This is a genomic window from Shewanella sp. cp20 (assembly GCF_000832025.1).
GTDB lineage: Bacteria > Pseudomonadota > Gammaproteobacteria > Enterobacterales > Shewanellaceae > Shewanella.
In genome coordinates this window covers 1-211,794 of record NZ_JPII01000046.1, presented here as the reverse complement: position 1 = coordinate 211,794, position 211,794 = coordinate 1, and the positions used below count along the sequence as shown (strand labels likewise).

Annotated in this window: 157 protein-coding genes, 5 pseudogenes and 1 other annotated feature; of the genes and pseudogenes, 78 read left to right on the top strand and 84 right to left on the bottom strand. The window is 52.9% G+C overall.

The genetic code is table 11. The features are described 5' to 3' along the window. Positions 1–112 precede the first annotated feature (112 nt). A complete protein-coding gene (locus DB48_RS15440; RefSeq protein ID WP_052813816.1) occupies positions 113–1,441 on the top strand; it encodes a GGDEF domain-containing protein in 1,329 nt (442 codons plus the stop codon). 168 nt (positions 1,442–1,609) lie between these two features. Here DB48_RS15440 and msrQ read toward each other — a convergent pair whose 3' ends face one another. Both msrQ and msrP read right to left on the bottom strand, forming a co-directional pair. Beyond that, positions 1,610–2,227, bottom strand: coding sequence for a protein-methionine-sulfoxide reductase heme-binding subunit MsrQ (msrQ, locus tag DB48_RS15435; RefSeq protein WP_041511104.1), 618 nt, complete (start codon positions 2,225–2,227; stop codon positions 1,610–1,612). Between the two features lie 40 nt (positions 2,228–2,267). Then, positions 2,268–3,293: a protein-methionine-sulfoxide reductase catalytic subunit MsrP gene (msrP, locus tag DB48_RS15430; protein ID WP_041511126.1), complete on the bottom strand. Its 1,026-nt coding sequence runs from the start codon at positions 3,291–3,293 to the stop codon at positions 2,268–2,270. Positions 3,294–3,474: 181 nt separating this feature from the next. Here msrP and rmuC point away from each other — a divergent pair, with 181 nt between their 5' ends. The 10 genes and pseudogenes from rmuC to DB48_RS15380 all read left to right on the top strand — a co-directional run bounded on the left by rmuC (position 3,475) and on the right by DB48_RS15380 (position 22,626). Then, positions 3,475–4,950, top strand: coding sequence for a DNA recombination protein RmuC (rmuC, locus tag DB48_RS15425; protein ID WP_041511103.1), 1,476 nt, complete (start codon positions 3,475–3,477; stop codon positions 4,948–4,950). 77 nt (positions 4,951–5,027) lie between these two features. Then, complete coding sequence (locus DB48_RS15420; RefSeq protein WP_041511102.1) at positions 5,028–6,965, top strand: transglycosylase SLT domain-containing protein; 1,938 nt, start codon at positions 5,028–5,030, stop codon at positions 6,963–6,965. Positions 6,966–7,211: 246 nt separating this feature from the next. After that, positions 7,212–8,123, top strand: a complete 912-nt coding sequence (locus DB48_RS15415) for an AAA family ATPase (RefSeq protein WP_041511101.1) — start codon at positions 7,212–7,214, stop codon at positions 8,121–8,123. An 18-nt stretch (positions 8,124–8,141) separates the two neighbouring features. After that, positions 8,142–9,131: a DUF58 domain-containing protein gene (locus tag DB48_RS15410; protein WP_041511100.1), complete on the top strand. Its 990-nt coding sequence runs from the start codon at positions 8,142–8,144 to the stop codon at positions 9,129–9,131. Then, positions 9,121–11,151, top strand: coding sequence for a transglutaminase family protein (locus tag DB48_RS15405; RefSeq protein WP_041511099.1), 2,031 nt, complete (start codon positions 9,121–9,123; stop codon positions 11,149–11,151). The genes DB48_RS15410 and DB48_RS15405 overlap by 11 nt, the downstream gene beginning before the upstream one ends. Positions 11,152–11,413: 262 nt before the next feature. After that, on the top strand, positions 11,414–14,941 hold the full coding sequence (gene recC / locus DB48_RS15400) for an exodeoxyribonuclease V subunit gamma (RefSeq protein WP_041511098.1): 3,528 nt from the start codon (positions 11,414–11,416) through the stop codon (positions 14,939–14,941). Between the two features lies 1 nt (position 14,942). Further along, positions 14,943–18,598, top strand: a pseudogene (recB, locus tag DB48_RS15395) (exodeoxyribonuclease V subunit beta). Beyond that, the gene (recD, locus tag DB48_RS15390) at positions 18,595–20,559 is read left to right on the top strand and encodes an exodeoxyribonuclease V subunit alpha (RefSeq protein WP_041511097.1); all 1,965 of its coding nucleotides are present in this window, start codon (positions 18,595–18,597) and stop codon (positions 20,557–20,559) included. The pseudogene recB and the gene recD overlap by 4 nt, the downstream one beginning before the upstream one ends. Continuing rightward, positions 20,556–21,479, top strand: coding sequence for a hypothetical protein (locus tag DB48_RS15385; RefSeq protein WP_041511096.1), 924 nt, complete (start codon positions 20,556–20,558; stop codon positions 21,477–21,479). Before recD ends, DB48_RS15385 begins: the two co-directional genes overlap by 4 nt. Positions 21,480–21,621: 142 nt before the next feature. Continuing rightward, positions 21,622–22,626, top strand: a complete 1,005-nt coding sequence (locus DB48_RS15380) for a D-alanine--D-alanine ligase (protein ID WP_041511095.1) — start codon at positions 21,622–21,624, stop codon at positions 22,624–22,626. Between the two features lie 84 nt (positions 22,627–22,710). Here DB48_RS15380 and DB48_RS15375 read toward each other — a convergent pair whose 3' ends face one another. The 3 genes from DB48_RS15375 to DB48_RS15365 all read right to left on the bottom strand — a co-directional run bounded on the left by DB48_RS15375 (position 22,711) and on the right by DB48_RS15365 (position 26,487). Further along, complete coding sequence (locus tag DB48_RS15375; RefSeq protein WP_041511094.1) at positions 22,711–23,148, bottom strand: Hsp20 family protein; 438 nt, start codon at positions 23,146–23,148, stop codon at positions 22,711–22,713. Positions 23,149–23,509: 361 nt separating this feature from the next. Then, the gene (gene ushA, locus DB48_RS15370; protein ID WP_041511093.1) at positions 23,510–25,216 is read right to left on the bottom strand and encodes a bifunctional UDP-sugar hydrolase/5'-nucleotidase UshA; all 1,707 of its coding nucleotides are present in this window, start codon (positions 25,214–25,216) and stop codon (positions 23,510–23,512) included. A gap of 596 nt (positions 25,217–25,812) precedes the next feature. Continuing rightward, positions 25,813–26,487 carry an alpha/beta hydrolase gene (locus tag DB48_RS15365; RefSeq protein ID WP_041511092.1) on the bottom strand — a complete coding sequence of 225 codons (675 nt, stop codon included), beginning with the start codon at positions 26,485–26,487 and terminating at the stop codon, positions 25,813–25,815. 584 nt (positions 26,488–27,071) lie between these two features. Here DB48_RS15365 and DB48_RS15360 point away from each other — a divergent pair. Further along, positions 27,072–28,076 carry a glutathione S-transferase family protein gene (locus DB48_RS15360; RefSeq protein ID WP_041511091.1) on the top strand — a complete coding sequence of 335 codons (1,005 nt, stop codon included), beginning with the start codon at positions 27,072–27,074 and terminating at the stop codon, positions 28,074–28,076. A 45-nt stretch (positions 28,077–28,121) separates the two neighbouring features. On the opposite strand, the gene DB48_RS15355 is transcribed toward DB48_RS15360, so the two are convergent. From DB48_RS15355 to DB48_RS15340, 4 genes are all read right to left on the bottom strand, one after another. Next, positions 28,122–28,346 (bottom strand): DUF3389 family protein, encoded by a 225-nt coding sequence (locus DB48_RS15355; RefSeq protein WP_041511090.1) that lies wholly within the window; start codon positions 28,344–28,346, stop codon positions 28,122–28,124. Between the two features lie 97 nt (positions 28,347–28,443). After that, on the bottom strand, positions 28,444–28,926 hold the full coding sequence (locus DB48_RS15350; protein ID WP_041511089.1) for an FKBP-type peptidyl-prolyl cis-trans isomerase: 483 nt from the start codon (positions 28,924–28,926) through the stop codon (positions 28,444–28,446). 74 nt (positions 28,927–29,000) lie between these two features. Then, the gene (locus tag DB48_RS15345; protein ID WP_041511088.1) at positions 29,001–29,873 is read right to left on the bottom strand and encodes a WYL domain-containing protein; all 873 of its coding nucleotides are present in this window, start codon (positions 29,871–29,873) and stop codon (positions 29,001–29,003) included. Between the two features lie 277 nt (positions 29,874–30,150). Further along, on the bottom strand, positions 30,151–31,338 hold the full coding sequence (locus tag DB48_RS15340) for a lytic murein transglycosylase (RefSeq protein WP_041511087.1): 1,188 nt from the start codon (positions 31,336–31,338) through the stop codon (positions 30,151–30,153). Positions 31,339–31,593: 255 nt separating this feature from the next. Here DB48_RS15340 and DB48_RS15335 point away from each other — a divergent pair, with 255 nt between their 5' ends. Then, entirely contained in the window at positions 31,594–31,968 is a 375-nt protein-coding gene (locus DB48_RS15335; RefSeq protein WP_409928975.1) for a DUF2750 domain-containing protein, read from the top strand. A gap of 141 nt (positions 31,969–32,109) precedes the next feature. Beyond that, positions 32,110–32,763, top strand: coding sequence for a hypothetical protein (locus DB48_RS15330; protein WP_041511086.1), 654 nt, complete (start codon positions 32,110–32,112; stop codon positions 32,761–32,763). A gap of 301 nt (positions 32,764–33,064) precedes the next feature. Here the strand turns inward: DB48_RS15330 and DB48_RS15325 are convergent, their stop codons facing one another. From DB48_RS15325 to DB48_RS15315, 3 genes are all read right to left on the bottom strand, one after another. After that, complete coding sequence (locus DB48_RS15325) at positions 33,065–34,018, bottom strand: chemotaxis protein CheV (protein WP_041511085.1); 954 nt, start codon at positions 34,016–34,018, stop codon at positions 33,065–33,067. Positions 34,019–34,128: 110 nt separating this feature from the next. Further along, a complete protein-coding gene (locus DB48_RS15320) occupies positions 34,129–35,742 on the bottom strand; it encodes a mechanosensitive ion channel family protein (RefSeq protein ID WP_041511084.1) in 1,614 nt (537 codons plus the stop codon). 914 nt (positions 35,743–36,656) lie between these two features. Next, positions 36,657–37,586: a 1-aminocyclopropane-1-carboxylate deaminase gene (locus DB48_RS15315; protein WP_041511083.1), complete on the bottom strand. Its 930-nt coding sequence runs from the start codon at positions 37,584–37,586 to the stop codon at positions 36,657–36,659. Positions 37,587–37,815: 229 nt separating this feature from the next. Here DB48_RS15315 and DB48_RS15310 point away from each other — a divergent pair, with 229 nt between their 5' ends. Continuing rightward, positions 37,816–38,223, top strand: coding sequence for a YccF domain-containing protein (locus DB48_RS15310; protein WP_041511082.1), 408 nt, complete (start codon positions 37,816–37,818; stop codon positions 38,221–38,223). Positions 38,224–38,341: 118 nt separating this feature from the next. Here DB48_RS15310 and DB48_RS15305 read toward each other — a convergent pair whose 3' ends face one another. Next, positions 38,342–39,115 carry a substrate-binding periplasmic protein gene (locus DB48_RS15305; RefSeq protein WP_235375417.1) on the bottom strand — a complete coding sequence of 258 codons (774 nt, stop codon included), beginning with the start codon at positions 39,113–39,115 and terminating at the stop codon, positions 38,342–38,344. Positions 39,116–39,256: 141 nt separating this feature from the next. Between DB48_RS15305 and DB48_RS15300 the strand changes: the two genes are divergently transcribed. Beyond that, a complete protein-coding gene (locus DB48_RS15300; protein ID WP_052813815.1) occupies positions 39,257–39,484 on the top strand; it encodes a PGPGW domain-containing protein in 228 nt (75 codons plus the stop codon). A 21-nt stretch (positions 39,485–39,505) separates the two neighbouring features. Here the strand turns inward: DB48_RS15300 and DB48_RS15295 are convergent, their stop codons facing one another. Next, entirely contained in the window at positions 39,506–39,886 is a 381-nt protein-coding gene (locus DB48_RS15295) for a DUF6508 domain-containing protein (RefSeq protein WP_041511080.1), read from the bottom strand. A gap of 276 nt (positions 39,887–40,162) precedes the next feature. Here DB48_RS15295 and DB48_RS15290 point away from each other — a divergent pair, with 276 nt between their 5' ends. Continuing rightward, positions 40,163–40,522 carry a hypothetical protein gene (locus DB48_RS15290; RefSeq protein WP_041511079.1) on the top strand — a complete coding sequence of 120 codons (360 nt, stop codon included), beginning with the start codon at positions 40,163–40,165 and terminating at the stop codon, positions 40,520–40,522. A gap of 35 nt (positions 40,523–40,557) precedes the next feature. On the opposite strand, the gene DB48_RS15285 is transcribed toward DB48_RS15290, so the two are convergent. Then, entirely contained in the window at positions 40,558–41,463 is a 906-nt protein-coding gene (locus DB48_RS15285; protein ID WP_041511078.1) for a LysR family transcriptional regulator, read from the bottom strand. Between the two features lie 154 nt (positions 41,464–41,617). Here DB48_RS15285 and DB48_RS15280 point away from each other — a divergent pair, with 154 nt between their 5' ends. The 3 genes from DB48_RS15280 to DB48_RS15270 all read left to right on the top strand — a co-directional run bounded on the left by DB48_RS15280 (position 41,618) and on the right by DB48_RS15270 (position 44,660). Then, positions 41,618–42,778, top strand: a complete 1,161-nt coding sequence (locus DB48_RS15280; RefSeq protein ID WP_041511077.1) for a homogentisate 1,2-dioxygenase — start codon at positions 41,618–41,620, stop codon at positions 42,776–42,778. A gap of 91 nt (positions 42,779–42,869) precedes the next feature. Beyond that, a complete protein-coding gene (gene hppD / locus DB48_RS15275) occupies positions 42,870–43,910 on the top strand; it encodes a 4-hydroxyphenylpyruvate dioxygenase (RefSeq protein ID WP_041511076.1) in 1,041 nt (346 codons plus the stop codon). Positions 43,911–44,042: 132 nt separating this feature from the next. Continuing rightward, a complete protein-coding gene (locus DB48_RS15270; protein WP_041511075.1) occupies positions 44,043–44,660 on the top strand; it encodes a LysE family translocator in 618 nt (205 codons plus the stop codon). Between the two features lie 313 nt (positions 44,661–44,973). Here the strand turns inward: DB48_RS15270 and DB48_RS15265 are convergent, their stop codons facing one another. After that, complete coding sequence (locus DB48_RS15265) at positions 44,974–46,347, bottom strand: GNAT family N-acetyltransferase (RefSeq protein ID WP_052813814.1); 1,374 nt, start codon at positions 46,345–46,347, stop codon at positions 44,974–44,976. 151 nt (positions 46,348–46,498) lie between these two features. On the opposite strand from DB48_RS15265, the pseudogene ggt reads away from it, so the two are divergent. Next, positions 46,499–48,228 (top strand): annotated as a pseudogene (gene ggt, locus DB48_RS15260) (gamma-glutamyltransferase). Positions 48,229–48,487: 259 nt separating this feature from the next. Here the strand turns inward: ggt and DB48_RS15255 are convergent. Next, a complete protein-coding gene (locus DB48_RS15255; protein ID WP_052813813.1) occupies positions 48,488–50,059 on the bottom strand; it encodes a methyl-accepting chemotaxis protein in 1,572 nt (523 codons plus the stop codon). 131 nt (positions 50,060–50,190) lie between these two features. Then, complete coding sequence (locus DB48_RS15250) at positions 50,191–51,855, bottom strand: dipeptidase (protein WP_082035652.1); 1,665 nt, start codon at positions 51,853–51,855, stop codon at positions 50,191–50,193. 262 nt (positions 51,856–52,117) lie between these two features. On the opposite strand from DB48_RS15250, the gene DB48_RS15245 reads away from it, so the two are divergent. From DB48_RS15245 to DB48_RS15235, 3 genes are all read left to right on the top strand, one after another. Further along, positions 52,118–54,298, top strand: coding sequence for a M3 family metallopeptidase (locus tag DB48_RS15245; protein WP_041511074.1), 2,181 nt, complete (start codon positions 52,118–52,120; stop codon positions 54,296–54,298). Positions 54,299–54,631: 333 nt separating this feature from the next. Beyond that, positions 54,632–56,710: a bifunctional 2',3'-cyclic-nucleotide 2'-phosphodiesterase/3'-nucleotidase gene (locus DB48_RS15240; protein WP_041511120.1), complete on the top strand. Its 2,079-nt coding sequence runs from the start codon at positions 54,632–54,634 to the stop codon at positions 56,708–56,710. A 116-nt stretch (positions 56,711–56,826) separates the two neighbouring features. Next, on the top strand, positions 56,827–57,429 hold the full coding sequence (locus DB48_RS15235) for a DUF938 domain-containing protein (RefSeq protein ID WP_041511073.1): 603 nt from the start codon (positions 56,827–56,829) through the stop codon (positions 57,427–57,429). Between the two features lie 151 nt (positions 57,430–57,580). Here the strand turns inward: DB48_RS15235 and DB48_RS15230 are convergent, their stop codons facing one another. After that, the gene (locus tag DB48_RS15230; RefSeq protein WP_041511072.1) at positions 57,581–59,371 is read right to left on the bottom strand and encodes an acyl-CoA dehydrogenase C-terminal domain-containing protein; all 1,791 of its coding nucleotides are present in this window, start codon (positions 59,369–59,371) and stop codon (positions 57,581–57,583) included. 251 nt (positions 59,372–59,622) lie between these two features. On the opposite strand from DB48_RS15230, the gene DB48_RS15225 reads away from it, so the two are divergent. The 4 genes from DB48_RS15225 to DB48_RS15210 all read left to right on the top strand — a co-directional run bounded on the left by DB48_RS15225 (position 59,623) and on the right by DB48_RS15210 (position 65,538). Continuing rightward, the gene (locus DB48_RS15225; protein ID WP_041511071.1) at positions 59,623–60,483 is read left to right on the top strand and encodes a D-hexose-6-phosphate mutarotase; all 861 of its coding nucleotides are present in this window, start codon (positions 59,623–59,625) and stop codon (positions 60,481–60,483) included. A gap of 294 nt (positions 60,484–60,777) precedes the next feature. Next, the gene (locus DB48_RS15220; protein ID WP_041511070.1) at positions 60,778–64,905 is read left to right on the top strand and encodes a YdbH domain-containing protein; all 4,128 of its coding nucleotides are present in this window, start codon (positions 60,778–60,780) and stop codon (positions 64,903–64,905) included. Between the two features lie 147 nt (positions 64,906–65,052). Next, entirely contained in the window at positions 65,053–65,196 is a 144-nt protein-coding gene (locus DB48_RS15215) for a YnbE family lipoprotein (protein WP_160290154.1), read from the top strand. Between the two features lie 21 nt (positions 65,197–65,217). After that, entirely contained in the window at positions 65,218–65,538 is a 321-nt protein-coding gene (locus tag DB48_RS15210; protein ID WP_041511069.1) for a YdbL family protein, read from the top strand. 555 nt (positions 65,539–66,093) lie between these two features. Here DB48_RS15210 and DB48_RS15205 read toward each other — a convergent pair. From DB48_RS15205 to DB48_RS15195, 3 genes are all read right to left on the bottom strand, one after another. Further along, entirely contained in the window at positions 66,094–67,023 is a 930-nt protein-coding gene (locus DB48_RS15205) for a universal stress protein (RefSeq protein ID WP_041511068.1), read from the bottom strand. Between the two features lie 289 nt (positions 67,024–67,312). Beyond that, positions 67,313–70,141 carry an ExeM/NucH family extracellular endonuclease gene (locus tag DB48_RS15200; RefSeq protein WP_041511067.1) on the bottom strand — a complete coding sequence of 943 codons (2,829 nt, stop codon included), beginning with the start codon at positions 70,139–70,141 and terminating at the stop codon, positions 67,313–67,315. Positions 70,142–70,507: 366 nt separating this feature from the next. Beyond that, positions 70,508–71,503: an isoaspartyl peptidase/L-asparaginase family protein gene (locus DB48_RS15195; RefSeq protein WP_200890559.1), complete on the bottom strand. Its 996-nt coding sequence runs from the start codon at positions 71,501–71,503 to the stop codon at positions 70,508–70,510. Between the two features lie 241 nt (positions 71,504–71,744). Here DB48_RS15195 and DB48_RS15190 point away from each other — a divergent pair, with 241 nt between their 5' ends. Both DB48_RS15190 and tamB read left to right on the top strand, forming a co-directional pair. After that, positions 71,745–73,535 (top strand): autotransporter assembly complex protein TamA, encoded by a 1,791-nt coding sequence (locus DB48_RS15190; RefSeq protein ID WP_041511066.1) that lies wholly within the window; start codon positions 71,745–71,747, stop codon positions 73,533–73,535. Further along, positions 73,532–77,482 (top strand): autotransporter assembly complex protein TamB, encoded by a 3,951-nt coding sequence (gene tamB, locus DB48_RS15185; protein WP_052813811.1) that lies wholly within the window; start codon positions 73,532–73,534, stop codon positions 77,480–77,482. Before DB48_RS15190 ends, tamB begins: the two co-directional genes overlap by 4 nt. Before the next feature lie 104 nt (positions 77,483–77,586). On the opposite strand, the gene fadR is transcribed toward tamB, so the two are convergent. Beyond that, the gene (fadR, locus tag DB48_RS15180) at positions 77,587–78,348 is read right to left on the bottom strand and encodes a fatty acid metabolism transcriptional regulator FadR (RefSeq protein ID WP_052813810.1); all 762 of its coding nucleotides are present in this window, start codon (positions 78,346–78,348) and stop codon (positions 77,587–77,589) included. A 298-nt stretch (positions 78,349–78,646) separates the two neighbouring features. On the opposite strand from fadR, the gene nhaB reads away from it, so the two are divergent. Together nhaB and dsbB are read left to right on the top strand one after the other, a co-directional pair. Then, positions 78,647–80,242: a sodium/proton antiporter NhaB gene (gene nhaB, locus DB48_RS15175; protein WP_041511065.1), complete on the top strand. Its 1,596-nt coding sequence runs from the start codon at positions 78,647–78,649 to the stop codon at positions 80,240–80,242. A gap of 147 nt (positions 80,243–80,389) precedes the next feature. Further along, a pseudogene (gene dsbB / locus DB48_RS15170) lies at positions 80,390–80,904 on the top strand (disulfide bond formation protein DsbB). 850 nt (positions 80,905–81,754) lie between these two features. On the opposite strand, the gene DB48_RS15165 reads toward dsbB, so the two are convergent. The 6 genes from DB48_RS15165 to DB48_RS15140 form a co-directional block, all read right to left on the bottom strand. Next, complete coding sequence (locus DB48_RS15165; RefSeq protein ID WP_041511064.1) at positions 81,755–82,105, bottom strand: hypothetical protein; 351 nt, start codon at positions 82,103–82,105, stop codon at positions 81,755–81,757. A gap of 69 nt (positions 82,106–82,174) precedes the next feature. Beyond that, on the bottom strand, positions 82,175–83,767 hold the full coding sequence (locus tag DB48_RS15160; protein WP_041511063.1) for an ORC-CDC6 family AAA ATPase: 1,593 nt from the start codon (positions 83,765–83,767) through the stop codon (positions 82,175–82,177). A 13-nt stretch (positions 83,768–83,780) separates the two neighbouring features. After that, positions 83,781–84,491 carry a hypothetical protein gene (locus DB48_RS15155; protein ID WP_041511062.1) on the bottom strand — a complete coding sequence of 237 codons (711 nt, stop codon included), beginning with the start codon at positions 84,489–84,491 and terminating at the stop codon, positions 83,781–83,783. 740 nt (positions 84,492–85,231) lie between these two features. Beyond that, complete coding sequence (locus DB48_RS15150) at positions 85,232–85,672, bottom strand: YcgN family cysteine cluster protein (protein WP_041511061.1); 441 nt, start codon at positions 85,670–85,672, stop codon at positions 85,232–85,234. Between the two features lie 104 nt (positions 85,673–85,776). Then, on the bottom strand, positions 85,777–86,775 hold the full coding sequence (locus DB48_RS15145) for a lytic murein transglycosylase (protein ID WP_041511060.1): 999 nt from the start codon (positions 86,773–86,775) through the stop codon (positions 85,777–85,779). Between the two features lie 8 nt (positions 86,776–86,783). Further along, on the bottom strand, positions 86,784–87,065 hold the full coding sequence (locus DB48_RS15140) for a YcgL domain-containing protein (protein WP_011865981.1): 282 nt from the start codon (positions 87,063–87,065) through the stop codon (positions 86,784–86,786). A 126-nt stretch (positions 87,066–87,191) separates the two neighbouring features. Between DB48_RS15140 and minC the strand changes: the two genes are divergently transcribed. From minC to minE, 3 genes are read left to right on the top strand one after another with little or no spacing between them, the layout of a single operon-like run. Further along, positions 87,192–87,857, top strand: a complete 666-nt coding sequence (gene minC / locus DB48_RS15135) for a septum site-determining protein MinC (protein WP_041511059.1) — start codon at positions 87,192–87,194, stop codon at positions 87,855–87,857. A 24-nt stretch (positions 87,858–87,881) separates the two neighbouring features. Further along, positions 87,882–88,691 carry a septum site-determining protein MinD gene (gene minD, locus DB48_RS15130; protein WP_041511058.1) on the top strand — a complete coding sequence of 270 codons (810 nt, stop codon included), beginning with the start codon at positions 87,882–87,884 and terminating at the stop codon, positions 88,689–88,691. A gap of 2 nt (positions 88,692–88,693) precedes the next feature. Continuing rightward, a complete protein-coding gene (gene minE, locus DB48_RS15125) occupies positions 88,694–88,954 on the top strand; it encodes a cell division topological specificity factor MinE (RefSeq protein WP_041511057.1) in 261 nt (86 codons plus the stop codon). Positions 88,955–89,086: 132 nt separating this feature from the next. Here the strand turns inward: minE and rnd are convergent, their stop codons facing one another. The 7 genes from rnd to tsaB form a co-directional block, all read right to left on the bottom strand. Continuing rightward, complete coding sequence (rnd, locus tag DB48_RS15120) at positions 89,087–90,193, bottom strand: ribonuclease D (RefSeq protein WP_041511056.1); 1,107 nt, start codon at positions 90,191–90,193, stop codon at positions 89,087–89,089. Between the two features lie 90 nt (positions 90,194–90,283). Next, entirely contained in the window at positions 90,284–91,957 is a 1,674-nt protein-coding gene (fadD, locus tag DB48_RS15115; protein WP_041511055.1) for a long-chain-fatty-acid--CoA ligase FadD, read from the bottom strand. Positions 91,958–92,157: 200 nt separating this feature from the next. After that, a complete protein-coding gene (locus DB48_RS15110) occupies positions 92,158–93,114 on the bottom strand; it encodes an alpha/beta fold hydrolase (protein ID WP_052813809.1) in 957 nt (318 codons plus the stop codon). Further along, on the bottom strand, positions 93,111–93,965 hold the full coding sequence (locus tag DB48_RS15105) for a class I SAM-dependent methyltransferase (RefSeq protein ID WP_041511054.1): 855 nt from the start codon (positions 93,963–93,965) through the stop codon (positions 93,111–93,113). The genes DB48_RS15110 and DB48_RS15105 overlap by 4 nt, the downstream gene beginning before the upstream one ends. Before the next feature lie 82 nt (positions 93,966–94,047). Beyond that, complete coding sequence (locus DB48_RS15100) at positions 94,048–94,749, bottom strand: M50 family metallopeptidase (RefSeq protein WP_041511053.1); 702 nt, start codon at positions 94,747–94,749, stop codon at positions 94,048–94,050. Positions 94,750–94,870: 121 nt separating this feature from the next. Further along, on the bottom strand, positions 94,871–95,212 hold the full coding sequence (locus DB48_RS15095) for a hypothetical protein (RefSeq protein ID WP_041511052.1): 342 nt from the start codon (positions 95,210–95,212) through the stop codon (positions 94,871–94,873). Positions 95,213–95,277: 65 nt separating this feature from the next. After that, positions 95,278–95,991 carry a tRNA (adenosine(37)-N6)-threonylcarbamoyltransferase complex dimerization subunit type 1 TsaB gene (gene tsaB, locus DB48_RS15090; RefSeq protein WP_041511051.1) on the bottom strand — a complete coding sequence of 238 codons (714 nt, stop codon included), beginning with the start codon at positions 95,989–95,991 and terminating at the stop codon, positions 95,278–95,280. A 499-nt stretch (positions 95,992–96,490) separates the two neighbouring features. On the opposite strand from tsaB, the gene DB48_RS15085 reads away from it, so the two are divergent. Together DB48_RS15085 and DB48_RS15080 are read left to right on the top strand one after the other, a co-directional pair. Further along, positions 96,491–97,414 (top strand): DMT family transporter, encoded by a 924-nt coding sequence (locus DB48_RS15085; RefSeq protein ID WP_235375416.1) that lies wholly within the window; start codon positions 96,491–96,493, stop codon positions 97,412–97,414. Between the two features lie 12 nt (positions 97,415–97,426). Then, the gene (locus DB48_RS15080; protein ID WP_041511050.1) at positions 97,427–98,728 is read left to right on the top strand and encodes an NAD(P)/FAD-dependent oxidoreductase; all 1,302 of its coding nucleotides are present in this window, start codon (positions 97,427–97,429) and stop codon (positions 98,726–98,728) included. A 306-nt stretch (positions 98,729–99,034) separates the two neighbouring features. On the opposite strand, the gene DB48_RS15075 is transcribed toward DB48_RS15080, so the two are convergent. Beyond that, on the bottom strand, positions 99,035–101,077 hold the full coding sequence (locus tag DB48_RS15075) for an ATP-dependent DNA helicase (protein WP_052813807.1): 2,043 nt from the start codon (positions 101,075–101,077) through the stop codon (positions 99,035–99,037). Positions 101,078–101,370: 293 nt separating this feature from the next. After that, positions 101,371–101,491, top strand: a sequence feature (His leader region). A 68-nt stretch (positions 101,492–101,559) separates the two neighbouring features. Between DB48_RS15075 and hisG the strand changes: the two genes are divergently transcribed. The 17 genes from hisG to DB48_RS14990 all read left to right on the top strand — a co-directional run bounded on the left by hisG (position 101,560) and on the right by DB48_RS14990 (position 125,813). Then, positions 101,560–102,459, top strand: a complete 900-nt coding sequence (gene hisG, locus DB48_RS15070) for an ATP phosphoribosyltransferase (RefSeq protein WP_041511048.1) — start codon at positions 101,560–101,562, stop codon at positions 102,457–102,459. A 49-nt stretch (positions 102,460–102,508) separates the two neighbouring features. Beyond that, a complete protein-coding gene (gene hisD, locus DB48_RS15065) occupies positions 102,509–103,810 on the top strand; it encodes a histidinol dehydrogenase (protein ID WP_041511114.1) in 1,302 nt (433 codons plus the stop codon). A 1-nt stretch (position 103,811) separates the two neighbouring features. Next, positions 103,812–104,897, top strand: a complete 1,086-nt coding sequence (gene hisC / locus DB48_RS15060) for a histidinol-phosphate transaminase (RefSeq protein WP_041511047.1) — start codon at positions 103,812–103,814, stop codon at positions 104,895–104,897. Positions 104,898–104,959: 62 nt separating this feature from the next. Further along, positions 104,960–106,027 (top strand): bifunctional histidinol-phosphatase/imidazoleglycerol-phosphate dehydratase HisB, encoded by a 1,068-nt coding sequence (hisB, locus tag DB48_RS15055; RefSeq protein WP_041511113.1) that lies wholly within the window; start codon positions 104,960–104,962, stop codon positions 106,025–106,027. Then, the gene (hisH, locus tag DB48_RS15050) at positions 106,024–106,701 is read left to right on the top strand and encodes an imidazole glycerol phosphate synthase subunit HisH (protein ID WP_052813806.1); all 678 of its coding nucleotides are present in this window, start codon (positions 106,024–106,026) and stop codon (positions 106,699–106,701) included. Before hisB ends, hisH begins: the two co-directional genes overlap by 4 nt. Next, a complete protein-coding gene (gene hisA, locus DB48_RS15045; protein WP_041511046.1) occupies positions 106,698–107,435 on the top strand; it encodes a 1-(5-phosphoribosyl)-5-[(5-phosphoribosylamino)methylideneamino]imidazole-4-carboxamide isomerase in 738 nt (245 codons plus the stop codon). Before hisH ends, hisA begins: the two co-directional genes overlap by 4 nt. After that, the gene (gene hisF / locus DB48_RS15040; RefSeq protein WP_041511045.1) at positions 107,417–108,190 is read left to right on the top strand and encodes an imidazole glycerol phosphate synthase subunit HisF; all 774 of its coding nucleotides are present in this window, start codon (positions 107,417–107,419) and stop codon (positions 108,188–108,190) included. Before hisA ends, hisF begins: the two co-directional genes overlap by 19 nt. 28 nt (positions 108,191–108,218) lie before the next feature. Further along, positions 108,219–108,839 carry a bifunctional phosphoribosyl-AMP cyclohydrolase/phosphoribosyl-ATP diphosphatase HisIE gene (gene hisIE / locus DB48_RS15035; protein WP_041511044.1) on the top strand — a complete coding sequence of 207 codons (621 nt, stop codon included), beginning with the start codon at positions 108,219–108,221 and terminating at the stop codon, positions 108,837–108,839. 701 nt (positions 108,840–109,540) lie between these two features. Beyond that, positions 109,541–110,686 (top strand): GGDEF domain-containing protein, encoded by a 1,146-nt coding sequence (locus DB48_RS15030; RefSeq protein ID WP_082035651.1) that lies wholly within the window; start codon positions 109,541–109,543, stop codon positions 110,684–110,686. A gap of 306 nt (positions 110,687–110,992) precedes the next feature. Then, the gene (locus DB48_RS15025) at positions 110,993–111,733 is read left to right on the top strand and encodes a response regulator transcription factor (RefSeq protein ID WP_041511043.1); all 741 of its coding nucleotides are present in this window, start codon (positions 110,993–110,995) and stop codon (positions 111,731–111,733) included. Between the two features lie 6 nt (positions 111,734–111,739). Then, on the top strand, positions 111,740–113,638 hold the full coding sequence (locus DB48_RS15020) for a tetratricopeptide repeat protein (RefSeq protein WP_041511042.1): 1,899 nt from the start codon (positions 111,740–111,742) through the stop codon (positions 113,636–113,638). Beyond that, positions 113,635–113,994 carry an ATP-binding protein gene (locus tag DB48_RS15015; RefSeq protein ID WP_041511041.1) on the top strand — a complete coding sequence of 120 codons (360 nt, stop codon included), beginning with the start codon at positions 113,635–113,637 and terminating at the stop codon, positions 113,992–113,994. The genes DB48_RS15020 and DB48_RS15015 overlap by 4 nt, the downstream gene beginning before the upstream one ends. Positions 113,995–114,616: 622 nt before the next feature. Continuing rightward, positions 114,617–116,434 carry a S8 family serine peptidase gene (locus DB48_RS15010; protein ID WP_041511110.1) on the top strand — a complete coding sequence of 606 codons (1,818 nt, stop codon included), beginning with the start codon at positions 114,617–114,619 and terminating at the stop codon, positions 116,432–116,434. Between the two features lie 657 nt (positions 116,435–117,091). Continuing rightward, complete coding sequence (locus DB48_RS19725; protein WP_052813804.1) at positions 117,092–120,595, top strand: S8 family serine peptidase; 3,504 nt, start codon at positions 117,092–117,094, stop codon at positions 120,593–120,595. Between the two features lie 259 nt (positions 120,596–120,854). After that, on the top strand, positions 120,855–121,700 hold the full coding sequence (locus DB48_RS15000) for a proprotein convertase P-domain-containing protein (RefSeq protein WP_041511040.1): 846 nt from the start codon (positions 120,855–120,857) through the stop codon (positions 121,698–121,700). A gap of 229 nt (positions 121,701–121,929) precedes the next feature. Next, positions 121,930–123,036, top strand: coding sequence for a phosphoribosylaminoimidazolesuccinocarboxamide synthase (locus DB48_RS14995; RefSeq protein WP_041511039.1), 1,107 nt, complete (start codon positions 121,930–121,932; stop codon positions 123,034–123,036). Between the two features lie 584 nt (positions 123,037–123,620). After that, on the top strand, positions 123,621–125,813 hold the full coding sequence (locus DB48_RS14990) for a M3 family metallopeptidase (protein WP_041511038.1): 2,193 nt from the start codon (positions 123,621–123,623) through the stop codon (positions 125,811–125,813). A gap of 149 nt (positions 125,814–125,962) precedes the next feature. On the opposite strand, the gene lpxM is transcribed toward DB48_RS14990, so the two are convergent. The 4 genes from lpxM to pheS all read right to left on the bottom strand — a co-directional run bounded on the left by lpxM (position 125,963) and on the right by pheS (position 130,735). Next, positions 125,963–126,898 (bottom strand): lauroyl-Kdo(2)-lipid IV(A) myristoyltransferase, encoded by a 936-nt coding sequence (gene lpxM, locus DB48_RS14985; protein ID WP_041511037.1) that lies wholly within the window; start codon positions 126,896–126,898, stop codon positions 125,963–125,965. Positions 126,899–127,047: 149 nt separating this feature from the next. Further along, positions 127,048–127,344, bottom strand: a complete 297-nt coding sequence (gene ihfA / locus DB48_RS14980) for an integration host factor subunit alpha (protein WP_041511036.1) — start codon at positions 127,342–127,344, stop codon at positions 127,048–127,050. A 4-nt stretch (positions 127,345–127,348) separates the two neighbouring features. Next, positions 127,349–129,736 carry a phenylalanine--tRNA ligase subunit beta gene (gene pheT, locus DB48_RS14975; protein ID WP_041511035.1) on the bottom strand — a complete coding sequence of 796 codons (2,388 nt, stop codon included), beginning with the start codon at positions 129,734–129,736 and terminating at the stop codon, positions 127,349–127,351. Between the two features lie 15 nt (positions 129,737–129,751). After that, complete coding sequence (gene pheS / locus DB48_RS14970; protein WP_041407220.1) at positions 129,752–130,735, bottom strand: phenylalanine--tRNA ligase subunit alpha; 984 nt, start codon at positions 130,733–130,735, stop codon at positions 129,752–129,754. A 392-nt stretch (positions 130,736–131,127) separates the two neighbouring features. Between pheS and DB48_RS14965 the strand changes: the two genes are divergently transcribed. Together DB48_RS14965 and DB48_RS14960 are read left to right on the top strand one after the other, a co-directional pair. Further along, the gene (locus DB48_RS14965) at positions 131,128–132,630 is read left to right on the top strand and encodes a methyl-accepting chemotaxis protein (RefSeq protein ID WP_041511034.1); all 1,503 of its coding nucleotides are present in this window, start codon (positions 131,128–131,130) and stop codon (positions 132,628–132,630) included. A 100-nt stretch (positions 132,631–132,730) separates the two neighbouring features. Further along, the gene (locus DB48_RS14960) at positions 132,731–135,358 is read left to right on the top strand and encodes a PAS domain-containing protein (protein WP_082035649.1); all 2,628 of its coding nucleotides are present in this window, start codon (positions 132,731–132,733) and stop codon (positions 135,356–135,358) included. A 79-nt stretch (positions 135,359–135,437) separates the two neighbouring features. On the opposite strand, the gene DB48_RS14955 is transcribed toward DB48_RS14960, so the two are convergent. The 5 genes from DB48_RS14955 to topA all read right to left on the bottom strand — a co-directional run bounded on the left by DB48_RS14955 (position 135,438) and on the right by topA (position 141,227). Further along, on the bottom strand, positions 135,438–136,313 hold the full coding sequence (locus DB48_RS14955) for a putative ATP-dependent zinc protease (protein ID WP_052813803.1): 876 nt from the start codon (positions 136,311–136,313) through the stop codon (positions 135,438–135,440). Positions 136,314–136,380: 67 nt separating this feature from the next. Further along, the gene (locus DB48_RS14950) at positions 136,381–136,755 is read right to left on the bottom strand and encodes an STAS/SEC14 domain-containing protein (protein ID WP_041511031.1); all 375 of its coding nucleotides are present in this window, start codon (positions 136,753–136,755) and stop codon (positions 136,381–136,383) included. 566 nt (positions 136,756–137,321) lie between these two features. Next, positions 137,322–137,672 carry a DUF3802 family protein gene (locus tag DB48_RS14940; protein WP_041511029.1) on the bottom strand — a complete coding sequence of 117 codons (351 nt, stop codon included), beginning with the start codon at positions 137,670–137,672 and terminating at the stop codon, positions 137,322–137,324. Positions 137,673–137,791: 119 nt separating this feature from the next. Beyond that, complete coding sequence (locus DB48_RS14935; protein WP_041511028.1) at positions 137,792–138,367, bottom strand: YceI family protein; 576 nt, start codon at positions 138,365–138,367, stop codon at positions 137,792–137,794. 199 nt (positions 138,368–138,566) lie between these two features. Next, positions 138,567–141,227, bottom strand: a complete 2,661-nt coding sequence (gene topA, locus DB48_RS14930; protein ID WP_041511027.1) for a type I DNA topoisomerase — start codon at positions 141,225–141,227, stop codon at positions 138,567–138,569. Between the two features lie 357 nt (positions 141,228–141,584). Here topA and astB point away from each other — a divergent pair, with 357 nt between their 5' ends. Next, positions 141,585–142,922: an N-succinylarginine dihydrolase gene (gene astB / locus DB48_RS14925; RefSeq protein ID WP_041511026.1), complete on the top strand. Its 1,338-nt coding sequence runs from the start codon at positions 141,585–141,587 to the stop codon at positions 142,920–142,922. 144 nt (positions 142,923–143,066) lie between these two features. Here astB and DB48_RS14920 read toward each other — a convergent pair whose 3' ends face one another. Continuing rightward, positions 143,067–145,523, bottom strand: coding sequence for an Ig-like domain-containing protein (locus tag DB48_RS14920; protein ID WP_041511025.1), 2,457 nt, complete (start codon positions 145,521–145,523; stop codon positions 143,067–143,069). Positions 145,524–145,739: 216 nt separating this feature from the next. On the opposite strand from DB48_RS14920, the pseudogene DB48_RS14915 reads away from it, so the two are divergent. Next, positions 145,740–147,058: pseudogene (locus tag DB48_RS14915) on the top strand (dicarboxylate/amino acid:cation symporter). Positions 147,059–147,181: 123 nt separating this feature from the next. Here DB48_RS14915 and DB48_RS14910 read toward each other — a convergent pair. The 13 genes from DB48_RS14910 to DB48_RS14850 form a co-directional block, all read right to left on the bottom strand. Beyond that, positions 147,182–148,486, bottom strand: coding sequence for an inosine/guanosine kinase (locus DB48_RS14910; protein ID WP_041511024.1), 1,305 nt, complete (start codon positions 148,484–148,486; stop codon positions 147,182–147,184). A gap of 197 nt (positions 148,487–148,683) precedes the next feature. Continuing rightward, complete coding sequence (hemH, locus tag DB48_RS14905; protein WP_041511023.1) at positions 148,684–149,697, bottom strand: ferrochelatase; 1,014 nt, start codon at positions 149,695–149,697, stop codon at positions 148,684–148,686. Between the two features lie 122 nt (positions 149,698–149,819). After that, positions 149,820–150,464: an adenylate kinase gene (gene adk / locus DB48_RS14900; RefSeq protein WP_041511022.1), complete on the bottom strand. Its 645-nt coding sequence runs from the start codon at positions 150,462–150,464 to the stop codon at positions 149,820–149,822. A gap of 196 nt (positions 150,465–150,660) precedes the next feature. Beyond that, the gene (locus tag DB48_RS14895) at positions 150,661–151,500 is read right to left on the bottom strand and encodes a co-chaperone YbbN (RefSeq protein ID WP_041511021.1); all 840 of its coding nucleotides are present in this window, start codon (positions 151,498–151,500) and stop codon (positions 150,661–150,663) included. Positions 151,501–151,638: 138 nt separating this feature from the next. Then, positions 151,639–153,558: a molecular chaperone HtpG gene (gene htpG / locus DB48_RS14890; protein WP_041511020.1), complete on the bottom strand. Its 1,920-nt coding sequence runs from the start codon at positions 153,556–153,558 to the stop codon at positions 151,639–151,641. 155 nt (positions 153,559–153,713) lie between these two features. Continuing rightward, positions 153,714–154,313 (bottom strand): recombination mediator RecR, encoded by a 600-nt coding sequence (gene recR, locus DB48_RS14885; protein ID WP_041511019.1) that lies wholly within the window; start codon positions 154,311–154,313, stop codon positions 153,714–153,716. Between the two features lie 2 nt (positions 154,314–154,315). Beyond that, entirely contained in the window at positions 154,316–154,645 is a 330-nt protein-coding gene (locus tag DB48_RS14880; protein WP_011866032.1) for a YbaB/EbfC family nucleoid-associated protein, read from the bottom strand. A 292-nt stretch (positions 154,646–154,937) separates the two neighbouring features. Beyond that, positions 154,938–158,258, bottom strand: a complete 3,321-nt coding sequence (gene dnaX, locus DB48_RS14875; RefSeq protein WP_041511018.1) for a DNA polymerase III subunit gamma/tau — start codon at positions 158,256–158,258, stop codon at positions 154,938–154,940. A 599-nt stretch (positions 158,259–158,857) separates the two neighbouring features. Next, positions 158,858–159,412 (bottom strand): adenine phosphoribosyltransferase, encoded by a 555-nt coding sequence (gene apt, locus DB48_RS14870; RefSeq protein WP_041511017.1) that lies wholly within the window; start codon positions 159,410–159,412, stop codon positions 158,858–158,860. 146 nt (positions 159,413–159,558) lie between these two features. Continuing rightward, complete coding sequence (locus tag DB48_RS14865) at positions 159,559–159,927, bottom strand: YbaN family protein (protein WP_041511016.1); 369 nt, start codon at positions 159,925–159,927, stop codon at positions 159,559–159,561. A gap of 299 nt (positions 159,928–160,226) precedes the next feature. Further along, positions 160,227–160,970 carry an HvfC family RiPP maturation protein gene (locus DB48_RS14860; protein ID WP_041511015.1) on the bottom strand — a complete coding sequence of 248 codons (744 nt, stop codon included), beginning with the start codon at positions 160,968–160,970 and terminating at the stop codon, positions 160,227–160,229. Beyond that, positions 160,971–161,807: an HvfB family MNIO-type RiPP peptide maturase gene (locus tag DB48_RS14855; protein ID WP_041511014.1), complete on the bottom strand. Its 837-nt coding sequence runs from the start codon at positions 161,805–161,807 to the stop codon at positions 160,971–160,973. It lies immediately after the preceding gene. 103 nt (positions 161,808–161,910) lie between these two features. Continuing rightward, positions 161,911–162,321, bottom strand: a complete 411-nt coding sequence (locus DB48_RS14850; RefSeq protein WP_041511013.1) for an HvfA family oxazolone/thioamide-modified RiPP metallophore — start codon at positions 162,319–162,321, stop codon at positions 161,911–161,913. Positions 162,322–162,771: 450 nt separating this feature from the next. Between DB48_RS14850 and dusC the strand changes: the two genes are divergently transcribed. After that, positions 162,772–163,701, top strand: a complete 930-nt coding sequence (gene dusC / locus DB48_RS14845) for a tRNA dihydrouridine(16) synthase DusC (protein WP_041511012.1) — start codon at positions 162,772–162,774, stop codon at positions 163,699–163,701. Positions 163,702–163,911: 210 nt separating this feature from the next. Then, complete coding sequence (locus DB48_RS14840) at positions 163,912–164,268, top strand: TraR/DksA family transcriptional regulator (protein ID WP_041511011.1); 357 nt, start codon at positions 163,912–163,914, stop codon at positions 164,266–164,268. Positions 164,269–164,443: 175 nt separating this feature from the next. On the opposite strand, the gene DB48_RS14835 is transcribed toward DB48_RS14840, so the two are convergent. From DB48_RS14835 to rnm, 8 genes are all read right to left on the bottom strand, one after another. Then, positions 164,444–165,103, bottom strand: coding sequence for a hypothetical protein (locus DB48_RS14835; protein ID WP_041511010.1), 660 nt, complete (start codon positions 165,101–165,103; stop codon positions 164,444–164,446). Positions 165,104–165,176: 73 nt separating this feature from the next. After that, a complete protein-coding gene (locus tag DB48_RS14830; protein WP_041511009.1) occupies positions 165,177–167,795 on the bottom strand; it encodes a TonB-dependent receptor plug domain-containing protein in 2,619 nt (872 codons plus the stop codon). A 589-nt stretch (positions 167,796–168,384) separates the two neighbouring features. Then, positions 168,385–169,299 (bottom strand): hypothetical protein, encoded by a 915-nt coding sequence (locus DB48_RS14825; protein WP_041511008.1) that lies wholly within the window; start codon positions 169,297–169,299, stop codon positions 168,385–168,387. Positions 169,300–169,636: 337 nt separating this feature from the next. Then, positions 169,637–170,503, bottom strand: coding sequence for a 23S rRNA pseudouridine(2605) synthase RluB (gene rluB / locus DB48_RS14815; protein ID WP_041511006.1), 867 nt, complete (start codon positions 170,501–170,503; stop codon positions 169,637–169,639). Continuing rightward, positions 170,496–171,113, bottom strand: coding sequence for an SMC-Scp complex subunit ScpB (gene scpB / locus DB48_RS14810; protein WP_041511108.1), 618 nt, complete (start codon positions 171,111–171,113; stop codon positions 170,496–170,498). The genes rluB and scpB overlap by 8 nt, the downstream gene beginning before the upstream one ends. Positions 171,114–171,128: 15 nt before the next feature. Next, positions 171,129–171,917 carry a segregation and condensation protein A gene (locus DB48_RS14805; RefSeq protein WP_041511005.1) on the bottom strand — a complete coding sequence of 263 codons (789 nt, stop codon included), beginning with the start codon at positions 171,915–171,917 and terminating at the stop codon, positions 171,129–171,131. Between the two features lie 182 nt (positions 171,918–172,099). Beyond that, a complete protein-coding gene (locus DB48_RS14800; protein ID WP_041511004.1) occupies positions 172,100–172,720 on the bottom strand; it encodes an L-threonylcarbamoyladenylate synthase in 621 nt (206 codons plus the stop codon). Then, positions 172,717–173,577 (bottom strand): RNase RNM, encoded by an 861-nt coding sequence (gene rnm, locus DB48_RS14795; RefSeq protein ID WP_041511003.1) that lies wholly within the window; start codon positions 173,575–173,577, stop codon positions 172,717–172,719. Before rnm ends, DB48_RS14800 begins: the two co-directional genes overlap by 4 nt. Positions 173,578–174,022: 445 nt before the next feature. Here rnm and DB48_RS14790 point away from each other — a divergent pair, with 445 nt between their 5' ends. The 8 genes and pseudogenes from DB48_RS14790 to DB48_RS14755 all read left to right on the top strand — a co-directional run bounded on the left by DB48_RS14790 (position 174,023) and on the right by DB48_RS14755 (position 182,292). Further along, complete coding sequence (locus DB48_RS14790; protein WP_041511002.1) at positions 174,023–175,591, top strand: anthranilate synthase component 1; 1,569 nt, start codon at positions 174,023–174,025, stop codon at positions 175,589–175,591. After that, entirely contained in the window at positions 175,588–176,199 is a 612-nt protein-coding gene (locus tag DB48_RS14785) for an aminodeoxychorismate/anthranilate synthase component II (protein WP_041511001.1), read from the top strand. Before DB48_RS14790 ends, DB48_RS14785 begins: the two co-directional genes overlap by 4 nt. Beyond that, positions 176,199–177,248, top strand: a complete 1,050-nt coding sequence (trpD, locus tag DB48_RS14780; RefSeq protein ID WP_041511000.1) for an anthranilate phosphoribosyltransferase — start codon at positions 176,199–176,201, stop codon at positions 177,246–177,248. The genes DB48_RS14785 and trpD overlap by 1 nt, the downstream gene beginning before the upstream one ends. Continuing rightward, the gene (gene trpCF, locus DB48_RS14775; protein WP_041510999.1) at positions 177,248–178,699 is read left to right on the top strand and encodes a bifunctional indole-3-glycerol-phosphate synthase TrpC/phosphoribosylanthranilate isomerase TrpF; all 1,452 of its coding nucleotides are present in this window, start codon (positions 177,248–177,250) and stop codon (positions 178,697–178,699) included. Before trpD ends, trpCF begins: the two co-directional genes overlap by 1 nt. A 47-nt stretch (positions 178,700–178,746) precedes the next feature. Continuing rightward, positions 178,747–179,954, top strand: a pseudogene (trpB, locus tag DB48_RS14770) (tryptophan synthase subunit beta). Further along, entirely contained in the window at positions 179,947–180,750 is an 804-nt protein-coding gene (trpA, locus tag DB48_RS14765) for a tryptophan synthase subunit alpha (protein ID WP_041510998.1), read from the top strand. The pseudogene trpB and the gene trpA overlap by 8 nt, the downstream one beginning before the upstream one ends. Before the next feature lie 343 nt (positions 180,751–181,093). Further along, on the top strand, positions 181,094–181,699 hold the full coding sequence (locus DB48_RS14760; protein WP_041510997.1) for an HAD family hydrolase: 606 nt from the start codon (positions 181,094–181,096) through the stop codon (positions 181,697–181,699). A gap of 80 nt (positions 181,700–181,779) precedes the next feature. Then, positions 181,780–182,292 carry a CIA30 family protein gene (locus DB48_RS14755; RefSeq protein ID WP_160290153.1) on the top strand — a complete coding sequence of 171 codons (513 nt, stop codon included), beginning with the start codon at positions 181,780–181,782 and terminating at the stop codon, positions 182,290–182,292. A gap of 273 nt (positions 182,293–182,565) precedes the next feature. Here the strand turns inward: DB48_RS14755 and DB48_RS14750 are convergent, their stop codons facing one another. Next, entirely contained in the window at positions 182,566–183,768 is a 1,203-nt protein-coding gene (locus tag DB48_RS14750) for an HD-GYP domain-containing protein (protein ID WP_041510996.1), read from the bottom strand. A 374-nt stretch (positions 183,769–184,142) separates the two neighbouring features. Between DB48_RS14750 and DB48_RS14745 the strand changes: the two genes are divergently transcribed. The 3 genes from DB48_RS14745 to xthA are packed head-to-tail and all read left to right on the top strand — an operon-like array spanning position 184,143 to position 185,820. Then, a complete protein-coding gene (locus tag DB48_RS14745) occupies positions 184,143–184,688 on the top strand; it encodes a septation protein A (protein ID WP_041511106.1) in 546 nt (181 codons plus the stop codon). Continuing rightward, positions 184,688–184,987 carry a YciI family protein gene (locus DB48_RS14740; protein WP_041510995.1) on the top strand — a complete coding sequence of 100 codons (300 nt, stop codon included), beginning with the start codon at positions 184,688–184,690 and terminating at the stop codon, positions 184,985–184,987. Before DB48_RS14745 ends, DB48_RS14740 begins: the two co-directional genes overlap by 1 nt. 23 nt (positions 184,988–185,010) lie before the next feature. Continuing rightward, entirely contained in the window at positions 185,011–185,820 is an 810-nt protein-coding gene (gene xthA / locus DB48_RS14735) for an exodeoxyribonuclease III (RefSeq protein ID WP_041510994.1), read from the top strand. Positions 185,821–185,882: 62 nt separating this feature from the next. On the opposite strand, the gene DB48_RS14730 is transcribed toward xthA, so the two are convergent. From DB48_RS14730 to DB48_RS14700, 7 genes are all read right to left on the bottom strand, one after another. After that, the gene (locus DB48_RS14730; RefSeq protein WP_041510993.1) at positions 185,883–187,331 is read right to left on the bottom strand and encodes a methyl-accepting chemotaxis protein; all 1,449 of its coding nucleotides are present in this window, start codon (positions 187,329–187,331) and stop codon (positions 185,883–185,885) included. A gap of 71 nt (positions 187,332–187,402) precedes the next feature. Continuing rightward, positions 187,403–187,897: a DUF1097 domain-containing protein gene (locus DB48_RS14725; protein ID WP_041510992.1), complete on the bottom strand. Its 495-nt coding sequence runs from the start codon at positions 187,895–187,897 to the stop codon at positions 187,403–187,405. A 234-nt stretch (positions 187,898–188,131) separates the two neighbouring features. Beyond that, positions 188,132–190,375 (bottom strand): xanthine dehydrogenase family protein molybdopterin-binding subunit, encoded by a 2,244-nt coding sequence (locus DB48_RS14720; protein ID WP_041510991.1) that lies wholly within the window; start codon positions 190,373–190,375, stop codon positions 188,132–188,134. Continuing rightward, the gene (locus tag DB48_RS14715; protein ID WP_041510990.1) at positions 190,372–190,860 is read right to left on the bottom strand and encodes a (2Fe-2S)-binding protein; all 489 of its coding nucleotides are present in this window, start codon (positions 190,858–190,860) and stop codon (positions 190,372–190,374) included. Before DB48_RS14715 ends, DB48_RS14720 begins: the two co-directional genes overlap by 4 nt. Positions 190,861–191,085: 225 nt before the next feature. Further along, complete coding sequence (locus tag DB48_RS14710) at positions 191,086–191,790, bottom strand: NTP transferase domain-containing protein (protein ID WP_041510989.1); 705 nt, start codon at positions 191,788–191,790, stop codon at positions 191,086–191,088. Beyond that, positions 191,787–192,833, bottom strand: a complete 1,047-nt coding sequence (locus DB48_RS14705) for an XdhC family protein (protein ID WP_041510988.1) — start codon at positions 192,831–192,833, stop codon at positions 191,787–191,789. The genes DB48_RS14710 and DB48_RS14705 overlap by 4 nt, the downstream gene beginning before the upstream one ends. Positions 192,834–193,005: 172 nt before the next feature. Continuing rightward, complete coding sequence (locus tag DB48_RS14700) at positions 193,006–193,650, bottom strand: MBL fold metallo-hydrolase (protein ID WP_041510987.1); 645 nt, start codon at positions 193,648–193,650, stop codon at positions 193,006–193,008. Positions 193,651–193,810: 160 nt separating this feature from the next. Here DB48_RS14700 and DB48_RS14695 point away from each other — a divergent pair, with 160 nt between their 5' ends. The 5 genes from DB48_RS14695 to DB48_RS14675 all read left to right on the top strand — a co-directional run bounded on the left by DB48_RS14695 (position 193,811) and on the right by DB48_RS14675 (position 200,644). Beyond that, a complete protein-coding gene (locus tag DB48_RS14695; RefSeq protein WP_041510986.1) occupies positions 193,811–195,100 on the top strand; it encodes an alpha/beta fold hydrolase in 1,290 nt (429 codons plus the stop codon). 681 nt (positions 195,101–195,781) lie between these two features. Further along, positions 195,782–197,374, top strand: coding sequence for a choice-of-anchor X domain-containing protein (locus DB48_RS14690; RefSeq protein ID WP_052813801.1), 1,593 nt, complete (start codon positions 195,782–195,784; stop codon positions 197,372–197,374). 71 nt (positions 197,375–197,445) lie between these two features. Then, positions 197,446–198,015, top strand: a complete 570-nt coding sequence (locus DB48_RS14685) for a hypothetical protein (RefSeq protein WP_041510985.1) — start codon at positions 197,446–197,448, stop codon at positions 198,013–198,015. Positions 198,016–198,990: 975 nt separating this feature from the next. Beyond that, positions 198,991–199,842, top strand: coding sequence for a nucleotidyltransferase domain-containing protein (locus DB48_RS14680; protein WP_041510984.1), 852 nt, complete (start codon positions 198,991–198,993; stop codon positions 199,840–199,842). Further along, positions 199,835–200,644, top strand: coding sequence for a hypothetical protein (locus DB48_RS14675; protein WP_041510983.1), 810 nt, complete (start codon positions 199,835–199,837; stop codon positions 200,642–200,644). Before DB48_RS14680 ends, DB48_RS14675 begins: the two co-directional genes overlap by 8 nt. Before the next feature lie 169 nt (positions 200,645–200,813). Here DB48_RS14675 and DB48_RS14670 read toward each other — a convergent pair whose 3' ends face one another. The 7 genes from DB48_RS14670 to DB48_RS14640 form a co-directional block, all read right to left on the bottom strand. Then, a complete protein-coding gene (locus DB48_RS14670; RefSeq protein ID WP_235375415.1) occupies positions 200,814–201,677 on the bottom strand; it encodes a DODA-type extradiol aromatic ring-opening family dioxygenase in 864 nt (287 codons plus the stop codon). Next, complete coding sequence (locus DB48_RS14665; RefSeq protein WP_082035655.1) at positions 201,674–202,666, bottom strand: glutathione S-transferase family protein; 993 nt, start codon at positions 202,664–202,666, stop codon at positions 201,674–201,676. The genes DB48_RS14670 and DB48_RS14665 overlap by 4 nt, the downstream gene beginning before the upstream one ends. Positions 202,667–202,744: 78 nt before the next feature. Further along, on the bottom strand, positions 202,745–203,185 hold the full coding sequence (locus DB48_RS14660) for a DoxX family protein (RefSeq protein ID WP_041510981.1): 441 nt from the start codon (positions 203,183–203,185) through the stop codon (positions 202,745–202,747). A gap of 283 nt (positions 203,186–203,468) precedes the next feature. Continuing rightward, positions 203,469–204,377: a LysR family transcriptional regulator gene (locus DB48_RS14655; protein WP_041510980.1), complete on the bottom strand. Its 909-nt coding sequence runs from the start codon at positions 204,375–204,377 to the stop codon at positions 203,469–203,471. A 217-nt stretch (positions 204,378–204,594) separates the two neighbouring features. Next, a complete protein-coding gene (locus DB48_RS14650) occupies positions 204,595–204,975 on the bottom strand; it encodes a cytochrome c3 family protein (protein WP_041510979.1) in 381 nt (126 codons plus the stop codon). A 72-nt stretch (positions 204,976–205,047) separates the two neighbouring features. After that, positions 205,048–206,679, bottom strand: coding sequence for an HAL/PAL/TAL family ammonia-lyase (locus DB48_RS14645; protein WP_443018668.1), 1,632 nt, complete (start codon positions 206,677–206,679; stop codon positions 205,048–205,050). A 49-nt stretch (positions 206,680–206,728) separates the two neighbouring features. Beyond that, positions 206,729–208,288 carry a flavocytochrome c gene (locus DB48_RS14640; RefSeq protein ID WP_041510977.1) on the bottom strand — a complete coding sequence of 520 codons (1,560 nt, stop codon included), beginning with the start codon at positions 208,286–208,288 and terminating at the stop codon, positions 206,729–206,731. A 195-nt stretch (positions 208,289–208,483) separates the two neighbouring features. Between DB48_RS14640 and DB48_RS14635 the strand changes: the two genes are divergently transcribed. Then, positions 208,484–210,007 carry a sigma-54-dependent Fis family transcriptional regulator gene (locus tag DB48_RS14635; RefSeq protein WP_041510976.1) on the top strand — a complete coding sequence of 508 codons (1,524 nt, stop codon included), beginning with the start codon at positions 208,484–208,486 and terminating at the stop codon, positions 210,005–210,007. Positions 210,008–210,137: 130 nt separating this feature from the next. Here DB48_RS14635 and DB48_RS14630 read toward each other — a convergent pair whose 3' ends face one another. Beyond that, positions 210,138–211,295 carry a porin gene (locus tag DB48_RS14630; protein ID WP_041510975.1) on the bottom strand — a complete coding sequence of 386 codons (1,158 nt, stop codon included), beginning with the start codon at positions 211,293–211,295 and terminating at the stop codon, positions 210,138–210,140. Between the two features lie 314 nt (positions 211,296–211,609). On the opposite strand from DB48_RS14630, the gene DB48_RS14625 reads away from it, so the two are divergent. Further along, positions 211,610–211,794 (top strand): DUF4250 domain-containing protein (locus DB48_RS14625; protein WP_041510974.1); only part of this gene is annotated, 185 nt, incomplete at its 3' end.

Sequence of the window (211,794 nt, the reverse complement as noted above, 5' to 3'; positions counted from 1 at the left end):
GCTATTTACATAGAATAACTATGCCGCACAGCATGCGCCTTGAGCAAAACGCGTTTAGATCGAACAAAAATTAAACCTGAAAGATAAACAGACCCTAGGACGTTAACAGCAAATGATGATCAATACTCGCTTGAAGTTGCTGCTTTTTATCAGTCTGTTCCTGACGACCACCATATTATTGACCTTTGCCGGCCTGAAACACATACAGCAGGATAACCTGAGGCAACTGTCCAGCATCATGGAACTGGAAAGCAACATAGATATACTCAGGAGTCGGCTTTGGGCCTTGCAGGAGTTTCAAGACCCGGAAGTATTGATCCAGACGCTCAATGCCCATCAAGAGCTTAAACAAAAACTTGCCAAGGCCCAGTTTCTCGCGCCATCCACTAAGATATTGACCACCAACTTAAATCGTCAGGCGGATAGCCTCGCGGCGCTGCTCGAACTCACCCAGCAGCATATGAGTTCGACTCCACAGCGTGGCATCACTTCTGCCCGAGGCATGTTAACCACCCGATTTAACATCACGATACAGTCCATGAGTGAAGATCTCACCAGTCTGCAGCGCCAGGTGATCGACAGCTTAGCCGAGCAGCAATCACAGATCCTCTCCTCAACTATCTTGTTCCTGCTGGCGGGCTCCATCATCTCACTGCTGTTTACCATCTCGACCCTCAAGGCCTTCAGAGAGAGCCTGCATCCGATGAAACAGGGGATCAAACGGCTCAGCCAGGGCGATCTAGACAGCAATATTGAAGTTGTTCATCACAACGAGCTCGCCATACTCGCGCAGAAATTTAACGCCATGACCCAGAAACTCAAAGAGACCACAATACGCAAGGAGGCGCTGCAGAGCGAGGTTCAATCGCAGACCAAACAGCTCAAGCGTCAGACCCAGAAGCTAAAATATGTCGCGGAACACGACGATCTGACCGGCCTCTACTCTCGCAGCGCCTTCGAGCGGCAGATAGACACGGCCATCGCCCGCTGCCAGCGCACTCAGATGCACGCCGCCATGTTATTCATCGATCTGGATAAATTTAAACAGGTTAACGACAGCCTGGGCCATGATAACGGCGACAAGGTACTGTCGACGGCGGCGAGGCGAATACAGAGCGCCGTGCGCAGCTCCGATATCTGCGGTCGCCTGGGAGGCGATGAATTCGTGGTCTGGCTCGAGCCCATCAACGACATCACCGAAGTCTCGATAGTGATAGACAAGATCATCGCTCAGGTCTCGCCCCCTATCGTCTGTGGTCGCACCTCGGTATCACTCACCGTCAGCATAGGCGTTGCCATGTATCCGGGCGATGAGCTAACCCGCCTCAACCTCATCAAAATTGCCGACGACAACATGTATCAAGCCAAAAAGATCAGTGGTAACAGCCACCGCTTTAGCGAGACGATTGCCCAGCAGGTGGACAAGAGTGAGATCGATTAATACCAATCACAGTAGTAAGTATTTGATCAGAAATAGCGCAGGAAAAACGCTTGAGAACAAAGCAAGATTTTTAGATAAGTAGTTATTCTACAATTAAAAATATTAATGCAGTTATCGAGCGTTTTAACCAGTTAGAATGATCAATTATTTATTACGATTGGTATAACCCTAGCTCGTCCTCAGTGAAAAACGCCGCTGCAACTGCTTAAAATTAACTCTGATCAATAACAAACAGATCAAGCCAATCAGATAAAGGCTCGGCTCGATCACCTCAGATTTAACCGACCAATAAAAATGGATCGGTGCCAGTAAGGCCACCAGATAGACCCAGTTATGCAACTGCTGCCAGCGCCGCCCCATGGCACGTCTAACCCTGGCAAACGAGGTGATCGCCAGCAGCAACAAGATGAGATAGGCCGTCGCGCCCACCATAATATAGGGACGTTTAACGATCTCACTTAGCAGCAGTTGCCAGGCAAACAGCAGGTCGAGGCTCAAGAAAGCCAAGATGTGTAAACTGGCATAGGCAAACACATACAAGCCCACTAAGCGGCGGGTTTGCATCAAGAGCCCGAGCTTAAAATACTTTGCCACCGGCGAGATGAGTAGCACGGCGATCAGGGAATTGATCGCCCCCATCCCGGTATAGTGAATGATGTACTGCACCGGATCGCCCCCAAGCTGTTCGGTTAGCACTCGCCACACCAACACCCCGAGGGGAACGAGGGCGATAAGATGAAACACTAGCTTGAGCGGCAACAGATGCCTGGCTTGCAATCGAAACAAAGACTTCTCCTCTTTATGGCTCGCTTGTATTCAAATGAATCTAATAGTACTGACGCAGATCCATTCCCTTGTAGAGATGGGCTACCTGCTCGCCATAGCCGTTAAAGGGCAAGGTCGCGATGCGCTGCGCCGAGAAGATCCCGCCCTCACCTATGCGCCGCTCTGTCGCCTGAGACCACCTAGGGTGATCAACCTTAGGGTTCACATTGGCATAGAAACCATATTCGTGGGGTGCCAGTTGGTTCCAGCTAGTGGGTGGCTGCTTGTCCATCACCCGGATCCTGACCACAGACTTGATGCTCTTGAAGCCATACTTCCAAGGCACCACCAAGCGGATAGGCGCACCGTTTTGCGGCGGCAGCGTCTTGCCGTAGAGACCAACGGCCATGAAGGCCAGTTCATTGGTAGCCTCATCCAGTCGCAGCCCTTCCACATAGGGATAATGAATACCGCCTCCCATCAGTCGGCTCTTCTGCCCCGGCATCTGGTCGGGGTCGAACAGGGTCTCAAAGGCCACATGGGTCGCACCAGCCTTAACCCCTGCCTTGGCTAGCAGGGCTTTTAACGGAAAACCCACCCAAGGGATCACCATAGACCAGGCCTCGACACAGCGAAGGCGATAGATGCGCTCTTCCAGTGGCAGCAACTTAGTCAAGTCGTCCAGATCCAGTGTGAGCGGCTTGTCTACCATGCCCTCGACCCGCAGCACCCAGGGATCAACCTTGAAGCCTTGGGCATTCTCGACAGGATCTGTCTTGCTGGTACCAAACTCGTAGTAGTTGTTGTGGGTCGTCACCTTCTTTTCAGGCGTTAAGATCTCCTGCTGACCAAAGGCATTGTTGCGACTAAATGCCAGCGGATGGGTCACAAAGGGAGCGTGGGGCTCAGATTGACCAAACAGGTCAAACAGTCCCGCCTGCACCTGTCCGGGAATGCTGGCTCCCAGCGCACCCAGACCGAGTGCCTTGACGATATTGCGTCTATCGTTAAATACCGCCTCTGGCGTGACATGTGCACTCTTCTCCTGCCAAGCTTTTCTTCCCGTTCCTATGATGCCCTTCGCCATATCTGCTACCACCTTATATACCTTGCGTTTCAGCCCATGCTTAATTAGATAGTCAAAACCCTTAAAAAATTTCACCTAAATAATATTTAACGAACAAGTGTTCGTCATTTGCCCTATCCCCCCTTGAACCTGCATTGGCCTCATGAGAGGCTTAACGCCAAGCTTATAACGGGTATCGACTATGTTGACACAACTTCCTCTATCTCTCCCACAAATCATCGTCTTAGCCGCGGTGGCCATGTTAGCACTGCTGATCGGTGCCCTACTCAACCAGCGCCTCACCCGCAGCAAATGGCAGAGGGTAAGAGAGGAACTAGTCCAGGAGCACAGCACCGCCATCGCACTGCTGGAAGCATCGCTGGAAGAGAAGCGCAGCGATGTCGCCCAGCTCAACCAGAAGCTTGAACATCAGATTAATCTGCTCGGCATGAGCCAGGCCCAGGCCCAGCGCGCCGACGATCTCGAGCAACAACTGCAGCAGAGCCAGCGCAAACAGATGGAGACCCAACTGGCCCTGTCCAAGTCCAACGCCATTCAGCAGACGCTGACGGTCAAGTTTGAGACCGAGCAACAGGCACTGGAAGACAAGATTAAACATCTGCACGAATCAGAGTCGCGCCTGACCCAACAGTTCGAAAATCTCGCCAACAAAATTTTTGATGCTAAGGCGCAGCGTTTACAACATGAGAGCGAACAACAGCTCTCTAACGTGCTTTCTCCCTTTAAACAACAGCTTGAAGGTTTTAGAAAGCAGGTTCAGGAATCTTATACTGTCGAGCAGAATGAGCGCAGCGCCCTTAAGCATCAGCTGGAGTCACTCAAGGCGTTAAACCTACAAATGAGTCAGGACGCTATCAACCTCACCAAGGCGCTCAAGGGCGATAACAAGCAGCAAGGTAACTGGGGCGAAGTGATTCTGGAGCGCGTACTGCAAGAGAGCGGCCTGAGAGAGGGTCACGAGTATGAGACCCAGCAAGATCTCAAACACGACAATGGTAAACGCTTCAAGCCAGATGTGATCGTTCATCTGCCGGAAAACAAAGATGTGGTGATCGACGCCAAGATGTCCCTGGTGGCCTACGAGCGTTACTTCAACAGCGATGATGACAGTGTCAAGGCGGCCGCCATCAAGGAGCATTGTCTATCGATCCGCAATCACATCAAGGGCCTCAGTCAAAAGGATTATCAGGCGCTTCACGGCTTAACAAGCCTGGATTATGTGCTAATGTTTATTCCATTGGAGCCCGCGTTCCTGTTGGCGCTCGAGCATGAACCTAGCCTGATCAACTATGCGCTGGAAAACAACATCATGCTGGTGAGCCCGACTAACTTGCTGGTGGCACTGCGAACCATTAACAACATCTGGCGCTATGAATATCAAAACCAAAACGCCCAGCTCATCGCCAAGCAGGCGGGCAAGATTTACGACAAGCTATGTGGTTACCTCGAGGATATGGAGAAGATAGGTCGCGCGGTGGAATCTCTGGACAGACACTATCAGGCGGCCATGGGTAAGCTAAGCACAGGTAAAGGGAACTTGATCCGCCAGGCCCATCAGATGCAACAGATGGGTGTCACGACCAATAAGCAGCTGGATAGTCAGTTACTCGATCAGGCGCTCAGTGAACATATGGAGCATGACATAAAACTGAATTGATCAACCGTTACACTCCAGCAAATACAGATGCGTCACAGAGCGAATCGAGCAAAGCAGTAGACAAGGATAGGAAGACAATGCCAAAGCGGTTAGGCACACTTTTTCAGGCTAAACGTTATCTCCTCATAGGCTTAGGTGCGCTCATCCCCATGACGCTGTCGGCGGCTAGCCTAACCCAGAATCAGCAGCGCTACCTTGACGCCAGAGAGGCGCTGGATGATGGCAAACTGGAACGCTATCAGACCCTGAGAACCCAGCTCAATGGCTACCCGCTCACCCCCTATCTCGACTACCACGCGGAAATAAATAACATACTCGCTGCGCCAGGCAAGGATGCGCGTAAGGCGATGGTGCGATTCAATGGCACACCGCTCTATAATAGTGCTCGCCACCGCTATCTTGAAAGCGCCGGTAAAACAAAGCGTTGGCAAGACTTTCTCACCATCAGCCCAGAAGAGCCCCGCAGCATCAGCCTGCAATGCTATTACTACCGTGCCCAGCTAAGCCAAGGCGACAAGGCCAAGGCCTTCGAAGGCGCCAAGAAGCTCTGGCTTCACGGACATTCGCGCCCCAAGGAGTGCGATCCTCTGTTTACCGCTTGGGAGAAAGCCGGACACCGCAGTCAATCGCTGCTCTGGTCGCGCATGCTAATGGCTTTCAACGGAAGCGAATATAGTCTGCTCAAATATCTGGCCAGTAAGGTGACGGCTCATCAGAAAGAGGCCAAACAGCTCCTTGCCGTCTATCAAGACCCCCGCACCCTGAGACACACCAAACGCTTTAAGGTGAAGGCCGCCATCTATGGCGATATCGTCGATGCGGGTCTCAGGCGCCTGGCCCGAAAAGATCTCATCAAGGCGGTCAGCCTGTTTCAAAAATATGAGAAGGCCCACAGATTCAGCGACTATCAAGCACAAAAACTGGCGCGCTACCTGATGAAACGCGCCTTGATTGCCCAGGAGACAGAGCTCAAAGCCTTCGTCGATAACCGCCTGCCTAAGACAGACAGCGACGATCTTAAGGCGCTACGCCTGCGCTGGGCGATAAGAGAGGCCGACAATAAGAGTCTGGACAAATATCTGCCGCTATTAAGTGAATCCAAACGCCAGAAAGCCCGCTGGCAGTATTGGATAGCGAGGCGCCAGACGGAGACAGGTACTAAGGTGGCCGATACAGCCCTGCCCGCCCTGAGTAAGCAGCGAAACTTCTATGGCTTTACCGCCGCCGATCTGGTTTCGACCACCATCAACTTGGCACAGTTCGACACTCAGCTCGACGACAAGCTCACGCCCCTGCTCGCGCAGGATCTCGGGCTTGCCCGGGTTGAGCAGCTACTGGCACTGGATAAAAAAATTGATGCCCGCGCCGAATGGGTATTGCTACTTGGGCGCCACCCGCAGCAGAAACAGGCGCAGTATGCCCTGCTGGCGAGCCGCAACCAGTGGCACGACCTAACAGTACAGGCCAGCATACAGGGGCAGCTGTGGAACGACATGACGCTGCGCTTTCCCTATGCCGCCGACGAGGCCTTCAAGGCCGCCAGCAAAAATGCCGGGGTCGATATCGATGAGATCCGCGCCATCGCCCGCAGAGAATCTGCCTTTTATCCCTACGCCACCTCAGGCGTGGGTGCCCGCGGCCTGATGCAGTTGATGCCTGCCACGGCAAAAGAGACGGCGCGCAAACATGGCATCAAGTACCGCGGCAGCAAGAGCCTTTATGATGTCTCGCTCAATACCGGCCTTGGCAGCCGTTACTATAAGTCACTGCTCGACAGATTCGATGGTAACCGAGTGCTGGCCACCGCCGCCTATAATGCCGGCCCCCACAGGGTCACGCGTTGGCTGGAACGCAGCCAGGGCAAGCTGGATGTCTTTGCCTTTATCGAGTCGATCCCCTTTACCGAGACCCGCGAGTATGTGCAGGCGGTGCTGAGTTATCGCGCCATCTACCAGGCGAGACAGCAAAAGCCCGTCGCCCTCTTTTCCGCCCAGGAGTTGGCCTTTAAATATTAGGGCTCCTGTAAGCCTCTTTATCAAACGATTGCCCCGTCAAGAGGATGGCGCCGGCATCGTGCATACAACCAGCCTCGCCAATCGTGGCGAGCTTAGAGGCCATGTCAAAAATCTGGCAAATATCCCCTTGAAATTTCACTCGATAATTCGACTAAAAAAGCTGGCCAATCATAGACTTCTGCCTCATAGTTAAAGGTCATCATCAGGATTTATTTTGACTACCGAGTGCTCGCAATAAGGAGTTCCATGTCTCATTCAAGCATCACGGCGATCTTAAACCAGCTGCAACGTGTGTTGCTGGGCAAGCCCCATCAGATCAAGCTGGCCCTTACCTGTATCCTCGCCAAGGGACACCTGCTGATCGAAGATCTGCCGGGCATGGGCAAGACTAGCCTCTCTCAGGGGATGGCACAAAGCCTGGGGCTAAGCCATCAACGCATCCAATTTACCAGCGACATGCTGCCGGCGGATATTCTCGGCGTCTCCATCTTCGATAAGGAACAATCCCAATTTGTGTTCCATCCTGGTCCCATCTTTAAACAGATGATCCTGGCCGATGAGATCAACCGTGCCAGCCCCAAGACCCAGAGCGCGCTACTGGAAGCCATGGCTGAACAACAGATCTCGGTCGATGGCGTGACCCATGCCCTGCCGAGCCCCTTCTTCGTCATCGCCACCCAGAACCCCAGCGAACAGTCGGGTACCTTTCCCCTGCCGGAATCCCAGCTCGACCGTTTCATGATGCGGATCTCCATCGGCTATCCTGACGAGGCCGCCGAGATGGCCATGCTAAAGGGAGAAGATATCTCGCCCCAGTTACAGCACCTGCCCGCCTGTATCGATCCTCTCACCCTCATTGAGCTGCAATCTCAGGTGAGTAAGGTCAAGGCCTCCGAGGCGCTGCTCAACTATATCCTGGCGCTGGTGAAGGGTTCACGCCAGCTCAACGAAGGTTACGGACTTTCCCCTAGGGCAAGCAAGGCGCTACTCAGTGCCGCCAAGGCCTGGGCCTTCATTCAGGGACGTAATTATCTGGTTCCCGACGATGTACAGGCGGTATTTGCCGCCGTGGCCGAACACAGACTAAGACATACCAGCCAGCAGCAGGGCGAGGCCCTCTCTCAGCGTCTGCTCGCGAGCACTAACCCCATCTTATAAGCCCATATGATATAAGCCATGGCGAATACTAAGGTAAAGCAAAACCGACTCAGCCAATGGTGGCAGGCCTGGATCGCCAGACGCCTGCCCGCCAGCAATAAGGTGACCCTGGCCCACCGAAGTATCTTTATCCTGCCCACGGGTTTTGGCCTCTTCTGGCTGCTGTTCGTGGTCTTGCTGTTTCTCTTTGGCACCAACTACCAGAATAATTTGGTGATCGGACTCTCTATCTTACTGCTTAGCCTCTTCAACACCTGCATCATCTACAGCTATCGCAACCTGGCTGGCATGACACTCGAATCCAAGACAGGACCCGAAGCCTACGCGGGCGAGACCCTGCTCTATGGCGTCATCCTCCATGCCAAGCAGGTGCAACATCAGGTGGAGCTTAGCTATGAAAAACAGCGAGTACAGACCCTAAACCGAATCGACGATAAGCCCCAGGAGGCCCTGCTCCCCCTGAGTAACAGCCGACGAGGATGGGTAGCGCCCGGCCGCCTCAGGGTAGAGAGCCGCTATCCGCTGGGGCTGTGCCGCGCCTGGTCCCATGTGGATCTCGCCAACGCTCAGATAGCGTTTGCACAGCCTAAACCGGGCCAGTATGAACTAAGCGCCGAACAGCAAGGCGATGATCATCAAGCAAAAGAGAGGGGCAAGCGCGTCGTCGGCGTCGAGGAGTTTCACGGCCTTAAACCCTTCGTCACCGGTGAGTCGCTCAATCAGATCGCCTGGAAGCAGCTGGCACAGGGACGCGGCATGCTCACCAAAGAGTTTGAGCAGCCCCAGAGCGCGCCCCAATGGTTGACCTTAGACACTAATGCGCCTTTAGAGGAGCAAGTGAGCCTGCTGACCTGGGCGGCAGATAGGCTCTCGGCCAAGGGACAGATCTTTGGTCTAAAGCTGCCGGGCAAGACACTGATGCCTGGCAGCGGCGAGCAACATAGACACTTGGTGCTCAGCACCCTCGCCGTCTATCCTGACCATCTGGAGGCCAGCCATGGCCGATAGCAAGAGTGAGAACATAGGCCGTCAGAGCCTGCTCTGGCTGCTGCTGGTCAACCTCAGCGTATTGGCTCCCCTGTACGATAAGATGACGCCCTGGAGCATGGCCATTTGCGCCATCTGCCTGTTGTGGCGGGTGGGGATCTTTGTCGGTAAGGTGGCTAAGCCCCCCAGATACCTAGTGACCACACTGGCGATCGCCTCCGCCGTCACTCTGGCCTTAGTCACGGCGCAGATAGGCCTGTTAAACGGCTTGATCAACCTGCTGATCTTGGGTTACGCCCTCAAATATATCGAGATGCGCGACAGGCGTGACGTCCGCGCCGTGGTGCTGGTGGGCTTTTTCCTGATCGCCGTTACCCTCATCGAGAGACAGAGCCTCTGGTTCACCCTGCAATTAACTCTGGTGGCCACCATCAACATCTGCGTATTGGTCAGCCTCTATCTAAACGCCAGTTCGATTCGGCGGACCGCCAAGCTAGGGGCCAAGCTCATGCTGCAGAGCCTGCCTCTGGCCATAGTCCTGTTTATGGTGCTGCCCAGATTGCCACCGCTCTGGCTGGTGCCCAACCCCAAGAATGCCACCACGGGACTGAGCGACGAACTCGCCTTTGGCGATATCGGCAAGCTGACCCGCTCAAGCGCCCTGGCCTATCGCGTCACCTTCGACAATCGCCGCCCCGCCAACAGTCAGCTCTATTGGCGCGCTCTGGTGCTGGATCACTACGACGGCAAAACCTGGACCCAAGATCCGCAGATTAAGACGCTACAACGACAACGAGTCAAGACCAATGCTCGCCCCAATCCCGAAGGTACGCCGGTAAACTACGAGGTGATCGCCGAGCCGAGTTACCAAAACTGGCTGTTTGGTCTGGACCTCGCCTACACCAATACCCGAGATATTCTTGAGCTACCCGATGGCCGTCTGTATGCCAAGGCCCCCCTGAGTCAGAAATATCAATATCGAGTCAGCTCCTATCCAGAGGCGAAACTCGATCGCCGACTCTCGCCTGAACTCAGGCAGCGCAATCTTCAACTCCCTAAGGAGTCAAATCCAAGGTCACGGGCGCTGGGGCTTAAGCTGAAACACAAGTATCCCGCGCCCGAGTCGCGCCTTAACGCCATCATGACACTCTTTAATCAGGCGCCATTTTTCTACACCCTGGAACCACCTCGGGTCGGCCCGCAGCAGATAGATGACTTTCTGTTTGAGAACCGCGCCGGTTTCTGCGCCCACTATGCCAGTGCCATGGTATTCCTCGCCCGACAATCAGGCCTGCCCGCGCGCATGGTAACGGGCTATCAGGGCGGCGAGTGGAACCAGGCTGGCGGTTACCTCAGCGTCTATCAATATATGGCCCACGCCTGGGTCGAGGTCTGGCTCGAAGGTAAGGGCTGGACCCGCTTCGATCCCACAGCCATGATCGCCCCCGAACGGGTCGAGGCGGGATTCGATGCCCTGTTCTCACCCGAGCAGAGCTATCTTATCAATAACCCCTTCAGCAGCCTGAGGCTGCGCCAGTATCCTCTGCTCAACAATTTAAGGATGTCCCTGGCCAGCATAGATTACTACTGGAGCAAGTGGGTGCTGGGTTTCGACGAAGACAGGCAAACTCAATTGCTTAAAGAGCTCCTGGGTGAGATCAACGCCACCAAGGTAGCCATCTTTGTCATCGCCTCCTTCAGCGTTATCGCCCTCTTTATCGCCTACAGTGTCGGCCTGCTGCGCTTTAGCCGCCATCCTGACCCGGTAGTCGCCGGGTTCGAGCAGATCTGTACCATGCTGGCCAAACGCGGTCTGCCCCGCGCCCAAGGCGAATCTGTGGATGCTTATCAAAATCGGGTGCTGACCGCGGCGCCAGCGCTCAGCGAGCCCATGAGGCGTTACACCACAAATTACATGACGCTGAAATATCGCGTGCCCTCAACAAGGGCCAGCAAACAGCTCAAGCGTCAGCTTAAACAGGACTTACGCCGGCTGCGCATAGCCATCCTGAAACTTAAGGGCCCGTTAGAGGCCAGTTAAAGACTAAGACTAAGACTAAGACTAAGACTAAGACTAAGACTAAGACTAACAAGGCTTAACCTGCGCAAGGAAAACCAAGGGTTCTGAATACTTGCTTAGACAATCATGAGCCCAGTTCTCGCAAAGCCATTGAAAATTTGTGAAAAATAAGCATAAACTGAGCGAGGCTATCGAATTACACCGATATCGCCCGGCGAGGATTGGCCGGATAACCCAGATGCCCTAGAATAGCCACACAACAACGAAATGGATAAGTGATCTCATGCTGTATTTGGTGCAATCGAATCGAATGGAGGCTTTGGCGCAGCTGCTAGCCAACGAACTGCAGACGCCCCCGGCGGGTCAGTCACCACTGAGCAACGAACAGATCTTAGTCCAGAGCCCCGGCATGTCGACCTGGCTGAGGCTCGCCATCGCCGAGCAAAACAGCGTCGCCGCCGCATTGGAATTCCCCCTGCCGTCGAGCTTCATCTGGCAGCTGTGTCATCAGCTGCTGCCCGATGTCCCCAAGGAGAACGCCTTCACCAAACCGGCCATGACCTGGAAGCTGATGGAACTCCTGCCCGACCTGCTATCTGAGGAGGTTTTCGCTCCCTTAGCTCACTACCTCAAGGACGATGCCATACTCGAGGACAGCGCGGCGCCGCACTCACTAAAACTGTTTCAGCTCTGCAGCCAGATAGCCGATATCTTCGACCAATATCTGGTCTATCGTCCGGACTGGATCTTGGCCTGGGAACAGGGCGAAGATCGTCTGCCGCCTAAGGAGCGTCCACTGGATGGGTCGCAGCAATGGCAGAGCGTGCTGTGGCGCGCTTTGATCCACTACAATCATCACACTTTGAACCAGAGCCGTTATCACAGGGCCAACCTGCACCAGGCGCTGTTTGATGCCCTCAGCGATCCCCAGTGCGATCTTAGCAAGCTACCGACACGCCTGTTTGCCTTTGGGATCTCCTCCATGGCGCCGCAGACACTTGAGGTGCTCTACTTCCTCGCCAAACGTATCGATGTGGTGATGCTCAACCTCAGCCCCTGCCAACACTATTGGGGCGATATCGTCGATCCTAAGCTCAGGGCGCGCATGGCGCTGCAATATGGCGGCAAGCAGCAACTGTCTATCGACTGGGAGAGTAAACTCGAGGTGGGCAATCCACTGCTGGCTAACAACGGCAAGATGGGCCGTGAGCTGTTAGATCTTATCCTTGAGCTGCCGGAAAATGACACTAACTTCAATTTCGAATGCTACCAAGACCCTGGCAGTCACACTGTGCTGCAAGGGGTTCAGCAAGATATCCTCGAGCTGAGCACCCGGGGCCAGACCTTAGGGCCGGACGCCGAGCTCTATCTCACCACCCAGGGACGACGAATACTGGCGAGAGACGATGATTCCCTGACGCTAAGAAGCTGCCACAGTCCGCTAAGAGAGCTGGAGACGCTGCACGATCACCTGCTGGAACGCTTGTCACAATCAGACGGTCTCGCCCCCAAGGATATCGTGGTGATGATGCCAGATGTCGCCGCCTACGCACCCTACATAGATGCGGTGTTTGCCTCAAAACGCGGCGATCATTTTATCCCCTACGCCATCGCCGATCGGGGCGCGGCCCAGGAATCGCCGCTCATCAACAGCTTCCTACACCTGCTTGGGCTCAACAAGAGCCGCTTCGCCCTGACCGATATTCTGGGCATACTCGAGGTGCCCGCAGTGATGCGCCGCTTCGAGTTGAATGATGACGACCTCCTGCTTATTCGCCGCTGGCTGGAACAGGCAGGCGTACGCTGGGGCCGGGATGAGCAGAGTCGTCAGGCGCAGCAGCTGCCGGCCTTTGAGCATAACTCCTGGGCCTTTGGCATCAAGCGACTGATCTTAGGCTATAGCTTTAGCGATGAGGCCCCCATCTATCATGACAACCTGGCACTGCCCGGCGTCGAGGGACAATCCGCCCAGGCCCTGGGTAAGCTGCTCAACTTTATCGAGGCGATCGATGAATTTAATCGGGAGCTCGATTCACATTGCCCTCTCGGCGTGCGTATCGCTCAGCTGCAAAAACTGGTAGAAACCTTCTACGACTGCATTGAGGAGGAGCTAAATCAGAAGCAGGAGTTATTACAGGCGATCACGAGACTGAGTGATGAGCTGACCGCCACAGAGTACCAGAGCGAGCTCGAACTCGAGGTGATGCAAAATTGGTTTACCCGCCACCTCACCGAATCCCGGGTGGGGCAGCGTTATCTGGCGGGAAGCGTCAACTTCTGTACCCTGATGCCGATGCGTTCCATCCCCTTCAAGGTGGTCTGCCTATTAGGCATGAATGATGGTGTCTACCCCAGGGTTCAGCACCCCGTGGGCTTCGACTTGGTGGCGCAGGATGGGCCCCGCAAGGGCGACCGCTCCCGCCGACTCGACGACAGATACCTGTTCCTAGAGGCGCTGCTCTCGGCCAGAGAGCAGCTCTACATCAGCTATATCGGCCATAGCGAGCGGGATAACAGCGAGCGCATCCCCTCTATGCTGGTCTCTGAGCTTATCGAATACTGCCAGCTCTGCTACCTGCCGGCGTCCTGTGCAGACATGCTCAATGGAGACACAGACACGGCGGATATCGCCCAAATCGAACGGGCCATTTTAGCGCAGCTTATCGTCACTATGCCGCTACAACCCTTCGACGAGCGCCTTTATCTGGCACAAGAAGCGGCGCCGGATGGTGATGTTCGGGCTCAGCAACTGCGCCAGAGCTATAGCGAGCAGTGGTGCCCAACCACTCATACTAAGGAAGAGATTGAAGCAGACGACACACCCCATACTCAGCCCGGCCAGTTTATCACTGAGCCACTGAGCCTCATCGCCGACGAAGACAAGGACGAGCCGCTGGAGCTCTCGGCGTTGATCCGCTTCTTCCGTAACCCGGCGCAGTACTTTTTCAATCGCACCCTCAAGCTGGACCTTAGTCTTAGCATACAGATGGATGAAAATGATGAGCCCTTCGCCCTCAATGCCCTGTCTCGCTATCAGTTGCAATCGCTGCTGATTGAAGATGCGGTTAAATCGGGCGAGGAGCGGCCATCGGATAACCTGCTGCAGCGCCTGAGGCTCTCGGGTCAGCTGCCACTTGCCCCCTTCGACGATATTCTACTCAGCCAATATCAGCATGATATTCGCGCCTTGGTGGGGCGTACCCTCTATCTACAGGGGGAGAGCAGCCATACTCAGGATATCGACCTGACGTTGAGTGATAGCGCCGCCACGACGCTGGTGGGAAGAATAGACGGTATCAGTGCCAAGGGGCTGGTCAACTACCGTCCGGGCACGGCGAACGCGCGAGATCTTATTCGTGTCTACTTACGTCATCTCTGCCTCAATGCGGCTGCTGATAAGGATCAGGCCACTCCCTGGCAGCGCCACAGCTACCTGTTAGATATCGGCCATTTCCATGGTTTTGCGCCGATAACACCCGAGCAGGCGCTCAATCAGCTCTCGCGCTGGGCCGAGCATTACCATCAGGGTCAGTGCCAGCCCCTGCCCTTCATGCCTAGGACCGCCTTAGCCTATGTAGAGGCCGAAGGGGAGCATAGCGACAAGCTAATCGCCGCCCAGCCACAATGGCTGGATGAGCAGTCTAACCTGGGCGAAGGCCAGGAGGCCCACTACCAGCGGCTGTTTACTTTCCCTAGCGACTTTAGCGAGGCAGGTTTTGGCACCATAGCAACCGCCCTGCTCTCTCCCATGCTGAGTCTCTATCACAAGGCGCCGCTAAGCGAACTGGCCGATTTCGTGGAGGGCCAATAAGATGGCGACACAGACACTCGATCCCCTAAGCCTGCCCCTGTCAGGCACACGTCTCATCGAGGCCAGCGCAGGTACCGGTAAGACCTACACCATCGCCGGGCTCTACGTGCGTCTGCTGCTGGGCGATAGCCAGCGCGCGCCCCTAAGCTGCGAGCAGATCCTGGTGGTGACCTTTACCAATGCGGCCACTCAGGAACTCAGGGATCGTATCCGCAAGAAGATACAGCTCGCCTACCGCGCCTTTCTTGGCATGGAGGTGGACGATCCGCTGATTAACACCCTCTACAACGAGGCAGGGCCGAGCAGCGCAGTCAGGCGCTGAAACGATTCGATCTCGCGCTAAAATCCTTAGATGAGGCAGCAATTTTTACCATTCATGGCTTCTGTCAGCGCATTCTTAGCGACATGGCCTTCGAATCGTCGCTATTGTTTGAATCTGAATTTACCCTGGATGATAGCGAATACCTGCACCATGCGGTGCGGGATTTCTGGCGTGAGGCCTGCTATCCGCTACCTGGCTATCTGGCACAGATCATCGCCAACAAGTTTAGCGATCCCGACGGCCTCACCAAGCAGCTAAGGCCCCTGCTCGGCGCCAATCAGGCCAGTGTTTCACCACACCCCGAAGCCTTTTCCAAGGTATCTGAGCACCTGAGTCACAGCCTGGCGAGACTGCGGCTTATCTGGCCCCGTGAACGCGATGGGACGATTGAGCTACTCAAGGCGCTACCGCTCAACGGCACCCGCTTTGGTAAGAAAGATCAGGGCTACCCCAAGCTGGAAACCCTGTTCGCCGCCATGGATAACTGGGCGGCACAGCCACTGTCCCTGCCCGATAACAAGGTCCTCGGCGCCCTGGCCCTAAGTGGCCTTAAGCTCAACAAGGGCGGTGAGATCCCAACCCCGGAGCAGGCCCCGCTGCTGGCCCATATTGAGCACGTCGCACAGACTATAGAGACCCTGATCCCGAGTTTTCTCTATGGCGCCCGCGATGGCATCAAGGCGCGCTTTGCGACCCAGAAGCAGCTGAAGAATCTGCGCACGCCAGACGATCTGCTGATCGCCTTAGCTGACGCCCTGAGTGATGAGAGCGACAACGAACGAGCCCTGGCGAGCGCCATTGCCAGACGTTTTCCCATCGCACTGATCGATGAGTTTCAGGACACGGATCCGCTGCAATATCAGATCTTCAGTCGCATCTATCAGAGGGACGCAACCCTAGCGGATAACGACCTCGGCCTCTTGATGATTGGCGACCCCAAACAGGCGATCTACGCCTTTCGCGGCGCCGATATTCATACCTATATCCATGCCAGAGGTCAGACAGAAAACCATTACAGCCTTGACACCAACTACCGCTCGAGCCGAGCCATGGTCGAGGCGGTCAATCAGCTGTTCTCAAGAACCGACGACCCCTTCATCAGCCAGGCTATCCCCTTTGAGAACATCAAGCCCTCGCCCATGGCGGCAGAGAAGCGCCTGACTGAGCAGGTTCCTCAAAGCAGCGCCCTAAGACTCAAGCTGCTCAGTGAAGACCCCAACACCGGACTGAACAAAGCCAGCGCCCGCAGCCAGCTAGCAGAAGATGCCGCCAACGAGATAGCCAGGCTACTTAACGAGGCTGAGCGCGGCGAGTGCCTAATAAAGGACAGGCCGCTCAAGGCGAAAGATATTGCCGTGTTGGTGCGCGATCGCAACGAGGCCGCCTATATCAAGTCGGCGCTCAGTAGTCGCAATATCGGCGCCGTGTTTCTCAGCCGCGACAGCGTGTTCGACACACTCGTGGCCAGGGAACTCGCCCTGGTGCTGCTGGCCATCGCCAATCCCAAGGATGAGCGCGCGCTGCGCGGCGCCATGGCCACCGCCCTGCTGGGCTATGATGCCCAGGCGATACATGGCTTTAACCTGGATGAAGATGTGCGTCAGCAGCAGCTCGAGGCCTTCGACAACCTGCATCAGACCTGGCTTAAACGCGGGATCATGCCCTGCATGATGGCGCTTGCGGCCGATACCCGCCTCATCGAGCGACTACTGGCGGGCGAAGAGGGTCAGCGCCGCCTGACCGACTTCAGACACCTTGGCGAGCTGCTACAACAAAAGGCGATGGAACTTGATGGCATCAGCGCCCTGCTCAACTGGTATCAACAGACGTTGATCGAGCAAAGCAATACCGAAGAGTCGCAGCTGAGACTGGAGAGCGAGCAGAACCTGGTGCAGATACTCACCATACATAAGAGTAAGGGACTCGAATATCCCATCTGTTTCCTGCCCTTTGTCAGCCTGGCCCGGGACAATCGCCGCAAGCCGGCGCCCATGCTCTATCATGAGCAAGATGCCCTGGTTTGGGATATCACCCAAACAGATGAAGGCTGGGCCAAATACAAGGCGGAGAATCTTGCCGAAGACCTGCGCCTACTCTACGTGGCACTCACCCGCCCGGTGCTGGCCTGTTACTGCTACATCGCCAACCATTCACGCTTCACCAAGCGTGATGGCATCAGCAGCCAGTTGTTCGAGACCGCCATCGGCTACCTGCTGGGGATAGAGTCCAAGGCCTGTGAGTTTGCCGATATCCAGGCCGCCGCCGAGCAACTCATCAGCGAAGATATTTCGGTCGACCTGGTGCATAACACGGCGCCCAAGCGAGACTTTGAGCCCCTTGAAACCGCTCATGAACTCACCCTGGCACCGCGAACGCTTACCCGCAGACGCGAGACCCCCTGGCGGGTCGGCAGCTATTCAGGCCTGGTGAAACATTCGGCCCACGAGCAGGTAAGTCCTGGCATGGGCGATGAGGCCTTTCCCGAGTTAGAACAGCTAGTGACAGACAGCGAGCAAGTGACCCGCTTTAGTTTCGAGCGCGGCGCCAACGCAGGTAGCTTCCTGCACTGGGTGCTGGAACAGATAGACTTCACCGACGCCGACACCACACTGCGCCAAGAACTGCCCAAGGCGATGGAGCGCTTTGGCATTGGCGAACAGTGGCAAGCGATGCTCCATGACTGGTATCTGGATCTGCTGCATACGCCGCTCGATGGCGAGCAGCTGCGCCTTGCACGCCTCAGCCCGGCACAAAAGCTGGTGGAGATGGAGTTTTATATGCCCATAGGCCAGCTCGACGCCGCGGCGCTTAATCAGCTCCTCTGCCAATACGGCTACGGTTCAGGGCTTAACTTCGATACCCTGCAAGGCATGCTCAAAGGCTTTATCGACTTAACCTTCGAATATCAAGGCAAGTTCTATATCGCCGACTATAAGTCCAATCATCTGGGCGATCATCTGAGTCACTATGATAACGCCGCCATGGCGCGGGCGATCGTCGGACATCACTACGATCTGCAATACATCATCTATAGCCTGGCGCTACATCGCTATCTCAAACTGCGCCTGCCCGGCTACCAGTATGAGCAGCATGTGGGCGGCTGTTACTACCTCTTCCTGCGGGGCATGTCGGCTCAGTCGCCACAGACCGGCGTCTATTACGACAAGCCACCCTTTGCGCTGATTGAGGCGCTGGATACCCTGCTCAGCCAAAAGTCGCCGACTGCATCACAGGCCGATTCACAGCAGGCAGGCTTACAAGAAGCAGGGAAACCACAAGCGAGTCCACAGACAGACACCCCGCCTAGCCCAGCACAAGGAGAGCTAGACCTATGATCCAGCTAGCACAGCCACTCAGCCAGCTCCTTAAACTCTGGCAGCAGAAGGGACTGCTCACGCCACTGGATCGCCACTTTGCCCTGCAGATGCAGGCGCTGCACGGCGATGGCGACGATCTCTTTACCCTGATCTGCGCCCTGCTCAGCCGCCAGTTGTCCCAGCAGCACACCTGTCTTCCCCTAGCTCAGATAGACAGAGACAATCCGCTGCATGAGCAGCTTTCTCAATGTCGGCTGGACCTGTCGCCACAAGCGCTCGCCGAGCACCTGATTAACTATCAGGCCGTTAGCCCTGCCGATGGTAAGCTGGATACCCCGTTAATCTTAGATGGCGATAGGCTCTACCTGCAGCGTTACTACCAGTTTGAAACGCAAGTGGCCGAGCGTCTCAAACAGCTCAATCAGCCGCTCACTGTCGTGGCGCCGGACAAGGTCGCGAGCATACTTAACATCCTGTTTGCCGCGCAAACCGAGAAGCCCGACTGGCAGAAGATCGCCACCGCCACCGCCTTTAGCCAGAAGCTGGCGGTGATCACCGGTGGGCCAGGCACAGGCAAGACCACCACAGTGACTAAGCTCTTGTTGCTGCTCTGTCTGGAGCAGCAACTCACCATCAAGCTGGTGGCGCCGACGGGCAAGGCCGCCGCGCGTCTGAGCGAATCGATCAAGGCCTCCAAGGCCAGACTCGCCCAGGAGCTGGCCCAATATGACAACACGCTAGATCTTAAACAGCTAGAGCAGGTACCCGAAGAGGCCGCCACCCTGCACCGCCTCTTGGGGGTGATCCCAGGCTCTCACAAATTCAGGCACCATAGGGACAACCCGCTTAGGTTGGATCTTTTGATCCTAGATGAGGCCTCCATGGTGGATCTGCCCATGATGCACAAGCTGTTAGCAGCGCTGCCCGACCATGCCAGGCTGATCCTGCTGGGTGACCAGGACCAACTCGCCTCGGTCGAGGCTGGCGCCGTATTGGCGGATATCTGCGCCGGGCTAAAACAGACAGACTCACTGGAAAGTGGCTGGCGCATGCGCTACTCACATGAGAAGGCCACACTGCTCAGTAAACTCACTAGCGAAGATCTCAGCCCTTACGTAGATGCGCATCCGGCGCTGGGCGATAGCCTAGCCATGCTGATGCACAGCCACAGATTTAAAGGCGATGCCGGTATCGGCCTGTTGGCCAGCGCCGTAAACCGCCGTGACCTGGCAGGCATATTAAACGTCTGGCAGAGCGGGTATGCCGAGCTAGGCTGGCTTGAGCATCAGCTAACGCTTCAGGGCAACACAGGACTCACGGCGTTAATGAGCCAGAGCGTCGAGCAGTACAGTCCTTATCTTGCCATGGTAAAGCAGCTAGCTAGCGAAGATAGCGCCGATGGTAAGGAGCTTGATGAGATAGCCAACGAGATCATCGCTCGCTTCAACGATTACCGTATCCTCTGCGCCATGCGCGCCGGCGAATATGGTGTAGAGGGGATCAATGCGGCCGTCACCCAGGCACTAAAAGATGCTCGGCTCATCGAGCCCTCTAGCGAGTTTTACGCCGGACGTCCCATCATCATCCAGAGCAACGACTATAACCTGGGGCTGTTTAACGGCGATATCGGGGTGATCCTTCCAAGTAGCGGCGCCACCCGCCGCCTGATGGCCTATTTCGTTCAGGCCGATGGCAGCCTGCTCAAGGTACTGCCCGCACGGCTTCCTAGCCACGAGACCTGTTACGCCATGACGGTACATAAGAGTCAGGGCAGCGAATTTCAGCAGGTCGCCTTAGTCTTGCCGCCAAGACCCAGTGTCGCCCAGCGCCAGCTGCTCACCAAGGAGTTGGTCTACACTGCCATCACCCGCGCCAAGGGGCACTTCACCTGTCTGGGCAGTCAGGCGGTATTCGAAGCGGCCTGTCGCCAGGCGACGCTTAGGACCTCGGGGCTGGCTCAGAGGCTTTGGCAGGCATGACGCTCACACTCAACACCCTGCTCAACCAGACACCAAGCGAGCATCCAAGGGCCTTAGTGCTGGGCAACGGCATCAATCGTTATCGCGCCAAGGATGACAGCCCACGGCAAACTCAAGGCAACAACGCCTGGGATGAGATGCTGATCAGCCTGTGGCGTGCCCATCGGGGCGATGAGGTGGCAAGCGTGCCTGCTGGCATAGCACTCACTGAGTTTTATGATGCACTGGATCTGATAAGTGAGCGCCCCAACAAACAGCTACAGAAAGAGTTTTGTGAGCTGATGTCGAGCTGGCAACCCCAGCGCCAGCACCAAGATCTGGTGGCCTGGGCGGAGGCGACCCAGACCCCGATACTGACCACCAACTTCGAACAGACACTCGCCGCGAGCCAGTCGCTAAAGTTACATCACCTACAGGCGAAGCATTTTACCGACTTCTACCCCTGGTCGAGCTATTTCGCCAAGTCCCCCATCGACTCACCCACGCAGGCGTTTGCCATCTGGCATATCAACGGCATGCAAAGGTATGCCCGTAGCGTTCGCTTGGGACTGAGCCATTACATGGGCGCGGTCGACAGGGCCAGAGAGATCTTGCATCAGGGTCACCTGGGCGGCGGCTTTAAGCAGGCACTCAAGGAAAACTGGCGCGGTAATACCACCTGGCTCAACATCTTGCTGCATAACGAGCTGGTGTTTATCGGTTTAGGACTAGAGAGCAATGAGATCTTTCTGCGCTGGTTGCTCATCGAGCGCGCCAAGCTCTACAAGGCCTTTCCCGAACGCAGACGCAAGGCCTATTATGTCTACGCCGGTGAGCCCATCTGCCAGGGACAGACGCTGTTTCTCGAGGCGGTGGGTGTGACTGTGCTGCAGCAGGCGGATTATGAGGCGCTCTACCAGGCGCCCTGGAACCATAGATAGAGTGTTGCCTGGCGGCTAATTCGGCCACAAAATGCCCGGTCAGACATTAAGCTTTCTTTATGGTGCATCCAAGGCTTGCATAAATAAATCATCACGTCATAGTGAGCATGGAAAACGATACTGAGTCGAAAACGGAGACCCGATGAATCCGATCAATCTTTTACTTGTATGCGGTGGCGGCGGTGATGAACACGCCATTTCACTGCTGTCGGCCAACTACTTCGAGACCTCGCTGGCAAAACTTGCTCATATTAATGTGCTGCGCGTCGAGCTGGACGCCGAGGGTCATTATCACACCAAGTCCGGTGAGCCCTGTGAACTCACCAATCGACGTGAGATCCGTTTCGAAGATGAGCGCCTCTCGCCATGGCCAGTAGATTATGTGATCCCTTGTATTCACGGCTATCCAGGCGAGACAGGTGATATTCAATCTTATTTCGAACTCATCAATCTGCCCTATTTCGGCTGTGACGCCGAGGGCTCGCGCAACTGCTTTAACAAGATCACCGCCAAGATGTGGTTTAGCGCCCTAGGGATCCCTAACACTCCCTATCTCTTCCTGAATCAACTGGACGAGCAGGCGATCGCCCAAACCGCAGATGCACTGGAAAAATGGGGCTCTGTTTTCGTTAAGGCCGCCTCACAGGGCTCCTCTGTGGGCTGTTATCGGGTCGATGACGCCGCCCAAATTCCAGCCATTCTGGAAGATGCCTTCCGTTACTCCCCCTATGTCGTGGTCGAGAAAACCATTGAGGCACGGGAGCTGGAGGTCGCCGTCTATCAGTATCGTGGTGAGACTGTTGCCACCCTGCCTGGCGAGGTGATCTGCGCCGGTGGCACCTTCTACACCTATGACGAGAAGTATGCCGCCGACAGCAAGGCGACTACACGGGTCGTCGCCGAGGTGAGTGATGAGATAGCCCAGCAGATCCGCGCCTACGCGGTGAAGGTTTTCGATGGCATGAAGCTCAGACACCTTTCGCGCATCGACTTCTTTCTCACGCCAGAAGGTGAGATCTTACTCAACGAGATCAACACCTTCCCTGGCCTGACGCCAATTTCTATGTTCCCTAAGATGCTCGCCAACCACGGCGATGACTTTAGCGAATACTTAAACGAGGCAATTCTGACCGGGCTTAATCGCTAAGCCTAAATAATCCCCAAAATGAGAATTTTGCCATCAAAAAAGGGAGCCTAGGCTCCCTTTTTACAACTATGATCCCAGGGCCTATTAGGCGTCTAATAACTTTGAGCTCGAGATCTCAATCTTACGAGGCTTAAGCGCCTCGGGGATCTCGCGCTGTAGATCGATATTGAGCAGGCCATTTTCGAGATCGGCACCTATCACAGTGACATAGTCTGCCAGCTGGAAGGTACGCTCGAAACCACGCTCGGCAATCCCTTGGTACAGGTATTTGCGCTCACTCTCCTGCTCCGCCTTAGTGCCTTTAACGACCAGCTTGTCGCCTTCGCTGGTAATGTCTAATTCATTCATCGCAAAGCCGGCCACCGCCATGGTGATGCGATAGCGATTCTCGCTGAGTAGCTCGATGTTATAAGGGGGATAACCTGTATTACCCTTGTTCGATGCAGCATGCTCGGCAAGCTGGGCTAAACGATCGAATCCAATGGCACTACGGTATAGAGGGGTCAAATCATAATTACGCATAGGTATATCCTTGTATTAAGCAATATAGTGGTTAGTGGCCGGCCATGAATCACGCGTTAATTTCACATGAATTGCGCCGCACCTTTTAGTGACATTACCCGGCAGCCCAAAGGCACTGCCATAACAAGACTAAGGTCTTGGGTAACATCAGGGGCCTCGATGAGCGCCCCATATTCACTATATGTGGATAGCCATTTATGATTTCAAGGAGCAAATTTAAAATTTTTTGATAGCCGGGCAAAGTCTGCTGGCACGGGAATGAGATAGGGTTTAAGCATAAAAAAAGCAGCCTGATGGCTGCTTTTTTAACTCACTTATTTAAAGCGCTTGCTTAAAGCACTTGCTAATAAGCTAATCTAGATTAGCGTTGGCAAGCCAGTGGGCTGTTGCTGTTCAGGAACTGAATGTCACCGGCAACGGGTGCGTAGTCAGCCGCCTTGATAGCGCCGATACCTTCGATGTATGTGGCCAGAACTTCTGCATCAACATAACCTGTCATAACGGGTGTCAATGCTGGGTAGCCGTCACCGCCAGCGGCGTTATAGCTAGGTACAGTAAAGGTATATGTCGCATCGGCAGAGTAGCCTTTACCATTGATGTCACTGATAGCAACTGTCTTAGCTTCACAATCGACGTCCATCTTGATACCAGCCAGTTGTGGATAGGCACCAGAACCTTCGGCACCAATATCAACAGTCGCCACAACATTCAGGTATTCGGTGATCTCTGCACCCGTCAATGTGCTTAGGGTGATTGAGTTACCAAATGGTTGAACGGTCAGTACGTCTTTGTAGGTGATTTCGCCCGCTTCGATAGATGCGCGTACACCACCAGAGTTCATTACCGCGAAATCGGCATTCACTTTAGTGCGCTGCGCTTCGGCGATCAAACGGCCCATGTTGGTCTGCTGCTTACGAACCACACCACGGTCGCCTTCAAGCTTATCATCGGTAGAACCGATCACTTTTAGCAGCTCTTCCTGACCTTTATCTTGGTACTGTTGCAGAACTTCCAGAACCGTCGCATCAGGCTCAATAGCTTCGCCGATCAGTACGCGATCGCCCGCTTCGTTCTTCTCTTTCAAGTTAACAGGAATTAACTTGTAACCCGCTAAATGCAGCTCACCGTTGAAGTATTCGAAGTCAGCACGGCCAACATACTTACCCCACTCGTGGGCCTGCATGATGTAAGTACCATTTTGCACATCAGGCTTACACTCGGCACCAGGCTTGAAGTTTGGATCGTAAGCATTACCTTCCATACAAACTGGGTTCTGAGAGTGACCACCGATAACAGCGGCTAAATCACCTTCAGTCATTGCACGTGCCAGCGCAACATCACCAGGCGCGTTGCCACCATTTGCGCCATCAGCATAGTGACCCATGTGAGTCGTTGCAAAGATCAGGTCAGCTTCATTGGCCGCCTTGATATCTGCAATCACTTTCTTCAGCTCTTCTTTAGGATCGGTAAACTCAAGACCGCTAATGAACTCAGGGTTACCTATCTTAGCGGTATCTTCAGTTGTCAGACCCACCACTGCGATACGTAGACCGTTAACGTCAAAGACTTTATAAGCATCGAAGTAACGCTTACCAGACGCCTTGTCGTAGATGTTAGCGGCTAGCATTGGGAATTCGGCTAGCTCACGTTGCATATCGACAACAGAAAGTGGATTATCAAATTCGTGGTTACCAACGGCCATCGCATCGTAACCAATCAGGTTCATACCAACGAAGTCAGGACGCGCATCTTGCAGATCTGACTCAGGTACACCTGTGTTAATGTCACCGCCAGAAAGCAGCAGCGTTTCGCCGCCGTTGGCTTCAACTTCAGCGCGGATCTGATCGATCAGCGTCTTACGAGCCGCCATACCATACTCACCATACTTATTCTCGAAGAAACGACCATGGTTATCGTTAGTATGAAGTACGGTAAATACAGTACATGCATCGCCAGCTTCGGCACATGTTGTTGGTACCTTAGTGGTATCGTCGTCACTGCCATTACAGCCAGCAAGTGCAGCCACAACAGCCGTAGCGACTAATCCTTTTAATAGCTTATTTGTCATTACATCAACCCCTGGATTATATTTTTTTATTAACCATCATAATTTTTGATAGCGAACGTCATAATCTCGCCGCGAAATATAATAGCAAACAATATCTAGAAAATGTGGCATTTTTATGAACAAACATAGGGCAAATGTTTATTTTAAAAGCGTTTTACGCCTTTTATTGTTCACCTGTCAGAACAAGCTAAATATAGAGCATTGAGAAATGTGATTAATTAAAACAAATACCAAAGGCCATTTTGTTTCAATTTTATTAACTTAACGAATCAATCTAAAAAATAGAGATACTCCCTTTAAACAAACAAGCCTTAGCGTACCTAGATCACAAAACCGGTAAAAATTTCACACTAGATCAACCTTAGCTAAAGCAGTAAAACTTAATACAGTCAAAATCGATGGTTTTTTAACCTCAAAGGTGGCTATTTACACCCATTTGTTAGTGACATGTTATCGAAAGACTAGCGTTAACCGCTCGCCAATTGTTTGACGTGATCTCGCCCACACTCTACAAGCCATAAAAAAGAGGCGCCAACCGGCGCCCCCTCTGCTCTTATTTCTAACACTTGTTTATGTGCGTTCGAAGATAAGGCGCCCTACTCGCTCAAGCGCGCCTTAAGCCATTGACCTATATCCTGAAGCTGATTTGGCAGTACGCTATGCCCCATGGGATAGGTATGCCATTCGCTGGCATAGCCCGCCGCTGAAATCAGCTCAAATGCCGCACGGCCCAACGCCAGCGGAACCACCTCATCTTGCTCACCGTGTTGTTGCAACAGTGGCGTGTAGCGATTCGCCTCGCTGAGATTATCCGGCATGGCATGACCCGTCGGCAGATAACAGGATAACGCCATGATGCCGGCCAGAGGCTTAGGGAAGCGCAAACCTGTGAACAGGCTCATCACACCACCTTGGCTAAAACCAGCCAGGACTATCTTGTCGCTCGGCACACCTGCGGCGATCTGCTCCTCAATAAGCGCTGCGATCGCCTGCTCAGAGGCCTGCACACCCGCCATGTCGGCGCGATTGTCCACATCCATCCCCTTGATGTCATACCAGGCCGGCATCACATAGCCCTGGTTGATGGTCACCGGTATGCTTGGCGCATGGGGGAAGATAAAACGTACGCCGAGCTCATCGGGCAAACCTAAAAGTGGCACCACAGGTGCAAATCCAGCACCCGAATCGCCCAGACCATGCAGCCAGATCACACAGGCACGGCACTGGGTTTGAGGTTCTATGGTGATCCGCTCTAACGGCTGTTGAGACATAGGGTTTCCTTTATTGGTCAATTCATTATGCGTTCATTGGCGGGCGATCATATCAGCAAGCCCTGCCAAGCCCAAGAAACAAGCTCAATGAGAACAAAATTTGTTCTTAAAAGGTCAACAGGCCCTAGGGCCTGTTGATCTTTGCGTTTGTTTTTGCAGCAGTTTGAAGGTGATTTGTGCAAGGCAGAGCCTGTGTCGTGTAGTATCCTACACAAATTGGCGATAACGCCGTAGAAATGGCCTACAAACGCTGCCCAACGGGTTCATCTAAACGCGCGCTGCACTTTATGAAAGGCTTCCTGCCTTTCACCGCAGGCGATCAGCTACGCTGTTAGAAATCGTTCCAGACGATTTCTTTGTTGTTCGCCATTCACATAGAGTAACTATGCTTCATGGCTCTCGCCTCGCGCAAAACGCGTTTAGATTGAACAAAAATTAAACTTGAAAGATCAACAGGCCCTAGCCAAGAAGCCCACAAAACATTCGATAAATTCGAATGTAAAACGCCATTTTTAGCACTTTTTCATTGGATTGTTCGACTGTTACACTGAACTCAAGCATTAAAATCAACGAGGCAGACACAGATGGGACTACTCCAGAATGGCCAATGGGTTGACAAATGGTATGACACAGAAAAGAGCAAGGGGACGTTTGTCAGGGAAGATGCCGCCTTTCGCCACTGGATAAAGGCGCCAACGCAGCAGGAACCTGAGCCAGAATTTAAAGCGCAGTCGGGCCGTTACCATCTCTACGTATCCCTCGCCTGTCCTTGGGCTCACAGGACGCTTATCTTTCGCGAGCTAAAGTCATTACAGGCCCATATCGGTGTCACCGTGGTCGAGCCACATATGCTCAGCAACGGCTGGGAATTTAGCGGTCCCAAGCAAAGCGAGCAGGCCCTGCATATCGAGGGCAGCGAAATCGACCGGCTCAATGGCAAAGATTACCTCTATGAGATCTACCAGTTGGCCGAGCCAGACTATAGCGGCCGCGTGACCGTACCCGTACTCTGGGACAAAGAACGCCGCACCATAGTCAGCAACGAGTCGGCCGAAATCATTCGCATGTTCAACAGCGCCTTTAATGATCTCACCGACAATCGGCTCGACTTTTACCCCGACCCGCTCAGAGAGGAGATCGATGAGATCAATCACTGGGTCTATCACAAGATCAACAACGGGGTATACAAGGCGGGTTTTGCCACCACTCAGGCAGCCTATGAACAGGCCTTCGACGAACTGTTTGACGCCTTAGATACCCTAGAGAAGCGGCTTAGCCGACAGCGCTATCTGGTGGGTGACCAAATTACCGAAGCCGACTGGCGCCTGTTTACCACGCTAGTGCGTTTCGATACCGTCTATGTGGGACACTTCAAGACCAATCGTAATCGCATCGCTGACATGCCGGCGATTCAGGCATACCTGAAGGAGTTGTACCAATACCCGGGTGTCGCCAAGACGGTCAACTTGGAGCATATCAATCAGCACTACTACTTCAGCCACGGCCAGATAAACCCAACCCGCGTGGTGCCCAAAGGACCCGAATTAGATCTCGACTCACCACATGGTCGTGATGAACTTAAGCGGTAATAGGCCACATCGCCAACATATAGGCGAGTGACAAACCAAGCCAGTTTAACCGATATCGATACCGAGGCACTCGGCGATATCGGCAAGCTGGGTTTCATCGTCTAAGGTGAGATGCCAGCGTACCGCACCCGCATCGGCCACCATGATGTTGCCGGCACTGAGCAGACGCAGATCATCGACCATGGCATAGAGGCTAACGCCAGTAGCAAGTTTTACCAAGACCTCTTGAGGCGAGACGATCACCCGCCCGCCTGAAAATTCAACTACCACAGCTTACTTCCCCGTTAGATGTGCAAAGACCCAGGATAACCCGGGTCTTTATGGTTTTCGCTATCTATATAGCTACGCTTATTTGCGCCGGCTCACCTTAGTGGTGATGACCGCCTACCCCGTGGGCATGTCCATGGGCGATCTCTTCGGCACTCGCTTCGCGAGCGTCGACAATCTCGAGATCGAAGGTCAGTTCGCGGCCCGCCAACGGATGGTTGATGTCCACGGTCGCCATGAACTTCCCCACCTTAAGCACGGTCACCTGGCGCTGCCCCTGATCGGTACTGATAATGGCGCGCATGCCTGGCTTCCAGACTTTCGCGCCTTGCAGATGCTTGATCGACACGCGCTGCTCACCGTTCTCGTTACGTACGCCATAGGTTTCTTCCGGCGGTAAAGTGACAGAAAACTTCTCGCCAATGGCCTTGCCTTCAATTGCCTTCTCGACGCCAGGCATCATGTTGTCATGCCCGTGTAGGTAGGCAATAGGATCTAATCCTTCGTTGGTTTCGAGCACTTCACCTGCTTCATCGCGTAAGGTGTAGTTAAACTGCACGACCATATCGTCTTTAATGCTCATCAAGCGTCCTTAGTTAGTCTCTTTTCATCAAGTGGGCGAAGCTTAGCAAAACTTCCCTCGAGGCGCTACGCCTGTTATGCCTTGCCCCCCGGCACTATGGCCAGATGCTCTATCTCGCTTAAGATGGCATGGTTCTTTAGCGCCAGCTGACACACGCCGCTGCGGATCTGATGCAGGGGAGAGCAGTCCACGCTCCATTGGCGCAGCAGATAACCCGCGAGGGCGGCGCGGCAGCTAAGCAGCAACTCCCCCTCGCTCATCTGATAATCCAGCGCAATCGCCTCGGGATGGGCCAGGCTGGGATGGGGGATCAACACTAGGGTGACCAGCTTCTGCCAATGGGTATCTTTGTCTTGCAACTCGTGATCGAAAGGCTCGGTTAGGCTTTGGCTCACCGCCTTGAAACGAGTCACCACAAAATCGGTAAATACCTGGTGAGTACGATCGAAACAGCGCACATGCCAGCGCTGGCCATTATTGACCAGCGTATGAGGCACCAGCTCCCTTTGAGTTTCCCCCGATGAAACGGACACATAAGTCACGGCGATCGCCTGTTTGTGGGCGATTGCGCGCATCACGGCGGCAATGATGTTGGTATCGGGGTGAATCAGCTGCACCGCATCGAGGCAGACGCTGCTTGGGGTAACGGGATGAGATAGCCCGTCGCCAAAACCATTGGCCAAGCCATGAAGAATCGCCTCGGGATCATGGTCAAACAGGGGGGTAAACTCGGCGCGTCTGTGATAGCGCTTGGTCTGATGCACCAGCTCCATGTTGTGGGGTGCCAACTCACGATAGCTGGCAAAATCACGGGTCGCCGCCGCCAGGCCTGTGGCAAACTTGGCGATCAGATCCTGACGTGAGACCTGACCGAAATACTGCAAACTAAAATCGATAAACGCCAGACGTTGCCGCTGGGCAAAGGACAAACTCTCCATCGCATCCATATTGCTACCTTATGTTGCCACTCGTTAGTTATACCAATCGTCATAAATAATTGATCATGCTAGCTTGTTAAAACGCTCGATAACGGCATTAATATTTTTAATTGTAGAATAACTACTTATCTAAAAATTTTGCTTTGTTCTCAAGCGTTTTTCCTGCGCTATTTCTGATCAAATACTTACTGTGATTGGTATTATTACAATTTGGCCGAGCGAGTCGCCCGGCCAAAAATATTAAGCTAATGTAATTCTTAACGAGATGCAATCATAATGGTTAGTACTATTTTATCCCCAGCGCCGCGAAGGTCTCATCACTTGGGAAACCGTCGGCCACCAGGCCGGCGCTGCGCTGAAAGGCCTGTAGGCCGGTACGGGAGTTCACCCCGAGCACACCATCAGGCTTACCCACGTCATAACCCTTCTCGTTGAGTTTGGCCTGTAGCAACTTGAGCTTGGCGCGGCTGATATTGTCATGTTTCGGCGGCGCCACATGCAGGCGCGCACCACCATTGATACGATCGGCCAAATGCCCTACCGCGATGGCGTAAAACTCAGAGCGGTTCCAGCGCATGATCACATCGAAGTTGCCATAGCCTAAGAAGGCCGGACCTGTATGCCCCGCCGGCAGGTAGAGTGCCGCCCGCATGTCCGGCGTCGACAAGGCGCGGCCGTTGGCCTGAGTGATCCCCAAACCGGCCCAGGTGGTTAAGCTCTGTTTGTCATTGCGCCCAAGGTGGCGAAAATCATAATCCTTTGGCAGAGAGACTTCGCGTCCCCAACGCTCATTGCGCACCCATCCGAGATTATTCAAGAAGTTAGCCGCCGAGGATAAAGCGTCCTCAGTGCTGTTAAACAGATCGGCCTTGCCATCACCATCGGCATCTACCGCATATTTGGCGTAGGCAGAAGGCATGAATTGGGTGTGGCCCATGGCACCGGCCCAAGATCCCTGCATCTGCTTATTATCAAATTGGTAGGCTTCCTTGAGCTTTAGCGCTTGAATCAACTCACCGGTGAAATAGCTGCTACGTCTGGGATCGCAAGCTAGGGTTGTCAGCGAGTCGATCACCGGCATCTTTCCCTTGTAAGACCCAAAGTTAGTCTCCAGCCCCCAAAAGGCCACCAAATACTGGGGCGGAACACCATATTCTTGCTGTAACTTGCTCAGCAGTGGGCCGTGGGCTTTCAACAGACGCCTTCCCTCCTGCACCCGCCAGTCGGTGACGCGCTTGGAGAAATAGTTATCAAACGTCTGGCTAAACTCGGGCTGCTTCTTGTCGAGCTCGATCACCCTGGCCACGTACTTTACCTGGCCCAGTCCCTCGTCCACCGTCTTGCTCGACACCCCTGCGGCCAGCGCCTTCTGTTTCAGTCCACTCACACAGGTATCGAAATCTTGGGCGAGCGCGCTAAGGCTAGGCAAACCGGTTGCCAGTATCAGGGATGCAAAGGTGAGCAATTTTTTCAAAATAGAGACTCCAAGAGAAAACGGCTAAAAATATAAGAAACATAATGATCTGCAGCCGGCGAGAAACCAGACCTTCCCCAGACATGATAACGATTCGAGACTCTTATGCTAAATGATTTATGATTAATAATTCGAACTTAGACCAGTTTATCCCCCAAGCGAATAAATAGTGGGCTGGTCGGTTCACCTAGCGCTTGGCTCGTTAGCCACATCGCGTATAATGGGCTCGATTTTACCCATTCTAAGAGAACTCACATGACAGACACTCAGATGACAGACAATAGTCCCGTTTTAGCAAGCTTTATCGACAACGTAAAAGAGCAGCAAGCCGTTTGGGGCCTTCAGGATGAAACCGGCGAAGGTTGGGTCGTGTGTGACTCGTCTGAATATGAAGAGACCGATGTGATGCCGCTGTGGTCAAGCGAAGCCCAGGCTAAGGTACACTGCACCGAAGAGTGGCAGGATTATCAACCCGCTCCCATCCCACTGGAAGAGTTGCTCGAGTACTGGATTCAAGATCTGCATGACGATGGCGTGCTAGTGGGTATCGACTGGGTTGCCGAACAGGAATGCCTGGAGCTCGACCCTATCACTCTGGCTAAGAGCCTGGTCGACATCGAGCAGGAGTAAGCCTTGCTCTTGGGCTTGAGTGTGCGCCTAATTTTGAGCTTAGTTTTGCTTTTAGTTTCGAGCTTAGTTTTGCGCTTAACTTTACGCTCGGCTCTGCGCTCTAAGCCGCGCTTACGCCACACAGCAGACAGGGGATAGCCCTTGTCTGCCGCCCTCCCCTTAGTCGACATCCCCTTCGACAGGCGTCACACCTGCTGGTTTTGCGCCGAGCCCTGTGCTCACCAGTTTCACTATCACGCCTTAGGCCACTGCCCTCACCCTTCCTTAGCGGTTCCCGCCTGCAAAGAGTGTCTGCAGATCGCCGAAAAGGCGCCACTCAGCTCCATCTGGGACTGTCACAGCGCGGTCAAAGATGAATTGATGCGCCGCTATGCCAAACATCTGGCCATAGGCGTGAACTGGACGCAGGAGGAGCTCGAAGAGGCGGACTTTACCTGTAAGGTGTTCGAAGGCTTTAAGAAGAGTGCCTGGTTCATGTATCAGGTGGCAAAAGCCAGGGTAAGCGTCGCCCCCTGGCCACTTAGTCTCAAGGGGATCCCGCTTGAAACCGCAGGCTACGGCGGCGGTTTCGAGTTCGACGGAGTGCAATTTTCCTCTGTGGCCAAGGCGGTAGAACATTACGCCAAGATGCTGGGGCTGGATAAGGCCTTCTTGCATCAGCTGATCGCCGCCGTCGGCCGCGAGCGCTTTGGCTACGCCGTGCGCATCGCCAGGATCAATATCGTCTCTACCGCAGCGGTAAAACGTCAGGTACTAAGGGATATCCTTGCCGAGCAGATGCTCGATGACGCATAGATTTAAATCAAGTGCTTTTAATCAAGTGCTTTGATAGAGAGCTTTGACGTGTCGCTTGTCGCATACCCTTGTTGACCCATAGCTTATAACCTAATGCCTTTTGAAGGGTCAGCGCCTGTCGATAGCGATAACCCATCAAAACTGGCGTCATCAATAACTAAAAGCCAGGCCAAAGGCTTTAGGCTTTAGGCTTTAGGCTTTAGGCTTTAGGCTTTAGGCTTTAGGCTTTAGGCTTTAGGCTTTAGACTTTAGGATTTAGCTCCTAACTTTTAGTCCTAGTCCTTATAAAGGATAATTGGGGTTAAGTTTCTCGCTCGGGTAATTGGGTGCGCAGACGCTCTTGTACCACATCCACCAGCAGATCCGGCTGAAACTTAGAAATAAACCTGTCACATCCTACCTTCTCCACCATGGCATTGTTGAAACTGCCACTCAGTGAGGTGTTGAGGGTAATAAAGAGGTTGGCCATCCGCTTGTCTTTGCGTACCTCATAGGTGAGTCGGTAACCGTCCATCTCAGGCATCTCGGCATCGGTGATCAGCATTAAGATCTCTTGATTGATATCACGTCCCTCGTCACACCAACGCTTCAATAAGTTAAGCGCCTGCAGGCCATCCGAGGTCTCTATCACCTCTATCCCCAGCGGTGCCAGGGTGTCTTTCACCTGACGGCGCGCCGTGGCGGAATCATCGGCAATCAAGATCTTGCGCCCTATCATCTTGTCCACCAGGGCATGGTCCAAGACCCCCTCGGAGATAGCGATGTCATAGTGGACTATCTCCGCCAGCACCTTCTCGACATCGATAATGGAGACTAAGCGAGTCGCACCATCCACCTCCACCTTAGTGATCGCGGTGAGGTAGTTATGGCTGCCGGTACTCTTGGGCGGCGGCATGATGTCGCTCCAGGTCATATTGATGATATGGTCGACCTTACCCACCATAAACCCCTGCACGCTGCGGTTATATTCGGTGATGATCAGGTTGGCTTCCTGATCCTCGCTCATGGGCTGGAAGCCGATGGCGCTGCGCAGATCGATGACAGGAATCGAGGTACCGCGGATATTAGCGACGCCCTTGATGCTGGGATGGCTACCGGGTAAGGCGCTCAGCTTTGGCAGCTTAACCACCTCTTTGACCTTAAACACATTGATCGCAAAAAGCTGCGTCGCATTGATACGAAACAGCAGAAGCTCGAGACGGTTTTCGCCAACCAACTGAGTACGCTGATCGACACTCTCTAGCACTTTAGCCATACAATTCTCACTACGTCCTGATGTGATTGACGCGATTCGCCATTAATTATAGCCATGATCCCCGTATTTCGATGCGACATCAAGACCCAGAGATCACAGCTTTAACAAGTTTACCCATTATTCAATGCAACCGGTGCCACAGGCACGATACGAGAGCCATTTTTCACCACTATATCCATGATTTTTAAATGTAACTCCTCCGATGCCAGCTGAAAGGTAGGAAAACTCTTGGTACCAATATAGGCCAGTACATTGACCTGTAGACCATGCAGGCCAAAGCCCTTAAAGGTGACCCTGAGGGGCTCTTTGAGCACCAGTTCATGGGCTTCCAGCATCTCTTTTATCTCGGTGACAATCGCCTTGAGCTGAGCCGAGGTGGTGACCGCATAATCGAGGCGAATGTCCGCCTTGAAACGGATCTTTTCTCGCTGAGAGATATTCTCGATCTCCATCTCCACCAACTTGGCGTTAGGCACGTGAATAAGTGTCCTGTCCAGGGTACGGATCTGGGTGCAGCGCAGGCCTATCTCCTCAACCGTGCCGCTAATACTGCCAAACTTACACAGGTTGCCCACCTTGATAGGCGCGGCAGAATAGAGGGTGATGGTACCGATAAAGTTTTCTATCGATTGCTTGGAGGCGAGCGCGATGGCGATACCTCCTATGCCCATACCGGCGATGATGGCGCTGGCGTTAAAGCCCAGGTGTTCCAGCCAGAGAAGCACCGCCATGATCACGAAGATCACCCGCAAGAAATTGGTCAAAGGCCGCAACAAGGATGCCGCCTGATCTTTGCCCTGCTCTTTCCAGCGTTTCTTTAATCCTTGATGGAAGATCCCCATGGCACTCCAGCCGAACCAGATGATGGCCGACACCAGCAGGAAACCTGTATCTATCATCTCGATAGCGGCGGGTGAGATGCTGCTATGGGACACCCAGGCTCTGACCAGTAACACGGCCGCCAAAAATCTTAGCGGCCCGGCCACTATGTAGGCCAGCTCTTCTTTAAGCTCATGCTTAGTCAGCAGGATCACCCGCTTAACTATCCAGGTCACAGGCACCATCACCATAAAGGCGGTGATAAGGTAAGCCAAAACCAGGCTCCACTCCCACAGGTTTACGTTAAACCAGCGCCCCTCGGGGACATGATTGACAAACCATTCGGCCACAGGACCATAACCCAGGTTTTCATAGAGCTTAGGCACCTTAGCGACGGTGGCGTTAGAGACCTTCCAGATGGTGCCCCCTTCGCTGGGCACACGTTGCAGATAGAGGGCTATCTGATCGCTTTGCAACGCTACCCGGCCAAAGAGATCCCGGTAGGCAGGCAGCTGATCGTTATCCTGACCCAGTGGCGTATCGTTAAGCTGACCTAAATCGAGCCAGAGATTACGCTCTATGATCAGCTGCAGCTGCTTGGCATATTCGGCGCCGCGTTTGGCCGACATCCCCTCGGGCAGATAACGCAGATCCAGATACTCTGCCGCCTTTTCATAATCTTGCTCATAAACCGCCGCCATATAGCCTTCGACCGTGCCCCTTGGCGTGTCACGTTGCAGGCTATCCTTATATTCATAATGCTCAACCGAGCGAACAAATTGACTCTGACCTGTGTCGGCCGCGGCATCGGTTAACGCCCCCACCAGACTATTTGGCGCCGCGCACCAGGCGCTACCGACAAACAAGCTCATCACCCAGATTAACGACCAAACAACAAAGCGCATCCCAGCCCCCTAAATTGTTAACAAGCGCCTAGAAATATTAGCATTATTCCTAGGGCCTGTTTATCTTTTCTGTTTGTTTTTGAAGTAGTTTACAGGTGGTTTCATTTAATCCTGTATCGTCGAGCTAGGCTGAGCTGACTGGCGATAATCCAGTCGAAATAACCTAGGTAGTTTGCAACAAACAAAAGCAGCGCAAACAAGTCTAAATGCCCAAAGGGCGGAATTGATTAAATATTGACAAGTACGCGGCCAGGATTATAATGCTCGACTTCTGCAGTACCCTGATTTTAGTTTTCTGCCTTTAGTTTTGCATCGCTCGACCCCAAGTCACCGCATCCAACAACTCGCAGCTATTTCGTCACACTATTGTCATTTATTGATGATTTACTGTGTCCAATCCGGTGATAAGCCCCCCTTTCGGGCGCAAACAACGGCTTTAGCGAGGCAGATCACTTGATTATTTACATAAGGCTGGGTAGTCTCAGAAAGGTTTTAATTCATCTTTCGCAACAGCTAAGGATCTATTATTTGTAAATTTTTACTGCCAAGAGGCAGTCACAGCAATAAGGAGTATGGCCTATGTCGTACAAAATTAACGGTCATGAGATCACGGTAAATTTTCCGGTGGACTCAATTTCAGTCAACAAATCCTCTATCGCTTTCACCGATAGTCTAGGAAAAAATAAACAAACTTTTGCTAAGCGCACCGACGCCCTGCAATTTATGAAATGGTTGCTCTCAAGCAACAAGTAAACCCCACGCTATTCGATACACCTCCTCTCACACGTATCGAAGGTTGCTAAGGCAACAAGTAGGATTGACCTCATTCGTCAACGACTCAGCAGGTAACATTTGGCTCAGGTTGTACCCCTTTCACAGGTACCGACCTGGCCAAATGACATTAATCATTCCCCTCACTCACCAAATATCGCACCATATTTACGCTGGTACCTTGGCAACATAGAATGATTACCCAACAGCCCACCTTGATGCAGATAGAGCACCGGCTTGCTGAATCCCTGTTGCCAGCATCTTTTCAGACATAACCAGCCCAGGGGATCATAAAGTAGCTCAAACTCTATCCCCGTCGATTTGAGTTCATGCCACATCTGATAATACTCAAGATACAGCTTGCCGAAGTGGTAACGCTTGGCGGCTGGAACAATCTGAGGATGCAGTGCTTCATCTTCTTCAAGCTCCAAAAATTGCTTACGAAGATAATCATCCCCGCCCACCACGGCGCAGGTCATGACGCTAATGCTGGGATCTAGGGTTAGAAACTGCTTTTGCAGATAGAGCGCCGTGGTGCCGGTGCCCGAAGGCAGAAACACCACCAGCTCGGTAAGTCCCTCGGCATACTTCCAGCTCGCTATCTCTTTAGCGAGCTGCGCAACGCCAGGCTCGGCAAAGGCGCAGCGGCCGCCTTCCGGCACAAACAGCTGCTCATCACTGCCCGTTAACACCCTTTGGCGAATGTAGCTATCACAGTCCAGGCCGTCTCTGTCTGCTCGTCGAGAGAGGTCTATGATATTGGCCCCAAGCGCCTGTGCGGCGCGATAGTTGCCGCAGGGGTTGGCTGTCAGATAATGGGGAAGATGATCCACATAGAAGTCCAACCGCCACCCCTTGAGTTTTGCCAGCGCCGACAAGGAATAGAGAGAGTTGGCCTGGGGAGAACCATAACCAATCAGCTGCTTAACCAAGGGGAAGTCGTTATCGAGGAAGTAGGCGAACTTGCGCGCCTTATTGCCGGAAAATTCTGGATGGAGCAGATCGTCACGCTTCACGTAGACCTTGTGCTGCCCTAGGTAAACCGTATCTACCTGAGTGTGGCTAAGCTTCATGATGAGGAGTCAGAGTTAAACTAAGGGCCAGAGTTTACACCTTTTAACGTCAAATGCGTAATTTGACCGACTTTTGGCATAATATGTCATTCACTTAAAATATCTCAGGGTTAAATACCTATAAAAACATACACTTAATATATGGCACGGATTTCGCTTAGAACTAGATAAATCTAAATAAAGGCGAACGCCTTTGCGGCTCTATAAGCTCAGAAACAAGGAGTATTCGATGGCACTACTGCGCTTAATCTTTAATATTGCATGGTTTATTTTAGGCGGCTTCGTGATGGGACTGGCCTGGTGGCTGGCGGGATTACTCTGCTTTATCAGCATCATAGGCATCCCCTTCGGCCGCGCCTGTTTCGTCATTGGTGAGATGGCCTTCTGGCCCTTCGGTCAACAAAACGTCAGCCGCCGTGCGCTGCAAGGGGTAGATGACATTGGCACGGGTCCCCTGGGCATGGTCGGTAATATCGTCTGGTTCCTGCTGTTTGGGATCTGGCTCGCCATCGGCCATATCACTCACGCGCTGGCCTGTTTCGTCACCATCATAGGGATCCCATTTGGTATCCAGCATCTCAAATTGGCCCTGCTGAGTCTGACGCCTATAGGACAGACGATAACCGCTAAGGCATAGTTATCATCAATAGCCTAAGGCGCCGAGACCTGCCTGGGGTTGAGGCGCCTGCTAGGCTCTGAACCAAAGGCTTTCAACTAAAGACTTTGAACTAAAGGCTTTCAACTACAGGATTCAACTACAGGCTTTGCAGGTAGACCTCTAAGATCTGCTCGACTTGGATTCGAGCAAGGCCGGCGTTATAGATCTCCCGCCACCTGCGCCCCTCGGGGGTATTTCTAAAGGCGATATAGAGGCGTTTCGATTCCAGCAGTTGCTTGTTAAATTGCAGCCTCGCCTTAAGCTCACTCAGATGAGGCTGCTCTACCAGGTATAGATAGACATAGAGATCCATAACCGCCCCCTGAACTCGCCCCGTAGCCACCTTTCTGATGTTGTGTTCATCCGAACTCACCAATTCTACCGGCTGAGTCCCTAAGGCGATCATCTCATCCAGGGCTTGGGTATTCACATAGTCCCTGACCACCCCCAAGGTATAGGCATTGAGATCCTGCAGCCGCGACCAGGTGATGGGATGCCTACTCTGCTCTAAGATCCCTAGAGGGCTCTCGCCCATAGAATCGGAAAAGACAAACTTATCCGTGGGATGATGGTACTCGGGGAAATAGCCCTGATAGCCTGAGTCATCTCGGCTCACCACCCTTACGGTTCGACTCCATGGAAAGTAATCCACCTGAAGCTCATGGCCCATGGCATTAAGCGCCGCACGAGCCACCACGACACAGGCTCCACCGTCCTTAAGAGTCGGTCCCGAATAGGGTGGCCAGTTTAACGAAGAGAGCTTGAGGGTATCGGCCCGCAATGGAAAGAATGCCAAGGTCCAACTGATCAGCAGCAGGACAAACAGCCCATTTCGACCCCAACTTAGGTTAAGAAGTGTCTCTCTCACCATCCCTCTTCCCCCTTAAAAACCACCGCCTGATGGCATTCCTTGCCCAGTGAGAAATCCTTTTGTTACACATTTTCACTGGCATAGCTGCGCAACATCATGCAAAACAAGTATAGGAGAGAAGGTTGGATATTTGAGGTGTCTATGCTGAGAAAAACCTTGATCACCGTCATTGGCGGTACACTTTGTCTGATTGGATTACTGCTTTTGGTGCTACCCGGCCCGGCCTGGCTACTGCTACCAATCGGCCTGGCGGTGTTGAGCTTAGAATATCCCTGGGCGAGATCCTGGCTAAAGAAGAGCCAAAAACAGATGAGGCACAGCGCAGCCTGGCTCGATGGCAAGGTGCGTGACTGGCGCTATAGCCGATAGACAGCTTATGGCTTGTCACCGCTAAGCTGTGGCATTGCCAAACCCAAGGTTTCTCTCCGGGTGACTGAGCACATTGAGCCGCTCAAGAATCGCGAGCAACACCCCTTGCCTGCGCATATTTTCCAGTACACCACGACTGAAACGCTCCAGGCGGCTCATGGCGGTTAGCAGCAGACGGCACTGATAAAGGCTTGCCTCACGGATATAGTCAGGCTTATCGACCAGGTGGGCATTTTGATACCACTCCTGCCAATTGAGGGTGTCGAGTAACACCCCTTGCTTGGCAAGCTGCTCGACAAAAGCTTGCATCGTCATCTGATTGCTAGCGCGCTCACCACGTGCAAACTGCGCAGCGTACTGAGCATAGAGATTGGCTACCTGCAAAGATATTGCGCTTTTCATATCCTACTCCTTAATCTTCAGGCCAGCTTTGGCCTTATAGATCCTGTGCTCCGGCGTTTAATAAACGATTCGGGTACTCCATAGTTAAGATTTACGAGCCGGTATAGCTAAGATTTACGAGCCGGTATAGCTAAGATTTACGAGCCGGTATAGCTTCACCCTAGCCAAGCCGTGCTGAATATAAGCTGAACATCTGGAAGGTTCTGACTGGCTAGACATTATGAGGGGGAATCCCTATGCTACGAGCAAACGCATTGATTGCGCAGGAGAGACTAGATGAAGAAATATACCACTGGCCTTGGCCTCGTTTTACTTGGCCTATCTATCGGCTTTTCGCCGCTAACCCAGGCCAAGAACGATAAGCACGAACATGGCGCTAAGGGCCATGTCAATAAGAGTCATGGCGAGAAGAGCCTACCACCCGGGCTACAGAAGAAAGTCGCCCGCGGTGAGCCACTGCCTCCGGGCTGGCAGAAGAAACTGCACAAGGGCGATTACCTGTCTGATGACTATTATGATCGCGGTAAGATCCATGTGCCTATCGATCGTGACGGCAACATCACCATAGATGTCGATGGCACCTTCATTAAGCTACACGACAAGACACGTCGTATCCTAGATATTATTAACGACTAGACATTATCAACGACTAGACAGTATCAAGGGATAAGTTAACCTTTAGCAGCCTCCTGGTAGAGGTTAAACTCCTCCAGGATCAGGCTGGTAAAGAGCCGACCGGCGCGCCCCAGCGGGCGCTCCATGGTCGACACCAACTGAGGCGTAAAGCTGTAACGACTGCCCCCGAGAAAATCCAGTTCCTGTAACTCACCACTGGCCAGCTCCTCTTTAATGAGAAAATCAGGCATCCAGCCGAATCCCAGCCCCATCAACAGGGCATTCTTCTTCATGATAAAGCCTGATAGGTAAAACACCTTATCACCGCCAAATTGCAGCTCGTCGCTGTGGATCTTACCCGGCGATGAGTCTTCTATGGTGAGCTCCACATGTTGCAGCAACTCAAACAGGCTCAGCTCCCTGGCACTCGCCAGGGGATGCTCCCGACTCACCACCAAAATGCTGTTGATGTCCGGCAGTGGCTGGGGCCGATAATTAGGGCCGGTGCGATAATCCTTGACCAACATGAGATCGGCATTGTCCCGCTCGAATCTGTGCTGCACCCCGCCGAGAAACTCCATGTTGAGCTGGATCTTGGTGGGGATCTTATGCTCAGAGACACGTTTAAGCGCCCGCATGATGGGCTCCATGGGTAGGGAGCCATCTACCACCAGCTCGAGCTTAGGTTCCCAGCCTTCGCTGAAACGGCTAGCCAAATGTTCAATATTGCCAAGGTATTGCAGCAATCTTTTACCTTCGGCAAGGATCACCTTGCCCTCAGGCGTTAATTCGGCGCGATACTGATCCCGACAAAAAAGCTTTACACCCAGATGCTGTTCCAGCTTCTTGACCTGGTAGCTCACCGCCGACTGGGCCTTGTGCAATCGCTCTGCCGCCTTGGAAAAACTGCCCTCTTCGACCAGAATCGACAATACCCTGAAGGCTTCCACATCGATCTTCATCTCACATCCTCGGTGTAAACAAATGACAACCATCTAAATTTTAGATTGAGTTAAGCTATTTATTATTCTTTTTTTTGCTCATGCCAGCAACTAAATTGTTACTTAGATCACATAAACATAAGTGTGCCCGCTAAAGCACCCAAGGAAAGAAGCCATGCCATTTTATGTAAGACAGGGGGAGATCCCCCATAAACGCCACATCACCTTCAAGAAAGACAATGGTGAACTCTACCGGGAAGAACTCTTCTCCACCCATGGCTTCTCCAACATCTATTCCAACAAGTATCACCACAACATGCCGACCAAGGCGTTAGAGGTGAGCCCGTTCGAGGTTGACCATGGCCACACCTGGCAGGACACCTTAATCCAGAACTATAAACTGGACGCCAAACAGGCCGATCGCGAGGGTAACTTCTACTCGGCGCGTAATAAGATTTTTTTCAACAATGACGTGGCCATGTACAGCGCCAAGGTCACTCAAGATACCGAAGAGTTTTACCGTAACGCCTACGCCGACGAGGTGATCTTCGTCCATGAAGGCCAGGGCAAGCTATACAGCGAATATGGCGTACTCGAGGTAAAGAAATGGGATTACCTGGTGATCCCACGCGGAACCACCTACCAGCTTAAATTTGATGACTATGAGCAGGTTCGCCTGTTTGTGATCGAAGCCTTCTCTATGGTGGAGGTGCCTAAGCACTTCAGAAACGAATACGGTCAGCTACTTGAGTCTGCTCCCTACTGTGAGCGCGACATCCGCGTGCCCACACTGCAGGATGCCGTGGTCGAGAAAGGCGCCTTCCCCTTAGTGTGCAAGTTTGGCGACAAGTATCAGCTGACACAACTCGAGTGGCACCCCTTCGATCTCGTGGGCTGGGACGGCTGTGTCTACCCCTGGGCCTTTAACATTCAAGATTACGCCCCTAAGGTGGGTCAGATCCACCTGCCGCCGTCGGATCACCTGGTATTTACCGCTCACAACTTCGTTATCTGTAACTTTGTGCCGCGCCCTTACGACTTCCATCCCCAGTCTATCCCGGCGCCCTACTACCACAACAATATCGACAGCGACGAAGTGCTCTACTATGTCGACGGCGATTTCATGAGCCGTACGGGTATCGAGGCTGGCTACATGACGCTGCATCAGAAGGGCGTTCCACACGGACCACAACCTGGCCGCACCGAGGCCTCTGTCGGTAAGAAAGAAACCTATGAATACGCGGTGATGGTCGACACCTTCGCCCCACTGCAGCTAACCCAACATGTACAAGGTTGCATGAGTAAGGACTACAACCGCTCCTGGTTAGAAGACTAATACCGTTCGGTACACGCCGAATTACAACGAATAACCTGACAAGTCACCCCAGAGTGACTGTGGTTGTAACAAATTGAACGAGGATACTCACATGGCAAGCGAACAAAATCCACTGGGATTACTGGGCATCGAATTTACCGAGTTTTGCACCCCAGATCTCGACTTTATGCACAAGGTCTTCATCGACTTTGGCTTCTCTAAACTGAAGAAGCATAAGCAAAAAGATATCGTCTACTACAAGCAAAACGATATCAACTTCCTGCTGAACAATGAAAAAAGCGGCTTCTCTGCCGAATTTGCCAAGAAGCACGGACCTGCCATCAGCTCAATGGGCTGGCGCGTAGAAGATGCTAAGTTCGCCTTCGAAGGTGCGGTCGCCCGTGGCGCCAAGCCAGCCGGCGATGAGGTAAAAGATCTGCCCTACCCGGCCATCTACGGCATCGGCGACAGCCTGATCTACTTTATCGATACCTTCGGCGCGGACAACAACATCTACGCCACTGACTTTGTCGACCTGGAAAACCCAGAGATAGTGCAGGAGAAAGGCTTTATCGAAGTCGATCACCTGACCAACAACGTCTACAAGGGCACCATGGAGCATTGGTCGAACTTCTATAAAGATATCTTCGGCTTTACCGAAGTACGCTACTTCGACATCAAGGGTTCGCAAACGGCGCTTATCTCCTATGCCCTACGCTCTCCCGATGGCAGCTTCTGTATCCCAATTAACGAAGGTAAAGGCGATGACAGAAACCAGATCGACGAGTACCTAAGAGAATACGACGGCCCAGGCGTACAGCATCTGGCGTTCCGCAGCCGCGACATCGTAGCCTCACTGGATGCGATGGAAGGCAGCTCGATTCAGACCCTGGACATCATCCCTGAATACTACGACACCATCTTCGACAAGCTACCACAGGTGACCGAAGACAGAGAGCGTATCAAGCATCACCAGATCCTGGTCGACGGCGACGAGAATGGCTATCTGCTACAGATCTTCACCAAGAACCTGTTTGGTCCTATCTTCATCGAGATCATCCAGCGCAAGAACAACCTGGGCTTCGGCGAAGGTAACTTCAAGGCCCTGTTCGAATCGATTGAGCGCGATCAGGTACGTCGCGGCGTACTCTAAACCCACGCCCATTAGACGTAGCACGACATAAGAAAACCAGCCATCTAGGCTGGTTTTTTCTTTGCAGCGAAGCGATAAATCACTACACTAGCCTGCCGAGTCATTTACCAAAGTCGCGACTTTCACTATCAGATGTCAGAACATATTCTCATTGCCGTTTTTCTGCCAACCTTCTTCTTTGTCTCCATTACGCCAGGCATGTGCATGACACTGGCGATGACGCTGGGCATGAGCATAGGCGTGCGCCGCACCCTGTGGATGATGATAGGTGAACTGGCCGGGGTTGCCCTGGTGGCCGTTGCGGCCGTGATGGGCGTTGCCGCCATGATGCTCAACTACCCACAGATCTTCGAGATCCTCAAATGGGTAGGCGGTGCATATCTTGGCTATATCGGTATTCAGATGTGGCGCGCCAAGGGCAAGATGGCGAGTCTCGATGATCAGAGCACGCAGATCAGCAACCAGGCGTTGATCTCACAGGGTTTTGTCACCGCCATCGCCAATCCCAAGGGCTGGGCCTTCATGATCTCTCTGCTGCCCCCCTTTATCGATGTCGAGCGCGCCGTGGCGCCACAGCTGAGCCTGTTATTAGCGATCATCATGATGACCGAATTTGTCAGCATGCTGGCCTACGCCAGCGGCGGCAAGTCACTCAAGCTGTTTCTGGCCAAGGGTGACAACATCAAATGGCTGAATCGCATCGCGGGTTCCTTGATGATAGGGGTTGGTTTCTGGCTGGCCCTAGGCTAATCGGTAATTGCGATCACTAGGGCCTGTTTATCTTTTGCGTTCATTTTTGCAGCATTCTGTATCGATTTTATACAAGGTAGAGCGATTGTCATGTAGTGCACTACATCAATGAGCGATAACGCAGTAGAAAAATGATACAGACGCTGCCCGCAGGGTTCGTCTTGAGCACGTTCAACTCTTTGTTACTCGGCTTTTATATAGAATAACTATACTCCAAGCCTCCTGCCGCGATTTGTACGTGCTCAATTAGAACAAAATTTGTTCTCAAAAGGTCAACAGGCCCTAGCAAACACCATTTTTTTCTCCTTTTCCGTTAGCGGCGCTTAAAAGGCAGTATGGTCTCGAGCTCACTCATATAGGTGGTTACTGCCTGTCGTTCCTGCAGGACAAAATCGGCGATGGCGCGGCGAAAGTCACTATCTAAGATCTCGTGCACCGAATAGGTGGTCACCGGCTCAAACCCTCTGAGCACCTTATGCTCCCCCTGGGCACCGGCATCAAATTTGTTAACCCCCTTGGCGATGGCATACTCGATCCCCTGATAGTAACAGGCCTCGAAATGCAGCCCGGCGATCTCTTCCAGAGTGCCCCAGTAACGGCCATAGAGGCACTCTTGGCCGACAAGATAGAGCGCCGCCGCAACCTTGACGGCCGTATCCTCCGATGGGCTATCGGCCTGTTGGCAGTTCCCCTTATGCTGTCCATCAAGAGACTTATTATGAGCCACACGCTCTACTATCAAGAGGCGTACACTCCCCGGCATCTGCTCCACCAGGGCCTCGAAGAAGGCGGCGTTTAGATAGCCCTGATGACCTGATCGCTTGTAATAGGTACGCTGATAGCAATGCACAAAATGATTAAGCTCTGCCGCTGTGATATCTGGCCCTTCGATGAAACGAAACCTAAGCCCAGCGTTTGCAAGGGTCCGGCGCTCCTTGAGGATCGACTTGCGCCTGCGACTGGTCAGCCGTGAGAGAAAATCATCGAAGCTTTGATAGCCTTTATTAAGCCAATGAAACTGAGTGCCGAGGCGCTCAAGATGCCCCTGATTGGTTAGGGTGAGTCGTTCGTTTTCGGCTAAAAACAGGCTGTGCCAGCTCGATGCCGAGCAGGTTTTTGCGAGCCGGCCTAGATACTCACCCAGTGCGCCGATCAATCTAGCCTTTAGTGCATCGGATAGGTCTTTTCTCAGGCCGATTCGCGGCCCGGTCACAGGAGTAAAGGGGATGGCGTTGACCAGCTTAGGGTAATAGTCGCGTCCGTGACGCTCATAGGCCTGGGCCCAGGCCCAGTCGAACACATATTCGCCGTAGGAGTGGCCCTTGAGATAAAGGGGCATCACCGCCAGTATCTTGTTGGGATCGAGCCGGTTGTCGCTTCTTTCATCAAAGCTATCGCTTCTTTCATCTAAGCTATCGCATTTATCATCTGAGCTTTCGCATCTTTGGTCTGAGCTTTCGCATCTTTGGTCTGAGCTTTCGCATTGAATCTCGCTCACCACCAGATGTAAGGGGCGCCAACCAGTCTGCTCTCCCACGCAGCCACTGAGTTCCAGCGCATGGACAAAGCCATAACGACAGAAGGGATTGGTCTCGCCCAACAGGCCGTCCCATATCCCCTCACCGATAAGCGAAATCTGGTTTACTGCTTGAATCGAAAATGATGACGCCGTTTCGCTTCGCTCCAAATCAATCTCCTTAAAAGATGGCTTGATTTCAACTATCATAATCGGCACATTGAAAAGCTGGCTACATGATCCAGTAGCTTAACACTTTTATTATGCTCAACATTCTTATTACGCTTAAAGCGATTATTTCAATTAACACTAAGGACGCCGTGTGCACCCAATAAAAAGCCTTCTCTTTGCCATCAGCCTCAGCCTGCCACTCGTTGCAGGCCAGTTTGCCCAGGCCACAGAAACCTCCATCTACAGCCACAGCGCCACGGTACAACCCATCTGGGCCAAGCATGGCATGGTAGCCAGCCAAGAAGCGATCGCGACACAAGTGGGCGTCGATATTCTTAAGCAAGGCGGCAATGCGGTCGATGCGGCGGTGGCCGTCGGTTTTGCCCTGGCCGTTACCCTGCCAAGGGCGGGCAACATAGGCGGTGGCGGCTTCATGCTGGTACACCTGGCCGAAGGTAACAAGACTGTTGCCATCGATTATCGTGAGGTTGCCCCTAAGCGTGCCCACAAGGATATCTTTCTCGACGAAAATGGCGATGCGGTGGCTAAGCTCAGCCGCGAACATGGCCTAGCCGTCGGCGTTCCCGGCACCGTCATGGGCATGGAACTGGCGCTTGAGAAATACGGCACCATGACCATGGCGCAGGTGATCGAGCCCGCCATTAAACTTGCCGAGCAAGGCATCAGCGTCACCGCAGATCTGGCCACCTCGCTTGCCGGACTGAAACGCCGAATCGCCCAGTGGCCGAGTTCGAAGGCGATATTCTACCGCCCCAATGGCAGCAACTTCGACATAGGCGACACCCTGACGCAGAAGGAGCTGGCCCACTCACTCAAGCTGATCAAACAACAGGGTAGCAAGGGCTTCTACGAGGGGGAAACCGCCGAGAAGATAGTTGCCAGCGTCACCCAGGCCGGCGGGATCATGACGATGGACGATCTCAAACAGTATCGCGTTATCGAGCGTCAGCCCGTCCAGGGCGAATACCGCGGCTATCAGGTGATCTCCATGCCGCCGCCCTCCTCCGGTGGTATACACATTATCGAGATGCTCAACATGCTCGAGCCTTACCCCATCGCCAAGCTCGGCCATAACACCGCCGATACCCTGCATCTGATGGCCGAGGTGATGAAACGCGCCTATGCCGATCGCAGCGAATACTTAGGCGACCCCGACTTTGTCGAGGTACCGGTTAACACGCTGATAAGTAAAGACTATGCTAAATCACGCGCCAAGGGGATTGCTATCAACCGCGTCACCCCAAGCAGCGAGATCGCCCCAGGCAAGCTTAGTGGCTACGAGAGCCCACAAACCACCCACTACTCAGTGGTAGACAAGTGGGGCAACGCCGTCGCCAACACCTATACCCTGAATTTCAGCTATGGCTCAGGCTTAGTGGCACAAGGCACGGGTATTTTGCTTAACAACGAGATGGATGACTTCTCGGCCAAACCCGGGGTGCCTAACGGCTACGGCCTGATCGGCGGCGATGCCAATGCGGTAGAAGGCGGCAAACGTCCGCTCAGCTCCATGAGCCCCACCATAGTGATGAAAGATGGCAAGCCCTTTATCGTCACCGGCAGTCCGGGCGGCGCACGCATCATCAACACTACCATGCAGATCATCATGAATGTGATCGATCATGGACTTATATCGCCGAGGCCAGCTACGCCAGCCGCGTACATCACCAATGGCTACCGGACGAACTGCGAGTGGAGAAGAGCCTCAATCGTGACACTATCTCGCTGCTGGAGGCGAGAGGCCACAAGGTAAGTGTGAAAGATGCCATGGGCTCGACCCAGTCCATCATGATCACCGACGAGGGGTTGTTTGGCGCCTCAGATCCCCGCCGCGCAGGCAGTGCTGCCGCAGGCTATTAATACCAATCGTAATAGATAATTGATCATTCTAGCTTGTTAAAACGCTCGATAACTGTATTAGTATTTTTAATTGTAGAATAACTACTTATCTAAAAATCCTGCTTTGTTCTCAAGCGTTTTGCCTGAGCTATTTCTGATCACATGTTTACTTTGATTGGTATAACGCGATAAACGATTAATGCTAAACAACAAAAAAGGGAAGCTTAGCTTCCCTTTTTCACCTTCATTTCTTAAGACTCATTTCTTAAAGCTCATTTTTTCATTTCATTCGCAAACTCTGACGCCAGAACTGCTGAGACAGATGATGGGTCTTGGCCGACAGGCGCGCTATCTGCTCTCCCCGCTCCTCGGCATCCTGTGTTTGACGCAGACTGGCCAGCGCCAGCTCGTTGATCAACTGAATCGACTGGCTGATCTCACTGGCCACCGCCGTCTGCTGGCTCATGGCCGCGGCGTTGGCATCACTCATCTGATTAAGCCTGTCGATAGAGGCGCGCAGCTCCTCGAAGGAGGCATCGACCTGCTGAGCCAGGCCAACCGAGTGCTGCGCCTGACGCTGACCCGCCTGCATGGTCTGGCTGGCCTTGAGGGTGCTGTCTCTGAACTTACTGACAATCGCCTCAATATGGCTGGTTGACTCACTGGTACGGCTCGACAGTTGGCGCACCTCATCGGCCACTACGGCGAAGCCTCTGCCCGACTCACCGGCGCGGGCCGCCTCGATGGCGGCGTTTAACGCCAACAGGTTAGTCTGCTCGGCGATACCGCGGATCACCTCCAGCACCTCGTTGATCTCCTGACTGTCCTGTTCGATTGAGGCCACCACGGCAGAGAAGTTACTCACCTCCTGATGCAGCCCCTTGATGGCGTTGATCACCTCTTCGAGCAGCTCATGGCCCTTCTCGGCCGCCTCATGGCTCATGGACATCTCTTCGGCCGCCAATTGAATATTCTGACTCACCTCGTTGAAACTGGCGCTCATCTCCTCCACCGCCGTCGCCGCCTGGCTGGTCTGCTGACTCTGACCGTCGGCGCGCTCTCGGGTATGGCTGATGGTCTCATTCAGGCTAACGCTCAGCGACTGAATCGACTCGGCCGAGTCCGCCATGCGCCCTACGGCGCCGCCGGTTTCCGTCAGCAGGTATTGCAGGGCAAAACCGAGTTTACCCAGCTCATCCTGACGACCACAGTAGACGGCGGTCGCCAGGGGATCGTCTATGATGTCGCTTGCCTGTTTAACCAGGGCGTTAAATGGCTTAAGCGTGATATAGAGCCCCGTCAGGCCAACCCCCGCTGCCACCAGCAGCGCCAGCAGTGGCGAGTAGCCGGCCAGGCCGACCGCCAGGCCGAGACTGAGCAGTAAGACCAACCCCAGGCGCTTGGCAAAGCCGAGACGCGCCGCCTTAAGGGTACTTGGCTGTTTACCGGCATTCAATGCACTATAGATGGCCTGGGCGTTATCAATCTGCGCCTGGGTCGCCTTCCTACGTACCGACTGATACTCATGCACCTCGCCACCTTCCAGCACGGGCGCCACATAGGCATTGACCCAGTAGTGATCGCCTGACTTGGCGCGATTCTTTACTATGCCAATCCAGGGCTTACCCTGCTTGAGCCGCGACCACATAGACTCGAATGCCGCCGGCGGCATGTCTGGGTGGCGTACGATATTATGGGGCTGACGGTAGAGTTCATCCTGGCTAAACTCGGAGACTTGGGCGAAGCTGGGATTGGTGTACTTGATCTGACCTTTAAGATCTGTGGTCGACAGCAAGATAGTATCGGGCGCGAACACCTTCTCTTTCTGTGTGACAGGTTGATTGTTTTTCATATTATTGTTCTTCTGGGTACAAAGACGTTAACTATGCTTATCTATGGTGATAAAAAAGTCATTGATAATTATCAACAAAGACCAAATAACCTTAAAATAACTCAGGTTATTTAGCCATCCTCAATCACTCATTACTCGCTCGTCGATGCCTGCTTTGTTAATGACAGCTTTGTTGATGAAGGCCCGCTCGATGCCGCCAGCTCCACAAAGGCGGCAGTATACATCTGCAAATTGAGCATAAACTGCGCCTCGGTGATAAATTCATGCTCACTATGACCTGTATATTCCACCCCAGGCATGGCCGGGCCAAAACTTAATGCATTGGGAAACAACTTGCTATTGGTCGACCCGCCGATGGCCACAGGCTTAGGCGATGGCGTATCGGTAAAGTGACCAAACACGGATAATAGGGTCGACAGGTGCGGTGCCTTATCCATCAGCTTGGGCTCACCCCAGTAGGTCTCTACACCCGTTAGCGACACCTGGTGCTGCGCCTGCCAACCCTCAAGTGCCTTGTGGGTCTCGAGATCCAGCTGGTTAGACGTCTTGCCAACGGGGCGCCTTAGATTAAGCACTATCTCTGTGCCCTGCTCGTTGGGCTTAACCAGGGTCGCAGCCAGCGTCATCGGGCCCATGAAATCATCTTGATAGGCGATATCACCAAACTGCTCACCATAGAGTCCCAATCCCACCATCTGCTGGATAAACTGAACCGTGAGCGATGCTTCGCTGCGCGCAAAACGAATGCCCCTTAGCAGCTCGGCCAGATGGGTCACGGCATTGACCCCGGCCTCTGGGGTCGAGGAGTGAGTCGATTTGCCAAGGGCCGTGATGGAAATCGCCTCTCCCTCCTGGGTAAATTGATAGCGCATCCCCTGCTGGGCGCCGGACTTCTCTTTCAGAGCAGCGACACTGGCCGGATCCAATCCTGAAATCTTGGCCTGGGCCTGCTGGGGCACCTGACTGGCGAAGGCGCCGCCACGAAACAAGGCTAAACGGGCCAGCTTGCTAGAGAACGCTTCATTGGCCTGGTTCACCTTGGGAATGGTCAGGCGGATCTCACTCCAGCCCTTCTCGGCCGTGACCACTGGATACTCGGCATCTATGGTGATATTCAGGCTGGCGGGGGTAAAATCCTTCAAGAAGGCCTTCAAGGGCGCCCAGTCTGACTCTTCTGCCAGATAGACCAGAAGTTCGATACGCCGGTTAAGCGCCACGCCCTTGTCTTTAATCGCCTTCATGGCGTACATGGCCGTGACAATCGGCCCCTTGTCATCTTCGGTGCCGCGACCAATCAGGTAACCAGGCTGAGACTCACGGTCCAGCACAAAGGGGTCCTGCAGCCAGAAGCTGGCGTCGGCGGGCTGCACATCACCATGGGTGATCACCCCAAGCTTATCTTCTGCCTCACCCAAGCCGATGAGCACCACATAGCCTCTGTCGCTGTAATCTAGCCCCAGGCTTTCGCTTAGCGCCTTTAATTGCGCCTTGAAACCGATAAACTCCGGATGGGTCAGCGGCGTCATCCCCTCAGGCTCTATCGTCTTATAGGGGATCAGGGTCGACAGTGCCGCTATGGTCTGCTCGCCATAGGTGTTAAGGGCATAGTCGGCGATCTCCTCCGCCAGCGGCGAGACGCTGGGCGCCTGGGCAACACTTGAACCCACTGCAGGGGCGACTTCTGAACCCACTTTTAAGTTTGCCAGTGAAGTGACTTGGGGAGCGGCCAAAGAAAGCGTGCTGGTCAATAGCAGACACATGGCGCCGACAGGGTTTAAGGGGAATTTAAGGGTCATCTCTTATTATCATTATTAACGTCAGGTTGACGCATTTTGCCACACATGCATCCATTTAGGATGCAAAAACAGGCAATTCAAAACATTTGTTACAAACAAAACACAAAATCGATAGATTTAGCCGTCAGAACCATGATAATGAGCGTTTTAATATCCAAACTCAGGCAAGTTAAGTTCGGATATCCGCAGCCTTTTCGGCAACAAAACTCAGTTACGACACCAGATCGTAGCCTATAACAAATTAATCATCGGGGATTTGAATATGAAGGGATTGACCCTCAAGCCAATCGTATCCGCCATGGCACTTGCCATCGCATTAGGCGGCTGTAGCGCCCAAAGTGGCAGCAGCCAGGAAGCGGAAGTCGCACCCAATGTGGTTGCGCAGCGCATCATAGACAACAACGCCGGCAACCCCTTCTTTAAGCCCTACGACACCTTTTTGGGCATGCCAGATTTTGACAAGATCAAGCCAGAGCACTATCTGCCAGCCTTCAAGGCGGGTATCGCTCAGCATAAGGCCGAAATCCAGGCCATTATCGACAACCCAGCCGCCCCAACCTTCGCCAACACCATCGAAGCCATGGAATTTTCTGGCGATCTCACCACCAAGGTGGCTAGTGTCTTCTACAACCTAACCAGTGCCGACACCAACGAGCAGCTACAGGCGATCTCGAAAGAAGTTTCACCTATGCTGTCTGCCGCCGGTGACGATATCCTGCTCAACGACAAGCTATTCAAGCGCGTTAAGGCCGTCTACGACCAGCGTGATAGCCTGACGCTAAACACGGCCCAGCAGAAGCTGCTGGAAGATACCTACAAGTCTTTCACCCGTGGCGGCGCGAACCTAAGCGATGCCGACAAGGTTAAACTCAGAGCCTTAAACGAGAAGATCGGCAAGCTGAGCCTGGAGTTTGGCGACAACCTGCTGGCCGAAACCAACGCCTTCGAGCTGGTGATCGACAATCCAGCCGATCTCGCTGGTCTGCCTCAAGATGTGATCAACACCGCAGCGCAAACTGCCGAAAAGAAAGGTCATCCGGGCAAATGGGTGTTCACCACTCAACGTCCATCTATTACCCCTTTCCTCACCTATGCCGACAACCGCGAGCTGCGTGAGAAGATCTACAAGGGTTATATCGAGCGTGGCAACAATAATAACGCCCACGACAACAAGAAGATCCTGGCCCAGATGGCGGCCCTTCGTGCCGAGCGTGCTCAGCTGATGGGTTACAAGAGCCATGCCCACTTCGTTCTCGAAGAGCGCACCGCCAAGACACCCGAAAACGTCTACGGCCTGCTAGACAAGGTATGGCCTGCCGCACTTGGCCAGGCCAAGGCTGAGGTCGCCGTGATGCAGAAGCTGATCGACGAAGAAGGCGGAAACTTCAAGCTAGCCGCATGGGACTGGTGGTACTATGCCGACAAGATCCGTGTGGCCAAATACAGCTTCAACGAGCAGGAAACCCGTCCCTACTTCTCACTGGAAAACACGTTGAAGGGTGTCTTCTACACCGCCAATCGCCTCTACGGCATCACGGTCAAGGAGCGCACCGATCTGCCTAAGTACAACGACGAAGTGCGTACCTGGGAAGTGTATGACAAAGACGGTTCTCTGATGGCAATCTTCTTAGGCGACTACTATGTGCGTGACAGCAAGCGTGGCGGTGCCTGGGCAAACTCTTACCGCCAGCAATATAGAATGCACGGCGTCGAGTCTAAGCCGATTATCGTCAACGTGCTTAACTACCCACGTCCCGTGGGTGATGAGCCGGCGCTGCTGACCTTCGATGAAGCCAGCACCCTGTTCCACGAGTTTGGTCATGCCCTGCACGCCATGCTGTCAGACGTTGAGTATCGCTCACAGGCTGGCACCTCGGTACCACGTGACTATGTTGAGTTCCCGTCACAGGTCATGGAGAACTGGATGACGCAACCCGAAGTACTGGCGCAATTTGCCAAGCACTACAAGACGGGTGAGGTGATCCCTCAGTCTCTGGTCGAGAAAATTCAGGCGGCCAGCAAGTTCAACCAGGGCTTTGCCACGGTAGAATATATGGCGGCCACCAAGCTGGATCTCGACTGGCACACCCTAAGTGACTTCGAACCTAAGGATGCCGCCAAGTTTGAAGCCGACTCGCTCAGCAAGATGGGACTGATTGAGGAGATCGCGCCGCGCTATCGCAGCACCTACTTCTCACACATCTTCTCTGGTGGTTACTCTGCCGGTTACTACAGCTACCTCTGGTCTGATATTCTGGGCGCCGATGCCTTCGAGGCGTTCAAAGAGAACGGTATCTTCGACAAGGCAACCGCCGACGCCTTTAGAAACAACGTACTGTCTCAAGGCGGCAGCGACGATCCTATGCAGCTCTACAAGCAGTTCCGCGGTAAAGAAGCGGGTATCGAACCACTGCTTCGCAGCCGTGGCCTACTAGCCAAGTAATCGGCCCCGTAAGTCGCAGATAAGTCTGTCGACACATTAACAAAAAGCACGCTCAGGCGTGCTTTTTTTATGTCGTCAAACCGGCAGGTTGTGCAATTAGGCAACAACTTGCTCAAAGCGTCAGCAAATCGCAGCAAGCCGATACAAACTGTCACATAAACAGTGGCTTATTGTCACAGTTTTTACATTTCATCTCTCTATAATTCGCCAGGCGGCACACGGGTTAGCTAGGCTCAACGGCCTGCTCAGCCACAGCTTAGCCGCACTGATGAGGCCCAACTGCTATCAGCAGGGGCTTCGGGGTCAAACAATAAATAATAGAGATTGATGGATATGTTTAATAAAAAATTATTAGCCGTGGTTATCGCATCGAGCATCGGACTCACCGCCTGTAGCTGGAACGACGACGATGAAGACACGATCACCTCGGCGAACGTGGAGCTCAGGGTGCTGGAAACTACCGACCTGCACACCAACATCATGGATTTCGACTATTACCAGTCTAAGGTCGATCCCACCATAGGCCTGGCGCGCACCGCCAGCCTGATCCACGCCGCCCGGAAAGAGGTGAGCAACTTCGTTTTGGTCGATAACGGTGACCTGCTGCAGGGCAGCCCAATGGGCGACTACATGGCCAAGATCGGCCTCAAGGAAGGCGATGTTCATCCCGCCTACAAGGCGATGAATACCTTAGACTATGAGGTCGCCAACATAGGTAACCATGAGTTTAACTATGGCCTGGATTTTCTCGAAAAGGCCCTGAGCGGCGCCGACTTCCCTTACATCAACGCCAACGTCTACTGCGCGGCCGATGACTGCTGGAATGACATCAAGAAAGGCGACAACCTGTTTACCCCTTACCTGATTAAGGAAAAAGTGGTCGTCGATACCCAGGGGCGTGAGCACACCATCAAGATAGGCTACATCGGCTTCGTACCGCCACAGATCATGTTGTGGGACAAGCAGCATCTTACCGGCAAGGTGGAAGCCAAAGATATCATAGAGACTGCCAAGCTATTTGTGCCTAAGATGAAGGCCGAAGGCGCCGATGTGATCATCGCCATTCCGCACTCAGGTATCGGCTCGACGGAAAACCCAGGGGACGCCATGGCAGAAAATGCCACCTTCGCCCTGACCAATGTCGAAGGCATAGATGCCATCATGTTTGGCCACAGCCACTCTATCTTCCCCCATGCCAACTATGCCGATCTGCCTAATACCGATGTCGAGAAGGGCCTGCTGAATGGCGTGGCCGCCGTGATGCCGGGGCGTTGGGGCGATAACCTGGGTGTGGTAGATCTAAAACTGACCCTTAAAGATGGCACCTGGTCGGTGACCGATGCCCAAACCCAGGCGCGTCCCATCTATGATGGCGCCAACAAGGTCGCCCTAGTGGATGCCGACAAAGACATTCACGATGCGGTCGAACTTGAGCACCAAGGCACCCTCGCCTTCGTGGATCAGCCTATCGGTGTCGCCGCGGCCGACATGTATAGCTTCCTGACCCTGGTACAGGATGACCCGACGGTACAGATAGTCTCTGACGCGCAGATAGCGCAGGTCAGCGCCAAACTGCCAGAGTCTCTACAGGGGATCCCTGTGCTATCGGCAGCGGCGCCATTCAAGGCAGGTGGGCGTCACGCCACCGAGGCAGATGCCTCGCAGTTTGTTCAGGTCGATGCCGGCAACCTCACCTTTAAGAACGCCGCCGATCTCTACCTCTACCCTAACACTATGGTGGCGGTGAAGATCACCGGCGTCGAGCTCAAAGACTGGCTCGAGTGCAGTGCCAACCAGTTTAACCAGATCGACCCTAACTCAAGCGAACCTCAGTCACTGATCAACTGGAACGGCCATCCGACCTATAACTTCGATGTGATCGACGGCGTGACCTACAAGATAGATGTCACCCAGCCGAGTAAGTTTGACCGCGATTGCGCCCTCGTTCCCGGCAACGAGAACGCCCAGCGCATCGTCGATCTTGCCTACACCACACCAGAAGGCGAAGTGATCACCGGCGAGGCCCTGAACAGCCAGACCTTTATCGTGGCCTCTAACAACTACCGCGCCTTTGGCGGCAAGTTTGCCGGTACGGGTTCTGATTATGTGGTGATGGAACTGCCAGACACCAACCGCGAGGCACTGGCAGCCTATATCACGGCGCAGTCCAAGCCAAACGATCAGGGCGGCTATGACGGCATGGTCGACCCAAGAGCCGACTACAACTGGGACTTCAAGACCATCAGCACCCATGTGGCGCTGGATATTCGCTTCGAGACCCAAAACAGCGACAAGGCAGACAAGTTCATCAACGACAACCAGTTGCGTAACATGCAGAAGTTGGCCGAGCCCGATGCATTGGGCTTTGCGGTCTACCGCATCGATCTCACCAGCGAGCCTGTCGCCAAGTAATAGGGTAAAAAAACACCCTAAATAGAAAGCGCCTTCGGGCGCTTTTTGCTTGCACGCGCCGTTTAAACTCGCGTAAATTGTGTCATCACAGTCACCAACATAACTTGCGCCGCCTTATGTCATTAAGCCAACTCCCCTTTTCTCAATCTTGCGAAAACAACAAGGCGCCGATTTTGGCGGTGCTGAAACAAAGTTTTAAGACGACGCGCCGGGTATTGGAGATCGGCAGCGGCACGGGTCAGCACGCGGTATTTTTTGCCTCCCACCTGCCCCATCTCACCTGGTGCCCCAGCGATCAGCCGCAGTTTATCGGGCCGCTGACGCAGCGCATCGAACTTCAGGGCGGCGACAATATCGCGCCGCCTGTCACCCTGGATGTCACCGCCCCCTGGCCGCTCATGTCGGGAGAGGTCGACGGGATCTTCAGTGCCAACACCCTGCATATCATGAGTGAGGCCATGGTGGTCGACTTCTTTAAGGGCGTTGAGCGCCACCTCAGCGACACAGGCAACCTCTGTGTCTATGGCCCCTTCAACTATCACAATCAATACACCAGCGAGAGCAATCGCCAGTTCGATATCTGGCTCAAGCATCGCAACATCCACAGCGGCATTCGCGACATCGAATGGATAACTGAGCTCGCCAAGGCGGCAGACCTCAATCTGCAGGCCGACCATGAGATGCCGGCCAACAACCGTTTGCTGCATTTCATGCGCTAACGCCATCACCCTGTCGCTTACTCTTTTAATGGCCAAGTGAAAGGGCACTAAAAAAGGGCCTTACGGCCCTTCTTGCTAGATCGAATCTGGCTCAATCCTAACTTGCTCATGCAAATCTGGCTTAGTCGAATCTGGCTTAGTCGAATCTGGTTTAGTCAAAATCGCTGTCTTGTAACTGAGTCAGCAGCTCGCAGCTGCGCTCCATCTGGTAGCGGAAACTACGGGTTTGCGGCGCCCAGTAACTCATGTAGAACCTGGCGGTAATGAGCTTATTGGCGTAGAAGGCATCCTCTTCACCACCTGCTATCGCCAGGTTAGCCGACACCGCCATGCGGGCCCACATCCAGCCCAGCGCGACTATGCCTAAGATCTGCAGATACCCCATAGAGGCGGCGCCTATGATGTCGGGATTCTTAACGCCATTGGTAACGATATACTGGGTCGCCTTCTCAAGATCTGTGATGGCCTCCATCAGCGGCAGCAGGTAAGGTTTGAGCGTCTCATCCTCGAGGTGCTCGGCCAGGAAGGGCTTAACCATCTCAGACCAGATCCCTAGGGCCTCGCCCTTATCGGCGAGCAGTTTACGCCCCACCAAATCCAGCGCCTGCACGCCATTGGTGCCCTCGTAGATCATGGCGATACGGCTGTCGCGCACAAACTGCTCCATGCCCCACTCGTGGATATAGCCATGGCCACCATAGACCTGCTGGGCATCGACACAGGCCTTAAAGCCTTGATCTGTCACGAAACCTTTCACCACAGGGGTAAACAACGCCGCTAACTTTGCCGCCGTAGCCGCCTTGGCCTTATCCTGATGACGATGGGACTCGTCGAGCCAAAGCGCCTGCTGACCCATCAGCGCCCTTGCGCCCTGGTTAAAGGCTTTCTGAGCCATCAACATGCGTCTGACATCGCCGTGAACCAGAATAGGATCGGCGGGCTGCTCACTCGCCTTCACGCCGCTCAGGGCGCGCCCCTGTAGACGCTCTCTGGCATAGCTCAGGGCATTTTGATAGGCGATCTCAGACACCCCAAGCCCCTGCACTCCCACACCGAGTCTCGCCTCGTTCATCATGGTGAACATGGCTCTAAGCCCCTGATGAGGTTCGCCAACCAGCTCGCCGATGGCACCATCGAACACCATGACACAGGTAGAGTTACCATGAATGCCCATCTTATGTTCGAGGGCGCTGGCCTCGACGCCGTTTTGACAGCCTAAGCTGCCATCCTCTTTCACCAGATATTTAGGCACGGCGAACAGGGAGATCCCCTTCACCCCTGCCGGCGCATCGGGCAGGCGCGCCAGCACAAGATGCACTATGTTTTCGGCCAGATCATGATCCCCTGAGGAGATAAAGATCTTCTCACCGCTGATGGCATAGGTGTCCTCGCCCACCGGCTTGGCCTTGGTACGCAGCAGCGCCAGATCCGTGCCCGCATGGGCCTCGGTCAGATTCATGGTGCCCGTCCATTGGCCCGACACCAGCTTTTCGAGATACTTGGCCTTAAGCGTGTCGCTACCGTGGGCATGAATGGCGGCGTAGGCGCCGTGGGTTAGCCCAGGGTACATGGCGAAGGCCATGTTGGTCGCGGTCTTCATCTCGGTGGCAAACACGCCGATGCACTCGGGAAGCCCCTGACCACCATATTCAGGATCGCTGGTCAGCGTCGCCCAGCCATTATCGACATATTGGCGATAGGCCTCTTTGAACCCCTGGGGGGCACGCACCTGCCCCTCGACCAGCTGGCAGCCCTCAACATCACCTTTGCTGTTTAGCGGCAGCATGATCTCTGTGGTAAAGTCGGCGACCCCTTGAAGGATAGCGTCACTCAATTCGGCGTCGATCTCATCGAATCCCTGAAGGTCGTCTCGCTCATAGATATTGAGTAACTCGGAGAGAATAAACTGATAGTCGCGCAGTGGAGCTTGATAGATTGGCATTCCTTATTCCTTCTATTGTCGAATTCCAAAACGAACAGGCGCAGGTAGGCTTATTAGCGCTCGCTCAACTATAGTGCTCCGACCACTTTACCCAAATCTGCTCAAAAATACAGCCCTTAAACCTGGCTGAATTCCCCTCGACCTTGAAAAGCACAAAAACAATCAATGTCATACTACAGCTTAGGGATAAAACTCTGTAAGCTAGGTCAACAAATGATTTACCCGCCCGGCCTAACTCGTGAGGAGCATTTATGGGTTCTGTAACCGTCAAGAAACATCCCCAAGGACTCGAATATGTCGAGGTCGATACCGATCTCTGTCAGGCACGCATATTCATGCAAGGTGCCCAGATAGACAGGTTTCAGCCTAAGGGACAAGCCCCGCTGCTTTGGGTATCGAGCGCCGACGATTATCAGCCCGGCAGCGGCATTCGTGGCGGCATTCCTGTCTGCTGGCCTTGGTTTGGCATGCATGAAAACCCGCAGTGGCCACAGCACGGCTTCGCCCGTACCCGTCTGTGGAACTTAGATGCCGTGCAGATGCGCGATCAGGTGGTCGAACTCAAGTTTAGCCTGACCATAAACGATGACGATAAGCAGTACTGGGCCCATCCCAGCCGGGTCGAGCTTATCTTCACTCTGAGCGATAGCCTCAGTGTCAGCCTAGTTAACACCAACCTAGGAGACGCGCTCATCAACCTGACCCAGGCGCTGCACACCTATTTCCCTATCGAGGATATTCACACGCTAAAGGCCAGCGGCTTTAGCGGCGCCCGCTATATCGAATTTGGTGAAGGGCCCTACCCTCAAGCGGGCGATGAGGTGCTGTTTGATCGGGAAACCGACCGCGTCTACACCCAGCTAGGCGGCTGCCAGCGGCTGCACACCCCACAAGGGATCATCGAGGTGCGCCGCGACAACAGTCACTCGGCGGTGCTCTGGAATCCCTGGATAGAAAAATCCAAGCGTCTGTCACGCTTTAACCCTCAGGATTATCTCACCATGGTCTGCCTCGAGGCCGCCAATGTGTTGGAAGATAGGGTCGAACTGGCACCGGGCGAGTCCCATACCCTTAGCACACACATCCGCTGGCTGCCTGAGGCAGAGTCGTAACAGGATTTGGCTGGGCATGTGTGACCTGATCCGGCTTGAGCGATATTTGGCCCGATATTTGGCCAAATATAGAGAAATGGGCGCCGCATCTATAGGCGCCCTCTGATTAAATTCAGGCCTGTGGGCAACCGAGCTAAAATAGAACTGTTAGCGCCGATAAAATTTAGGCACTAAGTAACTTAAGCTGTAAGACTAGTTTCGCCGTTTAATGGCTAAGCCAGACGACGTAAGCTAAACAGCGAAAGCCGAAAAAGCTAAAGCTAACTAAGGCAAAACAACCAGAGACAGGGACAGATGTCGCGACGTTTTTTCACCTCCCGCATCACTAAATTACTCGCCGGCGCCTTGCTGCTGTCCCTGCTGCTCTTCGTGCTAGTGGCGAGTCAACTGGAAAATCTGGTTAAACGTCTCGCCAATCCCTATCTAACGGATGCCGGTATCAGCATAGAAACGCTGCGGCTCAGCCATGCCGATCTCATGGATCTCAAGCTGCCCATGGCGCTGCTTAAGGTCGACAACAATCTGGTGAGGCTCGAAGATGTTGAGCTAACGCTCGCCAAAGACTGGCTATCTTCGCCAATCGGCCTGGCACAGATAGAATCTCTCGCGGTGCGCCGCGCACAGGTATCCCTCAGCCAAGAATACTTTGACAGCTTGGGTCGCCAGCAAGACTCAGGTGCCAGCAGCGCCCTAAACTTAGGCGCTCTGCCCCAGATTGCCCTGGGTGAGATAAGCTTTAACCTGCTAGGCAAACAGTCACAAGGCCTGGGCGCCAGGTCGCAACCACTGGGACTCAAACTCGATTATCTTAACCTGGACAATCGAGGCCAGCTCACCGGCGCCCTTAGCTTCTATCAGGCGCCGCTATTGACCCTGGCGGCGACACTCGACAAGACGCGCTGGCAACTCTCTAGCCGACTCGAATTCGAGCCCCTCGGCCGCCTTATCAGCGAGCTCAGCTCGCTGACATATAATGCCAGCACTTCAAGATCAGCATCGTCGACAGGGCAACAGACGCCCCCCCTCGCTGAGGTGCCCCTTATGGTGGCTGCATTGCATGATGTCAACGCGCGTTTAACCCAGGCGTTTTCCCTAAGCGGCAGTCTCAGCTCCCAAGGCGAGTTAGACCTTATCAAAGGCGAACTTCACTCCCGCCATGAGTTTAACGATCTGAACATCACCCTGAAACGGCTCGCTGACCAGCCACTGTCGCCGGCGATCGCCATAGTCGTGAACAGCCATGTTCCATCTAGTCAAGAGCAAAGCGATCATGCTCAATCTAGTCATGCTCAATCTAGTCATGCTCAAACCGGTCATGCTCACTCGGCTAAGAGCATGGCAGTTGACCTTAGTGGTCCCCTAAACGATCTACACCTCACCCTTTCCCCCTTTTTGCTCACCAGCAGCACGACACTAGAGCAGCTCAGAGAACTGGCCGGAGAACCCGCATCGTTTGGCGCGCTGCTAACGGCGCTCGAAGCCCAGTCACCGAATGAGCAGACGGTAGAAGTCGCCCTCGCACTCGGCGAGCCAACCAGAGTTAATGGCGTGAATGAGGTGCGAGAGACACAAACAAACGACGCGCAGCGAAGCGCCGAGGCGCTGAACCTTGCCATCAAGGATCAAACACTAACGCTTGGTGCGTTCACCGCCAAAGTTGCCACTCAGGGCGCTACGCTAACTGCCAGGCTCGAGCAGGCCAAATTAGCTAAGATAACACCGCAAGAGGCCAAGCAAGGAAACACGCAAGAAATCACGCAAGCATCCAACCAAGAGACCACACAAGAAATCACGCAAGAAGTCAGGCAAACAACTGAGCCTGCGGAGACGCGACAGGCAAGCCCCCTCTCTGCCTGGCAACTCATCGGCGACTGGCAAATTGAAACTCAGCTTAAGCAGCCACTGTGCCTCATGCTGCCGCCATACCCACAGCCAAAAACAGTAAAAGGTCTGCAGACAAGCCAAGGCTGTGAAGCAATTGCCGGAAGCGAACCGGCCAGAGGGAATAGAGCAAACATAGCGAAGAAGGAAAACATAGCGAAGAAGCCAAGCATAGAGAATCGCCTGAACCTGGCCGCGGCAAACCTGAAAATCCAAGGCAGGCTCGATGCACGGCAAGCTGAACCGACGACAGCAAGTACTAATTACACGAGAGTCCCCGAATCGAGTGCACTCGAGTTGACGCTAACAGGCCAGCTCGCTCTGACCCAGCCCGAGTTTAATCATCAGGATCTTAAGGTCGGCGCAAGTAAGATAGCCACAGAGATACCTGAACCTGTGCATCTCACCCTACAAGCAGGGCCTGAGCCAGCGCTAAGGCTTGACTGGCAAGGGCTAAATGTCGCTATCGACGGGCATCATCTCAGTTGGCCTGCAAGTAACAATAAACAAGGCGCGGCGAGCAGTGAGGCTAGCAAGTTCACCTACGAGCTACGAGCTAGGCTTACCAGCGAGCAGACTCGCACCTCTCTGGGTGCCGGCCATTTCTCCCTTGTGCAAGGCAACCCCATACTCGCCGAGCTGAGTCACTTTAAGAGCGTGACCCGCTCCCCTCATCTTGTTATGCCTGCTCCCTTCACGGCTGACACTCCAAATACGTCGCCGCTACATGAGCTTGCCCCTAAGCGGCGTGAGCTATTTGCAACCGAGCTTGTGCTTGAAGCAGTGAAGCCCCTGCGCCTGGATGAGCAAACACTGCTTATCCCTCCCATTGAGGCTAAGGTGATGTCGCTCGCCGCAAGCGAGCAGAAAGCCGTTAAGGATCAGGTTCAAGCTCAGGCCCAAGTTCAAACCCAAACTCATGCCCAGGCTCAGGGTCAGACTAAAACGCAACAACAGGCACAGGCTCATGCTCAGACCCAAACTCATGCTCAAACACAGACTATGCGGCTCAACCTGGACGAACTGAGGCTGGCGACACAGACCATTAGGCTGACGCCTCAATCGGCCAGGGACGACTCAGACACAAAAGCCGATGCAAAGGCTAACCCTGACAAGCCTGCAGCTGCCTTCTCATTTTCGCCAGATGCCCTGCTAGCAGCGCCCTGGCAGAGTAGCATAGACTACCGGCTGAACAATCTTAAGCTGACTCAGGAGAAGTTTCGCCTCAATAAATTGCGCCGCAAGACGCTCATTAATTTGCCTAGCGCCAACCTTAATCAATCGCTGCATTGGCATGGCATTGAGCCGCTAACAGAGCCAAAAAAAGTAGCTACACCTTTGGCGGCAATGAGCCAGATGCCATCAAAAAATTTGATCCAAGCACCAGATGATTTGATTAAAGCACAGCAACATTTGCGCAAAGGCGATTCACTTAAAAGCAATGCCATCGAGCACTATGGGCTAACCACCCTTGAGCAGTGGAATATCGACGGCCTGCCGTTTGCGAGCGAACATCACCTGGCGCTTTCAAGCAGTTTGACACCTCAAGTACTTAAGGGGGCTCTCACCCTGACAAGTGATGCCAACGAGCTGCTCAAACGCCTGACGCGCTTGGCAGGCCAGCCCCTTGAAGACTCCTTGATCGGCGATATCGCCCTAACCAGCAAGCATCGCCTCAATTGGCATGGCGATAACGTGGACTTTAGGTTTGCCTTAACCCCAGAGGTCAAGCTCAGCGAGGGCAGCCTTAACGCCCTGCCGTTCGAGCAGGCCGAGTTTACTGGCCAATGCCAGCTAGCAGGCGTGAAAGGCGCTCAGGCGCTATGGGCTAAGTTTAGCTGTGATCCCCTGTCGCTCAATGTCACCGCCTTCAACCCGGGGGTATTGCTGACCGACATTAACGCTCATGCCAAGCTCAAGTTGGATCTGACCCAGGGAGCGAATGATGCGGCGCTCGATAAAAAGGCTGAGGATGACATGGTGCTGAGTGGCGCCGATGTAAAACTCGATGCCAGGGCCAACACCCTGGGCGGCAAGATCTTACTGCCCATCTTCGACCTCAACCTGGGCGCTCCCTCCTCCGCCTATCTGGTACTACAGGGGCTGGATCTCGAACAGCTACTAGCGGCGCAGCCACAAACAGGCATCTATGCCGACGGCATCTTCGATGGCGTACTGCCGGTCCAGCTAGAAGATGGCCAGGTGAGCATCACCAAGGGTCAGCTGGCGGCACGCGCACCGGGCGGGCTTATCAAGGTAGATGACAATCCGGCCGTGCTGCAGATGCGCCTGTCACAACCCTATCTGGACTTTGCCTTCTCGGCACTGGAAGAGCTGCACTACACCCAGCTGTCCAGCAGTTTCGACATGGCCCCCAACGGCGATGCCTTACTGAAGGTCCAGGTGAAAGGACGGGCCAAAGATATTGAACGCCCTATCCATTTGAATTACGCTCAAGAAGAGAATATGTTGCAGTTACTCAAGAGTTTACAAATCGGTGATAGACTGCAAAGCGAAATCGAGCGCGCCATGGCCAACTAGTTCAGCGCCAAACGTTCAGCCTATGGTCATCTTAGGGATCTACACTAAGACCATAGCCAATGAAATTTTCAACCAGATTAAGGAAGCACTGTGAAGAAATTGCTAACCTTGCCGACGATAACCCTGAGCCTGGCCGCCGTGCTGCTCATGGGCGGCTGCACGCCAACGGTCAAGATAGAGCCACCGGAAAAGCCTATCGTTATCAACCTTAACGTTAAGATTGAACATGAGATCAAGATTAAGGTGGATAAAGAGCTCGATGAGCTGATCAACAACGATGAACTCTTCTAATCAAGGTATAAGGTGATCCCAATGAAAAGCAAAATACTCGTCCTCATGGCCGGACTTCTTCTCAGCCTCAATGCCTTCGCCATCTCGTTGCAAGACGCCAAGGCGCAAGGGTTAGTGGGCGAACAGGTCAATGGCTATCTCGGTGTGGTGGTCAACAACGGTGAAGCCAGCGCTCTGGCCAAGTCGGTCAACGCCAAGCGTAAGGCCCACTATGAAAAGATCGCCCGTAAAAACCAGATAAGCGTCGATGACGTGGCCAAGCTTGCCGCCGAAAAGGCGATAGCGGCCGCCGCCAAGGGCCATTACATTCAGACCCCCCAGGGTAAGTGGGTCAAGAAATAGCGGCTTTACTCTTAAGCTGTAAAACGAGAGTAAAAATCCACCTGCATAGCAGGTGGCTTTGCTTTTGAGGCACCCTATAAGGGTGCCTTTTATATCGATAGAGATTTTAGTGTTCTCTATGACCTACGCTCGTCTTCAGCGAGATTATTTTATGTTTTCACTTTTCCTCAATCATTCTCCCACTGGCCATACCTAAACCAGCAGAACCACATGATCACTCAAACTATTAATAACAAAGGGGTTTTAAGTAAATATGGAAAGATTGAAAATACGAGAGATACTGAACAAGAGAAAATACGGGCATAGCCCAGAAGGAACGATCACCACCTCCATAGGAGGTGGTTTCAGATTGCCAACAAATAAGCGACGCCTATGCGTCGCTTATTGATATTCACACTTTCTTTCCTTTTAACTCTCCTTTTTACTCGCCTCTCCTTTGTACTTTCCTCTCCTTTTTAATGACCTTGTCGCCTAAACGCCTATTGCCTAAGTGCCTAAGCACTTCACCAGCTCTGACTCCTGCACTTAGACCGGCATTTACACTGATTTGGGCGCTCACATGGCGTGGGCACTCTGCGGCTTAACCACGAGAAGATCGCATTGGATCCTGTCGATCACCTGCTCCCCCACATGGCCACACATGTTAGAGAACATGTTGCCATTGCCGGTATCGCCCACTATCACCAACTCCGAGTCCACCTCCTTGGCCAAGGATTCGATGGCATCCTCAGGTAAAGACTTGGCCAGATGAAGATGATGATGACTCATCCCACTCCCCTCGGGCTGTAGATGATAACGGTTCGAATACCGGGACATCTGCTGCAGGTGGTAATGCTCATCGTTGGCTGGGGTCAACACCTGATGAAACGACATGCTGGGGGTGTCACCATAATAGCAATCGATCAGGTGACAATCTCCCGCCAACAGCTGGGAGAAATGCTCCGAGGTCTGCAGTACGGCGTCGTTAAGCTCCTTGTGGGTAACATCATCGGCGCAAGGCTCCACCAAAGAGAGAATATGTCCACCGGGCTGCCAAAGATGATCTTTAACCACCACCACTGGGCGGGAGGATTCGCGGATCAGGCGCACATCCAAAGGTTTAATCGTCAACCAGTTCCATAGCGTATGGCGTGAGGCGGCTAAGATCACCGCATCCACCTTAAAATCATCGCAAAACTGCAATACATCGTCGCTGCAATGACAGGTGATAGACGCCTTAGAAATTGTGAGGCCCGACTGGGCAGCCTGGCTGATGAAGGCATTTAAGCAACTCAGTTTACGCTCCTTGGTTAAGGGTTGTGCCTGCCCCTTGCTGGCGTCTGCCTCGAAGGTATCCACCAAACGGTTAACAAAATGGCTGTGCTCTAACATCATCACTATGATTGCCGCATTGGTTTTACTGGCCAAATACACGGCGCGGGAAACGGCCTTTAAGCTGAAATCGTGTTCATCCACAACCACTAAAAGTCTCTGATAGCTATCCATAACTTTGCTCTCACCTAGGATTCGCACCTAATTGTAGCTCAAGCAACGGCCCCTAAAATGGCGCCAGCCCTTTATTGACAAGGGTTTGCGGCAACCACATGATAATAGAAATGATTATTGTTAAGAACATTTTTAGCTAACCCAGTCCCAGAGGAAACCTTTAGCTATTAGCCGCCAAGAAATTTGGTTTTTGCCCATTAGATACAGAGGCTTGCTAAAATTTATCGCTAAATTAAGCATAAAAAAGGCCACCCTGAGGCGGCCTTTTCAAATCATGAGAAACTCAGCACTAGAAATTCAGCTTAGCCTTACCCTTGAGGCCATCGTTATCCTCAACCGTGAGTTTCACCTTGCTGGCGCGATATCCAAAGCTGAAGGCCACAGGGCCGGTCTGCTTGCTGCCATTGTTGAATTTCCACGACTGGGACACTATCTCGCCATCTGTGTCATAGCTCAGTGAGACGAAGATATCCATAAACCAGAGATCCAGGTGCTCGATAACGGCAATAGGCTTTTGCTGCTTCACCTGCACCTTAACCCTCTGGGTCACACTATGACTCAGGCCATCGTTATCGGTTACCGTCAGGGTAACTGGGTATTCACCGGCCTCGGCGTAGCGATAGCTTAGCTGTTCGCCGCTAGCGGTCTCACCATTGCCCAGATCCCACTGGTAATCGAGTATCTCACCATCTTCGTCCATGGCGCTGCTCACTAGGCTCACAGTACGGCCCTGTAGCGCATAGCTAAAGCCAGCCACCGGCGCTATGGTCTCACGCTCGAGTAGCAAAGCGATCACCACAGGGTCGTGATCCGAAGAGCGATATGCATGGCTGCTATAGAGCGAGGCAATCTGATCCGCCGACTTAAACTCTTCGTTGTAATCCAGCAGCCTCGGCTCGTCGGTGTTAATATGCCACTCGGTCACATCCACTACCTTGTCGGCCAATTGAGCATTAGCCAGAGCATGGTCAAGCTGCCCCGTCTCACCGGAAAAGACATAGGAGTATGCACCTGTCTTACCTAGGTGGTCGAACAACTCCAGATAGCCGGCGCCACGTAGCGCATCGATAGGATCTTCCTTGGCATAGGCGTTCATGTCCCCTATGACTAGGGTTGGCATCTCGCCATACTCGCTGGCTAGCCAGCCACCCAGGGCGGTAGCCGCGCGGGTACGGGTCTGGTTACAGTTGCCCTGCCCATCGCCCAGATCAGGATCCCCTAAGCTGACACAATCGCTCCCCTTAGACTTGAGGTGATTCACCGCCACCACGAGCTGCTGATCTTCACCCAAGACCTCGAAGGCCTGTGTCAGACTAGGACGGTTCTTGCCATCGTTAAACAGCACCTCACCTTGCTCATCCAGTGGCGAGTTTGCGCTGGACAGTACCTTGGCCGCCCCAACAGGTGAGACGCGATCGCTGCGATAAAGCATACCCACTGTGATGGCGTCTGTGCCTATGGTTGGCGTTGGCGCCGCAACATACTGATATCTCGCCTCACCCACCGCCTGGTTCAAACCACTCACCAGATCCTTAATGGCCGACTCGCCGCCAAATCCATCGTTCTCTATCTCCATCAAGCCAAAAATATCGGCATCGATGCTCACCATGGCGCTGATGATCTTGGCCCGCTGACGGGCAAATTCACTCGGCGTGTCGGCGCCCCGTGCCGTTGGGAAGCCACCGCCCTGACCGTCGCCATTGAAGTAATTAAGCACGTTGAAGCTGGCCACCTTAAGGTTGCCGCCCTCGGCCAAGTCTGGCTCACTGCTTCTCGGGTTGGTGGCCACAAAGTTCACTGTATCGATTGGCATCAAACGATACTTGCCATAACCATAGTGCATCACGGCATTAAGCCCTGTAATAGAGTCGCCCACACGTACCGTATTGTCGGCGCTCAGACCCGGCGCAGGGTAACGCACAGGATCGGGATTTTGCGAGGTCAAACCATCGTCGAGCAAGACTGAATCTAAGGCGTTAGCCTGACTGACCGCCAGCGCCTCACTGCCAGGCTCGGCCACCTGAGTACCGATGAAATGACGCTTGCCGCCGAGCAAGATCTCACCATAGCGTCCTAAGTTATAAACCTCGTTCACCACCAGGTTCTGGGTAAAGTGAACACGCATGCCTTCAACCGCTTCCAGGTCGCTGCTCTTTGTCAGCGGCAGGCTCACCTCGGCGGCGGTCGGCATAGCCTGCGCCGTGTCACACAAGGCGTGGTCGCTCACATTGGTCAGCTCGGTCAGGCCGTTATACTCCTTAACCGTGGCGCTCAGACGAATACGATCCCCCGCCTGATAACCCAGCGAACCACCTGTAAAGACAAACACACCTTCAGAGGTGTTGCTGTCACCGTCAACCTCGGCATCGGCCATCTGCAGGAAGAGTCCCTTAAGGCCGGCCTCCTGATTGCTGGTCACGATAGCCTCGACCGTCACACTCTGACCATTGAGCGGGCTGGTATCGCCGCTGCCCTGCAGTTCTGAGATCTTGGTGGCGGGATCATGACATACCAGGCCAACCGGCGGCTCGGTAGGGTCCGTTGGGTCTGTCGGCCCCTGGCCGGCAAACTGGCCGAGATCGCTAAAATCATCCTGAGCATGGCCCGTCCAGGTGTACAGGGTAACGACATCATCGAGCTGAGTGTCGGCATGCAGTTGGTTAGGGTCCCGGCGCAGGGTGTTGTTCTGGGTCGACAGATCGCCGCTCCCCCACTGAGAGCCCGGATCTGTTCCCAGCTGACCTAGGCTGTCGATCACCACGCCCTGCTTGCGCAGCACTAAGGTATCGTCACCGTTAAAGAAGCTGGCGCTGCTGAGCTGATCGGCGACGGCCAAGATCTCACCTGCGGCGTCGTTGTCGGCCAACACAAAAGTCTTGCCGGCGGCCAGACTACCGCTAAGGGCGATAGTAGAACCGGCACTTGTGTTGCCGTTAAAGTAGAACTCGAGTTGATACTGACTTAAATCGATGTCGGCGCCGGTGGGATTGTAGAATTCGACGGCCTTGTTGTTGCTGCTGCCTTCTACATACTCTGAGATGATCAGATCGTCTGCAGCCTGGGCAAAGGTGGAGACACCACCAATCGCCAAGGCAAGCGCGCTTGCTTTGGTAAACATATTAACCCCTAAATTTATCCATTAACCTAGTGTTTAACTAGTTTTCTTAAGCAGTATTCGAGTCTTAACGCTCAAATTACTGCGGTGCTGATCCTGCGACCAGCGCACACTATAAATCAGCTTAGTGACAAAGAGGTTACAAATTTTACATAAAGTCAATACACCGGGTGTGAAGCACAATTGACAGATTAGGAGGCCTTTTGCAGCACAATCCACTTATCTTAAGTAAGTGAAGCGGGCCTTTAAGGAAGTGTCTAGCGGGTTAATCGAGGAGTTCACAAAGAGTGCAAACGGCAGATGAAAACAAGGCCCACAACACAGGCTGCGAGCCTCACTTAAATTAAATTTTCAGCCAGATAACACAGATCAGTTATCCTGCCAAATCATAACCTTAGCCTGCTCTCCGCCCTTACGGGTCGCGCGGTACATGCCTTCGGTGTTAAATGGGGTGGCAATATTGCCGCGCTGGTCAATGGCGATCACCCCGCCGGTGCCGCCCGCGGTAATAAGTCGCTGATTGATCACCTCATCCGCCGCCTGCAGAATCGATTTTTGCTGATACTTCACCTTGGCGCAGATATCCCCCGCCACATGGTAGCGAATAAAGTACTCACCATGGCCGGTGGCCGACACGGCGCACACCTGGTTTTCCGCATAGGTGCCCGCGCCGATCACCGGCGAATCACCGATGCGCCCGAAGCGTTTAACCGTCATGCCACCGGTTGAGGTACCGGCGGCCAGATTGCCCTGCTTATCCAGGGCCACGGCGCCCACGGTGCCAAATTTATAATCCAGATCCAGGTAGTCTACCGATGCCTGGTAATCTGGCTTGCCACCCGACTCGCTCTCGGCCTGTTTCAGCTTGGCCTTGGCATCGATGAGCTGCTGGTAGCGACTGTCGGTATCAAAATAGCTCACAGGTACCAGGCTAAAGTCCTGGCTTAGGGCAAACTCTTCGGCGCCTTGGCCCGACAGCATCACATGAGGCGACTTGTCCATCACGGCGCGCGCCAGATTGATGGGATTCTTGATATGTTTAACACCGGCCACCGCGCCGGCATTGAGGGTGCGACCATCCATGATGGAGGCGTCCATCTCATGGCTGCCGTCATAGGTATAGACGGCGCCTTTACCGGCATTAAACAGTGGGCTGTCTTCGAGAATATTGATGGCCGTCGTCACCGCCGTCAGGCTATCGCCCCCCTTTTCCAGCACCTTGTAACCGGCATCCACCGCCTGCTTGAGTTTGTCACGGTAGGCTTGCTGCTGCGCCTCGGTCAGTTTGGCCTTAGAGATGGTGCCAGCACCGCCATGGATGGCGATAGAAAACGGCTGGTTCTCGGCCGCAGCAGAGGTGCTCATCAACAGACCCAGCAGGCCAGCTATCAGGGTGGGGGTAATAGTGCTTCTCACGTTAGGCTTCCTCATTATTGTTTGCCTTCTTTGTACCGATTTTCATCATTAATTACAATCACCATCTTGCTTGGCCTCCATAATCTGCGACAATAAACAGCAACAAACTTTTCAACTAGATAGAGCCTTTTTCTTGCGGATCTTTGCGACCTTATCCCGGCTATCGACACTCGCCCTACTCTGCCTGTGCATGGGGGTATCGCCTGTCTGGGCGAACGACTGGTTAACGGTCGAGATCGACGGCGCCGACAAGGCGCTTAAACGCAACATCACGGCTCACCTTGGCGCCCTGCCAAGCTCTGAGGTGCAACGCCGCGCCTTTATCTTCAACGCCGATGAAAACATCGAGGCCGCGCTGCACTCCCTCGGCTACTACAAGGGCAAGATAGACCAGCAACTGGAGAGCCCAGAAACCGGCCCCTGGATCCTGCGCCTATCTATCACCCCAGGTGCGCCGACGGTGATCCAGTGGATCGACATTCAGCTGACAGGCGAGATCCTCGATGACAAGGCGGTCAACGACTGGCTCGAGCAGATCAGCCTAAAGCCTGGCGATGTGCTCAATCATGGTGAATATGAGGCGATCAAGTCTCAGCTGCTCACCTATGCGTTGGCCAGGGGCTATTTCGAAGGCAAGTACCTCACCAACCAGATAGTGGTCAACCGGGATCTCGACAGCGCACAGATCAGTCTGCATTACGACTCGGGCCCGCGCTATCGCATCGGCGAGGTGAGCTTCAACGGCCACGATCTGGTGCCGGGTTTTCTCGACCGCCTGATCCCCTTTAAGCCCGACTCCCATTACAGCACGGGTAAATTAGGTGCACTCAACCGGGAGCTGGTCGATACCGGCTACTTCACCAACATCAAGGTGCTGCCTCAGCTCGATAAGATGCAGGACGACAGGGTTCCCATTCGGGTAGAGGTCACCCCAAGGCCCAGTCACTCTATCGAACTGGGTTTGGGCGCCGACGTCGGCAACTCCATCGACAATAATATCGAGCCCAGAGTCAGGGTCACCTGGCGAACGCCGCAGATCAATCGTTACGGCCACTCCCAGGAGAGCAGCGTAGAATGGTCGCCGGACAGGCCCAAATTTCTGACCACCTACACCATCCCCATGAGCCATCCGCTGGACGATCAGCTCAAGATACGTGTCGGCCTGCTCAGGGATAAGTATGGGGTTACCCAAGTCTATGACGCCGATAAGCGCGACTTTCGTAACACAGGCGAGCTGGAATCGGTCAAGAAACTCGTCGGGGTCGTCAGGCAGAAGCGGTTGAAGAATCAATGGCTGTTTACCTATTCATTGGATGCCATCAACGAAGAATATGCTCAGTCGGATATCGATTATAATCCCGACGTTTTACTGCTGGGCACCAGCCTGTCGAAAACCACTCGTGGCGACAAGAGTCTGGACCCTAAGTCGGGCTTCTTTCAATATTACAGCCTGGAACATGCCGACCCGACACTGGGCTCAGATCTGCGCCTGACTCGGCTACAGGCCAAGTTTAAGTGGATAGACACCTTCTTCGACAAACACAGGTTTGTCTCCCGCCTGGATCTGGGCGCCAACCTGGTCAAAGATGACGAACTGCCCTTGGTACCGCCATCGCTGCGCTACTTCGCCGGGGGCGATCAAAGCATCCGCGGCTATAGCTATCACGAACTCGGCCCCTATATCGACTATACCAATAGCGAGGGTCAGCTGGCCCGCGTGGTGGTCGGTGGCCGCTATCTGCTGGTCGGCAGCCTGGAATATCAATACTATCTTACCCCGACATGGCGAGTCGCCAGCTTTATCGATGCCGGTAGCGCCTTCGACAGTCAGCAGTTCGAGCCCATCGTCTCAGTTGGCGGCGGCATCCACTGGATCTCCCCCATAGGGCCGATCAAGCTGGATCTCGGCGTCGGTCTGAAAGAGACAGACACAGTGGATCGCAGCTGGCGCATCCATATCACCATGGGGGCCGAGCTATGATAGAAACGCCCGATGATTTAACCCCGTCTCAGGAGCTGGCCCTGGGGCTTAAAGGCGAAACGCCCGCTAGTGGAAAGGCGCAAAGGCCAAGATCTTTGCTGTACCGCCTGGCCTGTTGGCTGCGTAACCTGGTTCGCGTGCTGCTCTATCTGCCGCTGGCCCTGCTTATCCTGCTGGCCATACTGATAGGTACCCCTTTTGGCAGTCATGTGGCGGTGAATCTCGCCGATCTCTTAGTGCCAGACTTAAACCTGAGCTATGGCGGCGGCACACTCAATGGTCAGCTAAAGCTGGAACATGCCAAGTGGCAGATGACGGGCATAGAGGTCGAAACAGAGGGACTTAGCCTCAAATGGCGTCCCCTGTGTCTGCTGCAGCGTCAGCTCTGCGTCGATTCCCTTGGCGCCGATGCGGTGCGGGTGGAGATAGATACCGACAAGCTGGTATCGTCGACGCCGGAGGAAAAACCGCCCGTTGAGCAAATCGAGGACGATGGCCCGCTCACCCTGCCCTTGGGCATCATCCTCAACCAGAGCGCCCTGCAGCAAATCAGCGTGCGGGTGAATCAGATGCAGTTTAATGCAGACTACCTTGCGGCCAAGGCCAGCTGGCTCGAGACGGGCCTGCGGGTCAATCGCCTCGACAGCAAAGGACTGATGGTGTCTATCCCGCTGGGGCAAGGCGAGGGCTCGGCTCAGGCTAACTCTCTGCCTAATACTCAGACAAACACTCAGACTCAAGTACCTACACCAGTCCAGACGCAGGCAACAGCAAGCCGACAAGATGAGACAGACTGGCCCCTGAGCCAACTGCCCGAGGTCGAGATCCCCATGCCTATCTTTATCGACGGCGCGCAGCTGGTCGACAGTCAGCTCAGGCTCGGCGAGCGTGTCGATAACTTTGCCGCCATAAGCCTCGCGGGCAGCTACCTCGGCTATAAGATCACCCTGGACAACCTGGCCTTCAGCCACGACTACGGCAAGGCGCAACTCGACGGTGAGATCAGCCTGACGCAAGATTATCCCATGGCGATTCAGCTTCAGGCCGATCTCAACGCCAACGGCGTCAGCGAGTTGCCCGAGCTTAAGCGCCAACGCCTTAACGCCGAGATAAAAGGTGGTTTCGCTGACCTTGCCGTCAAGCTTAAGGGCGAGGGGCATCTGGTGTTTGACTTAGATGCCAAGGCCAACCTGAGCACAGCTGCGCTGCCCTACGAGTTACACCTGTTAAGCCCCCACCTGATGTGGCCACTGGCGCAGGCCCAATATGAGGCCAAGGCATTAACCCTTGAATCTAGCGGTAGCCTAAAGGCTCAACGGCTCAGGCTTAACGGCGAGCTAAGGACCCCCTACCATCCCTGGCTAACCCTGGAAACCGAGCTATCGCACCAGGATCAGCAGCTTGAGGTCGCCACACTCAGGGTCGACAGCGAGATGGGCAAGCTGGTTCTTAGCGGCGCGCTCGGTTACGGCCAGACCATTAGCTGGCAGCTTGCGGCCAACACTCAGGACTTAGATCTCGCCCAGCTTAACATCGCGCCCGAGCAGCCCCTGCCCGCAACCCTGATCAATGGCAGCCTGCACAGCAAGGGGGAATTTAGTGATAAGGCCTGGTCGATAGGCATCAGCCAGGCAGATCTTGAGGGGCATGTGGACCAATATCCACTCAAGATTCAGGGGGATATCGCCCTGAATGACAAGTTCCAACTTAACGCAGAGCATCTGCAGATCGACGCCCTCGAGTCCCAGTTGACCCTCTCCGGGCGGGTGGATGATGTCTGGGCACTGGATGGTCGCCTGAGCGTGCCAGCCCTGAGCTTATGGGATCCGAGCGCCAGCGGCGCCATCGAGGCGGTCATCAATGTATCTGGCGACGACGAGCACCCCGAAGTCGCCATCAATGCCGATACCATAGAGCTCAAGTACGCCGATATCACTGTCGATAAGGCCAAGCTTATCGCCTTCTACCGTCCCCAGGATGCGCACCAGTTTGCATTGTCGCTGAAATCCTCAGACATCAAGGGGCAAGGCATGGAGCTGAGTAACCTCACCCTAGGCGTCAAGGGAGATATCACCAGGCAGAAACTGGGCCTGCAGACCTATGGCGATCTGCAGCTCAACACCTCGATCGCCTCAACCTATGATGAAAAGGCGCAGCGATTCGATGCCAAGATAAAGCGTATCAGCCTCAATTCACGCCTGGGCCCCATGGCGCTGGACGAACCTATCGACCTCTACTGGGACAACCGACAGGCGAAAGGCCAGCTCTCCCCCTTCTGTTGGCGCCATGACGCCGCCAGTCTCTGTCTGACCGATCCCGCCGAGCTCGGTGACAAGGGCGATACCCGCCTGCAATTGGTCGGCGATCTCGGCGCCCTGCTGGCCCCCGTACTGCCGGAAAACCTAAAATGGCAAGGCCCGACCCAGCTCGATGGCGAGTTTCAATGGGCCAAGGATGCCAAGCCGACGGGTCAGCTGACACTGGCCATGGCACCGGGGCAGTTCGATCTCACCACCACCAAGCGACAGATCCAGGCCCAGTATCGCTACCTCAACCTCAAGGCCCGTCTGGATGAGCAGCAACTCGGCATCGACGCACAGCTGGAATCCGAGCGCTTTGCCAAGATAGATAGTCAGCTGGTGATCAGTACCGATCCCGAGCACAGGCTAAGCGGTAAGATAGATTTGAAGGATATCGATCTCCATGCCCTGTCCGACTTTACGCCTCAGCTAGAGGTCCTCAGCGGCCAGGTATCCAGCGCCATCATACTGGGCGGCACGCTGGATGAGCCGGATCTCAGCGGCACGGTCGACCTTGTCGACGGCCAACTGGCGGCGGCCGCCAACCCCACGCTATTGGATAACATCAGCCTCAAGCTCACCCTGCAGGGACAGACGGGACGGGTCGCGGGTCAGTGGACCATGGGCGATGGCAAGGCCGGCATAGCAGGCGATATAGACTGGACAGAGGGGCTCAATGGCAAACTCAACTTCAGCGGCAACAAGCTGGCCATCATTCAGCCGCCGCTGGCGATACTGGACGTGTCACCGGACATTGACATCAGCTTTAGCAATAAACACCTGGATATTCGCGGCAAGCTGGACGTCCCCTCGGGCCATATCACCATAGCTCAGCTCCCCGAGGGCGGTGTGGCCGAATCTGACGACGTGGTCTTCAACGACAGCCTCGCCAGTCAAGTCCAGGTTAAAGACCCCATCGCGGTCACCAGCCAGATAGCGATCCAGGTCGGCGACAAGCTCGTCGTCGATGGCATGGGCCTGAGAGGCCTGCTCGTCGGTACGCTGGAGCTGCGCCAGGCCGCCTTTAAGCCGCCGCTGCTCTACGGCGATATCAAGGTGGTGAACGGCAATTACAAATTTATGGGGCAAACCCTATCGATCAAGGCCGGTGAGGTGCAGTTTGTCGGCCCTATGGCGGTGCCTAACCTGAATATCGAGGCGATCCGAGAGATTAAAGATGAAGATGTGATCGCCGGGGTGCGCATTACCGGCACGCCGCAGAAACCCATAGTGACCCTCTTCTCTAGCCCGTCCAAAGAGCAGGCCGAGATCCTCTCCTACATCATCAAGGGAACCGGGTTTAACAGTAACGATTCGGATCAAAACAGCGCCCTGATGATGGGCGCCGCGCTGACCCTGGGCAATCAGCTGGGCAAAAACGCCTTCGGTAACCTCGGCAGCTCGGCATCCAACATCATAGAGAAGCTGGGGATCTCTAACGTGCAGTTTGATGCCAATGATGACGGTAAGGTCGCCATCAGCGGCTTTATCGGGGAAGATTTGATGGTCAAGTATGGTGTGGGGGTGTTCAATCCCGGCTATGAGATGACGGTGCGTTACTACCTGATGTCTCAGCTCTATCTTGAGAGTGTCTCGGGGACCATCTCTAAGACCCTGGACATCTACTACAGTTTCGACATCGACTAGCGCCCTGACCAGCCCTAATCAGCAAGCCAGTACAGACACAAATAAAAAAGCCGCTCTTTTAGAGCGGCCTTTCTTTATTTAAACAGGTCTTTTAGACAGAGCTTTTAGCCCTGGTTGGCCTCGGCCGACTGCATCAGGTTCGCCTTATAACGCTGCCACACCTTACCGCTGTTGATGCCATAGCTGCGCATCAAAACCGGCACGTCGTTGTGGTTGTGATCTTTGGCTAAGGCTTCGAGCGCCTGGTAGAAGTCCAGCGCCAGCTCGCGCGCCTTCTCGATGGCAAAATACTCTTCACCCACGCGGCTATAGAGGCCCTTGAAGCCGTTAAGGATCAACACATAAAGCGGGTTGCCAGAATGGTAAGCCAGGGTGTGATGCAGATGGTAATCGAATTCGATAAAGGCCTTAGCATCATCCTTTAGGGTCGCCAGTGGCGCTAACGCCTCTAATACCTTGTCTGGGTTGTAACGCACCGCGCCCTTAAAGTAGATGGCGCTGATGTTGGTACGGGCCGACAGCAGTTGCTCCAGCAGCACAGGCTCACCGGCAGGATTAAGCTCGGCGATGGTCTCAAGCACGTTAAGCCCAGAGGTTTCCCAGATATCATTAACCTTAGTCGGCTTACCGTGTTGAATGGTCAACCAGCCATCGCGGGCGAGGCGCTGCAGCACTTCGCGCAGTGTCGTACGTGTCACGCCGATCAGTTCAGACAATTCGCGTTCGGCTGGCAGAATGGAACCGGGTGGAAACTTTCCCTCCCAAATCGAACGAACAATATACTTTTCGGCAAAGCTCGCAGGACCCTTCGCTTCAATAATATCTTTGTCTTTAGGCGTTACAGGTACTTGGGGGACAGTTGTCATCAGGCCACTATTCCAATTTATTCAAAGTTATCTTGGGCACTGATCATACCAGAGCGGTAAAAAATGGAAACCTAATCCGTAACATTACTGGATAAGATCAAGGACTCAGATCGCAATAATGAGCAAAATAGAGACCACATCAACAAGCTTGTGATATAGATTGCAGTTAATGTCTGTTTTTAGGCAATCTGAGCTAAAAAGGTATTAAATTCTACATATCATTAGGATACACTGAATTGAACAGCGGACTGTTCGTTAACTTTCTGTCAAAAAAAAATTATATAGATGAGAGGATGCCATGCCTGTGACCATGAGTCAGGCGTTTATTGACAATTTCTTAGGAAATTCTCCTAAGTGGTTCAAAATCGCAATTTTATCATTCTTAGTGATCAACCCGATCGTCTTCTACCTCAATCCATTTGTTGCCGGATGGTTACTGGTAGTCGAGTTCATCTTCACGCTGGCCATGGCGCTGAAATGTTATCCCTTACAACCCGGCGGTTTGCTTGCCATTGAGGCGGTATTCATCGGCATGACCTCCCCCACACAGGTACTGCACGAGATCGAAGCCAACCTCGAAGTGCTGCTGCTATTGATCTTCATGGTCGCCGGCATCTACTTCATGAAGCAGTTGCTGCTGTTCGTGTTCACCAAGATGATCACCAAGATCCGCTCTAAGGTAGTGGTTTCCTTGATGTTCTGTGTGGCATCGGCCTTCCTGTCGGCCTTCCTCGATGCGCTGACCGTGATTGCCGTTATCATCGCCGTGGCCGTAGGTTTCTACTCTATCTACCACAAGGTCGCCTCAGGCAAGAACTTTGCCGACGATCACGACCACACCTCTGACAGTCACGGCGAGGGGCATCCCCTGTGTGAAGACGAGCTAGAGGCATTTCGTGGCTTCCTGCGTAACCTGCTGATGCACGCCGGTGTCGGTACCGCATTAGGTGGGGTCTGTACCATGGTGGGTGAGCCGCAAAACCTGATCATCGCCGCCCAGGCCAACTGGCAGTTTGGTGAATTTGCCCTGCGCATGGGCCCGGTGACCATTCCTGTGTTTATCGCGGGTATCGCCACCTGCTTCCTGGTAGAGAAACTCAAGTGGTTTGGTTATGGCCAACAGCTGCCCGAGGCGGTACATAAGATTTTGTCTGACTATGCCTCTTATGAAGATGCGCGCCGCACCAACCATGACAAGATCAAGCTGGTCATCCAGGCCTTAGTCGGCATCTGGCTCATCGTGGGTCTGGCCTTCCACCTGGCCTCTGTGGGTCTTATCGGTCTGTCGGTGATCATCTTCACTACCGCTTTTAACGGCGTCACCAACGAGCATGCCCTGGGTAAGGCGTTTGAAGAGGCACTGCCCTTCACCGCACTGCTGGCGGTCTTCTTCGCCATCGTGGGCGTGATCATCGACCAACAACTGTTTGCGCCTGTGATCCAGTGGGCACTGAGCTACGAAGGCAACACCCAGCTGGTGATCTTCTATATCGCCAACGGCCTGCTCTCTATGGTGAGTGATAACGTGTTCGTGGGTACCGTCTATATCAACGAGGTGAAGGCCGCGCTACTGGATGGCCAGATCACCCGCGATCAGTTCGACCTGCTGGCAGTTGCCATCAACACGGGTACCAACCTGCCATCTGTGGCGACGCCTAACGGTCAGGCTGCCTTCCTCTTCCTGCTGACCTCGGCCATCGCTCCGCTGATCAGGCTCTCTTATGGTCGTATGGTGTGGATGGCGTTGCCCTACACTATCGTATTGTCGATCGTGGGTATTGTGGCCATCGAGACAGGCTTCCTCAGCGACATGACCCAATACTTCTACGATTCACACATGCTGATCCACCACTCTGTGGCGGAAGCGGCAAAAGGCGCCGTCACCGGCCATTGATGAGCCATAGGTCAATTAACCGGCCCTTAGGGGCCGATATTAGTCGTCACCAGACACTAATTTGTTGATTGACTGAACTTATCTAGTTTCGTAAAGTCTTAAAAACGCCTCTAGCAGTTAGAGGCGTTTTTTTATAGGAGAATATCGTTGAGTGCCCTGACCCGATTCGCACAGTCTCGCTTAGCCTGGACCATACTGCTACTGACCGCCCTAGGCCTGGAAGCTTGTGCCCTCTTCTTTCAACACGTGATGAAACTCGACCCCTGCGTCATGTGTATCTATCAGCGCCTCGCGGTACTCGGCGTATTAACCGCCGGCCTCATCGGCGTCATCGGCCATGGCTATCGACTGATACGTTTTCTCGGGGTACTGCTATGGGGCGTTAGCGCGGCCTGGGGCCTCAAGCTAGCACTGGAACTGGTAGAGATGCAGACTAACCCGTCGCCTTTCTCCACCTGCTCCTTCCTGCCGGAATTTCCCGAGTGGATGCCACTACACGAATGGTTCCCCTCACTCTCCTGCCTACCGGCATGTGCACCGACATCCCCTGGGAGATGTTTGGCATCACTATGTCACAGTGGATGGTGGTCGCCTTCAGCACCTACCTGATTGCCCTGGCGGTGTTTATCATTCCGGCGTTAATGCCAACGAAGAAGGCTTGATGTGCGCTCAAGGTAGCGCTTTTAAGAAACGCCCCTAACGGGCGTTTTTTGTGGCTAGCTATCGCCTAGCCACACATGTCGCTTGGTATGACACCAAGCTTGAGTTCGCTTCAGTAGTACCAAGCTTCATAGCGACTTACCGAGAATGTCTTAAGTCCGACCTTCACTACAACCTAACGCCTGCCCGGCGGGGGATGTGCAGATACATCTGCTACACGCCGTAAATCCATCCTTGGAGGCTCGACGATGGCATCCCTGCCATCGACGTCCGCAGATGCATCTACACTGGGTATCTAACGTCTCTTCGATTTGGCGGAATTGATGGCGATTAGCATATCAAACGTTCTATTAAGTTAGAGCCAAAAGCTTTCATTTTTAAATTGTAGGTATGGGAATTTCGATACGCTTGAGTAACGACAACCAACGAGGTTATTTATCTGGGACACCTTCAAGCGTACCATCGATGCAACCTAACGCCTGCCCGGCGGGTGCTGCACAAGGAAGTACCAATGTCGTGATCACAGGGATGTGAAAGAACGACGTATGTGCAAACACAATTTTGGCACGGTGAGTGAAGCAAAGCTTCGAGCTACGAACGAGAGGCATGGATGCCGAGCTGGCATTTAAACAGGGATGTTGTTTGAATATGTCCCTATACGCTCCCCGGCGACGTCCTGTCGCCGAGGGCCAAAATCGTGTTCACACTGGGTATCTAACGTCTCTCCGAATTGGCGGAATTGGCTTTGAAAAGGATATTCACAAGAAATTATGAAATTGAATCTCCTGACTACGAAACAGGGCTTAGGTATGCAGAAGCGGAGATAGTTTAACTGAGCAGCACTATCACTTGTTAGTTGCCATATGCTTGATATGCCCTTGAAGAAGCAACTAAAGTCTCATCTAAAATTGAAACATACCAATTTTCTGATTTTCTGTTTTCGTAATAGACCCTGACCATTTTTCTGGCATGTTGTTCAATAGTGAGATCGCCAACAGCCAGAGTATTAGCAATTTCATTGGCAATATCTGCTCCAAATTCCCTTTTTAAAGCTTCCCTATATTGCTGATAGGTCATTGGAAATTGTGCTATTAACCTTGGCTCAATTTTGCAAAGTTCATCAGCTTTAATCAAAGAACCAATGATCTCTGACGGCTCTGGCTTTCTTATAGATTTAATTTTTTCAATTAGTCCTTTAAGCACAATACACTCCTTTGGCACCTAACGCCTCTAACACCGGCGCAGCTTTGCTGCGTCCAAGTTGTTAATTCTTTATCCTGACAAGTATTCGAAAACAGCAGACGTAGCTTCATTCTTAATATACCTAGAGCGTACCTCGCCCACGTAATATGCTCTTTGGATAGTCTCCTCTGTGGCATCCAGAACATCTCTGATCGTATTTAGAGACAGTCCTTTTAACGCATCAATAAGCCACTCAGGTAAATCAAGAAAATCGACTGACTTTCTAAGTTGGTCATCTAAAGCTGAACTAATGGTTTGATCATCGAAATCATCTAAATCTGTTTCAAGGCTGCTAAATGTTGTGTGATTGGCTCCATACTCGGTCATTCTTTTAATAGTAAGGTTACGAACGATAGTGTTTCCGGTTGAAGCTGGTGTATTTTCTAACGATAACAAACACCCCATATTCACACTATATCTTGCCCCTACACCACTTCTCGTGGCTTTTACCGCATCAGAATGCAATGAAATAATCCCTGTATAGCAAAGTAGTCCTAAAGCTTTTTTTATCTTTGCGGGTGAATCTTTGTGAATCCAGAAGAAGCATGACGTTTTCTTGTCATCGGACAAATATGTATCATTTTTTTGCTTTATTTCAGGTAGAACGTGTTCTTCAACAAAGTCCCTCCCCCAATTGATAAAATCCACAAATCCAGAATATTTATCGGCAAGCAATGAATGCTCTTCCCATATATCGCTTTTGTAAAACTCTTTAATTACAGTATTTACTTCGCGCGAGGATACTGATGGCGCTCTTACTAGAGTTTTTAAGAGAACTCTAGGGTTTCCGTTAGACGCATACGCCAGCAATGAAAAATTACCTATGTTTTGTGCAATTTTCCCAAGTAATCGACTATCCGCTTGCTTCTCAACCATGTGCCTCATATTTTCGACGTAGCCGGTACTCGATACATCTCTCTCTAGATTAATAAAAATTGCATCATGTATTGGCTGAAAATAATCTCCAAATGATGTTACACCAGGGTAAACTGCTGCATTACAGTTTATGTATGGGCTATTAATATCCCGGTATAGGCTAAAAAACTGACGTTGCTGAGCAGGCCTTAGTATATGAGCAGCTTCGTCAATGAAGAAATTTACCGTCTCTATTCCGGCTTCTTCGCAAATATCTTCTACAGCCTCTTTGAAATCATCTATCGATGGCAGAAATTGAGAATCTATCGTCTGAGATGGCTGAGGTTTCCATGAATTTTCAAATTCTTCAACTAATCTGGACAGATACTCCTCTTGCTCTTCGTTATTTCCCGACAATAAAGATACAGGCAAAACGAAACCAGCTTTCGTTAAACTTCTGATTAGCGATGAGCACAGTTTCGCAAGCATCCAGTGATAAAACTGGGATTCATCTGTTAGTTGCAGAACCGCACCTTGTGTGAATGACACGTATACTGGAAGAATCTTAAGCTGCTCTAGATCTCGTTTTAGCTCAGCTTCCGCGACTCTCAACAAGAATGACTTACCTACCCCGCGACTACCAACCAAGACAATAGGGGAATCACTTTTGAGTCGCTCAATGATTGAGCGATCTTCCGGTGTTTCTACGAAATAATCTAATATTTTTGTAGGTTTAATGGTTTCTGTACGTATTTTAAAATCTGTCATCTCTATGGTTACCTCAGGAAGCGAATAGGAGATTGAACTCTACGATTCCGCCCAACTCCTCTCTTGCCATTTCCTCTATCTTATTGAGATCGTGGCCCTCTATATCTTTTGAGAACCGCATGAATAGTAAGAATAAAGCTAAAAACCTACTAGTTTCCATGAAATCAATCCAACGTTCCAGTAGAGAGGTGTTGAATTCAATAGAGTTTGGCAGCTCCTCAATTTTATTGAAATTTCCATGTATAAACTCAGAAGATTCTCTATAAAGCTTTGATGCTATAGTTATTAAATGATCGCCTTCAGATTCTACTTCTGAATAAAATGCTCGGATGAATATTTTCGAAAATATCCCATTCTCTTTATCGACTAGTGACCCCCAAGATATATCCCGTAGACCAAGCTTCCAGTGTCTTAAGTGGAGCTCATTGGTTGAAAGATAGATAAATCGACATATCTGTTCCAAGAAATATCGCTGCGCTAAAAATGAGTACCTATATTGGCCACTTACAACAGCCTGAAAACCAAGTTCAAACTCTTGGATTGCACTAATAAGAATGGTGCAATCAGTTCCATCTTTAAGTAGCTCTGTCCACGTATTCAAATCATCTGAGAATTGGAACAACTCGACAAGCTTAGAGCCCTGATTTGAAGAAAACGAATCTTCTATCACCTGGCCAAACTGGCTATTGAGACTCGAGAAGTGATCTTTACAGTTTGTTTCCATCCAAAGTAATCCTTGCATTCCTTTGGCACTTGAGAGTTAACGCTTATTAACGAAAACGCCGCCTATGTAAATCAATATCACTTAATACCCATCTTAACAATTGTTCATAACCAATTGAAAAATCGATAAATAATGATATTGCATAACAAGAGTAAAGTAACTCATCCTAAAACAAAGTGAAACCTAACTTATTAGAAAAGACGAAACCTTTACCGCTTGCTGTTAGAAATAAATAAGAACAGAGTTAACTTTTAAGGGATTTGATTGGCACATGGTGGTTGGCTTTTTCATTCCCTGAATGGCGTAGTCGATGTTTGATTCGAGTTGGCCTAGCTCTGTCCTTGATTGGTGATACTTTAATCTATCTTGTAACTAGTATTCAACATCTCATATCACATTTTTGTGCGTTTTTTCTTTAAGAAGAATAACTTGTATCTACTAGCAACAGATGAAGCTAAATCGAAGAGATGATAAATACGAGTGTAAGCACGCTTTTGGCCTTCGAAATCAGGGCCGAAAATGTTCCCTACATTTTTCGGCATTCCCTACATCCATGTAGGTCAGATGATTTCGCAGAGCCCACACGGACGTGCTTGCGGCGTGCCAAAAGAGTGCTTGCACAACCCCCGCCGGGCAGGCGTTAGGTTGCCATGAAGGTATGACCTTCAAAATCCCATCAAATGCCCAAACAGGTAGAAGCTACAACCACATTTTCCTCGCTTTAATGAGAAAGCGAACGCCTAGTCGCAATCTTTGAGCGGCCAGAGCACGATATGATCCTCAAGGTACCTCACCTTGTTCTCATTAATCACCTTGTCGCGGGTCGACATCCCCAGCTCATGCATCTTTTGCTTGTCGCCGGTTAACAGTGGATGCCAGCTCGGCAGATCGCGGCCCTGATAGAGGCGGCGATAGGCACAGCTGTCTGGCAGCCAGGTGAGCTCGGCGATATTATCGACCGTCACCTTAGTGCAGCTGGGCACAAAGGTGAATCGCTGCTCGTAGTGCATGCAGTGACACGCCTTTGCATCGAGCAGCTTACAGGCGGCATTGGTGTAGTAGAGTTCATCGGTTTCGTCGTCGATGATCTTATTGAGGCAACACTTACCGCATCCATCGCAGAGCGACTCCCATTCCTGGGCACTCAACTCTGCAAGGGTTTTCTCTTTCCAAAACGACATCTTTACTATTCTTTCAAGGGCCGACCTCTGCCGCTTTCAGCGGGCTGAGTCCGGCTTAATGTGGGAGGCCGAGCGGCGCTTGCCTGCTCGGCATCTGAAATGGTCTATTTTATCTCAGGATACTTGATTCTTTCTGACAGGTAGGTCACGGCCAGGGTAAGGTGTTCTGACCCTTGGGTCTTTCTGAGCACCCGATAGTTGTCATACACTAGGTAGCTGCGACCATTCTTGCCATCTGGCATGATGAGCGAGACCTGCATATCCTTGCGTGAGGGCAGATCTGAACCATTAAAGCGTCTGACGCCCAGCGCCTGCCACTGATCGAAGCCCTTATGCACCGCTAGCCCCACGAGATCTTGGGGTAAGGCCTTGGGCGTGCTAACCTGACGTCCCCAGGTGCCATCATAATCCCAGCCCAGCTGTTTAAGATAATTTGCCGTGGTGGCAAAGGCATCATCCAGGCTGTGCCAGATATCTACCCTACCGTCGCCGTTACCATCCTGACCATACTTAGCCAGTTGTTTGGGGGTGAAGTGGGGATAGCCCATCAGGCCGGAGGCATCGCTCTTGAGGCTGTCGAAGCTGAGCTGGTCGCGCTCCATCAGCTTGAGCGCCGAAATAAACGCCGCATCACTCTGCTCATCACCGGCGTAGGCCTGTTCGCCATGGTAGGCGTTAGAGGCGATCACCGTCAGCGCGGGATAGTCGCTGGCATCGAAGGCCGAGGTTATGCCCCAGTAGGCCAACACAAACCTTGGCTGGACGCCGTACTCCTTGCCGAGTCGGTCGAAAAGCGCCTTGTTATCGCGATACAGGCTTCTGGCCTGCTCGACTAAGGCTTCGCTCACCCGATTTGGCAAATATTTGTCTAAATTCTCAGGGCCGCTCTTGGCGGGTTCATTGACAACGGCCTTCTTGAACAGCTTTATCTGATCGAAAACCGCATCTATGGTGCCCTGGGCGATCCCCTGCTCGACTGCTTGCTGCTTTAACTCAGAAAGATACTGATCGTAACTGAGCGCGGACTCCTGAGCTTGTAAAGGGCTGGCTAAAAGCAGGCCATTTGCGAGTAGAGCACTTAGCAAAACATTCTTTAAAAACATGCATTTTCCTAATCTCTGCTATAACCTATCTCTTTCTTGTACTCTTCGAGTAGGTTAACCGGAGGTGGTGGTAATTGAAGATAATACCCCTTCTCGGCAAGTTCAACTTTTACTTTTTCGATATCGGCAAGGGCTAACTGTTCACGTTTGTTCAGTGGCAGCAACATCACCAGTTCGGGCGTACCAAACATCTTCATCAGCGGCTCGGGCACACGCTCGAAATCGTTGCGTTTCTCCACAAAAAGATAACTATCGGGTTTTAAGCGACTCTTATATACAGCACAGATCATATAGGGCGAAATTTCCAGTTTATTCAACTTGCCAGCAAATTCCGCACACTATAACATGGAGCGCAAGGATTATAATAATATCTAACCGGCCCAGGCCGGTTAATTTTATCAAGAGCAAGTTTAGGAATGCAGAAACCTAGCCTCGAATTAAAAGGCTCTTCATTTACGCTTTCAGTGCTGCATATTAATGATGCAGATCTCGACGGGGTCGCCCGCGAACTCGACGATAAACTGGCCATCGCGCCGCAGTTTTTTCTTGGTGCGCCCCTGGTGGTCAACCTCAGCGCCATCTCAGATCCCGACTATAACCTCGCCGGCCTCAAAGATCTTTTGATCTCAAGGCAACTGGTGATCGTGGGGATCACAGGCGCGCCGAGTGCCATCGCCAACCAGGCCAAGGCCTTAGGGCTTGCGCTGATTAAATCTGGCAAACAGAGTCAGAACCAGCCCCAACTGCCCAAGACCACCAAGATAGTGAAGCAAAATATTCGCTCTGGTCAGCAGATTTACGCAAAGAATGGCGATCTCATCATCATTGGCGCCGTGGGTAACGGTGCAGAAGTGATTGCAGATGGCAGCATACACATATACGGTAGTCTTAGAGGCAAGGCCATGGCGGGTGCCAATGGCGATAAGAATGCCGTGATCATCGCCCAGAATATCGATGCCGAGCTGGTCTCCATCGCTGGGCAATATTGGTTAACCGAGAATCTACAGGCACATGCCTCGATCAAGAGCGGTTGTATCAGGCTAGACGGCGACAGCCTTACCGTTGAAGCACTATCGCTATAGAAATTGAAAAGGACAAAAACAAACATGGCACAAATTATTGTTGTCACCTCAGGTAAGGGTGGAGTGGGCAAGACCACTTCGAGTGCGGCCATTGCCACCGGCCTGGCATTGAAAGGCCATAAGACAGTCGTGGTCGATTTCGATATCGGTCTACGTAACCTGGATCTCATCATGGGGTGCGAGCGCCGCGTGGTGTACGATTTCGTCAACGTGATCAATGGCGAAGCCAACCTGAATCAGGCGCTGATCAAAGATAAGCGCACCAGCAACCTGTTTGTACTGCCCGCCTCACAGACACGAGACAAAGACGCCCTGACCAAAGAAGGGGTTGGCCGTGTACTGGAAGAGCTTAAGCAGGACTTTGACTACATCATCTGCGATTCACCCGCAGGTATCGAGACGGGTGCCATGATGGCCCTCTATTTTGCCGACACCGCCATTGTGACCACCAATCCGGAGGTTAGCTCGGTGCGCGACTCAGACCGTATCCTGGGCATGTTGCAGAGCAAGTCTAAGCGCGCCGAAGAGGGGCTGGAGCCGGTCAAGGAGCTGCTGCTACTGACCCGTTACTCCCCTACCCGCGTGGCCACCGGCGAGATGCTCAGCGTGGCGGATGTGGAGGAGATCCTGGCCATTCCGCTACTTGGGGTGATCCCCGAGTCGCAAGCCGTACTCAAGGCCTCTAACTCGGGCATACCTGTGATCATCGATCAAGAGAGCGATGCCGGTAAGGCCTACAGCGACGCCGTGGCACGACTAACGGGTGAAGAAGTAGAGATGCGTTTCGTCACCGAAGAGAAAAAAGGATTCTTGAAAAGGATATTTGGTAGCTAATTATGTCTTTACTCGATTACTTCAGAGCGAAAAAAGAGCCAACGACCGCCGTCACCGCCAAGGAAAGATTGCAGATCATCGTCGCCCATCAGCGCGGCGAGCGTGATGCGCCAGACTACTTCCCGGCGATGAAACAGGAGATCATCGAGGTGATCCGCAAGTATGTGCAGATAGACAGCGACCAGGTGTCGGTGCAGCTGGATCAGAACGACGACAACCTGTCGGTACTGGAACTCAACGTCACCCTGCCGGAAAAGCCGTAGGCTCCTGGGCAGGAAAAAAGCAGCACTTACGTGTATTAACGCGCATTAACGCAGCAAAAAAAGCCCTCTGATGAGGGCTTTTTAATGGGCGCCTTTTAACGGCTGCGAGTAAAAAAGACTGGGATACTCGCCCTAGCAGCTGATCTCGGCCAAGACGTCCTGACTCAGTTCACCGCGCCAGCCCTGTAACACCAAGGGCGTCTCGCCCTGACCGTCATTCCAGCGCCACTGCAGGTACTCATGAATATGGCGCTTAGAGCCCAGCAGCTCCATAGGCACCTCATGGGTTTCAGCCACCAGGGTCAAGGCCTGCTTGATCGCCTTGAAGGCCGACTTATAGCCAGGTTTTAGTGCAATAACATCGATAGCCTCGGGCAGGTTATCCAGATCCGCCTTGGCCATCTCGGCGATGATCGCCTTGGCATGCATGCGTTTCTCCTGCTCGGTCAGCTCTGTCATCCTGAAGATCTCGCCGGTAGATTTGGGCTGCTTCTTGGCCAGCGCCAGCAGGGCGTGGTCTTTAATCACGAAGCCCAGGGCTAAGTCTCGGTCCAGCGCCTTTTGCAGGCGCCACTTGGCGAGCACCTTCAGATAGGCCAGCTGCTTGGGGCTGAGCTGAAAGGCATTCTTCACCCTAAGGTAGGCGCTGTCGCCATCCGGGCTCTCTAAACGCCCCTGAGTCATGCGCTCGCCCTCTTCCAACAGCCAGGGCATTCTGCCACTCTGTTTGAGCTTTTCTAACAGCTGGGGATAAAGCTGATAGAGGTAATCCACATCGTTGGCGGCATATTGCAGCTGGGCATCGGTCAACGGGCGCTTCATCCAGTCGGTGCGCGACTCGCCCTTATCCAGCTGTACGCCTAGGCAATGCTCCACCAGCTTGGCATAGCCCATGCCATGGCCCCAACCACAGAGTGCGGCGGCGATCTGACTGTCGAACAACACCTTAGGCTGACAACGACCATAACGAGCCAATACCTCGAGATCTTCGCTGCATGAGTGCAGTACAGTGATCATGTCGTCACGTTCCAGCAGCGCCCAAAATGCAGAGAGATCGCTCACCGCCACAGGATCGATCAAGGCGAGGGTCTGTCCGTCATAGACCTGGATCAACCCCAGCTTGGCGTAATAGGTGCGGGTGCGAACAAATTCAGTATCTAACATCAGGACCTTCGCCTGACGATACTTGTCCACCAGCGCGCTCAGGCTGGCGTCATCCTCTACATATTGAAAGGTCAAATCTCATCTCCAAATACTGTGGCTCGGTGAACGCAAAAGCCGGCATTATGCCGGCTTTGAGTCACCTAAAACAGGTGGTTCCCTATGCAACTAGGCCGATTTGGCTTCGTCGCGCAGCTCGCGGCGTAAGATCTTACCCACGTTGCTCTTAGGTAGCTCATCCCTGAATTCTACCAGCTTAGGAATTTTATATCCCGTCAAATGATGACGACAGTGCTTGATCACCTGCTCTTCGGTCAAAGATTTATCTTTCGGTACCACAAACACCTTCACCAGCTCGCCACTCACCTCGTGGGGAACGCCCACGGCAGCTACTTCCAGCACCTTAGGATGCAGGGCCACTACCTCTTCCACCTCGTTGGGGAAGACGTTAAAGCCGGAGACCAAGATCATATCTTTCTTACGGTCAACGATATAGAAGAAACCCTTGTCGTCCATGTAGCCGATATCGCCCGTAGCTAGGTAACCATCCTTATCGATCACCTTAGCCGTCTCCTCGGGGCGCTGCCAGTAGCCCTTCATCACCTGAGGCCCCTTGGCGTAGAGCTCACCCGTCTCCCCCTGAGGCAGCACATTGCCCTCTTCGTCACGCACCTGCATATCGGTATTGGCGACCGGGAAGCCGATAGAGCCGTTGTAGCCCTCTAGGTTATATGGGCAACAGGTCAGCAGCGGCGACGCCTCGGTCAGGCCGTAACCTTCAAGCAGGCGGGTCTTGGTGATCCCCTGCCACTTATCGGCCACCGCGCGTTGCACCGCCATGCCGCCACCGATAGAGAGCTTAAGGTTGGCGAAATCTAGGGTCTTAAATTCTTCGGAGCTGACCAGGGCGTTAAATAGGGTGTTCACCCCGGTAAGCGCGGTAAAGGGATGCTTCTTTAGCTCAGACACGAAGGCCGGAATGTCCCTCGGGTTAGTGATCAGCAAATTGTTGGCCCCCTTATGGAGGAACAACAAACAGTTCACCGTCAGCGCGAAGATATGGTAGAGCGGCAGCGCCGTGACCACAAATTCCTTACCATCCGCCAGCAGCGGCGAATAGGCGGCATCGGCCTGCAACAGGTTGCTGACGATATTGCCATGGGTCAGCATGGCACCCTTAGAGACTCCAGTGGTACCGCCGGTATATTGCAAGAAGGCGATATCATCTCCCTTTATGGTCGGCTTCACATACTGCAGGCGACGCCCCTTAGAGAGCGACTGACGCATAGAGATGGCGTGGGGCAGATGATATTTAGGCACCATCTTCTTGATGTACTTCACCACAAAGTTCACCAGGGTGCGCTTAGGCGCGCTCAATAGATCCCCGAGACCGGTCAGGATAACGCTCTTCACCGGCGTCTGATCCACCACCTGCTCCAGGGTATTGGCAAAGTTAGACACCACGACGATCGCCTTGGCGCCCGAGTCGTTGAGCTGATGCTTAAGCTCTCTTGGGGTATAGAGCGGATTCACGTTGACCACCACCATGCCGGCACGCAGGATACCAAACAGGGCGATAGGGTATTGCAGCAGGTTAGGCATCATGATCGCGACGCGATCGCCCTTCTCCAGCTTGAGTTCATTTTGCAGATAGGCGGCAAAGGCACGGCTGCGCTCTTCGAGTTTACGATAGGTCAGCGTCGCGCCCATGTTGACGAAGGCGGGCTGATCGGCATACTTGGCCACCGAGCTTTCAAACAGGTCGATGAGCGAGCTGTATTGCTGCGCATCGATGATAGATGGCACATCATGGGGTAAATTTTTCGTCCAAAGCTGTTCCACGAGTCTCTCCTAAATCCCCAGGCAGAGTTAGGGTGAATGAAATCATTCACCTAAGGTTTCAAATATAGAAACTAAACACTGACTTATAAATATTGTAGGTAACACCCAAAAAAATCATACGGGCGTTTTAATTTTGAACATCATCACACAATTAGAGTAAAAATCCTAGTGTAATTTTACCATCTCTTGCCGAGGGGCTGTCACGCTAAAAATGCCTTAATTGCCGCGGCAACCTCAAGGTGATTGCCCATATGGAGATGATGGTCACCCTCGAGCGTTACCTGAGTGAGATCTTGATACCAGGCGGCGACCGTATCGGCCAAATTATCGCCAGCACGATCGCCCGTACTATGACCAGTACTATTGCCAGCCCCAGCACGGGTTGCCGACACATTCCCCATCAGGGGGTAACCCGCTTTGGCGCGGATCGCCAGCACCTTGCCGGCGTGGCCCTGCATCAGGCCGCTGACATGGTCAAAATTGAGCCGCATGGGCGAATCCAGCTTGAGTCTGGGGTCGCTGCGCCAATAATACTGACCCTCCATTTGCTGCAAGTTACGCTCAAGGATCAATCGGCACCAGGGCATATCCAGCCCAGTCAGTTTATGCCTCGCCCTGACGGCAGCATCTAGCACCACAGGTTTAGCCGCCATCTGACTCGTCGCCGCGCGCTGATGGGCGTCGAAGCTGCGCCTCAACCGCAACTTGCTCTTATCCGGCGACTCAAACAGGGGCGCGAGCGCCTCGATTAAGATCCAGCGCTCGGCCTTCTCGGCAAAGGCGGCGCTGTAGGCCGAGGCCACTATGCCCCCCAGCGAGTGGCCTATCACCCCATGTAGCGGCTGATGACGCACTATGGCATCGATCAGCAACTCAAGATCATAGAGGTAATCTATCCAGTGCAGCGGATAACCGCCGGGCCTGTGCTGTGACGCGCCGTGGCCCGGCCAATCGATCGCCAGCAGCCGATAGTCATCAAGATGCTGGGCGAGCGGCGCGAAGCTATTGGCGTTATCCAGCCAGCCATGGAGCGCCAGCAGTAGCGGCTTATCCGCCTCGCCCCATAGACGCCCACCGAGGCGAATATGGGGCAGCGTGATAGTGACCTCGTCACTCCCCTGGCTTGGAGCACACAGCGGCGCTAATGGATCACTCATGCTTTAGGTTTTTTAATAAATTTCAGCGTCATACGATCGCTCTCACCGATAGCAAGGTACTTGGCCTTATCTTGCTCCCCAAGACGCAGGCTCGGCGGCAGGGTCCAGACGCCCTTAGGATGATCTTTACTGTCCTTAGGATTGGCGTTGACTTCGCTGCTAGCCACCAGGGTAAAACCCACCTTCTCGGCAAGGGCGATCATCTCATCCTGCACCATGTAGCCAGTGCTCAGGTCCATGCCAGGATTGGCCCTGTGTTCGACCACGCCAAAGGTACCGCCAGGCTTAAGCACCTCATAGACGGATGCGAAGACCTGCTCAAGCGCTCCGGCCTTGGCCCAGTTATGCAGGTTTCTAAAGGTCAGCACGGCATCGGCGCTGTTAGGGGCGCCGAGACTGACGAGTCTTGGCGGGTCGAATGGTATGCTAGAGGCTTGTCCCAGCTTATCGGAATGGCTCTGCAGCCAACTATCCAGCGCCTTGCCCAGGCGAATACGATAGCCTGGCACCTCAAGGCCCTCAGGCGGGTTGGCATCGAAGTTGGCGGCGATATAGTGCCCCTCCTTGGCCAGATAGGGCGCCAGGATCTCGGCGTACCAGCCGCCGCCGGGCCACAACTCCACCAGGGTATCGCTCGGTTTAATCTCGAAGAAACTAAGGGTCTCGCCTGGATGACGATACTGGTCTCGCTCAACATTTGCCGCTGTGCGCAATGGATTGCTTAACGCATCTGTGACCTGTTGATTGACCAGAGTCGGCTCGCTGGCCTGGGCATACTTTGGGCTGACCAGGCTAGGCGCTGCCACGCCTATGGCTAATGCCAGTGAGGCCGCTAAAGTTAAGGATTTCATCGATTCTCTCCCTGAAATAAGGCTATTGGAAAGGCCTAAGCTAGCAGGCTAATTGATAAAATAAAACCTGATATACAGTCGGTTACACTTTTTGCGGGCCGACTTGATTGGCACTATCGACCCTGCGCCAGCAGAGCCAGAGCATGGTCAGGCTGGTCAGCAACCAGACGCCTACCCAGATCCAGGCCGGGATCCAGGTCTGCTCGGCCAACATGGCGGCATCACCCCGTCCCGGCATGCCCAGCAACACGGTCGGGCTGGCGAGCGCGTTTAACATCACCATCAGCGCCATCACCCGTAGGGCGAAGGTGAGCAGCGGGCTGTGACTGAGTTTTAACGGCAGCAAAAACAGCAGGGCCAGCATCAACAAGATGGCGACCGTCAAGAGATCCCGTCCCCAGAGCACGATACTTGCCAACACCACCAATCCTAAGCAACTAAAACTGACGCGGATCCCCTTGGCCCAGGTAGCCAGATGAAAGATCAGCAATCCCCAGAGCGCCGCGCCAAAATAACCGGCAAAGCCGATCAGCACGGGCCAGCCCCCTTGGCTGACACACAGGCCAGCGCCGTTGGGATAAAGTTCGATATGACTGACTATGCCGCCGCTAAACAGGGTCGCCAGGGCGTGAGATACCTCGTGAAAATAACTCTCTAGCCACTTGAAGGGCACGCTCAGATAGGGAATGCGTATCAGCACCAGCGCCAGCAATAGCTCTACCATGAAGAGGCTGCGAGTCGGCATACCGGCGCGAGAAGAGAGGGAATCGATAGAAAAAGCCATACTGGAGAACCCGTCCTATAGGTTGTTGATGCCTTGATAGCCGGCGCTTTAGACACGCTGGCGCTACGCCGAAACATCTTCCTTTATTAAAGACTAAACCTGAACCTAGCTAAACATGAACCTAAACATAGGTGTCTATGCCCACCATCTGGGAGATGGCATCGCGCTGAGCGGCATGTTGATGCAGCAGATATTGACCTATGGCGCCGCGGCTGTTGCCGGTCTGTTGATCGTACTCGAGCTTGGCGTTGAGTCTGTCTTCGAGCGAACTCGTATTCTGCTCGGCGAGCTGTGTGGAGCTCTTAGCGGCGGCATCAAGCTCAGCTCGCCCGGCTGCGGCAGGCCCAACGGGCGTCACATCGATGACGTTGGCTCGCACCCCTTGCTGGGGCGCGATGGCATCGCTAATCGCCGATGCGCCCGAAGAGAGCCCAGGCATCAGACTAGATGACGAAACTTGCATCAAAGTGATTCCCCCTTCTCTCCTGACAGTCTGGTTACGCGATTATGCTTCAAGCCTACACTAAATTACTCGCGACCGGGCAGTTTTTTCCAGGTCACGGTATCGCGCAGATAGACGGGCTGTAGCTGATCGACCTCGGTCGCCAGACCGGCCTTCACCGCCGCCTCGGCCAGCGGCAGCATAAAGCGCGCGAGTGGGAACTTAGCCTCTTCAACCAGGCTCATCTGCTCGGTCAATAACGCCGGATAGGCATCGAAGCCTGTGCCACAGGCGGCAAGCGGCGTGTCAAAAGCCAGCTGGCTCAACAACTCCTCTGGCGCGCAGACCCGCTCTTCCCCCACCAGACTGGCCAGGCCATCGACGGCGCGATACTCACCCCAGTAGATCTCACCCATGCGGGCATCGATGGCGGTGGCGACCTGCGCGGCTCCCTTGAGCGTTATGGCGGCCTGCGCCATGGCGGCAAGGGTTGAGATCCCCACCACGGGCAGATCTTGCCCTAAGGCCAGCCCTTGTGTCATCGAGGTACAGATACGAATGCCGGTAAAACTGCCGGGACCACGGCCATAGGCGATCACGTCTACCTGACTGAGCGAGATCCCCGCCTCTTGCAACACCTCTTGTACCATGGGCAGCAGACGCTGACTGTGTTCCCGCGGCGCATCGGCCTCACGGGCAAACACCTGTCCCTGATATTGCAGGGCCACCGAACAGAACTCGGTGCAGGTATCGAGCGCAAGTAAACTTAAAGGGGCAGAGAAATCTTTATTTTCCGGCATGTAAAACGAACCAAATCTGTTGCGATAACATGGCGCTGCGCTGCATATTCAACGGCGCTCGCCCCTCATCGCCAAAACCATAAGATGAATGGCGCCGATTATAACGTAAAACCCGCCCAGGTATAGCCCTAATTCCGCCAGATAAAAACCGGGAACCTTAGCAAAACAGACCGTGTTAAGCTCAATGCCACCTCACAAAATAACGATTGATAGACGCCCTGGCTTTCTTCCTCTTTGATGTAAATATCGATTTTCAGCCGAGGATAAACCCGATAACATAAGACGCTAAATTAAGTCGATAAATTAGAGCAATAGCAAGATGCGCGTTAAGTATGGCCGCACTAAGCTAGCCGCACTAGGCTAGCCGCATGAGACTAGTCAAATGAGTCTGGCCACATTAGCCTGGCTGCTGTCGACGGAGGCGCTTTAGGCATAAAAGCCAAAGGTAGCGTTCGCCGACAGAATATCGATAAGCCTTCTCTTACTCGAGGGTATAGCTGTGCAGAGTCAAACCATAGCCCTGACTGCGAGTCAGTCACATTCACAGGCCATCATCATGGCCCTGGGCTCGGCCGTCTTGATGGGCACCATAGGCGCCCTGGCCCGCACCGCCAACCTCGATGCCAGCATCATCACCTTCTATCGCCTGCTGATAGGCGCCGCCTGCCTCATCACCTACATGCTGCTCACGGGCAAAACGCAGCAGATATTACATCGCCCCAGTAAGCGACATCTGGTTAACGGCGCCATGCTGGCCGGTTTCATGGTGTTCTATGTACAAGCTATCGGTTACATCAACATGGCCAACGCCGTCATGGTGATCTACCTCGCGCCCCTGGTGAGCGCGGTAGGCGCCCACTTTTTGTTTCAAGAGCGGCTCATGCGCCAGGATCTGCTCGCCATCGGCATCGCCCTTGTCGGGGTGGTCGCCATCTTACCCAGCCTAGAGAGCCTCTCGGGCAGTACGGCCGATCTCAAGGGCTATGGTTTTGCCCTGCTGGCCCTGGCAAGTTACAGCGGCTTCATGTTGATCAATCGCCGGCCCGCCAGTGCCAGCCCCTATCAGAGCACACTGATCCAGCTGAGTTTCGGCGCCCTCTGCCTGCTCCCCTTTGCCATGCATCAAGCCGTGATGCCGAGCTTAACCCAATGGTTCTGGCTGGCGCTCATCGGCGTATTTCCTGGATTTCTGGCCATCTTATTAGCGGTTAAGGCGCTCAGGGTGTTGCCTGCGGCGACCTTCGGCACCTTGGCCTATATCGAACCTGTGACCGTGGTGATCATCGGCTGGAGCCTGTTTGCCGAGCACCTCACCCCGAGTCAGTTAATGGGCTGTAGCCTGATCATATGTGCCGGACTGATACAGACGCGCAAGCGGCGCCGGACTGATACAGACACGCAAGCTACGCCGAGCCCCCAATAGAAGGAGTTGTCAATGAGTGCAAAGATCCCAAGAATCGTAATTGTGGGCGGCGGTGCCGGCGGACTCGGCCTGGCTACCCAACTGGGACACAAGTTAGGCAAGAAACAGCAAGCCGAGATCCTGCTGATAGACAAGAACCGCACTCATATCTGGAAGCCCTTGCTGCACGAGGTGGCCACAGGCTCCCTCGATGCCGATCTCGACGGCGTGGTCTACTCGGCCCACGCGGTGAAACACGGCTATCAGTTTCAGCTGGGCGAACTTACCGGGCTGGATCTTAAGGGCAAACGATTACAGCTTGGCGCCATCAGTAACGATAAGGGCGAGGCCCTGCTGCCGGCCAGAGAGCTCGAATATGACACCTTAGTGCTGGCCGTTGGCAGCGTCAGTAACGACTTTGGCACGCCAGGGGTGAAGGAACACTGCTTCTTCCTCGACTCTCACCACCAGGCGAACCGTTTTCATAACGCCCTGCTCGACAGCTTCACCCGCATGCATCAATCCGACGAGCAGCAAAAGCTCAACATCGCCATCGTCGGCGGCGGTGCGACCGGCGTGGAGCTCTCGGCCGAGCTGTATCATGTGACCGATCTGCTCAAGAGCTATGGTCTAAGCAAGATGACCGCCGACAGACTGGCGATCACCCTCATCGAGGCGGGCCCAAGAATTCTACCCGCCCTGCCCGAGCGCATCGCCGCCTCTGCCACCCGCGAGCTGACCAAGCTCGGCGTATCTGTACGGCAAAATACCCGCATCGAAGAGGCCAGTTCCAAGGGCTTTGTCACATCGGAAAATGAGCTGATCGCCGCCAATCTGGTGTTGTGGGCCGCCGGTGTCAAGGCGCCAGACTTTATCAAGCAAATTGAGGGACTTAATTTAAATCGTGTCAACCAGATTTTGGTACGTCCCACCTTGCAGGCCCAGGGCCATAACGATCTCTATGTGATTGGCGATTGCTGCGCCTGCGAGCAGCCAGACGGTAGTTTCGTGCCGCCAAGGGCGCAGTCGGCGCACCAGATGGCTCAGTGTGTCGAGCGCAACATTCTCAATGACCTCAAGGGACTCAGCCTGACCGAATATGAATATGTGGACCACGGCTCACTGGTGAATCTGTCGCGCTTTAGCACCGTTGGCAGCCTGATGGGCAACCTCACCAAAGACAGCATGTTTGTCGAGGGTAAGATCGCCCGTTTCATGTATATCTCCCTCTATCGCATGCACCAGAAGGCGATTCATGGCATCGCCAAGACCTTAGCCCTCTGGTTGGTAGAGAAGATGATGGGGGTGGTGCGCCCAAGGATGAAGCTGCACTAGCATCTAAAGCCAGGGACGGCTAGGTTCGCTTTGGCTGTCCCTAGGGCCTGTTTATCTTTCGCGTTCATTTTTGCAGCATTCTGTATCGATTTTATACAAGGCAGAGCGAATGTAATGTAGTGTGCTACATCAATGAGCGATAACGCAGTAGAAAAATGATACAGACGCTGCCCGCAGGGTTCGTCTTGAGCACGTTCAACGCTTTGTTGCTCGGCTTTTATATAGAATAACTATATCTCCAGCCTCATGCCACGATTTGAACGTGCTCAATTAGAACAAAATTTGTTCTCAAAAGGTCAACAGGCCCTAGTCAATCTGTTGCAGGAAGCTCACCGCCCTGTCGAGATCCCGCGTGCGGTGCATAGGCGGCAAAGAGTTGATAAACGCCTGGCCATAGGGGCGATTGACGATACGGTTGTCGCACAGGATCAATACCCCCCTGTCTTTCTCGTCACGAATAAGCCGCCCCACGCCCTGGTTGAGGGAGATCACCGCCTGAGGCAAGGAGAGCTCCATGAAGGGATCTTTTCCCTCACGCTGCACCCCGTCGGCCCTGGCCTTGTAGAGGTTATCGTCCGGCGAGACGAAGGGGAGCTTGTCGATAATCACGCAGCTCAGCAGCTTACCGCGCACATCGACCCCCTCCCAGAAGGCGCCCGTGCCCAGCAATACGGCATTGCCCAGCTGTCGATATTTCTTAAGCAAAGTCTGCTTGCCCGCCTGGCCCTGGACCAAGAGTGGATAGTCGACCCGGCCCTGCAACATTACCGCCACCAGGTTGAGCATGCGATGGCTGGTAAACAGCATGAAGGTGCGCCCCTTGGCGGCGTTAATGGCCTTTATGGCTATTTCCACCAACTGCTTGGCGGCACGCTCCTGGCTGGCCACCGCCGCCAGATGGCGCGGCACACAGAACAGCGACTGGCGGGCATAGTCGAAGGGACTGTCCAGTATGGCTGTGTGAGTGGTGGTGTTCGTGGTGGTGTGAGTGCTGTTAGTGCTGCGGTTGGTGCTGCTTTTGGTATTTGCACTGGCCTTATCCAACCCCAGCGCCTTGGTAAACAGCGACAGATCTCGGTTGATCTGCAGGGTAGCCGAGGTAAAGATCCAGCTGACATCAGGACTGAACAACGACTGACACTCTTTGGCCACCTTGATGGGGGCGATCCGCAGCGTCAGGTACTGATAACCATATTCTATGCTGTAGGCACTGTCTGGGTTATCACATTGAATAAAAACGGTTAATTTGCTGAGCAGCACATCAAACTTTTCCACCCCATCGTCAAAGGCCTCGTTGCGACCAAGGTAACCCAGCAACATGGTGCGATAGGCGGTCAGCTCGGAGACCAGCGACCAGGCCGCCTCCATCAGGGCCTTATCGCCAAGGAGGCGGCGCCAGTCACGCTCCTCGCTGGCAAACAACAGCCCCTGCCAGTGTAGCAGCTGGGTATGGCAGCGAGCGGTCATGGCGCCAATTTGCGGCGAGTCGGCCATCTGGGTGCGATAGAGTTCGTTAAAACGCTCAAGCAGGCGAACGAGACTCTTGAAGCTAAGCTGCTGACCGAAATAGGTCACGGCGATATCGGGCAGCAAGTGCGCCTCATCGAAGATCACCACGTCGCTATCGGGCAGCAGCTCGGCAAAGCCCGTCTCTTTCAGGATGCGATCGGCGAAGAACAGATGATGGTTCACCACGATGATCTTGGCGTCCAGCGCCTTGGCGCGGGCCTTACGAGTGAAACAGGCCTCATAATGCTCACAGCCCTTGCCGATACAGGACTCTTTACTGCTCACCACCAGGGGAATGGCGGGCGACGTCTCCGGGACGGAGTAGAGGCTGCCGATATCACCATCCACCGTCTGGCTGGCCCACTGATCGATACGCAGCAGATCGTCTAAGATCTTGCCGTCGGTCACCTCGACGCCGCTGAGTTGTTTCGCCATCAGGTGCTGACACAGATAGTTACTGCGCCCCTTGAGCAAGGCAACCTTGGGCCTTATGCCGAGAATATTGAGTAGTGCAGGTAAGTCTTTGAAAAACAGCTGCTCTTGCAGGTTTTTACTGCCGGTACTGACGATGATCTGCTTGCCGCTTAGCAGCGCCGGCACCAGATAGGCATAGGTCTTGCCCACGCCCGTGCCCGCCTCGACCACTAGGTTATCGCCCTTTTGCAGCGTCTCGCTGACTCGAGTCGCCATCGTCTGCTGCTGAACGCGACAGCTATAGCCCTTGATATGACGGCTTAAGCTGCCATCGGGGGCAAATACCTGTTGTACATCCTGAGTCAGTCGTTTGTTCAATGAATGGCTGATGGTTAATCGTTGATGTTTAAAATGACATGCTGGCATTATGCGGATTTTCTTAGCCAGCACAAGGGACTTGAACCATCGGCTAGCCGCTGCCCTAACGAATCAAACTCTACCGCTTACGGCCTAGACTAAGATCAAGACTCAGATAGAAACTCAGATTGAAGCTGAGAGTGCTCAACAAAGCATCAAGTTGAAGAATTTTCACCCCGCTTAAATTAGCGCTTGCATACTCATGCAAACTTGATTAGTTTAAATACAACACAGGGCGAACTGACGCCCCAAATTACGCACTGCGAGAGAAGACAGAACATGACACAGCGTTTGAATACTATCCATCATCACCATCATATGCGGTAGCCTTCGGATGCTTACTGCCGGAGGACTATTTCCTTCTGGCGGTTGATTCAAAAGCGATCTAAAACCCCTGGAAGGAATTCCGGGGGTTTTTAGTTTCTAGCTTAAGATTTTGTTTTAAAACGATTTAAACAAGTTTACTGAATCAACAAATGAGGAATCATCCTATGTCAGAGTCAAATCGATTACGTATCGCCATTCAGAAGTCCGGCCGCCTGTCTAAAGAATCACAGAAGCTACTCAAGAGCTGTGGCGTTAAGTTTAACGTCAACGAACAGCGCCTCATCGCCCACTCTGACAACATGCCCATCGACCTCCTGCGAGTACGCGACGACGATATTCCCGGCCTGGTGATGGATGGCGTGGTTGATCTTGGCATCATAGGCGAGAACGTCCTCGAAGAGGAGCAGATAGAGCGCCAAACTATGGGTAAGCCAAGCGATTGCATCAAGCTGCGCCAGCTCGACTTTGGTGCCTGTCGCCTATCGCTGGCGGTACCGACCGAGTTTGCCTACCAGGATGCCGCCTCACTAGAAGGCCTGCGCATTGCCACCTCCTACCCTAACCTGCTGCGCCGCTTCATGCAGGAAAAGGGCATCAACTACCGCGACTGTATGCTTAAGGGCTCGGTAGAGGTTGCTCCCCGTGCAGGACTGGCCGATGGCATCTGCGATCTGGTCTCTACCGGCGCGACCCTGGAAGCCAACGGCCTGTATGAGACAGAGGTGATCTACCGCTCCATGGCGTGCATCATCCAATCCACCCAGGAGCAGAGTGAGACCAAGCAGGCGCTGATCAACAAGATCCTCTCTCGCATCAACGGCGTGGTGCGCGCCAAGGAGAGCAAGTATATCCTGCTACACGCCCCCACCGAGACGCTGGACCAGATCGTCGCCCTGCTCCCAGGCGCCGAGAACCCTACCGTACTGCCGCTGAACGATGACACCAATCGTGTGGCCATCCACGCCGTCAGCAGTGAAGATCTCTTCTGGGATACCATGGAGGCCCTGACTCAGCTCGGCGCCAGCTCCATCCTGGTGATGCCAATCGAAAAGATGATGGGATAGCACCATGACAACAAACTCCATGACAACAAGCACCATCACAGCCACACAGATGCAGCGCCTCGACTGGCAGGCGCTAGATGACCAGGCCAGATGCCAGGCCCTGTCACGCTCGCCGCTGATTGGCGATGCCAATCTTGAGCAGCAGGTCAAGGATATTATCGACACAGTCGCCAGCCAGGGGGATGCCGCGCTAAGGGCCTTCTCTCGTCAGTTCGACAGGGTGGAGCTCGACGCCCTGTGCCTGAGTGACGAGGCCATCGAGGCTGCCAGCGCGCGAGTCGATGGCCAGATCAAGGCCGCCATCGAGCAGGCCAAAGCCAACATAGAGACCTTTCACCAGGCGCAGGCCTTTAAGGGGATCGATCTTGAGACCCAAGCCGGGGTGCGCTGCGAACTGCGCAGCGAGCCTATCGAAAAGGTCGGCCTCTATATTCCAGGCGGCAGCGCGCCGCTGATCTCCACCGTACTCATGCTGGCGCTGCCGGCTAAGATCGCTGGCTGTGAGCAGCGAGTATTGGTCAGTCCCCCGCCCATTAATGATGCCATCGTCTACGCGGCCAAGGCTTGTGGCATCACGGATATCTATCAGGTCGGTGGCGCTCAGGCGATCGCGGCTTTAGCGCTGGGGACAGAATCTGTGCCAGCGGTAGATAAGATCTTCGGCCCGGGCAATCGCTATGTCACCGAGGCCAAGCGCCTGGTGGCTCAGGATAGCCGCTGCGTGGTCAGCATAGACATGCCCGCCGGCCCTTCTGAGGTGTTGGTGATCGCAGATGGCGACGCCAACCCTGACTTCATCGCCGCCGATCTGCTGTCGCAGGCGGAGCACGGCCCAGATTCTCAGGTGATGCTGGTGACAGATAGCCAGACACTGGCCGACGCCGTTAATTTAAGTCTTAGCGAGCAACTGGCCAGGCTGCCCAGGGCCGAAATCGCCATTCAGGCCCTCAGCGCCAGTCGCACCCTGATGGTCGCCGATATGGATCAGGCCGCCGAGGTCTCTAATCGTTATGGCCCAGAGCACCTGATCATACAGACCCGCGCCCCCCGTGAAGTGCTGAGCAAAATCCGCGCCGCCGGCTCGGTATTTCTCGGCGCCTATACCCCAGAGTCGGTAGGCGATTACGCCAGCGGCACCAACCACGTGCTGCCCACCTATGGCTATAGCCGCGCCGTCTCCAGTTTGTCGCTGGCAGACTTTAGTCGCCGCTTTACCGTGCAGGAACTCAGCGCAGAAGGGCTACAGGGACTGGGCGATTGTGTCATGACCCTGGCCAGCGCCGAGCTGCTGGACGCCCACAGAAATGCCGTCGCCGTACGACTTGCCACGCTAACGGGCGAGGAGAAATAAGATGAGTGTAGAAGCTAAGATAAGTGTTAACGCGACATCACTCGCCGAGCGTCTCGCCCGGCCGGAACTCTTATCCCTCGAGCCCTATCAGTCGGCGCGCCGCATCGGCGGTGAGGGACAAATTTGGATAAATGCCAACGAGTCCCCCTTTAATAACAGCGAATTAGAAGGGTTAAACCGCTACCCCGAGTGTCAGCCGCCCGAGCTTATCCAGCGCTATGCCGACTATGCCGGGCTGTCGAGCCGACAGGTACTCACCAGTCGCGGCGCCGATGAGGCCATCGAGCTGCTCATCCGAACCTTCTGCATCCCGGGCCGTGACAGCATCGCCTGCTTCGGCCCCACCTATGGCATGTATGCCATCAGTGCGCAGACCTTTAATGTCGATGTTAACGCCCTGCGCCTGGATGCTGCCTATCAACTGCCCCAGGATCTGCCGAGCCTGGTCGGCGATGCCAAGCTGGTGTTTATCTGCAACCCCAACAACCCGACCGGCACTGTGATTGAGCCCGATGCCATCGAGGCGGTGATCCGAAGTCTGCCAGATACCCTGGTGGTGGTCGATGAGGCCTATATCGAGTTTTCACCCGAGTTGAGCGTCGTCAAGCTTGTGGAGCGATACGACAACCTGGTGGTGCTGCGCACTCTGTCGAAAGCCTTCGCCCTGGCCGGTGCCCGCTGCGGCTTCATGCTGGCCAATGAAGCCATCATAGAGATGGTGATGCGGGTGATCGCCCCCTATCCAGTGCCGCTGCCGGTGGCTAAGCTGGCAATAGAAGCCTTAAGTGCCGAGGGAATTGAGCGGATGCAGACCCAGGTCGACACCCTTAAAGCCAACGGTGAAAGGCTGGCAGCGGCATTAACGGCTGCAGGCGCCAGGGTGCTTCCCGCCTTTGGCAACTTCGTGCTGGCCTATTTCGACCAGGCAAATGAGGCAAAAGTCGGTGAGATGCAGGCGCGTCTCAAACAGGCGGGTGTGGTCGCCCGGGCCTATAAAGACCCGGCGCTTGCCGATGCCATACGTTTCAGCTTTACCAGTGATGAGCAGACAGATGCCCTACTCGCGCAGCTCAGCCAAAGAGCCTAACCAGGCATACTACTCAATTAAAACAAAATTCAAGATAGAAGCAGATTTAAGGTAGAAGCATGATGAAACAGAAAATCCTCTTTATCGACCGTGATGGCACACTAATAGAAGAACCCGTCACCGACAAGCAGGTCGACAGTCTGGCTAAGCTGGTGTTTGAGCCTCAGGTGATCCCGGCGCTGCTCAAGCTGCAGGGCGCTGGCTATCGCTTGGTGATGGTCAGTAACCAAGATGGCCTGGGCACCCCCTCCTTCCCCAAGGATGACTTCGATGCGCCGCAAGATATGATGATGCAGATCTTCAACAGCCAGGGCGTCAAGTTTGATGAGGTGCTTATCTGCCCTCACTTTGACGATGAAAACTGTAGCTGCCGCAAGCCTAAGCTCGGCCTGGTTAAGGCCTATCTCACCGAAGGGCGGGTGGACTTTACCCAATCCGCGGTGATTGGCGACAGAGAAACCGATCTAGGCCTGGCCGACGCCATGGGCATTAAGGGGATACAGTACAATCGCGATAGCATGAACTGGGACGCCATCGCCGAGCAGCTCCTTGGCGGCAATCGCGTGGCGACCGTGGTGCGCACCACCAAGGAAACCGATATCAAGGTCACGGTCGATCTCGACAGTGAGCTAAAGAGCAGTATCGATACCGGCATAGGTTTCTTCGACCACATGCTGGACCAAATCGCCACCCACGGCAATTTCAGGCTGGACGTCAGTGTCGATGGCGACCTGGAGATCGACGATCACCACAGCGTGGAAGACACGGCGCTGGCCATAGGCGATGCACTCAGACAAGCCCTAGGGGATAAACGCGGCATCGCACGTTTCGGCTTTAGTATCCCCATGGATGAAGCCAGTGCCAGCTGCCTGCTGGACCTGTCCGGTCGCCCCTTCATCAAGTTTGAGGGCCAGTTCGAGCGTGAGATGGTGGGTGAGATGGCCACCGAGATGGTGCCGCACTTCTTCCGCTCTCTGGCCGATGGCCTGCGCTGTACACTGCACCTGTCCACCCAGGGGGACAACGATCACCACAAGGTCGAGAGCCTGTTTAAGGTACTGGGCCGCACCCTACGCCAGGCGGTAAAGGTCGAGGGTGACGCCTTGCCATCGAGCAAGGGGGTGCTATGACAAGCCTAGAAACTAAGGTGCCCACTGACTCCACTATCATCATAGATACCGGCTGCGCCAACTTAAGCTCGGTGCGCTACGCATTCGAGCGTATCGGCGCTGACGTGGAGGTGAGCGACGATATCGCCAAGATCAAGGCCGCCACCCGTGTGGTACTGCCGGGCGTAGGTACCGCCAAGGCCGCCATGCAGGCGCTTAAGGATAAAGCCCTTATCGACGCCATATGTTGCCTGACCCAGCCAGTGCTCGGCGTGTGCTTGGGCATGCAGATGCTGACCAGAGCCTCACAGGAGCGCGGTGGCTTAAGTTACGGGAATAGTAGCAAGAACTGTGAGTGTCTGGGGCTGATTGACACCAATATCGAGCAGCTCGATTCAAAGGGCCTGCCCCTGCCTCACATGGGCTGGAATCAGATAAGCCCGAGCCAGCACCCGCTGTTTGCCGGCGTTGCCGAGGGGAGCTACGTTTACTTCGTTCACAGCTACCGCGCGCCACTTGGGGACTTCACCATCGCCAAGAGTGAATATGGCGAGGGCTTTAGCGCCGCCATCGCCAAAGACAACTTTATGGGCGTGCAGTTTCATCCCGAAAAGAGCGCCGCCGTTGGCGCCACTATCTTGAAAAACTTTATGAAGATGACCAGCGACAGCTTTACCAAGGAGGACGCCCTATGATCATCCCAGCAATCGATCTCATCGAGGGACAGGTGGTGCGTCTCTATCAGGGCGATTACGCCCAGCAGACCACCTTCGATCTCAGCCCACTGGCGCAGCTGCAGCGCTATCAGGCTCAGGGCGCGACCTGGCTGCATATCGTCGATCTGACCGGCGCCAAAGACCCTGACAGAAGGCAGACCCGGCTCATCGGCGAACTGGTCGACAATCTCGATGCCAACATTCAGGTCGGCGGCGGCATTCGCAGCGAAGCTCAGGTCAAAGAGCTGTTAGCGCTCGGCGTCAAGCGGGTGGTAATAGGCTCTCTCGCGGTCAAGCAGCCCGAGTTGGTACAGGGCTGGCTCAAGACCTATGGCAGCGATGCCATCTGCCTGGCGCTGGATGTCAACATCAACGAGGCGGGCGAGAAGATAGTCGCCGTCTCCGGCTGGCAGAGCGGCGGTGGCAAGACACTGGAATCCCTGGTCGCCACCTTCGCCCCCTATGGCCTCAAACACGCACTGGTAACAGACATCAGCCGTGACGGCACACTGCAAGGCAGTAATACGGCGCTTTATCAAGAAATTGCCGAGCGCTACCCAGAGATCCAGTGGCAGGCCTCGGGCGGTATCGCCACCCTAGATGATGTGAGCGCCGTGCGTGACAGCGGCGCCAGCGGCATCATCATAGGCAAGGCGCTGCTTATCAATAACTTTAACGTAGAGGAGGCGATCGCATGCTGGCCAAACGCATAGTGCCCTGCCTGGATGTCAGAGACGGTAAGGTCGTCAAGGGCGTGCAGTTTCGTAACCATGAGATCGTCGGCGACATAGTGCCCCTTGCCGCGCGATACGCCCTTGAGGGTGCCGACGAACTGGTGTTTTATGACATCACCGCCAGTGCCCACGACAGAGTGGTCGATAAGAGCTGGGTCAGCCGAGTCGCCGAGCAGATAGACATCCCCTTCTGCGTCGCCGGCGGCATCAAGAGTATCGAGCAGGCGCGCGAGAAGCTGGCCTTCGGTGCCGATAAGATCTCCATCAACTCGCCGGCGCTGAGCGATCCTAGCCTGATCGATCGCCTGCAGGATGAATTTGGCCGCCAGTGCATAGTGATCGGCATAGATTCCTACTATGACGCCGATAGCGACAGCTACAAGGTAAAGCAGTTTACCGGCGACGAGGCGGCAACCAAAGATACCCAGTGGTATACCCAGGACTGGGTGGAAGAGGTACAGAAGCGCGGCTGCGGAGAGATAGTGCTTAATGTGATGAACCAGGATGGCGTCCGCCAGGGATATGACATCAAGCAGCTTGCCATGGTGCGCGCCATCTGCGACGTGCCGCTTATCGCCTCGGGCGGTGCCGGCACCATGGCGCACTTTCTTGAGGTGTTTGCACAGGCCGGCGTCGATGCCGCCCTGGCCGCCAGCGTGTTTCACAAAGGCATTATCGACATTCAGGCATTGAAGCGTTACCTGCGCGACAACGGCATCCAGATGCGGCTGTAACCGCCCTTAATCTGCCCAAGGAATAAAGATGAAGAACGTAGAAGATTTCAATAATTTGGACTGGGAAAAACAGCAAGGCCTGCTACCTGCCGTGGTACAAAACCACCTCACGGGTAAGGTACTGATGCTGGGGTATATGGACAAGGCCGCACTGGCTCAGACACTCACCAGCGGCAAGGTCACCTTCTTTAGTCGCAGCAAGCAGCGCCTGTGGACCAAGGGTGAGACATCGGGCAATACGCTGGATCTCATCGCCATCGACAGTGACTGTGACAACGACAGCCTGTTGGTGCAGGTGATCCCTAATGGCCCCACCTGCCATCTGGAGCGGGAGAGTTGCTGGCCCGACGGCGAGGCGCACCCCTTCATCGACAATCTTGCAAACCTGATAGCCTCACGCAAAGGGCAAGACGCCAAGAGTAGCTACACGGCTCACCTGTTTGAGCGAGGCACCAAACGCATCGCCCAGAAGGTTGGCGAAGAGGGACTGGAGACCGCCCTGGCGGCCGCCACCCATGACAAGGAGGAGCTGGTGAACGAAGCCTCAGATCTTATCTATCACCTGTTGGTGCTACTAGAAGATCAGCAGCTCAGCCTATCTGATATCACGGCTAACCTGCTAAAGCGCCACAGCGCAGCAGAAAAATAGACTAGGCCGGTTCGGGCTTGCTGGATTGACTAACGGTATCAGCCGCTAAGCCAATACAGTCAATACCAAAGCATTATTGGGCCTGACACCAAACAGCCAGCTGGGCACAGGACACAAGCTATGAGGTCTGGGATCTGGGCACAAGCCCAGAGCAAAGCCCTGAACACAAGCCCAGAGCTCAAGCCCTGAGCATAAGTCCTGAGCATAAGCCCTGAACACTAGCCCTGAACACTAGCCCTGAAAACAGCCACAGCCTCTATACCCAAACATGGGCGCGGTGCTTGCCGCGCCCTTACTAAGCAAAATGCCCCTAAATTCCATTGATAGCTAAGCACCAAGTAACTGCCCTGTGCCCTGCTCCCTTTCACCAATTCTTGTTCTTCCTCTGCGTAAACCTATTTCCTCTGCCTATACCTATACCTATACCTATGCCTATGCCTATGCCTATGCAGATCGAGCATGGTATCGACTATTAGCAAGACGCACACCTCTGCACGCCTACCAGCATTTATCGCCCCTTGCACTCGTCAATATGTGTGTTTCTTAAGACCAGTGTTGCAAAATCGGACTAAGCAACATAATATACATCCGTATACATATGAATACAGGATGTAACAAAATAGCGTTACATACACCTTTTTGTTACAGCCTTGCCAGATTAAGTGCCCCAAAGCGTGTGTTTAAACTAGAGGTATCCCTTTATGGTCAGGCGTTCTCGACACTATCCACTAGGACGTGGCACATGCTTAGCGTGCTGCCTAACCCTATCGTTATCTTTTCCGCTACAGGCCTATTCGGCAACGGGCCTGGCGCAGCTGCTGGCCGCCCCCTTCAACCAGGCATCGGCCATGTTACCTGGGCTTGAGACAAATGCCGCCCAGGGCCTTTCACCCTTGGTAAGTTATGCGCCTTCGATCGCGGGACGAAAAGACGACGGCTCGATCGCATCGAATACAGCATTGAGTCATAACAGAGGCACAGGCTTAACCTCCTCCTCATGGCTAGCCAGTCTTCACGAACTGACACCGGCACTGCAGCTTAACTATCTGTTCGCCTGTCTATTCGCCATCGTCGCGCTAGCCTATCTCATGCACCGGCTATATAAGCAGGCCATTACATATTCGACCACACGCCTGGAACAAAAGATCGATGAGCGCACCCAGGCATTGGCGCTTGAAAACAAACGACTGCACGAGATGAGCCAGAAAGATCCGCTAACCGGCATAAAGAATCGGCATTTCATCGAAGAGGTCATCGACCAGGACGTCAACCGGGTGAAGCGCGCCTACGACGCCGCCAGAGAAATGGGTCAGGCACCGGTCAAGGCCGACATGCTTGCCTTTATCGTCGATATAGATCATTTCAAACCCATCAACGACACCTATGGCCATCTGGTTGGCGACCATGTGCTGACTCAGGTGGCGCAGCGACTGAACACCCTATTTCGCAATTATGATTATGTGGTGCGCTGGGGCGGAGAAGAGTTTCTGGTGGTGGCACGCTTTGTCGATCGTCAGCAGATAGACAAACTGGCGGAGAAAATTCGTCTGGCCATAGAAACCATGGAGTTTGGTCTCGAGCATCAGGGTGCCATTCGGCTCACCGCTTCCATTGGTGCTGCCCCCTACCCCTTTTCGGTGACGCAAGCTGACAAGATAAGCTGGGAGCAGGTGATCCACCTCGCCGACATGGCACTCTATGCAGCCAAGAAGAGCTCTCGCAATACCTGGTTTAGCTACCGCGCCCAGGAGACTCAGGCCATACCGGACGAGGTACACCTGCATCCCGACAGCATAGAAAAGTTCACCAAGATCTCGACCAGATCTTACTACCGAAAAACCGCCTAACAGGGCCAGCCATTCAGGCAGGGACGCCGCCCACACCAGCTTGCTTTACCCTTGCTTTACCCTTGCTTTACCCTTGCTTTACCCTTGCTTTACCCTTGCTTTACCCTTGCTTTACCCTCGTTTTCCCCTCGCTTACCCTCATCACTCCCCGTCTCAATTGACATCTTCACCCGCGTAGACAGTTTTTGAGCCTCAGTTACAGGCAAATAGATCTTTTATATACATAAACATACATTAGAATACAAAAGTGATATATAATAAACGGCAATAACTCCTTTACAGTATTGCAACACTCAGAGGACTATCGTGAAGCAAAATAACTGGATACTGATCGTCGATGACGATGCAGACCTGGCGCTCTTGGTTGCCGATTTTCTCGAAATGAACGGCTACCAGACCAAGATAGAACATAACGGCGCCAAAGCGGTCGAGTGCATCATCAATGAACAGCCAATGCTGGTGATCTTGGATGTGATGCTACCGGACATGGATGGTCTGTCCATCTGCCGAGCGGTGCGCCATGGACATCCTGGGCTGAGCGGCTGTTACAACGGCCCTATTCTGATGCTGACCGCCCTCAACAATGACATAGATGAGGTGGCCGGCCTGGAGACAGGCGCCGATGACTACCTCGCCAAACCCGTCCGCTCTCGGGTGCTATTAGCCCGCGTCAGGGCACTACTCAGACGTAAGCCCGAGCCCGTTGTCGAAGAAAAGTTCACCAAACTACCGAGCAAAAACGATGATGTCATCGCGTTTGATGGACTCGACATAGACAAGAAGTATCAAAGAGTGCAACAGCATGGCGAAGATGTTGAGCTGACCACCGCCGAATTTGAACTCCTCTGGTTACTGGCCAGCCGAGCGGGCGAGATCTGCGACCGGGATTTCATTTCCGATTATTTTGGCGACCTGGGTTATGAGAGCTCACATCGCACCATAGATCTGCGCATCTCCCGCATTCGCCGTAAACTCGGTGATGACCCCAGCCACGCCAGCCGCATCAAGACTATCCACGGCAAGGGCTATCTGTTTGTCGGGGATTAATATCGGATGCGCATAAAGCCCCTCGCCCTCTGGTTGCTAGCCGTGCTGATCACCTCGACGCTGGCCGGCATTGCTGTAAGTACTCAGCCGCCCAAGAAAGCGGCAGATCTGAGCCAACAGGAACGCGATCTGCAACTCATCGCCGAGCGAGATCGGAGGGAGGTCTTAACCGCACTGGTCAAACATTACCGCGACAACGACCCGCAGAAGAGTTTGCAATATGGCGAGCAGGCGCTGGCGCTTTTTTCGCGCTGGCCCGACGATAGCCGCAAAATTGTGGTGCTGAATAACATGGCATGGGTGCATGTCTCCCTAAGCCAGTACGACAAGGCTCAGCAGCGAACCGATGAAAGCAAGCGCCTCGCCAAGGCCAATCAGGACACTAACGGCCTCTACACCGCGCAGACGATGCAGGGCATCATCTACTGGCGCAAAGCCGACTATCTCACGGCATTAAAGACCTTTGAACAGGCGTTGGAGATTGCCAAACAGGAAGAAAACCATAGGGGGATCGCCAATACCACTAACTATATGGCGATCATCTATCAGACCCTGGGGCAACCAGAGAAAGCACTCTCCTACTTTTTACGCGCCTACAACATACAGAAGGAACTGGGTGACGAGAAGAGCATTGCCGTGTCACTCAACAACATCGCCAACATGTATGGAACCAGTGGTAACTACAGCCTGGCGCTGGATTACCAATTACAGTCGCGCAAGATCCGCGAGAAACTCAACGATCTTCCGGGCCTGGCGCAGATCCTGGGCAACATAGGCCTGACTTACTTTTACCTCAAAGACTATGACCAGGCGCTGGCCTATCTGCAGCGTTCCCTGGGGTATTACGAGTCTCTGGAGGATAAGCAGGGCATCGCCGAGATCCACAACAACCTGGGGATGGTTCACCAGCAAAAACAACAATTCGAATCGGCCCTGCATCAATATCAGCAAGCCTTGACCATGGCCCAGGCGATCCAAGACACGGCGCTGGAGGCAAGGGTCAACATAGAACTCGCCAATGCCTACATAGCACTGGACAATGGTGCCCTTGCCGAGCAACAGGTTAGCCTAGGACTGGAACAGGCCGATAAACTCGGCATAGTGACACTCAATGCCTACGGCCTGCTCACCCGCGCTAAGGTAGAACAGCTAAACGGCAACAGTGACCAGGCACTGGCCCTGAGCGAAGTGGCCTTAAGCCATGCGCAACAGGTACAGGATATGCTCATCGTTCGAGATATCCATGAGTTTCGCTATCGGCTCTATAAAGATTTAGCCAAGCCCCAGGAGGCATTACTGAGTCTGGAAGCCTTTAAACAGGTCAACGATGAGATGTTTAACTCAGAAAGTGACCAGAGGCTAGCCTTCCTTCTCAGCCACTTTGAGGCAGAGCAACACGAGCAACAGATAAAGCTGCTACAGGCAGATCAGGCGCTACAAAGAACCCAGCTGGCCCAGCACAGATACCAACGTAACGTATGGCTCGCCGGCCTTACCGTGTTGTTCGTGATCATACTTCTACTGGTCAATCGCCATCATCAACGCAAGATCAACGCCTCGCTCAACCAAAACATCAAGTCACAACGTGAGTTAATTCAGGCCGTCGCCCATGAGTTTAGATCGCCCCTTGCCAGGGTGCAGTTTGCATTCGATATGCTAGAGGAAAAAGTTATCGGCGACAGAGAGCCCAGACTAAGCGAAAACATCAATACCGGCCTGAGTGAACTGGAGAACTTGATCAAAGAGGCCTTGGATTTCATACAGATAGAAAACAAATCAAGGCCCTACACCTCTCCCAGATCAACCTGGTCAAGGTACTCAGTGAGCAGGTCGACGCCCATACTGGCCTGTACCCCGACAAAGACTTTACCCTGGAGGTCGATAGAAACCGAGACTGGCTGGTGAACGCCGACAGTATCCAGCTCGGCCGCGCCTTTTCCAATATCATTCGCAACGCCGCGCGCTTTGCCACCAGACAGATAGTGATCACCCTGCAACAGGAAAAGACCGCCATTGCCATTATCATAGAAGACGACGGACCAGGCATCCCACCCGAGCAGAGAGAGCGGGTCTTTGAGCCCTTTGTCAGGCTAGATCAGAGCCGATGTCGAGACTCGGGCGGTGTCGGACTCGGCCTAGCACTCGCCAAGAAAATATGTGAGGCACATGGCGGCAGCCTAACGATCTCCTCATCCCCTCTGGGCGGCGCCAGATTATGCCTCTCCTGCCCGCTCGCTACAAAAACTCAGCAGAACAAGTAATACCGTCACCCCACTTCAGCTAGCCGTGTCATAGGCAGAAGGCACGGCGCCACTCTTTCTTGTTACCCTCACACCTCACACTCTCATCCCCCACTTCCATACCTTCTACAGCCATATCTGCTGTCACATCTACTACAGTCACATCTCCTACTCTCACACTCATACTCTCATACATACTGCTATCACATCTTCAGCTCCACTCACCTTTACTGTTTTCACCTTCAAAGCAGTCATGGCTTAAGCCACTGTTTAATTTATTGTTCTTACCTTAAGCAAGCGATACCCGATCTCCATTCTACGCTCTCCCTAAGTAGCATAATAATTGAGTTCAGCCTCATACCGGCTAGAGGTAGGTTTTAAAAATGTTCTACACTTGTTAAATAAAATTTGATCAAATGAATGTGATTGTATATAAATGTATATATCGTGTCTGTTGTAGCCAGGGCTGAACCAGCCAAAGAAACAGCAGGGCGGTGAGCCTAGCTCAAGCCGAGATCAAATAAACCAACAACGCGACGCCCTTGGAATCGACATGTTTATGCCTGCGCACAGGACTCAGGCCTGACTTGCAAGAGGATAAATATGACATGCCCCAGGCATCGCGTGGAGTCATAAAATGAAGATGAAAATGAACAAACTCGCCAGCATGGTCGCCATGGTGACCCTAGGCGTAGCGGCACAAAGTTATGCCGAAGATAACCGCTACGTCATCCAGGTAGATAACCAGCATAAAGGCATCATTAAGGCCTTGGCGGTTAAATCCGGTGCCGACATTAAAGTCGACGGTAATGGCTTCTTCGCCGCGGAATTTCCCGAGCAAGATCTTGCAAAGGTTAAGGGGCTACTCAACAATCCCCACGTACGCCTGGTCGAAGAGGATCAACGCCGTCGCCTACTGTCACTCTATCAGGATGATGCGGGCGATCCTATGGTCAAGCAGCTGACCCCCTACGCCGTCTATCAATCTCAGGCCGATCAGGTCGATTTCGTTGCGGGTAACGGCACTAAGGTCTGCGTCATAGACTCGGGGCTAGATAGATCGAATACAGATTTCAACTGGGGCGGGATCACCGGGGACTATGACTCGGGTACCGGCGCTTGGGATGTCAATGGTGGTCCCCACGGAACACACGTCGCCGGCACGATTGGCGCCGCCGATAATGACATTGGTGTCGTCGGTATGGCGCCCGGTGTCGACATGCACATCATCAAGGTCTTCACCGCCAGCGGCTGGGCCTACTCTTCAGATCTGGCCCATGCGACTGACCTATGTAGCCAGGCCGGCGCCAATATTATCAGCATGAGTCTGGGTGGCGGTGGCGCCAACAGCATAGAGTCTAACGCCTTTGAAGCCTTTACTCAGGCGGGCGGACTCGTGGTGGCCGCGGCGGGCAACGATGGCAACAACGCCCGCTCCTATCCTGCCGCCTACCCCTCTGTGATGATGGTCGGTGCTAACGATGCCGACAACAATATCGCCAGTTTCTCACAATTCCCTAGCTGTACCAGCGGCCGTGGCAAGCGCGCTACCACGGATGAAACCACCTGTGTCGAGATCACCGCAGGTGGCGTGCAGACCCTATCCACCTACCCGGCCAACATGGCAACCATGGCCAGCCTCCAGGCCGACAGTCAGTATTATGATACCGCCGCCATGGAAAACCTTGGCACAGCCAGCGGTGCCACCTACTTCATGGGCACGGCGGAAACCCCGGATGCTGCCGCCAACGGCAAGCTGTGTGTGATCGATCGCGGGAACATCTCTTTCCATGATAAGGTCGCCAACTGTGAGGCTTCCGGTGGTATAGGAGCCGTGATCATCAATAATGTCGACGGCATGCTGTACGGTACCCTTGGCGAGAGCAACACCACGAGCATACCCGCCGTCGGTGCCGATCTGGCCGATCGCGCCGCATTCATGGAGGCAACTACGGCCTCTGTCGCCATCACCGCATCCGACTACGGCTACATGAGCGGAACTTCGATGGCCACTCCTGCCGTATCGGGCGTCGCCGCCTTGGTATGGTCGAACTTCCCCGAGTGTACCGGTAGCGAGATCCGCCAAGTGCTGAAAGCGACGGCAGAAGATCAAGGTGCACCAGGCCACGACGAGTATTTCGGCTATGGTATCGTTAAGGCAAAAGCTGCCTATGACTATCTGCAAAACCATGGCTGTAGCGGCCAGGATACATCTCCGGGAACCTTTAGCCTCACCGCCAACTACCGCTTTGCCCGCGGCAAACACACGGTTACCTTGACGACACAGGCCGCCTCAACCCCTAGAGTCGACCTGTATCGCGACGACGTGAAAATTGCCACGATTGCAGCCAGTACAAGCTATGAAGATACCTTCGGCCGTAAGGTCAGTGGCAGCTTCACCTACAAGGCCTGTGAAGAGAACAGCCAGATCTGTACCGAGACTCAATCTGTTGCCTTCTAACCCAGTACCGTTTAACGACGGGTACTCTCTAACAACGAGTACCCTTTAACGATTGGCACTAGAGAACACTCTGGCAACTGAGTCAGTATCAGGGCAGAACCCTCTGCCCTTCACACAGGCGTGCCGCGTGTAGCATCGCGCGGCACGCCTGTATTCATCTATGTAGCGACTAGGATTCTGTAACGGCTAAGCTCTATAACTGCAGGGCTTCTATAACTGCTAGGCTTCTATAACTACTAGGCTTCTGTATCTGCCAAGCCCTTTCACAGACTGCCGCCTATCACTATCGGGCCGCTACAGTTATAAGCCCCTACAGGTATAAGCCCATATACCTACAAGCCCCGGCAAGTTCGGATGTGTAAACGACCAGGCATATAACAGGCAGGCCGATATCCTGTTTGCTAGCCCATCACTTTCCCGCCAAGAATCACAGGCTTAGTCCACATTAAGACCACCAGGCCACATACACTTATTTACAAACATGTACATTTTGTGAAGATTTGGCTAAATAAATGTTGATCTAAATCATATCCGCATATATAACTGTATACATATGGCACACAACTGTATGCGATATAGCCGATTTAAGACCTCATAAGTCACTGGGTGCAACAACACTGAGTACTTACAAATTTAATAACAACAGGAGATCAGTTGATGACTACACCAAAGAAATCATCTACCAAACTGCTCACAACCTTATTAGGTGCATCACTATTAACGGGCTTAAGCCCTGTTGCTTTAGCCGTAGCTCAAGCACCAGTTCAAGCACCACTTAAAGTGGCACCTCAGTACGATCAAAAATCTGTCATCGTAAAGTTCAAGCAAAAAGTGGCCAAGAAAGAGCGTGCCGAGCTAGCTCGTAACCTTGGCGTTTCTTTTAAAGATAAAAACAATGATGGTGTAGATGATCGCCTACGCAACATCGCCAATGGTCGCCTAGCGGTTCTAGACCTTGGTGAAGGCCGTAAAGTTGATGCCGTACTAGCAAGCTTAAAAAACCACCCACTGGTTGAGTATGCAGAGCCTAACTACATAGTTCATACGACTAAAACGCCTAACGACATAAGCTACGCCAACCTTTACGGCATGCAAAAAATCAATGCCGAGGCGGCGTGGGACTACACTGTCGGTGATGCGTCTATCATAGTTGGTGTTATCGATACTGGTTTCGATTTCACCCACCCAGATCTACAAGCTAACATCTGGCGTAACCCGAATGAAATCGCCGGTAACGGTATTGATGACGACGGTAACGGTTATATCGATGACATCCACGGTATTTCAGCCATTAACGACAATGGCAACCCATCTGATACCGACCGCCACGGTACTCACGTATCCGGTACTATCGGCGCAGAAGGTAACAACGCACTAGGTGTTGCCGGTGTAAACTGGCGTACCAGCATGGTGGGCTGTAGCTTCCTGGGTGCTAGCGGCGGTCAATTGGTCGACGGAATCCAGTGTATCGACTATATGATCGGTCTAAAAAATGCCGGTAACAACATCCGCGTCCTCAACAACAGCTGGGGCGGCGGTGGTTTTGCACAATCACTAAAAGATGCGATTGCAGCAGCTAACAATGCCGACATGCTATTCGTAGCGGCAGCGGGTAACGATGCATCAGATATCGATGCCGGTGGTTTCTACCCTGCTGGTTACGATGTGCCTAACGTAGTGGCCGTAGCCTCTACCGACAGTAACGATAACCTTTCAGGTTTCTCAAACTTTGGTGACGAAAAAGTCCACCTGGCGGCGCCTGGTTCTTTCGTTCTTTCAACGGTTCCTGGCGGCTATGATAGCTTCAGCGGTACCTCAATGGCGTCACCTCACGTAGCCGGTGCAGCTGCACTCATGCTATCTGGTAACCCTGATCTGACGACTGCTCAGCTAAAGAACATCCTAATGAACACGGGTGACTCATTACCTGTGCTACAGGACAAAACCATCTCGGGTAAGCGTTTAAACGTGTTCAACGCATTGGCTGATTCAGGCGGCACGGGTCCTTCATTCTTCATGGATGCAACGCCAGTTACGGCGACAATCAACCAAGGTGAAAGCCAGAACTATGTGATCGATCTTGCGGCAGCGGGTGGTTTCACCGGCAGCGCAACGCTAAGCGTTACCGGCAACCCCGAGCTAAATGCCGATGTAGTCTTTAGCCAAAACCCTGTCGCTGCCGATACGTCAACAACCATGACGATCAACACCAGCAGCACGACAGCGCCTGGCAGCTACGCACTGACTGTAGAAGCAACAGACGGTAACATCACTAAGACGCTTCCGCTGACACTACGTGTATGGCCAGAAGGTTCTGTAACTACGTCAATCACTAACGCAGAGCCTGTATTAATCGCTGATGACAGCCCTGAGACGCCGGCGCAAAGCACTATCTCGATCGATGAAGAAATCATCATCACGCAAGTAACGGTAGACGTTGACGTTACTCACACCGATATCAGCGACCTAGTCGTGTCACTTGTTGGTCCTTCAGGTAAAGAAGTCGTACTACGTGACCGTGAAGGCCAGGCTGGTACTCGTATGCAAGAGTCTTACACTACCTATGCTTACGAGCTAGAAGGTGCGCTAGGAGATTGGACACTACAAGTGGCTGACCACGCCAATAACAACGGCGGTATCTTAAACAGCTGGACCATGAATCTGTCGGGCGCACCGGCAAACCCAGTTGATTTCCTACCAAACGTTCAACTTGCTACACCGATGAACAACGCAGCCTTCGTAAATGGTGAAACTGTAAGCTTCAGTGCTTCAGCAAGCGATACAGAAGACGGCGATTTGACTGCAAACATTGTTTGGACTTCAAACATTGACGGTGTGATCGGTAACGGCGCATCATTCACTAAGTCTGACCTGTCTGTAGGCGACCACCTAGTAACGGCTGCGGTAACTGACTCTGCAGGTCAGCAGGGCGTACGCACTGTTGAGTTCTCTGTCGCGAACCCTAACACAACTGTTACTGGCGAAAACACAACTGCAATCCCTCTTCCAGAGTGGGGCGGCCGTGTATTCACCGAAATCGACATGGCTAGCGGTGTCGCTATCGATGCCCTGGAAGTCAGCGTTGATATCTCGTTCGACTCGGTACAATACCTAAACGTTTGGCTACAATCGCCACAAGGAACCCTGGTTAAACTAGTTACTTGGCGTCAATTCTGGAACAAAGACCTGGTTCACACCTTCAACCCAGTTGAGTTCGCAGGTGAGTCAACTAAGGGTAAATGGCGTCTGTACGCAGAAGATACTTCTAGCTACACAATGAACGGTGTACTTAACAACTGGAGCATCTCGGCTTCTAACGGTGACGCAATTGTACCACCTCCGGCTGACAACACAGCGCCTGAGCTAACTATCAATGCCCCTATGGGTGGTACTAGCTTCATGGTTGGCGACAGCATCACCTTCGACGGTACTGCTATCGACGCGGAAGACGGTGACTTAAGTGCAACTATCGACTGGTACTCTAACTTTAACGGTAAGATAGGTACCGGCGCCTTGTTCAGCACGAATACACTGAGTGCAGGCGACCAAATTGTGACTGCCGTAGCGACTGACTCTGAAGGTGCGTTCAAGCAAGCACAAGTAAGCTTCACTATTGAAGATGCGCCTGCAAACGTAGCACCTGTAGCCGACTTCGGCTTCAGTGTAAGCGACCTAGACGTACAGTTCTCTGACATGTCAGGCGACACTGACGGTGCGGTAACGACCTGGTCTTGGGACTTCGGTGACGGCGCCAGCTCTACACTGGCTAACCCTGGCCACAGCTACACAGCAGCGGGGACTTACACAGTCACCCTAACGGTAAGCGATGACGATGGTGCGACGCACTCAATCACTAAAGACGTCACTGTGACTGAGCCTGTACCAGAGCCAACCATCATACTGGACGGCAGTGCAACAGTAAGTGGTGATCGCGTCACCGTTTCACTGAACTGGACGACGCCTAGCAAGATGAACCTTGATGTCTATCGTGACGGTACTCTGTTGAAAGCCGGTGAACGTAAGTCTAGCTACACCGATCGCTTTAGCTCAACGGCCACTAGCTTCACCTACCAAGTATGTGAAACTGGCACAGACAACTGTTCTTATGAATTGACTATTGTTCCGACCAATAAGTCAAAAGGTAACAGCAAAAAGAACTAAGTAACTCGGGGGGAAGGTGCCGCTTTGGCCCTTCCCTTTTTTACCCTCTGACATTAGCTAAACCTTATCGGCATAAAGGCCGAAACCATCATTTCTTTATCAAACACCTGAGGCATTTGAGGTGAACACTAGACGCTCTGCGCTACTTATTGCGCTGCTTTGCACCATCACACAGGCATCTGCCGAATTTATAACACCCTATCGGCCCTATGAGTCACAGCGGCTTAGACTGATTTACCAGGTTCAAACAGACGATTCCGTGAGCGCTCTGGCGCAAGATTCAGGCCTGGCGCTGGAAGATATAAAACAATCCTTGACGAGAAAGGATACTGAAAAGACTCGCCCCTCCTCCGCCTTACCCGCTAACAAGAAATCCCTAAGTGAGGTTATTCAGGCTCCCCAGGCAGGCGATTTAAATATAACAGTACAGGCCGGCGCCCAGCGCAAATCTGCCGGCGAGACGGCAGTTTATTACTTTAATACCCAGGCAGATCAGGAGTGGCAGGGCGATATTAGCCTAAGCCTTGCGTCTTCCCTGGCCAGTGCACGCCTTTCGACCCGTTCGATCATCGCCGGAGAGCCTTTTAGCCTCAGCGTACCCACGACGCCTAACTGCCAGTCGGGCGACTATATGTTTACCATCACGGCGACGGCCAAAAACGGTAAACAGGTTCGCCAACAGGCGGTAAGCCTGGAACTGCTACCAAACCACACCATAACCCACAGCTATAACAACACACAGAAGATCACCATAACGGATCACAATACCCATGGCATAAAGAGCATCATCAAGGTGCCCCGGACAGGCACAGTCTATGGCATTAGCCTCATGGTTGAGATAGATCACCCCTGGCGTAGCGATCTTCAGGTCACCCTCACCTCCCCCTCTGGCACTCGCCATACCTTAGATAAACGAGACGAGCCGACAGCGAGCTCCTGCCACTACCGCCTTAAGCAATTCGAGGGGGAAACCAGCCAAGGCGACTGGACACTGAGCATCACAGATCGCGCATCGGGCGATCAAGGCTATTTGCACGGCTGGACGATGGAGATCTTAAGCTATGAGCCCCAATCTCCATCTGATTTAACCAAGAACCTTAACTAGTCGCGGTTTAGCCCGGAAAAATCTACATAGGTTAGGAGGAATTTCACCCCGTAAAACCCATATAAAATAGGGGGCCATTTGCCCCCTATGAGCGATCATCATCCTCTTATCAGAACACACTGTTTTTACTGCCACAAATGCTCGGAAAAGGCTGTTGTCCATTGGCAGTTCTGCTACAATTTCGCCGTAATTTCCTCCTCCAACATTACATATAAAAATATAAGACCCTATGAATCAATCAAACAAAGTTTTAGCCGTTAATGACGACCTGCCTATTCGCACCGACAAGCCGGTACACTCGGGTAAAGTTCGCAGCGTCTATTGGTTGACAGCCGAAGACAGCGCACGTCTTATTGCGCAAAAAGGTTATGACGTTCCTGCCGATACGCCACTGGCCATCATGGTGATCAGCGACCGTATCTCCGCCTTTGACTGTATCTGGCAAGGCGAAAACGGCCTCAACGGCGTCCCAGGCAAAGGGGCGGCGCTCAACGCCATTTCAAATCATTGGTTCAAGCTATTTAAAGAGAAGGGCCTGGCCGACAGCCATATTCTGGATGTGCCTCACCCCTTCGTGTGGATAGTACAAAAGGCCCAGCCCGTGATGGTCGAGGCAATTGCCAGACAGTACATTACCGGTTCTATGTGGCGTGCCTATAGCAAAGGCGAGCGTGACTTCTGTGGTATCACCCTACCTGAAGGACTGGAGAAGGATCAGAAGCTGGAAGAAGTGCTGATCACCCCATCGACCAAAGGTGTCTTAACCGGCCTCGAGGGTGTCCCCGAAGCCGATGACGTCAACGTTTCACGTGCGGATCTAGAGCGCCACCTAGAAGGCTTTAACTTCCATAGCAAGGATGATATCGACCTGTACGAGAAACTGCTTAAAGAGGGCTTTGCGGTGATCAGCGAGGCCTTGGCCGCACAGGATCAGATCTTCGTCGATACCAAGTTTGAGTTTGGCTATGTGAACGATGCTAACGGTCAGGAAAAACTCATCTATATGGATGAAGTGGGCACGCCAGATTCTTCACGCATCTGGGATGGCGAGGCACGTCGCAATGGCAAGATCATCGAGAAATCAAAAGAGGGCTTCAGACAGTGGCTGCTAAACCACTTCCCGGATCCCGATATCCTGCTAAACAAGGAGCGTATGCCTGAGCGTTTCGCCCTCGCCCGTGACAACAAGCTACCGACCGAGGTGATGATGGATATCTCTAACACCTATGTTGGCATCGCCGAAACCATTATTGGCGAGAAGCTTCACCTGAGCGAGAACCCACGCCAGGAGATCATCGACATCCTTCGCGATGAGTACCAGTTAATCCAGGAATAACCGATACTCAACCTGGCTGTGCTTGCCAGGGATAACTCGAAGTTTGACAAAAGATAAGGCCAGCGCTTACGAGACGCTGGCCTTTTTATTACGCTTTCCTGGCTATTGTTCTTGGCTCTATGTTGCTCATTTAAGTTCTTAGTTTAAGCTCTTAATTTAAGCTCTTAATTTTAGTTCTTAGCTTTTTTGTGCCCAGCCTCTTTGCCTCTTCTATCGCAGTGATAGTTTTATTAGTGATTTAGGGACTGAGGCGCTTCACCCTCATCGAGTCAAGGGATTTACACCAGCACAAACGCCAGTACGACACCAGCACAAACGCCAGTACGACACCAGCACAAGCACCTGTACAGACACAAGCCAAGGGTTGGATTAATAAGCCCCAACCTGGCAACGCCCCTTACTATCAAACCCAAATATAAAGAATGCCTTAATATTTTCTCACAACTTTATTAATCCAATCTTAAACTTTTGATTTGCCGCGCCCCTGCCCGACTTGATATGGTATGGCGGCAATCACATCTTTAGCGCCCCCATGCCAGTTAGGCAATAAAACAACGATTGGGCGCCAGCAACAGGGAGATCCCATGCGTAAGTCTATTCTCACCACGGCTATCTTAGCCGGTCTATACCTCACAGGCTGTTCTCAACCAAATCAGGAAACGACTAATAATCAAGAAGCAAGTACCCAGGAAGCAAGTGCCCTGGAAACAAGTAGCGAGGCGGAAAAACCCGCAGCGCAGCCGAGTGAAGGCCAGGTCCACGCCAGCAACGTACTACTCAAGCAGAGCGCCCTACAGTATCAGGCGCCAGAGTTCGACAAGATCAGCTTCGACGATTATGCCCCCGCGTTTACCCAAGGGATCATAGAGCACGACAAAGAGATCCAAGCCATCATAGACAATCAGGCGGCGGCCGATTTTGACAACACCATAGTTGCCATGGAAAAATCCGGCAGCCTGCTTACCCGCGTGGCCAAGACCTTCTTTAACCTGGCCAGCGTCAACTCTAACAGCCAGGTACAAACCCTCGAAGCCGAACTCGCCCCTAAGCTGTCGGCTCACTGGGACAACATCTTCCTTAATCCAGAGCTGTTTGCCCGCGTCGAAAGCGTCTACAAGAGCCGCGACAGCCTCAACGCCGAAGATAAGCGCCTGGTCGAATTCTACTACCTGGCGTTTGAGCGCGCCGGTGCCAAACTGTCTGACACCGACAAGGAGAAGATGCGCGATCTTAATGGTCAGCTCGCCAGCCTGACCACAGAGTTTTCTAAGAACGTTCTCGATTCCTTCAAAAACGAGGTGATCATAGTTAAAGACAAGGCAGAGCTCGACGGCTTGTCTGACACCGAAATTGCCACCCTGGCCCAGGCGGCTAAAGATGCCGGTCAGGAGGGATACCTGATCACCTTGGTAAATACCACCCGCCAACCTATCCTCTCCAGCCTGAATAACCGCGCGCTAAGAGAGAAGGTCTGGAAGACCTCGGCAGAGCGCGCAATGGCCCTCAATGGCCCTAACATCATCAAGCAATCACACCTACACGCCGAAAAGGCGGCGCTGCTGGGCTATGATTCTTGGGCTGCCTACACGGTTGCCGATCAGATGGCCAAGACACCTGCGGCCGTGTATGAGATCTTAGATGATTTGGCCCCCAAAGCGGTCGCCAAGGCCAAACAAGAAGCGGCCGACATTCAGTCCCAAATTAAGGCCTCAGGCAAAGACTTCGAACTGGCACCATGGGACTGGGCCTATTACAGCGAAAAGGTACGTAAGGCCAAGTACGATCTGGATCAGAGCCAGGTGACTCCCTACTTCGAGTTTAATCGCGTCCTCAACGACGGCCTCTTCTTCGCCATGGATAAACTCTACGGCATCACGGTCAAACCACGCAAAGATCTCCCCGTGTGGAACCCGGATGTGCTGGCCTATGAGATCTTTAACAAGGACAAGAGCTCTATCGGCATCTTCTATCTGGACCCTTATGCCAGAGAAGGCAAGAACGGCGGCGCCTGGATGGACGAGTTTGTCACTCAGAGCGGCCTGCTGGGCACTAAGCCTGTGGTCTATAACGCACTGAACATTCCAAAGCCTGCCTCAGGGCCAACCCTGATGACCTATGATGAGGTCAGCACCATGTTCCACGAGTTTGGTCACGCGGTTCATGGCCTCTTCTCTCAGGTGAAATACCCAAGCGTTGCCGGCACAGCGACCCCGAGAGACTTCGTCGAGTTCCCATCACAAGCAAACGAAGACTGGTCAATCGATCCGCAAGTCCTGGCCAATTACGCCAAACACTACCAAACCGGTGAGCCTATTCCTGCCGAGCTGCTCAAGAAAGTACTGGCAGCGAATAAGTTTGGACAGGGCTTCGATACCACAGAGTATCTGGCCGCGGCCATTCTGGATATGGAGTGGCACTCCATAGGTGTCGATGCCAAGATTGACGACGTGGCTAAGTTCGAGCAACAGGCGCTGGCGAAACACGGCATCGATTTTGCCCCTATCCCGCCACGCTACAAGTCGGCTTACTTTAGCCATGCGTTTGCAGGCGGTTATTCGGCGGGCTACTACGCCTATCTCTGGACCGAAGTCTTCGCGGCAGATGCCTTCGACTATATGAGCCATAACGGTGGCTTGTCGCTGGAGAACGGCAACAAGTTCCGCGACAACGTCCTTTCTAAGGGCAACAGCGAAGATCTGATGCAGGACTACATCAAGTTTACCGGCAGAAAGCCAACGGTCGATGCCCTGTTAAAACACCGAGGCCTGACAGAATAATACTTGGGTGAATTGCAGGCATGAAAAAGCGGCTCAATGAGCCGCTTTTTTTATCACTTACTTACTGTGATTGGCATAACGCTAAAACAACCTTTAACGCCTGTAAGCATGCCAAGCCAAAGCGTGAGCGCCACATAGAGGCCTACATACTAGTAGATAGAGGCTTCTCCCGGCGGACGGGTACGCAGCAATTTCAAGAACCACATATATTGCTCAGGATAGGCGTTAATCACCTGCTCCACCGCGCGGTTTAATGCCAGCGCCTCATTCTCCTTACCCTGCATCTCATCTGGTGAGATGGGCGCCAGTACCGTCAGCAGATACTGGCGCTTTTGCTGATCATAGCCAATCTTCACCGGCATCACCTGGGCATTGCCGGCCGAGGCGAGACGGCCAACCACAGGTAGGGTCGCCTTGACTGTGCCTAAGAATGGCGCGAACACACTCTTCTCCGGACCTAGATCTTCATCTGGCAGGTAGAAGAAGCTGTTATCGTGTTTCAGCTCGGACAGCAGCGCACGAATGCCCGCCTCCCGCATATAGACGTTACCACCCTTAGAGCTACGCATACGGTTATTAAACCAGTCAAACAACTTGTTACGGTGCGCCTTGGCCATGGTGACCATGGGTAGTTCCAGATTCAACCTCAGCCCGGCGTACTCTATGCCCCACACATGGGGCATGATGAAGATCACCGGCTGACCGGCATCACGGGCACGCTGCACATGTTCAAAACCCTCAAGCTGAACGCGGCGACGCAAGTGAGCATCTGAGCGCAGCAGCAGTTCAGACTGCGCCAACAGGATCAACACGAAGTTCTCTATGTTGTCATCGAGCAGTTTATCGATCTCGGCTGCCGACTTATCGGGAAAACAGGTCTCCAGGTTTACCCTGGCCACCCTGAGCGGCTTCTTGACGATCTTCTTCACCAGACGCGCCAACAGGCGAGCTATCGGATCCCGCAGCCAGGCAGGCATTAGGCCGAAAAACACCAGAAGGCCTATGGCAAACCAGGTTGGCCAATACTTGGGATGCAATAACTCGGCGCGAAAACGGCGATCGAAATACTTTGGCTTTTTAGACATGGCTTTCTTAGATATGGATTCTCTAGACAAGAGTACAACCTCTTCCTCATCTAGCGCCTGTACAACACAGACTTTAACAACAAATAACCAGTTCAGAAGAAACAGAAAAAGCCACTCAAGGAGTGGCCTTCTCTATGTATTAAGTCGGATTATTTACCGGCGTTAGCCTCTTCAACACGACTCTTCAGTTTCTGTCCTGGACGGAAAGTCACCACACGGCGAGCAGAAATCGGGATATCTTCGCCTGTTTTAGGGTTGCGACCCGGTCTTTGATTTTTGTCCCTTAGGTCAAAGTTGCCAAAGCCAGATAACTTGACCTGCTCACCACTCTCGAGGGCTTGACGAATTTCTTCGAAAAATGCCTCAACCATCTCTTTCGCAACGCGCTTGTTAATGCCAAGCGTTTCAAAAAGATGTTCTGCCATTTCGGCTTTGGTAAGTGCCATACTTTTAATCCCTCAACAATGCGTTGAACTCGGTCTTGAGTTCAGAAACTACCTTTTCTACCATTTCAGCAATTTCTTTCTCTTCAAGCGTACGAGCGTTGTCTTGTAGTGTAAGTGCAATCGCCAGACTCTTTTTACCTGGTTCAACACCTTTACCTTGGTATACATCGAACAAGTTTAAGCCAACCAACTGATTTTCGCCAACTTTTCTTATCAAATTTACAACATTTCCTGCCGAAACATCTTCGTCAACTAGGATGGCAATGTCTCGTCGGTTTGCTGGAAACTTAGACACAGTCTGGGCTTGCGGCAAACTCGCGTGCAATAAAGCGTCTAATTCGAGCTCGAATACGATGGTTTTACCATTTAAGCCGAAGGGCTTTTCCAGGCTCGGATGGACGGCACCAATGACACCAATTACACGATCATTTCTTAAGATTTCAGCACATTGCCCCGGATGAAGCGCCGGATGAGATGCTTTTTTAAAAGTAAATTCATCCTCTGAAACTGTCAAGCCGATAATGGCTTCGAGATCGCCCTTAAGGTCGAAAAAGTCGACAGTTTTTGATTCCATCGACCAATGTTCGTCATTTTGGTTACCGGCAATGACGGCACCCAGCATAGCTTGTTGACGCACACCAGATTCTGCATGCTCATCTGGTACGAAACGCAGACCGGTTTCGAACAGGCGTACACGGTTTTGCTGACGGCTCTGGTTGTAACCCACAGCGGTCAACAGACCGGTGAACATAGACAGACGCATGGCCGACATCTCTACCGAGATTGGGTTTGGCAATACCATGGCATCGCTGCCAGGATGCAACAGCTGTTGCAGCTTAGGATCGACGAAACTGTAGGTCACTGCTTCCTGGAAACCACGAGCTACCATCATGGCGCGCACACGCTTAAGGTCGATATCAGCCTCGTTGTGCAGCGGCATACTTAGCGCGGCAACCGGCGCAACATTCGGAATGTTGTTGTAACCATAGATGCGGGCAACCTCTTCGATAAGATCTTCTTCGATCGCCATATCGAAACGGTAAGTCGCCGTGGTCACCTGCCAGTTATCATCACTGCGTGATACGCTAAAGCCCAGACGCTCGAGGATCTCGGTCACATCGGCATCGCTAATGTGATGACCCAATACGCGGTCTAGCTTGCTGCGACGCAGCAGGATGTCTGTAGACTGAGGCAGGTGCTCGTCGGCCTTTGCTTCGACCACAGGGCCGGCTTCGCCGCCACAGATCTCTAGTACCAGACGAGTGGCTCTGTCCATAACCTTGTGTTGCAGCTCAGGATCGACGCCGCGCTCGAAACGGTGTGACGAGTCTGTGTGCAGACCCAGGCGACGGGATTTACCCATGATCGCCAGCGGCGCAAAGAAGGCACACTCAAGCAGGATATCCTGAGTCTCGCCGGTAACACCCGAGTATTCGCCGCCGAACACACCGGCCAAGGCCAGCGCTTGGCTGTTGTCGGCGATCACCAGCGTGTCGTTTGGCACAGTGATTTCGTTGCCATCGAGCAGGGTAAGCTTTTCCTCACCATCGCCCAGACGGATCTGGATCTTGCTATCGATTTTGGCTAAGTCGAAGGCATGCATAGGTTGACCGAACTCGATCAACACATAGTTGGTGATGTCGACGATAGGATCGATAGAGCGAATGCCACTACGACGCAGCTTTTCCTGCATCCAGAGTGGCGACTGCGCCTTAACGTTAACATTCTTCACCACGCGGCCCAGGTAACGCGGACACGCACTCGGCGCCTGGTTATCGATCTCGACAACCTCATCTATGCTAGGTGTTACGGCTTCCCAGGTTGGCGCGACAACGGCTTGGCGGTTAAGTACACCCACCTCGCGAGCCAGACCCACCATGCCGAGGCAATCGGCGCGGTTAGCGGTAAGATCCACATCGATGATCGCATCGTCGAGATCCAGGTACTCGCGGACATCCTGGCCAATCGGCGCGTCTAGCGGCAGCTCGATAATGCCATCACTCTCGATCTCTATGCCAAGCTCGCCATAGGAGCAAAGCATACCGAAAGAAGGCTGACCACGTAGCTTGGCCTTCTTAATCTTAAAATCACCCGGCAGTACGGCGCCCACCATGGCCACAGCCACTTTTAGACCCTGACGGCAGTTTGGCGCGCCGCAGACGATATCGATCAACTCATCCTGACCGACATTAATCTTAGTCACACGTAGCTTGTCGGCGTCTGGATGCTGGCCACACTCGACCACCTCACCCACTACAACGCCCGAGAAATCACCGGCTACAGGGTCGACACCGTCGACTTCCAGGCCCGCCATGGTGATCTGATGTGACAAATCGTCACGACTAATACTTGGATTGACCCACTCACGAAGCCAAGACTCACTGAATTTCATTATTTACTCGCTCCGTTATTTGAATTGCTTAAGAAAACGTAGATCGTTTTCGAAGAATGAACGCAGGTCATTAACCCCATAACGCAACATAGAGAGGCGCTCAACCCCCATACCGAAGGCGAAACCTTGGTACTTCTCGGGATCGATGCCAACGCTGCGTAGCACATTTGGGTGAACCATGCCGCAACCCAATACTTCTAACCACTTGCCATTCTTACCCATTACGTCAACTTCGGCCGAAGGCTCAGTAAACGGGAAGTAAGAGGGACGGAAGCGTACTTGTAGATCTTCTTCGAAGAAGTTGCGCAGGAAGTCATGCAAGATCCCCTTCAACTCGGCGAAGTTAACATTTTCATCGACAAACAGACCCTCTACCTGATGGAACATAGGCGTGTGAGTCTGGTCATAGTCATTACGGTAAACGCGGCCCGGAGAGATGATACGCAGCGGCGGCTTTTCCGTTTCCATGGTGCGGATCTGCACGCCCGAGGTCTGGGTACGCAGCATCAGCTTAGGATTAAAATAGAAGGTATCGTGGTCGGCACGCGCCGGATGATGCTCGGAAATATTCAATGCATCGAAGTTATGGAAATCATCCTCGATTTCTGGCCCCTGCTTGACGCTAAATCCAAGCTCACCAAAGAAGGTTTCAATACGTTCGATGGTACGGGTTACCGGGTGCAGACCACCGTTGTCGATGCGACGTCCAGGCAGGGTCACGTCGATACTCTCGGCGCTCAGCTTAGCTTCAAGCTCCTGAGCCTTTAGGCCTTCGATACGCTCGGACAGCTTTTGCTGTACCGCTTGCTTAGCCTGGTTGACCGCCTGACCAAAGGCCGGCTTCTCCTCAGGACTCAGCTTACCCATCATCTTCATCATGTCGGTGATCTTACCCTTCTTACCCAGGTAATCGACACGAAGGTCATCGAGGGCTTTCAGATCATCTGTCCCTTCGATTGCCTGCAAGGCCTGTTCTACGATTTCTGTTAACTCTGACATCATCTCTTCCAGTACGCCCGCCCTCACACTGAGAGCCAAGACTTTCTATATGCTGACTATTTAATCTTTACGAAAATAGAAAAAGAGACAAATTTTACGTGACCATAAGACGTTTGACTAGGGCTTATTTGGTATTTTTCTAACGAAATCCGTGAGAAAAGGCCATGCAAGCGGAGCAACAAACTCAGATAGGCTAAAAAGCCATCCCAAAATGTAATTTTGATTCGCCGCGATCACACCAAGCATGTACACTTGAGCCGTACCTTATTTAACAATAACGATAAAAACCCAGTACAAATAAACAACAAACAAACGCCCTGTGACGAAATTCTCGTTAAGTAATCCATTTGTGATCCGATAACGAGATCATCCCCTGGCGACAGAGAAAAGCTATGAGAGAAGTAAAGTTTCGATGGATAGATCAATATCTTATCCATATGACCCTGAAAACCAAGTTCACCATACTGGCAATCATCCCCATCATCACCCTCATGGGGCTTTCCTATATTCTTTATGGACAGTTCAATAGCCAGCTTAAGCAGAGTCACCAGCAGAGTGCCCTGGCTGACGCCCAGAAGATAGCGGAACTTATCGACCTGAGTCTGCAATATGTTGCGGACGACAAGGCCGATAACTATCAACAGGCGCTCATCAGTGCCGGCTTTGCCGACCGCCAGTCGTCACTGAGCACCAAGGCGAGTCGCCTGGTAGACAACGGCGGCGGCACCTTAATGCAGGGGGATTCTCTGACGGCATACAGCGGCGCCGCAAGCGCTAATCTGGCGGCTAAGACAGAGGTGACAGATCTCGACAGTGTGCTCAGCTCGGCCCAGAGCATCGTCATCATCAGCCTAGTGGCGCTTATCTTGGTCATTCTGATCAGCAGCTACTATATCTCCACCTTTGTCGGCGGCGCCCTCTACACCAACGTGATGGCACTCAAGCGAGCGGCCGATGGCGATCTCACCGGGCGATTAAACTTCTTCGAGGTGAAGGACGAGTTCAGCATTCTGGCGGTGAGCATAGATACCCTAGTCGAGCGTCAGCATCAGCTAGTGAGCCGTATGACCCAGGCCAGCAGCCAGATCCGCACCGTGGTGCAGGCCTTCAGACAGACGGCCCAGGAGGGACAGACCCTGGCCGCGGAGCAGCGTCAACACCTGGACTCACTGGCCACCGCCATGGAAGAGATGACCGCCGCGGTAAAAGAGGTCGCCCGCAATGCCGAGCAATCCTCCAATGAGACCCAGGAGGCTAACCAACAGGTAGAGGCTGGCTCGAAAGATATCGCCGTCACCGTCGAGGCAATTGGCGATCTGGCCAACGAAATTGGTGATGCCTCAACCGCGGTGAATACACTGAACGACAATGCCGCCAAGATCGACGAGGTGGTCACCACCATTAACGCCATCTCAGAGCAGACCAACCTGCTGGCCCTCAACGCCGCCATCGAGGCCGCCCGCGCCGGTGAGCAGGGCCGAGGCTTCGCCGTGGTTGCCGATGAGGTGAGAACCCTAGCCGGACGAACCCAGGCCGCCACGGTAGAGATCAAGTCGATGATCGAGGCGCTGCAGTCAGGTTCTCAGGCACTGACACAGGTGATGAAACGCACGGTCGAGAAGGCCCAAGACGGTAAGCAGCATGTGCTGGAAACCGGCGAAGATCTCAAGGCCATCGCCCATCACAGTGAACGGGTGTACGAGATGAGCGTGCTGATCGCCACCTCGGCCGAGGAACAATCGGCCGTGGCCAACGAGATCGCCACCAATCTGATGGAGATCCGCAATCAATCTCATGATGTGGAGCAGTCAGCCAACCAGTCGGTCTCGGGCTGTGATGAACTGCACGCCACCGCCGAGCAGCTCGATCAGTTGCTGGTCGGGCTGAAAATCTAGTCAGTTTAGCAGCTTAGGGTGACCACTCGTCACCCTAAGCAAGCTTCATAAGAGTTTAATCCTTTCTCATTTTGATTTAATCTTGATCTATCACTAATGCATGAATGGATCACAAGCCCCTATGGTCGCCAATGAGAAAGACGAGGCCAGCTCATTAAATACTCAGTGGAAGAATAGCCTTACCTTTAAATTCACCATAGTCCAATTTGTGGTCGCGGTCCTGATCATCGCATCAAGCATCTGGTTGATCTTCTCAACCGAAAAGAAACATCACATGGACACCCAGCTCTCCCTCAGCCAAAACTATGGCCTGGCGGTTATTGAGCAGCTACAACAAGTCACCTCCAAGATCGAGACACTGGCCAACACCATAGGCATAGTGGGCGAAACCTATCGCGGCGAAGATGAGGTGGTGAAAGAGCTTATCCCTTCCCTGCTGGATATCGGCGAGCGCCATCAGCTGATCGCCGGCGGCGGGATCTGGCCCGAGCCCGGCATGTTCGGTAAGCAGAAGACGCGCAACAGCTTCTTCTGGGCACGGGACAAGCATGATGAGTTTCAGTATCTAGACAACTATAACAGCGCCGATGACCCAGGCTACCACCAGGCCTTCTGGTACCTGCCGGCAAAATATTTCCAAGATGGCCATACCCACTGGTCGAAATCCTATGTCGACCCCTACACCAAGGAGGTGATGATCACCGCCTCTGTGCCCATGCGCGCCGATCACAACTTTATCGGTGTGGCCACCGTGGACATTGCCCTTAGCGGCCTGGATAAACGCTTTAACTTCTCGGACCAAAACCCCCTCTCCAAGGGCTATATTCTGGCGCTGGACAGCTATAACAATCTGCTGGCCGATCCTTTCGATGACGCAGATGCGGGTCAATCCGCCGTGCTCGGTCAGCCACTGTCTCAACTGGTCCAGCGCTACCCACAACTTGCCCCCATCGCCAAGCGCATAGCATCTATGGATCAGGCATTTAGTCAACAGATCATGGCCAGCCCGGCCTATCGCCCGGAACAGCTGGAAAAAATACTCGCGCAGACACCCAGAGCAGAGCGGGAGCGGTTAACGACACTGATCAACGCCTCGATTAAGGGTAGCCATGGTAAGGCGCCCATAGTGACCCTGGAGCTGAAGAGCGATCCCCTGTTCGACGAGCCCGTGCTGGTGTCGATTCTGACCATGGCCCAGACCCAGTGGAAGATCATCTTAGTGACGCCATTATCGAGCCTCGCATCCCAGGCCAATGCTATCGCGCTTAAAATAGGCGCCTTCCTGTTACTAGCGCAGCTAGTTGCCCTGCTCATCTTGTTTATCTTCCAACATAAACTCTTTATCCGGCCAATCTTTCAGATCGTTTCGGCACTGCAAAGCGGTAACCTTGGAAGGCTCGAACTCGAGGCCAATAGGCGCCAGGATGAGGTAGGCCAACTGGCCAAGGCCTTTATCGCCCGCAGTAACCAGCTGGAAATAGCCTACGCCAGCCTGGATGCCAGCAATCTCGCCCTGGAGCAGCAGCTGGCGATGCAACAGCTGGCGCAGCAGGAGTTGGAGACCAAGAAGGAGCTGATTAATTCCCTGCTCAATGCGTCGCAGAACCTTATCTGCATCAAGGACCCCCATGGCTGCTACTCTCTGGTCAACGACAAGTTCTGTGAGGTGATGGGTATAGAGAGAACCCGTGTCATCGGCATGCGCGACAGCGATCTCTACCCGACGCATATTGCCGAGATCATCAATCATCACGACCATATCATCTTAGATAGCGATCAGGCTCAGAGCTTCGAACAGCCCATGCCGACCGTGCAGGGTGAGCGCATCTACCTGATCACCAAATACCCGATCAAAGATAAGGATGGCAACATCATCGCCCTGGGCGCCATGGCGGTGGACATCAGCAGCCTAAAGACCAAGCAGGCCGAACTTGAACAGACCATCAAGTTGCAGTCGGCGAGAAACGCCGAGTTAAGGCAGGCATTAGACGCCAAGCCCCAGGCCGCTGTGAAAGAAGGCGTAGATCCCAAAGGGCTGGCGCAACTAAAACAGATAGAGCTTGCCCAGCAAGCCATCTTGCCGCAGGTGTTAAATCAGTTGCTGAGGCAAGAGCTACAGGCACTCGAACATATCTTTATTTTGCTACGTCAAATGGATGCCGGCGATATCGATGAGGCGAAGCTCGCCAAGTTTACCGAGGCGCTGACCAGCCAGATAGATATCATACGCCATGGACAATCTTTGATCAGCGCAGACATCACTGATATTCGCGCCACGGTGGCCGACCTCTTTCTTCAGGACTTGGTCGCTATGCTCAGCCCGCAGCTCATCGCCAAGGAGGTTGAGGTGCAGATCGACTGCCCCCATCATTTGACACTTCCCATCTCTCCCTGGCACTTCTTAGTGCTTTGTCACAGATTAATCGGCAACAGCCTGCAACATGCCTTTCCCGAAAATCAGGCGCTTAATCGGCCAAAACGGCTCGTTATTGGTATTCGCTACCATGAGGGCCGACTCACCCTTACCCTAAGGGATAACGGCGTAGGAATAAGTCAGAACCGGCTAGAGAAGTTGTCACACGCACTCGCAAACAATAGTGAAGGACAAGGCTCACTCATTCGCATCAATCACTGGCTCAAGGCTCAATTCAACGGCAGACTCACGCTCAGCAGTCAGAGCGCGCAGTTTACCGAGCTGGTCTGCGAGCTGGAGCTCGATAAGGTATAAAAAAATCCCCGCATGTATTCACATCCGGGGAGTAAACTTATTTATTAGTACGCTTTAGTGGTCAACAGGCCCTAATAGCTCACTGAGCCACATCGACCAGATAGTGGCCCTGCAACCAGTTACGACCGATTAACAGCTTGTTGGTCATCTTGGTACGGTCTCTGAGATTCACCTTGACCTTATATTCTCTACCCGGCTCGCCCACATTGAGTTCGACCATATAGCGCACCTCACTCCCCTGCGCGTTGCGAATGAGTGAGGTCTCGACGATACGGGCATGGACACGTTTTGTTTCACCTTTCTCATTTTCTGTGGTGAAAGAGAGCATCTTACCGACGTTTTGCTCCATGTCCGCTACGCCATTCTCCACCTTGAGATCGACCGCGTGCAGCGAATTTTCCACCGCGCCAGTATCGATACGGGTATCAAACAAGAGCCCGGTCTCTAAGATGCTGATGGGCGCTCTCGCGCCGATCAGACGCTTTTCGGCCACATCCACCACATACTTGCCTTTAAGCCAATTACGGCCAACCAGCAGCTTGTAATCCATGTGGCTTCTATCTCTAAGGTTCACCTTGACCTTACGACTATCACCATTAAAGCCAACGTGCATCTCTACCATATAGCGGGTCTCTGTCCCCTGAGAGTTACTCACGGTAGAGGTTTTGACTATCTTAGCGCTTAGACGCTTACGCTCGCCGGCGGCAGTTTCAGTGGTAAACCAGACCGTCTTACCCACGTTATCTTGCATCTTAGCTGCACTGCCCCCCTGGATCTCAAGGTCGAAGGCGTGCAGAGAGGTGTTACCGGCGCCAGTATCGATACGCGCCTGAAAGACGAGTCCGGCCTCATCGACCGACATCATAGCCGTCTGGCCGATCACGGCTTTATCTGCGCCATAGGCTGGTGCCAGAAGAAAAAATGCCACTAACACCAGCGCTTTAGAGGTCAACATTCTAAACATAAAAAATATCCTAATCCCTATGAAACAAAGCCGACTAAGTGTCGACTTCTCTGATATGTTAGTCCGGTGAACTCTCCCCCAACCAGCGCAGCGCCTCATCGGCCGCCTGACGGGCAAACACCTTGACCGGACATGGTGCCATATAGGCCATCACTTTAGCGGTATTGGCCACCCATTCGCTATCTGTGATGATGGCGACTCTGGAAAAGTCAGTCAAATGAAAGAAGCCTAATTTGGCATCATCCCACAAGGTCTCAACAGAAACCCCTTCAAATGCTTCACTAAATTCATACCAGAGTTTAATGGTTGAGTGATCTTGTAACTTTGACTCGATTGCCGGCACCAGAGTCTCGTCGTAGTCGGCGCGAGAGAGTACGCCCCTCGCCTTAACGGCCACGATATCATGGTGAAACCCCGAAAGCAGTTCGATCATCACTCGCTCCTTATAATACCAATCGTAATAAACAATTGATCATGCTAGCTTGTTAAAACGTTCGATAACTGTATTAGCATTTTTAATTGTAGAATAACTACTTATCTAAAAATCCTGCTTTGTTCTCAAGCGTTTTTCCTGCGCTATTTCTGATCACATGTTTACTGTGATTGGTATAACTTAATAAACAAAATGATAGACGAAAAGACAGAACAGAGTACAGGTACAGATACAGTGCACCAAATGCTCACTGAAATTGGGCCCTAATCGAATGTACCTGTAATGGCGCATAAACTGTACGCCTAACCAGACCAGGATAAAGGGCACAAAGGGCAATGAGATGACGAACGGAATAAACCCCCAGCCAAACCCCAAGGCATTGGCACTAAAGATCTGAAATACGACCCAAAACAACACCAGTATCCCATAGATAACAAAGTGTTGTTTACTGATAGAGGCTGCAGACATGCACACAAATTCCCAATTTCGCTCTTATGCTAACAGTAGGAATAAAGACTGACATTCTCAAGCAGTGAGTTGTAAACACCTGTTTCGGATTGCAAAAGCTAAGCTTGCATCTTGGCAATTTCCTGATCGAACAGATTTTTGATCAGTCCAGAAAACTCGGTAATAAACAGGGTCTGTTCTTGAGTGGCATTGTGATTGGCCACCTTGGCTAAGATCTCTTCCAAGTCATAGACGATGGCGTCGACTTCGCGAATCACCATGTTACGCTCGGCGAAGCTTAGGGACGGATTTTGGCCGCACACCATGATGATCTGTGCTGCCAGCTGCTCCTCAAACAATTCCATGACGGTGTCACCCGCAACCCCACCGGCTTCGGAGGACTCAAACAGGCCTAGATGCTCGGTAAGATATTGTATTAGATGTATGTATCCGTCTTTATCAGTAACCATTTTTTACCCTAAACACACGACTTATATATGAGCATGGTATAGCCCATGCTCAATATCCAGTTTCTATCGCCATTATGATATAAATCGAGTGTTCGATCTCGTTGTTAGTGCACGTTTTTCTATCGCTTTAAGGTCAGAACAAAAGAAACTGGTACCGCCTTGCTGATAGCGGGTAGACCGGCCAGCTCTCTGAGCTTCTCCACCCCTGGGGTCAGGCCAAAGTCACCAGCATTCACCACCAAAGGCGCCTCACTAGCCACCATCAACTTATCACTGGCCACCTTGGCCACGCTGACCATAACCGGCATGGTCTGCGTCTTGCCATGCAGGCTCACTTTGGCATCGACACTCATGGACATGATGCTCCCCACACTCGCCTTATCAATCGCTTGGCCGTCGAGACTAGCGCTTAACTCGACACTCGGGTACTGCGCGGTGTCGAATAATACCTCTTTCATGCGCTGATCGCGGATCTCCACATTGGTGACCACGCTATTGAGCGGAATTGACAGACTAAAGGCGCCGGCATCACTAAGCGTGCCGGAAACTTGACTAAAATGGTGCACCTCGGCGATGTCGCCTTTCTTGATTGAGATAAAGTTAACCCGCGAGCCCTGGTTACTCACCTGCCAATCGGCCGAATAGGCGTTTAAGCTTAACATCCCAAGTCCTGCTGCCATGATCAGTGTTTTCATTTTACGCTCCATTTTTAACCTTAAGTCCGTCGAAACCTCTGCGAAGAAAACCCAGCTAGTTTAATGATTAGCAAGGTAATCTTATCTATATTAGCCTAATACAAAAGATTATGAACCACTAATATTGCTACCAATAAAAAAGCCCTAACTCGGTTAGGGCTCTTAACAAGCGAATGACAGCCTGTCAGTTAGGCAGCGTCTAGGCCTTCTTCTTTGCCTTTGGTTTAGGTTTAGGCTTAGCCTTGGCTTCGCTGACCCACTTACCGTCGACATATTTAGCCGTCCAACCGGTCGCCTTGCCATCGACCTCTGTTGCCACGTACTGCTCCTTGGTCTTACGGCTAAAGCGCACAACCGCCTTATTGCCGTCATCATCGGTCACAGGCGCATCGGCCAGATACTGATACTTAGGCCATAGAAGCTCACGGTACTTCACCAGTTCTTCTACCAGCGGCGCTCGAGTCTCGCGGGATTTAGGGAAGGTGCTCGCGGCCATAAAGATCCCAGCGGCGCCGTCTCTCAGCACGAAATAGCCGTCTGACTTAGTGCATTTAAGCTCTGGTAAATGAATAGGGTCCTCTTTTGGCGGCGCTACCTCACCGTTTTTCAACAGTTTACGAGTATTCTTACACTCACTGTTGGTGCAGCCAAAATACTTACCGAAACGACCATTCTTCAGCTCCATATCATTGCCACAGCGGTCGCATTCGATAATTGGCCCTTCGTAACCCTTGATCTTAAACTGACCCTGCTCGACCTCGTAGCCATTACAGATAGGATTGTTACCACACACATGCAGCTTGCGCTTCTCATCGATGAGATAACTATCCATGGCCGTGCCACAAACGCCACATCTGTGTTTGGCCCGCAGCGCATCTGTCTCGGCATCTTCGCTGTTTTCGCTGACGGCCTCTTCACCCGGTGTCAGGTTCATGGTGGTCTTACAGCGTTCTTTCGGTGGCAGTGCATAGCCTGAGCAACCTAGGAACACGCCGGTTGTGCCCGTACGTATGCCCATTGGGCGTCCACAGGTAGGACAGGCGATATCGGTCAGCACCATCTCGTTAGGGCGCATGCCGCCCTCTTCTGGTGGTAACTCGGCCTTTTCAAGTTGTGCGGTCAGGCCCTTGTAGAAGTTGTCTAGCACCTTCTTCCATTCAAGCTGGCCCTGGGCCACATTATCCAGCGTCTGTTCCATGCCGGCGGTGAAATCGTAACTCATCAGCTCTTCGAAGCTGCCGATAAGGCTCTCGCTCACGATCTCGCCCATCTTCTCAGCGTAGAAACGACGATTCTCGACCTTCACATAACCACGATCTTGAATGGTAGAGATGATAGTCGCATAGGTAGATGGACGACCGATGCCGCGCTTCTCTAGTTCTTTCACCAGTGATGCTTCACTATAACGCGCCGGCGGCTTAGTGAAGTGCTGCTTGGGCGCCAACTCCTCGAGGGTCAACACATCGCCTTCGGCAACCAGCGGCAGAGTATTGTCTTCCTCGTTTTTCTTCTTAAGGGCGGTCTGAACTCGGGTCCAACCGTCAAACTTAAGGGTACGGCCACTGGCCTTGAGTTCGTAATCCCCTGCGGTCACTGTCAGGCGAGTCGCATCATATTTAGCGGGCGTCATCTGACAGGCAACGAATTGGCGCCAGATCAACTCATAGAGACGCTGAGCATCTCTTTCCATATCGGTGAGGCTGCTGGCACTGACGTTGACATTGGACGGACGGATCGCTTCGTGCGCCTCCTGAGCCCCCTCTTTACTGCCATAACGTATCGGCGCATCGGGCAGGTACTTGTCACCGTATTCCTTACCGATCATGTCACGCACGCTATCCAGCGCTTCCTGACTCAAGTTGGTCGAATCGGTACGCATATAGGTGATGTGACCCGCCTCGTAGAGACGCTGGGCCATCATCATGGTCTTCTTAACGCCAAACCCTAGGCGAGTACTGGCCGCCTGCTGCAGCGTTGAAGTAATAAAAGGCGCCGAAGGCTTGCTCGAGGTCGCTTTGACTTCCCGGCTACTGACCTGATACTTGCTATCTGTCAGTGCGTTAACCGCAACCATGGCTTGGCTTTCGTTTACAGGGTTAAAGTTTTCCCCATTGAACTTGGCCACCTGCATCTTAAGCCCTTCGTTACCTAGGGTGGTTAGCTGCGCATGAATGTCCCAGAACTCTTCTGGCACAAACGCCTTAATCTCGCTTTCGCGCTCAACCACCAAGCGAGTCGCAACAGATTGCACACGCCCGGCAGAGAGGCCGCGGGCCACTTTCTTCCACAGCAGGGGCGAAACCATAAAGCCTACGACACGGTCGAGGAAACGTCTCGCCTGCTGGGCATTTACCATGTTGGTGTTGAGCTGCGACGGATGACTGAATGCCTCTTGAATCGCACTCTTGGTGATCTCATTAAAGACGACGCGCTGATAACGCTCTGGGTCACCACCAATCACCTCTTGAAGATGCCATGCAATTGCCTCCCCCTCTCTATCCAAATCGGTTGCGAGGAAGATATGATCTGCATTTTCAGCAAGTGACTGTAACTCTTTGACGACTTTCTCTTTGCCCGGCAGGGTCTGATACTTAGCCTTCCAGCCTCGCTCGGGGTCGACCCCCATACGGGCAACCAAGGCTTTCTTCGCTTTGTCTGCCTTATATTTAGCCTTCTCTTCGGGGGACATCTTGCGCACTTCGGCGGGCGATTTCGTCGACGAACTGGCGTCACTGGAGGAGGAAGTCGGGAGATCACGGATGTGACCTACACTCGATTTTACGATGTAATCTTTGCCGAGATATTTGTTAATAGTCTTGGCTTTGGCCGGTGATTCGACAATAACTAGCGATTTACCCATAGAATGATCTGCGCCAAAAAGTCTCAAAATTCTTTAAATTGGCTCCATATATAGAGGGTTGTATCAATAGTTTCAAGCTAATCCCTGTTTTATTTGTTACGGCGAGCCAATTTTTAACCGTTTTTGAAAAAAATGTGAAAAATAATATTGCGTAATTAAAAACTAATATTTCATTATTCCCCAACTAGCAAGCAATACTTATGCATTTCTGAGCCAATATCACAGATAAGGCCCCAATCCCCTAGCTTGTTATGCCCTAAAGCTCAAGTATACTGGGGCACAAATTCAACGAATTACGGCGCCATCGCTAACCTGTTTTGGCGCCTATTAAAGCAATAATAACTTGAAGGATATGCAATGAAGCATTACGAAGCGAACTTTGATGGACTCGTCGGACCGACACATAATTATGCGGGCCTGTCATACGGTAATGTGGCTTCTTTAAATAACGCCGCCGCAATATCCAGCCCTAAGGCGGCTGCGAAGCAAGGACTCAAGAAGGCCAAGGCCCTCGCCGACTTAGGCCTGGCCCAAGGGATGCTTGCCCCTCAGGAGCGCCCAGATCTTCACACACTGCGCCGAATCGGTTTTTCTGGTACAGATGCCGAAGTACTAAATAAAGCCGCGAAACAGGCTCCTGCGCTTCTCAGAGCCTGCTGCAGTGCCTCAAGCATGTGGACCGCCAATGCCGCGACCGTGTCACCGAGTGCCGATACCCATGATGGTAAAATCCATTTCACCCCGGCAAATCTGGTAGACAAACTGCATCGCAGCATAGAGCCGGTGACAACGGGCAACATACTCGCTGCCACCTTCAATAATTCCCGCTACTTCCATCACCACCAGCACCTGCCTGAGCATGTGAGTTTCGGTGACGAAGGCGCGGCTAACCACACACGCCTGTGCAACGAATATGGGCATGCCGGCATCGAACTCTTCGTCTACGGCCAGGAAGCGACTAACCCGAGTGCGCCTAAGCCCAAGAAATATCCGGCGAGACAGACACTAGAGGCCTCACAAGCCATCGCCCGCCTGCATCAACTCGATGATGAAAGCAGCGTATTCATCCAGCAAAATCCTGATGTCATCGACCAAGGCGTATTCCACAACGATGTGATCGCCGTGGGTAACCAAAATGTGCTCTTCTATCACGAGCAGGCCTTTGTCGATACGCAAAAGAAACTGGCGGAGATTCAAGACAAGTTCAACGGTCACGAACTACACTTCGTTGAGGTGCCTACCGCCAAAGTGGGCATTCAGGATGCGGTGAAGAGCTACCTATTCAACACCCAAATCGTTACCCAGCCAAGCGGCGAGATGGCTATCATAGCGCCCACCAACTGCCAGGAAAATGAGGCCGTCCATGCCTACCTTAATGAGCTGGTCACCTTGGGCACACCGATCAAACAGGTGCACTATTTCGACGTGAAGCAGAGCATGCAAAACGGTGGCGGTCCCGCCTGTCTGCGTCTGCGTGTCGCCATGAACGAGACAGAGCTTGCCGCCGTCAACCCCAATACCCTGATGACAGATGAGCTGTTTAACAGGCTCAACCTCTGGGTCGACAAGCACTACCGCGATCAGCTAGCCATAGAAGACCTTGCCGATCCACAGCTCATCGTCGAGTCGCGCACCGCGCTGGATGAATTGACTCAGATCATGAAGCTAGGTAGCGTGTATCAGTTCCAGAAGTAGGTATTAATTACTAAGTTAGAATTGAAGAAGCCATCTGAAAAGATGGCTTTTTTAATGCCAAAACTAGCGAATTACTTTAGGAAGTCGATGATTCATCGACTCAATAAAAAAGGCGCCTTAAGCGCCTTTTTTAAACAGATAATATTAGAGAATATTAACTCCAATTGAGACTACCTGGGTAATCAGTCCACCAGGTGTTTCAACTTCGACGATAAACACACCTGTGTTAGGTTCATCTTCACCCTTCAAGGTAACGGTAAATTCACGGCCACCATTGTAATTAGTGCTCGGCCACACATACTCAGCTGAACTTACCACTGATCCTGCGCTTGTCTTAAAGCGAACCTTAGAACCTGCAGGCATCTGCTGGTTATGCAGATCTGATATGGTGAAAGATACGCTAGCAGCACCTTTACCTACGATATTGATGCTGCCGCCATAATGATCGCCATCTTTATCGCTAATCAGAATATCATCGGCAGCGGTCGCATAAGCCGTGCTGCCCGACATCACAATCACCAGGCTACGACGAACATACAGTGACTTAGAATCACTCACACCGTCTGCACAGCCTGCATGGACAGGATCTGAACACAGAACGCCATTGTACTTGCCATCTTTATCTTCAAACACGCCATTAGAGTTAAAGTCGATAAGCTCCTCGAGTGAGCCACCAATTTGCCCGCCTGTTTGTTGTGGGTTAAACAGACCATCTTCGTTGTAATCATTATAGGCATCGGTCAGATCGAACGACTGACCTGTTACATCTTTACCATTAGTAAACTCAGCCATTTCCGAGGCATCGAAGCGGCCATTACCGTTAAGATCTGGAAAGGACTCTTCACCAATCGCAGTCGCAGTCACTGTGGCGCGGCCGCCATACATCTGACCATAAACGTTGCCATATACCCCAAGTGTCGGGTAATAGATCAACGCCGCACTCGGATTGCGAACCATTGCACCGGCACCAGAGATGATGGTCTCACCTTCTGGGCGTGGCAATTGACTGGTCCAAGTCACTGAGCAGGCACCATTAACCGTCTGACAAGCATCTTCGATAGCACCACCTTCGGTCGTAAACGACACGGTTGTGCCATCGGGTACTGGGTTGTTAAAGGCATCAGCCATACGTGCAGTCACAACCACCTTAGTGCCATCCTCGTCCCAACCTTCGGCGTTAAGTACCGAGGCAGAAAGTGAGAAGCTGTCTTGATCAGGAATGCCGGTAGATACGATTAATTGACTCGACTGGCTTGAGATAGCTGGTACCGCACCATTATCAACGGTCGCGGTAACACGCAGTGATGTAGCCACTGTACCTGTAGTAACGACCGTCTGTACTATCCCTTCATTGTTAGTCGTTGCCTGCAGAGGTGAGATATCTACGCCGCCAACCTTAGTGTTGAGCGAGAACAATACATTCTGATTAGGAACAGGGTTACTGTTCTTATCTAACACCTTGAATTTCACCACAGAAGACTCTACGCCGCCCGTTCCTAGGATGGCGATATTCTGTGGCGTTGCCGAGTCAAATACGATACTACCAACATCGGCTTGCAGCACACTGAGCGTACCTGTTGCCGAAAGACTGATGCCACCGGCATTTGCCGTAACATTGATCTGATCTTCACCCACACACCCCTGAGCTCTATAGGTCGATGTCGCTACACCATTGCTCGATGATACCGGCGAGCTAATCTCGGCCTGAGCAGGAATCTTGGTCGCACAGGTTGAGGAGAAATTAACATCTACAGGCTGAGTAAAGGGATTTCCCTTATCATCTTGAATCAGAACAGAAATCGTTGCGGTACCACCTGCAGAAAGGGTTGCGGTACTGATCTCGGCCTTACCCTGAACAAAAGGATCGCCGCTCCCCATCACCACATTCGTCGCGCCGACAACAACGATAGTCTTGCCGACTTCATTAGTTGACAGACTGGCGGTGACTTCACCAGCCCCTAAGGAGCTGCCCGCGTAGATATCAACTGTCGCCTTTCCTTCAGAATCGGTCACGGCCGTCTTGATTGGGAGATCGCCAATAGTCGTCGCAAACGTCACAATTGTTGGCTTAGTGATGCCCGTTACTGTTGCAGTGATTTTCCCTGGCTCAAGGATGCTGATAGATTGAATAGGGTTACCGGCACCGTCGGTAAGGGACACTGAAACTTGCGCTCCACCGCCAGCTTCACCGCCATCACCCACCATGGTGACGTTCAACGATGCACTCTCGCCAGAGCTAGTGGTTGCAGTAATGGTTGCGCCGGTATTAATAGCCGCCGTATCCAGACGCACCTTGGCAATTCCGTCTGCATCGGTCGCTACCTCGCCCGTGCCGGGAGAGAAAGTACCATAAGTATCATTGTTTAGACTAAATGATACTAAGGTACTAACAGCTGCTCCGGTGGAATCTTTCACCTTAGCGGTGATCATCGCAGGTTCAGCCACTGAAATCTGCGTATTGTCGATAGATAATTCAATAGAGATAGTTGGCGGCGTCGGCGTACCACCCGAGCCATCGTCTGTGACATTCCCCCCGCCGCTACAGGCGACAATAAAAAGCATAAATAAATATGAGGTAAAAACTTTAAACGCTGACTTCATTGTCAGACTCCCTGTTACTCAGATTATCATTGAAAGCATCTGCTTATTACTTATAGGCTAACATTACACAATTTTCCCATAACTTTTCCATCACTAATCGCAATTAAGAGCGTAAAAGTGACAAAAACTTTAACTATTTAGCCATTTCATCACCTAGGGTTTCTTGCTAGGCTTTAGGTGCAAATTGAAAAGCATAAAAATAATACAGGAAGCACTATGGCTGGCACGCAAAACAAAAAAATTGGCCTCACCGGAAAAATACTCATAGGTATGGCTGGCGGCATTTTAATCGGGCTACTGCTACGCAGTTTCTTTCCCGGAAGTGAGTTTATCCAAGAATATATAACTGACGGCCTACTCAACGTCGTCGGCAGTATTTTTATCTCAAGTTTACAGATGTTGGTCGTCCCTTTAGTTTTCATCTCCTTGGTATGCGGCACCTGTTCATTGAGCGACCCATCATCCCTTGGCAGACTCGGCGGAAAAACCATCGCTTTTTATCTATTTACCACGGCTATCGCCCTCTCAATGGCCATTCTTGTTGCCCTGCTCGTCCATCCTGGAAACGCCTCACTAGCAGCAGAAAACATGCAGTACAGTGTTAAGGAGGCTCCTAGCCTTTCCAATGTATTGATCAACCTGGTTCCCCGTAACCCGATACAAGCGATGACAGAGGGGAATATGCTGCAGATCATCATCTTTGCGGTGATATTTGGCTTTGCGATCTCTCATATTGGCGAGCGCGGCAGACGCTATCGGCATTATTTAACGACTTAAATGAAGTGATCATGCGCGTGGTCACCCTCATCATGCAACTGGCTCCCTATGGTATATTTGCCCTCATGGGTAAACTCGCCTTAACCTTGGGTCTGGAAACCTTTGAGAGTGTGGTTAAATATTTCGCAGTGGTGCTGGCAGTATTATTAGTGCACGCCTTTGTGAGCTATCCAGTCCTATTAAAACTCTTCTCCGGATTAAGCCCCATCACCTTTATTCGTAAACTGCGAGATGTACAGCTATTCGCCTTTAGCACGGCAAGCTCAAATGCCACGCTGCCGGTTACCCTAGAGACCGCCGAGCACCGCCTTGGGGTCGATAACAAGGTCGCCTCATTCACTCTGCCTCTCGGCGCAACCATAAACATGGACGGCACGGCGATTATGCAAGGTGTCGCCACAGTGTTTATCGCCCAGGTATTTGGTATCGATCTCACTATCACCGATTACGCCATGGTGGTAGTAACCGCAACCCTAGCCTCTATCGGTACGGCCGGTGTTCCAGGTGTCGGCCTTATCATGCTAGCCATGGTGCTGAATCAGGTGGGTCTGCCCGTCGAAGGTATCGCCCTTATCATGGGGGTCGACAGATTGCTGGATATGGTGCGTACTGCCGTTAACGTTACCGGCGATTCGGTAGCGACGGTTATCATCGCTAAATCGGAAAATGCCTTTAACCAGGAAACATTCGATGATCCTCAGGCGGGTAAGACGGCAGGTAGCTTCGTCGATCAGGTAAATGCCGAGCTGAAAGAGTAAAGCCTAATACAGGCTTTAAACCGGCACATTAAAAACGAAAAAAGGCGTCCAACGGACGCCTTTTTGTTATCTGTGCACTTCAAGAGCCTCGCTAAAACAGCCTCATCAAATGCAACCTTAGCCCTACCGTTCCCAATAGGCTTCTTCTAAGCTGTCTTCCCGCTCTGGCAGACCACGAGACAAGCGTGGACTGTGCTGAGCCAGCACCTCATAGGCCACGCGGTTGGCATACTTACAGATCTGTGAGAAAGAGGAATAACACAGGCCATCGCGCTTATGCTTGCTCGAACCCGGCACATTAGCCTTGTGATAGGTATTAGAGGCAAGGTCGTGCAGCAGCGCCGCCAATGCCCCGTCACCCGCGCCATTAGTGTTACGGATAATTTCGGGGCCGCCCATGTAAGGCGAGATATGAGCGAACACCTTGATTGGTGTCTGGCAATCACGCTTTAGCTTAGGCCTTGAGAACTCGTAACGGTTAAATTCTGGGATCGCACCTGGCAGCAGAGTATGGCTGGTTTCACGCTTCTCCGAATCCTCGGTATAACCTGAGGTATAGAGCCCCAATGGCCCCGCAGTGGTGAGCACCATATCACACCACTCAAGCGCTGCATTGCTGGCGCTCAAGGGATCTTTAAAGCCGGTCAGGGCTTCGCCTTCATCTTCATTCATCGCAAGGATAGTGACATTTTCCTTAATGAATTCTATCCACCACTGCGGATCTTCTTCGATAAGGAAACGTGTACCTAACGTCAGCACCACTGGAACCTCAGCGGCCTTGGCGTATTCAATGGCTTTTAACGCCGCATCGGTGATCTTGTCGCCGCCACTGGCGCGCATCAGGTAGGCCGTCAGCACTAACGCCGAAGAGGTTTGCACTATCTCCTGGTCGATATATTCCGGCGTCAGCTTATCCATCGAACCCTTGCTGATGGCGAAGGTGCGCTCGCCACATTCAGATATCAAGGTAAAGCAACGGCCAATCGGCCCATCGACCGGCTGCAGAAAATTAAGATCCACTTTAGATGAAGTATTACACAGATAACGATAGGCGTAGCTGCCCACTTCGATATGGTTACTCATCACGCCAAACAATACCGAGCGATCGTCGGCCAGGATAGAATAGTTGTGTACCGTGTTACCTATGGTACCGCCGGCAAATTCATCGCTGATCAGCTCAGAAGTTTTCAGTTCGGTATAGAGCTGATGCGCCTTCTCGTCATCGATAAGTGTCGAATTTCCTTTCGGCAAGGCGTAACGACTAAGCAGCTCGTCGCCCACTTTGGCCTCGATATCGACAAGCGTCTGATCGATTCCACTGATGTGGGTAGAAATATGCTGCGGTTGCAGCGTTAACTGCGCCAATAATGGATCGCGATTCTTAACTGGAAAGTAATGTTTCGACTTACGTTGACCGGGAAACTTCATAAGGAACTCACTCTAATGCATCCATGCAGAATCAAATAAGAATAGGCAGCACACTAGACCCCCTTAGTCTGCTGTCTATCAGGCCGCGTGGTGATTTATGCAACGCGGGCACCTTCGCCATAAAAATTCGGCGGCGGATCGTACCATATAAAATAGCATCGGGCAGTGATTTATGCCGTTAACACACGATTCTTTGCTTAAGATTTAAGCCAACACGCCGCCTGCTCGGTAACCAGGTCTGCTAGTAATTGCATATGAGCCTCATCATCGTTCAGACAAGGGATAAAATGATAGGCCTCCCCGCCCGCCTCGATAAAGCTCTCTTTGCCGCCAATCGAGATCTCTTCAAGCGTCTCTAAACAATCTACCGCGAAGGCCGGGCAGAGAATATCCACTCGTTTAACCCCTTGGCTTGGCAGGCTCTCAAGCAGCGCGTCGGTTGCTGGCGTCAGCCACTCCTCTTTACCAAATTTCGATTGGAAACAGAGGCGCCACTGGGATTCAGATAATCCTAATGCCTCGGCCAATAGCTTGGCCGTTTGTTGGCACTGTGCCTGATAAGGGTCGCCCTCGGTCACATAACGCAGTGGCACACCATGAAAGGACATTAATAGGCAATCGCCCTGTCCCTTTTCTTGCCAGTGACGCCGCACAGAGTCAGCCAATGCCGCGATATAGGCAGGATGGCTAAAATATTCTTTACTAAAGCGCGTCTCGGGATAGTTACGACGTTGCTTGTAATCGCTGGCGATGGCATCAAATACCGGAGCCACTGTCGAGCAGGAATATTGTGGGTACAGAGGGAGCACCACCAGGCGCTCGACGCCCTTGGCCAGCAGCTTATCGATACCCGCGCGCAACGAAGGATTGCCATAACTCATCCCCAACTCAACCGGAATATCACGACCATGACGCGCTTTAAGTATCTCGCTTAGCGCCTCACGTTGACGCTCGCTGATCACCATCAGCGGCGAGCCTTCTGGCCACCAGATAGACTCATAGAGCTTGGCCACCGCCTTGGGGCGAGTATTTAAGATGATACCATTGAGTATGGGTTTCCAGATCCAGGGGCTTAAGTCGACCACGCGCGGGTCGCTGAGAAACTGTTTCAGGAACTGCCTAACATCTTTAGGGGTTGGCGTATCTGGCGTGCCGAGATTAACCAGCAAGACACCAAGTTTGGCGGGAGATAAGTTGTGGACTTTGTTCAAGAATTACTCTACTCATATTCTCTGACAAGGATAGCGATAGGCTAGCACCCACCCTGACATAAAAAAAGCCCACCTAGGTGGGCTTTTTCAAATATGAGAAGCAGCTCATTAAAGGAGCCGGCTTAGCCAATCGCCTTAACGATAGCCTCGCTCACGTCGCCAACACTCTGAGTGCCGTCGAACTTGTTGTAGGTCAGTTTGCCTTGCTCGGCAACCTTACCATAGTACTCAACCAGTGGCTTAGTCTGCTCATGGTAGATGCCAAGGCGCTTACGCACAGTGCTCTCTTCGTCATCGGGACGAATCGCCAGCTCTTCGCCAGTCACATCATCTTTGCCTTCCACTTTAGGTGGGTTATAAACGATGTGATAAACACGGCCAGAACCTGGGTGAACACGACGACCGCTCATACGCTTAACGATCTCTTCGTCTGGCACGTCAATTTCAATCACGTGATCGATATCGATACCGCTAGCCGCCATCGCATCGGCCTGAGGAATGGTGCGAGGGAAACCGTCAAGCAGGAAACCCTTGGCGCAATCGTCCTGGGCGATACGCTCTTTAACCAGTCCAATAATCAGCTCATCAGAAACCAACTGTCCTGCATCCATCACTTTCTTCGCTTCGAGACCCAGAGGCGTTCCCGCTTTAACGGCTGCACGGAGCATGTCGCCCGTAGAAATTTGTGGCACGCCGTATTTTTCCATGATGAATTGGGCTTGAGTACCTTTACCGGCACCTGGGGCACCTAATAGCATAATGCGCATCTGAGAGTCCTCTTATTTCGCATAGATTTGATTATTAGTTTTATCATTGGGCGGCGATCTTCGCACAAATGGCCGTCCATTTGAAGGGCTGTATGGCCAGTTTTAATTCGACTTTAGGCTGATACCACACATACCACCTTATAAAGCATATAGGCCAGCATATATCACTAACATACTGGCACGATGCAGAGATGCCTTAGTAGAGCAAGGTGTATAATTTGCGGCGATATTGATTGGCCACGGCATGTCCCTGACCCAGTGCGGTAAGGATCTCCATGAAAAGCTGCTTAATCTCACCCTGGTGAGCCTGCAGATCTGTCTTTAATACCAGATAGAGTCGCTCGAGTGCCTCCTCGTCACGTTTGGCACTATGTAGCGCCTTAGCAAGTGACAAGAGCTTGGCATAATCGCTGGGATTTTGTTCAACCTCTTCCAGCAGGCCTCTGATCTCGGGCGTATCGGCGGCGTCCAACGCCAGCGAAAGCTTCGCCTTGAGGCTCTGATAGTAGGCGTCTTGGTCGGCGAGACCTATAGCGTCAAGCAGCACCTTGGCCTGATTGATATCGGCAACGGCGAGCAGCGCATCGGCATACACCAAAGAGACTTCTGCCGTCTGACACTCCTGATAGGCTTGTTTTAACAGTGGCAGTGCCCCTTCGGCATCGCCCTGAGCAAGTTGTACCTTGGCTTGATTAAGGGCGACTTGCCAGGCCTTGGGCAGATGCTGGTCGAGTAACGCCTCGATCTGCACCGCCTCCTGCAGGCCGGCAAAGCCATCGACCGGTTTGCCCTCTTTTAATACCAGAGTAGTCGGCAGGCTCTGGATCTGAAAATAGTTGGCTATCTCCATCTCCTGATCGCAGTTGACCTTGGCCAGTACGAAACGCCCCTGCGCCGCGATCTGGTTCAACGTCTGCATCAGCTGCAGGCTCTCTGGGCTCTGCTGGCTCCAGAAGGCCATGACAACCACCTGCTGCATGGAGGCGTCGACCACCTGCTGAATGTTTTCTTTAGTTAAATCCAATACCGAATCCATAATGTCTCTTTACCTGAGAGTGCTCTTTACTTTAAGAGTGTCTCTTTATCTGAGAGCGCATGCCTCATTTCGTGAGTTAGCGATAAGTAGATAACATAAGAGGCAGTCAAACTGCCTCTTACTTACTCTAGCTTAGATTTATTTTAAGCTGGCTAACAACATCTTGTTCATCAGTTTGATGAAGGCAGACGGGTCGGCCAGGCTGCCTTTCTCAGACAGTTGTGCCTGCTGCAGTAAGAGCTCGGCCCACTGACCAAATAGCGCTTCATCTTGCTCGCTATCCAGACGCTTCACCAGTGGATGCTCGGGGTTGAGCTCAAACACAGGCTTGCTTTCTGGTACGGCCTGACCGGCGGCTTGCATCAGCTTGATCATCTGCGACGACATTTCGCCGGCGCCGGCGACCACACAGGCAGGGGTATCGGTGAGACGACTGGTCACCTTAACCTCGGCCACCTTATCCCCCAGCACCTCTTTAACGCGCTTCACTAAACCTTCAGATTCAGTCTCCAGCTTCTCCTGCGCCTCTTTCTCGGCGGCGTCTTCCAGCTCGCCAAGTTCCAGGTCGCCACGGGTCACTGAGTGCAGCTGCTTGCCGTCAAACTCGGTGAGATGGTTGATCAACCATTCGTCGATACGCTCTGACATCAAGAGCACCTCGATGCCTTTCTTACGCAGCAACTCGAGATGCGGGCTGTTAGCCGCCGCCTCATGGCTATCGGCAACGATGTAGTAGATCTTGCTTTGGCCTTCCTTCATGCGCTCAACATAGTCGCTCAATGATACGGTATGAGCCGCTTCATTGGTGTGAGTCGAGGCAAAGCGCAGCAGACCGGCGATCTTCTCCTTGTTGGCGAAATCTTCCGCCGGTCCTTCTTTCAATACCTGACCAAACTCGGCCCAGAAGGTTTGATACTTCTCGGGATCGTTCTTAGCCAGTTTCTCTAGCATGCCCAGTACGCGCTTGGTCACAGCTGTGCGCAGCGCCGTGGTGATCTTGTTATCTTGCAAGATCTCACGCGACACGTTTAGCGGTAGATCATTAGAGTCAATAAGACCCTGCACAAAACGCAGGTAGCTTGGCATAAACTGCTCGGCATCATCCATCACGAATACACGCTGAACGAAGAGCTTGAGGCCATGTTTACGGTCACGGTTCCACAGATCCCAAGGTGCCTTCGATGGTATGTACAGCAGGCTGGTGTACTCCTGCTTACCCTCGACACGGTTATGGCTCCACAGTAACGGGTCGGTAAAATCATGGGAGATATGCTTATAGAACTCTTGATACTCTTCGTCGCTGACATCGCTCTTGTTGCGGGTCCACAGCGCGGTAGCCTTGTTCATCGCCTGCCAGTGTCCTTCGGTCGCTGGAATGGCTTCACCGCCCTCCTCACTCGCTTCCTGGGCTGGCGTGCCTTCTTGCCACATCTCTACCGGTACCGAGATATGATCTGAGTATTTGGTGATGATAGAGCGCAGACGATAATCACTGGCAAACTCTTTCTCTTCTTCACGAAGGTGTAGGATGATCTCTGTACCGCGACTCTCTTTGACGATATTTTCGACGGTGAATTCGCCCTCACCGGCCGATTCCCACTGCACCGCCTCATCGGCCGCGTGACCAGCGGCGCGAGTGCGCACCGTGACCTTGTCGGCGACGATGAAGGCCGAGTAGAAGCCCACACCAAACTGACCGATCAGCTGTGAGTCTTTAGACTCATCACCCGATAGATTCTTAAAAAATTCCGCGGTGCCAGATTTGGCAATGGTACCCAGATGCTCGATCACGCCATCGCGTGTCATACCGATACCATTGTCTTCGATGGTCACTGTGCCCTTCTCGCTATCGGCACTGACACGCACGCGCAGCTCACCATCGCCTTCATAAAGCTCATCTTTTGTCAGAGCTTCGTAGCGAAGTTTATCGGCCGCATCGGCGGCGTTAGAGACCAATTCACGCAAGAAAATCTCTTTATTAGAATATAAAGAGTGGATCATCAAATTTAGGAGTTGTTTGACTTCTGTTTGAAAGCCATGGGTTTCTTGATGTGACATGGATGTTTCCTTCTCTATTTCACAAAAACGCTTATGGCAATAGAGATGGGGCTGGATTTTGACTTTTCAAGCCAAAAACAAGCAAAGGCGTTTATTTGCTCAAAAAAAATCCAGTTCATGATGAACTGGATTTTATCGATGAGCTTAATGCGCCCTTATAACGGGATGCGTCCATTAAAGGAGAGCGCCAGCGTGGTGCTGTCGACATATTCGAGCTCGCCGCCCACTGGCACACCGTGAGCGATACGGCTCACCTTGATCTCATGCTGTTTCGCCATATCGGCGATAAAGTGCGCCGTGGCATCCCCTTCCACCGTCGGGTTGGTGGCCAGGATAAGTTCGCTTACCTCGCCACTGGCCAGGTGGGTCTCGAGCAGACTCAAGCCCAGCTCGTCCGGCCCCACACCATCGAGCGGTGACAGATGCCCTAAGAGCACGAAATAACGCCCCGAGAAGTGGCCACCGGCTTCGATCGCCAATACATCGGCGGGCGTCTCGACCACACAGATCAAATCTGAGTTACCACGACGACTACTGGCGCAGATAGGACACAGGCTCTCTTCGGTGAAGGTACGACAGCTGCTGCAGTGCCCCACATCACTCATGGCGCTCGACAGCGCCTGGGCCAGCTTATGACCCGCCTTACGGTCGCGCTCTAGCAGTTGAAACGCCATTCGCTGCGCCGACTTGGGGCCAACCCCGGGCAGGCAGCGTAGCGACTGGATCAACTCGTCGACCAGGGGACTAAATTTCATCTTTAGAAAGGCATCTTCATGCCAGGTGGCAACTGCATGCCGCCTGTGACTTCTGCCATCTTCTCTTTCTGACTCTCTTCGACACGACGCGCCGCATCGTTGCAAGCTGCCGCTATCAGATCTTCAAGCATCTCTTTGTCATCTTCTAGCAGGCTTGGGTCGATCTCGACCTTACGTACACTGTGAGAGCCTGTCATAGTGACTTTAACAAGACCAGCGCCGGCTTCACCGGTCACTTCCATGCGTGCGATCTCTTCTTGCACCTTAGCCATCTTGTCTTGCATCATCTGGGCCTGTTTCATCAGGTTGCCCATACCGCCTTTTCCAAACATATCGAGTTCTCTTCAATATTAAAAAAACTGGCTAATCTTACTGAATTAGCACCAATAAGCAATCAAAGCTGATCACCAATCTAAAAACTTATGACACCACTAGCCTTTCCAGCGGGTCACACTGACGACTTGCACTAGTCATGACTTGCACGAATTATACATGCGTTAGTTACATGCGTTATTTACATGCGTTAGTTACATGCGTTATTTACATACGTTAGTTACATGCGTTATTTACATGCGTTAGTTACATGCGTTATTTACATGCGTTAGTTACATGCGTTAGTTATGACTAGTCGGCCGTCACAAAGTTCGACTTATCAATCAGCGCTATCGTCTGACCCCGCTTACCCAGTAGTTCGGGCAGATAAGTTAAACTGTCTGGCTCCATCTCGGCCTGCATCATCTGGGTCAACCACCGAATGTTTTCATCCTGCAATAACCCCTGGTGAGCCTGCTCAAGTAACTCACGATGAAAACGTTGACGGATCTCCAGCGGCGTCTCGCGCTCAGGCTCGACCCCGACGCTAAATTCAACCTGGCAACTGCCGCCCAGCGCCTTTGACAGCGCATCTTCCAGCTGACTAATGGCACCAGGCGCCGCCAGATGTTTCTGATTGGGTTTTAGCACCAGAGGCAGCGGCTCACTAAAGGCCTTACACACGGCATTGACCGCCAGCTGCCTTACCCGGCCGCCTATCTCCAGGGCCGACATCAAACGATACCATTTAAGATCCGTATCATGGCCGGTGATCTCATCTGTCACTAACGCCATTTGAGCCGCTTGCGCCACTTGACTGACGGGCTCTACTACTTGCTCTGCGCCTTGCACAGTACTTGGATTATCAGTCGCTGTGCTTTCAACTGAGCCTTGATTTTCAATAGCTTGTACACGGGAAGCATGCTCAGCAACAGGGGAGCTTTCCTGCACGCTGGCTTGCCCTGCAACATCCTGCACAGGGGCATGATTTGACTTAACTTGATGAGGTGCTTCATCGCCCGGGGCGACCATCTCTTGATTGCTTGCCTCTGGCGATACCCAAGGCGGCCTGTCTTCGTCGTTAAGATAGGCCACACTGTTTTCAGTTGCCTGGCTATTTTGCGTGTGTGTGACACTCTGGGATGGTGGCTCTGTCTCGTTAGTTTGAGCGCTTAAATCTTCTTCGCCGCTCAAGGCTGTTTCTTCGCCGCTCAAGACTGCTTTATCGCTCAGGGCTGATTTATCGCTCAGGGCTGTTGCTTCGCCGCTCAAGGCTGATTTATCGCTCAGGGCTGTTTCTTCGCTCAGGGCTGCTTGACTCGGGCGTTTTGGCGGCACGTAGGGCTGAGCGCCAAGCTGGCTTTCGCCCGCTTGCTCATCACTGTCAGCTTGGTCCTGGCTAGTCCCAGGAGTCTTAACCCCGACTAGGGGCTTTTTTGATGCGCTCTCCTTAGCCGCGTCCTCCTTAGCCGCATCTTGCTTAAGATCACTAAGAAGGTTCTGACGCGCGTTCAAAACCGCATCGAGCAGATCATCTTCTAACAGCTTGGGCGTCGATTCTTCATCAGCTGATGCCGCATCGGATGACACACCGCCAACGGGTGCATTTTCAATTATCGGAGCACTGCTAGCCTGAGCGGTGCCATTAGCCTGAATGGTACTGTCAACCTGAGTTGTGTTGTCAGTAGGCGTCGACGCCTCTTGGGCTGAAATTTCACCAGAGGCCTGACTATCCTGGCCCTGCTGATAGGCAAGGTAGGCTTCATAATCGCTGGGATCGCCAGACTCATCTTCATCAGCACTGAAATAGAGGTCATCGTAAAAACTGCCGTTTTCCTCTGCCGCTGAGCCGAGCTGCTCGGCTGATGAAGCGGCTTGCTCGACACTCTCTGCCGGCGTTTCTATCTCGCTAGCTTGAGTCACTTCATCGCTTGGTGCTGTCACGGCACTCAACGGCACCTCAACTTGAGACGCAGCCGCTTGAGGTTCTACTAGAGCCTCGCTGACAGGGCTTTGACTTACCGAGCCTTTATCTTCTAAGCCTTTATCTTCTGGGCTTTTATTTTCCAGGCTTGTCTCTGGCTGGCTAGACTCTAGGCTAGTTTCTTGGGAGCTAGGCGCTCGGTTCTGACCTTGATTATGGCCTTGGCTCTCGGCCTGGCTCAGGATTAGCTGCTGCTCGGCGAATAGATCTGATGCAGACTCATCGTCGTCCGCGTCATCATCAGAAGCGCAAGCCTCTGCTATTACCTTCTCATTCTGACTTGCCTTTTCTGCTGCATTGGCTTCTGTTGCACTTGCTACTGCTTCTGCTTCAGCTTCAACTTGAGATGCTTTTTCAGCCTCTTGTGAATTATCTATCGCAGGTTCGGCCTGAGGCGCAGGCTTTGAAGTAGCCTCTGACACAGCCTCTAGTACGGGTGCTAACTTTGATTCAGCTTCTGGTGCTGGTGCAACAGACTTCACAGGAGTCGGTGAGACCTCTTCGAGCTTGCTCAGCTCGGGTAACACGATCTCACTACCGACCTCACCCATCCAGCGCTGCACGGGCGCCTCGGGCACAAATGCCACGGCGCGCAGCAGGGCCATCTCGAGACCGGATTTAGGATCTGGCGCGTGGGGCAGGTCCTGGCGACCATTTAGCAATAATTGATAGTAGAGCTGTACCTGTTCGGATCTTAGCTGTTTGGCAAAGGCCTTTATCTGCTCGGCATATTGAGATAGCTGAGCGGCACTCGGCGCAAATTGGGTCAAAGTGATCTGATGCAGTAGTTCGAGCAGGCTGCGCAGCACCTCATGGGGATCGGCGCCAAAGGATAGCACCTCACCGGTGACGGTCAGCAACTTGTCGACATCACCATCGCACAAGGCCTTGAGCAAGACGATCACATGGTGCTCATCTATGGTGCCCAGCATGGTCTGAACCTGGTCAAGCCTCACCTGACCTGCCCCGAAGGCGATAGCCTGATCCGTTAAGCTCAAGGCGTCACGCATACTGCCATTGGCCGCCTTGGCAAGCAGTTTCACCGCACCATCGTCATAACCCACCTGTTCCCGAGCCAGGATATGGCCGAGCTGCACGCAGATCTCATCGAGGGTCAGGCTCTTAAGGTTAAATTGCAGACAGCGGGAGAGTACAGTTACCGGCAGACGCTGGGGATCTGTGGTCGCCAGCAGGAATTTAACATGTTCCGGCGGCTCTTCCAGGGTCTTTAGCAGGGCATTGAAGCTGCTACGGGAAAGCATGTGCACTTCATCGATCAGATACACCTTGAAGCGGCCGCGTGTCGGGCGGTACTGAACATTGTCCAGCAGCTCACGAGTGTCATCGACCTTGGTTCGCGACGCCGCATCCACCTCGATAAGATCCACAAAACGCCCCTGGGCGATCTCGACACAGCTGGCACATTGGCCACAGGGCGAAGCCGTCACGCCTTGCTCACAGTTCAGTCCCTTGGCAAATAGGCGGGCCAGACTCGTCTTACCTACCCCTCGGGTACCGGTAAACAGGTAAGCATGGTGTAGGCGATTTTGCGATAAGGCATTGGTTAGGGCATGTAGCACATGTGACTGACCGACGACTTGCTCAAATGTTGCAGGGCGCCATTTTCTGGCTAACACCTGATATGACATGGAACTCCCCAAGGTAGGTATCTAACACCAATCGTAATAAATAGTTGATCATGCTAGCTTGTTAAAACGCTCAATAACAGTATTAGTATTTTTAATTGTAGAATAACTACTTATCTAAAAATCCTGCTTTGTTCTCAAGCGTTTTTCCCGCACTACTTCTGATCACTTACTTACTGTGATTGGTATAACAATTACGAAGCACACTTCATGAATCAGCAAACAATAACATGCCGGCGGCTATCTCGCTAGCAAGCTAAGCGCTTAGCGAGCCTTAATTTATCTTTGCCCCGACAGCTTGCGGTATGTTTAACCTATCCAGGCCTTTAGGCGACTAAATTAGGTCGATTACCCAGCCCACTAAACCCGCAGTTTAGGAAAATACGGCACAATTTTTAGCCGGCTCCAGTCGCCGATATTTGGCCTTTCTCTGTGCCTCTATTCATCACGTTTTAAGCCGAGCGGTTAAGATCGCATGTCAGCTTCAATCGCGACAGCTAAGCCCAGATAGCAAAATGCCGCGGCATTGCCACGGCATTTATAGAGTGAGCATCACTCATCACGACCTATGCTCACCGAGTCAGGCGATATTATTCGCCTTATTACTCGCCTTCGAACTCACATAGTGTCATCAATGAGAGGCCCATCTCGGCAAGACGATGCTCGCCGCCAAGCTCTGGCAGAGAGATCACAAACGCCGCATGCTCAACCTCTCCGCCCAGCTGACGGATAAGCTTAACGGTGGCCTCGATTGTGCCGCCTGTGGCAAGCAGATCATCGACAACTAATACCTTATCGCCGGCCTTAATGGCATCGGTATGGATCTCCAGCATGTCATGGCCATATTCCAGCTCATAACTCTCAGAGATAGTTTCACGCGGCAGTTTACCCGGCTTACGCACAGGCACGAAACCGACGCCAAGCTCTAACGCCAGAGGCGCACCGAAAAGGAAACCACGTGCCTCGGTGCCCACCACTTTGGTCACACCAAGATCTTTATAGCGCTCAACAAACAGGGCAATCGTCGCCTGATAGGCCGCTGGGTCTTCCATTAAACTGGTTACATCGCGAAACATGATCCCTGGTTTCGGATAATCTGGAATTGTCTTAATGCTCTGCTTGATCAAGGCTAACTTGTCTGTATTCATTACTACCATCTTTTTCGTTTGAGCCCTTAAAAAGGACAAACTGGCCATAGGGCCAGTTTTGACTAGAATTTTCGGCTAAAGCTTAAGCTCCTTTGGTATGGGTTGCAACAGCGAATGTCACAAAGCTTAACCAAACTCACCGCCCATATTCACAATCAGTCATCTAATTCGGGAATTTGCCTAAGGTAAAGCAGCAAGCCTGTCAGCATACCCAGCAGCATCAACTTCACCCACAGCAGCGGTACCAAAACAATGCTCACGCTGAAACTGAGACAGGTGGCGATATAGGCCTTGCGCTTCAAACCACGGCGAATGGCGCGCTCGTTGTGCCAGTTCTGCAGCGCATCGGCAAACCAGGGGTGGGTCATCAACCAGCCATGGAGACGTTCACTCGAGCGGGCAAAACAGAAGGCCGCTAGCAAGATAAAAGGCACAGTCGGCAAAAGCGGAACGGCGATGCCTAGCAGGCCCAAAAACAGACTGCTAAGGCCTATGAGTAAATAGAAGCCCCGCTTGATGACCATGAATTCCTCGCATAAAAAAACCACTCATAAATGAGTGGTTAGTATACCTGAGTTCGCTCGTTAGGCTAGATGCTTAAGAGATCAGGTTTAGGTGTTTCAACCATGACAGGGTAGCTGGCAGCGTAGGCAACATCATTACCAGCAAGAAACCAAGAAAATAAACAAAATTAAACGGGTCTTTAAACGGCTGACTCATACTTTCCTCACTCATGATTGACAACTTTTATTGATCTAGATCAATTTTCGCCGCCATTATAGAGACAAGCCAGCACGATAGAAAGGACTAATTTGGACAAATTTTATCTCGCGGCGACCACTATCCCCCGCTCGGCCATATCCGCTAGCAGCTGCCTACAGCCTTCCACAATCTGCTGCCTGGGCATCTGCTGGTAGAGCTGGGTTAACCAGTCACACAAGGCCGTAAAGCCGACACCATCTTGTTGACCTATGTAGGCAAGTACCTGAGCGGCAAGCGGATTAAGCTGCAAGAAACACACTTCATCACTCTTATCCCGATAGAGGCAGAAAAAGTTCGGCTGCTCACTGGGCACCTCGGGACGATAGTCTGGGCTGATGCGCTGCACCTCAAAATGATATTGCGCCACACGGGCGGCCAGGCTTAACGCCAGCGGGCGCGCTTCTATGCTTTGTGCATCCAGGCGTTGGGATTGTCTATCATCGGGTGCCGTGGCAACCACCAGCTCCAACCATTCGTAGTGAGCCAGCTCGAGCATGAAGGCCGGGTCTTGCTCGCTCATCTGATATTCGTTTTGCAAGAACAGCAAAAACTCCTGGGCAATTTCGATGAAAATTGGCGTCTGGCAGTCGTGTGTGGCAAAAAAACGCTGAACGAGTGCCTGCCAGATCTCTTCCTCATACAGGGAGCAGAGCACGGGAAAACCGCTGGCGACAAAGCCCTTCACATTGTTAAAAAACAGCTCGCGATAGATCCCCATGCGTCTGGCATCTGTCCCCTGCGGCAGGGGCGATGAGGGATCTTTGATGTAATCGATGAACGACTGTTGAACTTGGGTAAAACTCATTTAGGCACTCCGGTGACTGGGCTGCAATGCCTGGGCCTGATAGTCGTGTATCCTATTGATCTCTTTTAGCAACTCTGCGGTGGCGGGAATATTAAAGTCGCGCTCGAGCAAGGTTGGAAACACGCCGTGGGTCTGATAGCAAAGCGCTAACAAGCGCCAGACGGGATCGATAACATCGCTGCCATGGGTATCAACCTTAAGATCCTCCGCCTCATCGTAATGACCGGCAATATGCAGGTAGGCGATGCGTTCACTGGGCATGGCCTTCAGGAAGGCCTCGGCGTCATATTGATGATTAATCGAATTAACATAGATGTTATTCACATCCAGCAGCAGTCGACAATCCGCCTCTTCCAGCACGGCATTGACAAACTCACACTCACTCATCTCGCTACCGGGCGCGGCGTAGAAAGAGACATTTTCCAAGATGAAGGGGCGCTCAAGAATGTCCTGAACCTGTTCAATACGCTTGGCAACATGACGCACCGCCTCATGGGTAAAGGGGATAGGCATCAAGTCATACAGATGGCCCTTGCCCGAGCAGTAACTTAGGTGCTCCGAATAGATATCGATACCATGATAGTCGAGAAAGGTTTTAACCTGCTTGACGAAACGCGTATCTAGGGGCTCAGGACTACCGATAGAGAGCGACAGCCCGTGGCAGAAAAACTTGTGCTTCTCGGTTAACTGCCTAAATTGACGGCCAAACTTACCGCCAAGTGTCATCCAGTTCTCAGGCGCCACCTCGAAAAAATCAATGGCACTTGGAACCGACTGGCAAAATTCATTGAGCATCTCGCGGCGCAGGCCCAGGCCCACCTTTGCTTGTGTCATCATCACCTTACCTCTAGTGAATAAATGGACTCGTTTGCCCCTGGCTAAAAAGAATTAGGCCAGTAAATACTGGCCTAATCGACATGGGCAAATGCCTTAAGGCCTATTACTTATGGCCGCCACACTTGCCTTCTTTACCTTTCTTCATTCCTTCGCCACACTTGCCCTCTTTGGCCTTCATGTTCTCGCCGCACTTACCCTCTTTCTGAGCCTTCATCTGAGCGCCGCACTTACCTTCACCACACTTACCTTCTTTGGCGCCTTTCTTCATCTCTTCGCCACACTTGCCTTCTTTCATGGCTTTCTGCTGCGCGCCACATTTACCCTCTTTGGCACCCTTCTTCATGTTCTCGCCACACTTGCCTTCGCCACACTTACCTTCACCATCGGCGATCTGGTAACCAGCTTGCATTTCACTGTAACCAAATGGATTAGCTTGAGCCTGCGCCGCAAACGCGCTACCAACAAACACAGTGCCTAACGCTACAGCAACAGCAGTATTCTTAACTAATTTCATAATCTCTTCCTTTGTTGATCTCTTATATGCAATGGTTTGCCAACATCAGTGCGTTGCTGGCTCGGATAATATGACCCGGCGCCCAAGCTTTTTATTTCAAAAAACTTATCAGGCATCACATTTATGACCCAAATTATGTGTTAGCGCAAGCACCCTGTTGGCAATAATCGATTGATCTCACGCCAATATCGACTAAATTCTCACGCCAATATCGACTAAAAGTCGATAAGGCGATCATCTACGACCAAAGATGCTCACATCCAACCCACAAGATTGGCCAAGCCCCAGAATAAAGCCCCCTCTTACCCTCACACAGGCTTTGTATCTGCCAGACGCTTGACGTAGAATAAGCGCCCTTTTATTTGGCCGGGCATATAGCAGTACGCAAGTCATGGCCAACAGGTTCACCATTTAGGCCCCGCGCCTTGAATTAATGAGAAAACGATAATCATGCGTGTCATATTAGCCCCGATGGAAGGCGTCGCCGACGCCCCGATGCGAGCCCTGCTAACCAGCGTTGGCGGCTATGACATGGTGATCAGCGAATTTATTCGCGTCGTCGATCAGCTACTGCCTGAAAAAGTCTTCTACCGACTCTGCGCCGAACTGAAATATCAATGTAAAACCGCCTCCGGCACCCCGGTACGCCTGCAACTGCTGGGACAGGAACCCAACTGGATGGCCGAAAATGCCATTCGCGCCGTCGAGCTAGGTTCTCGCGGCGTGGATCTTAACTATGGCTGCCCGGCACCTATGGTTAATCGCAGTAAAGGCGGCGCGGCACTATTAAAGGAGCCGGAGACCATCTACCGGGTGACCCAGGCCGTCAGGCAGGCGGTGCCAAAGGACAAACCCGTGTCGGCCAAGATCCGTCTGGGGTGGGATGACAAGAGCCGCTGCACCGAGATCGCCCAGGCCATCGAAGCTGCCGGCGCCACCGAACTCACGGTACACGCCCGCACTAAAGAGGAGGCCTATCGGCCACCGGCCCACTGGGAATATATAGCGCAGATCAAATCGGTGACCTCCCTGCCCATCATCGCTAACGGTGAGATCTGGGGCAGAGAAGATTACCTCAAATGCCGAGAGGCCAGCGGCTGTGATGATGTCATGCTAGGACGTGGCGCCCTGACCATTCCTAACCTGGCGCACGTGGTTAAAGGTCAGCAGGCCCCCATGCCTTGGGCTGTGGTTTTGGCGCTACTGCTGCAGTATTCGGAATTTGAGATCGTCAGCGAGAAAGAGAAATACTATCCGGCGCGTATCAAACAGTGGCTCAGGTTTATCGCCCGTCACTATGAAGAGGGCGAAGCCCTGTTCCGTCAGGTACGTGTACTTAAAGATACCCAGAGTATCTTATCCCTGCTGCGTAGCAGCTAACACTCACCCTATGCCCTTCTGTCGCGTCTGCTAACCCTCCCTAACGTAAGGCGCGACAAAAAACTAGCCCAGTCTCGCCTTAACTGGTCTGATCTTTACATCCCTAAATGAGATTCACCATAAAAGTCACCGACTTTTGATCTTAGTCATAGCTAAGACGCCCAAGCGGTTTAGACTGATTATCTAAGAATATCAACTAGGCAATGATTTGTGAGCAGATCCCATATCAGACATGAACTGTCGGTGCTTGAAGCGAATCTCAGGAAAGAGTTAGGTACCCTGCTGGCATTACATCAAATAACGCTCGATACCCAGCAGCTTTCGCTGACCTCACTAATAGACGAGATGACCTCAGCCAAATTGGCCGACGAACCGCTATTTATCAAGCTAACCCAACTCGATGCAGCGCTATGCCAGCTCGACCTTGGACTCTACGGCCTATGTTCAGACTGCGAGGCCGATATCGAAGCCGAGCGGCTCAACGCCAACCCGCTTGAGCAGCGCTGCACCCAGTGCGCCGCCGATTACTCCCACGAGCATAGGCACGAGCTCAGGCTCACCCACTAGGCATTAGCGTAGTACTACAAAACTGATAAATAGCAGTTTTGTAGCACTACTTCACTTCCAAGCTTAATTCATTTTAAATTGCATCAATACAAAAATACGCTAAAACACATAGATTAATATGCTTTAGCGTAATAAAAATAGACAAAGTAATTTAACTATTGAACATGTCTTTTTCCTAATTTATTATGCAGTCTCTACCACACCCGCCCCATTCTTTCACCGTCACGGATGTATTTTTAGTTACTTGTTGCTCAAGAACTGGATAACCCAAATTATAGTAATATCCTTCATCATTATTATAGACTTTTACACCACCATCCCACACTTTCAAAGATACGTTATACTTGTAGCCTCCAGGAGCCGTCGTAACTAAAGTGCCAGATGTATTCTTCTGAACAACACCATTCAAGGTCCACTGATACCTTATAGAATTGTTTTCAAAGTCGTCAACTTTGGCAGTGAAAATCAACTTAGTCTCACCACCTTGCCATGTTGTATCTTGATAAACAGAAATATCTACTTTAGGTATATGATTAGTCACGTTAATAAATTTATAAGTGTCATCTACATAATCACAATTATGATATGCTGATGCCCATCCATTTATTACATACCTTCTATCTAGCAGCTCATACCCATCATAATACTCTGGAACTGATGGTCCGAGTAATCCTTTGAAATCTAATGTTTTTGGCGCGCCGGAACCCGTAGCTATATAATAACACTGTACAACATTAAACACTGGGTAGTCTTCACTAACAAGTTCTAACTCCGCAGATATAACACTTTTAGAAAGAATTAAAATAGAACCAAGCAAAACAACTTTTTTTAACATAATTATTTCCTTATATTACATATCAAAAATTATGCACCTTCATTCGAAGGTGCATCGTTGTTATAGAGTTAATTTAGAACTTCTGTGTATAAGAGGCTGTGTAAGTTCGACCATACAAGTTATACAGCGCTGAATCGTATGCTAAGTTGGAATCCAATACTGGATCTTCGTTAGTTAAGTTGCGAATACCCAACGCAAACTTACCACTCCACGGCGCCATATAGTTATAGCTTAGGTCAAAGGTAGTTTGAGAAGGTAGACTACCAATCTCTTCAAACGTTGTAGGATCTGTGGTTTCCGCCTGACCAGCAATATGTTGGGTCAATAATGACACCCCATGGTCGCCATAGGTCCAATCAATTACCCATGTGAAGCGATAATCAGGCAAACCATTACGTCCAACCATATTGTTTACAGGACCATCAAAGTACTCTTCATCTTCATATGTAAGAACATAGGTCAAATCAAAACTTGAGCCAAAGTCACCAATTGACGTTTCAATTGGAGCTAAGGACAAGTTGAAGTCAATACCCGACGTATCGAAGCCATTACCGTTAACCAGTGGTGTGGTCGCTTCGAGAATCTTACCGTCTGGACTGTCACCGGCACGAATAATTTCACCTCGAGATAGATTGCCGTAACCGACTTTTGCTTCTTCTCTTAACAGCGAATCTAGAGATACGAAGGTGATCACATCATCAATTGATAAGCTGTAGTACTCAACTTTAGTGCTTAAGCTGTCTGTGATGTTCCAGATAACACCCACGTTGTAAAAATCTGACGTCTCAGGGCCAAGATCTTCATTTGCTGTGCGAGTCACGTCATATTGAGTCGAACGACAATCGGAAGGTGCAGTGCCCTGCAACTCACAATAATGATAGTCTGTCGCATAATCAGCACTGAAAGAGTCCGCTGCATACAAATCTGAGAGTGCAGGCGCCCTAAAACCTTGTCCCCAAGAACCACGTATAACCAGGTTATCTAATGCTTGATAACGTAGTGCGACTTTCGGTGTGGTCGCGGTACCGAAGTCTGAGTAATTATCGTAACGGAAAGCAAGGTTCAGCTCTAAATCATCGGTAATTGGCAAAATAGATTCACCAAACAACGCGAATACATCACGATCACCACCCGAACCGTTACCTGAAGAACCAATAACCTCCCCAGCTGCTGATTCTGCATCTACCTTAGACTTGTACTTATACTGCATAAATTCAGAACCGAAGTACCAACCCACTAATCCACCGGGTAGCTCTAACGCTTCAAAGTTTATGCCTGCATTAACACTTTGAAACTCCATGATATCTTGAGCTAAAGTATCGTGTGAAATAGCCGCTACAACATCGGCACTATTGCCTTCAGGGCCAAAATTAAACTCACCGCTCTTCACCAACGCTTCCACTGTTGGACGGTGAACATAACCCGTACCATAGTTGCTGTTTTCCGCTAGGTTATAGTGATAGGTAAAATCCCAACCAAAGCTATTGTGTTCGCCAACTAAACCAAGCTGAATATCCGTGCTGTAGTCAATCGTCGTGGAATCACGTGTTCCCACATCAGTGAAACGATAGTAAACTCGACCGGCATTTTCATTTTTAGTGGTATTAATATAGTTGCCATCGGCATCATAGTTCTGAACGTCTAGCTGACCTGCGTCAACGTTAAACCAACCTGCAGCAGGCGCGTAACGACCAAAGGTTTCGTTGCGGCTAAATAAGCCTTGACCTTCGAAACGGATCTCATCAGAGATCTCGTAATCTGCAGTAACATAACCCGCGGTATACTGACGAGCGGCGTGATCTGCTGCTTCAGAGGTATAGTCATAACCGCAGATAAAGTCACCATCACCATAATCATAGACATGACCGCCACCGACCATTTTTTCGTTGTCACAAGCAGCCATCGGCTTGAACTGGAATGTAGTCATATCCAGGAAGTTACGAGCGTAGGCTGATACCCCTGTAGTATCGGCATACTTATCGGCTAACACGTTAGTAGAGCTTGAAAACCAACGATCACGTTGATAGATAATCTCTCGATTTTGGTGCTCAAATGAGAACGTTAAACTTCCTTTGTCGCTCGTGGTTCCACCAACAACGTGTGCTTTCCATTCCTCACCACCAGGTTGATCTGGACTAGTACCCGTTGCCGAAACCTCGAGACCTTCAAAGCCTTTTTTCAAAATAATATTGACTACGCCAGCAACCGCGTCCGAACCATAAACAGCGGAGGCTCCATCGGTAAGCACTTCAATACGTTCAATCGCTGCTGTAGGGATTGTATTAAGGTTTACAGCAGTACCCCCCATAGTCGGTGAACCCGGCATACGTTTACCGTTTAGCAGCACCAAGGTGCGATCTGCTCCAGCACCACGAAGAGAGATGTTGGCCTGACTTTGCCAGGTACTACCTGATGATTCAGAGAACGAACCGAAAGTGTTTAAATTACTACGGCGCAATACGTCAGCAATTGACATCTCACCTGTCTTCTCAATATCGGCCACACTTATCGTCGTTACCGGAGAAGAACCTTCCATATCAGTTCTTTTAATACGCGAGCCAGTGACTTCGATACGTTCTACTTTATCGCTTTGCTCTTCAGCAATTGCGATACCAGATAAAGCTAGGCTAGATGTCGCCGCGGCAAATAAGCCTACGCGAACCGCCTTTGCAGTTAAGGTCAAAGAGTTCATATGTTTCCCTCATAATACGAAATCAGAAAAATCCAGTTTCGATCATTAATATATTTTTTATTTTTAAATTAAGAAGAATGTCCTTCGGTGAAGATATTGTGAAAAAACAACAAACAAGTCAACGCTGTTAACAACAAAATAACCAGGATGATAATAATTGATACAAAAGGATAATAAAAAACAACATCACAGCGTTACACCAAACCACACAAATAATTGATAAACAGCGATTTTCACCAGCCTACACTCTAATTAAAAATAACGTAAGAACATAGCCAGATAAATGTCACAACTTAATACATCTGTATTTTTTATGTTTAAATTATTAAATAAAGATCAACAAAAAATCAAAAACAAACAAGAAGGCAACAATGTAAAATATTGTATCGAGACAGTAAGTAAGAGTAAGCAATTAGATTTAACAAAGGAAAGTTAAAAAACCATTTATCAGGCACCTTTGCTTTTATTTAAAAGCAAACTACCCCCCCATTAAATTCACAAAGAGTGTATTAAGAACATTTAACCAGACAATAAAAGGTAATAAAGAAGAGATTAAGACTAAATGAGGACTCACTTAGTCTTAAATATGTTAAAGGGCAATTTTTGCGAAATAAATAGCGCAAGTACCTTCGTGGGAGGAGTAATAGCTCAGCATTAATGTATCATCTTTCAGCACGACACCTGCGTAGCTGGTATCGCCACCCGAGGGCAGAGTCAGTAGCTCCTCTATCTGAGCCGTTTGCCGATCGATCGCCACAAGAGAGGTGCGCACTCTGTCGTCATACAGGCGTACCACGCCATAGAGCTTACTCTGATAGAGAAAAGTAACAGGTCCCCCCACGCGACAATTTGTCGCTTGCCAACGCCACTGGGTATAGGGTGGCTCTGACTCACCCAGTAATGCACGCTCATCGGTCTGCCAAAGCGGGTCCCGGCGCAGCAGGCAGATCGCCTTATCATACTCATCGAACACTAGACCAGACTCATTCACATAGCCCGCCTGACTCAACTTTTCCACCAGGGGCTGAAAATCCCTGTCTGCATCACTTTTATATAGCGCCGCATAGCCGTCATGTTCATGACACAAATAGGCGATGCCATACAAGTGTCCCTTGTGCGGCGTGATGCGCCATAACCACTCTTTCTCTTTCACCAGCGCCTTGGGGGCGAACCAATGCTCACCATCGTGGGATTGCCAGCAATAGGAGCGCATGCCTTCGCCCTTCCCCTCATGCATAGCGCCGCCTCCAAACAGCAGTAGTCTGTCATTGTCGGCCACCAGCTTACCGTCTCTGAGATCGGCAAAGTCGACATCGACAAGGGCGACACTCTGCCAGTCTTGCCCCTCGTTATCGGATCTGAGGATCCGCAGCGCACCGTCGGGCGACACATGGGCACTGGCCTGACGAAATACGCAATACAGCTTGTTTTTAAAGCGCACCAGATCCGTAAAGGCGTTGTGGGGCGAAGCGTCCCAAATCTTGGCTACTGAGATCAGTTTCATGTTTTTCTCCGCACATTGATTGCATTAATGATGGCCGACTAAAATGATGGCCGAATAAGGTGCGTGACTCAAGCCAAGACACAGTTTAAAAACAGTCTATAGCCAATGGCTAAGGTCAGGATCTGCGCAAGCACCACTACCAACATGACTAGGCCCTGTTGATCTTTCGCGTTCATTTTTGCTGCATTCTGTATCGCTTTTATACAAGGCAGGGCGATTGTAATGTAGTGCACTACATCAATGAGCGATAACGCAGTAGAAAAATGATACAGACATAAAAAAAGCCTCACTCTCAAAGGAGTAAGGCTTTCTTGATACATAGGCTAATCGGCTTAACCTAGCTTCTTTGGCGCGGCGTCTTACCGGCTGTAGTCTTATGCTTACGCACGGCGCGGCGGATCTTAGCGCTCTTCACCTTGGCGCGGGCCACACTGTGTTTATCTGTGCCCAGCAGGGTGCGGGTTTCTTCATCTAGGCCGGCCAGCTTACGCAGATAGTTAACCTGCTCTATCGGCAACTCGACCCAGCCACCACGAGGCAGCGACTTGGGCAGATCTATCATACCGTAGCGAATACGAATCAGACGGCTCACCTGGACTTCCTGAGATTCCCACAGACGACGAACCTCACGATTACGACCTTCGGCCAGCGACACATGCCACCACTTGTTCATGCCCTCGCCACCGGCTGGCTTTATCTTATCGAAATGCGCCGGGCCATCTTCCAGGGTCACGCCGGTGCGCAGACGCTGAATACAGGCGTCGGTCACCTCACCAAAGGTACGAACAGCGTATTCACGCTCCACCTCATGAGACGGGTGCATCAGGCGGTTAGCCAGCTCACCGTCAGAGGTAAACAGCAACAGGCCTGAGGTGTTGATATCCAGACGTCCCACCGCAACCCAGCGTGAGTCGCGGGTCTTAGGCAAGCGGTCGAATACCGTCGGGCGCCCTTCGGGATCTTTGCGGCTGCAGATCTCCCCTTCAGGCTTGTGATAGGCGATCACACGGCAAACCAAGTCATCCTCAGACTTGATCGATACCGTACGGCCATCGATACGCACCTTGGCATCGGCCTCGATACGATCGCCAAGTTTGGCAATTTCACCGTCTATACTAACTCGACCTGCAGCAATCCATGCCTCCATCTCACGACGGGAGCCATGGCCTGCACGGGCCAAGACTTTCTGCAATTTTTCACTCATTAGTAGACTCTTCATCGGTTTTAGGCGCTGTATTGTCAGGGGCCGACTCGACCACCTGTGTTTGTCCAAACAGCGCCGCTAATGACTCGGCATCGGATAAGGGAGGAAGGTCCGCTATCCTGTCCAAGCCAAAATAGGCTAAAAATTCATTTGTGGTCGCATAGAGTGCGGGCCTGCCCGGCACCTCTTTATGACCGATTATCTTAATCCAATGTCTATCGGATAGACTCTTTATGATGTGATTTCCCACCGCCACACCACGAACAAACTCTATGTCGGCGCGGGTAACCGGCTGACGATAGGCGATCACCGCCAGCGTCTCCAGCGTCGCTCGCGAATAGCGCGGCGCCTTCTCCTGCCACAGAGGCTGCAAATAAGGGCTCAAGGTTTCGATCGACTGAAAACGATAACCGCCCGCCACCTTGACTAACTCTATGCCCCGCCCCTGATAATCCTGCTGCAACTCCTCAATGACGGCCTTCACTTTGGCGCGGGAGACGCTAAAGTTGGCCAGCACACTCTCATTTAAGTGCTTGATAGAGACCGTCTTTGCCATCACAAACAGACTGGCTTCAATCAGCTGTTTGAGCTGATCCGGATTTATTTGCAGTTTCTTACTCGACAATCAATAGGCCCTAACATGTATGGTCGACAGCGGCTGCGCCTGGATCAGATCGACCAAAAGCTCTTTCACCAGCTCCATCAGCGCAAGAAAGCTCACCACCACGCCAGCTCGCCCCTCAGAAACATCAAATAGCTGCTCAAAAGGCACATAGGACTTGCCTTCTAGCATAGCCAATATTTGCGTCATGCGTTCCCGAGTCGACAGCTGCTCGCGTCTCACATGGTGATGCTCAGTGGCCTCGACCCGTTTTAACACGGCCGCGAAGGCACCGGCTAACTCCACCAACGACACAGATGGCGGCACCAACACAGGCTTGATATCCGGCGCCGGCAGCACCTTGGCCTGAAACACATCCCGCTCAAGTCGCGGCAAGGCATCTAGCCTTTGCTGCGCATCTTTAATCACCTCGTAGGCCTTAAGCTGTCTGATCAGCTGGGCTCGTGGGTCCGCCTCATCTTCCTCTTCAAGCTCGGGCCTCGGTAACAAGAGACGCGACTTTATCTCGGCCAGGGTCGCGGCCATCACCAGATAATCGGCGGCCAGTTCTACCCGAGCGCCTTGCAAGAGTTCAATGTATTCAAGATATTGATCCGTTACCGGCGCAATGGCCATCTCGACAATATCCAGCTTCTGCTTGCGGATAAGATAGAGCAGCAGATCCAGCGGCCCTTCGAAAGACTCGAGAAACACCTCCAGCGCCTCGGGCGGAATAAAGAGATCCGCCGGCAGTTCTCTGACGGGTTCGCCCCTGACCAGGGCCAAAGGTAAACTTTGCTGAGTCCCCTGCATCCGCTCTCCAAGTCACCCGGCAGGTACCACCTGCCGGAAGCTAAAGGTATAACTAAACTAAATCCGTAACTTAAATGGTGAGGACCTGCACCGATCGACGGCGGATAATCATCCAGCCAAGGCGAGGCTAATCGACACCAAACGCGCGATTATACCTGCAAATTTGGCCAATAGACAGGGCTTTAGCCAAACTGGCTAATATCCCCGGCGCCTTCACGTAGAATCTCGATATCGCCCTCAGACAGATCGATAACCGTGGTAGGTTTCTCACCCAGATAACCGCCATGAATAATCACATCCACCTGATGCTCAAGGATGTCGCGAATGTGCTCGGGATCTGACTCGGCAAACTCTTCACCTGGCAGGATAAGACTGGTGGACATCAGCGGCGCATCGAGCGCTTCCAGAAGCGCCAGGGCAATCACATTGTCCGGCACGCGAATACCGATAGTCTTCTTCTTGGGGTTTTGCAGGCGCTTAGGCACCTCTTTGGTCGCCTTGAAGATGAAGGTGTATGGCCCAGGTGTGTTGTGCTTCAGCACGCGGTAAGCCTGATTGTCCACCCTGGCATAGGTCGCCAGCTCGGACTGGTCACGCACCATCAAGGAGAAGTTGTGATCGTTCTCTATCTGACGAATACGCACTATGCGGGTCATAGCGTCTTTCTCGCCCAGCAGGCAACCTAAGGCATAGCCAGAGTCTGTGGGGTAGACCACCACGCCACCCTGCTTGATCACATTCACCGCCTGATTGATCAGGCGAACCTGAGGATTTTCCTCATGTACATAAAAAAATTGACTCATGGGTTTACCATCCAATTATCCATTTGCCACACCCAATCGACTCCTTGGGGTTGGAACATATTTTTACCTAACTCGAGCCAGCTGCCGGGGAAATGGAAATCGCTTCCCAGGGAGGCGTATAGTTCGTTAAGCCGACTCAAGGCAATTAAATTGTTACGATCGTCTAGGGTCTGCTGACCCAACACCACTTCCATGGCATCGCCGCCGGCGGCCTTAAACTCACGCACCAGGCGCTTTAGCCACTTGGCCGACAGCTTGTAACCGCTGGGGTGCGCCAATACGGCAACGCCGCCCGCCTCATGAATGATCGCGATAGCGGTTTCCATATCGGACCAATTGTTGGGCACATAACCTGTCTTGCCCCGCGCCAGATACTTCTTGAATACCGCGGCCGCATTGGGGGCATAGCCGTTATCGGCTAACCAGCGTGCATAATGGCCACGACTCAGGGCGGCGCCTTCGGCTAACGCCTTGGCGCCCTCATAGGCACCGCCGATCCCGGCCTTCTCAAGACGCACACCTATCTCCATCGCACGTGCCTCACGCAAGGCGCGCTGCTCGGTCAAGAAGGCATCCAGCCCCTGATGTTCGGGGTCGATATTGAGTGCAACGATATGAATATCGAAGTTATTCCAACGAGTGGAGATTTCGCAGCCGTTAATCAGGGTCAAAGGCTCGGCTTGACGCTCGTTGAAGCTATGGGCTTCCTTGAGACCGGCTAAGGTATCGTGATCGGTAATGGCCAACATCTGCACCCCATTATCTAGGGCTCTGGCCACTAATTCAGACGGGGTTAACTGGCCGTCGGATGCCGTGGTGTGGCTGTGAAGATCGATTAAACGCGTTTCATCTGTCATCCCTTTATTCTACTCGACTTTGTTATTAGAAACATCTAATTGGATGAAATTGGACGAAATTGCATGGGAATCGTTAAATCTTATCGGCATTCGATGCAGATTGTGATCTCAAGATGATAAATACGCCAAATAGAAAAATATTCAATTGACAAGGTCACGGAGGGGATGTTTCTATATAGCCATCAACAAGATTTTACTTTCACATGAGTTAAGTACTGAAATGACGATACAGCAATTCAACAACATCAACTGGTGGTGGCACTTCCCAACTTAGCGGGTGGTGTGAATTTCTGTGCTCATGTAAAAGAGACAAGATTTAAACAAAAAGCCCGCACTTGATGCGGGCTTTTTGCATTTAATCGCCTAATTTTATTAATAGATTTATACACGACTAACCCAAACAAACAATCGAGTTAGTCCACTACCGGCAAGTAGGAGCGCAAATATGGGGCAAGAGTTTCTGGCCAGCGTCAACACCATAAAGGAGCGGATCACCTATCATGACGATCCTCTCCAGCTGTATCAGCACCTGACGCAAGATGCGGCACATACCATGTTGCTGGAATCGGCTGAGATAGACAGTAAGGATCACCTCAAGAGCATCATCATGACCCACGCCGCCCTGGCCATACGTTGTGAAGGTTATCAGCTCAGCTTCAGCGCGCTAAGCGACAATGGTCAGGCGCTACTCGCCCCCATCGCCCGCTTCTTCGGCAGCGACGAGCGTCAACTTGAAGGCAAGACCTTAACCCTTACCCTGCAAAAGGATGCAGGCCTACTGGATGAAGATGCCAGATTAAAGTCGACCTCACCGCTAGATGGCCTGCGCAGCCTGATAAAGCATATCGACATGGGCGATGATGCCCAGTTCGAGAGCCTGTTTCTCGGCGGCGTGCTGGCGTTCGATCTTATCGACACGGTAGAGCCGCTGCCCAAGGTGAACCAAAGCGCCAATACCTGCCCCGACTATCTCTTCTATCTGGCGGAAACCCTTATTCTGGTGGATCACCAAACCCGCAGCGCCGACATCATCAGCCATGATTTTACCCAGCAGGCCGATGTTAAGACATCATTAGTCGCGGCGACACTGGCCGAGCGGCGCGCCCAGCTCAGTCAAGCCTGCGGCTCGCTTCCTGAGGTAGCGCCACTATCTCCTGTCGATTGCGAAGCCGAGGTCAATGTTTCCGATGAAGCGTTCAAGACCATAGTGACAGATCTTAAGTCTCACATCGTCGCCGGCGACATCTTCCAGGTGGTGCCTTCGCGCAGCTTTAGCCTTCCCTGCCCGAGCCCACTGGGCGCCTACCGCGCCCTCAGAGAAACCAACCCCAGCCCCTACATGTTCTACTTTCGCGGCGATGACTTTACCCTGTTTGGCGCCTCGCCAGAGAGTGCCCTCAAGTATGAGGCCAGCACCAATCAGGTCGAGATCTATCCCATCGCAGGTACCCGCAAGCGCGGTAAGACGGCGAATGGCGATATCGACTTCGATCTCGACAGCCGTATCGAGCTGGAGCTGCGCCTGGACAAGAAAGAGTTGTCCGAACACCTGATGTTGGTGGATCTGGCCCGTAACGATGTGGCCCGCATCAGCCAAAGCGGCACACGTAAAGTAGCCGAGCTACTCAAGGTCGACCGCTACTCCCACGTGATGCACCTGGTCAGCCGGGTGACAGGCCAGCTGAGAGCCGATCTCGATGCCCTACACGCCTATCAGGCCTGCATGAACATGGGCACACTCACCGGCGCCCCTAAGGTTAGCGCGGCGCAGCTTATCCGCGGCGCCGAAAAGGCCCGCCGCGGCAGCTATGGCGGCGCCGTGGGCTATCTCAATGGCCTGGGCGACATGGACACCTGCATAGTGATCCGCTCCGCCTTCGTAAAAGATGGCCAGGCCCATATTCAGGCCGGCGCCGGCGTGGTCTACGACTCAGACCCCCAGGCCGAAGCCGACGAGACCCGCCAGAAGGCCCAGGCGGTCATATCAGCCATCAAGATGGGAGGCGGACAATGAAGCTCTACCTATTGGATAATTTCGACTCTTTTACCTACAACCTGGTGGATCAGTTCCGCAGCCTGGGTTTCGAGGTGGTGATCTACCGCAACGACTTAGACGCCCAGTTTATTGCCGACAAGCTGCTACAAGAGCAAGGCAAGGCGGCGCTGGTGTTATCGCCCGGCCCGGGGGCCCCCCATGAGGCGGGCTGCCTGATGGCCCTCATCGATCTCTTGGCTGGCAAGGTGCCTATGCTGGGGATCTGCCTCGGTCACCAGGCGATGATCGAGCATTTCGGCGGCAAGGTGGAACGCGCCAAACAGGTGGTCCATGGCAAGGCCAGCCCAACCGAGCACAACGGCCAGGGGATCTTGGCCGGCCTGCCCTCGCCGCTCCCTGTCGCCCGTTATCACAGTCTGGTGGCCACCAAAGTGCCCGACTGCCTCGAGGTGATCGCCACCACAGACGAGATGCCCATGGCCATCTCCCATAAAACCGTAAAAGCGGTGGGCTTTCAGTTCCACCCCGAGTCAATCCTGACCACACTCGGCAGCCAGCTGCTGACACAGACGTTGACCTACCTGACCCAAGACGCCCAGTTAAGCCGCGGCCAAGGAGTATTGTAATGAGTGAACTACAGCCGATTTTCGACAGCCTCTATCAGGGACAATCCATCAGCCGAGAAGAGACCAAGGCACTGTTTAGCGAGATAGTGGCAGGCAAGATGGACCCGGTTGCCATGGCAGGCATGTTAGTGGCGATGAAGATGCGCGGCGAGACCATAGATGAGATCTCAGGCGCGGCCGATGCGCTGCTGCAGGCCGCCAAGACCTTTCCCGCCCCCAGCGAGGCCACGCGCTCCCAGGGCATAGTGGATATCGTCGGCACCGGCGGTGACGGCCATAACACCATCAATATCTCGACCACCTCAGCCTTTGTGGCTGCGGCGGCGGGAGCCAAGGTCGCCAAGCACGGCAATCGAAGCGTGTCGAGCAAGTCGGGCTCGTCGGATCTGCTGGCGCAGTTTGGCATAGATCTCACCATGGCACCGGAGACCGCCAGAGACTGTCTCGACGAACTGGGCCTCTGCTTCCTGTTTGCCCCCCACTACCACGGCGGCGTGCGCCATGCGGTGCCGGTACGTCAGGCACTAAAGACCCGCACCCTGTTTAACCTGCTCGGGCCCCTCATCAATCCGGCTCGCCCCGACTATATGTTACTTGGCGTCTATGATCAGATGCTGGTGCGTCCTATCTGCGACGTGCTCAAGGCGCTGGATGTCAAACGCGCCATGGTGGTGCATGGTAGCGGCTTGGATGAAGTGGCGGTTCATGGCGAGACTTTAGTATGTGAGTTAAAACAGGGCGAGATAATCGAATATTACCTCTCACCCGAAGCTTTGGGACTCAGCCGCGCGCAAATAACTGATCTGGCCGGTGCAGGCCCTGCCGAAAACGCCGAAATCACCCGCGCCATATTGCAAGGCAAAGGGGAATTGGCGCACACTGAGGCGGTAGCGGCAAATGCGGGCTGCGCCCTCTATGTGGCTGGCTGCTGTGACAGCCCACAGCAAGGCACGGCGCTGGCACTCGATACCCTCGCCAGCGGCAAGGCATACACCCTACTCCAGCAGCTTGCTAGCGCGAGCCAAAGTGACCAGCAAGGAAGTAACTGATGCAAGCGAGCGTAAACAACCCAGTCGACAGTTCATCGACAATCAGCAATGTGCTGACCCGTATCGTCGACACCAAACCGGCCCATATTGCCGCCCTCAAGCAGCGCTTTCCCGAGGCATCGCTAGCGCCAAAGCAGTCGGATCGCAGCCTGTACCAGGCCCTCAAGGCACCCAACGCCGGCTTCATCTTCGAGTGCAAGAAGGCCAGCCCGTCAAAAGGGCTTATCAGACAAGACTTTAATGTCGAAGCCATTGCCGATGTCTACCTGCATTACGCCGCCGCCATCTCGGTGCTGACCGACGAGCAGTTTTTTCAGGGCGACATGGATTACCTGCCAAAGGTGCGTGCCCGGGTGACTCAGCCCATCTTATGTAAAGACTTCTTCGTCGATCCCTACCAGGTGAAACTGGCTGCCCATCAAGGCGCCGATGCCATTTTGCTGATGCTGTCTGTGCTCGATGATGAGCGCTATCAACAGCTCGCGAGCCTAGCCGCACAGTACCAACTGGATGTGCTGACCGAGGTCAGTAACGAAGAGGAGCTCAATCGCGCCATCGCGCTGGATGCCGCCATCATAGGGATTAACAATCGTAACCTGAGGGATCTCACCACAGATCTGGCGACCACGGAGGCGCTTGCGCCGCATATCCCGGCCGACCGCGTGGTGGTCAGCGAATCGGGGATCTACACTCAGCAGCAGGTGAGACGCCTGAGCCCGCTTGTCGATGGCTTCCTTGTGGGCAGCTCCTTGATGGCCGAGCCAGATCTGGATCTCGCCTGTCGCACGCTCACCCTGGGTCACAACAAGGTCTGCGGCTTGACCCGCATCGAAGATGTGCGCGCCGTAGCCGAGGCGGGCGCCATCTATGGCGGCCTGATCTTCGCCGAGAAATCACCCCGCTATGTCAGCCCAGAGCAGGCGCTAAGCCTGGTCAAGCAACAGCGAAGCACAGGTAAGGCGCTCAACTTCGTCGGCGTATTCGTAAACGAAGCGCCGGGCACCATTGCCGAGCTGGCCAAACGCCTCAATCTCTTCGCCGTGCAGCTTCACGGCAAGGAGAGCGAATACGATATCGATCAGCTCAGACTCAAGCTAAACGAACTTGATTGCCAGACCCAGATCTGGAAAGCGGTGGCCATCAGTGTCGATAGCGACGATAGCCAGGTTCCCGTTACGCCAGCCAATGCCGATCGCCTGCTCTACGACAGCAAGACACAGGCGCCAAACGGCGTGCAATTTGGCGGTACAGGTCAGGCCTTTAACTGGCAGCAACAATTGCCCGAAAAGGCGAGCGCCATGTTGGCCGGCGGGCTTAACGCAGGCAACGCCTTCGACGCCGCCAGGCAGGGCTTCTTCGGTCTGGACTTTAATTCTGGCCTAGAGTCGGCGCCCGGCATCAAAGATGCTGAGTTGATCGCGCTAACCTTCACGGCCTTGAGAAAATATTAACCTTTTGCGGCGCATATATGGCGCCGCCCTATAGAGAGAGCTTTATGATGACTAAGCTGGACCCTTATTTCGGCGAATATGGCGGCATGTTTGTTCCGCAAATCCTGATGCCCGCCCTCAAGCAGCTGGAGGCCGCCTTTGTCGAGGCGCAAAACGATCTGAGCTTTCAGGCCGAGTTTACCGACCTGCTGAAAAACTATGCCGGCAGACCGACCGCCCTCACCTTGACCCGTAACCTCAGCCCCAACCCCTTGGTGAAGATCTACCTCAAGCGTGAAGATCTGCTCCATGGCGGTGCCCACAAGACCAACCAGGTGCTGGGACAGGTGCTGCTGGCAAGCGCATGGGCAAGAAAGAGATCATCGCCGAGACCGGCGCCGGACAGCACGGTGTCGCCACGGCGCTGGCCTGCGCCCTGCTTGGGTTGAAGTGCAAGGTCTACATGGGCGCCAAAGACGTCGAGCGTCAGTCCCCCAACGTGTTCCGTATGCGTCTGATGGGCGCCGAGGTGATCCCTGTCACCTCAGGCTCAGCCACCCTGAAAGATGCCTGTAACGAGGCGATGCGCGACTGGTCCGCCAGCTACGACAAGGCTCACTACCTGCTAGGCACTGCCGCAGGGCCACACCCCTTCCCCACCATAGTGCGTGAATTTCAGCGCATGATAGGCGAAGAGACCAAGGCGCAGATCCTCGAGCGTGAAGGTCGCCTGCCCGATGCGGTGATCGCCTGTGTCGGCGGCGGTTCAAACGCCATCGGCATGTTTGCCGACTTTATCGACGAGCCATCGGTAAAATTAATCGGTGTCGAGCCTGCAGGCCTCGGCATAGACACCCCCAAACATGGCGCACCCCTCAAACACGGTAAGACGGGGATCTTCTTTGGCATGAAGGCGCCGCTGATGCAAGACAAAGAGGGGCAGATTGAAGAGTCTTACTCCATCTCTGCCGGGTTAGACTTCCCATCGGTGGGCCCGCAGCACGCCCATCTGGCGGCAACCGGCCGTGCCACCTATGAGTCGGCCACAGATGATGAGGCACTCGCCGCCTTCCAGCTACTGGCGCGCAGCGAAGGGATCATCCCCGCGCTGGAATCGGCCCATGCGCTGGCCTATGCCATCAAGCTGGCCGAAGCTGCCACAGAGGAGACCCTGTTAGTGGTTAACCTGTCTGGCCGTGGCGACAAGGATATCTTCACCGTGGCCGATATCTTAGAAAAGCAACAAACCACCGACGAGGAGAGCGGCAATGAGTAACCGTTATCAGGCAGCATTTGCCGCACTAGAAGCCAATAACCGCGGTGCATTTGTGCCCTTCGTTACCATAGGCGACCCCAACAGAGCATTGTCACTGAAGATCATCGAGACCCTGGTAGAGAATGGCGCCGACGCGCTGGAGCTGGGCTTTCCCTTCTCCGATCCCCTCGCCGATGGCCCAGTGATCCAGGGGGCAAATTTGCGCGCCTTAGCCGCAGGCACCACGCCGGGCGCCTGCTTCGAGATCATCGCAGCGGTGCGCGCCAAATACCCAGAGCTGCCCATCGGCCTGCTGCTGTATGCCAACCTGGTTTATGCCAACGGGGTGGAAGCCTTCTATGCCAAGGCCAAGGCCGCCGGCGTGGATTCTGTGCTGATCGCCGACGTGCCAGTTGAAGAGGCTGCCCCCTTCATTGCCGCGGCCAAGGCCCACGACATCGCCCCTATCTTTATCGCGCCGCCTAACGGCGATGAGCAGACGCTACGCCAGGTGGCGGAGCAGGGTCAGGGTTACACCTATCTGCTCTCTCGCGCCGGGGTAACCGGCACTGAGTCTAAGGCAGGCATGCCGCTGGATGACATCCTGGCCCAACTCAAAGCCTTCGATGCGCCGCCGCCCATATTGGGCTTCGGTATCGCAGAGCCGGCTCAGGTAGAGGCCGCCATCGCCTCGGGTGCGGCGGGCGCCATCTCGGGCTCGGCCGTGGTGAAGATCATCGAGGCCCATCAAGACGATGAGCAGGCCTTGCTCGGCGCCTTAGGCAAGTTCACCCGCGAGATGAAAGCGGCAACCTAAGCTTAAGTTTCACACCAGACAGCTCAGAAGATGCATTACCATCCCCGCCCCGTGCGGGGATTTTTTTTTATCCATCATGGCCATAGCACTGATCCTTTCATCACTTGTCGCCGTAACGCTTACAGCCACCCATCTAGCCCAAATATTCCAAGCTGATGGATATAGATCTAACACTTATCCTCAGACCCTTTAATGCTGAACACGATTTACAGTAACAGGAGCAATAGGTGGCCAAGGCCTATACTTACTCTATTGCGCTAAAAGCGTTTTTTTACGGCCATCTGTTAACCGCTACTTTGCAAAAACCAGTAGCCCGCATCGCCAATTTACATAAGGACGCGCCATGCAAAGCTTTGACAACTTGTTTAAGGGAGTGATCTTCGATCTCGACGGCACCTTGGTGAGCAGCTCGCTCGACTTTAAGGCGCTCAAGCAGGCGGTTGGTTGCCCTTTAGATCAGGATATTCTCGCCTTCGTGAGGCAGCTGCCATCGATGCGCTCGGCCGAGGCGCACGAGATCATCACACGGGCAGAGCACCTGGACGCTATCAGTGCCGAGGCGCTAACCGGCGCATTAGCCCTGCTGGATTTCTTACTCCTGCAACAGATCCCAACGGCCATAGTCACTCGCAATAGTCGCCACGCCGCCGAGTTAAAGATAGAGCGCTGCAAGCTACCGATAGACCTCATCTACAGCCGCGACGATGGCCCGGCCAAGCCCGATCCCAGCTGTCTGCTGGCACTAGCGAAGGCCTGGCAGCTGCCGCCACAACAGATAGCCTATGTCGGCGACCATCACTATGATATCCAGGCCGCCAAGCGAGCAGGCATGCCATCGGTACTGCTCACCGCGCAACGATCCTATGGCGAGCAGCACGGCGCCAGTTTCATCTTCAAAGATCTGATGGCGCTGCATAGGGCCCTGCCCTCCATCTCGCTATGCGCCTAGCTCACCTCGTTGGCAGCCTGTCACTGGCGAGTATCCTGCTACCCATGAGCCTTATTACAACCCAAGGAGCCGAGACTAAGATGCACACACTAGCCTTATTGAGTCACCCCGGCCACTGGCAGATCATCAACGACGGCGTGATGGGCGGCCGTTCCCAGAGTCAGTTAAGTGAAGTCGTCGGCGAGGGGCAACCCCATAAGCTGCGATTTAGCGGCAAGGTGTCTTTGGAAAACAACGGCGGCTTTGCCTCGGTGTCACGCACCCTGAACCAGGAAGAGCAACACCTGGTGCAGCAAGGCAGCCCAAATCGAATAAACCTTTCGGCCCTGGGCGATGGCAAGCGCTATCAGCTCAGGCTAAAAGTGCTCAAACAGGGGCAATTGGTGGGATACAAGGCCAACTTTGCGACCCAGACGGCTAAGGAGCAACACTGGTCATTTGCGCCTGAGGACTTTATCGAGACCTTTCGCGGCAGCGACTATCCAGATCGCCCTCATCCAGATTTCACCCAGCTAGTCGCCGTCGGCCTGCTGATTGGCGAAGGCCAGGCCGGAGAGTTCGAACTGCAATTGAATCACCTCGGCTTTCAATAGCACAGCCCTAGGGCCTGTTGACCTTTCCTGTTTGTTTCTGCAGCATTTTGTAGGTTATTTATACTAGGCAGAGTCCGTATAGTGTAGTTATTCTACATGAGCGGGCAATAACGCCGTAGAAATGGCCTACAAAAGCTGCCCGAAGGGTTCATCTAAACGCGCCTTGCCCTTTGTTGCCTGCTATTTACATAGAATAACTATGCCGCACAGCATGCGCCTTGAGCAAAACGCGTTTAGATCGAACAAAAATTAAACCTGAAAGATAAACAGGCCCTAGCCCTCGTGGGAGAGAAACTCGATGATCTCATCCATATTGAGATCGAAATCATCGGCGCGCACATTCTTCACTATGATGTCATCGCGCATCGCCGCCAAATCGATATTGGCCGAGACCTCGAAGTGATTGGGATTGAGGCAGTAAAAAGGCTTCACATTGGGACGAATGGGATCATGCTGGTTATGACTCTCGACAATCGCCAGACGATTGGACTCCAGCTGCACCAGTGAGCCCACGGGATAGACCCCCATACACTTGATGAAATGATCAACCAATTCACCGTCCAGCTCATTATTTTCCCCTAGCGCCCTTAGGATGCTAAAGGCCTTCACCTGAGGATAACCCGCCTTGTAACAGCGATTGGCGGTCAGGGCGTCGAAGATGTCACAGATGGCAATCATCCGCCCGTAACGGGAGATCGCCTCGGCAGATACGCCAAAAGGATACCCCTTACCGTTAAGCTTCTCATGGTGAAGTCTGGCCACCTCCAAGCTGAGGGGGCTGATGTTGGGGGTATTTTCTATGATACTGATGGAGTGATTGGCATGGGTCTTCATCACCTCGAACTCCTCGGCCGTTAACCGACCCGGCTTGTCGAGTATGCTGGGGGAGATCATGATCTTACCCACATCGTGTAAGAAGGCGCCGATCGCCAGCTCCCGCACAATCTCTTTATCTATCTTGAGGTAGCAGGCAAAAATCGTCATCAGCACAGACACGGCCACCGAGTGCTCCAGCAGATACTGATCCTTATGGCGTATGTTGATCACGCAGGCCAGCGCATCGGGATTATCAAATATCGCCTCGATAGACTGCTCGGTGACCCGTTTTACCGGTTCAAGGGTCAGGGGCACGCCGTTTTGCGCATCGTCGAACAGGCGTCTCTGTATCGCCTTCGACTCATTAAACAACTGCTTGGCCTCGGTCAATCGCCGTTTAAAAAGCCCAGGCGTCTGTTTTGCAGCCCCGGAAGACGCTATCTGCCTAGCTTGCTTTTCCTGAGCGGGGGCGGTTTGCGGCACGCGTCGCTTACTGGCATCGACCAATAACTTTTCGATGCCTTTGTGCTTAAATCCGTCTATCACCTGTTGTTTAGTGATCCATCCCTGCTCCGCCAGTTGAAACTTACCCTTGGGCTGAGTGATCTCAACCACATACATACCAACGGTCAATTCCGAAACATCCAGTTCCACTATCATATGCTGTACGCCCGCCCCCAGGAGGAAATTCACTGCTTGCTGTGATGCGCCAAGGCCCACATAAACAGCTTGGCATCATCTGCAAAAATGTAACACAAGCTTTAACAAAAAACTGCGTCTCAAAATCATCAAGATTTGAGGTAAATCAAAAATATCACCAATAATCATTAACATAGAGTAAACAACCACAATATCCCTGCAGCGTGATTGCCCAAAAGAGCAACAGCGACAATAAAACCTGTGTGTGCGCTAACCCAGATTAAGGGAATTTCATCGCATTTGCGCCGGTTTCACCGCGCCGCACCGTTTGCCCTACCCAAGAGGCATGTTACACTGCCAGCCATCTTACTTCCTTGTTCGGTGAACTTGCCTACATGAAACAACTGCTCGACTTTCTCCCTCTGGTGATCTTTTTCGCCGTCTATAAGTTTTTCGACATCTATATCGCCAGTGGCGCCCTGATAGCTGCCACCGCACTGCAGTTGATCGTCACCTATCTCCTCTATAAGAAGATAGAAAAGATGCACCTGATCACCTTCGCCATGGTGAGCTTCTTCGGCACCCTCACCTTAGTCTTGCATGACGATGCCTTTATCAAATGGAAAGTGACAGTGGTCTATGCCCTGTTCGCCACCGCGCTGGCCGTGAGTCAATACCTGAATAAGCCTATCCTCAAGGGGATGTTGGGCAAGGAGCTGATAGTCGACGACAAGATCTGGTCTCGGGTCACCTGGTACTGGGTCACCTTCTTCCTTGCCTGCGGTCTGGTGAACATCTATGTCGCCTTTAACCTGTCTCAGGAAACCTGGGTCAATTTCAAGGTGTTTGGCCTGACGGCTCTGACACTGATCAACACAGTAGTCACTGTGGTTTACCTCTACAAACATATGCCTGAAGAACATAAAAAGGAACTCAAATAATGTGGTACATGATCTCATCTCAAGATGTTGAAAACAGCTTAGAAAAACGCCTTCAAGCCCGTCCTGACCACCTGGCACGCCTGCAGGCGCTGTCTGACGAGGGTCGCCTGATGATCGCCGGTCCACATCCAGCCATCGACAGCGACAACCCGGGTGAAGCGGGTTTCACCGGCTCACTAGTGGTTGCCGAGTTCGACTCACTGGAAGCGGCCCAGGCCTGGGCAGACCAAGACCCTTATGTAGCCGCCGGTGTCTACCAGAGCGTCATAGTAAAACCCTTTAAGCGCGTACTCCCTTAACATCAATATTAGGAAGCAAGCTCTTGAAAATTGTTTCATTTAACATCAATGGTCTCAGGGCCAGACTGCATCAGCTACAGGCGCTGATCGACACTCACAGCCCGGATATCATTGGCCTGCAAGAGACCAAGGTGCACGACGAGGCCTTTCCGCTGGCCGAAGTAGAGGCCATGGGCTATCAGGTGCACTACCATGGCGGCAAGGCTCACTATGGCGTCGCCATGCTCTCTAAGCAGGCCCCGGTCAAGGTTCAGAAAGGTTTCCCCACAGATGATGAGGAGGCACAGCGCCGAATGATCATGGGCACTTTTACCCAGGCCAACGGCCGTCAACTGACGGTACTTAACGGCTACTTTCCCCAGGGCGAGAACATCAGCCATGAGACCAAGTACCCGGCCAAGCGCAAGTTCTACCAAGATCTGATGCAGTATCTGCAGCAGCATCACAGCCCGGATGAAGATATCGCCATCATAGGCGACATCAACATCTCGCCTATCGATTTAGATATCGGCATCGGCGAAGCCAACGCCAAGCGTTGGTTGAAGACAGGCAAGTGCAGCTTCCAGCCCGAAGAGCGTCAGTGGCTGCAAACCCTGCTGGACTGGGGACTGATTGACACCTTCCGTCAGCTGCATCCGGCGCGCAGCGAGCGCTACTCCTGGTTCGACTATCGCAGCAAGGGCTTCGACGACAACCGTGGCCTACGCATCGACGTGATCCTGGCGACCCCGTCTCTGGCGGAGCGCCTGACCGAATCTGACGTAGATTATGATCTGCGCGGTATCGAGAAACCGTCGGACCATGCCCCTATCTGGAGCAGCTTCCAAGACTAATTCAGTCAGCAATAAAAAAAGGCGCCACGAGCGCCTTTTTTTATTGAGTATCGCCGCCTTAACTACTGCAAGCGGTACTGTGACAAGATCCCATCCAGCTCGGCCGAAGACTGCTGCAACTCACTGGCCAGGATCACCGAGCGCTCGGCGGTCTCCTTGATGGTCTGGGACTGATCGCGGATCTCATTGAGCTGAGAGGCGATATCCCGCGCCGACACGCTCTGCTCCTCCGCCGAGGCGGCAATCTGCGAACTCATATCGAACACCTGATCGATAGAATCGGCCATGGTATCGACGTCGCTGCCGACCGACTCGATAGCGGATCGGCCAAGCTCGGCCTGCTCCACAATCTCATGGGTGATATCGGCCAACTGGCCCGAGCCAGACTGCAAGCCTTCGATCATCGACTGGATCTCCACCGTCGCCTGCTGAGTGCGTCCGGCTAGGGTACGGACCTCATCGGCCACCACGGCAAAGCCTCGGCCCTGCTCGCCGGCGCGCGCCGCCTCAATCGCCGCGTTGAGCGCCAACAGGTTAGTCTGCTCAGAGATGCCGTTAATGGTGGTGACCACGGCGCCAATCTCAGTGGCATTGCCCGACAACTGGTCCACCGCGCTGGAAGCCGCATCTATCTGGCCTGTCAGCTGACCGATACGGCGCACCGCCTCGGCGATCCGCTGCTTGCTGTCGGCCGCGGCCGTCGCATTATGCTTGGTATGATCTGAGGTGTTGGCCGCATTATGGGACACCTCTTCGATGGCGGCGGTCATCTGATCCATCGCCACCGCGACGGTATCGAGAAACTGATGCTGAAACTGTGCCAACTCATCATTCTGTTTCGCCTGCTGATTAAACTCATCGGAGGCATTGGCCAGCGTCTGGGCATTGTTGCCTATGGCCTTGACCATCTCGCTCATGTTATCGGCGCTGCGATCGATCTCGCGGGCGATAAGGCTAAAGTCATCCTTACCAAAGAAATTCAGCCTAAAAGAGAGATCGCCGTCGGCCAACCGCTTAATGGCGATATACATGTCCCACAGGCCACCACCTAGTGAGGTGGAGATCCAGTAACTTAGCTGATACAGAGGATAGAGGGCGATCAAGGCTACCCACAGCATCCACCAGGCATCGCGCTTGCCTTCGGCCTCCCAGGCGGTGACATCCTGGCTCAGCTGCAAATATTGCCCCGCGACCGCTGCACTGGCGGTCACATTGTCGCCTCGGCGCGATTGCTCGTCGCTCGATGCCAGTCTCAGACCGTTATCCTGGGCAAAACGCCCAAGCGCCTCGCCTTCTAAGCCCATCTGGCTGGCGACCCTGGCATAGCTGTCGACGCTGGCCTGCACCCTGGCCGCCGACCCGGCATGCAGCTGGTTGGTGGCGGCGTTTAAGTTCAGCAAGGCGATGGTCAGGGTAATGGCCGTCACCATAGTGCAGACCACCCAAAATTTACCGTTAAGGCTGAGTTTGATCAGCAAGGCATCTATCTTTCTAAACTGGATAGCTTTCATGGAAACCCACTTGTTTATCAGACTAAATTGACGATTTCTTTGGTTCTACCAAATCAAGTTAAGCACAGTTTTTATTCTTGAGCCTTGATTAGGCGTAACTTTATCGCGGGTATGGTCTTAGCGGTAAAGGCCACCATCTGCCCCGTCAGTAGCGTCATGGCATAACCCAGGAGCGCGCCGATAACCAGCGGCGGTAGGATGGCCGCCAGATCGCCGCCTAGGGCGAAGGTGATGCAGCAGCCGATGAAGGCGCCAGGAATGAAGGCGAGTCGCTGATAGCTGGCTTGCAGGCACATCAGGCTGGTGACGACACCCGTTAACAGGTAACCCACCAGTGGCGTCTCGAAATAACTGCTACCGGAAATCACCACCCAGGCCCAGAACACGCCGGAGAGATTGGTGAACCAAGTCATCAGTACCCCTTGAAAACCCGCCTTTGGCTGAGCGAAGAAGGTGCTACACGCGAGAAAGCCAACCCAAGTGACTAAGTGAAATGCATCGGCGACCCCTGCCCAAACGGCAGCAAGTAACCCTGCAGACAATGCGACCTGCATACGATTTTCCATGTATGACCCCTCATTACATTGGAATATTATTTTTGGTTAAATTACTCCAAAATGAATGACAAAAACAGGATCTAGGCCAAATAAACCGGATTAAATGTTATTGAATTGAAAATTTGACGCCATTTGTAGTAAAAGAACAAAAAATCGCTTAACAATGGCATAAGCGTGGTGATAAAAAAGCCAGTCGATATAACGACTGGCTCTAATAGTCTACAGCGTATCTATGGATAGCGACTAGATCTTGAAATGATCGCTCAAGGGCAGATCGCGGATCCGCACGCCACTGGCAGCATAGATGGCGTTGACGATACTGGGCGCAATGGGCGGCACCCCAGGCTCGCCCACCCCGGCCGGCGGCGCCTCAGATGGCACTAAGATGGTCTCTATCTCAGGGCATTGACTCAGGCGCAGCAGCGGATAGTCATGAAAATTAGACTGCTCCACCCGGCCATCCTTAAAGCTAATCCGCCCCATCAGGACGATACTCAAGCCAAACATCACCGCACCTTCGAGCTGAGAGGCCACCCTGTCAGGGTTAACCAGGGTACCGGCGTCGATGGCGATGATGGTCTTGAGCACCTTAAGCTGCTTATCTTCGCTCACCTCCACCAGGCTCGCAGCCGCCACATAGGCGGTAAAGCTGCGATGCACCGCGAAGCCCCAGCCTTGCCCCGCCTTCGGCTTGGGCAGTTGCTTCACCTTCTGCTCCACTGCTGAGATCACCCCCTTATAGCGAGCGGTGTCCACAGGGTGACGCTCAAGTGTCTCGCCATAGTTACCGTAGTTAAACTCTTGGCCACTAAATGTCTCCAACCTGTCCTTGCCCAGTAGCTCGCGCCACATACTAAAGATGTCCAGGTCGCGTTTCACCGCCAGCTCATCGACAAACACCCCGATACCGAAGCCATGCTGAATGTTGCACACCGAGCGCATCCAGCCAATACGGGTATGGGCGCTGGCCTTTACCGACTCGCAGCGCAGGCTGTCGATCGCCAGTGGCACATCGACGAAACCCAGATCCAACTCTGAGGCGCTGGGTTCATCCACCCCCTCGGCGAAGGTCGAACTTATGCTGGGGAAGCCGGTGCGTTGCAGCATGGCCTCGACCCCCTTGTCGCCCATTCTGGCCTTGAAATACTGGGCACTGATGGCGTGCAGGTAGCCGTTTTGCAGCTCATCCTCCCGGCTCCAGCAGACCTTGACCGGCCGCCCCGCCTGGCGAGACAGCAGCGCCGCCTCGACGCAGAAGTCGGGCTTGGACTTACGACCAAAGGCGCCGCCAAGCAGCGTGACATGCACAGTCACCTGTTCGGCCTTCAGCCCCAGCGCCGCTGCTACTGTGCCCTGAGCACTCTGGGGCGTCTGGGTCGATGCCCAGATCTCCACGCCCTTATCGGTGACACTTGCGGCGGCCGCTGGCGGCTCCATCATGGCATGGGCCAGATAAGGCACGCTGTAGACCGCCTCTATCGTCTTATCCTCCGGCCAGCTCTGGGTCTGCTCCCCCTGCTGTCTCACCGCCTTACCAGGCTTTTGCACCGCCTGCTTAAGCTGCGCAAGGTAGGCGCCGGAATCGTGCCCATCATTTGCCGAGTCACTCCAGCTGATGGCGAGCGCCTTACGTCCCTGGGCCGCACTCCAGGAGTTGGTGGCCAGCACGGCTACGCCGCCTAAAGGTTGGAAGCTTGGGGCGCCCTGATGTCCAGGCAGGGTTACTACATCCACCACACCCGCAACGGCTCTCGCGGCCTTGTCGTCAAGCTTGGCCAGCTTGCTGCCCAGTACGGGCGGACGCACTATGCTGGCATAGAGCATGTTATCGAGCTGGATATCGAAACCATACTCGGTGCTGCCGTCTAATATCGCCTCCATGTCGACTATGGTGTGGCCCTTGCCGATATGGGTAAAGGCCTTGGCGGACTTGAGCTTCAGCCCTTTCACCTCGGGCAGGGGCAACTTAGCCGCCGCCATCGCCAGCTCGCCAAAGCTTAAGCTGCGACCAGAGGCCTGGTGATGCACTTTGTTATCGGCTGTTTGCAGCTCGGCCACCGGCACCTTCAGGCGCTCGGCGGCGGCCTGCTCCAGCATGGTACGCGCCATGGCGCCCATCTCACGCATCTTGTCGAAGCCCTTGCGTATGCTGCGTGAGCCATCCGTGTTCTGACTGCCGTAACGCTTATCGGCCAGCCCCTGCACCACCACAACCTTATCCCAATCGGCGCCCAGTTCATCGGCCAACACCTGAGGAATACCGGTGCGGATCCCCTGCCCCATCTCGGAGCGGTGACAGGTGAGATACACCTTGTCATCCTCGCCTATGGCGATAAACAGGTTGAGGCGCGCCTCGCCGTCTTGCGCCAGCGCCATCGGGCTCCAGGCGAGACCGCTGCCACCGAGGGCCAGGCCGCCACCGGCGGCGCCAAACAGCTTTAACACATCCCGGCGACTAAAATTTTGTACCGCGCTGAACTGACTCATGCCTCCACCTCCCTTGTGCTAGTTACACGTTCGGCTGTAGCACTCGCCTGTTTGATCGCCGTCTTGATACGGGTATAGGTGCCACAGCGACAGAGATTGCCCACCATGGCCTCCTCGATCTGGGTATCATCGGGCTGAGGATACTGGCTCAGCAAGGCGGCCGCCGACATGAGTTGCCCCGCCTGACAGTAGCCACACTGGGGCACGTTGTTGTCGCGCCACGCCTGCTTGAGGCCATCGGCCTTGAGCCCCTCGATAGTGGTCACCCGCTTGCCCTGTACCTGCTTTAGGCTGGTCAGACAGGCCCTGGCGGGCTCGCCATCCACATGTATGGTGCAGGCGCCGCACAGCCCCGCGCCGCAGCCATACTTGGTGCCCGTCAGCCCCAGGAGATCTCTGATAGCCCAGAGCACGGGCATGTTGGGATCGGCATCTAAGGTGTAATCTTTTCCATTTATCTTGAGTCCGAGTTGAGATTGGGACATCGGTTTCTCCTTGTTGACCAAAGGGGTAAGGTTAACGGCCTTATTTTTAGTAACTTATTTTGTAAAAACGCATTTGGTACAGCCCGGATTGTAAAAGCTGATTTTTCATATACTTAGCTTCCACAGGCTTAGCTTGCACAGGCTTAGCTTGCACAGGCCTAGCTTGAATGTGCTTGTTTAGCCTGCATCTGCCGGGCTTAAACCCGCTAGATGACTATCGGGCGCTCAATTGTCGTTAGCGCATTCGCCATGCCTCGCCCGATAGGCCACTAACTCAGATCGGGTATCGATATCGACGCCGGCATCAGGCATCGCCATGGCGATAAGAGCGCCCTCTTGGTAGCGCCGGGACAATAGCCCCTTGGCACCGCGATCGCCGCTCAGGTTAGACAGCCCCTCAAAATCGTCATAATGAAACAGTACGGGCGGCCCCAGGGTTAACTCATAATAGGCACAAACCCGCATATTTGCCCTGCGGCGCGCGCCAAATAGCGCCAGGTAATCCTCAGTACCTAGCTTCACCTGGTCCCCTAGGGCGATCAGCAGGGTCTCGGCCCGGCGCGCCTTGGCCTCGCGGGCCGCGGCGGCAATCGAGTGTCCAAGCCCCCCTTGCCAGTCTGGGTTATGCAGCAAGGTTGCCAAGGGCGGTAGGCAGCTGGCTACGGCTTGGTGATGGGCGCCGGTGACCACCATCAGAGTGGCACCAAGCCTGTTTGCAACCTCATGCAGTACTTGATATTGGTGGCCGATAAGAGTCTCAGTGGGCTGACTGATTAAAGGGGTATCAGCCTGTTCGCATGCCAGTTCGCATGCCAGTTTTTGGGCTTCGCTAGACAGAGATTGCGCCAACTTCACCCCGCCGAAACGACGACTCTCACCGGCGGCCAGCAGAGCGATCATCACCCTGCCCTCTAAGTAGCCAGGCATCATGCCATCACCTCTTTGAGGGCCACACGGCGCGCCCCATGCAGCACGCCATGACACTCGGACAAGATGGAAAGCGCGATCGAAGCCGGCAGCTCGCCCCCCAGTGCCAGGCCGGCGGGCGCCGAGAAGAAGGCGTTAAGGTCTGACGATTTGAGGCCCGCAAGCTGCAGCACCCTGTCACGTCTGTGACCAGGCCCCAGCAGCGCCAGGTATTTAAGCTGCTCGCCCCTGGCATGAATCGCCGCCAGTGCCTCGGCGTCAAGCTCAAGGTTGTGCTGCATCACGATGGCGCCATCCAGCCTAGTCCAAAAGCTTTGAGGTAACTCGGCCACCGGACACTTGATGATGTTGGCGCCGACAAAATCATACTCTCTGGCATAGCTGGTGCGCCGGTCGATCACATCCACCCGCCAGCCCAGCTGCTGGGCTATCTGACACACGGGCTGCGCATCCATGCCGCCGCCAAAGATGGCGATACGATGCCGCTCGCGCAGGGGAATGATGAGACTGGCTAGCTCACCCGGTAGGATGCCGGGGCGGGGAAAGTCGCTCAGTTGCCAGCCGCCATGAGCATCATCCACGGCACGTTGGTCGCACCACACTTGGGCGTTCAACACACTCGAGGCACCAGGCAATGGAGATTCATCGATGAGTGGCAGCTGATAATGGCATTGCCCCCGCGTCGCCAGGGCATCTTTTAAGGCGTGAAAATGTAGATAATGATTGGCGGCGCACAGGGGCACCAACATAAGCCGTATCAGGCCGCCACATCCCAACTGATAGCTGGCATCGGTTTCATCAGAGGCGTCATAGCAGACGCTTTGCGCCTGCTCCGTCTGAATGACCCGCTGGGCGCGCCGACGCAAGTCAGCCTCCAGGCAGCCGCCGCTGACGAGTCCGACACTCTTGCCCATGCCATGGATCAGCATCATGGCGCCCACCTTGCGATAGGCTGAGCCCTCTACATGAGTGACCACGGCCAGCACCCAATCATCTTTGGGCGCCGCCGACCAGGCATTGAGCAGATCTTCGATGTGATGTGACATATTCCGTGTCTCTCAAACAAGTCTGTTATAAAAATTAGGCAATTAACAAATGCTAATGACCTAACCTAGCAGACACGGAAATAAGAAAACAGACGCAAAGCGTTGCAAAAGATTTCACAAAAAGGAGACGCGGCCCGAGCGAGCCGCGCAGTTTAGCGAACCGATAACACGTTTAGTTCAGCAGTTGATCCGCCACGAAGGGGTTTTGTTGGCGCTCGGCGCCGAAGGTCGAGACAGGCCCATGGCCCGGAATGAAACTCACCTCGCGTCCCAGGGGCCAGAGCACCTGAGTGATGGAGTGGATCAGCGCCTGATGACTAGACTGAGGAAAATCGGTGCGGCCGATGGAGCCCTTAAACAGCACATCCCCCACCCAGGCCAGCTTATCGGGCTCGCTGTAAAAGACGATGTGACCCGGCGTATGTCCTGGGCAATGCAGCACCTCCAAGGTCTGCTCGCCGACACTGACCCTATCGCCCGAACAAAGATACTGTGCAGGCGCAAAGGCCGCGACCGGCATGAAACCAAAGTGCTTACTCTGTTGCGGCAGGGTCTCGAGCCAGAAGGCATCATCCTTGTGAGGGCCAATAATGGGCACGCCCGTGGCATCCGCCAGCGCCTTGGCGCCGCCCACATGGTCGATATGCCCATGGGTTAGCAGTATTTTCTCTAGCGTCAGGCCATGATGCGTCAATTGCTGCTGGATGCGCTCTATGTCGCCGCCGGGGTCGACCACCGCGGCCAGCTTGGTTTTTTCGCACCAGATGATGCTGCAATTTTGCTGAAAAGGCGTCACAGGCACAATTTGATACTTCATCTTATTCTTTCCACTTTCATCCACCTCGGCATAGATTAAGTGATCGCGGTGGGATTCACTAACGGCACTGACAAAAAGATTGATCTAGGATAACCTATCCGCGTCATTTAGTACCCCATTGCCTCACACTGGCGCATAAAATTTACAATAAAGGCTCATCATGTCAGACCTTCAACGCCTCGCCGGCATCCACTGCCGCAAACATCAATTTTCTCTGCCACTGGATCACAATGCAAAGGATGGCGAAACCATCGAGGTGTTCGCCCGCGAACTCGTGGCCCCAGAACACAAAGACAGCCAGCTGCCTTATCTGGTCTATTTCCAGGGCGGCCCAGGCTTTGGCGCCATCCGGCCCGCGGCAAACGGCGGCTGGATAAAGCGCGCCCTGCAGGAGTATCGCGTCTTGCTGCTGGATCAGCGCGGCACAGGCCTGTCGAGCCCCATCAACTATGTTTCACTCGCGCACCTCGACTCACAGGCCCAGGCCGATTACCTGAGCCATTTTCGCGCCGACAGCATCATCAAGGATGCCGAGCTTATCCGCGCGCAGCTGATAGGCGATGAAAAATGGAGCATACTCGGCCAGAGCTTCGGCGGCTTCTGCGTACTCAAATACTTAAACGATGCGCCTCAAGGTCTCATTGAGGCCTACATCACGGGCGGCATCCCCTCGCTCACCCGCAGCGCCGATGAGGTCTATCAGGCCACCTACAAGCGAGTGCTGGCCAAGAACCAGGACTTCTTCGCCCGTTTCCCCGACGCGCAGGAGCTGGTGGAACGTCTGGCAACCTATATACAAGAGAACGAGGTGCGAATCGCCACCGGCGAGCGACTCACAGTAGAGATGTTGCAGCTACTGGGGATCAACATCGGCATGGAGCAAGGCGGCGAGCCTGTCTATTACCTGCTAGAGCAGGCGCTCATCGACACCGCCCAGGGCACTCAGGTTAATCCGCTGTTCTTGGCCCACTTCTGCCAGCTGCTGGACTTTAACACCAACCCCATCTTCGCCCTGCTGCACGAGAGCATCTATTGTCAGCAAGGCGCCTCAAGCTGGGCGGCCCAGCGGGTAAGACAAAGCTATGATGAGTTTAACTACCAGGCAGACAAGCCCTTCCTGTTCACCGGCGAGATGGTCTATCCCTGGTTTTTCGATCAGTTCACCAACCTCAAACCGCTGAAACACGCCGCCCACCTGCTGGCCGACAAGGCCGACTGGCCCATGCTGTACGACCCGGCGAAACTCGCCGACAACCAGGTGCCTGTGGCTGCGGCCATCTATAGCGAAGATATGTTTGTCGAGATGAACTACAGCCTGGAGACCGCCGCTCAGGTGGGGAACCTGAGGTACTGGCTCACCTCAGAATATGAGCACAATGGCATCCGCATGGATGGAGAGCATATTTTGGATAGGTTGATTGGGATTAATCGAGGGGAGAGGCTTAGGTAAATCTGCTCGGGGCGTATCGCTCGCCCCTTTTCCCCTGCTCTTTTCGGCCGCTCGCTAATAATAACGATTCACTTTAATCGTTGAATAAAATTGTCATTAATTAACGTGATTTGAAGGTCGCAACTTCATTGCTGTTAATTGCCTGCGGCAGGCTTATGTGCAGATACATTTGCTACCCGCCGACTCTTTGTTTTAAAAGGAGTCATCCATGTAGGCTCGACGATGACATCTGACCTACATGGGTGTAGGAAATGCCAATAAATGTAGGGAACATTTTTGGCCCTGCCATCGACGTCCGCAAATGTATCTACACCGAGTATCTAACGTCTCTTCGATTTAGCTTCATCTGTTACTCGTAGATACAAGCTATTATTTTTAAATAAAAAGCGCATTAGAATATGACGTGCCATGTTGAATACCAACTACAGGATAGACTAAAATATCACCAATCAAGGACAGAGCCAGGCCAACTCGATTCAAACATCGACGACGCCATTCAAGGAATGAAAAACCAACATGCACCAATCAAATCCCTCAAAAAGTTAACTCTGACCCTATTTAATTGAGAAAACAGTCGGAAATCACGCGATCGTACTTTATGGAAGTCTTGGCACCAGGTCTGGACAGATGCACAAGTCATAGGCGAGGCGATTGTTGGAATGCTGAAATGGAGTGTTGGCAATGAAACTCATTAATTTGATTCTCACCTTGGTACTGCTCATTTGGACAAGTTCATCTATGGCGATGGATTCCGTCACGCCATTCCAGCAATTACGCATAAATAAAGCGGCTGCCATACAAGATGGTCAATTTGTTGCGTCATTTAGCATCCCGAGAAGTGATGGCTTTACCTTAATGATTCCGAACGCGGATGACTTCTTAACGAACACTATTTCGATCACCACTCCCGGCAATAAGATAATAGACGCAAGTAATTTTGCTGCATTCGGGGTTGAATTCAGTCAATTTCTACCGGTCAACGAGCTTACCTCCCCCATGACGACCAACAATGTCTGGATCATTAAATTCTCGGACGTCATTCCCGGTTCTTATACCGTTAGAGGCTTTACCTCATCTTCAAGATCGCATGTTCCGATCGAGGTGTTAGTTGAAAATTCAGCTATTTTCTTTCATTTGGTAATAGGTTCTTCCTCCAATAAGCCTATGGTTGATCATCATCTTCCCATCTCAGTGTTACTAGCGGATGGGGACCTGCCATATGTAAATGGACAAGTTTCATTCGAAATTTCTAAAGATGGGGAAGTGCAGCACGCCAGCATACGTGATGACGGTGTGTATCCGGATTATCTGGCAAATGACGGGATTTATTCGACGCTTTTTGTGCCGTTATCCGTTGGAATTTATGATGTGACTGTCAATGTTTCCGGCAGGGATAAGAATGGTGACGAATTTGAGGCGCAAATATACAGAGCTTTCAAGGCACTTCAGGATAACGTTTATCTTACCGGCAAGCATAGCGAAGTGCTTATCGATGAAGATGGCGACGGCTACAATGATGCATTAATGCTTGAATTTGAAACCGGCGGAGTGCTTCAAGGAGAGGGAGAGTACGATATCAGGGTGAGCTTGAAGACGAATGATGGAAGGACTTTAGTGGCTCATCAGCGCATAGAATCACCAGAGAAGAAATTTTACGTCAAGTTTGATGGGAAGTATCTGAGAACTCTGGATTATTCAGGGACATTCAAGTTTTTTAGCATAGGAATTATATACAATGACAATATTATTCATCGGAACCAGTCCTTTGGCAGTACCTCATACTATGACCATGACTCTTGGGAACGAGACGATTTACTTTATTTAGGTAATGTGACATTCGAGTCCATTGACAGCGCGGATGGGCGTTTCATCGAAATGATAAACGTATCCTTTGAGGTGGATACGCTTCCCGCGGCAGCAAAGTTTGGCTATTCGGCCACAATAACCACTGTCGATGACGAGCATATCGGAGTCTATGGCAATCCTGACATCGAACTGAAGAAAGGGATTAACAGAATTACATTCTCCATTCCTGCATTTGATTTTGCAAAACTACAATCAAACACGGCATTGAAAATAAAACAATTAACCATGTATCCCTTGATAAAGGGTGGCAATGTTATATCTAAAAGGAATGTGGCAACCAGTGCATTATATTCCTGGTGGGACTTTCGAGGCTGTTCAACGGGCGAGAATACCATTCCCGTTGTGGTAGGCAATGAGGTCACTTCTACTGGAAAAACCATGTATACATGTAGCCCAAAAAGACTATGACGGCGACTTGCTCAAGGTTAGCGATCAAAAGAAAGATAATTTTGGCACATTAACACAGTGGAGCATTCAGTTTGAATAAGTTAAGAATGTTAGAAGCATTGTGTTCGCTATTATTCGGCGCTGCGCTGTTTTACAGTGCAGCGCCCGGAGATACAGGTGTCTCTTTTTTCCCTATGTTGCTGGATTTAGAGCCGCTCTACATATGCTTTGCTATCTGGCTGATATTATCCGGTCTTATCGCTTGGTATTTCGGGCCTGCTAAATGGCCGAATATGTTGATTTTTGGGGCCATAGGCATGTTGTCTATTGTCGTGTTATATCCTGTTGAAAAAAGAGTCTATCAGCCCCCAAGCAAGATAGTTGCCGCCGCGACACAGTATTTGGATAACAACAAAATCTTATATAGCGATTTCATAGCAGTTCCAAGGACTAGAAGCTTATTTGATCCATTTAGACCTCATTATTGGGCTATTCGTGTTCACGCCGATAGAGTACCCAGTGAAATAGAAACTGATGTTTCCTGGGATTCAGAAAAGTATGGGAGGTTTGAGGTGTCTGTTAGAGAATCATTTTGGGGAACTCTGGATATTAAAAGTGGAGCATGGTCATCCGATCCCTCATTTTTTTGGCATAAGAAATAAGTCGCATAAATTATGGATAGCATCCAACAACACTTCAACATCACTCAAGACCGTCGCTAGAGCGCAAAAGAAATTAGTCGGGCTAACCATTATGATATGTGGAGTCAGTGATATGTGGGGTCAGAGTATACTTTATTTGATTACCATATTTTTCCTCACCCCCAGCTTTAGAGTTCATGCTCTATCGCATTTCTGTCCAAAAGTTTCTCACAAGGTCAAATCGAATCAACTTGGGGAGAGGCTTAGGTAAATCTTCTCAGGGGCGTATCGCTCGCCCCTTTTCCCTGCTCTATCTCTTGATCATTTCCTGTTTTCGTCCATCGAGGCTATTTCGCGTTTCTAACATAATTATTTTAGCCGTTGGCGGTGATAGCTTTTGTTAAGGTGATTTGAAGGTCGTACCTTCATGGCTATCTAACGCCTGCCCGGCGAGGGATGTGCAGATACGCCTGTGACACGCTGTGCGCCATCCCTGGCCGCTCTGCGGTTTCATCCCTGAAACCGAAGGTCACTTGCGTATCTGCACTCGGTATCTAACGTCTCTTCGATTTGGCTTCATTTGATGTGAGTAGGAGGGCTAGATGAATGTCCGGCAGGTTGCCAAACTCTACTCGCTAGACTGCGCATCTATACAGGTATAATGGGATTTTGCAAAAAAGCGCCCCTTTCGCTTCCTACTATGTAATCTTGCTGTTCTCGCTTTGTTTTTAGAACATTCGTAACTAATTGATTAAATTTAGTAAAAAACTGGGCATCAGCCATTTAATAGCGAGTGGTAGAGGTCTCGCCCTTTCTTTCAAATAAGCAAAGTCTCGCTTTGTTTTCTGGCTGCTTATTTTCTCCTTGTTATGTAATGCTGTTATTGATATAAATTTCAGATATTTAAAAAAGTTTGTCGCGATGTACATTAGTAGGAAGTGATTTACATAGGCGGCATTCTCGCTAATAAGCGTTAGAGTTCAAGAGGATTGAGCATTGCCATACACGGTACCCGTATCGTTTGACAAATTCATTGAGAATATATCTGTTTCAGGCAATCAGTCTGAGACTGCAAACAGTCGATCTCAGTCTATTGTAAATTTGTTAGATAAGGATTTTTCGATACTTGAAGCTTTTCCAATTGGCTCTCTAGTAAGTGGAACCTCTTTGAAGGGGTATGCTGATGCAGATGTAATGTTAGTTTTACATTTCGGGAATCACATCGATGGTAAATCTCCAACGCAAGTGCTTCAGGCTGTTCGGGATAAGCTAAGTGAATACAATACACGCATGGCTAAAAAAAATGGACAAGCTGTAACGCTCTATTTTAAAACTTGGCCAAATGTCGACATTGTTCCAGCATATAGAGTTACCGATAACGGGACGTTCTATTGTTACAAAATACCCAATATGAATGACGATACATGGATCGAAACAAGGCCAAAGATCCACATTAAAAATATGAAGGCTGTTTCGAGTAGCAAAATTAACTTGGTGAAAATGATAAAGGAATGGAATCGAAAGCATTCCTCTTATCTATCATCATTCCACATCGAAGTAATGGCCTTAAGTTACGAAGACTTTTATGAGGACTATGCCTGGCACACCTTTAAGTTCTTTGAGCATATGTATGATAAAACGCAATATAGAATACCAGCCCCTTCAGGGTTAGGTGGTTACGTTGATGACTACCTTGGCTACGCTGATCGTCAAGAGGCACGGAAAAGAATAGAAATAGCACTGGGCAATAGCAGAAATGCTTGGTCTGATTCATACAACAATAGAGATAAAGATTCTATTGAAGGTTTTGGTAGGTTGTTCGGGGAGAGGTTTCCATCATATGGCTAGTTTGCAAGCATTATCTAGCGCCGTATTAGATAGCGCAAAGGTCAAATCAAAATATAAGATCGGCCTTCATATACTAACCTTCGTTTGCGCAGCATTATCAATATTTCTAAATGGACAGTGGCTATATTCATTAGCCGTTATTGCGCTCATCAGTGAGTTGATCTCTTGGTTCTTATCTCTTTCTATCGAAAGCAAGAAATCACTGGGGCAAGAAATATTGAGGTTAAATATACTTCAGCAAGCCTTCGGATCAAAAATGGCTGTTGACGTAGCATATTTAAAAAGTAAGGTGGATAAACAAGACTACTCGAAGTCTGAAAAATTTGATAATCAGGCGTACTATGCAACAGAAAACCCTGAGCCTGAAAAGAGATTAGTAGATATACTTCAAGAAAGCTGTTTTTGGTCACAGCATCTATATCAAAGCTGCCAGAAAAGAGCTGTAGCTTTTTCAGTCTTTCTTTCGATACTAATAATCGTGCTGGTAATAACAGGCCTGACACTGATTGGTTCGGATGGTAATTATTCAGTACCAAGATTATCGCTACTATTCTTAACATTTTTCCCGCTTTGGAGTTCAGTTGGTGATGCTGTTAGTTTCTCGGCAGCTAGCAACAAACTACAGAGTATCGATCAGCGTCTTAGCAATATTGGGTATGAACAATCTAGTATCTTATCTATTTTTGCTGAATATAACGTTGTGACCTCGAATACGCCTCTAATACCACAAAAAGTGTATGAATCTGAGCAGTCCAAACTCGCTGAACTGTGGGATGAAAGAATCGGCAGTGAAAAACTCTAACAAGCGCATGTTGTCGGACTGGTTTTCCGCTGCGCTAAAAACCAGCCGCAAATGCGGGCGTTAGCCATAGAAATATTAATTTTAAACTCACATAGTAAAGCAAAAGTCCTAACGCAGAAATATCCAAGAGTGGGTTATGTTGCGTAAGACACCTCTACCGCGCTGATAGTCACTCAAGCCAGGCGTAGGTATCTAGGGCGAGGATTTGTAACTCGACGCTTTGGTGGAGTCGCAGTGGCGGCTTGCTAGCCTCATCAGCCGCCCCCGTATGCCCTGCGCCTAGGGCGACGTAGAAGGGCATCAGGTGTTCTGTGCTGGGGTGGTTAAACCTCGTATGCGGTGCCTGGCGCTCGACATCCAGCAGTGCGGGCAGATCCCCTTGGGTAAGCTTGTCCGCTATCCAATTCACGAAGCCTTGCATCTTCTCCACCTTTTGTGGGTCGCCAGGGCGGCGAAACAGCTCGCCCAGGTTATGGCTGATGCCACCCGAGCCGAGTATCAACACGCCCTCGGCGCGCAGGGATTTTACAGCCTGCCCAAGCCGATAGTGATAGCTCGCGCCCTGGCGGCTGTCGATTGAGACCAGCACCAGAGGGATATCCGCCGCGGGATAGAGGCGAGTGAGCGGTGTCCAGAGGCCGTGATCCCAGCCAAGCTGCTCATCTAACTCGGCGTCAAACCCAGCGGTTTGCAGAAGATCCACGATCTTAGCGGCCAGCTGGGGCGCACCAGGAGCCGGGTAACGCACCCGGAACAGGGCATCGGGAAAACCATAGAAGTCATGCACGGTGCGCGGCGCCTCAGCGGATGCAACGCGCACCAAACCTGAAATATCCGTGTGGGCCGAAAACACCACAATGGCCTTGGGTCTTGGCAGGCGCTGGCCCAGTTCGGCGAGAAACGCGGCATTTTCGCTCGCTTCCAGCGCCAGCATGGGTGAGCCGTGGGAGACAAACAGGCTTGGCATTAGCCTCGCGCCTTTTGCAGCCTCGAGCTGCTCGCTCATCTCTCGGGAGATCTGACTTACACTCATATACTGACCTTCTCTATCCAAGACTGTTCGGGGCCAAGGGGCACTATGCCGTTCGGGTTAAGTGCCTTTATCGAATAGTAGCCACGCTTGATGTGATCGACATTCACCGTGGCGGCTATGCCGTCCAGGGCATAGATACGCTGCAGATAGGCCTGCAGATGAGGCTTCTGGGCGATCAACTCGCGATTACACTTGAACAGGCCATAGTAGGCGACATCGAAACGTACCAGGGTCACAAAGGCGCGAATGTCCGACTCGGTCAGCAGCTCGCCCAGCAAATAGGGGCGTCCGTCGGCTAACATCTGCTCAAGTTCATCGAGCAAGTTAAACACACCTTGATAGGCCTCTTCGTAGGCAAACTGGCTGCTGGCAAACCCCGCCTTGTAGACGCCGTTATTGAGCTGGTGATAGAGACGCTCATTCAGGCTATCGATAACTTGGCTTTGCTCTTTTGGATAGAGGTCAAGCGCCGAGTCGGTAAGGTGATCGAAGGCACTGTTCAACATGCGTATGATATCGGCCGACTCGTTATTGACTATCACCTTGCGCTGCTTATCCCACAGCACTGGCACGGTTGCCCTGCCTGTAAAATGGGGATCGGCCTGGGTATAGAGCTGATGCAGATACTCATGGCCATTCAGCTGGTCGACATCGAAAAGGCTAACGACGCCCCCACTGTGATTAGGCTCATCGCCAAACTGCCAGCCCTGGTCTGACAGCACGGGATTGACCACGCTGACACTGATATGCTCGCTGAGTCCCTTGAGCGCCCGCACCATCAGGGCACGTGATGCCCAGGGGCAAATATAGGCCACATACAGATGATAACGGCCTGATTCCGCCTTGAAGCCGCCCTCCCCTGTGGGGCCCGCCTCCCCCGTGGGGGTTATCCAGTGACGAAAGCTAGAGGTCTGACGCACGAAGCGCCCCTGATCATCTTTCGCCTGAACCGGCTGCCAATCGCCGCGCCATACACCATCGACTAACATCTGCATCTCCTCTTAAACGCTTAACAGGATGCGGGACATAGTCTCCTACACCCGCCCCTAGATGAATAATGACTAGCCTTAGAGACGGTCAGCCAGTAGCTTGTCGACCGAGAAGCGTCCGGCGCCCTGCAGCGCCAGCGAGAATGAGGCGGCCAGCAAGATCAAGGCAAATTCATAGCCGTTGTTAGAGACAAACAGGCCGTTGCCCACATGCAGCGTCATGGCTACCGCCATGGTGAAGGCGGTCAGCGCCGCGGCTGGACGAGTGAGTAAACCCAGCACCAGTGCCAGACCACCGAAGAACTCGGCGCTACCGGCCAGCAGAGCCATCAGGTAACCGGGCTCGAAACCGACGCTGGCCATCCACTGCCCTGTGCCTTCCAGGCCATAACCACCGAACCAGCCAAAGAGCTTCTGGGCGCCGTGGGCGGCCAGGATAAGACCGAGTGGGACGCGCAGTACCAGAGGGGCCAGGCCTGCATCGCTGTTGAGTAGTTTGATTAATGTTTGCTTGTTCATAGTGCTTTCCTCAAAGATGTTGGGTTTGCAGCCTTTGGCTTGGATTAGGTATTAGCCATTCGCTGCCGATGAGGTAAATGTAGCTCTCAACGCAAAATTGATAAATATCGCTATCGTTTAATGATTAGCAACAAAATGACGATAATAACTAAAGATCACTGACAGAGACTCAAGCGGGGCTGGCACGAGTTTCTGTATGCATGCGGGCCTAAATGCCTGAGTGCTTGAGAGCTTGAGAGCTTGAGTGCTTGCGCGTTAGGAATTCGCCGCTATGAAGGCTGGGTTAATCCTCCGGCAGATCCCAATAAGGCGTCTTGCCATAGTATTGGCTCAGGGCATCGACGAAGCAGCGCACCTTGCTGGCGAGAAACTTACGATGCACATAGACGGCGTACAGGCCGAAGGGTTCTGGGGTGTAATCGTCGAGTATGGTCTTAAGCTGACCGCGCCGCAGCGCCTTGCTCACCAAGAAGGTAGGCTGCACCACTATGCCGCGCCCGGCGATGGCCGCCTCCACCAGCATGTCGCCATTATTACAGGCAAAGTCGCTGGGGAGCTTCAGCGCCGAGAAATGCTCGCCGAAGCGCCCAAAGGCCGCCCCCAGATCCGAGTAACTAAAATGCAGATAGTTGTGATGAATAAGGTCTTCCGGTGTCTTGGGCTCGCCATGCTCGGCCAGATACTCGGGCGAGGCGCAGATCACCAGCTTCACCTGGGTAAGCTTCTTGGCGATTAGCGAGGAGCTTGAGAGCCGACCGATACGCAGCGCCACATCGACGCCATCTTCCAACAGATCCACCTTCTTATCGGTGAGGGTGATATCCAGCCTGACATCCGGATGTTGTCTTTGAAACTGCACCAGGGCATTGGGCAGATGATGTATGCCAAAAGACATGGGGGCGCTGACGTTGAGCAGGCCCGAGGCACTCTCGCTGAGGTTAGTGAGGGCGTTGTCCATCTCCTCGATATCGATCAACACCTGCTGGCAGCGCTCGAAATAAGCCCTGCCCGCCTCGGTCACATTGACCCGCCGTGTGGTGCGGTTGAGCAGGCGCACCTTGAGGTGCTCTTCGAGCTGGGACACATATTTACTCACCAGCTGAGAGGAGAGCCCTAACTTGTCGGCCGCCTTGGTGAAGGAGCCCTCCTGCACCACCGCCGCAAAGGCCTTCATGGTATCGATTCTATCCACGCGCTGCTCCTCAACCTCAATTAGTCACCAAATGTTGATAATCAACCATAAAATAGCCGATTTCCCAGATTAACAGAAGGTAATTTAAGGGGAAACGGTAGAGAGATAGAGGCAAAGATAACGGCAAGGTTCAACATAAAGAAAAAGGCCACAGCAGCGGGAGCGTGCGCTGTGGCCCGAATCCCCAGACTCGGCACTGGGCGCCCTAGCCTAACGGCTAACGTTTCATCTTAGGGTACTTAAACTCATGACACTGGTTACAGTACACCTTGCTCTCCTTGTGCTCCTGATGACAGTAGGTACAAGGGAGATCGCTGCCATAGTGCAGGCTGTCATGGGGATTAGGTTCTACGCTGTGCCCCGTGCCCTCGGGGCGCTTGGTTAACTCGGCCATCTCGGCCGCGGTACCATGACAGGACTCGCAGGCGCTCATCTTAGGTATGCTCTTGCGTTTCTGCTCACCATGGCAGGCACTGCACTCGATCTTGCCCTGTTCGTTGGTCATGATCTCTTGGTGATAATCTTTCAGCTTCATGGCCTGTACGCCTGGGGCGCTCAGTAGCGCCGCCAAACAGAGGGCCGATAATACTCTTAACATCTTGAATCCTTATTGTGGGGCGAGTAACGCCCCACCTGATAGCGATAGTCCGCCTATCGCTTTATCTACTAATCAGTACTTAACGATAAACTCGTGTGAGGCCTGAATATCCGGCGTGAACGGACGGTCAAGCTCGACGAAAGGCACCTGCTTACGATAAGCCTGGTACATGGCCTTAGTCGCCTTGCCTAGCTTAAGGTCGGCATTGGCCGCCTTGCGCAGATCGATCGCCTGGGTAGAGTGCAACAATTCGAGACCATACATGGTGTTGATGTTGTCGACGATCTGGATCAGGTTATCGCTCGCCAGCTTAAGGTTGGTGAAGGTGTCTTCGATGTTACCGGCGATCTGAATGCCGTCGAAGGAGACAGGCGTCGCCAACATCTTGTTGCGCACTTGCATATCCACGAAGGTTTTCTGTATTGCACCGAAGGCGTGACCATTGTTACCCGGCGCGCTCAAAAAGCGTGGCAGATGGGTAAAGTGATCATCCGACAGATGAATGGTGCGCATGGCGCTGTTGTGTGACACATGGGTCAGGGCCACGCTCAGTTGCTGCACCGCCAGGGCCACGGGCAGCGGCTCGAAGTTGGTGGTTGGGAACACACCGCCCTTGCCTTCAACCAGATACTTGGCCACCTGAGAGTTTTCGGCGTACTGCTTGCTGGCGCCGAGGATCACCCCAGGGTTATCGTCCGAGTGGTTGATCTGAATGTCGATCACCTGGCCAAGATCCGCCAGCGCCTTCTGCGCGCTCGCCAGGGTATAGGCGGTAGTGCGGTAGCTCAGCGGATCCTGCAGTGGACGCTCGCTATTAAGCTCCCAAAGGTAACTGCCAGAGAGCGAACCTAAGATATCTTCTGTCGTCGCCTTCAAATAAGGGAAAGGACGAATGTCGTTAGTCTGCGGCAGGAAAGGCGCCACGTTACCGTTTAGGCCTTCCAGGCTCAGGCCAAATACCGTTGGCGACACCTGTAGCAGATGCTCGGCATCCTGATAGCCCTGCATGGCATAGGCCACAGCTACCGAGTTGTTGGACAGGATAGACAGGGCATCTTTTCCGATAGGCTTCAGCGGCTTAACGCCGGCCTTATCCATCGCCTCGACACTGCTCATACGCTTGCCCTGATAGAAGACATCCCACTCGCCGATCATCGCAAGGCCCACATGGGAGGCCAGCAGAATATCCGCCTCGCCCACAGTGCCCAAAGAAGGGATGACAGGGGTGATCCCCTGGTTCAGATAGGCCTTATAGATCTCCGCCACATAGGGCTGTACGCCGGTGTGACCAGAGAGGATGGTATTGAGGCGTACCGCCAGGGCCACACGGGTGAGCCTTATCGGCATCGGCTCGCCAACACCCGCGCTGTGAGCTCTTAAGGTGCTGTAGTTAAAAGACTTAGAGGCAGCCATCACCTCGGCGCTGAGCTCACCGTTGGCATCGAACAGCTTGTGATCCTTGTTTAGTCCCACCCCAACGGTGAGGCCATACACAGGCTTACCCAGACGCGCCGCTTCCATCAAGAGATCGTGGGCCTTCACCAGCGCGGAGGCCGCCTGGGGCGCAATATCCACCTTGGCACCATCGGCAATGGCCCAGGCCTGCGCCTGCGTCATATGCTGACCGTCGAGCACTACGGTATCATTTGCCATCACGGCGCCAGAAGCCACGGCCAAGGCAGTTGTGGCCAACAGAGTATTCATTTTTTTCATCATCAATTCCTTAATATTTTTATTGGGCTTCACACCTGTGCTAAGCCTGTTTTAATTCGATTGCCGCGCTCGACGCGCAGATACGACCGGCATTTCTGCCCGTCACCACACCTTCAGCCACGGCGCAGGCGCCGAGACGACTCGCCCCATGTATGCCACCTGTGGCCTCACCGGCGGCATACAGGCCGGCAATTGGCTCGTTGCTCACCAGATGCAGCACCTGAGACTGGGTATTCACCTTCACGCCGCCCATGCAGTAGTGCACCTTGGGCCACATACGCACGCCATACCAGGGACCCTCTTCCAGCGCCATGGCCTTCTGCATCGGACGGCCAAACTCCTTGTCCTCACCCGCCTTCACCGCCTGGTTCCAGCGCTTCACCTGTGCTTTCAATGCCTTGGCGGGGATCTGATACAGGGCCGCTAGCTCCTCAAGGGTGTCCGCCTGCTGGATCACCTTGTACTTGAGGCCCCACTCCAGGGTCTGGGCCTTGGCCGCCCCTTTGGCATTGGTAAATCCAACGGGATAGACGGGATTACCCTGCTGGTCGCGACGCGTCATGATGGCGTCGGCTCTTGCCTTACGGTCAGCCAGCTCGTTGAAAAAACGCTCGCCGGTGCGCACATCGACCACTATGCCGCTGGGATAGGTGGCGATGGTGTTGAACTGCGAGGCGGTGCCGAAGCCCTTCTCATCGGGGGAGGCCCAGGGACCAAGCTGGATCTGATCTAAGTGGATCGGGTTGGCACCGATCAGCATCATCTGCTTGAGTGCCTCCGAAGTCGCTCCTGGATGGTTGGTAGAGTCAAGATCGCCATTTAATTCGGGCTGTTGCATCTGGCGATACTCGAGGTCACGGGAGAAACCGCCGGTGGCCATGATCACCCCTTTGCGTGCACCGATAAGACGCATTTTACCCGTGCGCTCTTTCGGAAAATAATAGCCATCACGAACTTGGACACCGATCACGCGACCCGCCTGATCTTTCACAAAAGATTCGAGCTTGGTCTGATTTCGCATCTCGATACCATGCTTCTTGGCCGCCTTGATCAGGGGACGAATGATGCCGGCCCCCGAGCTTTGCACCGTCTGCAATACCCGGGGCAGTGAATGACCGCCGAAGTGTTGCACGAAGGGCTTCCACTGGACACCGTAGGCCTCCAGCCACTGACAGGACTCGGCGGTGCCGTTACACACCAGCTTGAGCATCTCGACATCGTTCATGCCGCGGCCCGCCTCGAGCATATCGGCCACCATGGTCTCGACCGAATCCTCGATCCCCTCTTTGGCCTGTAGCTTAGACCCGGCCACCGCCATGGCGCCGCCGTTGATGGTTGAGTTGCCGCCAAACACAGGCATCTTGTCGATCACCATGACACTGGCACCCGCCTCTTTGGCCTGCAGTGCCGCCGACATACCCGCGAACCCACTGCCAATCACCAGCACATCGACTATCTCGTCGAAGCGAGGCGGCGCATCGGCGGAGCAATCGCTCGCCTGGGCGCTCATTGCCCCCAGTCCCGCCACACTGACGGCCATTGCGGCACCGCCTTTTAACAGCTGGCGACGACCCGGGCTAATCAGATCTTTCTGTTTCATTCTCTTGTTTCCTCTCAACTATTTGAGCAATTTAAAATCGGGAGAATTCACCCCGATTTCATACAGATAAGACTGCACCCGGCATGCCAACTACCTAAAAAGAGAGGGATAAGGAACAATTTATGAAGGGGGGCACAGAATCACGAAATATGATGATCTACAATCACGAAACTTCGTGATCACCGTGACATATCAATGCAAAAACAATTCTATTTCGAAGCCACCCAGCGCCTGTGCAGTAGCCTGGAACTGGAACAGTCACTGCAAGCCTACTTCGAATATGTCAGACAGCACCTCCCCATAGATGGCATCTTTCTCAACATCTATCGCCCCGAACATGGCGACATCCAGTTTCTGGCCCATGTGGATGAGGTCCAAACCAGGGCGCTGAACAAGCAGGTGAAGATCTCCACCGAGATGCAGACCCTACTCAGTCAGCCGGACCGCCCGGTAATGCGCATCATCAACGATCTCGACCACGATCAGGTAACGGGCTTTGTCGCGCCCCAGGTGATCCCTAACATTCAATCTGTGATCTTGCTGCGCATGCTAAGCGGCAACACCCACCTTGGCGTGGTGGGTTTCTATGCCAAGCACAAGGCGCAGTTTTGCCACCGTCACGCCGAGCTAATCGAGCCCCACAAGGACACCCTGTCGCTGATCACCGCCTTTAACCTCAAGGGCCGTAACCTGCTCAAGGCCAATCAGGCGCTCACCCAACAGAACCGGCTACTCAAAGAGGCCTTCAATCCCTGCGGCGTGATCGGCGCCGACTCTGGCCTCAAGCGGGTAATGACCCAGGTGGAGGCGATCGCCAAGCTGCATACCAGCGTGCTGATCCTTGGTGAAACCGGCTGTGGTAAGGAGGTGATCGCCAACGCCGTCCACTGTAAGTCACTGCGCGCCGACAAGCCCTTTATCAAGGTCAACTGCGGCGCCATTCCCGAGAGCCTGATCGACTCTGAACTGTTCGGCTACGAGAAAGGCGCCTTCACCGGCGCCGAGCAGCGCAAGGCGGGTTACTTCGAACAGGCCAATGGCGGCACCATCTTCCTAGATGAGATAGGCGAGTTGCCGCTGTCGGTACAGGTACGTTTGTTGCGGGTACTGCAGAATGGCACCATTACCCGAGTGGGCGGCTATGATGCCATCGACTTGAATATTAGGGTGATCGCCGCAACCCACAGAAACCTGCAGGCCATGGTGAAGAAGCAGACCTTTCGCGAGGATCTCTGGTACCGCCTAGCGGTCTTTCCTATCGAGATCCCCTCACTGCGTCAGCGCCGCTCGGATATCCCCTTGCTGGTGCAGCATTTTATCGAGGTTCTGGCGGCCAAGTTCAACCTATGCAAGTTGCCCAGAGTCAGTGCCGAACAGCTCGACAGCCTGAATCACTACCACTGGCCCGGCAATGTGCGCGAGCTGATCAATGTGCTGGAGCGGGCGATGATCGAAGCCCCCGAGGGGCCGCTAAACTTCAATCTGACTCAGGTCGATAAGGTTGAGCCCGCTAGCAGCGTCAAACAAGAAACCATCATCATAGATCCAAGCCACGCCAGCGATAAACTGGTGCCGCTGGATATGATGGTAAGCAAGTATATCGCCCATGCACTGAGGATCACCGGCGGAAAACTCTATGGTCCCGGCGGCGCTGCCGAGATGCTGGACATCAACCCCAACACTCTGCGCAGCAAGATGAAGAAGCTCGGCCTGTGTTAACGGCATTGGGCTAATCAATCGCTGCCAGGGCTTTTTTATCTTGGCCCATAGGTTCCCCGGCCGTTTGATAAAATAAGCAGCAACAAAAAAGCACTCCGAGGAGTGCTTTTTAACTGCAGGGAAAATGAGACTAGAAGAAGTAACGGATACCGACGGCGTAGCTGTTGTCTTGCGCCGCCTCGAAGCTCTTGTCATCCATGTCGCTGAAGTCGAACTTGGCCTCGGCAAACATCACGGTATCGCGACTGTAGCGATAGTGCAGACCGAGCACGGCAAACTGACGCGTCCAGTCACCCTTGATGGCCGTGGTCTCGTCGGTGTCCAGATCCTGATAAGAGATCAGGAAGCTTGGCACGAAACCATTGTCATAGTGGTAGGCCACCAAGAACTCGGCACCGGTAGAGTCATAAAGCTGACCGGCAACCAATTCGTTCTGCTTGCTCTGATGGGCGTTGAAACCGACATAGAGGCCCTTAGCATCACGGCCCGGCGCATACTGGTAGAAGGAGCCATACTGGGCACCGATACCTATGATCTCGTTGGTATCATTCACGCTGACACCCGCCAGCTCACCCTCGAAGTCGCCGCGGTTAAAGCCCGCAAGCACCTTAAACTTATCGGTGACATGATAGGTCAGGTTAGCACCATAGCTGGTATCGAAGCTCAGGCGAGAGCCATCGTCCACCGCCTGACCATTCTTGTCAAACAGAGCCACATCGCCATTTTGTTTGGCGGCATATTGCAGCGCGATATCCAGCGCGCCAAAGCTGTTGCGATAGATGAAGGCGGAATCGGCGCGGCCCGCACCGGTTAAACCACCGTCGCCAAAGGTATAGGCCCCCACAGAGTAACCCGTGTAGACGTTGAGCACGTCAGTGGTATAGGCCACGTCATAGTAAGCCCCCCACTGCTTACCAAAGGTCAGGCTACCCCACTTGTCGTGAGACAGGCCAACATAACCCAGACGGTTAAATAGAAAGTCTGAGGTCTTCTGCGCACCGAGCTGACCGCCGACATACTTGAGCGAATCGTCGCTGGTGACCATGTTGATGCCCCACTCGGTGTGAGCGAAGCTGCGCCAGCCGTTCTTCTCCTGGCGATCGAACCTGAAGCCGACACGCGAAAAATTATCGACAACGGCAGTATCATCACCATCATTTACGGCGGCAAAACCAAGCCAGCCCATCATATTCAGAGCATTGGTTTGATCCTTGTACAACTCGATAGCCTGCGCCGAGCTGGCCATCAATACAGATGGTATCAACAGAGCCAATAACTTCTTATTCATCACATTTTCCCTTTATCAGTGTTTACGCTGTTTTTTGTTAGCTTGGGTATTCCCAATGACCTCTCTCTACCAGCAGCTAACGTGCCAGCACTGGATAAAAGGGCTGTATCGACAGGAAGTTAGAATAAGATCAAACGTTCACGAAATATCGTGAAACGTCATCACTAAATATCGTGTTAACAGTTAAATATCGTTGTAAACAGCTATGGAAAGAGGTGTCATCAAAGGGCTGAGCCAGGTAACAGCGCCGTTGTCAGCCCATAAAAACTGGGCTAAACCTATAACAGATGCATACTCAGGCACAGGAGGACGAGATGGACTATCACTTAACCCAGCTCAGCGGCGACATTCTGGTGGGCATAGTCAACGAGCAGCTCAGGCTGAACTGTCAGGACAAGCAGGACCTCTTCTACCAGCTGGATATTCCCAGTGCCCAACTGGAGCAGAAACTGGCCGCCTCTGGGTTCGAATATGATCCCATAAGCAACCAGTACAAGGC

Coding starts and splice junctions, on each gene's coding strand:
- DB48_RS15440 (WP_052813816.1), top strand. CDS start 113: ATGATGATCAATACTCGCTTGAAGTTGCTGCTTTTTATCAGTCTGTTC.
- msrP (WP_041511126.1), bottom strand. CDS start 3,293: ATGGCGAAGGGCATCATAGGAACGGGAAGAAAAGCTTGGCAGGAGAAG.
- rmuC (WP_041511103.1), top strand. CDS start 3,475: ATGTTGACACAACTTCCTCTATCTCTCCCACAAATCATCGTCTTAGCC.
- DB48_RS15420 (WP_041511102.1), top strand. CDS start 5,028: ATGCCAAAGCGGTTAGGCACACTTTTTCAGGCTAAACGTTATCTCCTC.
- DB48_RS15415 (WP_041511101.1), top strand. CDS start 7,212: ATGTCTCATTCAAGCATCACGGCGATCTTAAACCAGCTGCAACGTGTG.
- DB48_RS15410 (WP_041511100.1), top strand. CDS start 8,142: ATGGCGAATACTAAGGTAAAGCAAAACCGACTCAGCCAATGGTGGCAG.
- DB48_RS15405 (WP_041511099.1), top strand. CDS start 9,121: ATGGCCGATAGCAAGAGTGAGAACATAGGCCGTCAGAGCCTGCTCTGG.
- recC (WP_041511098.1), top strand. CDS start 11,414: ATGCTGTATTTGGTGCAATCGAATCGAATGGAGGCTTTGGCGCAGCTG.
- recD (WP_041511097.1), top strand. CDS start 18,595: ATGATCCAGCTAGCACAGCCACTCAGCCAGCTCCTTAAACTCTGGCAG.
- DB48_RS15385 (WP_041511096.1), top strand. CDS start 20,556: ATGACGCTCACACTCAACACCCTGCTCAACCAGACACCAAGCGAGCAT.
- DB48_RS15380 (WP_041511095.1), top strand. CDS start 21,622: ATGAATCCGATCAATCTTTTACTTGTATGCGGTGGCGGCGGTGATGAA.
- DB48_RS15375 (WP_041511094.1), bottom strand. CDS start 23,148: ATGCGTAATTATGATTTGACCCCTCTATACCGTAGTGCCATTGGATTC.
- ushA (WP_041511093.1), bottom strand. CDS start 25,216: ATGACAAATAAGCTATTAAAAGGATTAGTCGCTACGGCTGTTGTGGCT.
- DB48_RS15365 (WP_041511092.1), bottom strand. CDS start 26,487: ATGTCTCAACAGCCGTTAGAGCGGATCACCATAGAACCTCAAACCCAG.
- DB48_RS15360 (WP_041511091.1), top strand. CDS start 27,072: ATGGGACTACTCCAGAATGGCCAATGGGTTGACAAATGGTATGACACA.
- DB48_RS15350 (WP_041511089.1), bottom strand. CDS start 28,926: ATGAGCATTAAAGACGATATGGTCGTGCAGTTTAACTACACCTTACGC.
- DB48_RS15345 (WP_041511088.1), bottom strand. CDS start 29,873: ATGGATGCGATGGAGAGTTTGTCCTTTGCCCAGCGGCAACGTCTGGCG.
- DB48_RS15335 (WP_409928975.1), top strand. CDS start 31,594: ATGACAGACACTCAGATGACAGACAATAGTCCCGTTTTAGCAAGCTTT.
- DB48_RS15325 (WP_041511085.1), bottom strand. CDS start 34,018: ATGGCTAAAGTGCTAGAGAGTGTCGATCAGCGTACTCAGTTGGTTGGC.
- DB48_RS15320 (WP_041511084.1), bottom strand. CDS start 35,742: ATGCGCTTTGTTGTTTGGTCGTTAATCTGGGTGATGAGCTTGTTTGTC.
- DB48_RS15315 (WP_041511083.1), bottom strand. CDS start 37,586: ATGAAGCTTAGCCACACTCAGGTAGATACGGTTTACCTAGGGCAGCAC.
- DB48_RS15310 (WP_041511082.1), top strand. CDS start 37,816: ATGGCACTACTGCGCTTAATCTTTAATATTGCATGGTTTATTTTAGGC.
- DB48_RS15305 (WP_235375417.1), bottom strand. CDS start 39,115: ATGGTGAGAGAGACACTTCTTAACCTAAGTTGGGGTCGAAATGGGCTG.
- DB48_RS15300 (WP_052813815.1), top strand. CDS start 39,257: ATGCTGAGAAAAACCTTGATCACCGTCATTGGCGGTACACTTTGTCTG.
- DB48_RS15295 (WP_041511080.1), bottom strand. CDS start 39,886: ATGAAAAGCGCAATATCTTTGCAGGTAGCCAATCTCTATGCTCAGTAC.
- DB48_RS15290 (WP_041511079.1), top strand. CDS start 40,163: ATGAAGAAATATACCACTGGCCTTGGCCTCGTTTTACTTGGCCTATCT.
- DB48_RS15285 (WP_041511078.1), bottom strand. CDS start 41,463: ATGAAGATCGATGTGGAAGCCTTCAGGGTATTGTCGATTCTGGTCGAA.
- DB48_RS15280 (WP_041511077.1), top strand. CDS start 41,618: ATGCCATTTTATGTAAGACAGGGGGAGATCCCCCATAAACGCCACATC.
- hppD (WP_041511076.1), top strand. CDS start 42,870: ATGGCAAGCGAACAAAATCCACTGGGATTACTGGGCATCGAATTTACC.
- DB48_RS15270 (WP_041511075.1), top strand. CDS start 44,043: ATGTCAGAACATATTCTCATTGCCGTTTTTCTGCCAACCTTCTTCTTT.
- DB48_RS15255 (WP_052813813.1), bottom strand. CDS start 50,059: ATGAAAAACAATCAACCTGTCACACAGAAAGAGAAGGTGTTCGCGCCC.
- DB48_RS15250 (WP_082035652.1), bottom strand. CDS start 51,855: ATGACCCTTAAATTCCCCTTAAACCCTGTCGGCGCCATGTGTCTGCTA.
- DB48_RS15245 (WP_041511074.1), top strand. CDS start 52,118: ATGAAGGGATTGACCCTCAAGCCAATCGTATCCGCCATGGCACTTGCC.
- DB48_RS15240 (WP_041511120.1), top strand. CDS start 54,632: ATGTTTAATAAAAAATTATTAGCCGTGGTTATCGCATCGAGCATCGGA.
- DB48_RS15235 (WP_041511073.1), top strand. CDS start 56,827: ATGTCATTAAGCCAACTCCCCTTTTCTCAATCTTGCGAAAACAACAAG.
- DB48_RS15230 (WP_041511072.1), bottom strand. CDS start 59,371: ATGCCAATCTATCAAGCTCCACTGCGCGACTATCAGTTTATTCTCTCC.
- DB48_RS15225 (WP_041511071.1), top strand. CDS start 59,623: ATGGGTTCTGTAACCGTCAAGAAACATCCCCAAGGACTCGAATATGTC.
- DB48_RS15220 (WP_041511070.1), top strand. CDS start 60,778: ATGTCGCGACGTTTTTTCACCTCCCGCATCACTAAATTACTCGCCGGC.
- DB48_RS15215 (WP_160290154.1), top strand. CDS start 65,053: ATGGGCGGCTGCACGCCAACGGTCAAGATAGAGCCACCGGAAAAGCCT.
- DB48_RS15210 (WP_041511069.1), top strand. CDS start 65,218: ATGAAAAGCAAAATACTCGTCCTCATGGCCGGACTTCTTCTCAGCCTC.
- DB48_RS15205 (WP_041511068.1), bottom strand. CDS start 67,023: ATGGATAGCTATCAGAGACTTTTAGTGGTTGTGGATGAACACGATTTC.
- DB48_RS15200 (WP_041511067.1), bottom strand. CDS start 70,141: ATGTTTACCAAAGCAAGCGCGCTTGCCTTGGCGATTGGTGGTGTCTCC.
- DB48_RS15195 (WP_200890559.1), bottom strand. CDS start 71,503: ATGAGCACCTCTGCTGCGGCCGAGAACCAGCCGTTTTCTATCGCCATC.
- DB48_RS15190 (WP_041511066.1), top strand. CDS start 71,745: ATGGGGGTATCGCCTGTCTGGGCGAACGACTGGTTAACGGTCGAGATC.
- tamB (WP_052813811.1), top strand. CDS start 73,532: ATGATAGAAACGCCCGATGATTTAACCCCGTCTCAGGAGCTGGCCCTG.
- fadR (WP_052813810.1), bottom strand. CDS start 78,348: ATGACAACTGTCCCCCAAGTACCTGTAACGCCTAAAGACAAAGATATT.
- nhaB (WP_041511065.1), top strand. CDS start 78,647: ATGCCTGTGACCATGAGTCAGGCGTTTATTGACAATTTCTTAGGAAAT.
- DB48_RS15160 (WP_041511063.1), bottom strand. CDS start 83,767: ATGACAGATTTTAAAATACGTACAGAAACCATTAAACCTACAAAAATA.
- DB48_RS15155 (WP_041511062.1), bottom strand. CDS start 84,491: ATGGAAACAAACTGTAAAGATCACTTCTCGAGTCTCAATAGCCAGTTT.
- DB48_RS15150 (WP_041511061.1), bottom strand. CDS start 85,672: ATGTCGTTTTGGAAAGAGAAAACCCTTGCAGAGTTGAGTGCCCAGGAA.
- DB48_RS15145 (WP_041511060.1), bottom strand. CDS start 86,775: ATGTTTTTAAAGAATGTTTTGCTAAGTGCTCTACTCGCAAATGGCCTG.
- DB48_RS15140 (WP_011865981.1), bottom strand. CDS start 87,065: ATGATCTGTGCTGTATATAAGAGTCGCTTAAAACCCGATAGTTATCTT.
- minC (WP_041511059.1), top strand. CDS start 87,192: ATGCAGAAACCTAGCCTCGAATTAAAAGGCTCTTCATTTACGCTTTCA.
- minD (WP_041511058.1), top strand. CDS start 87,882: ATGGCACAAATTATTGTTGTCACCTCAGGTAAGGGTGGAGTGGGCAAG.
- minE (WP_041511057.1), top strand. CDS start 88,694: ATGTCTTTACTCGATTACTTCAGAGCGAAAAAAGAGCCAACGACCGCC.
- DB48_RS15110 (WP_052813809.1), bottom strand. CDS start 93,114: ATGAGTGATCCATTAGCGCCGCTGTGTGCTCCAAGCCAGGGGAGTGAC.
- DB48_RS15105 (WP_041511054.1), bottom strand. CDS start 93,965: ATGAAATCCTTAACTTTAGCGGCCTCACTGGCATTAGCCATAGGCGTG.
- DB48_RS15100 (WP_041511053.1), bottom strand. CDS start 94,749: ATGGCTTTTTCTATCGATTCCCTCTCTTCTCGCGCCGGTATGCCGACT.
- DB48_RS15095 (WP_041511052.1), bottom strand. CDS start 95,212: ATGCAAGTTTCGTCATCTAGTCTGATGCCTGGGCTCTCTTCGGGCGCA.
- tsaB (WP_041511051.1), bottom strand. CDS start 95,991: ATGCCGGAAAATAAAGATTTCTCTGCCCCTTTAAGTTTACTTGCGCTC.
- DB48_RS15080 (WP_041511050.1), top strand. CDS start 97,427: ATGAGTGCAAAGATCCCAAGAATCGTAATTGTGGGCGGCGGTGCCGGC.
- DB48_RS15075 (WP_052813807.1), bottom strand. CDS start 101,077: ATGCCAGCATGTCATTTTAAACATCAACGATTAACCATCAGCCATTCA.
- hisG (WP_041511048.1), top strand. CDS start 101,560: ATGTCAGAGTCAAATCGATTACGTATCGCCATTCAGAAGTCCGGCCGC.
- hisD (WP_041511114.1), top strand. CDS start 102,509: ATGCAGCGCCTCGACTGGCAGGCGCTAGATGACCAGGCCAGATGCCAG.
- hisC (WP_041511047.1), top strand. CDS start 103,812: ATGAGTGTAGAAGCTAAGATAAGTGTTAACGCGACATCACTCGCCGAG.
- hisB (WP_041511113.1), top strand. CDS start 104,960: ATGAAACAGAAAATCCTCTTTATCGACCGTGATGGCACACTAATAGAA.
- hisH (WP_052813806.1), top strand. CDS start 106,024: ATGACAAGCCTAGAAACTAAGGTGCCCACTGACTCCACTATCATCATA.
- hisA (WP_041511046.1), top strand. CDS start 106,698: ATGATCATCCCAGCAATCGATCTCATCGAGGGACAGGTGGTGCGTCTC.
- hisF (WP_041511045.1), top strand. CDS start 107,417: ATGCTGGCCAAACGCATAGTGCCCTGCCTGGATGTCAGAGACGGTAAG.
- hisIE (WP_041511044.1), top strand. CDS start 108,219: ATGAAGAACGTAGAAGATTTCAATAATTTGGACTGGGAAAAACAGCAA.
- DB48_RS15030 (WP_082035651.1), top strand. CDS start 109,541: ATGGTCAGGCGTTCTCGACACTATCCACTAGGACGTGGCACATGCTTA.
- DB48_RS15020 (WP_041511042.1), top strand. CDS start 111,740: ATGCGCATAAAGCCCCTCGCCCTCTGGTTGCTAGCCGTGCTGATCACC.
- DB48_RS15010 (WP_041511110.1), top strand. CDS start 114,617: ATGAAAATGAACAAACTCGCCAGCATGGTCGCCATGGTGACCCTAGGC.
- DB48_RS19725 (WP_052813804.1), top strand. CDS start 117,092: ATGACTACACCAAAGAAATCATCTACCAAACTGCTCACAACCTTATTA.
- DB48_RS14995 (WP_041511039.1), top strand. CDS start 121,930: ATGAATCAATCAAACAAAGTTTTAGCCGTTAATGACGACCTGCCTATT.
- DB48_RS14990 (WP_041511038.1), top strand. CDS start 123,621: ATGCGTAAGTCTATTCTCACCACGGCTATCTTAGCCGGTCTATACCTC.
- lpxM (WP_041511037.1), bottom strand. CDS start 126,898: ATGTCTAAAAAGCCAAAGTATTTCGATCGCCGTTTTCGCGCCGAGTTA.
- ihfA (WP_041511036.1), bottom strand. CDS start 127,344: ATGGCACTTACCAAAGCCGAAATGGCAGAACATCTTTTTGAAACGCTT.
- pheT (WP_041511035.1), bottom strand. CDS start 129,736: ATGAAATTCAGTGAGTCTTGGCTTCGTGAGTGGGTCAATCCAAGTATT.
- pheS (WP_041407220.1), bottom strand. CDS start 130,735: ATGTCAGAGTTAACAGAAATCGTAGAACAGGCCTTGCAGGCAATCGAA.
- DB48_RS14965 (WP_041511034.1), top strand. CDS start 131,128: ATGAGAGAAGTAAAGTTTCGATGGATAGATCAATATCTTATCCATATG.
- DB48_RS14960 (WP_082035649.1), top strand. CDS start 132,731: ATGAATGGATCACAAGCCCCTATGGTCGCCAATGAGAAAGACGAGGCC.
- DB48_RS14955 (WP_052813803.1), bottom strand. CDS start 136,313: ATGTTGACCTCTAAAGCGCTGGTGTTAGTGGCATTTTTTCTTCTGGCA.
- DB48_RS14950 (WP_041511031.1), bottom strand. CDS start 136,755: ATGATCGAACTGCTTTCGGGGTTTCACCATGATATCGTGGCCGTTAAG.
- DB48_RS14940 (WP_041511029.1), bottom strand. CDS start 137,672: ATGGTTACTGATAAAGACGGATACATACATCTAATACAATATCTTACC.
- DB48_RS14935 (WP_041511028.1), bottom strand. CDS start 138,367: ATGAAAACACTGATCATGGCAGCAGGACTTGGGATGTTAAGCTTAAAC.
- topA (WP_041511027.1), bottom strand. CDS start 141,227: ATGGGTAAATCGCTAGTTATTGTCGAATCACCGGCCAAAGCCAAGACT.
- astB (WP_041511026.1), top strand. CDS start 141,585: ATGAAGCATTACGAAGCGAACTTTGATGGACTCGTCGGACCGACACAT.
- DB48_RS14920 (WP_041511025.1), bottom strand. CDS start 145,523: ATGAAGTCAGCGTTTAAAGTTTTTACCTCATATTTATTTATGCTTTTT.
- DB48_RS14910 (WP_041511024.1), bottom strand. CDS start 148,486: ATGAAGTTTCCCGGTCAACGTAAGTCGAAACATTACTTTCCAGTTAAG.
- adk (WP_041511022.1), bottom strand. CDS start 150,464: ATGCGCATTATGCTATTAGGTGCCCCAGGTGCCGGTAAAGGTACTCAA.
- DB48_RS14895 (WP_041511021.1), bottom strand. CDS start 151,500: ATGGATTCGGTATTGGATTTAACTAAAGAAAACATTCAGCAGGTGGTC.
- htpG (WP_041511020.1), bottom strand. CDS start 153,558: ATGTCACATCAAGAAACCCATGGCTTTCAAACAGAAGTCAAACAACTC.
- recR (WP_041511019.1), bottom strand. CDS start 154,313: ATGAAATTTAGTCCCCTGGTCGACGAGTTGATCCAGTCGCTACGCTGC.
- DB48_RS14880 (WP_011866032.1), bottom strand. CDS start 154,645: ATGTTTGGAAAAGGCGGTATGGGCAACCTGATGAAACAGGCCCAGATG.
- dnaX (WP_041511018.1), bottom strand. CDS start 158,258: ATGTCATATCAGGTGTTAGCCAGAAAATGGCGCCCTGCAACATTTGAG.
- apt (WP_041511017.1), bottom strand. CDS start 159,412: ATGGTAGTAATGAATACAGACAAGTTAGCCTTGATCAAGCAGAGCATT.
- DB48_RS14865 (WP_041511016.1), bottom strand. CDS start 159,927: ATGGTCATCAAGCGGGGCTTCTATTTACTCATAGGCCTTAGCAGTCTG.
- DB48_RS14860 (WP_041511015.1), bottom strand. CDS start 160,970: ATGAGTTTTACCCAAGTTCAACAGTCGTTCATCGATTACATCAAAGAT.
- DB48_RS14855 (WP_041511014.1), bottom strand. CDS start 161,807: ATGATGACACAAGCAAAGGTGGGCCTGGGCCTGCGCCGCGAGATGCTC.
- DB48_RS14850 (WP_041511013.1), bottom strand. CDS start 162,321: ATGAAATTAGTTAAGAATACTGCTGTTGCTGTAGCGTTAGGCACTGTG.
- dusC (WP_041511012.1), top strand. CDS start 162,772: ATGCGTGTCATATTAGCCCCGATGGAAGGCGTCGCCGACGCCCCGATG.
- DB48_RS14835 (WP_041511010.1), bottom strand. CDS start 165,103: ATGTTAAAAAAAGTTGTTTTGCTTGGTTCTATTTTAATTCTTTCTAAA.
- DB48_RS14830 (WP_041511009.1), bottom strand. CDS start 167,795: ATGAACTCTTTGACCTTAACTGCAAAGGCGGTTCGCGTAGGCTTATTT.
- DB48_RS14825 (WP_041511008.1), bottom strand. CDS start 169,299: ATGAAACTGATCTCAGTAGCCAAGATTTGGGACGCTTCGCCCCACAAC.
- rluB (WP_041511006.1), bottom strand. CDS start 170,503: ATGAGTGAAAAATTGCAGAAAGTCTTGGCCCGTGCAGGCCATGGCTCC.
- DB48_RS14805 (WP_041511005.1), bottom strand. CDS start 171,917: ATGCAGGGGACTCAGCAAAGTTTACCTTTGGCCCTGGTCAGGGGCGAA.
- DB48_RS14800 (WP_041511004.1), bottom strand. CDS start 172,720: ATGAGTCAATTTTTTTATGTACATGAGGAAAATCCTCAGGTTCGCCTG.
- rnm (WP_041511003.1), bottom strand. CDS start 173,577: ATGACAGATGAAACGCGTTTAATCGATCTTCACAGCCACACCACGGCA.
- DB48_RS14790 (WP_041511002.1), top strand. CDS start 174,023: ATGGGGCAAGAGTTTCTGGCCAGCGTCAACACCATAAAGGAGCGGATC.
- DB48_RS14785 (WP_041511001.1), top strand. CDS start 175,588: ATGAAGCTCTACCTATTGGATAATTTCGACTCTTTTACCTACAACCTG.
- trpD (WP_041511000.1), top strand. CDS start 176,199: ATGAGTGAACTACAGCCGATTTTCGACAGCCTCTATCAGGGACAATCC.
- trpCF (WP_041510999.1), top strand. CDS start 177,248: ATGCAAGCGAGCGTAAACAACCCAGTCGACAGTTCATCGACAATCAGC.
- trpA (WP_041510998.1), top strand. CDS start 179,947: ATGAGTAACCGTTATCAGGCAGCATTTGCCGCACTAGAAGCCAATAAC.
- DB48_RS14760 (WP_041510997.1), top strand. CDS start 181,094: ATGCAAAGCTTTGACAACTTGTTTAAGGGAGTGATCTTCGATCTCGAC.
- DB48_RS14755 (WP_160290153.1), top strand. CDS start 181,780: ATGCACACACTAGCCTTATTGAGTCACCCCGGCCACTGGCAGATCATC.
- DB48_RS14750 (WP_041510996.1), bottom strand. CDS start 183,768: ATGATAGTGGAACTGGATGTTTCGGAATTGACCGTTGGTATGTATGTG.
- DB48_RS14745 (WP_041511106.1), top strand. CDS start 184,143: ATGAAACAACTGCTCGACTTTCTCCCTCTGGTGATCTTTTTCGCCGTC.
- DB48_RS14740 (WP_041510995.1), top strand. CDS start 184,688: ATGTGGTACATGATCTCATCTCAAGATGTTGAAAACAGCTTAGAAAAA.
- DB48_RS14730 (WP_041510993.1), bottom strand. CDS start 187,331: ATGAAAGCTATCCAGTTTAGAAAGATAGATGCCTTGCTGATCAAACTC.
- DB48_RS14725 (WP_041510992.1), bottom strand. CDS start 187,897: ATGGAAAATCGTATGCAGGTCGCATTGTCTGCAGGGTTACTTGCTGCC.
- DB48_RS14720 (WP_041510991.1), bottom strand. CDS start 190,375: ATGAGTCAGTTCAGCGCGGTACAAAATTTTAGTCGCCGGGATGTGTTA.
- DB48_RS14715 (WP_041510990.1), bottom strand. CDS start 190,860: ATGTCCCAATCTCAACTCGGACTCAAGATAAATGGAAAAGATTACACC.
- DB48_RS14710 (WP_041510989.1), bottom strand. CDS start 191,790: ATGATGCCTGGCTACTTAGAGGGCAGGGTGATGATCGCTCTGCTGGCC.
- DB48_RS14705 (WP_041510988.1), bottom strand. CDS start 192,833: ATGTCACATCACATCGAAGATCTGCTCAATGCCTGGTCGGCGGCGCCC.
- DB48_RS14700 (WP_041510987.1), bottom strand. CDS start 193,650: ATGAAGTATCAAATTGTGCCTGTGACGCCTTTTCAGCAAAATTGCAGC.
- DB48_RS14695 (WP_041510986.1), top strand. CDS start 193,811: ATGTCAGACCTTCAACGCCTCGCCGGCATCCACTGCCGCAAACATCAA.
- DB48_RS14690 (WP_052813801.1), top strand. CDS start 195,782: ATGAAACTCATTAATTTGATTCTCACCTTGGTACTGCTCATTTGGACA.
- DB48_RS14675 (WP_041510983.1), top strand. CDS start 199,835: ATGGCTAGTTTGCAAGCATTATCTAGCGCCGTATTAGATAGCGCAAAG.
- DB48_RS14670 (WP_235375415.1), bottom strand. CDS start 201,677: ATGAGTGTAAGTCAGATCTCCCGAGAGATGAGCGAGCAGCTCGAGGCT.
- DB48_RS14665 (WP_082035655.1), bottom strand. CDS start 202,666: ATGTTAGTCGATGGTGTATGGCGCGGCGATTGGCAGCCGGTTCAGGCG.
- DB48_RS14660 (WP_041510981.1), bottom strand. CDS start 203,185: ATGAACAAGCAAACATTAATCAAACTACTCAACAGCGATGCAGGCCTG.
- DB48_RS14650 (WP_041510979.1), bottom strand. CDS start 204,975: ATGTTAAGAGTATTATCGGCCCTCTGTTTGGCGGCGCTACTGAGCGCC.
- DB48_RS14645 (WP_443018668.1), bottom strand. CDS start 206,679: ATGAATACTCTGTTGGCCACAACTGCCTTGGCCGTGGCTTCTGGCGCC.
- DB48_RS14640 (WP_041510977.1), bottom strand. CDS start 208,288: ATGAAACAGAAAGATCTGATTAGCCCGGGTCGTCGCCAGCTGTTAAAA.
- DB48_RS14635 (WP_041510976.1), top strand. CDS start 208,484: ATGCAAAAACAATTCTATTTCGAAGCCACCCAGCGCCTGTGCAGTAGC.
- DB48_RS14630 (WP_041510975.1), bottom strand. CDS start 211,295: ATGAATAAGAAGTTATTGGCTCTGTTGATACCATCTGTATTGATGGCC.